Raw genomic sequence first — 230,686 nt, 5'->3', positions numbered from 1 at the left:
GCGGCTTAGACCCTGCCACGATCCCCGCTGGCAAGATGTCATTCACAATTATTCAGGCTGCGGTGGCCAGTATGGCTTTGCTTCGAGCCATGCATCCAACACCTTTGCATTGGCGACGTACTTTTGGTTGGTGTTTCGATCCAATCCCGCCAAATGGATGTTCATTTGGGCGGGAGTCATCTCCTACACCCGTATTTACCTAGGTGTTCATTATCCTGGCGATGTCCTAGTGGGTGCTATTGTGGGGTTGTTTTCCGGCTTTCTGCTTTACTATCTGGTGGGATTTGTCCGCAATCTCAGACGAGACGAAGCGGCTAGTCCCAACTGATACACCAGTTATGCCTGGTATCCCTTTAAGATGCGCTGAATGTATTTTCCCACCACGTCAAATTCCAGATTTACCCTGTCTCCCAGGGCAAGTCGATGAAAAACGGTATGTTCGTACGTGTATGGGATAATCGCGACCGAAAATCCTCCCGCTTTGGTATTAAAACAGGTAAGACTGGTTCCGTTGACGCAAATGGAGCCTTTTTCTACCGTTATATTGCCCATGGAAGGATCGTAGACAAAATCAAATTCCCAGCTGCCGCCCTTATCCACCATTTGGGTTACGGTGCCTACCTGATCCACATGCCCTTGAACAATGTGTCCATCAAACCTGCCATCTGCTGGCATACATCGCTCAATATTTACCTGATCTCCAACGCGCCAGTCTCCCAAATTCGTCTTTTGCAGCGTTTCCTGCACTGCCGTAACCCGATAGGACTTGGGGGATACCGCTACCACAGTCAAACACACGCCATTATGGCTGACTGACTGGTCTACAGTCAGTTCCGACTGAATCGGACAAGTGAGATCAAAATGAACATTGGTGCCATCCTGGCTGATTTGGCTGATTTGAGCCATCGTTTCTATAATTCCTGTAAACATGTTTGAATAAGCGAATTGCGCACAACTTGGTTTAGATTTGTAAATTTAATTCCCCTGAAACCTAAAATTAGCCTTAACTTAGTAAAATATAAAGGTTATTTGATCAGATATTCCTGGACATATGCTGAAACTGGAAGACTCATACATACACAAGGGAAAACGTAGAGTCCTCATAGAAACACTAAGGAAAAAAGGCATTGCCGATGAGCGGGTGTTAACCGCTATGGATGCCCTTCCCAGGCACTTTTTCTTTGACAGCGCACTGGTAAACCATGCCTACGAAGACAAGGCGTTCCCCATTGGGGAAGGGCAGACGATTTCCCAACCCTACACGGTAGCCTTTCAGACTTCTCTACTGAATATAAACATAGGTGACAAAGTGCTGGAAATAGGCACCGGATCTGGGTACCAGGCAGGAATATTGCACCTCATGGGTGCTCGGGTATATTCGATTGAATACAACGCCAAACTCTACGAGCACACCAAAAAGTTTTTGCCAAAACTGGGCATTCGGATCAAACACTTTCATGGCGACGGCAGCCTGGGACTGGGGGTTCACGCTCCATTTGACAAGATTCTCGTAACAGCAGGTGCCCCCGTGGTACCGAGCTCCCTACTCCATCAACTGAATATAGACGGCATATTGGTGATTCCGGTAGGTGACCGAGAAAATCAGCAAATGCTCCGATTAACGAAAAAAACTGAAAAAAACATCCTCCAGGAATCTTTTGACAGCTTTTCCTTTGTTCCCTTATTGGGAGACAAAGGATGGAAAGTTCCCTAATATCCGTTAACAAATGACCGAACGTAAGTACGTGCAAGACTCCCGGGCCACCATGACAGAAATGGTCCTCCCGAATGACACCAATACCCTAAGCAATCTCATGGGGGGAAAACTGATGCATTGGATGGATATTGTGGCTGCCATCTGTGCACAGCGCCATTGTAACAACATTGTGGTGACCGCTTCCGTGGATAACATCTCGTTCAAAAACCCCATTGCACTAGGAAATGTAGTCACGCTGAACGCCCAAGTGACACGGGCCTTTAACACATCCATGGAGATTTTTTTGGAGGTGTATGCGGAAGACATTCCAGCCAACAGTAAATTGCTGACGCACCGGGCATTTTTTACTTTTGTGGCGGTAGATAAATCTGGACGACCTGTAAGGGTTCCGGAACTGATCCCTCAGGGTAAAGTAGAAAATGAACTGTACGAAGGAGCCCTTCGAAGAAGGCAGCTGCGTTTGGTACTGGCTAAGCGGATGGATCCGCAGGATGCCACGGAACTGAAGTCCCTTTTTGACCTTGAAAAAACAGATAATGAGTAGCCAAATGACCAAACCAACGAACCAAGGAGCCATGACACTACAGGAACGGGCACTCTTTTTGCCCGAGGGTCTGTTTGTCATCGCTGGAGAGCAGGAAAAACTGCTATTTGCGGAACGCGTGAAAAGAAGCCTACCCCTATCCACCAGCGAACAACCCCAAGTAAATGAACCGGTGGAAGAATACGAGGAGGAGGCGTATCATTTAAGTTATGAAGGGGGCTTTAAAAAGAAAATACTTGTGTTGTTTATGGGGGCCGAACTAGAGGCACCGCTAAAAGTTTTCCTGTTGAAAATCCTTGGAGCCGTAGAATGCACTGCCCAAGATATTGCGCTCACCTCAGAAATTGCCCTCAAGGAAGCCGGTAGCGCCGGAATTCAATCCTTGGATCCGGAAAAGATCATCGCTTTTGGAAAGATTGACCTGCCCATTCCTCTGTCCAAAAAAAATCTCTACGAAATCATCAGTGAGGACGATAAGGAACTGCTGTTTGCAGATTCGTTGGAAGAATTAATTCAAGATACAGACCTAAAAAGAAAGCTTTGGAACAGTCTGCAAAGCCTATTTAACATCAAGCAGAAAAAATGAAAAAGGAAGAAAAATTAAAAGTGCTGTCTCAATTTAGGATGGTAAGCATCACCGAAGGCATCTCGATGGTCGTACTGGTCTTTTTGGCGATGCCTTTGAAATACATCTTTGAATTGCCCTTGATGGTAACGTATGTAGGTTGGATTCACGGAGTCTTGTTTGTTGTATATATGTTGGTGCTATTTCCCACCAGCCGCAAACTACGCTGGCCCTTCCGCACCGCCTTGATGGGGCTCATAGCCGCCATTTTACCATTTGGCCCATTTCTGTTTGATAGAAAGCTGAAAAAGCAAGAACACCTAATTGCTTCAGCCCCCTAACCGAATACGGCAATGGCAGTCATCAGCAAAAAAAAGATTGTATATCCCATCAGTGAGGGACTGCGGAGTTACCTTATCAGATACGGCAGGGAGGTAGATATACCCATTCATTACAAGGAACTATTGCGGTATAGCGGATCTATCGCTCTATATGATTCCAAGGGAAATGACACCTTGTGGGAGACTGTTTTTTATGACGAGGCAGACCGGAGTGAGATACACTATAAGGTAAAGCAAATCTATGCATTGCTAAAGGCAGATGGAGACATATCTGTGATGCAGCACCTCTATGTCGATCGCATTGATCTGTGCATCTACGGAAACACCCAGCCGTTCCGAGTGAGGATCGTCAACCGTATAAATGACAACTTTGATTATTTTTACATCAAAAATGCCGACGCTTCCCGGGTTTACGGTTTGGAATTGGAACACCTGCTATCTCCCAACCGGATCAGCTACTTGGTGTACCGCGATTCGCTGATCGAAGAACACATCGCGGGTATTCCCGGTGAGCAGTTTATGAAGCATTTTATGCCGGATGACCTCTTGAATCCAATCAGACTGTCAAAGGAATTTGTAAAGTTTAACGAACGCTGTTTCGTCCGGCTACTGGGCGATATGCATTCCTCCAACTTTGTCATTGATGTCACACCGGACTTTGAGGAAATCCACTACCGGATTCGGGCCATCGACTTTGACCAGCAATCCTATGAGGGCAAAAAATCCATTTACCTTCCCCAATATTTTAAGCAGAATAATAAGTTGATCCAGTTGGGTATTGAACACATCACGCCCGAATCCATGGTGCAATACCAGCGGGAAGAAAGGGCACTAATTGCCACCAGATTAAAATCCTCTCCCAAGGAGATAGAAGGCATTCTTAGCAGTATGGAATCCGACACGATCTCCACCGAAGAAAATACCGAATCCCTGAAAAACGAACTTGCCAAACACTATAAGAACATGAAATTCTACCGGTGTCGCAACATGGGACAGATCCTGCGTACCAGCCTAAACCTCGTCTTACAGCGTTAAAATACCCGTGCCATTTTGGCACCATTTGTGATGCAAATATGTTATACCATTAATTCGGGCAGGAATCCGATAGGAACTGATATCTTGGTTATATAGGATAGACTGTTTCCTTTTTTAGTAAACAAAAAACATTTTAATCGATCAACATTATGGGTGTTTCAGAAAAAAGAGTGTTTAAAAAACTAGGTTATAACAAAGACGAATCGGAGAAAATTGTTTCTTCCCTAAATAAGTTGCTGGCCAATTACCATGTTCATTATCAAAAGCTACGCAACTTTCACTGGAACGTAACGGGTGGTGATTTCTTCGAACTGCACAACCAATTTGAAGAGTTGTATAACGAGGCTTTTGCCAACATTGACTTGATTGCAGAGCGTATTCGGGTGTTCGGCATGAAGCCTTACAGCCTGATGAAGGACTACCTAACCCATGCCGATATCAAAGAGGTGAGTACCGATCTGAAATCGAGGGAGATGGTAGAAGAGGTATTGAGGGACTTCCAAGTGCTGGTAGACAATATGAACGAATGTGCCGAAAAAGTAAGCGACTTGGGTGACACCGCCACCGAGGATATGCTTATTTCCTTTATCAAGAGCTTGGAAATGCACCATTGGATGCTCACCTCCTTTCTCAAATAAAGATGTTGCCTAGATTTGAAAAAAACCCGGTCCGTAAAAAAAGATCGGGTTTTTTATGCTGCTTACATTAAGATAATCAATCCCGTTGCTTTGTCCATCTTGCCAATCAGCATGACTTAATTTACAATACCAACCGATATATAATCCTATCAATAGTGCTCAATCCGGAAAACGAATATGCGTACTTCCTATATTCTTTACTCCGACGATTGGGACATCAAGCGGACAACGACACGGCTTCTGAGGGAATGATATATGAAAAGGTGGCCATCCGAAGCCTGTGGCACAATTTTTCAACACCTATGCCCGAATATGCGAGTAGACGAGTCCATTTACAAAAGTGCCAGTATGACAGTATTGTTTGCGCGGGAAGGAAATATAGAACAGCCCAATGAGCAATTGCGTATTTTTTTGCGCTTTTCTTTTCCATAGCTTGATGCCCCAGCCTTTGCCAAAAGGTGAAACAATCCTCGAACTCCTCAAAGGACTCCGCCGCTCTTCCGGTTGGTTATTACGATCCAAATTGCTTCAGGTGGTGGTCCAGGTGCTTGTAAAACATATTGTTCCACTCTTCTTTCGATAACTTCCCGAAAGACAAAGATTCCCTTCCATCGAAATGAGCTGCACCCAACTCCACCGTTTTTTGCAAGTACCGAACCAAGCGTTTTTTTTCCGCCTCAAAATCGCGCTCATCCGCGATGATAAAAGCCGGCGCCGTTTGAAGATTTCTTTTGTAGGGCGTTTCGCTGACCACCATTTTCTTTACAAAGGCTTTAAGGATCCACCTCGTCAAGAAATTGGGTTTGGGATGCTTGTTTTCAAAAGCCATTTCGTAAGTAACGTTGCAATGTGCCAACATCTGCGACACATTCATTTTTCCCCATTGAGGTTGCGTGTAGGGGGATAAGGAGTTTATTCGAGCGATCAATTCGTCTGCCACCGCTTTTTCGAAAATAACAGGTAAAGCCATATCAATTATCGTTTGTGTTTCAGGTGTTTCCGCTTTCAGCCCAGCCAAAAGCAAGCATGGGTTCTTTCCCATTTAAATTCTAAGCGAGCAGACCGCAAAAAGGCCGGGAGAAGCCGCTTGCCATTCAGGTCAAATAGGCTGCCTACCCGCCTTCCCCCCCTTCTTCTATACTCACCCTCAGAGCATCACAAATGATACCGGCTCAGCTGCGTTTGGGTAGACATTTGGAAATACCGTATAGCCCAGGACTGGATCAAGGTACGCATTGCTCCAGAACGAATCGCCAAAGGCCCTGACAAATACGGTTTGTCCGGAGGTAAATCCGGCATTCTGTAGGTCTGTTTGAGACAAGGTAAGCTCAAACGGGTTGATCTGGGCAACAAATAACGGAGAAAAGGCGCGGTAATTTTCCAGATCCAGGCTGGACTCAGTACCGAGCAAATACCGGACATACCGGCGGTTTGCCGAATTACCCGCCGGTTCAGTGGTGATACGTAGTATCAGCTCTCCAGCCAACCGTTCAATCCCCAAACCGGTAATCTCGGTGGAGGAACGCTGCCCAAGAGAGGGCGTCTCGGTAATGGGTGTGGCCATGCCGGTGTTCTCGTGTAACACCTCGTGCTTTTTGTAGGTACCGAAGCCTTCTTTTTCATACACAAGGGTGTACGTACCAAACGGTACATCAGATAATACGAAGCGTCCATTGGCATCGGTTGTAGCTGCGATTAGCGGAGAAGATCCTTCCACACTGACCTGCATGCCGGAATTATCCAGAGAGTTGGTGCCCTCGTCGTATAGATTGACGGAACCTACGATATCTGCAGCTGTTGCCGGCCCCTCCTCGGGGTCAGTATCGTTGTCACAGGACACCGCCAGGAACCCAATCAGGGCTCCGAAAAGAATTTTTAATTGCCTCATTTTCTCGTTAACTATTTACGCCAAGTTTTTGGCTGGCATGGAGCCCTGCAGGTCCCTATTTCCAATAAATGCTGTTTTCATCAAACAGCGGAGCTTCCTGCCCAATTTCCACAAACAAGGCTTTGTCCGGATTCGTTCGGTGTATCTCAAAATAGCGAATGCCACTGTTACCCATTCCCCAGCCGGCACAAGTATGGGTAATGGGCTCCACAGCGGCCCGTTCTTCGTACTCCCGCCTGGCCTTTCCTGTGGGGCGCAGCTCGTATCGACCCACCCCCTCCCTGTTGGAATCAATCGCCTCAAAGGAACAACCCGCTGATTTTGACCACCCCTCATACTCTGCCAAAATATCCAGCAGGTCCTCTATTTTTTTGTTTGGAAGATAAAACACCTGAAGGACGCGCTGTAAGGCAACCGGCTTCCCGTATTCCATGCGCTCCACAAATGCGCCGGGCAAGGTTTCGCTGATTCCGACCCGTAGATCAGGACTTTGTTGTGCCCAAAACTCCATGCCTGCCCCGGAAATTTTCTCCCAGTTCATACCTGCGTACGGCTCCCTTAATGGCTTTTCTTGTTGCGTTTGTGCACCGTCATCTTCGCTTTCTTCACCTTCCTCCTCATTACGACAAGTCCCAAACAGGAGGAAAACTAGCAAATAAAACAGTACCGGATAGTTCATTGATGATAATGTGGGTAGACCAGCGAAATTAAAACGCATAAATCTACGCGCTTTTTCTTCTTTTTGAAAGTGGGAACGGGTCATTTTCAACGGATTGCATGAACTATTGGTAGAGGACATTTCAGAAAAAACAAAGTCCGATTAATCGGGGGCTAGACCAACGCCTTTAGCGTGTCTAAATACACGTTCGAAAATTTACCGAAGAAAACAGGAGAGAACTGGATTCTTTGACCACAGATAACACAGATTTACACAGATCTTTTCAATGAATGAATCGATTACCGCCTACTTTTTCCTGCTTTTCTCGTTGGGACAACCAATTCAATTTCGATTATTAAAATTGACCTGATACCTTTTTTCATCAAGGCGCTTGATAGTTTTCGATGGTTTGATGTGACCCGTTAAAATGTAAATTGGAGAAAAACAACATGCTCACGTTATCTTTCGCCTTGCAGGTTTTAGCGTGAAGAAATCCGGGCAGTGCGGTGGCAAAGAGAGGCATGTCTGACGAGATTTTGGGCTGTAAATTCCTTTTTAGTACGTGTACTTTCCAAAAACCGAGGAAAACAGGAGCAAGTGGGCCAAAACCTGAAGAGGAATGCCGGCTTGTACTGTAATATTAGCTTCCAACACCTACTTGGTAGGCTGAATTTCGGCGGTGATCCAATGCTGAATAAAAAGCAAAAAAAGGTGCCGTTTTTAAGAGCACCTTTTCCCAACAGGTTTAAAACGGTTTGTTAATATCCAGGATTCTGGTCCCCATCAGAAATACCCGCATTCACATCTATTTCTGCCAACGGAATAGGAAGGTATCGATGTGTGCTATAGGTAAATGCAGGGATTCCCGCCAGTTGGAATTCCGCTTCCGCCACAGCTTGTCCCCATCTTAAAACATCTTTTTTTCTGATCTGCTCTAAGCTGAGTTCCCACAACCTTTCGTCCATTATTGCCTTTCTGGTTTCTTCCTGAGACAGATTCAGCTCCAAAGGAGGTAAATTCACGGAAGGTCGTTGCCTTACCTGATTTATGTACGGGATCGCGAGATTAGTTGGCTTGTTCTGCTCATTTATCGCTTCTGCATACATTAACAGGACATCAGCATATCTCAAAACTCTAAAATTAATAGGAGAGTCACCATTCTCTTGATTAGCAGGAATATAGTCATATCTCCCATACTTTCGTGAAACCCAATCCTCCCTATTATAGGGTACATCGTTAAAAATACGCATGGGTTCTGGATGTGCTGGCGTTGGAGGGCCATAAGCTGTATACCTTAAGCGAGGGTCTTCGTCATTATACCTATTGATAAAGGTTGGATTCATCACTGCATTGAACCAAGTCAGGTATCCAAAAGTCCTGGCTCTGTTGGTTCCCTCTGCAACACTGGCAAAATCATGATCATTCCAAGCCCCTGTGTTTCCACCGATATTGGTATATTGCACTTCAAACAAGGATTCTGAGTTATTTTCATTGAACCATGTATGATTGTCCTTGTAATCCGAAACCAAGCTATAAGAAAACTCAGAACCATCAACCAATCGAGCGAAGTACGCTTCGGCTTTTTCATACCCTTGTGGATCAAGATTTACGCCCGGAGACGCCATGTACAAATGGATTTTTCCCAGATACCCTACAGCTGCTCCTTTCGTAACCCTACCTATGTCCGGACCACTATAGCTAAGGGGTAAATTCTCCTCAGCAACTTTGAAATCATCTATCGCCAATTGGTAGACTTCCAATTCTGTTTCAGACCTTGGGTTATTTGCCTGCTCTGAATTTTCTGGCAAACTCAGCACAATCGGCACTCTTCCATAATTAAACACAAGCTCAAAAAAGGCCCATCCTCTCAAAAAATGGGCTTCACCTAGCAATCTGCCCTTTAAAGTAGGATCAAGATTATTCATCCCATTGATTCCAGCAATGGCAAAATTCGCCCTTCCTACCATCTCATAAAGTGCTGTCCATACGTTTCTAACCGTTTCATGATTAGAATCAAATGAATAAGTGGCTATGTGCCAGCTACCTGGCATATTGGAGTTCGGAGACATCTCAATACCCACATCCATCATATTAAAGTAGGAATTATGGTACATTCGACCACTTTGCAGCGGGGTGTAGGCTGCATTTACGGCTGCGATTGCATCATCTGGTGTCTGGAAGAAATTGGCATTCGTTATCTCATTGGGATTGTCGAGGGTAAGAAAATCAGATTCTAGCTCGCAACCAAAACTGAACAGCACTGTTATCAGAAAATATATATTTGCGTATTTCATTTTTTTCAACGTTTAGATTTGAATTAGAAACCAACTTGAAGTCCAATTAAATAAGATCTTGCTTGGGGATAAATGGACTCCGCTACCCCTCTATACATGTTATTAAAGGTGCCCTGCCGGCTGGTAAACTCTGGATCCCATGCGCTAAACTTTGTAAACGTCAGGAGATTTTGACCTGTCACATACACTCTTACGGAGGAAATAGAGTTTTTCAAAAAATTCGTCAACGCGGCTGAGGGAATGGTATACCCGATCGTAGCATTTTTCAACCTCATAAAAGAGCCGTCCTCCATCCAACGATCGGAAAACCTAGCATTGTTGTTAGGATCTCCTGCCACCGCCCTCGGCATGGTAGTTGATGGATTTTCCGCAGTCCATCTTTCCAATACAGCCGTGGTGGTATTGAAAGCTCTCGTCATGCTTTCCAAAACCCTCGCCCGATCCTTATTGTACAACTCGAAGCCGGTCATTCCCTGAAACATCATTGAAAAGTCAAGATTCTTAAATCCGGCATTCAAAGTGGATCCAAAGTTAAACCGGGGAATGGAGTTGCCGATGATTTCCCTATCCTCCGCGTTAACAATTCCATCACCATTTAAATCTTTAAACCGGATATCTCCTGGAGAGGTATTCGCGGTTTGATAGACATTAAAACCATTAGCGCGAGCTGCTTCATTGTCACTAATAATTTCTGCTTCTGTTTGAAAAATCCTATCAACCCGAAACCCATAAAAATGCCCTATTGGTTCTCCAACGATACTCCTATTCAAGCTCTCAGCACCAAATAGAGGTTGGGTTCTCGCACCTAAAGAGGTGACAACATTTTCCAGGAGGAGCCCAAAATTACCATTCAATCCAAAATAAAAATCACCATTATTGATTTGGTATCCAAGGCTTAAATCTATTCCTCTGTTTCTTACAGAGCCTGCATTCACCGTTGGCGACAGACTTATACCAGATGACAATGCTACCGGTACCTGCAAAAGCATGTCATCTGTATCTCTTACCCAATAGTCAAAGCTCAGATTCAATGTGTTTCCAAACATTACCGCATCTATTCCGAAATTAGATTGCGTAGTCGTTTCCCAAGAGATATCCCTGTTTGCCAATGCTCGTTGGGTTATCGCGGGTACGGGCTGTTGGGTATCTCCCAATACGTACCTGATAGTTCCTGTGAGGGTAGCTTGATAGGGGTACAAGCCAATTTCCTGCATACCCAATTTACCCCAACCGTATTTGAGTTTCAAATCATCAATAAACCCCAAGGACTCCATAAAAGATTCATCTGAAACCCTCCAGCCTAGTGAAAATGAAGGAAACACTCCCTTCTGATTACCTGGCGCAAACCGTGAGCTACCATCTTGTCTTACCACACCGGTGAAGAGGTACTTACCTTTATAATCATAGTTCACCCTACTTAATAGTGATGCCAAAGCCCATGTTTGTTCTTGGCCAGTTGCCGCAGTTATTTCGTTGGCAGCTGACAAAACCCGAATCGTCGTGTTGGGGAAATTTCTGGTGTTAATTCCCATCCCTCTTGAGTAGAAGCTTTGCCTTGTATAGCCGGCTAGGATGGAGAAGTTATGGTCACCGACAGACCTCCGATAGTTTATCGTATTCTCTAGCAAAGCCGAATTTCGTCGAGATGATCCTTCTGATAAGGTAGTGAAGTTATTAATATCCCTTTCACCTGCATTGTACACAGGTGTATAGTTGTACATTGAATTCATCCCATAATCAATCGAGGCGGAAAACTTGTAGTTCAGCCCCGGAATTACCTCATAGTTGAGGTAGGCATTTCCAATTAAGCTGATTTCATTTCTTTCGACATCGGTCAACTCAAGAATTCTCACTGGATTTTTGGCATCCATGCCATCTGCTACATTCGGACCATCAAATCCACCCAAATTATTGGGATTGTAAACAGGGATATATGTGGGCATAAACAATGAATTCATCATCGCGAAATTTTCATCGTTTAATGTACCGGTGTGCGCCACCTGTAATGATTCCCCAATCGTTACCTTTCCCAATGTAAAATCCGTATTCGCCCTGAATGAGTACCTTTCAAATCCGGTTGATCTCAGAATACCCTGTTGATTCATATACCCTCCAGAAATCATATATTTTGAATTCTCTGTACCCCCTGAGACCGATAGATTATGTTCTTGCAACGGAGCTGATCTGAAAATCGCATCCTGCCAATCGGTTACATCCTGCAAATTACCGGGATTTTGGAGATTTGGGATCGGAGCCTGCCCTCCGTTACGCTGTATTTCGTTGGCATATTCCGCGTACTGCCTTGCATTGAGTACGTCCATTTTTTTCCATACTTCCTGCAACCCTACGTAAGAATTAAAACTAACTTTTGGCTTTCCTGTGCCTCCCCTTTTGGTCGTAATTAATACTACACCATTGGCCGCCCTAGATCCGTAAATTGCGGCCGAGGAAGCATCCTTCAAAATTTCGATTGATTCAATATCATTGGGATTGATATTATTTGCGCCACCGGCGCCTATCACTCCGTCGATCACAAACAGGGGCTCTGTATTTCCTAAAGACCCCACACCCCGAACCTGAATTACAAAGGGAGCACCTGGAGCACCTGTCGCCTGAGTAACCGAAACACCGGCTGCACGGCCTTGAAGTGCTTGCGCCGCATTCAACAGAGGAATACTATTAATTTCTTTCATGTTAATTGAAGAAACTGAGCCGGTGAGATTCTTAACTTCCTGAGTTCCATAACCCACTACCACCACTTCATCCAAAGACGCTTGGTCTAACAATAGGGTGATATCAATATTGCTTTGACCCCCTACTTCTCTGGTCTGGGTGGCATACCCAATGTAGGAAAATACCAATATAGCCCCGTCTGGTGCATTGATGGTATACTTCCCATCCAAGTCAGTAACAGTACCTATACTAGTTCCCCTTACAGATATCGTCGCTCCAGGCAATGGGGATCCGTTTTCATCGGTCACCGTTCCTGAAATACTGATATCAGCCAACGCTTCCCGCTCAAAAAAAGCATCAGACTCATCGGGCTGCTGCATGGACTTCCTTACGTGAATGCTCTGGTTAACCTGCTTGAAATGAAGTCCGGTTTGTCGACCTATTTGCGTAAGCACCTCATAGACGCTCTTTGTTCCGCTGCTTATTTGAACCCTTTGAACTCCCTTTAACTCCTTATCGGTATACACAAATACATAATCAGTACTCCTTTCTATGGCCGAAAATACCCGCTCGATCTGGGCATCTTCCATGCTGAAGGAGACCATCACCTCTTCAATATCTTTGATTTGGGCTTTCCCGCTCCACGCAAACAGGAAACTCATAGAGAGCGTCTGAATCAAAAATGCGTACGTAACTAGTTTGGTCATACGTATGACATGGTATAGTACAAGATTTTTCATACCTTTACTTGGTTTGTTTTTAAAACTATGCTGAATGGTTTTGGACGAACATTTACCGGACACTTCAGGTCTATGAATTCCGGTGTTGCAATAAGCTGGGGATGTTGGCGCATCCTCAGCTTTTTTTTTTAATTTGGGTTTATCTCATAAGCTTTGGGGTTAAAATACAATGGTTACATTTTCCTCGTTTATAGCATATTCAAATCTGACGGAGAATTTCAGACCCTCCAGCACATTTTCCAGGGTTTCATCTTGAAATCTTCCCGAGAGCAAGACTTGCTGCTTAGGTTTATTTTTGATCAATACTTTGACACCATACCAATTTTCCAAAACCCTAATTGCTTCCATGAGTGGCGTTTTCTTAAAAATGATCCATTTCTTTGTCCAGCCAATTACCTGGTCTGAATCAAAACCCCTCCTAAACAGCTCCTTGTTTTCCGAGTCAATTTCTACTGCCTCTCCCGGAAGTAAAATCAACGTTTCTTCACGCTCACCTTCCCGCTTCACAGCTATTTTTCCAGTCAGCAACGAAATGTCCACCGATTCTCCTTCATAAGCCTTGACGTTGAAACTGGTTCCGAGGGCAGTCGTTTTCGTTTCACGCGAATGCACGGTGAATGGTCTTAGAGAATCTTCCGCTACCATGAAATAACCCTCTCCGGTTAAATAGACCTCCCTTTTGTCCTGCTCAAAACTTTTTACATAAGTCAACGTGCTTCCTGAATTTAAAATAACCTGGGAACCGTCACTCAGGGTCAGCTGGGATTTTACACCAGGATTTGTCCGGTGTTCAACATATTCTAATATGGCGGTCCTGGTCTCCGGAATAGAGGTGTTCTCAAAAACCCAACTAAAAAAATAACCCAACCCAAATGCAATCGCCAATATACAGGCTACACGAGAACCGTATGAACTCAATAGATGTCCCTTTGAAGGTTCTTTCGGTAATCCCCTTTCCAGAGTGCTTAACGAGTTCAGTGGAATCACCTTGGGTTCTCCGGAGGGCGTGGCGCCATTTTCACCCTCGTCGAGTCTACGATCAATGGTCTTCCACAAATCCTGTATTTCTACCTGTGAGAGGCTCCAATGTTTAGCCTCATTGAGGCGTAAAATGAGGGCACGGGCCTGTTTGGCTTCCTCATATTTTGATGGATTCTTACGCAACAAATCTTCCCATAAAATATTGGATGCGGTATTTGGTTGTAATACCCACTTTCTGAAAGAAGGATCTAATATGAAATCTTCTGCGGTATAGTTGGCAATCTCCATGTGATGCTAAATTCGACCACATAAGTCCCAGGCTATTAAAATCTATCCTTCGTTTGCAGAAAAAAATTCACTTTTACATAAAAAATAATATCATGACCAATTGGTTAAAAAAACAATAAAAAAAACCATAATATGTTGATATTTTAACAACTACCCTCATTATGTTGTCAGCAAGGATAGCAGTATGAATAAAATCTGCCTTTTTAAATTGGTCAATGCTTTCCATGCAAGGGTATAGACCGATTGGACGTTGATGCCCATAATAGCTGAAATGTCTTCGTAGGAATGATTTTCAAAATAAAGCAGCTGAATAACCTCGTGCTGCCTGGATGGAAGGGCATTCAGCGCTTTCATTAGATCCCTCCCCTTTTCCTTCCGTATTGAAGCATTTTCTGAATCAACGTCTTGACCACAAATCAGACTTTCTTCTAAATCAGAACTTAATGAGCCATAACGGCGCTTTTCCCTTCCTACTTCTTTATGGATTCTATTGCTCAAGCACTTAAACAAATAAAGCTTTACATTGTCCGTGGGCTTTACCGTATCCCTGTACTGCCAAATTTTTAAAAAGACATCCTGAATACAATCCTTAACCAAACTTCGATCTGCCTTAATCGACATACCTAAACGGAACAGTTCTTGGACATAGTTCACATACAAAGCCTGCAAAGCAGTTCGATCTCCCACCTTAACCCGCTGCCACAGCACCGAATCCTCAAAAGACGAATCTGAATTGGCATAACTTTTTGGGCTGGGCATAATTTGGAAAATTGGACTTATTGGTCCGAAAAATAGGTAAAAATCCATGAATTGAAAACTAATCACAGCGTTTTTGACGATGAAACCAAAAATCCATAGCCACTGCTACGCGAAGCAGCTTATTTGTGCGCTTAAAAACAAAAATTGTGACCTATATATGGTCTTTCGCCTTTTTTAAAATTACCTCAGAAACAGAAACTTCGTACGGTTATAATCCCATTGCGTAAGCGTTTCTATCCCATCAATTTGAATATCTGTAAGCTCCGCAACTGTATGTCATTTTTTTTGAATATTGCTCCTTTCTGACTGCTATTTTTTTTATTTTCAAACTTGATTCAAATGCCGATAAAGATAACACCTTAAGAATGAATTACTCGACAAGGTTTTACGCCACTGTTTTCCCCCGAAGGCGGCTCACAACATGGGTTGGTAGGCGACTAGAGACACTGCATAAAGATAAGCTGCGCCTACTCCGGTCGGCAATACCTTTCGTATTGGTTCTTTGCTTCCCTCTTCTTTTGAACGCCCAGAGTGCCGTGAGCCCCGGGAAATTCATCGTCGAGCCGCCAACTTTGCTCAATCTTGGATTTGAGTGGTATATCCACGGCGACGATAACCGGAATGCAACGGTAAAGGTAGCCTATCGAATCGCCGGATCGGACGGTGAATGGAAAAACGGCATGCCCCTCCTTCGCATCGGGGGAGAACACATCGAAAGAGCAGGTATTGATTACACCACACCCGCCATGTTTGCCGGAAGCATTTTGGATCTTACCGAAAACACAGCCTACGAAGCCCGTTTCATTTTGGAAGATCCTGACGGGGTTGAAGGGGAAGCTGTAAAAGTAGTGACGGTTTCCACGCACGCCGAACCAAAGGCTGCCGAGGGGGGCAGAGTACGACATGTCTATCCCCAGTATTATACCGGCGAAAAAGAAGAACCACATTACCCAGGCCTGGTATCCGCTTACGGCGGTTCTACCAACACCAAGGGAGATTGGAACGTAGTGGCCGAAGATAAGGTGCAGCCCGGGGATATCATTAAAATACATGGGGGGCTTTATCAGGGGAATCTACTGAACTATCCCGATTGGCATAACATCCCCTTTGATGGAACCTATTTCTTCACGGCAAAAGGCACCGCGGAGCGTCCCATCGTCATCGAGGCAGCAGGGGATGGCGAAGTGATCTTTGACGGAGCCGGGGCAGCCATATTATTTAATGTCATGGCTACCGATCATCATATCTTCCAGGGACTTACCTTTCGAAATGTGGGGAGAGTGTTTGAAGCCGGCAGAAAACATCTGGCAGGAGCGAGTAACCTGACCATACGCAATTGCCGCTTTGAAAATGTGGGTGAGGGTATTGTGACGGAATACGCCGGCTCAAAAAACTTCCTTATCCAAGATAACGTCCTCATCGGGCGCGACGATCGCTACCGATTATACGGGTGGCAGGCCCACCGGGAAGGGCTGATTCCCTATGGGACGCACCTGCTCGATTCCTACTACGGCATCAAGGTTTACGGATCCGGGCACGTAATTGCCTACAATTCGATCGCTTTCTTCCACGATGCCATTGGCATATCCACCTACGGTACCCCGGAAAAGGAACAGGAGCTAAAGGCTGTGTCGATTGATATTTACAACAATGATCTACACCTCCTGGTCGACGACTTTATCGAGGCAGATGGAGGCGTGCACAATATCCGGGTGATGCGAAACCGCGGTGTGAACTCCGCCGGAAGCGGGATAAGCGCGCAACCCGTCTTTGGGGGGCCTGCTTACTACATCAGAAATGTGCTCTATCATATCGTGCGGGGAGCGCTCAAGATTCATGGGGGAGTGCCTGGCCTGATTGCCTACCATAATACCTTCATTGCCGAAAACAACGCCGGTGGCGGTCACCCAAATTCAAACTACCGAAATAATCTGTTTCTCGGGGCAGATGGTCCGACGGTCATAGCGGCTTTCCCTTATACCACTGCCTATTCGGTAGCGGATTACAACGGTTATAGGACCAATCGGGGTGCCCGAAGTCCAGCAAATCAGTACCGTTGGCTAACACCCGGGGGAGAATGGCAGGAATTTGCTACGTTGACTGACCTGCGAAAAGCGAGTGGTCTTGAAGCCCACGGCATTCTGGTCGACTACGACATCTTTGAAAATCTAAACATGCCGATCAAAGCGCCCGGAGAGGACGTACCCGGTCCGGTGTATCATTCGGTAGACCTTAATTTCAAACTTAATCCTAAAGGAAAGGCAGTGGATGCAGGTGTTCTTATCCCAAACGTAAATGACGATTTCAATGGAAACGCACCGGATTTGGGAGCGCTGGAAGTAGGATTACCGGAACCCATTTACGGGGCCCGTAGTCAAATCCACAATCAGCCCTTCTACAGGTAAGCCATTTGAGAAGGAGAAAGCCCTTTATGTTTTAGGAGCGTAAAGGCCATGCTTGTTTAGTCTAGCTTACATCCGACCGTTAAAGAAAAACTCACCTCAAGGGCATTAAAAACCGAGGAAGATATCAGGGAAGGCCGGGTTTACGCAAGGAAAGAGTTCGTGAAGAGGCTGGATTAGAAGGTTTGATAGCCATAGATTATTGGTAATTCCGTTCCTTTCCAATTGCAAATTGGAAAATTTTAGAAGGGTTGGACAAGCCATTAATAATCAGCGCTTTGGGCTGATTTGGACTTGGAACGGGAAGAAGAGAGGGCAAACTACACCTAGTTTGGGAAAAACAGGAATAGATGGATAGGCATCTTTTCTATTTGGCGAGAACTTCTTCTATCCGATTACGGTGAAATTCATCGTCGTAAAGCGGATTAGGCTGGCCTGGAACCGGGGCGTTGACTTCCTTTCTCCAGGCGTTAAGGAGGGATATGAGTTGGTCCCGCATTTCGGGTTGGATAGCAACCAAGTTATGGGCCTCTCCGGGATCCTGCTCCAAGTCATAGAGTTCATAATCATTGTTTTCAAAATAGTGGTGCAGCTTCCATTTGCCCATTCTAACCACCGAACCGGGGCGGGTCCGGAAGAGTGGATCCCTTCCCCCATCCTCCTTGGGATTATAGGCCTCGAGGTAAATGGGGAAATGCCAAAAAAGTGCTCTTTCCGCTAGCTCCTGTTGGTCAAAAAGAGGTGTCAAGTCCAGCCCATCCAACGCATCACTGCTTAGGCTAGCCCCCCCTTTGATGATACTTCCGATCGTGGGAAAAAAATCCAACTGGGTGACCGGAACATCGGATGTGCTACCGGCCTGAATCCTCCCTGGCCATCGGATAACCAACGGAACCCGGATACCTCCTTCATAGTAAGAGCCCTTTCCTGCCCTAAGGGGGTTTTGATAAGAGATGTCCCGGATACCCCCATTGTCCGAAGTGAAGATTAGGAGGGTGTTTTTCGTGAGTTTCAATTCATCCAATACGACCAGTAATCTCCCTACATTTTCATCAACGGAAGCTACCATTGCTGCATAATCTGCTCGATCCTGTCCGTCTGATCCGGGCTTACTTTCAAATTTTTTAATCCATTCCGCCTTCCCCATAATAGGGGTATGCACGGAATAAAAAGGAAGATACAGGAAAAAGCGTCTTTTTCTGTTTCCCATTATAAAGGCAATTGCTTCATCAGTCAGACGGTCGGTCAGATACTCTCCCTCGGGACCATCCTCTATAAAATCAATCTTATACGGACTAACATATCCTCCACTCCCCGGATTGCCCCTTTGGCTTCCCCCCACGTTTACATCAAAACCATGTTGCCGTGGATCTTCATTCACATGCCATTTGCCAAAGGTACCGGTAATATACCCGTTATCCTGTAGCATTTCGGCCAAGGTGTAGATAGAATGCGGCAAAAAATCGTTGTTGGCCGTGGGGATGATCCTTCGGGTTTTCGCGTCTCCCCTCTCCGAGCTACCCACGGTATAAATCTGATGTTTAGGGGTATTCATCCCACTCATCATAGCGGCCCTACTCGGGGCACAGTTGGCCGCCGCAGCGTAGGCATGGTAAAACACCATACCTTGCGCGGCCAATTTATCCAGGTTTGGGGTTTCATAGTAATCACTGCCCATAAACCCTAAATCCTTCCAGCCTAGGTCATCCACATTGATCAGGATGATGTTAGGTTTACTCTTGGCTTCGCTACAAATAATCGGCAAGATCAGTAGAAAAACGACGTAGAACCCCCTGTTATAGCTATTCATTTTGCTCTTACTTTTGCATCCGAAAATAGTCATTGTTGTCATACCGTGATTCCTTAGCCCATTTGACATTGATCTTTGGCAAATACTTCCCCAGTTCCGATTTGACCTCAACGTAGGCTTGTTGGTCGGCCAAATTTTACCACTCATCGGGATCTCGACTCAGGTCGTACAATTCCTCTGAGCCATCCTCGTAACGAATGTAGCGATAATCTTTGGTTAAAATGGCGTGGTTGTTTCGGCCCCAGGTGGTTATTGCAGTGTTTTTTCCCGCAGTTACCGGGATTTTGGCGGGAATAAATATGTCTGGAAATTTAAAAAACCCCTCCAGATCCATCCCTAAAGGCACCTTCGCTGCGGTGGGCACTGGGCCTTATCCTTGCTCGGTTCTGTTGGGTGCATTGCGGTTATGTTTTTGATCATCGCAGTGGCCACCGGCATGGCATTCCTTTTTATTTCACTGATTTTTGTTTGGTTACAAAGCCGCGAGTTAAAGACAGCATGGGGAGATGTGTGCCGAAAAATCTACATGGCCATGATTGGCACCAGCCTATTAAACCTGAGTCAAAAAAAGGCTACAAAGGCATGGAGGCCAAGCCCATTGGTACTTTCCGGAGCACCTACCAGCCGTTGGCACCTTATTGACTTTGCCATTTCAATTATCCACAACCGGGGAATTCTAACGGTAGCAACGGTTCTTACCAGCGATCATCTCGCTAGTGACCGGTTGCGAGCGCTCGAACTAAATATTGAGGAATTTTTACTGAAGCGGCAAACGCAGGGTTTTGCACGGGTAGTTACGGCACCGGATCCTTTTACCGGATCGGTTGATTTTGTCAAAGCGTACGGCATTGGTTCATTGATTCCCAATACCGTTATTCTAGGTGATACCGAAAACCCGGCGCACATGGCGGACTATGGCGAAATGATTTCCCAATTTCACCTGCTGAACAGAAATGTCGTCATTATCAAGGACGATAAGGTCAAAGGGTTTGGAAACCGGAAAAAAATGATCTTTGGCGGGGCGGCCGGAAGACCAATAGTGGCCTGCTGCTCATCTTATCCTATCTCTTATCTACCAGTCGTGCCTGGTACGGGGCTGAGGTTACGGTGAAGATGATGGTAAAAACGGAAAAGGTTGCGCAGGATGCACAAAAAAACCTATCGGTATTGCTACAAAAACTGCAATCCTGGATTCATCGACTCCCTACCACCATTCTTGTCCTTGCCGCAAAAGATATCTCCTTTGGTGAAGTTCTCCTGCAACAGGATATCTTTCGGAATGATTAAGCCCCCCTCTCAATTACCCTAGTGATCCGGCAGGTTCTATCTACCCTGGATGGGAGGTGCATTGCTAAGGATGGAAGAAACTTCTAATTCACTAAACACCCCTCGCTCTCAACCTAGGTGGGGCGGCCAAAAAAACAAGGGCCAAACCGGATTAGGAATGGCCCTTGGAAACCAAATCGTCATTAGACAAGCGTTGGCGTTTGGCGCAAATTTAACGTATTCCCTTTTTTATCACAATTACTATCGGTTGAACACCAGTAAATTAGAACTTCTTGGCACCGATATACCAACTCCTTGCAGGTTGGGATCGTCATCCTATAGCTGTCACTTTGGTGTTCTCAAGGGAAGAACTGAACCTCTTGTTTTTTAATAATTTAGATCAATAACCGGGATTTTGAGGGTATCCAGGAGAAGAGTCTATAATACGTTGCGGCACAGGCAAATAGTGGTACTGCTCCGAAATCAGTGAAGATACTGTCGGATTAAATGCCCTTACCCGCTCAACGTACTTGTTATGACGAACCAAAACATATTTGCGATGTTCTTCGAACAAAAGCTCACGGGCGCGCTCATCCAACAGAAAATCTACAGAAACATCCGATGAAGTGATTTCAGGAGCATTTGCCCTCCGTCGAAGCACATTGATGGTTTCAGCAGCTTCGGTATTTTTGCCCTGCATAATTTGCGCCTCAGCGAGTAGTAAATAAGTCTCTCCTAACCTTAAGTAAATTTCATCTTTAAAACTTTGTGCCGCTCTAACGTTCTGTTCGAGTGCCCAATCGTACTTGGTGATAGAAGGCCAACCAGAATTGTTGTAAACCATTCTTTCTTCACTCCAATCAAGCCATAGCGTATCTCCCAAAGCATATCCTGCGCCTGCATCTATTCTATCTCCAGGTTGGATGATATAATATTTCCGAAGAGCGTACGGGCCACCACGGTCGTCGTTATCTCCAAAATTTTCAATAGCCCATTTTGTCAAAGAAACAGCAGATAGTCCCCTACCTCCTCTTTCAACCGTAACCTGTAGAGAAACACCCTTGAATTTGATATCGTAGGGAGAATTGAACAGGCGTCGCATATTTGACCGATTCTCTCCTCCGATAACTTGAAATTCCCTTTGGAATGACCACAATACTTCCGTGTTACCCTGATTCCTGCTGACATTCCCATCTATAAACATATCGGTGAATGGCGTGCCTGGTTGATTTCGTTGAATTCCATACCGTTCAGTAACTAATGAAAAGTTACCATTATTGATCAAATTCAGCGCCATGGACTCTGCCTCACTGTACTGTCCCCAAATAAGGTATAACTCTGCCAAATAATGCATTGGTACGGCCTGCGATATTCTACCGGGGATTTCCTGTACTTCTGGGAGATGTTCCATTGCAAACAACCAATCAGCTTCCATCTGCTCTTCTACTTGGATTCTTGGCGTAGGTCTCCATTCTATACCAAGATCTGCACCCGTTGACTCTTTTGTTGTCAGTGGCACGTCGTTCCAGAGGTTGGTCAAATGACGGTAGGACCAAGCCCTGATCGTTCTTGCTTCGGCCAATACACGGTTTTTTCTTGCTTCATCTTCTGCGGTATTCGTGCCTTGCCAGTCAACGTCTGCATTCTCTGCACGTTCTATAATCGTATTCGCAGCGTTTACCACTTGGTACAGCCATTCAAACAGGGCTCCAAACTCCCCAACCTCCGAATTCAATAAGTGCAAATCGATAAATCCGAGGAATGCACCCCCTCCCCATCTCGTTCCATAGGAAATATCAAGCCCTTGCATAGTGGGAATATTGAAAGCGTAATTTCCGGTATTTCCGGGACCATTCCTTTCCTTTATAACATAAGCGTAAAGACCATTAATCCCTGCTTGAAACCCATCGTAATTCCTATACAGGTTATTTGCAGAGATGATATCTCTTGGGTTTTCTTCCAAGAAGTCCTCATGTAAACAAGAACTAAACAGAATAAAATTGAATAATAACAGCGTATTTATAAATCTTTTCATTGCCTGTATTTTTTAGAATCCAATATTGACACGCATAACATATATTCTTTGCAGAGGAATCGACTCCTGATCTGAAAGTTCTGGATCAACTCCCGTCCAGTTGGTTAGCGTAAATACGTTATTGACGTTAAAACTAATATTGAAACTGCTCACATTAAGCAGCCTTTTTGCGACCTGACTTAGATCATAAGCTACTCTTAAATCTCTTAACCTTACGAAACTGGCATCTTCGAATAGTGGAGCACCCGGGTTGGCGTTTACATTGATCTTATTGGCAGGATACCTATTGGTAGGATTTTCCGGTGTCCAGTAATCCCATGTATTAATGTTGTTTCTTCTATACTCCCAGGTCAGCCCAGGATTACCGAGTTCGTTAGGCCTTTCGATACCTATAACCCCTGAAAAAAACAGATTCAGTGATAGATTTTTATACTTAAAATTAGAATTTAGACCACCTACAAAATCAGGGAAAGTTTGTCCTCGAATGACACGGTCTTCCGGTGTGATTTCTCCATCTCCATTTGTATCAACAACCTTGACCCATCCTGGCTTGGCATTTGGCTGTGCACTTTCTCCGATATTATCGTCCAACTGCCAGATACCTCCAAAATCATAGGTATAATACACATTGATTGGCTCTCCGATAAACCACCTGTTCAACAAATCATTCTGACCGTCTCCGTATAACGCAACTATCTTATTTCGCGCAGCACTGTAATTAAGCGCTAGGTTCCATTCAAAATTCTGAGTCTGAATTGCCTTACCGTTTATGCCAAATTCCAAGCCTTTATTTTCAGTCCGACCTAAATTTTCAGTTATCTCTGAGCCAGGTATCCCAAAGATGGAGGAAATTCGCCTGTCTAAGAGCAAGTCACTTACATTTGACTTAAATACATCAAAAGACCCACCAAGTCGTCCGTTGAGCAACATAAAATCTATACCTGCATTCCAGGTACTGGTGGTTTCCCATCCCAATCTAGGATTTGCCAATCTATTAGGCACGTATCCGGTAGCCGTAGTGGTACCTGTGCTTCCACCTAAGTAATGGTTTTCAGATAGCCTGGAAAGTGTTCTGTAAGCTCCAATAGCTTGGTTACCATTCTTACCCCAGGATGCCCTTAATTTTAGCAGTTGAATCCAGTTGAAATTGTTCGCAATAAAATTCTCTTCTGATATGTTCCAGCCCAGTGCAACGGAGGGAAACGCTCCAAATTTAGTGTCATCCCCAAAACCAGAAAATCCATCTCTCCTCATTGTCGATGTCACCAAATATTTGCCTTTAAGGGAATAATTGAGCCTCACCATTTGAGAAACCAATCCAGTTTGAGTCAAACTCGATGATGGGTTGATCAGCGTTCCCGCGTTTTCCTGATAGGTGGTTAAAACATGGCCTGGAAACCCTTCTGCTCTAACTCGCCGCATTTTATTCTCGTCGCTTTGAAAACTATATAAACCAGTCAGTCTAATGGTATGGTCTCCAATTATTTTTTCATAATTAAGAATATTTTCAACCAGTGTACGTATGGTGTTTCTATTTGACACATCGGAAACCCCACGATTTGCTAGACCTTGGGGCGTTTGGTCGTCCCAATAGGTTTCCTGAGTCAGCTGTCCATATGTGATCCCTGTATTAATCCGATAATTTAATCCCTTGATAAATGGAATATCTATATCAAAGTAATTATTGGAAAATAAATTATGGTCACGGTCATAATTTTGCGCATTTAAGCCCCCCAGCGGACTATTGAAAAACACATCCTCAGGCCATGGGAAAATTTTGATTGTTCCATCTTCATTAAACGGTGTAGTCAATGGATTCATTCTGAAAGCAGCACCAAAATCAGCAGGAACACCATCACGATCGAGGTATACCAGGGATGTATTCGTGCCGAATCTAAGCCAGTCTGTCAGGTCCTTTTCAAAATTCAATCTAAGAGAATACCTGGAGAAATTATCATTCTTTGCGATACCTTGGGTTTTCAAAAAATTTCCAGAAATGTAAAACAAATGACTATCCCCGCCACCCGATAAGGACAAGGTGTGTTCTTGTTGTTGCCCCATTCTGGTGATAATATCAATCCAGTCTGTGGAATTACCCGCTGCATAGTTTTCCAATTCTGTTTGGGTAAAAGCTACATCAGGGTCCGTCTCAAGGTATTCCAATTTGCGGTTATAAAACTGTTCGGCATTCATTAAATCTGGCTTCTTTGCCAGTTGGACTATGCCATTGGAAGATCGGATAGAAACTCTTGCTTGTCCCCTATTTCCTTTGTTTGTAGTAATTAGAATTACGCCATTGGCTCCCCTTGCTCCATAAATCGCTGTTGATGATGCATCTTTCAGCACATCGATAGATTTGACATCCGCAGAGGGAATCTCCGATAAATTACCCGCCCACGGGATTCCATCCAAGACTATTAATGGATTGTTACTTGCGGTGATAGATTGTTCTCCCCTAATGGTGATGTTTGCGGTTTGCTCGGCATTCGATGAATTGATGGAAACGGATAGGCCGGGCATAACACCCTGTAAAGCCTGAACAATATTTGGTGAAGCCGCATTTTCCAGTGCTTCTGATCCCACTGATGCCACCGAACCGGTGATATCTGCTTTTCGTTGGGTACCATATCCCACCACGACCACTTCTTGCATCAGTGATTGATCCTCCTTAAGGTAAATAGTAAGCTGCGTTTGGTTGCCCACCTTAATGCTCTGCGTCTCGTATCCAATAAACGAAACCCTAATTTCATCTCCTACCTCAACGTTGATGTTAAACTTGCCATCTATATCGGTAACGGTACCTAAGTTGGTTCCTGCCACAAAAACTGTAGCGCCAGGTATGGGCTCTCCTTTTTCATCTGTGACTGTTCCAGTAATCGTGATATCCGCTTCTATTTTTTCTATGGGTAGCGCGCTGTTTTTCTCCGATTTCTTTACGTGTATATTGTAATCCACCTGTTTGAAGTTGAGGTTGGTTTGCGTTGCCAAGCTCTGAAGAACGCTGTACAGGGAATTCTCGTCCGACCTCACCTCCACATTTGGGATTTCCCTAAGCTCTTTGTTGGTAAACACAAAATTATAACCCGTGCTTTTTTCCAGTTCACGGAACACACGTTCGATTTTCACATCCTCAAGGAATAACGATACCTTGACTTCCTCAATGTTCTTGACTTGGGCATTCCCATTCCATGCCAGCAAGAGGCTCATGGTAAGGCATTGGAAAAGGAACGCAATAGAGAATAACTTGGTCATGTGCAATACATGCTTAAGTATGTTTTTTTTCATATCTTTGATTGGTTTGTTTGGGCTATGCCAATTGTTTAAGCAAACATTTACGGATACAGGGATTGCCGTCTCTGCGTCCGGAGTTCAAGGGCCATGAATGCACCATCATTCATGGCCATTTTCGTATATTAACGGGTTTTACATAGGCACGCTGGGGTTATAATGATGATTCAAATTTTATAATGACCCGGTCTTTATTTACCTGAAAATCAAACCGGGCTGAATAACTCAATCCTTCTAGGACACCTTCTAGCGTCTGATCTACAAATCTTCCAGAAAGGAGTACTCCTCTTTCAGGGCGATTTTGTATTTCAACCTTGACTCCATACCAATTTTCCAGCACCCGAATTGCCTCTTCCATGGGGGTTTGCTCAAATAGGATGGTCTTTCTTGTCCATGCCAGCACCTTTTCCTCCTGAATCTGGTGTTTCATTTGTACACCCGTTTCCATTTTTATGAACAACCCCTCACCTGGGTACAAGTTAACCTGATCCGGTTCGTCAAAATCCAACGCCACACTGACCCTTCCAGTAATCAAGGCCACACTGAGAGGTTCATTATCGTATGAACTGATATTGAACGAGGTTCCTAAAGCGGTGGTGGAAACCGGACCCGTTATGACGGTAAATGGTCTTAAACTATCTTTTGCTACTTCGAAATAAGCTTCTCCGATCAAAAACAATTCCCGCTTGTCCGCTTCAAAATTCTTGACATAACGTAGGGTACTGCCAGCGTTCAATATCACCTTAGAACCGTCCTGAAGTGTCAGATTGGACTTCACACCTGGCGGAACCATATGTTCTTCATACACTACCGGAACTTCTACAATTTTATCCTCCGGAGGCTGATACGTTAGGTTAAACAAGACACCCATCGCAAATACCAAAACCAAAATACTGGCCACCCTGTAAAATTGACGGTTGGGCTGATACCGATGCATTGGTCTATCGGTTGTAAAATGCTTGAGAGTACTTTCCGGGCTGATAGGGACTACTCGTCTGTTTGCTCTCCCCTCCTTGGGGTCATCGATTACCCTACGAATGGAGGACCAAGTATCCTCGATGCGCTTGTCGCTCACATCGTAGGAATTTCTCGACAAATGGAGCAATGTCTTCCGCGCGATCTCCATTTCAACACGCTTTTCCGGATGCTTTCGCAAAAAGGCTTCCCAATAGGCCTTTACCACTCCATCCGGAACAAGAACCCAGGCCCGGAATTCCGGGTCTAGGACAAAATCTTCGACAGTATATTCGGACTTGCTCATAAAAGAAGGCTTTCAAGTATAATAAGACCGCTAACACAAAAAGTTATCCTCGAAAAAAAATAAATTTTTAAAATTTCTTTAACCCAAAAAACGGCACCATCCGAATATCATGGAATTTTCGACAAAAAAAACCAAATCCTATACCCCTTATTTAACTGTCAATAAACTAGTTAGATAGGTTATGATCCAAAAAACAACGATTACCCAATAACCAGCGGAATGGACAACCAACATAGGGCTTTACGCAGGGTAGCAAGTGCCTTCCAGGCTAAGGTATAAACCGAACGAAGGTTTATACCCATCACTTTAGCTACTTCTTCGTAACTCAGACTTTCAAAATACAAATATTGAATCACTTCATTTTGCCTGACCGGCAGCTTCTGAAGACCATCTGCCAACTTCCGTTGTAGCATTTCGTTCCGTTGGGTGTTGATCAAGGTTGTCTCCACACTTTCTATCTTGTTGGAAGCCTCCTCATAGGCTTGGCGCAATTTCTCACTCGATTGAGCGGCCCTTCTATTTTCCTTGTGGATACGGTTAGATAGTGACCGGAAAAGGTAAAGTCTTACATTGTCAGTAGCCTTTATATTCTCCCGGTATTTCCAGAGATCGATAAAGAGCTCCTGAATGCAATCCTGTGTAAAATCCGCATCCCCAGAAATGGAGATGCCCAATTGGAACAACCCCTTGGCAAATTGCCTGTAAAGGCATTCAAAGGCATATTGATCACCGCATTTGAGTGCCCTCCAAAGCTCTTCCGGATTCGATTCTGATGATAAAGAGGTTGATTTTCTCACACTTTCCATGCGGGCATTTTGGCTTCATTGTCATAATAGTCACTAATAATAATGAAATCTACCTAAAACTCCATAGATCTTTTTAAAATAAAATTACCCGCTATGGGCCTTCACCACTTCAGTGAAAAGCATCCAAACCCAATCAGATCAAAAGTCACCTCAATCTTCCCATTACTAGCTCCTTATTTACTTAACAGCAAGTTGCCACTTTTTGTTGGTTCTCTGTAATGCTGGGCAGGTAGTTTGTCAAAATAGACCTTTAAGATCCCTATTACGCTATTTCACAAAATCTATGGAGCTTTTACAGCCAAGTAGGCCAAAAAAAGCGGCTCCTTTTGATTAGGGTCAACCCACTGTGTAATTTTAGGCACATTTTAAAACTAATAAAAAAACATTTTTTAATTTATATATTTATAAATTAACCATTGATTTACAAAATAAAAATTTATTTTAATCATTAATAGACTATATAGATATTATTTCACATCAATTAGATTTGTTTAGTAAAATATTTTATAAAATTACTTATATAAAATTCATCCAAAAGACTAGGAAATGAGTAGCGAAGTGTGAAGAAAAAACCTTGGAAGACCGCTGATAAAGCGCTTAAAGCTAACCACCGTACATGATGCAGAAGCAAAATAATAAAATTTTAAAAATAAGCCATTCGTAAAATAAAAATTTATCTATACAAGGAAAAATATTTATTTTATAAATTATTTAATGTCTTTTTCAAATTTTTGATTCGTTTAAAAATTATTTAGACCGAAGAGGCAAATTGATCCCTATTTGAAAAAGAAGGCACTATGCTTCTCTTTTGCCAATGCTTTCCTTTGGGTATCATTTTGATTGTAACGTATTTTGGTCTAAATTTCACCCCAAAAAGTAATCTTAAGAGTGAAATTTTAGTAATGTTTATTCATATTTATTATCACTTTAATTGCAAACTATGTTCAAAATCCTACTAAACCGATCGGGAGTGATCACTCCCTTACGCCGATTGATCGGGGGTCTGTTTTTGATGACCTTCCTTATCACTCAGTATGCATTCGCTCAAAACCGCTCAGTAAGTGGTAAAGTCACCTCCGACAGTGGAGAACCGCTACCGGGGGTAAGCGTTTTGTTGGAGGGCACAAACACGGGTACCATCACCAACATCGATGGAGAGTATCGGATCAATGTGCCATCTGCTGATGCTCTCCTGATTTTCTCCTTTATAGGATACCAATCAAAGCGACTCCCTGCTGGTAGTCAATCTGTCCTAAATGTTACGCTAGAAGAAGACCTAGCTCAGCTAGGTGAAGTGGTCGTCACAGCCTTCGGTGTGCAGCAGGAGAAAAAATCCCTAGGCTATGCCGTGCAAGAAATCAAGGCTGAGGCTATCGTAGAAGCCCAGCAGCCTAACTTGGTCAATGCGTTACAGGGAAAAATCGCAGGAGTTCAGATCAACAACTCAGGAGGAGCTCCCGGAGCCTCTTCTGTAATATTGATTCGTGGCGGCACATCGCTAAGCGGTAACAATCAGCCACTATTCGTCGTGGATGGTATTCCGATAGACAACAGTGCCCCCACTGGAAGAGGTGTTGGACTTGGTGCTCAAAACACCGTAAACGCTAACCGGGGTATTGACATTAATCCCGAAGACATTGAGTCAATCACTGTTTTGAAAGGACCGGCTGCCGCTGTTTTGTATGGCCTTCGTGCTTCGGAAGGCGCCGTCATTATCACCACCAAAAAAGGGACTGCTGGTCAGGCACGTATCACCTACAGCAATGCCTTTTCATTTGATGAAGTCAACCGTCTGCCCGAACTACAGACCCGATTTAAGCAAGGAGTCAATGGCGTTTTCAATCCGGATGCCCGTATTTCTTGGGGTCCTGAGTTCGGTTCCAATGAAACCGTTTATGACAACCTAGGTGATTTCTTCCGGACCGCTACCACGCAACGGCACGACATTTCGGCCTCAGGGGGCAACGATCGCTCCACTTTTTACCTCTCCGCTAGCCGTTTTGACCAAAATGGCGTGATTGAAAATACGGATTTCAATCGTACCTCTTTCCGGATGACCGCGGAAACCAAACTTTCGGAAAAGCTCAAAGTCGGTGGTTCTGCCAACTTTACCAACACCCAAAATTCCTTTGCCCTACAAGGCTCCGGCGTTGCAGAAACGAACATAATAGGCGCTACCGGAGGTGGCGGGGGTGGTACCATGCGTGGCATTTATAACTGGCCGCTGAACGACGACATGCGCAATTACCTGAATCCAGATGGTACGCAGCGTACTATCTTGGGCGTGGCGCAGGATGCCTCTTTTGTAGACAATCCATACTGGAGTATCTACAATAATCCCAACACCAGCAATGTGAATCGAATGATTGCAGTCGCAAACCTCTCTTACGATCCGGTAGATTTCCTAAATATTACCTACCGGGCCGGAACCGACTTCTTCAATGAGGAATTTCGCAGTGTAAGAGGCACCGGTACTGTGATCGGAGGAGAAGAAAGAGGCGCCATCACCGAAAACGACCGGTTCAACCAAATCACCACGTCCACCCTACTGGCCACACTTAAGCACACCTTTCCCGGACAGTTCAACGCCAACTTAACGCTAGGCCACAATGTGGAGGTTGCCCGAAGCGTCACAACCGACTGGTATGGGCGTAATTTCATTGCCCCAAATTTCCCCAGCATCAACAACGTGGAGCAAAGTGACCGAACAGTATCTCAGGGAGGGTCCCGTCGCCGTATCATTGGCGCATTTGGTGACCTGAACCTAGATTGGAAGTCGATCGTTTTCCTCAACGTGCGGGGACGTAATGATTGGTCTTCCACCCTACCTCCAAATGCCCGTTCGTTTTTCTACCCCTCCTTGAGTACTTCCATCGTCGTTTCTGACCTCCTAGACGAGATAGGAGTCACCAACGAGGGCCCAAAAAAGATTCTTTCCTTTGCCAAAGTCAGGGCCTCATGGACTAGGGTGGGTAAAGATGCCCCGCCACACGTGTTGGGGAATCGCTTCTTCAATACCACAAATTCGTTTACCGCTGCTCCACGTGGCTTCATCGTGGATACCTACGCGTTCGGAAGCCCGGATTTACGGCCAGAGTTCACCAATGCCTTTGAAACCGGGCTGGATCTTCGTTTCTTTAGTGGGCGGCTGGGCTTAGACTTCACGTACTACAAAATGAGCTCTGACGATCAGATCCTCTTCACCCGTGTTCCCCCTTCGGCAAGTTCATTTATTGCCTATCTTAATGGAGGACGTATTGATAACGAAGGTGTAGAACTGATGGTCAACGCAGTTCCTGTTGTCCGCAATAAATTTCGATGGGAAACGGACATCAACTTTTCCCGAAACACCTCTACTGTGGTGGATCTTCCAGGAACCCTTGATCGGGTGGAGCAATCTGACGCATCGGTAGACGGATTCGTGGCACAGGGTGCCGGATTTTTGGGTGCTTCCCTTTTTGGAATCAATGGGGATGTGTGGAAAACCAATGAGAACGGCGTGTTATTGCTAAACAACGACGGATATCCTCAAATAGACCCCATCAAGCAAATCATCGGCGACCGAAATCCGGATGCACTTATTGGTATCACCAATACCTTACGATACAATAATCTCGCCCTGTCGTTTCTGTGGGACATTCGGATAGGTGGGGATATCTACAATGCCACTGAAAATGCGCTGGTACGTAGCGGGCTCAGCACGCAGACACTGAATAGGGGAACTACGACGGTCTTTGACGGCATCATCGAATCCACAGGCGAGCCAAACACCCAGCAAGTGGTATTGGATCAGAACTTCTACCAACTGGTTTACCGTGGAAACGGCCCTGCCTTTGTAGAGGATGGAAGCTGGTATAGACTACGCTACGTGACCCTTTCTTACCGCTTACCCAAAACCCTACTGGAGCGGGTAAACATCAAAGGACTCGAATTCTATGCTACCGGGCGAAACCTAATCCTGATAACTAACTACTCGGGTGTGGATCCCGAAGTAAGCTCTGGCGGTGCCGGTGTAGCCGGAACCGGCTCGATGGGCATGGACAATCTGGGGGTACCTGCCACAAGAGGTTTCGACTTGGGACTTAGATTGAGTTTTTAAATGATTAACCGATGAAGACGATGAAATCGAGCATGACGCAAGCGACACACACTGAGATGCCCCGATAGCTATCGGGGAATTCGTGCGACCTGCCTGCCGCAGGCAGGGATTCCATCTGACCGCTAAAGAACAAATTATAAACACATGAAAATCAAAACTATAAACAAATTATTTCTGGGCCTCGCCCTGACCTTTACAGCTAGCTCCTGCGAGGATTTTCTGGATGTAAATGCCGATCCAAACAATCCCTCTTACATTCCGGTAGAAAACCGCATTGTGGGTGCGATCACCATGTCCAATGGGGCATCCCAGTGGCGGGGAGCCCGCGAAATAGCCGCGGTAGTACAGTATGCAGCTTCCGGTCTTCAGGCATCCGGTGCCGAAACCTGGAACTTTAATGCCAGCAACTTCTTCTGGCAGAATGCCTATACTTGGGCAATTCCCAACTGCGTTGACTTGGTTGTACAGGGTCAGGAGGAAGGCTCTCCCCACTTTGCCGGTGTAGGTCGTACCTTGGAAGCACTCAACTTTGGTATGCTCACGGACCAATACGGACGCATTCCGGTGTCATCTGCATACGATGGCGTAAGCCAGGTGAACTTGACTCCCACCTTTGATGATCAGGAGCTGGTGTATCAGCTGATCATTGAAAAACTGGATGAAGCGATTGCTTTTTTTAATGAAAGCGAAAATGCCATTGGGCTAAATCAGGCGGGAGGAGATATCATGTACCAAGGAGATGTGGATAAATGGCGTAGATTTGCCTATTCACTCAAGGCACGCTACCTGAACCACTTGAGTAAGAAAAGCAACTACGATGCCCAGGCGATTTTGGCCGCTGTCCAAAATGGCTTCAACGCCGATAATATGGATGCCGAATTCCCCTACCTTGAGGGAGGACAAGCGACTGAAGCCAATCCTTGGAGCGATGTGGGCTTTGGCGGCTTTACCAGCGCCACCAATCCCCGCTTCTTTTCTTACACACAGTTCTTCGTAGACCTACTCAAAACGCTTCCTGTAACGAATTCGGCATACGTAGACCCACGAATCGGTATCATCATGAACCCTGCTCCTGCTGATGGCGAATTCCGTGGACTGATTCCCGGAGAGGGAGTACCGGGAGGACGCGTAGGTAGCGGCCCGTTTATAAATGGAGACAACTACGGACGGGTGACCGGAGGCTTCTATGCACGACCTGATTCTCCCTTTCCTTTTATGACATACTCGGAGCTGAAGTTTATTGAAGCAGAGGCCCGCTTAAGATCAGGGGACAACAGCGGGGCATTGGACGCCTATGAAGAAGGCGTACGCGCCAACATGCGAAAATTGGGCGTGCCCGCTGACGAAATGGAGGCTTTCTGGCAGGCTGTAGTCAACGATGGGGTAACTAACCATTTTAATGACCTGACATCCGGTCTTAGCCATATCATGCGGCAAAAGTACATTACGCAGGTCTTTAATCCGGAAACCTGGGTAGATATGCGCCGAATGGACTACCGACAGGAAATTTACGGGCCTTCTCTACAACAGCCCTCCAATATAAACCCCCTCTTTGGACCGGGAGAATGGATTCGGGGAATGATCTATGAAGGGAATGAGGTGGTAAGAAATGGTGACAATGTGGGCGATAACAGCCCCGAAATAAGACTAAAAACACCACTTTGGTGGGATACCGCCAACTAACGTAGACAGACTTACATTGAAAGCTGCCCCAAAAATTTTGGGGCAGCTTTTTTTAGAACCTATCCCCCCAGCAAAATTCGCTGCAAAAGAAGTAAATCATGCTAGATCCGTTCGATACCGGATACTCATCGCCATTCATTAATACTAAGATGTTACAGGCCCAAACAAAGCCGTAGACCAATTCGGCGAAAAGGAGCTAAATCTACTCCTGCGCTCCGGCTGCCCACCGGATCATCCGCATCAGATGCTCTTCCCCAAATGGGGTCACCAGTGGCCGCAAATCATGCCCGATCATGGTGTAGGCAAAGCGACCGCCTTCAAACTCCCGAATCCACGCCATCGGATGGTCCTCACCCATCGGTTTTCCCCCACTTTTTTTGAACTGAGGCCGGACAGGATCGTAGGTGGTTTCATCTAGGGTCAACAAGATCGTCACTCCGGGAAGGTCGCGCACACTGCGCTTGAAGTTCAGCCAATCTCCATCAAAGGTGAAAGTTTCAGGTAGTCCTTGATTCAGCCAATGGTTTTTGGCACCCGGATCTACCGCCACGCGGGCGGGAACATACTCCGAATCGCTGTCAAAATCGGTTCCGAAAAGCTCGCTATACCAATCCCAGGTGTCGTGATGGACACCGGCTGCATGCATGGCAACGAAACCCTTGCCCGACCTATACCACTGGATAAATGCCTCCTGCTGCGCAGCACTCAGGGACTTGCCAATATCGGTTGTGCTAATAAACAGTACCACATCGTACGCTGCGAGCTTTGCATCGGTGAAGTCCTCTGCATCTTCGGTGACGTCCACCTCAAAGCCATACACACCACCTAAGTGTACCAGGTGATCGTTGGTCATGGGAATGGCCGGGTGCCGGTACCAAGACGTTTTGGAGAACACCAGCATTTTTTTAGGAAGGCCTTGAATGGTCTTGATCTCAGCCTCAGCCTGTATTTGACCGCCCAGGTAGAGGCTGGCGTTTTCCAGGATCTTTAGCGGCTCGGGTTCGGTAAATATGCGGTACGTTTCGTGGCCGGGGCGGAAATAAAAAACCTGCCCACGACCCAGCCTCCAGGTCATGCCACTTCGGAAGTGCTCCCCGCCAGCCCAAGTTTCGCGCAAAATCACCTCGTCGGGCTCCGGAACGTGGAAGGGTTCATCGTACATCTCTGTTTCAGGAATGGTAAACCTGGACGGCAGGCCCTGCGCGATGGGATGTTCGGGGAGCAGCACATTCACTGTGCTCGGCTGCATTGGGGTGCAGCAGGCCGGAAAAACGCTGGTAGGCCGTTCCAGCAATACATGCCAATGGCCGTTTGGCAACTTTTCAATGCGGGTATCAAATCGGGGACTTTCTCGGCGGCTTGGCATCACATTGCTGCGCCATTGGATAAATTCCGGAACTACCAGATCCCGTTCCCGGATAGGCAGCATGTTGACCACATCCTGAATCGCGCGCTCCTCCATGGCCATATGGAACGGTAGAGACCAATGCGCCGAGTGCAATGCGATCAGCGAAAGCCTGCCCTCTTTTACCCGGTCCACGATCGCTTTGGCCGTTTCTACGGGTATCTCCTGGTGCCGCACATGACCCCACCAGATTAGGACATCTGTCTCGTCGAGCACTTCCTTGGACAGGCCCTGTTCCGGCTGATTGATTTTGGCTGAGCTTACTCGAAGGGCAGGGTTTTTTTGCAGGTGTTGGACCAGATGGTTGCCGAGGAAGTCCGGATACACCATTTTCTGCTCAGGCTGCTGCTCATCCCAAACCAGCACCCGGATGGGCTTTTGCTGGGTGGAAACAACCTTTCCGTTGGATGCAGGTTGATTTTTTTGAGCCAACACACTGGCCGGAAAGCTGAAAAAAATAAACGCGCCTAATAGATAGGTTAGGCGCAAAAAACGATCTGATAAAGATTTGCGTATTGTGCGCATACAGGCTATTGGAAACACGGCTAATCTGGGCATATATTTTTTCGGTCGTTTGGGTAAATTTCGAGGTTGTGGTGCCACGCCTTTTTGGAGAATGGCTACCGAGGAGCGAATGGCGCTGCTATTATTTAGCTTACTTCGATTCCGGTATATCGCTGCGGTCCATTTACTACCAATATAAAGACATCCTGCGCACGGAGGGCACCTATTTTATTATGTTGATTTCCCGTACGCTGCCTGTTAAGGTAATCAATTTACCTAATAATTGAATGGTCATACCTGCTTTCGTATCCCATTTACCCACGCTAATACTGGATTTTTACAAATTCGGAAAATTCCCTGTACTTACGGTATCATTACTTCCCAATACCGGGTTCGTTTGGAACTGCCCTGCTTGCCTTCGACTTCCATGGTGATGACCTTTCTGACTCCCTTTTTTTCAAACTTATGTATCGGGTTTTGTTCGTTGGAGCTTTCTCCATCCCCAAAATCCCAGGTCCATTTCTCGATTAATCCAACCGATTGGTCCTTAAACGCCACTATTCCCCTATCCTTGTCTATCACTTCAAAAGTCCAATCCGCTTTAATTGGTGGCAGAAACTGCTCCTCCAAGGGCATCAACTTAAAGGCACACAGATAAGAGGCATTGCTGACCATCCGGACATCATGAGAGAGATTAACATGGCCTTCCCTTTTCCCCCCATCAAAGTCCAAGATCGACCAGGAAAGGCCGATCACCTTGTTTTCCCATAACTTGGATTCGATCGCACCTTCAGGTCCGTCGTGAGGTGCATAATCATAGGGAGTGATCCACCCTTCCAGTCGCAGCGTGCCACTTTCGCCGTGTTTAAAATCAAAGTCGTAGGCGTAGTTTGCCTTAGGGAACTCGGAAATCCAGGGTTGGCTGCCCCACACCAGCACCCACGCATTGTTTACGGGTGGGGTGAAAATATGGTAGTTTTGGGCGTGAACGCCGCTGAAATTTAGATGATTTTCGATGTAGGCGTCGGATTGGGGCTCCCATTTCAGGTCGTTTCGATCATACAGGGGATTGTAGATAAATGGCCCACCCGAAAGGTCCCCATCGACCACGATCTCAAATATATCGTTTAAATAACCCTCCGGATTGAACCGCTCAAAATCCCAAAAATCATCATAGGCCTCATACTTAAAGTAAAGACGATTCATCTCCTTTACCCAACCGATGGTCACTTTTACGTCAAGATCTTCGGGAGAAATGTCGGTTCCCATGCCATCTTCAGTATCATTCAATTCATCGGTACCATAGGTATAATCCTTCGGAACGATCTCCCAGTCACTGAAATCCCCATCGATTCTTGGTATTTGATCGGTTGGGAATTGAAAAATCTTGAATAGCTTTCCATCCCTTGCGGTTTGATAGGTCGGGTAGCTTTGACCCATCGATTCCGAGAGGGTTGCTAATAAACAGAAAACCATAAAGATCCAACTGGAATAGTAACTGCTTGATTCTAAACTTTTATGTACTTTCATAAGGTGTATGATGATCTGCCTTTAAAGGTAACTTTTACCTTATGGGTTTCTTTCAGGCCTCTACTGTATTGCCATAAATCTAAAAATAAATCTTGAATACGATTTTATAAAATTCAATTTCACCCTATTCCTTGATTATAAACCAAGCCTTTACGAATCGGAAAGAATATACCTTAAAAAGGTTATCTCCCTATCTACTCAGGGTTTAATTTACTGGTTTTCTAAGCGTTGAAAAAACATCACCAAAGGGCCCGTCTGGTAGCGTAGCTTTCCAGGCTTTCAACATGGCAAGAAGATCAGTCACTGTTTCTGGCTTCTCAGCATGCAGGTCCTTAGACTCACCAACGTCTTTGGATATATTAAATAGCGCGACTCGGGAATGGTCACTATTCGTGACGAGTTTCCATTGATCATGTACAACGGCAAAGGCAGCCCAGTGATCAGAACCATGACGAGATCCGGGATGGATCTTCCAGAAAAGAGGCTTTTTTCGTTGCGGCATAGGTTCGCCCTTCAACACGCTGGTAAAGCTTATTCCGTCAGACACATAATCATCAGGCAACTTAGCCGCAGCCAGTTCACAAAAGGTAGGTAAAAGGTCCACCGCCGAGATAAGAGATTCGTCATCAATCATGCCCGCCTTGATCTGCCCTGGCCAACGGGCGATAAAAGGCACACCTATACCTCCTTCGAAAACTGCCGCTTTAAAACCTCGTCGACCACCGGTAGTACCCTTGGACGCGGCTGTGTTCCACCCAGATCCCGTGGCGTGATCATCCATCAATAAAAGTTCCGTGCCGGGTCTGGCACGCTCCGGACCGTTATCGGAGCTAAAAATAACCAGGGTTTGGTCTGTAATTCCCAAACGGTCTAAGGTAGCGAGCAGTTGACCGATTCGCTCGTCCGCATGGGCTAGCACTGCTGCGTATATTTGATCCTCCCGATGTTCCAGGTGGTCAAACATTCGTTCGTATTTTGGCAGTGAATGATGGGGAGTGTGGGGCTCGTGTATCCAAAGGTTGATGAAGAAGGGCTGATCACGATGAACGCTTTCTTCTATAAATGCGCTTGCCAAATTCGTATCTTCGAACCAGGGCATCTCTTCTCCGGAGCAGTTAAATGCGGCATAATCGTCGTAACCATAAGCATCGGGTCTTGGTGAATCCGTAACGGGGCTATTGGACAAATGCCACTTCCCAAAGAGGGCGGTGCGGTAACCAGCTTCCTGTAAAAAACGGGGTAGCGATGGTGCTTCGGGTGAAAGCCAATCTGGCATTCCGCGACGGACATTGTTGGGAACTACATCAAAGTGCTGAATAATGCTTTGTCGGGCCGGAAACTGGCCAGTCACAACCGCAGCCCGACTGGGTGAACAGACACCGGATGCTACGGTGAAGCGGGTAAAATCGGTTCCTTCAACCGCAAGTCGGTCAATGTTTGGGGTCTTAATATAGGGATGTCCATGACATGAAAGATCGCCCCAACCCCAGTCGTCAGCAAATATAAATACAATATTAGGCCGATCGTCCTCCGAACAAAATGCACCATATTCGACAAGGAATAGTATAAAAAACAAAGTCGTTAGCTTTTTCATTAGATCTTTAATTTACACACTAGGTTCTAATTCATGTAAGCCGAATAGGCGGTTATTGGATAAAGAGCCAAGGCCTCATCCCCCAGCACGCTCGACCAGTGATCCCTCCTCATACTTTGTGCCGCAAGGCTTCCAGGTAGTATCAGACTCACTTTTAGCCATCGGGGGGAAGGGATCGGCCCTTCTTTTAATCCGCTGCCTGCATGAAGCCGGCCAAGCGGATACCTTCCTGGGAAATTCTTCATGGGCTCAAAATCATCGTATCTCATCTATTTAACGTAATCATGACCGCTATTGCTTTCCTGGCAGGAAAGCAACCATGCTTTTAACTGAGCAGAAAGATTACTGACCTTATCCGGATATGAGGTTGAAACATCCTCCCTTTCTCCGGGATCCTTGATCAAGTCATAGAGTTCATAGGTATTGCCTTCATCGGAAGAATACAACTTGAACTGATTGTCCATGATGGCTTCCTGTTTTTGAAACTTAAAAAAAATCGGATTGGGTCTTTTCTCTACCTGATCCGCTAGGTAGGGAAAGACATTCACTCCGTCCAGTGGATGGGCTTGGTCTTCATTCTCAAAGCCCAAAATCCCCAAAATGGTAGGAAAGTAATCGTTCGTTGACACGGGCAGGTTGGTTTTCCTTCCTTTTGAGATTTTTGCCGGCCATTCCAATACGGCGGGAACCCGTACACCACCTTCATAAAGACTGCGCTTCCGCCCTCTAAACGGCCCAGCGGAACCCTGGGTCCGATTGACCTGTTCCTTCCCTTCCGGACCATTGTCACTGCAAAACCAGATCATCGTATCGTCCGCCACACCCAATTCCCGGAGGGTTTCCCTCAATCTTCCTATCTGTTCGTCCATAGCGGTGATACTCCCAAAATAATGTTGCTTATCTTCGGACAGTTCCGGATAAAGTGCTCGGTACTCCGGTCCAGCCAGCACGGGGAGATGGGGAGTATGAAACCAGACCACCGTGAAAAAGGGAGTTTTCTCTTCTGCCGCGTCTTTGATAAAGGGTATAACCCTGTCCATAATCACCCGGGAATCGTCTCCTTCCAGGTTATCGGAGACCTTTTGGTCTTCACCGACCCAGTAGTAGGTACCGAAATGTTCTCCCGGTGTCCGCTTACCGATATCTCCAGCACTTGCATCCGGGGTTACCATAGGATCCCAGGTGGGCACTTTGGACTCCGTGGAAAAGCAGACATCAAATCCGTTTTCCCATGGTGGGGAATAATCCTTTGCCCCTGCGGGTCCACCTCTGTTGGCATCTTGTTCTTTTACGGTCAGGGTTCCTAAATGCCACTTGCCAAAATGCCCGGTACGATAGCCTTGGCCCTTCAATACTTCGGCGAGCGTAATCTCTTGCCTTTTCAAGTGGCCCACATTGGCATGGGTGATTCCATACCGTTCCGGATGTCTTCCTGTCAGTGCACTTCCCCGCGTGGGCGAACAAACTGCAGAAGCCGAATAGAATCGGTTCATCTGTATGCCCTGCTTAGCCATTTCATCCAATGCAGGAGTCTTGATGTACAGATTCCCGTTAAACCCCACATCCCCCCAGCCCAGGTCGTCGGCCATAATTAAAATGATGTTGGGTCTGTCAGGGGTATTATGCGCGTAAACCGGTACCAAGAGTAAGGAATACAAAAAGGAGCTGATTTGGATAACGCACCAAATAGGCCTGCTCTTGGATTCTAGTTCGATCATATTCCTAGTGTATATTTTGGGTGGGAACTTCAAGTTAACGCATAATTACCGTTAAAAAAAATCTAAAAAAATTCGGAAACAATACACAGGAGACCCTAAGATCTAATAACCTATCTTCCAGCGGATTGGGTATTCCTGAAAACAACTAGGCGGTTCACTACCAATCACCTCCAAAGGAGGATGCATTTATTCACTGCAATGGTATACCATCCCAGATGCATGCTGTCCGTCAAAGCTATTTAGTGCTGACCAATGCGCGGCAGGTTCTTGATACATCCTTGACTCAATGGTTGATTTGGAAATACCGTCAGAAATCACCCTTTCGGACGTATCGCCTTGGCCGGTACTTACATCAGAAGAAGCAAATCAAAAAAACTCCCGTATAAACTGTCGACTGTCCATTACGGGAATCTCAGCGTAGAAAAAATCCGATACGTTCTCTGTTATAATCAGTTGACAACCTTCCTTAATCGCTGAATAATACTCCAGGCCATCCTCAAAATCAATTACGCGCTTGTTATTGATTGCTTTTGTGACCACTTCATGATCCACACAGGTGCTTCCTATTTTTGAAGTCAAAACTTGGATTTTACTTTTCGCCACCTTTGATCCACTTTTCTTTTCAGAGAAATAAAAAGAGATCGCCAAACATATAGGGGACGTAAACAACTGATAGGGAGTTCGATCAGCCAGACTCAAGATCCTAGAAGTATAGTTGAAAACTGGATATTCCTGATTGAGCACGGAAATCAAGATATTTGCATCCAGAAACAGCTTCATTTCTTGGATTCAAAATAGTCATCTTTCAATGACTTTCGGGAAGATGGCTTTTTATATTCGGCAGGGCCCTCCGCCACCATATGCACCCAATCAGAAATTGGCAACTCGTCCAAGGACTTATAGTCCCCAGACGTGATCTGAGCATACAAAAATTCTGTAAGTCTGGATAAACTTATCTGCTGGGAAGCCGCGAACGCTTTGGCCTTTTCAATAACCTGCCTATCGAAGGAAAGTGTGATTTTGGCGTCCATAGTAGTTCTATTTTTAGTTATACGACAAAGATAAATTTTACTTACGTACAAAAAAACTAATTTGCCAAAATTTTTTGTCTTTCAGGTCTTTGTAGTCGCTTCTTCCTAATCGAATTAAGCCTCTATGACCTCTACCTCTAGCAATTCATGCTCATTCATATACACACCATTTCTACTTTATCCGCTAGCCTTACCTCAATCAAAATCCAATCTAGCATAAATCAATTCCACACTATCTTTAAAGCCCTTGTCCTCGAAATCCGAAATATAGGTTTTGGGTAATTGGCTATCCCCTTTTGCCTCGATCATCAACGCGTTGCATCTACTTCTAAGCATTGCCAATACCTCTTGCTTATCTTTTTCATCCGCCAGATTATGCCTTTCATGGGGATCATCTTTTAAATTAAACAGCTCTTCATAAATCGGCTCCTCGCCCATAAAAGGTGCAATTAAGGATAGAACATGCCGCTGATCCTTTTCCTTGCTATAATACCGAATATACTTCCAATCCTTGGAGCGAACGGCCTCCATTCTTGGGTAGTTTTGTTCCATAAACAGGTTCTCGCTGAAAAAATCCGCTCTCCAATCTTTCTGGGAATTCTCAAGGATAGGTTTTAGACTTTTTCCTTGCATGGCAGCAGGTATTCCTATGCCGGCAAAATCAAGAAGTGTAGGGGCTATATCGATGTTGAGCGCTATTTCGTCCGCAACTCTACCATTAGACAACCCAGGAGCATATATAATCATGGGAATTATCAAATCTATGTCGTAGAGGAAGGTCTTGCCGGCTAGCCCAAATTCCCCATGAAAGAGACCATGATCCGACGTAAAAACGATGATGGTATTGTCAAGGATTCCCTGTCTTGAAAGTTCCTCCACGATTTTCCCCACGACCTGATCTATGCCTGTCACGGTTTGGATCGTTCTAATCTGATTCTCCTTGAGTGATTTTGCCGTTTTCGTCCAGTTATAACTTGGCAGGTATTGCCCGTTATACACATCCACCGGCAGCTTGGGCGTTTGGATGGAATCATAGGCAATGTAATCAGCAGGCAAGGGAATCTGATCGATCTGATCCCGGTAGGCTGATCGATACAGCTCAGGGTCATCCGGCAACTGTTTCATCGAGTTAGTCCCGTTGCTATGGGGAACGTTAAAGTTGATCATCAGGCAAAATGGCTGGTCTGTGGGACGGGTACGTAGGAAGCTTTGGGAGGTCACCAACGCCTCATCAATACTTAAAAATTCATCTACCGCCTCTTGAATGATATCTATCTGATTGTCTGCATTGGCATCTTGGAAAATCTCATGCACATTCTTGGGGTAAAAGGAAAGATGCCCGTGACCCGCCCTCCAGTAGTCAAACGATTCCTCCATCACGCCACTTTTATACCCGAGTCCCTTTTCGCTTTTCCCGACAGGCGTGTGATTCTTGCCCACCCAACCCGTGTAGTAACCATTTTCACGAAGGAGCATGGGGTAGGTTTGGGCAAAAGCTTCTTCCGTCATGACGGAATTGGAGCCAAAGGTGACGCCATGCTTTCGTTCGTACATCCCTGTTAAAATGGACGTTCTGCTTGGGGTACAAATGGCGGACGTGACAAATGCATTACTGAAAAGGGTTCCCTCAGCGGCGAGCTTATCCAGATTAGGAGTTTGAACAACAGCGTTGGCTCCTATCGCCCCTAAGTAGTCCCATCTCATATCGTCTGCTAAGACAAAAACGATATTTGGTTTCTTGACCTCCTGATCGTATTCTTTACAATTTGTCAAAAAACCCATCGCTCCTAGGAGCAATAGCAGGATCAAATGGTGCTTTATCTTCCTATTTTTCATAAAAGACCCCTGGATTAAAATTATCGAGGCAATTTCTCGATATACACATAGTACGCAGGGTAAACTCTTTTTGCAGCGTCAATGAGTTGTGCTTCGATATCGTACTTGCCTGCGGAAACATGCCCCGTAAAAGTGACTTCTTCCTGATCCGCTTCAATATTTTTGGTTCCTTCCAAATTAGCTACATAAATATATGCTTGTTCAAAATCTGCTTTATCACTGCCTATCTTTGCCCTTTCAAGTTCCACCGGCTTGTCCTGTGTGGGAAAGGTCGCGTTGATTGCCAAGCCACTCTCCCTGGGAAATCTGCGTATCGAAATCGCATACTCGCCATCTTCCACAAATTCGATCTTCCATCGCCCGGTAGCCTGTGCCGCCGAAGTCGCTCCATTCTGATGCCATGATGAACCATGCTTTCCCGTCAACATATCGTGGGCGTTGATACGGCTGGGACTCTCTTTTCCAGCACCTACTTTTATATAAGCATAGCGTTCATTCGGCCCCTCATCCATGATAGACTGCCACCATTTTTCGTACCCTAACAATAGTTTTTCCACCACCAACGGATGCTGGTCAATAACATTGTTGGACTGGATTTTATCATTCGTCATGTCATAGAGTTCTTTGCCATTTACCAATCTCCAGCGATCATCCATCACGGAGTAATCTTTGTACTTGACTAGATTTTGCAGCCGCTGGGTATCCACGTACATGACCCTGTTGGGCCAAGACTTGGCGGTTTCCGTCAGTAAAGGTTTAAGGCTGATGCCATCAAGCGGCTTCACCGGATTGAAATCCAGCCCAAGAAGATCCACAAAGGTGGGAAGCAAATCGTAGTGTGCCACCAAGTTGTCAATGTCTTTACCGCCTGTCAGCTGTCCGTCTGGCCAACGGATAAACAGGGGTACCCGGTGGCCACCTTCGTATACCGATGCCTTGGCACCCCTCATACCAGCATCGAATATTCTGTTTCCACCCGCAGTACCATTGTCCGTAGTAAAAATCAGGATGGTATTGTCTGTCAGCTCCAACTCCTGCAGCTTTTGCTCCAGCCGCTTAAAGTTGTCATCAATGTTGGTAATCATCCCATAGAATCTTTTGAATCGCTCAGGAAGCTCTTCTTCGCAGTAATCTTTGTATAGATCAATATATTCCTTAGGTACGTTTAGCGGTCCATGGGGTGCATTGGTGGAAATGTAGGCGAAAAACGGTGTATCCTTATTTTCTTCTATAAACGCCATCGCTTCCGAAAAGAACACATCCGTACAATAGCCTTCGTACTTTTCAAGCTCGCCATTGTGCCAGTAGGTATCATCGAAGTAGTCATTGTCCCAATAGTCCGGACCTTGGCCAATACCTCCTCCCCCATGCCGAACGACTTCGTGAAATCCCCTGTCTTCCGGGCGAAGCGGTAAGTTGTCTCCCAAATGCCATTTGCCAAACATCCCGTTGGTGTAGCCATTTTGGCCAAAAATCTGCGGCAATATAACTTCATCTTCGAAAAGCAGCGATCGCCCGGTAATGGTATGGAACACATTCAGCCGATTGGTATGCCTGCCAGTCATCAGTGCGCCCCTTGTCGGGGCACAGGTCGTAGAAACATGATAGTTAGTGAACCTTACCGCATCACCATAAAATGCATCCAGATTTGGCGTTTTTATGATGGGATTTCCCATCGCGCCTAAGTCTCCCATGCCTTGGTCGTCTGTGATTATCAGGATGACGTTTGGTTTTTTGATAGGCTTTTGCTGGGCAAAAAGATGGATTGACATCAAAAGCATTCCGCTCAACAGAGCTATCAATGGATAAAGTTTCATAAGTTGTTTTTGAATTAGGTAAGTTATAAAAAACGCTTTGTAGGAATATGGGGCAGCGCCAGCCTGCTGACGATTACATGTTCAACATGGATTCTCTGTTCGCTGGAAATTTTCGGTTTAGTGCTACTTTGAACACGCTTTTATGCTTTTTTTTGAGAAATAGATGTGCCTAAAAGCAATATAGAGATATTTTGACCAACTACAAACTGCCCAATAGATCCCTAAAATTAGCAGGTTCTGTCGCCTGCTGTACTGCATGCAGAATAATAGAACCGCAAGAATGGTATTATCTTTGAAAATTAAGGAGTTACCCATATTCATTAATCAATGTAATTGGCTTTCTGTAGTCCAGACAAAGCAGGTGTGTATTGATCATTGCCCCGAAAAGCACACTCAGATTCAGTGTCGGTCTGCCGGTCTGCCGATCGCTTTGGGGGATTGTGTCTGTAGAAGAGCCCCACCAGATCGCCCCAGGGAATCTGGGAGCTCAGCACAACCCAGCGGTTGGAAGGGTCAAGCTGGTGGTTGTAAAACGGAGTCTCAAAACCTGTAAAGGAAAGCTGGCTGGGACTGGTGTATTCGCTCCCCGGTGCACGCCTTTTGGTGTTCCTTCTCATAATACTGCACTTACTGGCCTTCAAAATGAAAAAAAATCCGATCATTTCTGACTTTTGAGGTGATTTATTGCTTTCTAAGCAGGCCCTATGTAGCAGTATGTAACACGTTAAAAAAAATGAACTTAAGCCTTGGACAGTAAAAGGTTGGGGGATACCTCTCGGTCAGAGTAGCTTATTTTTTTCAAGCATAGAGGAAGTGCCTGACGTGTACAAAAGGCCATGTGACGAAAAAAGGCCCGTGGTATGCATGAATGAATCCCTGAAGCAGCTCATTTCTGATCCCACGGGTCTTCTCGAACACCGATAATTATTTGCTAGGATATCGAATCACCTCGACATCATTTTCCTGAATAGTCCCGGGAGTACTTCTACCGTCCACTATAAGATTTTCCAACAGCATCACCATCTTTTCTACCCGATCGGGTTCTTGGCTAGCCAGATTCTGCGTTTCACCAGGGTCCATGCCTAAGTTATAGAGTTGTACTGGAAAGTCGCCTTCCCCGGGTGTCCAACCTCCTGACCCAGGACCAGCTATGTATTTCCAATCTCCATTGCGCAAGCTGGGTAGACCATTTATAGAAGTGCTAACCGCTGTTTCACGTACCGGCTGATCTCCTCCCATGAGCAACGGAAGTAGACTGAAACTATCTTCACCCGCATTGTTAGGAATCTCAACTCCTATGATCTCAGCTATGGTTGCCATAAGATCGGCCTGATGAGCTAATTGGGAGGTGGTACTTCCAGGTTTCACTTTTCCAGGCCATTTGACTATAAACGGTATTCTGTGGCCACCTTCCCAAACGTCAGATTTGTATCCCCGAAAAGGCCCACTTGGGTAATGGCCTTTCTCTTCCATGGACGCAACAGGAGGGGCATTTCTATCCCAGTCCCAAACTCTCATATTCAGGTCATAAGCTTCTTCGGCAGTAGTTTTACCCACATAGGGTGCACACCCATTATCACTAGTAAAGATTACCAACGTGTTCTCCATTACCCCGCTTCTTTCTATTGCCTCGAGCACCCTTCCGACGACCGCATCAGTCTCCATGACCAAATCTGCGTAGAGTGATAATTTGCTTTCACCAAACCACTCGTCATTTACGGAAAGAGGTGTATGTGGCGAGGTCAGGGATAGGTAGAGAAAAAAAGGCCGAGAAGCCGCCGCCTCCCGTTCAATATATGCAGTCGAACGGACAGCTAAGGTAGGTAAAATATCTTCCAATGCCCAAAGCTCCCTCGCCGGACCTTGGAGGCTAGCCTGATTCCGCCCAAATAAACGGGGTGCTCCGAATTCCGTAGGAATGCCCACCGTCCTGTCGTTTTCTATAAAACAAAAAGGGGGATGGTTAGGCACATCGGTACCAAAGTATTCATCAAAACCAACGGATGTCGGACCGCCCGGAATCGGGAGAGAAAATACCTCTCTCCATACTTTTTTGTGTTTTGGAGAGGCGACAACATCTTTTCTTTCTGATCGGAATAAATTCATTTGACCGTCAGCAATAGGCCAATCCCACCCCAAATGCCATTTACCAATGCAACTGGTCTGGTACCCCTGCTGTTTTACCAGTCCGGCTATGGTTAGCCTTTCTTGGGTGATTAGCGGTTTTCCATATAATCCAACAATTCCCTTTTGGAGCCTACTGCGCCAGTGATAACGACCGGTTAACAGGGTATACCGCGAAGGAGAACAAACTCCCGATGAGGAATGCGCATCAGTAAACGACATTCCTTCTGCTGCCAGCCGATCAATATGAGGGGTTAAAATTTTACCTCTCTCCGGATTATAGGATTGAACGTCGCCATATCCCAGGTCATCGGCATAAATAATCACAATATTTGGACGTTCCACTTTCTTACTTTCCTGTGTACAGGAGAGTAAAATCGATGAAAATAAAATAACTATCACATTCACATGCATTTTAGCATTTTTAACCACTACCACCATCCTACTGATTTTTTTCATCCTATTTTTCAACATACTAGCTGATCACTCGTACATCCAGTAAAGTTGTTTCCAAGTTTCCGGTCCATCATTTTTCTGCGGTATTCCAGGCGTACTTCGTCCATTTTTTATGTATTCTGTCAAGAGCGATTTCAATTCATGAACTTTGTCAGGATGGCTTTCTATTATATTTTGCGTTTCTGCCGGATCCTTATCAAGATTGAAAAGCTGCATTGGAGGTAATCCCTTTAACTCTTCCGGGGTCCTGGGAAAACTCCATCCTCCAGAACCAGGGCACAAAATAAGTTTCCATTCCTCTTTCCGGATGGCAAAACTTCCGTCTATGGAATGATGAACTGTTGCCTCCCTCAAAAATGTGGTTTCATTTCCGTTCAACAACAGAGGTAAGAAGCTAAAACTATCTTCCCCCGCCTGTGCTGGCAATTCAAAACTTACCAAATCTGCCAGGGTGGCCATTAAGTCTGTGGTGCATATTGTTGAAGAGACAGTTCTGGCTTGCTGTATTTTTTCCGGCCAATGAACGATAAAAGGCACCCTATGCCCACCTTCATAAATATCAGCCTTATGGCCTCTATAAATAAAACTGGGATTATGATTTACTTTTTCAAGTTCCGGAAAACTTGCCTTTGGAGAGCAGCCATTGTCACTGACAAAAATTAGAATCGTATTTTCAAGTTGACCCTTGTCTTCCAATGCTTGGATGATTTGCCCAACCACATCATCTACCTGTAGCATAAAATCCCCATACATATTGGTATTGCTTTTTCCCATAAACTCAGTAGTTGGCAAAATCGGGGTATGGGGTGCTGGCAAGGCAAAATACATAAAAAACGGTTTCCCGGTATCGGATTGCCGATGGATGTATTCCACCGCTTTATCGGTAAGGTGTGGCAATACCTGAACATGGTCAAAATCACTTCCGGTGGGACCCTGCCTCCAAAATCCTTTATCGTCAACATTAACAGTAACCCGGTCCGGTGAAGCCGTGACCTTATTATCTTCCACATATACATATGGGGGCATATCCAATGAACCGCTGAATCCATAGGAATAAGAAAACCCGAGATCTTTGGGGCCATTTGTAATGGGCTTGGAATAATCAATATCGAAATTATTGCCGAGGTTATCGATATCCGAGGTATTTTCCTTAAACGCCCAATCCCAGCCTAGATGCCATTTTCCAACAAAAGCAGTATGATACCCTTTTTCCTGGAGAAGGTCACCTACAGTCAACCTACCACTGCCTATCAACGGTTTGGAATAACCTCCCAATACACCGCTTTTTAAGGTAGACCGCCAATTATACCTCCCGGTGATGATGCCGTATCGGGTTGGGGTACAAACCGCCGAACTGGTATGCGCATCGGTAAATTTCAACCCATGATTAATCAATCGATCTAAATTTTTGGTATTGATTTTGGAATCGGGATTATACCCGGTTATGTCTCCAATCCCCAAATCATCCGCCAAGATGTATACAATATTCGGATTATTTGGTAAATTGGACGACTGCCCCGTTAAATGTAAAGGGATGCCAACGAGGACAATTAAAAATAATGCTCGCATTGTAATTACTTTAAGCATAGTTAATTTCTATTTTCTAATAATTGAATTTTTCTTCTTGACGGTATAGAAGGAAGAAGAAATAATGGGTGAATTGGAATTTTGTGACTTTAAGCGTTTTTAAAATTTCCCTCAGAATAAATTTAGATCAGGAGGAGATTATTTCCTCGGTCAAACCAGACTCCCAATCTTCATAGGCTCTTTTTAATTCTTGGAAAATATCTGGATATGCGCCCTTAATGTCAGTGGATTCTTGAATATCAGTGGAAAGATCATATAAATTGGATGTATCACCGATTTTCAACAATTTCCAATCGCCTTTCCGGACAGCAATTTGATTTCCAAATCTCCAGAATACGATTCTTTCCTCTTCCAAATTTGAAGGACCATTCCCATCAACTATTCCTGCCAGGTTCTTTCCCGACAAACCCGCAGGAATCTCTAAACCCAACAAGCCGGCAATGGTGGGGAACAAATCCATGGATAATACCAATTCCTCAGAAACCTTTTGAGGAATTTTGTCCTTCCTGTAGAAAATTGCCGGTACCCTATGTCCTCCCTCGTAAAGTTGTCCTTTGAATCCACTGAACGGTGTATTTGATCCAACGTTTTTGGCACCTCCATTGTCTGAACAGAAAATAACAAGAGTGTTTTCTGAAAGCTGGTTTTTTTCTAGGTAGTCCATTACCCTACCAACATTACCATCCAGAGATTCTATCATCTCCTTGTAGGCAGCTTCCTTATCTTCACGACTTCCCTGTATCGGAAAATCACCGCCGACTGTTCTATCCGCATTATCATTGGGTCCCTGATAAGGGGAATGGGGGGCGCCATGGGCCAAATACAGAAAAAATGGTTTGTCGATATTTCTTTCTTCCAAGTACTCAAGTGCCTTATCCGTGATCAAATCAGTCAAATAGCCGGCTTCTTTTTCAAGATATTGATTATTCCACCAGTCCTCATATCCTTCCTGATCGATATGGCTGAAATAATCGACATTTCCGCTTACAAATCCCACAAAATGGTCAAATCCTTGGACATTAGGGCCAAATTCCGGTTTATACCCCAAATGCCATTTCCCAAATATGGCGGTAGCATAACCTGACTCCTTTAAAAATTCCGCAAGTGTGAATTTATCTAAGGACATCCCCTTTTCTCTATGGCTTTTTGCAGTAATCACGCCTTCCACTCCTGCTTCCTGAGGATAAAGCCCTGTTAGCAGAGAGGCACGGGTTGGACTACAAACCGCACCGTTGGAATGGTAATCGGTAAACCTGAAACCTGAAGCTGCAAGCCGATCAATCGTTGGCGTTTTTATCGAAATATTACCATAACAGCCCAAGTCATTGAATCCCAGATCATCGGCCATTATAAGTACCACATTGGGTGCTGTGCGTTTCGAATTTGATTTTCCCTCTTCGTTGGGTTGGGAATTACATCCCCAACCCATCAAAATAAATAACCCTATCGCATAAAGGAATTCTTTCATACAACAGCTTCTCAATATCCCGGGTTTTGCTCACCTAACTGCACATTATTTACAAATTCAATAGCCGGTAGTGGATACAAATGATAATCTTTTCCTGTAATCGGATGAGAAATTAGCCTTTGCCTTGGGAAATTCAAATTAGTATAATCCATTTGAACTTGAATAACATCGGCTAATACCCCCCATCTGTTCAAATCAAAATACCGCTTCGCTTCGAAGGCAAGCTCAATCCTCCTTTCCCTCCTCACCGCTTCCCTGAACTCATCTTGATTAGAAAGCTCTCCAGAAGTCAAAGGCATCAAACCAGCATTTTCCCTTACTTCATTTAACATGTCGAATGCTTCTCCATCTGCCTGAAATCCAAGTTCATTTAATGCTTCGGCAAAACTCAATAGTATCTCTGCATACCTAATTAATGGGAAGTTCCATGTGCTCAATCCTCTCGGGTCACTGGTATTGAAATATTTATTGACATAATAAAGGCTCCCATCAGGTTTGGAAGGATCAATAAAATTTGAAAGTCCATAAGTATCCACTATGATATTCTTTCGGAGATCCCCATCCTCAAAAGCCTGAATCAAACCATTTCCAGAGGACAACCCTCCACCTTCACCTTCCAGTCCATCATCGGTAGGTAAAATGAAGGCGGACCCGTTTTCAAAATCAGCAGGAGCAAAGGCAATACTTTTATTAGTTGTAGTTTCGCCTATTACACCACCATATTGTACCTCAAAAAAGGATGCAGAACTATTTTCCTGTGAGCCATTAAAATTATTACTGTAATTGGACAACAATGATCCTACTCCATATATTCCCTGGGAAAGATTGACAACTTCCGACCATTCTTCCAATTCCAGATGTACTAATGACAACAAGGCCCTAGCAGAATTAGAAGTAGGCCTACCCACCTCTTTTCCCACCCCTCCATCATAGGACATAGGTAACAGTTGTATAGCATCATTTATATCCGCTTTAATTTGAGCGTACACCTCAATTATGCCGCTTCTCGGCTTTTCAGCATCGTTTCTTTCCACAATTTCCTCAACAATTAATGGTAAAGATCCGAAAAACCGCACTAGGTTAAAATAATAAAAGGCACGCATAAATTTTGCCTGGCCTTCAATGGATCTTCTCATTTCTTCACTTGAAAAATCCTGTACTTGGGATAGATTGTGCAACACCCCATTGGCTCTGGTAATCCCAAAGTAATGGGAGGTCCAAACTTGCTGAACAGGCCCAGAAGTCGGATCCACCTCAAATAGGTCAGGTTGGGTTTCAAATCGCCAGGTCCATCCATCATCCCCTGCAAGTTCTGTCAACCTTAACATGTTTTGTTGGTACAGCCCAAGTAACGGATTATATATCCCATTTACAGCCGTAATAATATTACTTTCACTTGTGTACAATTCTGCCATTGGTACAATCCCTTCTGGAATAGGCTCCAAAATCGAGGTGCAATTCGAATTAAGAAATACACTTATTGCGAGGGCAAACTTTGTTATATATTTATAAGATTTCATGATCAAAGGGATTTATCTATCAGAAAATAATTTGGGCTGAAAGTGAAACTAGTCTAGTTTGTGGGTATGGGGTATAATCTATGCCCGCAGATAATAGGCTTGCCCTACTTGAAGCTTCAGGATCAAGTCCTGTATAATTGGTAAACATGATCAAATTGGTCCCGGTAAGGGACAATTTTAAGGCTTCAACAGATTTATCATTAAAAAGGTAGGAAGGAAAGTTATAGCTTAAGCTTAAATTTTTTAGTCTTATGAAATCTCCATTTTCCAAAAACCTATCAGAAACCATAGTCACCAAAGTCGTGGTGTTTCCTCCCTGTGAAGGTCTGGGAACAGCATTACTGGGGTTTTCAGGAGTCCAGAAATCATTAACCTCCGCAAGGTTTTGGACAAATGGAACTCCTCTCGCAAATAAGTTTCTTGCGGTATTATATACCTGAAAACCTCCGGAAAAGTCAAAAAACACAGACAAACTGAAGTTTTTGTAATCAAATGAATTGTCAATTCCTCCAAAAAACCTAGGGTGGGGATTGCCTACTATGGTTTTATCACCAGCGTCAAATACCCCATTGCCATTCAAGTCCTTATATTTTGGATCACCTGGTACAGCACCTGCCCAAGCTCTAGCAGCATCCTCTTCACCAAGTTGCCAAACACCATCAAATTGCCACATATAGAAAGAACCAACTGGATGGCCCGCCCGAGATAGATTAGCAGGTTGATTTGAAAGAGGGATTAACTGCCCGGGAATTTCTAATGATTCACCTATTGAGTTGCTTCCAATATCCAAAATCTCATTTCTATTAAAGGAAATATTGAAGTTAGTACTCCAACCTAACTTCCCCACGGTGTTCCGTGAGTTTATAGTAAATTCAAAGCCCTTATTTAATACGGACCCCAAATTTACCGTAGGATCCTCAGTTACACCAGCCGTCAATGCCACTGGGGTTTGAATAAGCAAGTCTTGAGAGGTCCTATTGTAATAATCTGCAGTTAAATAAATCCTTCCCTCAAATAAAGAAATATCTGTTCCGATGTCAAATTGCCTGGTGGATTCCCATTGGAGATTTGGGTCACCTATATTTTGGGGTGAATTACCCACCACTAAATTATTCCCGAAAACGTAAGGAGTCCCGGTAGCTCTGGTTAAGAACGCAAAGTTGCCAATCTCTTGGTTGCCGGTAAGGCCATAACTGGTACGTATTTTAAAATCATCAATGACTTTCGAGTTTTTAATGAATTCTTCGTCTGAAATTCTCCAAGCAATCGAACCAGAAGGGAACACACCGTACCTGCTTTCCGGCCCAAACTTAGAGGATCCATCTCTCCTAACTGTTGCCGTAAATAAATATTTATCGCTATAGGAATAATTCCCCCTTAAAAAAGTGGAAACCAGTCCGGAGCTAACGCTAGTACCACTCGCATTGAAATTGATTTGATTAGCTAATTGGTTCAAAGAGTTATTAATAGTTCCTGCACCTGTCACTGAACTGTTTTCGAAAATAAATTGCTGAGCCGAAAATCCTCCCAGCAATTTTATGTCATGTTGGTTAAATTTTTTCTCATAATTTGCCGTTAAATCAGTAACCCAATTAAGCTCTTGTCTATTTTGAACGGTAACCTGTCCCTCGGGCCTCACAAAACGTCCTATCTGATAAACTGGCAAAAAAGTGTAACCAGCTCCATTTACAATATCGCCACCTAAATTTGCAGAAACTGTCAAATCTTCAGTAGGCTTGAAGTCAAATTTCACATTACCCAATAACCTAGTAACATCCCGCTCCCTAGTAGGGAGCATTATGTCGATTAACGGATTTGCATTCGCTCCAAAATAAGGTGCTGCTACAGTATTTATGGCAGTTAAATTACCGGCCGCATCAAACGGCTCTGTGTACGAGTGCTCAAAAATAAAACTTCTATATCCGGCTGAATTCCAGTCGTCGGCAGGTACAGTGTTTTGCATCTGATAACTGCCCGTCAAGTTACTGGAAACAGAAAACTTCTCGTTGATCTTGGTGTTGAGATTCAATCTCAAAAACCAATTTTTAAGATCACTATTTACAATTGTTCCCTGCCTATCTAGATAAGATATAGAACCAGAAAACTGCGTTTTATCAGTACCTCCGCTAAATCCCAAATTGTAGTTTTGTCTTAATGCAGTTCTTGTACCAAGATCTTGCCAGTCTGTATCGACTTGCCATGCAGGATGAGATGGGTCATCGTAGGTAGCGATACTTCTATTCGAGTTCCGGAATGCCTCTATAAATAATAACCTTTGTTCCTCAGTACTCATAACATCGAACCGATTAAAAATTTCCTCAAACCCTATATCGGTACTAAACGTAAATTGGGTTTTTCCTGCTTTTCCCTTTTTGGTGGTAATTATTACAACGCCATTTGCTGCCCTAGCACCATATATAGCCGTAGCAGAAGCATCCTTCAAGATATCCATTGAAACAATATCTTTCGGATTAATAGTCGAAAAATCAGAACTGAAAAGAGGAACACCATCAACCACTATCAATGGATCATTACTACCCGTAACTGAACCAACTCCTCTTATGTTTATCGAAAACCTTCCTTCCAAATCGCCGCCTGTTTGCCTTACTTGTACACCACTTGCTCTCCCTTGGAGAGCATCTTCAAAATTGGCAACGGGTCTTGATTGAATCAAATCCTCAGATAATGAGGATACTGATCCAGTAATATCAGCCTTTCTTTGGGTTCCATAACCTACTACAACCACTTCTTCTAGCGAAGATTGATCCTCCTCCAATATTATATTAATATTGGATTGATTTCCAACGGTTATTCTCTGCGATCTATAACCAATAAACGAAACGACTAAAACCGATCCCTCGGATGCTTCAAGATTAAACACCCCATCAATATTTGTTACGGTCCCTGTATTAGTTCCTTCTACTACAATCGTAGCCCCAGGAATAGGCTCGCCTCGTTCATCCGTTACCTTCCCTGTTATGACAGCATATTCCTGCTCAACAACCTCAATTCTACGATTCTTATCACCCCCAGCCCTTACGTGGATGTTCTCATTTACCTGCACAAAATTCAGATCTGTCTGTTGAGAGACAACGGCCAGAATGTCGTATAGAGAACCTTCATTTGATTCTATCGACACTGGCTTTTTCAGATCTATCAGACCATTGGAATACGTAAACCTAAAATCCGTCTTCGCCTCAACCAGCCTGAAAAACTGACCAAGTGACTTTTCATTTAATTTTACGGAGATAGTGACTTCTTCTAGGGTCTTTCGTTGGGCATTGCCCGTATTGGCCAAAAGTACCGTGCAAAAGAACAGCTGAATAAGAAAGCCATACATCAATCGTTTAGACAGCATAAGCAATTGCCTAAGTATATTTTTTTTCATAATATTGAAATGTTTAAGGATTTGTACTTGAACCATGCCTTGTCTTCTTTCCACGGACACAAGGCGGTAGGAGGCAGTATCTTGTTCCCCCCAGAACAGATACTGCCTTTGAGTTTTAACTACTGTCTTCCCTTTTCATGACTGGTCAATTTGGGTTATATATGGTTACTTGCTTTCCGTCAATCTTATAACTAATCCCCGAGGTGTGGAAAATACCCCTTAGCACATTCTCCAAAAGCTCATCCTGGTACACACCGGTGTAGGCCCACCCCCGGGGTATCGCCCCCTTTACCTGCACCTCCACGCCATACCAATTTTCGATCTTTCGCTTAGCGGATTCCATATTATCCATCTTGAAAACCAGCTGCTTATCCTTCCAGCCAAGCACCTCCAGGGGATCAAATGCGGTTTTGTAAAAGGCACCTCCTTCTTCCATTACCAACATCTCGCTAGGCTCTAAATGAACTTGACTCCCCTGTTCGTCTTTGACTCGCACCTTACCGGTCACCAAGGCAATCGCTAGCTTGCCCCCCTCCTGCTGATTCACATTAAAACTGGTCCCCAAGACCTCCACCCGGACATTCCCACTTCGCACCACAAAGGGCCTATCGGATTCCGGATGTACATCGAAGAAGGCTTCCCCCGTCAGGGTAACCTCCCGCTTATCGGATCCAAACTCCTTTGGATACCAAATTGCGCTACCGGCATTCAAGTACACTTTGCTTCCATCTGTCAGGGTGACGATCGATTTCTTACCGGCTGGGTTTTCCTTGGTTACTATTGGAATTTCAACCAGGGGTTCAGCAGTCTCTCTCCGGGGCTGAAACATAATGTCTAAACTCAGCCATCCAAAGAATCCCAGCACCAAAACAGCCACTAGCTTTCGCAGCGTCAAAAGCCCCAATATGTGCGAAACGGCTCCCCCGCCGGATTTGACGGCTTCCAAGGAGCCCGCAGCACGCACGATATTCTCAAAGGTCTCGACATAGACCGTGTCAGTCACCGGAATAGTTTTACCGTACCGAACCGCGCGTATCAGCCGGGCAGCCTCCTGCACGATAATCCGCTTCTCCGGATGTTCTCGCAGCCATTTCTCCCAAAAATGTCGGTTGTTCTCATCGGGACATTTGACCCACTGAATGAAAAATTCATCCACCAGGAAATGTTCCAGTTCATAATCTTTGTACCGCATAGGGGTCGGAAATTCCATTGGATTGTTGCTATGATTCACGCTTCTTAATTAATAGTGCCTTGAGACTTTCCATGGCCCTGTAGATGATCTTCCGGGCTGACTTTACCTCGCTTAACTCCATCACTTCCGCTATTTCTCTGTAGCTCATGCCCTCTTCGTAGAGCAATAAAATGGCCTGTCTTTGCCTACTCGTCAGCTGACCCAATGCCTGCTTGATCTTTACCTGTTGCTCACTTTCCCGCTCTTGCTGTATAAGCTTCGTCTCGAAGGAAACTTCAATCTCAAAAAAAACCTCTCCCAGTGTATCTGAACCAACCTTGGTATCCTTTCGCTTACCGATTTCCCGTATCAGATCACGCTGTAAACATTTGTATAGGTAGGATTTGATGCTTTTTACTTCGCTCAGACTTCCACGCTTTTTTCGCAATCCGATAAAGATATTTTGAATGCAGTCCTGAACGAGGCCTTGATCCTGTGTAAATTGACCGCCAAACCGAAACAAGTTTGTTGCATGCACTCGGTAGATGTAATTGAACGCCATTTCATCGCCTTCGTCAAATGCCTTCCAAATTTCCAGATCAGGCTTCTCTTTGAAAATCTCCATGGTCACGGCATGCCGGTACGGCAGAGGGATTACCGGTAAGGTGGTTTTAATTTTTGGGTTTGTACTCATGAGCGCGGGTTATTTCGCCTTTACAATATTAAGAGGAAGTGAAGCCTTAAAATGACCCCATTATTATTTTAAAAAAAATATCACTGACAAAATTTTACAGCGAGTATAGTTTACAAAAACAAAATATAAAATAGAAACAAAGGCATTTTACTCACTTCAAAAAAACGAAAAGGAACCAAAAACCTCAATAGCAGCCAACATATTCCGCTAAATCAACATGAACTCACACCCCAAAAAAAACAAATTTATGACCGGGATGTCGTGAATTTCGGCTAAAAATAAATTCTTTGCCAGTTAATACCGGTAAGTCTGAGCTTTTGAAATTCGTTAGGTTTCGTGTGACACTAAGATCCCGGCCTACTTCAATTTTATAACCTGACCCTTTGGCCATAAAGGCAAGTTGAACTCCAAGGTATTTTCAGTACACGACGTGCAACCACAACAATTTTACAGGTCATTTGCAACGACATACCACAGAAACGCAAATCACCAACCTGGCCAATCATCTCCTTTTTACCGACCAAATCAACCCGTTCACCTGCTTGGCACCCGTGTTAGTCGATTAATTTTCAAATTCCAATCATCTAGTGGTAATTTTATTTCCGTAATCAGCAAGGTATCCTAGCGATGCCCATACCTGATGGAAGTTGGTTTGTGTGGTTGATTTGTGAGGTGGATGTGCGGTTGGCTAGTGAAGTGGGTTGTGTAGAAAGTGAAGTTGGTTAGTTGGGTTATTTTTTTAACTGGCAATTTTTTAGGAAAAGTCGCAGCTAAAGGCTTAATTCCCCCGGAAGCATATTCCGGGGGATTTTTTGTTTGTACCTAATCCACAAAATGCTGGGGATATTTGGGATGTTAGAAATCGCTCGTTAAATTTGTCGGTAAGTTATGAAGCCAATGCGCAACCATATTGCCTTTCATTCGATTTTTTCCCATCCTAACTTGCATGGGCACCACCGGCTTTGCCACCATGGCAAGTAAGCGGCCGTCCCATATCCCCATGCACTCATTTTGGATCATACGTTGAATCCACTAACCCAAACACCCTGATCATTTAATCCCTAAATACTTTCATGGAAAACATCATACGAATTGCCGTACAGAAAAGTGGTAGACTGAGCGATGATTCACTGAGCCTGATTAAGGAATGTGGCATCAAGTTCTACAACGGTACCGGCAAGCTCAAATCCACCTCCACCAATTTTCCCATCGAATTTTTGTTTCTGCGGGATGACGACATTCCGGGTTACGTCTCAGATGGCGTAGCGGACCTAGGCATAGTAGGCGAAAACGAGTTGGTGGAAAAAAACAAAGAGGTCACCGTCGTCAAGAAATTGGGCTTTTCCAAGTGCCGCCTTTCCTTGGCCATTCCAAAAGGCGAAGAATATGCGGGTATCAGCCACTTTGAAGGAAAAAGCATCGCAACCTCCTATCCCAAAATTTTGGGTGACTATTTGGAAACACACGGCATACAGGCGGAAATCCATGAAATCAGCGGTTCTGTAGAGATTGCCCCCAGCATTGGCCTGGCGGAAGGGATCTGTGACATCGTCAGTTCCGGATCTACCCTGATGATGAACGGACTGAAGGAAGTAGAAGAGATATTCCGATCGGAGGCGGTGCTTATAGCGGATCCAAAAATAACTCCAGCCAAACAAGACATCGTAGATAAGCTGCTATTCCGCATGAACGCGGTTCAAAAAGGCAAGAGCAACAAATACGTATTGCTAAATGCCCCGAATGCTTCCTTGGAACGGATCATCTCCCTGATTCCGGGCATGCGAAGCCCAACGATCCTGCCTTTGGCCCAAGAAGGATGGTCCTCGGTACATTCGGTCATAGCCGAAGACCAATTTTGGGAAAACATCGAAGAGCTGCGGGCCGCAGGTGCAGAAGGCATCCTGGTGGTTCCCATAGAAAAGATGGTCCTCTAGCAAACCGGAAATGACAGAAACCACTCGCTTATTCGAGGATTCGTCTTCCTCCCGACGTTTTGCCAATGACCTGGCCGGTATCAACGCTGAAAAGACACTACTATCCCTATGAAAGTCCTTGTAAATCCCCCCAAAAATAGCTGGAAAAAAGAACTGGCGAGGCCAGCCATCAAGCTAAAGGATATCGAAAAAATCGTGAAGCCTATCATGCAAAAGGTGAAACGACAGGGAGATAAAGCCCTGCGTAAATTTGCTCTGGAATACGATCATGTGGAAATTGACCGGCTTTTGGTCACGAAAGAAGAAATCGAAGAAGCGAAAGAGCTGGTGCCCATGGATTTGAAAAAATCCATCCAACAGGCCTTGGAAAACATCACCAAATTTCACGAGGCTCAAAAAACGCCCGATTTGGAAATGGAAGTCATGGAAGGGGTTACCTGCATGCGACGGAGTGTAGCTGTGCAAAAAGTAGGGCTATATATTCCTGGTGGTACCGCACCGCTTTTTTCCACGGTATTGATGTTGGGTGTACCGGCTAAGCTGGCCGGCTGCGAAGAAGTGGTGCTTTGCTCCCCCCCCAACGCCGAAGGTAAAATTCACCCCGCTATCCTGTACACAGCAGACTTGGTAGGCATACCGACCGTCGTAAAAGCAGGCGGCGCGCAAGCCATAGCCGCATTCACCTACGGTACCCAATCGGTACCCAAGGTAGACAAGATCTTTGGTCCCGGAAACCAATACGTCACTGCTGCCAAACAACTGGCCATCAAAAAAGGAGTTGCCATAGACATGCCTGCCGGTCCTTCAGAGGTGCTTGTTTATGCCGATGAAACCGCCATTCCAGCCTTTGTTGCCGCAGATTTACTGTCCCAAGCGGAACACGGGATCGACAGCCAAGTCGTGCTGGTCTGCTCATCGGAAAAAATCGCCAAAAAAACCCTTAAAGAGGTGGACGCCCAGCTAACCAAACTGCCCCGTCAAAAAATCGCCCAAAAGGCCCTGGACAATAGCGTGGCCTTCGTGATGTCAAACCAGGACAAAGCCATCGCGCTGATCAACGAATACGCCCCCGAACACCTCATTCTATCGGTCGCCGACGAAGACGAGGTTGCCGCTCGAATTGTCAATGCCGGATCGGTGTTTTTGGGGAATTATACCCCGGAATCAGCGGGAGACTATGCCTCAGGTACCAATCATACCCTGCCCACCAATGGCTACGCGAGAAACCACAGCGGCGTATCCCTGGACAGTTTTGTGAAGAAAATCACCTACCAGAAGATTACGGAAAAAGGACTGCTTAACCTCGGGCCTACCGTAGAGGTAATGGCTGGAAGCGAATCGCTGGAGGCACACAAAAACGCAGTCACCATTCGCATCAACCACATCAACGGCAAGGATTAACATGGAATTTGACCTGAACCGCCTACTTAGGCCCCATATAGCCACCCTTAAGCCCTACTCTTCGGCCAGAGACGAGTATAGTGGCAAGGAAGGCATCTTTCTGGACGCAAACGAAAACCCCTTCGGTTCCATCACCGAAGATACCTTCAACCGCTACCCGGACCCCTATCAGAAAGACCTCAAAGCCCGTATCGGAGAGATCAAAGGCGTTGATTCAAGCCGCATTTTTCTGGGAAATGGCAGTGACGAGGCCATTGACCTGTTGTTTCGGGCATTTTGCAGGCCGGGCGTGGATAATGTTATCCTGCTCCCGCCCACTTATGGAATGTATGAGGTAAGTGCCGGCATCAACGATGTCGCTACCATCAAGGTCCCACTGACTGCCAATTTCCAGTTGGATATCCCGGCCATTCAGGCTGCCTTCACTCCACATTCCAAAATACTGTTTATCTGCTCGCCAAACAACCCATCAGGAAACAAGCTAAACCGCGAAGATATCCGGACCCTGATCAGCAGCTTTGAAGGTTTGGTAGTAGTGGACGAGGCTTATATCGACTTTAGCGACGAACCGAGTTTTATCAGTGAACTGGATCGATATCCCAACCTCCTGGTTATGCAGACCTTCTCCAAAGCTTGGGGGTTGGCCTCCTTACGGTTGGGAATGGCTTACGCATCGGTAGAGATTGTCGCCATTCTGAACAAAATCAAGCCACCCTACAATGTCAGCGGACTCACGCAGTCAAAAGTCTTGGAAGCATTGCAGGACCTTAGCAGCATGCACCAAATGACTGCCAATATACTGAGTGCCAGGGAACACCTGCGGGAAGGTCTTCTCAAACTGCCGTCAGTTCATAAAATCCACCCTTCCCATGCCAACTTTCTGTTAGTAAATATCGATAGGCCCAAAGAGACCTACGACGAATTGGTACGGCATAAGATCATCGTGCGTGATCGCTCTAAGGTCACCCTCTGCGAAGGATGCTTGCGTATCACGGTGGGTACTCCTGCCGAAAATCACCAACTGCTGGAAGTCTTATCTCAGATTACTCCCTAAACCTACCTCCGAATGCAAAAAAGAATATTGTTTATAGACCGGGACGGAACCATCATAAAGGAACCACCCACCGACTTTCAGGTGGATAGCTTGGAGAAACTGGAGTTTATACCCAAAGCGATTTCCAACCTGCGAAAAATTGCAGAGGATACCGACTTTGAGTTGGTCATGGTGACCAACCAAGACGGACTAGGTACCGATTCCTTTCCGGAATCGGATTTTTGGCCCGCACAGTTCAAGATGCTCAAAACCTTGGAGCAGGAAAACGTGTTCTTTCGAGCCATCCACATAGACAAAAGCTTCGAGCACGAAAACGCCCCTACCCGAAAGCCAAGGACAGGCATGCTTACGCAATACCTCAATGGAGATTACAACCTCGCCGAGTCCTTTGTGATTGGAGACCGGGAGACCGATGTGCAACTTGCCAAAAATCTGGGAACCAAGGCGATTTTCATTGGAAAAGATCCTATGGAGGGAGCCGCGCTATCCACTACTGATTGGGATGAAATCTACCGGTTCCTGCGCATGCCCCCCCGGGTGGCTACCGTGACGCGAAATACGTCCGAAACCCAAATCCACATCGAACTCAACCTCGATGGAACCGGAAGAAGTGAAATAAACACGGGCTTGGCATTCTTTGACCATATGTTGGACCAATTAGCCAGACACGGCTCTTCCGATCTGAAAATCAAGGTAAATGGAGACCTCCATATCGATGAACACCATACAATAGAGGATACCGCATTGGCTTTGGGAGAAGCCTACCTAAAAGCATTGGGGGATAAAAAGGGCATCACACGCTATGGGTTTTTACTGCCCATGGATGACAGCCTTGCCCAAGTGGCCATTGACTTTGGAGGACGTCCCTGGATTGTTTGGGATGCGGAGTTTAAAAGAGAAAAAATCGGAGATCTGCCTACTGAGATGTTTTTCCACTTCTTCAAGTCCTTCAGCGACACAGCAAAATGCAACCTGAATATCAAGGTTGAAGGCGACAATGAACACCACAAAATCGAGGCAATCTTCAAGGGATTGGCAAAATCCATTCAAATGGCGGTGGCCAGGGATATCCGTAGACTCAACCAACTACCCAGTACCAAAGGAGTGCTTTAGGCATACCGGCTCCAAATCGTCACCGACTTGGAGCCGATCGTTTCTTTCCTCCATCAGCCGGCACGCATGATTTTGTCCAATTTTCTGCCTTTGGCCAGTTCGTCCACAACCTTATCCAAATACCGCACCTTTCTAGTGATCGGATTTTCGATCTCCTCAACTCGGTACCCACAGATCACACCCGTGATCAAGTTGGCTTGTGGGTTAAGCGTAGCTTGGGCAAAAAAGGCTTCAAAGGTGGCCTTTTCGTCGATAAGCCGTTGCAAATCCTGTTCGCTAAAACCAGTCAGCCAAGCTATCACCTGATGTAATTCCTCCTTGCTACGGCCTTTGCGCTCCACTTTCGCAATATAATGGGGATACACCGTGGCAAACGTCATCTCCGCCATGCGTCGATTGTGGTCTGCGGTTGTTTTCATGGGCTTTGCATTTGCTTGATTTGTAAAGATACTACCAAAATACATCTTTTTTTGCAAAAAGCCCATGCGCCACTTTTTGTGCTTTGCCAGCAACCCGCTACCACTCAGTGCCCCTTACGTCCTATTTCAGCCGCTAAATCTCTTTTGGAAACGGATCCTTAAATCTGGTCTTCTTGTCAAAAAGCACTTGCTCCTCATCCCGCAGCAGACACGCCTGCAGTCCCAGTAATAACTTTTCTTTATCAATATCCTGACCAATAAATACCAGTTCGTTCATTCGATCTCCCCATTGCCTGCTCCAACGGCCCTCAATCGCCTGTTGATTTTCTAGAAAAGAAGCATATTTCATTCGTTGGGAAAAAGGCATACTGCACCACCAAACTCCTGCCCGCTCCATACGGGAGGAGCCTCCTGCCTGGGAAAAACTAAGCGCATCGTTGGGTCTAGAGGCCAGCCAAAAAAGGCCCTTTGCCCGGATGATGCCGCTTGGATAACTCTCGTTTAGATACCGCCAAAACCTTTCTGGGTGAAACGGCCGTGGATCCCGAAAAACCATTGATCCAATACCGTATTCCTCCGTCTCAGGGGTATGAACGCCTGACTGAAGCTCCCGTTGCCAGCCAGCCGAAGATTGTGCCTCCTCAAAGTCAAATAGGCGAGTATGCAAGATCTCTGAAATGTCAATTCTTCCAAACTGAGATCTAAGAATCCTAGCTCCGGGGTTCAGCTTTTTTATCGCTGCCTCCAATAATCCGACGGTTTTTTCGTCCACCAAATCCGTCTTATTGAGAATAATTACGTTAGCAAACTCAATCTGATCTGTTAATAGATTGACGATCGTCCGATAATCCCCTTCCATATCGGTGAGATAGCGGTCCCTCAACCGTTCGTTGGTGCCAAAGTCCTGTAAAAAATTAAAGCAGTCCACTATAGTCACCATGGTATCAATGTAACTAAAACGAGAGAGGTCAATTCCATTTTCCTCATCGACAAAGGAAAAGGTCTGTGCAACAGGAACCGGCTCGCTGATACCTGTACTTTCTATCAACAGGTAATCAAAGCGGTTTTCCTTTGCCAGCTTCTCCACTTCTACCATCAGGTCTTCCCTTAGGGTGCAACAAATACACCCATTGCTCATCTCTACCAAACGTTCCTCCGTCCGGGAAAGCGTATTTTCACGGATGCCACCAGAAAGATCGCTATCGACCAAACGGACATCCACGTTTACTTCGCTCATGTCGTTGACAATCACGGCAACCTTTAGGCCTTTCTTATTATGTAACACATGGTTCAGAAGGCTAGTCTTACCTGCCCCCAGAAAACCACTCAAGACGGTGACAGGTAGTTTATCAGTGAGGTTCATGAAATTTGTCGAATGGAAAATCAGTGCTTACGTAAGCACCCTTCGAAAGACAAATATAGCATTAATTATTTACTTGCAACATAGTTGCATTAAAATATTAACTACAGTTATCCCCCCATGCTTTCAATTTTTCGGTTCAAAAGCAGAAAAGGCCTACGCACTTCGGTGACTTCCAATATCAGGCTTCGTTGTAAAGGTCGTTAAACGGCTAGAAGAAGTCATTACCTACAGAGTCTTCCAATTGGGCTTCTCAAAATAGTTAGCCCGTTTTAAAAATTAATTGGCATAAAAAAAGCTATGAAACAATGTCTCATAGCTTTAGTCAATTAACAATAAACCCAAAATAACCTGCTGTAGGAGAAGGAGTCGAACCTCCACGGGGCAGTTAGGCAAAACACGAGCTCCATGTTTGCTTTGTCCTTAGCTCCCCACCCCCGAGACCGGAGGGCATGTCTGCCAGTTTCATCATCCTACATTGTCAACAAACTTTTCGACACGTTTTGTCTTTGTTTGATATCTCAAAGGTAGCACATGAATCGATTTTTTACAAATTCGATAAGATTTAAATTATTTTTTTACAGTATTTTTAATATTTTGACTATACAAGTATCATATCAATAAATACACGTCAATAATGGGCGGCACTTTTTGCCAATTTCACAACGGTTTTCAGGAGGCTTTCCACCCAAAATAACGGGGTTTTAACGGGATCATACCCCTCAAAGACCATCGCTCCTTTCCAAACAGGAAAAACTGCCGTTAATTTTGTATATTTAATCAACCAATTATAAACAGATGAAATCGAGCATGACGCAAGCGACACACACTGGGATGACTATCCGCCATGCGAGATTCCATGTGACCACTGAAAAACAATTATAGACACATGAAATCCCTAACACTACTGATCGGAAATTCACTTTCCTTTTTGGCGGTCCTGTATTCCAACTACCTCTTTGGCAGTGGCGCAGCGGGGGAAAGATCTGTGGGGGAAGTAAGCGAACGGTATACCACACTGATCACGCCCGCCGGATATGCCTTTTCGATCTGGGGACTGATCTACTTGCTTCTTTTGGGGTTCCTATCCTTTCAATGGATCGCTTACCTTCGAGGAGATGCCAATAACTCCCTACAGCCTGGCGGCATCTGGTTTTTGCTTTCAAACGTCTTCAACTGTACTTGGATATTCCTCTGGGTCAACTTGGCTTTGGGTTGGTCGGTATTGGTGATTTTCGGCCTATTGATTTCGCTGGTCGCCTTGTTGATTCAGTTGGAATCGTATAACTTCAGTACCGCTCGGCGTAACCGGATTTTCATTCACCTTCCAATAGGCATTTACCTGGGATGGATTATCCTAGCCACCACGCTGAATATGGCTGTTTGGTTACAATCCACCGGAACAATAGGCATTTCCATACCTGAAAATTGGGTACTGCCCGTGGTGATTACTGCTGTGGCCGTATACCTTTTCCTATTGTACCAACACAATCGCAAAGAACCTGCGTTGGTTGGGGTTTGGGGATTTGTGGCTATCGCCGTCAGCCAATGGAACAAGGAGAATTCCGTGGTTTGGATCAGTCTGACCGCTGCCGTTGTACTCCTTGTACTAGCGGTCACCAAACAGATCAATGGAATCCGGAAAGCGGCATAGATAAGCCGTTAAACAAGGAGTATTTTCCCACTTCGCCCAGGCTTTTCAAATGCCGCTATCGCATCGATGACTCGCTCTATGGGGTACCTTTCTGCGACATCCACCCGCACTTCAGCCTTACCCAAGGACGTCAGTACTTCACGGAAAGCCTTCATTCTGGCAGCTGCGTCCAGCTCGGCCAAATAGGATGTTAGCCAGAAACCCTCCACTTTTAGGTCTTTAAAAATAAGTAGGCCACTGTTCAAGGGAATGCTTTTCAAACTAAGTAAACCATACACGATCATTCTTCCCTTTGCACGAAGACAGGTCAAGGCTTCGGCACCCAAGGTGCCCCCCACAGCATCAAATACCACTGCCACTCCGGCCTTGTCGGTTACCTCGCTAACGCGTGCAGCCAATTTCTCTCTTTCCGTATTTACCACCACTTCAGCACCCAAGGCTACCAAAGATTGTATCTGCTCGTCGCGACGCACCGTGCAAAGGACACGAATTCCCCTTTTTTTGGCCATCTGAATTACCAACTTGGAAAAAGCCGAGGCCCCCGCCGTCAACAACAGCCAATCTCCCTCGCCTAGCTGCGCCCGATCCAGCATCCCATAGGCTGTCATGGGGTTTATAAAAGCCTGACAGGCTACATCGTCGGACATACCCTGCGGCGCAGGTATCAATTGATCTGCTGGAAGGCAAATATACTCTGCCCAAGTGCCTATCCCGCTGAATATTACACGGTCACCCTTCATGAAGCCCGAGTTGCCATTCGAGTCTTCGATGACCCCCACAGCCTCAAACCCCGCCGGGGATGGAAAACGGGGCTGCAGGCCATACATGCCCCTGATAAACATAATATCCGCTGGGTTGATGTTACGTGCGGTGACACGAATCAGTACTTCTCCTTCTCTAGGGGATGGAATGTCCACTTCCTCCACCCGGAGCACTTCAGCTGGCATCCCCGCCTCGTGAAAAATGACTTTCTTCATATCGTTACTATTTTTTCCACATGATTAACTACCTTTCGCGACCCAAAGACCGAGAAAAGTTTACGCTGATAGTATACTATCCTTCTCCTATTCCAAGGATTTGCTGACCCTCCTTACCCGAATCACCCGTTTTTCAACACCCGTTCAATTTCTCCAAGCTCTTCATCCGAAAAAGCCAAATTTTGTATGGTGGCTACGTTATCCTCCAGTTGCTCTACCCGACTGGCACCTACCAGTACGGTAGTAATACGGGGATCTTTCAACAGCCAGGCGATCGCCATTTGGGCAAGCGTCTGCCCACGACGGCCCGCAATATCATTTAATGCGCGAACCCGCTGCAACAGCTCCGGTGTGATGGCATCGGCCTGTAAATACCGGCCGTCACGTACCGCCCTGGAATCCTCTGGTAGGCCTTTGAGGTATTTGCTGGTCAAAACTCCCTGCTCCAACGGCGAGAATGGGATGGCTCCGATGCCTTCCTCCTCAAGTACATCCAACAAACCATCCTCTACCCAGCGATCCAGCATGCTATACCTTGGCTGATGAATGAAACAGGGTGTGCCTAATGCCTTAAGGATCTGTGACGCCTGCTTGGTCTCCTCGGCAGAATACTGCGAAACCCCCACATACAGCGCCTTACCCTGCCGCACGATGTGATCCAATGCACCCATCGTTTCCTCCATGGGCGTCTTCGGATCCGGCCGGTGATGGTAAAAAACATCCACATAATCCAAACCCATGCGCTTTAGACTTTGGTCCAAACTGGCAATGAGGTACTTGCGCGACCCAAAATTCCCATAGGGCCCGGGCCACATGTCCCAGCCAGCCTTGGAGGAGATGATCAACTCATCCCTGAGTGGCAAAAAATCCTTTTGTAGTATCCTGCCGAAATTCTCCTCCGCGGCGCCAAATGGCGGACCATAATTGTTGGCCAAATCAAAATGGGTGATCCCCAAGTCAAAAGCCTTCCTCAAGAGCTTGCGTTGATTCTTGAAGTCATCGGGATGTCCAAAGTTGTGCCACAGGCCCAGGGAAATTAGCGGGAGATCAATGCCGCTTTTTCCGCAGCGCCGATACTGCATCGTGTTGTATCGGTCGGCCAAAGGCTGATAGGGCAATAACGCATTGTGGTCATTGATATGCATAGGTACTGATTGTTTTAAGTTCGGTAAATCTAAAAAAAGCGGTTGACGGTGATCAATCAACTACTAAGGTAATAAATATTTTTGTTTTGGCCCCGTTCGAGGTAGGCCCGCAGATAGTAAGCGGTCTCCGGTACGGGCTTCACAGGCTTAAGGAGCTCCAGTAGCTGTTCGGGCTGGGAAGGAGCAAAACGCTTATCGATATAACCAAATGCAGACAGAAGCCCTCTTTCAAACAATAGAGCGGCTTCCTCCTCGTCGCCTCGGCCTTTTTCCTTGATCAAAATCACCTTTTCATCGAGCCGAATGGCCTCCAGCATCGCATTGACCCGCTCGTTATAGAGTTCGGGACTCTCTGCACCCTCACAGGCGCCCATGCAGCTTCCCTCTAGACGGTCGTAGCAGGCGCCAACGACCTTTTGAATACCGCAGAGCTTGGGGCAGAGCGCGTGATATTTTACTTGGGCGAGCAGAAAATGCCAAGCCTCTGCATGGGTATTGAAACTGCAAATGGATTCCTGCATGCCGCCGGCCTTCCCAACTCCGAGCCGAATAAACCCTCCCTGATCAAGATAGGTAAACAGTCCCCAACGAGTGGATTTGACCTTCATGGCCCGGTTGTATTTCGGCCAATGCTTTTTTATCTCCAACGTCTCAACCAGCAGCGCCAAGAACTCGCTACCTGTGAGCTCGTAACTGACGTCGTGGACCTCTGTTTTCAAATCAATCTTTGCTTTTCCGGAAAAGTGTCCTTTGAACCGACTCTTGATATTCAGTGCCTTGCCCACGTAGATGATCCGCCCTTGCTGATCGTGAAAGTAATATACCCCAGTTTCTTCCGGCAGCTGCGCATATTTCTCCTGACTGATGTGGGGAGGTAGCGACGTTTCCTTTCGCTTCCCCTTCAACGAAGCTGCGATTACCCCGTTAGCATCCGCCTCCAACAACTGACCAAAAAGCAAGGCTGTGGCATAAGCATCGCCCATGGCGCGGTGCCTACCTCGGATCTGTATTCCCCGCTGATCACATAGAGTACCAAGCGAGTAAGAGCGGTGCCCGGGAAATATTTTCCTACTTAACCGAACCGTGCACAGCATCGCCGGGCTATAGGCAATACCTTCTGACGCGAAGGCCGTCTTCACAAAGTTGAGATCAAAATTCACGTTATGGGCAACAAACACCTTACCCTCCAAAAGTGCGGACAGCTCCCCGGCAATTTCGGAGAATGTCGGAGCCTGCTCCAACATCTCACTGGTAATCCCTGTTAGGCCAGTGATAAAACCCGGCAACATCCGATTGGGATTTATAAGTGTCTGATATTCTTTTACAATACGCACGCCATCGTGAATCACTACGGCGATCTCGATGATCCGATTCCCTGCCGAAAATCCTCCCGTAGTCTCTATATCTACAATGGCATACATGTTGAATCTATCAGTTTTCGATTAGGATAGTATGGATCATTATTTGTAAATTCCCACAGCCTAAAAGTAACACCTTACTCGGAGTTGGCAAATGATACGGGGTAAAAAAGAAAACCGAGATAATACCAATTGAGCATGTTGACGGGTGTAGCCATCGTAAGACTTTTGGGAATGACACGGCAAATGGAAAAAACACCCCGAAATAATGACTGACGAGGAACTTTGACAAATTGGGAGGGGGAGGACGGTTTGAAGATATCCACATAAATTCCTACCATAAAATCGAAATTGACTTTTATTGGTGGAAAGAAAAGTCTTATCTGAACCCTGCAGATGAACAAATCAAAGAGTATTTGGAAGGTATTCATCCTATTGAAGATTATACCTTATTAGACGAAAATACTACTTGATTTTTGAAAGAGGCGAGGAAGAGGCATTACCCCTCTTCTATTAAAAGGGGTATGCCATTTCGTTCCTTAATCAACCCAGCGATTTCTTCTCGTGGTTTTCCTTGATGATCCGACGTAGGATCTTACCTACATTGGATTTGGGAAGCTCGTCCACAAAGTAGACTTCCTTGGGCACCTTATAACTTGTCAGGTTTTCCCGGGCAAAGGAAATCACTTCATCGCTGCTAAGCGCAGCATCATTGGCCACCACATAAGCCACCACCTTCTCGGTGGATTTGTCATCGGGCACACCTATCACACCCACTTCATTTACCTTATCGTGAGCGGCTATGGCATCTTCCACCTCGTTGGGATACACGTTGAAGCCGGATACCAAGATCATTTCCTTTTTGCGGTCCACAATGCGCAGGAAGCCATCCGTATCTATGGTGGCGATGTCACCGGTTTTAAGCCATTCGCCCAAAAAGACTTTTTCACTCTCCTCCGGCCGCTGCCAGTAGCCCCGCATCACCTGCGGCCCCTTGATGCACAGCTCTCCTTTTTCGCCCACCGCAACTTCATTTCCATCGTCATCCACCACTTTCACCTCGGTATTGGGCAGCGGCATGCCGATGGTTCCGATGCGCTCAGTACCGTCTATGGGATTACAGGTTGCCACCGGCGAAGTTTCGGTAAGTCCATATCCCTCTGCCAATGCCGTTCCGGTAACTTTCTGCCACCTCTCGGCCACTGCCCGCTGTACGGCCATTCCACCTCCTACGGCCACTTTCAGAGAACTGAAATCCAGACTTCGGAAGGCCTCTTGATTCAACAGCCCGTTGAAGAGTGTGTTTACGCCCGTGAAAACACTAAACTTGTGCTTGGCGAGCTCCTTGCAAAATGCGGGCATATCCCTTGGATTGGTAATAAGTACATTGTGGGCACCAATTTTCAGCATGGCAAGGCAATTCACTGTCAACGCAAAAATATGGTACAATGGCAGTGCTGTGATAACCGTTTCTTCCTTTTCCTTCAACTTTGGCTTCATCCAAGCAGAAATCTGCTGCATGTTGGCTACGATATTGCCGTGGGTCAATTCTGCACCTTTGGATACACCCGTGGTGCCACCCGTATACTGCAGATAGGCGAGATCGTCTTGGGTGAGTTCCTCCCTGCGGTAGGTCTGCGAGGCTCCGAAAGCAAGTGCCTTTTTGATGGAAATGGCTCCCGGCAGGGAGTAAGAAGGAACCATTTTTTTCACGTGTTTTACCACCAGATTCACGATGGTGCCCTTGAGACCACCGAGTAAATCTCCAATTTCGGTTACAATGATGTGTTTAGCGGGGATCTCGGATCGGATCTTCTGCAGATTGGCGGCAAAGTTCGCCAGAATGACCACCGCAGAAACTCCGGCATCTGTAAACTGGTGCCTCATCTCCGTGGGGGTATAGAGTGGGTTGGTGTTGACGATCACCAATCCGGCCCTCAGTGCGCCAAACATTACCACCGGGTATTGTAACAGGTTGGGCATCTGTATGGCAATCCGATCCCCCTTTTTCAATTTCAGATCATGTTGCAAAAACGCCGCAAAATTTTTGGACAACGTATCCAGCTCGTCAAAGGACAGTGTCTTGCCCATGCATTCATAGGCAATCGCCCCGCCATAGGACTTGATACTCTCTTCAAAAAGATCCACAACGCTGCTGTAAGCGGCCACGTCAACCTGGTGGGGAACCTCCTTGGGGTAAAATTTAAACCATGGAAAATCTTGCATATTGTCTTATTATTTTGAGTTTATCAAACAGGTGATCCGTACAAACTTTGCGTACTAAGATATCAAACTATACAGCGAAACAAAACCGAAGGAAATGTTTTTTTATAAACGCATTTTAGCTGGCTACCGTTTAAGAAACTTAGGCTTTGTTCTGTGCACCAAAATGGCATAACTTTGGCTAATAATTCCTGAAAAATTCCAAACCCATGCATGTAATCCGAATCACACCCATTTTACTGGTATTGAGTGCCTTTGCCTTCGGTGCACGGGCACAACAGGTCGACTCTTTGGCTGTTTCACTCGAAAACTCGCTCAAACAAAGTCTGCTCAAAAGCATTGAATTGAAAACCGACTCACTTAACAGCGATCTGGGAACGAAGCTATCCGATCTCGACCGTCGCATTCAAATGCTGGACGAATCCCTGGAAATCACCACCAACGAACGGCAACTGGTGGACAAATTGGTAGAAAGGGTTAAGCTAATAGAGGATTTTCAGCAGGCTGAGCGGGAGTCTGAGCTCAATATCTATAAAGGCAACTATCAGTCTGCCATCATCAACTTGGTCTCGATGGAAAGGGAACTGAAGCCATTGCTTCTATTCAATTCCACCCGGGAGTTTTTTAACACCTTGAACAACATCGGCAACCCCACCCAATACCCCGGGTTCAACGATTGGTACAAGGGCTTCCAGTCCTTTGTAAAGGAAAACAAAGAAACCAATGCCACCTTGGGCGTGGTATCCAATTTGATGAACCTCACCGGAAACCTTTCCGCTGGAACACCCATTTTCGGCACCTTCAGTCAAACCCTGTTTATGGGCATGTCCAACTACGTAGACCAATTGGGATCCAACAAAAAAACGGCGGATTTGCGTGACCGAAGCCAGAAAATGTTCGAACTGGTAACCGAAATTGGTCAATTCACCAGCGACAAAGATCTGGTAGAGACAGAATGGGAAGCCATTAATGTGGAATTGGAAGAGCTCAAAGAGCTATATGAATCCAACTTGGAGAAAAACCTGGAAATTCTCGGCATCAAACGGAACGAATTTGACCGTCGATTTACCAACGAAAACGACGCAAACAAACGGTATCAGTACCTCAATGAACTGACGGACATTATCTCGCAAAAAGTAAGCGAGGAGCGAAACCAAAATCCCAAGAATTGGAAAAACACCTTCTTCTACGAGATGAGTGAAATACAATCCTTGAAAATCCGCTTTGGGACCATCACCTTCCGAATCAGCGAAAACATCGGCAAGTATAATGACCTGATCACCAAATACAAGAAAAGCCAGAACTTGGGCACTAAAATAGTCGATCTGGAAGCCAAGCTGTTGAATATGAAAAATTCATTTGACTCCGCCTTCAGTCCATTGGACTATATCAATTCCGCAAATAAAATGTATAAAGTTTACTAATCTTTCCCTCCGGCAGGTAGCCGGAGGGATGCCTTTCAATTGCCTATGGTTCGTTTTCTAGCCGGGGTCATCGTCACGCTGATGCTCGTTTTGACCACTTGGTTTTTTGTTTCCAAAAAGGAAGAGAAACAAGAATTACAGTACCACTCCGCTCTCATCCAACAGCAAATCAGCCAAGTCGGCAAGCTGATTGTTACGGAGGGGCAGTTTTCCCAAGTGATGAGCTATCGGAATACCAGAAAAAACTATTTCGATATTTTTTCAGCCAACAAAAAGGCGCTCGTGATCGTCAATGCCAAAGTGACGATAGGGTACGATCTACGTAAGATCCAAACAGATATAGACGAGGCCAACAAAACCGTGCGCATTACGAATATCCCCGCTCCCGAAATCAACATTTACCCTGACCTGTCGTATTACGACGTTACTCAGGATTATTTTAATAAATTTGGGGCGGAGGATTATAACAAAATAAAAAACACCGTCCATAAAATGATGGAGGACAAAGTCTCGCAATCCAATCTGAAGGCAGACGCCAGAGCTCGGCTGCTTAGTGAGCTTTCAAAAATCTACATCCTAACGAACTCCATGGGCTGGACATTGGCCTATGAAGAAACTGAGATTACCAACATGGAAACGTTGCAACAACTGGAATTGAAATAAACAAAAACAAATTACATACAGATGAACAAATCCCTACTTGCAGGGGTGATACTCTTCTTGGCCATAGCGGCAGGCCCACTTGCACGTGCACAAGAAACCCTGAGCATCATACCCTATCCAAAAGAAGTAACTATCCAAAACGGCTATTTTCAACTGACTCCCGGCACGCCCATTTTGGCTACTACGGCCGATTCTCGCAAATCCGCCGAACTTTTTAATCAATTGCTATTGGCCAGACAGGGGTTTAGCCTACCCATCACGCAGGTAAAACCTTCAGGCAAAGCAATCATCCTCGGCGAAACGGAGGGGGCTGACGGAAATGAACGCTACGAGCTGGAGATTTCACCTGAACAGATCCTCTTAACCGGACGAAAGGCGGGAATTTTTTACGGCCTTCAAACTGTGTTACAGCTGATTGAATCCCGAGACGGAAAAGTGACCGTTCCGGCCGCCCAAATCAAAGACGAACCCGCCTTCGCATACAGAGGGCTTATGTTGGACGTTTCTAGGCACTTTTTCAGTACCGATCAGATTAAGAAAATGCTGGATCTCATGGGGTATTTTAAATTCAACCGCATGCATTGGCACCTAACCGAGGATCAGGGCTGGCGATTAGAGATCAAGAAGTACCCCAAACTCACCCAGGTCAGCGCTTGGAGGGATTCCACCATTATAGGCCAGTATTACGACTTCAAGCCGTTCATTTATGACGGCAAGCCACATGGTGGATATTATACACAAGAAGAAGCCAGAGATATCGTTCGATACGCCGCAGAACGGCACATCACGGTCATTCCCGAAATCGAATTGCCCGGACACAGCTCTGCCGTGTTGGCCGCATACCCGGAGCTCGGGAGCTTTGAGGTGAAAGATGGCAAAGCACTGCCTGGTACCATACCTGCCAAGAATGACAAAGGGGAGCCTTACAATAACGAGCTGAATACCTATGTCCCCGGCTACTGGGGCGTACACTACAACATCTACGGACCAACGGAAAAGGCTTTTGGATTTTTAGAGGATGTACTCACGGAGGTAATGGAGATTTTTCCCAGCGAATACATACACATAGGTGGGGATGAGGTACCAAAAGACCAATGGATAACCTCTGAAATCGCCCAAAAGGTTATCAAAAAAGAAAAGTTGGCCGACGAACACGAGTTGCAAAGCTTTTTCATCCGCCGCATCGAAAAGTTCCTGAATAAAAATGGACGTAAGCTTATCGGCTGGGATGAAATCTTGGAAGGAGGGCTGGCCCCTAATGCCACCGTGATGAGTTGGAGAGGAGAAAAGGGCGGCATCGAAGCAGCTAAAATGGGACATGACGTCATCATGACCCCCAATAGCCACCTGTACTTTGACCATTACCAAGCGGCCGACAAAACCACCGAACCCTTGGCCATCGGCGGTTTTTTGCCCCTAAAAAAGGTTTACAGCTACTCCCCCATCCCTGAATCACTTACAACCGAGGAACAAAAACACGTCTTGGGTGTGCAGGCAAACCTGTGGACCGAATACATCCCGACAAACAACAAAATGGAATATTTTCTGTTTCCTAGGGCATTGGCACTGGCAGAAGTGGCTTGGAAAAGCAAGGAAGAAAAGAACTTCAAATCCTTTACGCACCATCGCTTGCCCAAGCGGCTCGCTGAACTGGAGGAAAGAAACGTTTTCTTCCGGATTCCCGAAGCAGAAATTTCGATTTCCAGGGACGAATCTACCAAACGGCACTTAATTGCCATTACGCCTTTAGTAGCCAATGCAGAAGTATTCTACACAGTAGACGGGCATAAAGCCGATCAAACGGCAAACCGCTATACGGGAGCTTTCCTAGCGCCCATTCCGGGAGAAGGGCAGGGACCGCTGACATTAAGATACATCCTGGTAACGCCCGGAGGCAGAAGCAGCAACGAGTTTCAGGTTGAGATCAAACTTCCTTAACCGAGGAATCGACAGATTTTAGGAAAACCCGGAAAGTAGACCCCTTTCCGGGTTTACTTTCTACTCCAAGGCTACCTCCCATCATCTCCGCCTGTACCTTGGTGATAAATAGCCCAAATCCCCGTGAATCCGCTGTTCGGTGAAACGTTTCATACAACTTAAAAAGCCGGTCTTTAAATTTTTCCAGGTCGATACCCAGACCGTTGTCCGTTACTTCCATAACCACGAAATCACCGTCTACCCGCGCAACAATCGCTATCTCTAATGGCCGGGCCGGTGACTTAAATTTGAGGGCATTGGAAAATAAATTCAGCAGTATGTGGTTCAAATAAGAGGGAACGACATCTACCCACAAATTCTTATCAACCTGTACATCAATACGGGCATCCGCTGCCTCTACCTCTCCCTCCATAAGCAACAGCGTCCTAGCCACCGCCTTATTGAGATTTCTGGCTGACCTCGGCTTTGACAAAGCGTCTTGAATATCGATCACCTGATTGAGATTTCGAATGGTCTGATCCAATTGATCCGCCGTCAACCTAATAAGATCGGTATATTTTCTCCTTTCCTCTACGGGCTCATCCGGATCGTCGAGCAAATCCACCAACCCCATGATATTTCCCGCATGAGACCGAATATGATGAGAAACAATATGAGTGAAACTTTTGAGTTTGTGATTTTGATCCGCCGCCAAATCCAACAAGGCCTGCATGCGTTCCCGTTCCTCTATCCTGTCGGTGATCTCACAGCCCCAAGCCAAGAAAATGGCTTCGTTGCCTAGAAACCTCAAAACCTGAACCCTCCATTCGACCACTCTACCTTTGCGGGATTTATCGGATACCCAACTCTTCGATGCTACACTGCCTTCAGTCAACTCTTTAAATAACGGACGGATCATTTCCAGCTCCTTGCTGGAAAATTGGTCAAAAAAAGTGAATCCTGGCTTATGGAAATCTCGCCATGAATAGTTCACAAAGGCGCTATTTGCGAAGCACACGGCTCCCCTACGATCAAAACACACCACAAAACCCGGCGCATTATCCAAAACTTCAGTAAAAAAATCCTCCATCTTTGTCTGATGCACCATTTGCGCCCCAGAGGACGCAAAAAAAGCGCTAGGGGTGCTTAGTTTAACAGGAGTAAGTTGCTCCCTACTATCGTTATTCTTCCGAGTCATGTGTCAAACATTGATTTTTCAGTGTAGCATCAATGCGAATCCTATCTGTTTACGTCCTTTTGCTACACCAATCAAAAAGCTTCGATCAATAGTATAAACGCAAAATTAAAATAATTATAGATAAAAATTAAATATAAATTTAAAATTTTTCTTACTTTATTATAATTACTATTAATTCGCTTTTCAAATAAGCTAAAATGTCTTTTGGTCTCGATGACCCACATTACATCTGTTTATAATTTGTTCTTTAATGTTCAGATGGAGTCCCTTCCTACCGGCCAGGCAGGTCCGAAGTATTATCATTCATCCCTTCGTGGGGCGCTTGCATCATGCCTGCCTGTCCGGTAGACAGGCTCGATTTCAGGGTTTCTTTCTCCGGAAGTTCCAGTAGTCAGCTTATAAATTAACACCCAATCAAAAACCGCATGGGCCAATGCGACTGCGCAAAAGCCCATTTCCTCAAACAAGAAACCAAACCCTGCAATAACCCCTACCATCAGCGCCCCATACACCGAAATCCGCCAATTGCCTGGATTCAGGTAGCCATGAAGCGCCACAAAAATCAGAGATGTCCACCAAATGCCCAATAAGGGCTGTAAACCCGCCCGAAAAAACAACTCCTCCCCCACGCCCGCACAAGCAGAAACCAGCAAAATGGCAAAGGGTGTCCACCGAAATGAACCAATCAGTCTGCGATAGTAATGTCGCTCTTTAGCAAAAAATGGCGCATTTATTACAAGCAAAGCGAGTGCAGAAGACGCAAGACCTGCCAGTATACCCCAAAGCAGCTGCTCCCTGAGCGGCCGTCCACCCACAATCACCAACCATGGATCTGCATCTTGAAAAAAGTAGATAACCAATATCCCTAAAAGTCCAAATACCAGCAGGGTTAACAATCCCAGCCAAAACAAGCTGATCCGCATCTACGATTTCCTTTCCAGCCAATATTGTTCGATCTCTTCGAGGGATTTGCCGGCAGTCTCCGGGATCATCTTCCAGATGATGTACATATAAGGCAAACACATTAGCGCAAACAAAAAGAATGTTCCCGAGGGGCCTAGATTTTCCAAAAACCAGGGAGTCAGCTGCCCGACCAGGTAGGTCCCAACCCAAAGGGAGAGGCCGGCAATCGACATCGCGATCCCTCTGACCCGGTTTGGGTACATTTCAGAAAGCAGGACAAAAATCACCGCCGAGATAGAAATTGCCGTAAAGAAAATGTATGCAATAAATAACACAAGCAGCCAGATGACGCCTATTCCCAGTGCCTCGCCTTGCCAAAAGTAAACACCGATCGCTAGCAGGGTTACGATCATACCGGTCACACCAAAATACACCAAGCTTTTACGCCCGACACGATCGATGATGAAAAGTGCCAAAACAGTGGTCAGCACATTCACGAGACCGACCCAAACCTGATAAAACAAAGCGTCGCCTGAGGAAAGCCCGCTTTGCTCGAAGATAGTAGGACCGTAATACAGTACTGCGTTGACCCCCATAAACTGACCCAAAATGGCAATGGCTACACCGATAAGCACCGGACGACGTAGCTGCGGCTGCCACAGTGAACTCCAACCGGAATCAGAAGCACGGGCTATATTTGTGTACACCTCCTCTATTCTCCATTGAATCTGCTGGGCATCCTGATAGATCCGGGCAAAAATGACCCTTGCAGCCCCTTCCTGCTTCTGAACAAGCAGCCACCTGGGACTTTCAGGAATGAAGAATATCAGGACAAAAAAGGCCATGGCAGGAATAAACTCCATACCCAACATGCCCCGCCAAACCTCATCACGAAAAATCCATATGACCCAACTGGACGATTGATCACTTATTTGGTCAGAAAATGCCTGTAACTGAAAATTCACCAGATAGGCCCCCAAAAATCCAACCGTAATGGCTAGTTGATACAAGGATACCAAGCTGCCGCGGTATGCGGAAATGGCCATTTCGGAAATATACATGGGTGAGATAATGGAAACCATGCCTATGCCCGCACCTCCAACAATGCGAAAAAACACCAGTTGACCAAACCCAGCAGCAACCGCACAACCGAATGCCGACGCAGTAAAAAGCAGCGCCGCCAGAAACATAACCTTCTTTCGGCCAAAACGGTCACTCAGCCATCCTGCCACGGAAACGCCCGCGATCGATCCTACCAAGGCACATCCCACGTACCAACCTTGCTGCAGCACGTCCAATTCAAACTGACGGGAAACCTGCGTGATGGTCCCCGAAATAACAGCAGTGTCATACCCGAACAAAAAGCCGCCCAATGCAGCCACAGTGGATAAAAAAACCAGGTAGAGGAATGAAGGATGGAGGGTTTTCAACGGCTAGAGGAGTTTAATTAGGGAGCAAAATAGGCAAAAGTCACGGGGATACCGTGTACCTACACGCTAAACGTGCCCATTTATCACAAAATTTAGACATTGCTGTTAGGATAAGCAAATTTTGGCTTAAATTTAAACCACTTGGCAGATGTCAAACAGCTAACAAATCCAATGAGAGGTAGGACGCTTCACCTATTACCAGTATGTTTTCTATGGATGCTCATTATGGTCATCCCAGAGATTGTCCATGGCCAAGAGGGTGAGCTCCAAAAAAGGAACGCCTATCTGCGGGAGCTTATAGGACAAAACCGACCCCACCCCACTCCCAAGCAACGACCGAGGGATGTCTTTGCTTCGTTCGTTCGTTTAAGTGCACAGGACAGCACTTGGGACGCTTGGCAATCTCGAACGGGCGAGCTGCCTCCAAACTTCGACCGAATGCCTTCCATTCCGATGTTGCCAGACCCCTTGGTTTGGAACGAAGGTGAACAGTCCCTGCCCATCACCAACAGGTCCCAATGGCACACGCAGCGGGACTGGATCAAAGAAAAAGTGAAGGAACTCTTTGCCGGCACCTTCCCGGATCCCCCAACCAACCTAACCAGCCAACTTTTGGAGGAGCGTCTGGAAAACGACGTGCGGGTACAACGGATTGAGCTGCGGTTTGGAGCACATCCGGAAGCCAAACTAAACCTGGAAGTATTTACGCTTCCCGGCGAAGGGCCCTTTCCGGTTTTCCTCACGCAATGGAACCACCGTGGCTGGGCACAGATCGCTGTCAGAAGGGGGTATATGGGTGTGATCTATGCCGGCGCGGATGAATTTGACGATACCATTCTTTATCAGGAAGTTTATCCGGGGTACGATTGGACCGCGCTGATGACCAGGGCATGGGGCGCATCCCGGGCAGTGGATTACCTCTACACGCTGCCCGAGGTAGATAAATCGAAAATAGCCCTCACGGGGCACTCTAGAAACGGAAAGCTCTCCCTCCTTGCCGGAGCCTTTGATCCCCGCTTCACGGCCGTCATAAGCAGCAGCGGCGGCACAGGTGGGGAGATTCCATATAGATACACCGACGAACGGCATGAAAACGAATCACTGGACTACTTAAATTCCATCCGTCCGCAATGGTTCCACCCAAGGTTACGTTTCTACAATGGACGGGAACACAAACTCCCGATCGATCAAAACTCCCTGATGGCCCTGATCGCTCCCAACGCGCTTTTGCTGAGTTCCTCCATCCGGGAAGAAGGTGGCGGAGATCCCTGGGCCATCGAGCAAAATTTTCACTCCGTAAAACGGGTTTATGAATTTTTGGGAGCGCCTGACCGAATCGGTCTACGGTTCCGGGACGGAGGCCATGGGGTTGCCGCACGGGATTTAGAATCTTACGTAGATTGGTTGGATATCCAATTTGGGCGTTCTGACAAAACCTGGTACAATCGGCTGTACTATCCTTACAGCTTTTATAGTTGGTCAGCTAAGCAATCGGCGCCGATCAATCCCATGGACTTCCGGGAGGTTGACCCTGCCAACCCACCGTTGCTTTCAGGTGTGGCATCCCGTTCGGATTGGGCCGGCCGAAAAGCACAAGTCCGTGAAGGGTTGGAGCTATTACTGGGAAAAACGCCTCCTGGAATAGGACCAGCAGCGATTACCGAGTTAAGTGAACGAGAAGATTATATGGATCAGTTGATCCAACGCCCCAACCCAAAAAACAGCGTAAGAAGGAATATCGCTCCGTATCGTGCCATGGGTGACTACCAATACGCAGCCCTCTACTTTCCCGCCGATCAAGATGGAAAAATACATCAGCCGAAAGGCGGAAAATTCCCCGTAATCATCTGGTCCCATAAATTCATCAATACCGGTTTTGACCGCTTACTCAATCCCTTGATATCAGATTTTCTGGACAAAGGCATCGCGGTGATGGTCTTTGATCAGCTAGGTTACGGTAGCCGTATCGAAGAGGGAACGGACTTCTACGAACGCTACCCCGGTTGGTCCAAGATGGGGAAAATGGTAACCGATGTACAGGCCGCCATGGATGCCCTGCAGGAGATCGAGCTCATTGACACAAACAGCATTTTCTTGGGAGGATATAGTCTGGGCGGTACCATCAGTCTGCTTACCGCCGCCATGGACGACCGGGTTGCCGGCGTAGCTGCCGCCTCGGCTTTCACTCCATGGAGAGAATATACTTCATCCCAAGAGTACGAGGGTATTCGGGCCTATTCACACCTGTATGGGTTAATTCCGAGATTGGGCTACTTCCTGGGCAGTGAAAAACGTATACCTGTTGACTTTCCGGAAATTCTGGCGGCAATCGCCCCGAAACCGTTACTGCTTTTCACACCAGAAATGGACCGCCACGCAGATCTTCGTGCCGTCACCCACAGTATTTCCCTTGCGAACCGTGTGTACGGACTACATGGCAACGTACGTATCAACCAGAAAACCCCTCGGACTTTTAGCCAATTTACTCCTGCCCACCAAAAGGAACTGGTAGACTGGGTTCAACAGCAACTGACTCCCTAATCATGAAAACACAAAAGCGTCTTTTCGTTCTGTTTACTTTCTTGCTTTGCTTGGCCTTTTTTGGCACGGCAAGCGCCCAACTAGCCCCGCTTAGATTGGCTACCTTTGACATGGATGCAACTCCTCCGGTCGGTTCCTATTTGGCCTATGATCAGATGGAAAAGGCAGGCGAACTTGGACTGCGTGCCCGGGGTATTGTCCTGTCAGGCTCGGGGCTTCCCATCGTACTTTGCGCCATCGATTGGATCGGCATTGCCAATGAAAGCCAGGACTTCTTCAAGTCCGTTATTGCCGAAGCAGCGGGTACGATACCGTCACGTGTATCGGTGCATACCGTGCACCAACACGACGCACCGATCAGTGATTTTTCAGCAGAGCGGATACTTAAAGCCGCGGGCATAGACCCGCTTTCCTATGAGGGTACCTTCCAACGGGCATTTGGACACCATTTGGCCCAAACCATTCGAAAATCCCTGGTTTATGCCGTTCCCGTCACCCATATCGGACATGGGGAAGCGAAGGTGGAAAAGGTCGCCTCTAACCGCCGGATCATCGGCTCCGATGGAAAGGCAATACACTCCCGTACATCGGCTACCAAGGACGCTGCGATCCGGGCCTTTCCGGAGGGAGTCATAGATCCAACCGTCAGCCTACTCAGCTTTTGGAGAGACGATACACCTGTAGCCGTACTAAGTTTCTATGCCGTACATCCTCAAAGCTACTACTTAACAAAAATCGCCAATCCGGATTTCCCAGGTTTGGCGAGGTACCTTCGGGAACTGGAAGTACCGGAAGCCCTTCACGTGCATTTCAATGGCGCAGGTGCCAACGTGACCGCAGGCAAATACAACGATGGCTCCAAAGAAAACCGACTGATCCTCGCCCAACGGTTGGCCGCAGGTATGAAAGCCGCCTGGGAAAATACCCAAAAAACCCCCATTTCGGGCAACGAGATAGACTGGAAAGTCGTAAATGTGGACCTGCCCATAGCAGCCAACGTAGCCCAGATACGTCAGGAGATGCTTGAAAAAGACATGCGCTGGCGGACAAATTACCTGCAAAAGCTAGCCTGGAAGGAACGGATGGAATCCGGCTATTCCAACCCCATTTCCTGCCTGTATTTGGGTGATACGCGGGTACTCCTTCTGCCGGGGGAATTATTTGTAGAGTATCAATTGGCTGCTAAACGCTATAAACCCGGCCTACAGGTGCATATGGCGGCCTATGCCGACTATGGCCCCTTCTACATAGGTACCGCAGCAGCCTACGAGCAGGGAGGCTATGAAATATCGACCAGCCCCACCACCGCAGCAGCTGAACCCATTGTGAGCAAAGCAATCAACCAATTGCTCGATTATAAACCGATTAAGAGCGACCTGATTCCCGCAATTACACAGAAAAAACCGGAAAAAGGAGGCATTTCCAATCTGGGAGAATGGCAGCAAAACCGGCAAGAGGTGCTGCGAAACATGGAAAAAGTGATGGGAGCACTTCCTTCCAGAGAACAGGTACAAACTCCCCGGGTTGACTATCTGGATACGCTTACCAACGAGTATTTCACCCGGTACACCATCTCCTACGAAGCTCATAGCGGATTCTGGGTGCCGGCATTTTTGTACCTTCCAAGGGAAACCAGGTCGCTCGGCACACCGGCAATACTGGCCCTGCATAGTACCGGAGATCCGGGCAAAAAAATCGTGGATGGACAAACCACCCTGGAAAACCGTGCGGTGGCGAGGGAACTGGCCGCCCGTGGCTATGTGGTTTTGGCCCCGGATTACCCAAGTTTTGGAGATCTGAAAGACCATGATTTCGAAACAGATGGCTTTGAGTCGGCTACTATGCTGGCGATCTGGAATCACATGCGCGGAATTGATCTCCTGCAGGCGCTACCGGAAGTAGACGGCAGCCGCATCGGAGTCATCGGGCATTCACTGGGCGGGCACAATGCGCTGTTTGTAAGTGCCTTTGATGAGCGGATCCAGGTGATTGTCAGCAGTTGTGGCTGGACCCCCTTTGATTACTATGATATTGGAGAAGAAGCTTCCAAACGGTACGGGGGCCGTCTGGGACCTTGGGCCCAGGATCGGTACATGCCCAAAATACGGGAATATATGCCCGATAAACGGCTTCCCTTTGATTTCACGGATATCATCTCCATATTAGCTCCCCGGGCCTTCTTTTCCAATTCTCCTACCGGCGACGGAAATTTCGATGTAAAAGGCGTGAAACACGCGCTCGGCGAGATCGAACCTGTATTTAAGTACCTGGGGGTTTCTGAAAATCTGGAAGTACATTTTCCGGACGCCGGCCATGATTTTCCACTGGAAGTACGACAGGCCGCTTACCGATTTATGGACCGCCAATTGAGTTTTAAACCCATAAACGCCTCCATTCCTTAATACGATTTAGAACAAACAACCATGCAATCCAACGATAAAATGAACATTAGAAACCTCCTCCTTATCCTGCCAGTCATCCTAACACTCTCCTGTCAGGAACAGAAATACGCTGATGCACTGAGTCCAGAGGCATCTATGGCAACGTTTGACTTACACGAGGATTTTGTGATCGAACTATTTGCTGCTGAACCCCATGTGTGGGATCCTGTGGAGATGGTCTTTGACGAAAAAGGTGGCGCCTACGTAGTAGAAATGCCTGATTATCCCTACAAGCCGGAAGAAGGCAAAGGCCGGGGACGGATACGTTTATTGAAAGACACCAACGGAGATGGTATGGTGGATGAATCGGTGATATTTGCCGAGGGATTGCCCGACGCCACCTCCATGCTACCTTGGAAAGGGGGACTGATCGTCACCTCCGCACCCCACATCTATTACCTCAAAGATACTGATAGGGATGAAAAAGCAGATGTAAAAGAAGTCCTCTTTGAAGGATTCTTTGAAAACAACTCGGAAGCACAAATCACCAACCTACGTTTCGGTTTGGATAATTGGATTTATGCCGCCAATAACGGACAGCCCGGAGATGTGAGCTACCTGCGCAAACCGGAGGCCGGAAAAATAAGCATGCGGGGTGCCGATTTTCGGTTTCGCTTGGACACCGATGAATTTGAACTGGAAAGCGGTACAGCGCAGTTTGGCCACACATTGGATGACTGGAACAACAAGTTTTTCACCCAAAACACCCTTCACCTGCAACAGGCGGTGATCCCAAGAAGGTATTTGGAGCGCCATGGACATCTTTCCTCCCTGAATGTCAACCTCAATATTTCCGATCATGATTTTGAGATGTTCCAGCAAACTCCTCCGCCCTATTGGCGTGCCGAAAGAACCAGAAGGCGCAACATCCAATATCAAGAGCAAAAACTGGATCGCGTGGAGCATGCGGAAAAGTATTTTACAGGCGCTTCGGGAGGGACCGTTTACAACGGAGATGCCTTTCCGGAAGCGTTCCGAGGGAATATTTTTACGGGTGAAGTTGCCGGAAACCTCATTCACAGGGATGTATTGGTGAAAAACCCGAACGATCCAGTATTTACGGCCCAACGTGCAGCCGAAGAAAAAACCCGGGAATTTTTAGCCTCTACCGACCCTTGGTTCAGACCAACGAGCTTTGCCATCGGACCGGACGGCTACCTGTATGTGTTGGATTTTTACCGTCAGCACATAGAAACTCCCGTGTCCATTCCCGATGATCTAAAAGCCGAAATGGACTTTATGTATGGAGAGAATCACGGTAGAATATATAGGATTAGACCCAAAAATGAATCGGAACGTCGTCCTGCCACCGTGGATCTAAGCAAAGCAAGTACCAGCCAACTCATTGAGCTACTGGCCCATCCAAACGGCTGGTACCGATCCAATGCGCAGCGGCTGCTTTTGGAAAAAGGAGCACCGGAAAACCAAACCAGTTTAGATGACATCATTCAGAACCACGAAACACCCCAGACCCGTCTGCACGCAGCCTATGTTTTGGAAGCCTGGGGTCTTTTGACAGCAGGACACGTGGATACATTACTAACCCATACGCACCCGGAAGTGCTACGCCATGGACTGCAACTGGCTGAGCGTTTCCCTCCGTTAAAACCTACCATACAGAAACTAAGTGCCCATGAGAATGCCACGGTGGCGCTTCAGGCGCTGTTGAGTTTGGGAAACCACACGGACAAAGAAAGTTTGGAAACCTTAGCGCTGCATTTGGCAAAACGGGGCGAAAACCGTTGGTATAGAACGGCTATCTTAAGCGCCAAAGGAGTAACGGAGCCTATTTTCCTGACAGCTCTTTTTGAAAAGGCAGGTTTTGGAAGCACAGAAGACACGTGGAAAGAGGAGGTGATCCGGGAAACGGCTTATATTCTGGGTTCAAACGGGGAAAAGAAATCGTTGGAAACGTATACGCAATATGTAACCAAAGCTGGTGAGGCCTGGCAAAAAGCAGGTCTGGACGGCCTTTCAAAAGGGCTGAAAAAGCACGAAGAAACTAAGCCCGAACTGAAAGTATTTCTGGATGCGCTGGCTGAAAACACCGAAAACCCAGCCGAATTATTGAAACTGATTACCAGCAATTTGTAAAGTCCTTCAAATCATGCATAGAAGAAAAGTCTTGAAAAACCTGATCCAGCACGGTAGTGCGTGGGTTGTACTTCCGTTGATAGCGGCCTGTTCGGGAGGGTCTTCCGGGTCTTCCAAAGAATACGACCTCGCTGCCATTACCGACTGCGCAGATCTGAGCGGATTGCCCGAGGCGGAGATCAGCAAACGAAATCAGCTTGCGTATGTGGAAAAAACGCCCATCGCCGACAATAGTTGCGACAACTGTCAGCTCTACCTGCCCCCAACCGAGACCCGAAAATGCGGGGGCTGTCAGCTCTTTAAGGGCCCCGTAAAGCCCGAAGCCTACTGCACCTATTGGGCTCCCCGGGTGGATCAAGGTTAATCAATCGTTAGATTCTGCCAAAAGAAACCAATAGGCCTACGGCGGGATCCCGGTAATCGGGATCCCGCATTGGTTATCTGCGTAGCATTCACAAATTAAATAAAAAGACTGTAATTTGTTGACAGATGTTTGGTTAGCCTGCCTTTTCATTACTTATGCAGACCGACCTCGAAATTGCTGTTCTTTGTTTACTAAGACGTTCTTTAATAAGCCATTGCAAATGGCATAAATGGGATTGCAAAAGCAAAGGAGGTTCGGAATAGGAGAGTGTAGCCGATTCTACACGCAGTCGAGGTGCAAACATAGCTATTCCTCTCCGGATAGGGGGTGCTTTTTGAACTTCAATAAAAAGGCCCTCAGGAAATGAATTCAGGGGCCTTTATATCAATTTTCGTGATTTAGCCGGACAACATAATTCTTTCATGTATCTTTTTATCGTATTTTTGAGTTAATAATGCATAATCATCGGTTTAAAGGTGTAATCATGACTAAAGTAGGTAACATGATTGCGCAGCTACGCAAGCAAAACGGCTGGTCGCAAACAGAACTGGCCAAAAAAATCGGGGCTTCAAGAGAGGCTATTGGCAGGTACGAACGCAACGAAGCCTTACCATCGTTAGAGACAGCAAAGAAAATCGCCGTTGCATTCAGCGTAACGGTGGATTACCTTGTAAACGAGACTGCCGGCCTACTTTTGATAAACTCACCGTGAGAAGACTTCAGGATATTGACGCACTTGCACCGGAAGACGGAAGCCACTTGACGGCCTTGATGGATGCATTGCTAAGGGATGCCAAAACGAATAAAACTTACGCTTAGTATTGACCACATGAACAGCACTATAATTATCCACACCGAAACAAAAGAACAGGAAAATGCACTGAAAGCTTTTGCCAAGGCTCTCAAAATCAAGTTTGAAGTGGCAAAAGGAAGCCCGTACAACCCTGATTTCGTGGCCAAGATTGAACAGAGCGAGCAGGATTTTGAAGACGGCAACTTTACCAGGATTGAAAAGAAAGACCTGAAAAGTTTCCTTGGCACTGAATGACCTACCAACTCGAATTCTCCGGACAGGCCATCAAAGACATTGAATTCCACAAAAATTCCGGCAACAAGGCACTGCTCAAAAAACTCTTCCAACTCCTGGAAGAACTGACCGAGCACCCCACTTCAGGAATTGGAAAACCGGAACAGCTAAAACACAACCTTGCAGGCTACTGGTCAAGAAGGATCAACCAGAAGCACAGACTTGTTTACAAAATCCTGGAAAATGAAACCGTACGTATTTATGCTGCCAAGGGCCACTATTGATGAAGAATGTCGTGCAATTACAGGGTATACGCATGCCACTCCCTTAACCCACATTGCATCTTTGCCAGTTTAAAAGAGATATTTTCACTGAATTTCCTGTTTTTTTTTATGCGGCCCAATAGTTATCCGTATCGGCCTACTTAAAAATCGGTTTACACCCACCATTTTGGCGAAAAACGGATTCAAGTGGCGTCCCACCGCTGGCTAAAGTCACAGAGAATGAACCCAAAGCCCCACCGATAAAGTTGGATGCCTGAACTCCCACTCCCATCGCATAAATACCCGCTGAAAAACCCAGTCCAGCACCTGCCGTAAGCCCGCCAATTGTAGCACCTTTGCCTTGACGGGCATGAAAGTCATACCATCCCGTCAGCTTCGTCGTACCTGCCCTGCAACCCGGCTCATGCCTAAATTAGTCCACAAGACTGATTATTAACGTCTTGTCCTACCCTTCTATCGTTTCCAATCTGCAATTGGAAAGGAGCGGAATATACCAATAATTCACCTGTATCAAACGACCTGTTCCAGCATAGATTATCCGCGTAGCATTCACAAATTAAATAAAAAGACTGTAATTTGTTGACGGATGTTTGGTTAGCCTTCCGTTTCATTACTCATCCAGACCGATCTCGAAATTGCTGGTCTTTGTCTACTAAGACGTGCGTTAATAAGCCATTGCAAATGGCCTAAAAGGGATTGCAAAAGCAAAGGAGGCTGGGAATAGGAGGCTGTAGCCGATTCTACACGCAGTCGGGGGATCCCGCTTTTTTTGACATACCTACCTAGAAAAAGAGCGCATATGGACTATACCTGATCTCGTTTCTTAAATTGTTAAAATCTTATCAAAAAAAAGCCATACAATAAAATCCTTTTGGCTATGTTTGTGTCAATCAAACCAACTATTATCTCAGATGAAGCCCTACCTCATTTTCTGTTTTTTATTTTTTGGTGTATTGTTATCGTCTAAAGCTCAAGTCAGTGTAGGCGTGTACAAAAGCAGTGTGTTCACCCACTTGGGAGTGGGTACCGATCCCGAAAAAAAGTATTTCGGAGAAGTCCGGCTTTTTGCAGGTGATTGGTTGAATAATTATTTTGGTGCCGAGCTTATTGGCCAACGGAATTTTACGCAGACGGCATGGTACAACTTTTCCGCAGGACTATTGCTCGGCTACCATGAATTTAGCGATGCAAGCATCGGGGTACCAACTTTCTTTTCGGTCAAACCCATCCAAGCCAATACCAATCTGTCCCTGATCTTGGAAGCCACGCCCTTCGTAGCTTTTGGCAATATTGGCGGATCCTTCAATTTACGGGGAAGCATCGGGGTAAGGTACTTTCTGCGGAAACAGGAATAAGCAGGCTAACGGGCAAATTTGAGCCTGCATGTTTTTATTAATCGGTTTCTCCGTAAACGGGATTAAGCAGCTACCCCAAAGGGGCAGTTAATATCCGACGAGCACCCCACATTCCATAAGGCAATGGCCCGATTGAATGGGCTTCACGTACTATTGAAAAGCCTATTTGTATAAATGAGAATTTATCGTTTAGCGGTCTTAGCTTGCCTTGCGCTTATCGTTCTGCACGTACAGGCGCAGGACCGTAATTTACAGCCTACGAGACCCAATATAATTGTCCTATTGGCCGATGACCTGGGTTACGGCGATTTGGGTGGATTTTTTGGAGGAAACGCCCATACACCGCACATCAACGCGTTGGCGGCTGAAGGGATGCTTTTTACAGACTTTCACAGTAACGGCGCGATGTGTTCCCCAACGCGGGCAGCCCTGCTAACCGGAAGGTATCAGCAACGCGTCGGGATAGAAGATCCGCTAGCCGGAGACTGGCAACAAAAAGGGGTGGGTGCTATCAAAGGCATTGCCTGTGAAAATGTATACTCAGCACCAACTATGGCCGACTACTTAAAACGAGCCGGATATGCAACCGCATTTTTTGGCAAATGGCACTTGGGAAACCACCCCAGCGCTAACCCCCTGCATTTTGGCTTTGATGAATTCAGAGGGCTGACCTCTGGGGATGGCGACTACTTCACCAAGCTGGATCGTCACGGGTACCCGGATTGGTGGCACAACAAGCAGTTGCATTTTCAAAAAGGGTATACCACAGATGTCATCACCGACAACGCTATTCTATTCATCGAAAAACACAAAAACCAACCATTCTTTGTCTACTTGGCACACTTGGGGGTTCATTTCCCCTGGCAATCTCCTGCGGATGCTGTCTTGGAAACACGTGTAGAAGGAAACGATTATACCTCCAGTCTACCCGGGCCATCGAGCAAATTAGGACCCCATTCCCCCGCTGAAGTCCCGAATGCATTGATAGCGATGATCGAAGCACTGGACCACAATGTGGGCAAACTGATGAATTACCTCAAGGCAGCAGGACTGGATCAAAACACCCTACTCTTCTTCACCGCCGACAACGGTCAGTACCTGAGGTACCAAGGTAATACCTGGCCTGAGGTAGGGTCCAACGGGCTACTTCGTGGAGAAAAAGCTGATTTGTACGAAGGAGGACACCGAGTACCCAGCATTGCCTGGTGGCCGGGAAATATTGCGGCTGGTAGTCGCTCGGAAGCGACCCTGGCCTCCTTTGACCTTTTGCCTACTTTTCTGGAATTGACCGGTCAGCCCCTCCCGGATCCGGAGGGAGCAGACCAATTGGATGGCCAAAGCTTTGTTCCGGTCCTGCTTTCCAGAGATACAATGCCCGAACGGATACTATTTTGGCGGACGCCGGAGGCCATTGCCGTGAGGCAAGGCCCATGGAAACTCCTGGAAGACCGAAACAAAGGCAAGTTGAGCTTGTATAACCTACAAAATGACCTGGGCGAAACCCGGGACCTCAAGGCAGCCTATCCGCAGCTCGTCACTGAGCTTATCCACGTTCGTAACACCTGGGAACTGGAAATGGACGGAACAAAGTAACAGTAATTTCCAAGGGGGAATTCAGAATTTTTCATCTGTTTATAATTTGTTCTTTAGCGGTCATATGGAATCTCGCACGAATTACAATTGTCCCTCCGTGTGTCGCTTGCGTCGTGCTCGATTTCAGGTGTTTATAATTTTTAAGCGGTGACAACTTGTCTGAGTTTATCAGGATGGAATCTCGTACGTAGTATAATAGTAATCTTAGTTTGTGCCGGCGACATTAAGCCTACCTGTCCGGTTGCAAGGCTCGATTTCATCTTCGTTTTCGTTTACTCGCTCGTCCCTACAGGTTTGACTATCAATTTTTGTACGTCCATCACTTGGGTTCCCGGAATGCGAAGGGCTTTCAGGCTGAACGTTTGCACACCTTGGTTCAGCGCGATGCTTCCCAGCATCATGGGTTGGAAGTCTTTAACATAGGACTCCATCCGTTCGATGCGGTCGTTTTCCATTCCCTTCAGGGGAGGATCGTGTGCTTCCGCTACCCGTCTGTCCAAGTGGCTTTCCCCCGCGCGAAACCGAAATTCGGACCCCACATCCTGAGGTGGGCAGGTATAGTAAACCTCCACTTGGTAGTTTCCAGCATTTAATACGTCTACCTCCCAAGTCATGCTGTCTTCCACGCTTACCCAGTGGGTGAAAAAGGAGTCGTTGGGAAAACGGTTGGACCGTTGTATCGAACCATGGGCCATACCGTCCCTTGCGGGTAGTTGGGTCAGGGGTGCGTCCGCTGCGCCCAAGGTAAAGGGTCGGGCTTCCGGATCTTTCGCCAGTTCCGCCGCCATCACCGCTTCCCAATCTTCCTTGGCTTCCCGAAGATTCTCCGCTACCTCTGGAAACAAATCCTGAACCGGTCGCCGCTGACCTGGATCCGACTCCATATCGTACAAGTTTCCGTCCCTATCCAGCCGGTACCGTTGCGTACGTAAACTGCTGTTCCCATTCCAGTGGCTGAAAATTACCCGGTCGGGCCACAAGGGGTTTTCCTCCATGATCAAGGGCCTCAGGCTTTTGCCGTCCAATGGTTTTCCTGCCGAATGGGTTAGGCCGGCTAAGTCCACCAATGTGGGAAACAAATCAATGGCGCCAGCTATCTGGGGAATTACTTTTCCCTCCGGAACGCGGCCTTTCCATCTCATGAAAAACGGGCTGCGCACCCCTCCCTCGTCCGTAGAGCCCTTTCTTCCTTTCATGCCTCCATTCCATCGGACACTATTCGGGCCATTGTCGGTAAAATACACCACCAGTGTATTTTCCGTAAGGCCCAGGCCTTCCAGCTTATCCAATAGGCGACCCACGTTCCAATCGATGTTTTCACACATGGCGAGGGCGGCCCGGGTAAAGTCGGGATCTTCTCCCACCACCAGGCTATCAAGCGGTTTGTTTTCGAATTTTTCCCACCAAGGGTCCGGAACCTGCATGGGAGAGTGAGGTGTGTTCAGCGACAGATAAACCAAAAATGGCTCGTCCCGGTGCGCATCGATAAAGTCCATCGCCCGATTGGTCAGGTCATCTGGCAAGTAGCCTTCTCCCTTTACGGGAATGCCATCTTCCTCCAATGGCGGACTGAAGTAATCCCCCCAATGTCCGGAACAAAACCCGTAAAAGGTATCAAAGCCCCGGGAATTCGGATGGTAGGGATGCTGCATGCCATTATGCCATTTGCCAAATGCACCCGTCGCATATCCTCCCTGCTGAAAAAGGGTCACGAAGGTGGTTTCGTCCAGGTCCAACCGCTCCTCCCCGGAGGAGGTACCCCGTATACCGCCCCGCAGGTGGTACCGCCCCGTCAACATTTCCCCACGGGTAGGCGAACACACCGGCTGCACGAAAAACCTATCAAAACTGACGCCCTCACCTGCCAGCCGATCAATATGAGGGGTTGATAGATTACTGTTTCCACTGTGGCTTAGATCACCCCAACCTTGATCATCGGCCAGAATGATTACCACATTTGGCGGGCCTTCATCCATGAAGCTCTTCTTTGGCGACTCGGTACATCCCGCTACCCAAAGCAGGAAAATCACCGATGTGGCGGCAGCTACCCTCTCCACTTACTTGGCCACAATCTGATCGTCCATGGTCAACACCTGCCCATCTGCGCGTAAACGTTCCTTTAATGAATCGTAAGATAAATCCTGCACAGCAATGCCCTGGTCCAAAGCCATCATGGCGGCGGTGGTCGCTGACTGCCCCAAAATCATAAACACCGGTTCCATGCGGATAGAACCGAAGGCAATGTGGCTGGCAGAAACGGCTACCGGAACCACCAGATTGGTGCATTCCTCCTTCTTGGGGATCAGCGAACCATACGCGATCTCATAGGGTCCCGGTAATGGCACGCCTATATCTCCTTCGTTTTGTACGTGGCCATTTTCATCCACGTAGCGTTGAATATTGTGCGAATCAATCGTGTAGGAGCCCATGCCCACAGATTCGGGTGTAGGTTTTTTTTGCAGGAGCTCATTTTCGGTCATCACATACTTGCCTATCATGCGCCTTGCCTCGCGAACATAGATTTGATGAGGCCAGTTACCGTTGTCGGTGAATTCATCTTTTGCAAGTCCCCATTCCTTGAATGCTTTCTGGGTTTTCTCGGGTATCCGGGGATCATTCTGTACAAAATACAAAAGCCCACTCTGATAATCCCGATGTTCTTGGATGATCTCTTTGCGCCGCTCATAACTTGCCTCCGGATAGTCGTAGTTCATACCGATGTTATCTGAACTAAATGGACCATGGTTATTGGTGTCCGTTTTGCGGTTGGGAATCAGGTCAAACTTGTCAAACCACTCGTCCCATCCTGCATCAAAGATTCGAACCAACAGCTCATATTGAGTGGAGTCGTAATTAGCAGGTCTAGGAAAGGGAATTCTATTATCCGGATGGTTGGACATACACATTCGGAAGCAGTAGGCCTGTACCTTATGGTCGCCTTCTCCCTTTACTCCCGGATGCTCGGCACTGATTCGGGGCAACAGGCCCGAAGAAGGATCCCCGGGTATCCAATAGGGATCTATCTGCCTATCCAACACCTGAAAGTGGTGCCTGTGATGGTACACACCAGTCTGAATGCCGTTCCACTCTTCGTTATATACGCTGTTTGCTTCCCTTCCTACGTGGTAGCTGATACCTGCAGCGGCCATCAGGTCACCCTCATAGGTGGCATCCATAAACATTTTGCCTTTAAATTCCTTCCCACTTAGGGTTCGTATAGCTGTGATCTTCCCATTCTCTACTGTCACACCGGTTTCTCTGTCCAACCACTCGTCACGCAGCACCTCAATTCCTAACTCAGCAATCCACTCATCGTACACCTCCTCGGCCACATGCGGTTCAAAAATCCACATGGTCTTAAATTCCCCATCCAAGGCGGGCGTACCTTGGCCTTTATTGCCAAAGTCGGACTTGGCCTCCCATTTCCATGCATCTTCCTCCTGATATTTGTCGTATACCCGTTGGTAGAACTCTCGGGAAAGCCCCCCGATTACTTCCTTTTTGCCCGTATCAGACCATCCCAATCCACCGGAGGTAAGCCCCCCTAAGTGTAAATCGGGCGAAACAACGATGACTGACTTACCCATTTTCTTCGCCTGAACCGCTGCTGTTATTGCCGCAGAAGTGCCTCCGTAAATCACCAGATCGGTTGCTTCTTCCCTTTCCTGTTTCGCGCAGGACTGTAACAGCACGAGTGAGAACAGACCCAAGCAAACTGCTTTGATTTTATTGTTTATCATAACTTGGTTAATGGTTGTTGTTCTTTAGTTTTATTAAAAATCGATTAGCCTCTTTACTTCTGATGGCTTAGCACCTGCTTGTCCGCCAGTAATTTAGAACGAAGGGCCGCATAGTCCACTTCCTGAACCGACTGATTATTGTCAATGGCCAAAGCGGCGGCCGTAGCTGCGGACTGTCCCAAAACCATGAACACGGGTTCCATTCGAATGGATCCAAATGCGACATGCGTAGAACTCACACACACGGGAACCAACAGGTTTTCGGTTTCTCCCTTTTTGGGGACAATGGATCGATAGGGAATGGGGTAGGGGGCTCTCACATGCGCTTCGAAGTTGCCTTCGTTTTGCACATAGCCATTGTGATCCACATATCGATTAACCATGTGAGAATCCATCTGATAGGCAGCAAGTCCTACGGCGTCTTCTACTTCAGGTACCAGGCTCTCACAATCCTTTTGGGTAACTACATAATCACTGATCATTCGCCTCGCTTCCCGCACGTAGAGTTGGGGGGTCCACCCGTTGCCTTCGATAAACTCATCCTTGGCCATACCCCATTTCGAAACCACATCCCTTACTTGTTTTGGGATCCGGGGATGATAGGCCAAGGTCCACATTAACCCCTGCTGATATTCCAAATGACGCTTCGCAATTGCCTCGCGTTCTTCGTAACTCGCCTCTGGATAATCATGATTTTGCCCGATAAAGTCGGTGGAAAACCCTTTCTGATTGTTGGTGTCCGTTTTTCGGTTCGGCATGGGCGTGTTGATCCAAGGCACCAATGGGTCTCCGTAATGATACATCTTCTCGATAGGTCCCGTTGCTGCTTCGTAATTGCGAAATAACAATTCATAATCAAGCTCCCGGTAATTGGCCGGCTTGGCGAAAGGAATCCGGTTATCCGGATGGTCGGTAAGCGTCATGCGAAAGCAGTACGCCTGTATTCCCTTATCGGCCGTTCCATCGACTCCGGGTCCGCCTTGGATAATAAAAGGCAACAACCCGCGGGATGGATCTCCCTTTACCACATAGGGATCCACACGCGGGATGAAATTGTGGTGAACGGCGTTTCGGGATATTCCCCCATTCAAGGTGATTGTATAATAGTTTGCTTGGACGCCGTTTAGGGTTTCTCCGTATTCACTGTTGGCTTCTCTGCCATACGTGTATGACACGCCTGCAGCGGCCATCAGATCGCCCTCATAAGTGGCATCCATAAACATCTTGCCCGTGTACCTTTCGCCGCTCTCCATAGTGATAGCGTGAATACGGTTTTGCCTGACCTGAACGCCACTTTGTCTGTTCAATCGCTGCCGGGTGATTACTTCAACACCCGCTTCAGCCAGCATTTGATCGTACACTGCTTTTGCCGCAGAGGGTTCGAAGGTCCACATCGCATCTTCTCCTTCCCGGGACCGTCCTTCGTTGGGCCGGTTAAAATAATCGCTGCGATTTTGCCAAATCCAATTTTCTGGCTTGTCGTAGTATGCTTTGATGTTTTGGTAGAACTCTCTGGATATCCCACCGATGGCTTGCTTGTTTCCGATGTCGGTGGCTCCCAGGCCACCGGTCGTCAAGCCCCCCACGTGACTAGAAGGCTCTATCAAAATAACTGACTTGCCCATTCGCTTTGCCTGAATAGCGGCAGCGACGCCGGCAGAGGTCCCTCCGTAAATGACGAGGTCGTATTGGGACTTAGCCACCAAAAAATTTGGCTTGAGAGAAAGCAGAAGAAAAAAAACAGAAACGAATGCAAAACGCATCCTTATGATAAAGCATTTTTTTGAGGTCATGGTAGATTATTTGTAAATAAATCGTTTAATTAAAATTTTCATCTGTTTATATTTCGTATTCAGTTAACTTTTTGTTTTAATGGAATGGGCATAAGATACGCTAAGAGGTTTAAATTTTCATCTTCATGCTCACGGCAATACTCCTGTGTGCTTAGCGTTTGATGTCAATTTCATGTACGGGGTTTCACTGCCGGGGCAATGATGTTTCAACCTCCAGTAAAAATCGACCTTTGTTGTGTTATGCTGCCATTTCAGTGCTTATTTCTACCCCGAGCTCCCTGAGTTTGTCCATATACCGTTGGATCTGCCTGTCTTTTTTTCTGCTGTCAAGGTACTCTCCCCCGAGTTCTCTGTATGCTGTTTTGTCCTTTAGGATGAAGTAGGCCGCTATCAGGATCTTGTGTCCTATGGCTACCAGCGCTCGTTTTTTGCCTCTTCTTCCTACCAGACTATCGTACTTGCTCCTCAGATAGGTGTTTTTCGTCCTTGTCGCAGCCCAGGCAAGCTGGGTGACTATTGATTTCAGGTACTTGTTGCCGTGGGTCGTCCTGCTGCTTTTTTTTTTGCCTCCCGATTCGTTGCAGCCGGGGCTTACCCCTGCCCAGGAGGCCAGGTGCTGTTGGCTGGGAAAACGGCCCATGTCGTCGCCTATTTCGGCCAGGATATAGGCTGCCCCGTCCCTGCCCACGCCGGGGATCGTCTCCAGCAGCTTTGCGTCCAGTTCCAGTTAATTCTCCCTTAGCAGCGTTTCGATCTGCGCGTCCAGCTTGGCGACCAGCCGTTCCTTGTCGGCCATCGATTCCTTGATGGCCCCGAGCATGAACCGGTGGTGGGCCGTCAGCCCGCCCCTCAGGGAAGCAGCCAGTTCCGCTTTGCTGCATCGCATTTTTCCGTGGTGGAACTTCACCAGCTCCTCGACATCGTCTTCCCCGCCGATAAGCGCGTTGACGATCCTGGTGGCCACCGCCCCGCTCATGTCGCTGACCACGCTGGAAAGCTTGATGTTGGCATCTTCCAGGATCTTCTGGATACGGTTCTTCTCCGAAGCAGCCTGCTCTATGACCTTGCGCCTGTAACGCGTCAGGTCCCGCAGCTCACGGATATGCCTTGGGGGGATGAAACTCCCTTTCAGCAGCCCGCAGAGAAGCAGCTTGGAAATCCAGCTGCTGTCCTTCTTGTCCGTCTTGTGGCCCGGTACGTTCTTTATATGCCGGGCATTGACCAGGATGATCTCAAAATCCTCTTCCAATATGTTGTAGACAGGCTTCCAGTATACCCCGGTGCTCTCCATGGCAACATGGGTAATGCCGTTCTCCTTCAACCAATCCCGGAGCTGTTCAAGCGATCCGGTGAAACCATCGTAGGAACGGGTCTCTTCGCGTATGCCTTCCCCCCTGATGGAGGCTACTATCAGGTTCTTGTGGACATCTATGCCGCAGCCCCTCTTGATGAGCTGATCAAAGTTTACTGTTTGAGCTTTCATGACCGTACGGTTTATCCCATTAGATTATACGAAAACGGTGCATTCCGGGATATAATCATGCCCCTGTGTGTCGCCACGGCCGTCATGGATATTTCATGTGTTTATAATTTGTCTTTAAGCGGTCAGATAGAATCCCTGCCTGCGGCAGGCAGGTCGCACGAATTCCCCGATAGCCATCGGGGCAGCCCTCCGTGTGTCGCTTGCGTCGTGCTCGATTTCATGAGTAAAAACAAGTTAAGCGGTCTCCCACGAAAATACATAAATTTACTTAGTCCACAAGCACCGAAACATGCTATCCCGCTTTTCTAAATAGGTTTGCCATTTCCATTTTCCAAAGAAAAGCGTACTCGAATCCTCCAATAGTATCCTAGGAATTTGGAAATGGATTGCAACACTTAACACCGATGCTTACAGTTCTAAAGAAAGAGCGATGTAGACTCGCAAAAATCAAAATGGGTAACCAATGGCAAAATTGAATACGAGGTTTTCCCTCCTCCACTTGGAGTCATCCAGCCTAAATTCCCTGCTCCATCGCTCCCCTTCCCGCAAATAGGGCGTACGGAGAGGTGTCGCAAAGTCAAACCGAAGCACAAAGAAATCTACATCTACCCGCAAGCCGACTCCGGCACCAACTCCCAATTCACGAAACCAATTCGAGGAAATCTTTCCCCCAGGAAGCGCCTCATTCTCGTTCATCAGCCACACGTTGCCAGCATCTGCAAATACCGCTCCCTTAAAAAATGAAACAATGGGAAAACGATACTCCAAATTTGCCTCCAACCGGACATCTCCCGCTTGGTCAAAAAAGCTCCCGATACCCACATCCTGTGGTCGATAGGAACCAGGTCCGAGCGATCGGATTCGAAATGCCCGCACGCTATTGGGACCGCCAGAAAAAAACTGCTTCACAAATGGTAATGAAAGCGAATTTCCGTAGGGAATCCCAACCCCTCCAAACATCCTCAAGGCCAGCTTGCTCTCCTCTGAGAACCTCCAGTAGTATCTAAAGTCCACTTCCCCTTTGTTGTATTGGGCATAATCCAACCCCAAAAACTGGTTTGGTGTGGATGAGCCTAGCAATCGGTTGAGGCCATCCAGCCCAAATCCGGCTAAGTCCAAATTGGCCCCAAAATAGATACTGTGGGTACGATACGCATCCATTAATTTGCTATATGAAAACCCGTAACTGATCCCAGCAATAAACTGCTGCTGAAAGCTAAACTTTAAAAATGGATTGCTCTCCAAAATTTCCTCAAACTCAGGAGTCGTGTTGGAAAGGCCCACAAAGTTGATGCTAATTGGGTTTATTTCGTGGTAAACAAACCGGTTGGCATTCCAAAAATACCCGTATGCGGCAGATACCGAATTGAGCCGGTACAGTCCACGACGATCCTGAAATTCCGTTCCCAGACTAATCCGGGTCTTTGGTACCGAGTAGGCAAAACGCTCCTTGATGTCTATCGGAAACACAACCCGCGGAAAAATCAGTTCACTGCTAAGACCAAACTCAAAGGAACTCAGTCCTTCGCGCTCACCACTGGCAATCTGCGTCTCGTAGGCCACCTTACCGGTCACATTCAGAATCTCTCCTCCCTGAAAAATATTCCTATTTCGATAGCTAAGCAAAAATGCCGGCCCGGCAAAGTTGTTAGACTTGGAGACGCCCTGAAATTCTGCACGAAGTGATCGCTTATTTTGTGGAGACAATGAAATCGTTGCGTCCAAAAATCCGGTTCCATCAGAGGATGCGCTGTCTCTTTCTGTATACCGGATGTTGACATATCGGTAATTGCCGATCCCGGAGATCCGGTTGCTTGTGAGTCGGGATTTCGTGGCATTGTACTTTTCTCCCTGATTCAGTAGAATGTACCGCTCCAGCAAATGGGGGTTGAAGGATATGGGATTATCTTGGATAAACGATATTCCTCTTATGACCGTGGTGTCGCCGGGACTGGCAGACTGGTCTAGGGTAAGATTCGGAAATACGGTGATTTCTCCGATTTCATAAGGAATCAAGCTCTCGTTAGGGGCAAGCTGCTTGGTACGCAAATACAGATCAAATCCCTTATCTTCGTACTGGTTCGTATCTGTTTCAAATAACAAAAAATCGGCGTTAAAATTATAATACCCCTGTTCCTTCAATGCCTGATCCAGCCTCGTTCTTTCTGACTTCAATTTGGACAATTCAAAACGGTCTCCCTCTTCTATTTCTGTATCCTCCAACAGCTCTCGGATAGCTCGATCTAACTGGGTAGAATCCTGGTCGTACACAAAATTCCTAAGCGTGTAGGGCGTACTAACTGAAATTTGGTAGGAAACTAAAGCACTTTTCTCCCTAGTAATCACCTCAGAAGCCACCTGATTATTAAAAAACCCATTATTCTCCAGACGGTTGTTCAGCAATAACTCGGTCTGCGGGATATTGACGCTGCTAAGATAAACCGGACTTTCTCCCAGCTTATCTTTTAAAAACCGATTGATAAACCCAGGCCTTTCTTTGTTACCCTTGTAATACGCCCAAAGGCCAATGTACATCCCTAAAAATTTACTGTTCGGTTTTGGCCTCAAAAGCCCTTCAAGTTCTTCCTTCACGCGCTTCCAGTCGCGTACTGAGGTCTCCAATTCTTCGGAAATTTTAGCTCCCTTATACAATTGCTCTTCTTGTGGAATAAATTTCTTCACGCTGCATGCCGAGGTAGCGAAAACCGCAATGAGCACCCCATGTAAAACAATTTGGCAACCTATGGATTTGATCACATTCATGGCACTTGCGTTGATTTCCCCATAGATTCCCCCTTTCTGATCGCATCAGACTGTGAGCGTCGCTTGTTCTCGATGCCTCTCCACAACTCCTCAAAATGATTGAATTCCCGGTTAAAAATCAACGAAATACCGGTTACAATCAGCTGCCCGTCAATAAAGCTCTCAAATTGATTTCTCCTAAACCCGCGAAGTCTATACCTACCGCTTTCTGTTAGCAAGTATTCAATACTGACATTACCCAACAGCGCATTTCCCCGATCCAGTGCTTGGGAACTTCCTTCGATATCAATTTGGCTGCCCACTTGTACGACAAGGCGATCGTTCATAAAACGAGATCGGGCACTTACATTCAATTGCGTTCTATCCCTTGCGGCACCGCTCTGATAGTCGGTAAAACTATCCAAATCAAAATCCAACTCCAATCCGGTGTCGCCCAGCACATTTTCGGAAAGCGTGTTCAACTGTCCTGACAAAAGCTGACTTACGCTGGATCGGGCCAATGCAAAGGTGCTTCCAATAGTACCGTCTCCTCCCCTGTCCGGAAAAAATCGGTTCAAGACCAATAGTGAAAAAACCTGCCTATTCAATTCTCCTTCTTGGGTGTTTAAAAGCTGCAATTGCCCATACACATTACCTCCCGCCGCTCCACGCTGATCCTCCGGCATATCCAGTCGGAAGGAGGGTTCCAGTTGCGTCAGGTCTCCATCGATGTTCAGATAAACCAAAAAAGGCAGTTCCTGCTTATACTGAGATTGGGCCTCTGCACCAAGTCCAGCCGTCTGTGCTGCCATCAACTCCGCTGCCGATGCTCTCACGCGATATATGGCCACCATGTTTAACTTGGCATCCAAAGGGTCTCCCGACCAAGAAATGGAACTCCCCTCCTCGATCACAAACCGCCTGCTTACCAGGTTATATAAACTCATTTCGTAGTGCCCAGTGCTCAACTGATAGATTCCTGAGAGGCTAATTCTACCATTGGGATCCACATTTAGGTTCAGGTTAGCTTCGCCCGCAACCAGAAGGTTATCTCCGGATCGCTCGTCCACAATGATCCTAAACGACGCATCTGAATCTGCTTCCAATAGAGCGGTAACCTGAAACCCCGTAATCCCGGTACTTGGGACTTCTTGCTGCCGACGGGTCAACAGGTCCTCCGGATCCTGCCGATTGACAAACAACACTACTCCGTCCCGCTCGATTACGTCCAACTGGGACTCAGGGATAATGAAAGTAACATCGGTACCACTTCGCACTTTTAGCCTTGCGGCTATTTTCGGAAGCGATAAATCGCCGTTAATATCCGCATTGACATCAATAATTGCTTTGCCGAAAAAGAGATCGTTATCCTGCCTTGATGAATTTAAAACCTGAAAATTCTCGGCTGTAAGATGCAGGTCAAATTCGGGATTGGATAAAGATTCTGTACCAATGGATCCTGCTAATGCAAACCTGTTTTCATTCGCATCCCGGATGGTAAACCGATCGAGGTACAGACCACTATTGTCAATTTTCATCGATTGGTCATGAATACGGTATGCAGCATTCAACGAAGTGACCGTAACGGCTGCGTCCAGAAACCCAAACTCCCCTTCGTAAATCGGATCAACCGTCGTGCCGGAGACACTTGCGCTGCCTACTATCACGCCGGAAGAACCGCTGATCTGATCAGGAAACAGGGACTCCAAGACACCTAGACGTAGCTCCTTTAGGTTAAGTGCGAGATTCAGTTGCGCACCCTGCTCTGCCGCTTGGTAATCTCCTACGAGATCGACATCTACGCCACGGTCTTTCAAGGACATTTCAAAGTCGTATGCACCCACATCAATGGATTCGGCCCCTAGCTCAAGGTTCCCCAAAGGGGTATTAAAAACATGAAGCTCGTCAATTCGAAGCGCCGCAAGAATCCCTGCAGCTTTAAAGGGATTTTCCAGCACAAAACTGCCATTTACAAATCCGGCAGCGATCAAATTATCCGGATTTAAAAACCTGGAAAAGGTGGCTAAACGAAAGTTGTTAAACCGAACACCTACATGATCCGAAGATATATCTGTCGAATCACTGAATAACTCCAAATACTGATTATCCCTACTTAGTTCAAACTGATGAAAATCAACCTTTCCACCACCATATTTAAGGACATTATCTGGATGAATCTCCCAAGGTTGCTTGTTCAATATCAAGTCGCTCGGGCGAATATGCAATTGGATAGAATCGTCTTTGACCCGCATATTCCAACCAACATGAACCAGCCTGTCTTCCCCATCGTAGGCCAAAAAGTCCAAATTCAACTGATCTCTCCCCCATTTTCCGTCAAAGAAAGTCTTCCCTATTTCCACAGTGCCAGACTTCAAGGACACTAACCCTGCCTGAAAAAGAAACGAATCTTCGGTACCCTCAGCATAAACCCCCAAACTATCCATAGAAATCCCCGAATAGGTAAACCCTGGCAGAAATACATAGCCCCGAAAATCGCCCGATTGCTGATCAAAGTTCACCTTGGTATTCAAAGACTCCCAATTTTCCAAACCCGGAAAAACCACCTCCTGTAAAATCCTCGACCTGCCCACATCCGCCGAAAACGTAAAGTTAATCATTGAATCCGGTGAACTATCATCGGCCGTATCGGCAAATAGCTGCTCGAAATAGTTATTGAATGCCTCTATGGTCCGGTCAGGTGACGCATTGGAAGCGAAGGCTACCCCTAAAAGGGAACTCTCAATCTGTAAAAATGTAGAGTCCGGCTCCACGAAGGCGGATACGTCAAAGGCCTCCACGGGATAACTTTGACCTTCAAAAACCAACACACCATCGTTCAGTTCAGAGTCCAGTGAAAACCCGTCCGCATTACCCTCCATATGCAGTGAATAGCTTATCCGAGCACGCAAATCATTTTTAGCCAGCTGCAAGGCACGGAAGTCCGCACCCTTTAAGTCCAGCACCAAGTCCAACATTGTATTCTCGCTATCCAAAACAACTTCTCCATCCAAAGCCAAATCGAGATTCTTATCCGCAAAAACCAAGGAAAAATCACCCTGCTTATCTGCTAATTCCGCATCCAATTTCAGCCCTTTATAATCGTAGCCATTCACTTCCAACCTTTCAAATTCAGAATGCAGCGAAAGCTCCAATTCATCTAAGTCCAAACCACTACCCTGCAGTCGCAGGCGATACCCTAAATACCCATATTGTGGACTTTCGAGAAGGGATCCCAACGCTATTCCGTCCAAAAACAGCTCTCCCTCGTAGTGCGGTTCGGTACCGTCCTCAAAACGTGCGGTCAATTGCACATCGCCATCTGACGTCTGCAAAAGGCATTCAACCGATAGATCAGCGAGCGAGCCACTCAGACTGGACTCAATATTTATCTGCTCCGGGGGCTTTACCCCCAGTTGTTCCTCACTGACAAATTGCCGCACATCTGTACCAGTAGTGGAAAAGGAAACGGAAGAAAGTTGAAAGCTTATATCATCCGAACCTAGTAAATTACCCAGGTTTCCCTGAAGGCGGAAATGGGTATCCTCGCCCCATGCAGCCCTGCCATCTGAGATTCTAAGCCTATCTGGGGTTCCGGATAGGTTTAACGACCCCGAAAGTTCCCTTTCGGATGCCTGCCTAAAGAGTTCATTGGCGCGCAACTCCGGTAAAAAAAAGAACGCATCTGATAGCCCAATGCGAAGTTTCGGTACTGCCAAGGTCAAACGTTCCCAAACCAGCTCATCTACGATGCCGCTTATCCGGTATTGAAGTCCAAAATCCCCCGCCAGTTGGCTATTTCCGGTCTGCAGTTGAACGGACGTAATATTTGTCGCTTGGTCATCAATTTCTGCCCGTAGGGCTAATTTTTGAAGTACCAGTCCAGACCGTTCTTCAAATGACGCTTCGCTTACAGTCGCTTCAAAATGTTGATCTGCGATCGAAATGCCATCAGCTTTGAAATTGAGATTATCCACTACCACGTAACCAGGATCAAAATATCCCGCTTGGGGAGTAACCTCTTTGGTTCTGTAGGCGATTCGATTATCCTCTAGGTCTATCGTGCCGACGGCTACTTGCCAAGAAGGCCATTGAAATGAGCCACCGTGATCCGATTCCTCATCGACTAGCTGTTCAGCAGACTCCGAAAAGAGGCCAACATCTAAGTGGCTATTGTGAAGCAAAAATTGCGAAAGCTCGAATCGACCGGATCCCAAGTCCGCTTCCGGAATAGCTAAATTCATCTTTCCCAATACAATTTCTGCCTCGATATCGTCAGGCAAGGAAACGTACGAAAGCGCGATGTTTTCGAGAGCCAGCTTGTCCAAAATAAAAGCAGGCTCAAGGGATACATCAGAAGAATCCGATGATGAAGGAAAAGGTGAGCGCTGCAGATACCGAATATCAGAATCGGACCAGACCAGCTCCTCCACATCAAAGTCCATACGGTTTAGGTCTAGCGAGTTTGCCGCTAATCGGAAAGCCCCCAGCCTCAGATCCAACTCTGCACCGAGAATTGCATCCATATACCGAACGGAAAAATCCTCCAAACGAACAGGACCGAGGGCAACATCGGGTAAAGGTACTGTATCCTCACCAGATATCTCCGCTGAATCAGGCGGTGTCACCAAACTATCGGGAGGCGACGAAAATGACTCAACCAGAAAATCGAAATTAAATACCCCTTGTTCGTTCCTTTTGATTTGTGCACGAAGTCCTCTCCAGTTGACCCTCGAAAGGTGAACAGCTCCGGATGTCAAAAAAGGCAGGATCTTTAGCCCGGTTTCCAATGAATTGGAATACAACAACGTGTCTCCTTGCTGATCTTCAATGTAAAGCCCTTCCAAATATAGATCACCGCGAAAGGTGAGGAAGAGCTTATCAATCGACACCCTCGTTTTCGCTTTCACTGACACATAAGAAACCACCTTCTGAACAATCATATTCTGACCCCAAGGACTGCGCAAAACCAGCAAAAGGACAATAACCAGTATCAGCAAAGCCCCGACGAGCCAGCCCAAAATTCGAAATAGCTTGAAAAAAAAACGATTCCTTCCGTTCAAAATACTGCGTTGATTATATGACTATCCTACACGGATTTTCTCTAAAGCAATTTACCTCTGGAACAATTCCGAATTGCGCTTTATCCGACACACTAGCTCATAGTCAGCCGGGATCAAAATAACCTATTCAAAAACAATACCACGATCAAATCCCATACACTTACTTTTTAAACCAACAACGCCCCTGAACGTTCAGTGAATTTGGCAGATAAAACCACCCATTCCCACTTACTGAACTCCATTCCAATTGAATACCAACAACCAATTGTCCGCTGCCATTCACCTTTACTATCAAAGTCCTGCGGCGAGAAAGCAATCTAGCCGAGGTCAGAATCCCTTTCAAGGTTGATCGACAGCCGCTTGGACATCGGATCCAACCGTATGTGAAACGAGGTCAGCAGGGTATTCAACTATACACTGTAAGATACGCCTAAAAACCGGGATTCTAAGACTTCTTTCTTGCAAGCATCCGAATCACCAAACCCTTTCCTTGATGAAATAGCCCTTCGTGAAGAAAAACTTCGTCTTCAGAAAGCAATTCGAATTCATAGTCAGGGAAATAATGCTGCAGCTCCTCCTTTGAAAATAACATAGCGGCATCTCTTGGGCCTCCGATGGCCGGATTTTCTCGAAGGTATTCCAGATTACCCTTACTAAAAGCCTCAAATACAATGTATCCTCCCGGCTTTAGTAAGCTATTGAACGCCCGATGATACGCTTCTTTCACTTCAGCGGGAAAATGTGCGTAAATTAAGCCGATGACATCAAAGTATCCCGACTCGAAAGGCATATCTTCCAAGATCCCTACTTTATAATCAAATCGAACACCGCGATTTTCAGCCAGCATATCCGCTTTACGCTTGCCCTCTTCACTTTGATCAAATGCGCTCACCTCCCAGCCATGCATGGCTGCGTAGACCCCATTGCGTCCCTCCCCTTCGGCAGGTAGCAAGAGTTTGCCAGGCGATAACTTTCCTAGCGTATTCTTAAAAAATGCGTTCGGCTCCGTGCCGTACGCATAGGCCTCTTGGGCATAGCGTTCATTCCAAAACTGCTTCATTTCTTCCCTTTTTTTTTCAAAGTTGATATTACCCAAAAAACACCGATTTGCCTAAAAAAGTCCACCGATAGACCATTTGAGGAGATTATCTTCCGTAAAGAGTGCTTTATATGCGATTGGATACAAGGACTCCAGTCACTTTTCTGAGATATGAAGAAAAGGAACCTCATACCTGATCCGGTTGATTACCAATGGATTTGAATTCAGGATTCCCCTGTTTGGCATAAAACTACGGAATTTGGAAAATTGACTAGCTGAATTTAGTTAAATTAGCCCGCCAAACGGTGTAACTGTATGAAAAAAGAGGTGCGAGCAGAGATCATTGCCATCGGAGACGAACTCCTCTATGGTCAAATTCAAGATACAAACAGTCATTGGATCAGCCAAGAACTCACCCAAATAGGTGTGCGGGTGGTCAGGCGTACCACGGTGGGTGACAGCCGAGAAGCAATCCTGAATGCGTTTGCTTCGGCAGAAAAAAATGCGGATGTTATCCTGATGACCGGCGGATTGGGGCCGACACAGGACGACCTCACCAAGCCGTTGCTTGCTTCCTATTTTGGTTGTGACATTGAGCTTGTTCCCGAAGCGCTGGAAGCGGTAAGAGGCTTCTTTGAACGACGTGGTCGTGAACTGACTGAAACAAACAAACTACAAGCACACCTGCCCACCAAATGTACCTATGTACCAAACGAAGTGGGTACAGCCCCCGGCATGTGGTTTCAAGAAAGGGGCTGTGTTTGGATGTCTATGCCTGGCGTGCCACACGAAATGAAAAAACTGATGACCGATTTCGTCTTGCCAAAACTTCGGGAGATATACGATCTTCCGGTGATTTACCACCAGTTGATCCGTACAGTGGGTATTGGCGAAAGTTGGCTGTCTGATCTCATCAGGAACTGGGAAAACGCCCTTCCTGAAAACGTCAGACTTGCCTACCTGCCTTCCTTGGGAGAAGTCAAATTGCGGCTTACGGCCTTTGCCGATGACCTGAAAACAGCATCGGATGCCGTAGAGAAGGAACTGCGTGTCCTCCTACCCAGGATCGAAAAATACATTTATGCTTATGGAAACACCCCCTTGCACGAAGCGGTAGGTTTACTTCTAAAAGAAAGAAACCAACAAGTTGCATTTGCTGAAAGTTGCACTGGAGGCTATATTGCCCACTTGATCACCTCCATTGCAGGGTCAAGCGACTATTTTAACGGCGGCATAATTCCCTATCACAACACATTTAAGCACGTGCTCCTTGGGGTGTCTGAGCAAACACTCTCCGAGCATGGTGCCGTAAGTGAAGAGACTGTCATTGAAATGGCTAAGGGCGTACGGGAAAAATTTGATGCAGATTATGGCGTGGCAAGTAGTGGCATTGCAGGGCCATCGGGAGGCACAGCCAATAAACCTGTCGGAACGGTTTGGATAGCTTGCAGCCACTCGGAAGGCGTTGAAACCAAGCTATTGCAGCTTACACAGGACCGGACAGTGAATATCCACCTCACCGCAATTTCAGCATTGAACCTTCTTCGGACGACGATATTGAGAGAAACATCCTGAAAATTTTGATTTTAAAAATAAATTAGGAGAAATTTAAAATTTAATTTTAAAAGCTATCCAAATACCCAAAAACAATTTATCATGGCACTAATTGAAATGATAATGCCCAAAATGGGTGAGAGCATCTTTGAAGGCACTATCCTTACTTGGCTAAAAAAGGAAGGGGAAAGTATTGAAGAAGATGAATCTATATTAGAGGTAGCCACGGATAAGGTAGATACTGAAGTGCCGACAACGACGTCGGGCATCTTAAAGAAAATCCTGATTTCAGAGGGGCAAGTAGCCAAAGTTGGGCAGGCTATTGCCTTGATAGAGGTCGATGACAATCTACAAACAGCGACACTTTCGGACTCAGAGGAAGAAAGTGATTTGGCCAATGACCTTCTTAACCTTGCTCCTGAGCACACAAACACGCTGGTTGGCGGAATTTTAAGTACGAATTATGCTGGAGAATCCATTCAGGAAGGGACACGGTTTTATTCGCCGTTAGTGCGGTCTATCGCTAAGGCGGAGCAAATCAGTCCCGAACAATTGGCTATGATCGAAGGAACGGGTAAGGATGGAAGGGTAACCAAATCCGATATGTTTGCTTTCCTTAAAAAACGCGAACTTCATACGGGCCATTCCATCGAAGGTACCGGATTTAAAACTCCGGGAGCCATCGTATCCGGGAGCGACGAGATCATCGAGATGGACCGAATGAGAAAGATGATATCCGAGCGCATGTTGGAATCACAGCGCATTTCCGCTACCGTGACTTCCTTTGTAGAAGCTGACCTTACCAATCTGGTAATATGGCGAAACCGGATCAAAGACGAGTACCAAGAGCGGGAGGGAGAAAAAATCACGTTTACCCCGGTTTTTGTGCAAGCGATCGCACAGGCGTTGAAAGACTTCCCCATGATCAATATTTCGGTAGACCGAGACCGGATCATTAAGAAAAAGGATATCAATATAGGTGTAGCGGTAGCGCTCCCAAATGGCAACCTCATCGTACCCGTAATCAAAAATGCAGACACTTACAACCTGATCGGGCTTTCGAAAAAAGTCAATGAGCTGGCCCTCCGAGGACGCAAAAACCAACTGAATCCGGAAGACTTGACCGGGGGGACCTACACGTTATCAAATATCGGCCCTTTTGGCAATATCATGGGGACCCCCATAATCATGCAGCCACAAGTAGCTATTTTGGCCGTTGGAACCATCGTGAAAAAACCTGCTGTTGTTGAAACACCTACGGGTGACGTCATCGCCATCAGGCATAAAATGTATATGTCGCATTCATATGACCATCGAGTGGTGGACGGTGCCCTAGGAGGCATGTTTGTGAAGCGAGTGGCCGATTACCTGGAGGCTTTTGATTTGGACACGAAGCTATGGTAACCTTGGGTAATCGGTGCGATACCGGGTTGCCTTTATCGGTTACCCGTGTTACTTCTTTACGTTGACTTTCGCTGAACAGGTGCGCACCTCCTTCAAAATATCCGATATCTTAACAGGCTTTGTAAGGTAGCTACTCATTCCCGCTCCTAGCGCTTGGTCGATATCGCTTTGAAAAACGTTTGCAGATAATCCTACGATATGTGGATGTGATCCATATACTTGACCTCGTATTACTTTGGTAGCCTCCAGCCCATTCATACCAGGCATCTGAATATCCATAAATATCAAATCGAAGCGCTCTTCTTCAAATTGCTGTACCGCATTTAATCCATTGGGAGCTGACCGGATGCTGTATCCCATCTGATTCATTAGCATCTTCATAAATTGGAGATTTATTTCATTGTCCTCCACAATCATGATTTTCAACGGGTACTCTTCGGCGATCATGGTCAAATTGGGGATTTCCTGATCAGCAAGCTCAAGATCCACCGTAATGGAAGCACGCTCTTCAATCTTCGCCATCACATTAAACGTAAAAACTGATCCTACGCCAATTTCACTCTCAACCTGCAGTCCCCCTCCCATCAACTCGATCAATCTATTGGCTATTGCCAAGCCCAATCCGGTACCTTTAAACTCATTCGACTGATATTCCTCCACTTGGGTAAATGGCAAGGTTAAAAAAGGAATTTTATCCTTCGGAATACCCACCCCACTATCCTTGATGCGTACGTTGATAATCAATGTTTCGGAAAAAAGCTGCTCTCCCCACAGGTAAATACCGATATCGCCACCCTTAAAGGAGTATTTGACAGCATTTCCAATGATATTCAGCAAGACTTGATTAAGCTTCTCCCGGTCCAGCTCGATTATCTCGGGAATAGAGTCTGCAACCTCTAGATTAATATGAATCCCCTTTGTAGTCGCTAGGCCTGTAAACATATTTACCACTTTGGCTAGCTCCTTTCTGATGTCAAAACTCACCTGATTCAACTCCAACTTCCCCGCTTCAATTTTAGAATAATCCAGAATGTCATTGACAATTGCAAGCAACGCCTCTCCCGAGTCTGAGATGATTGAAACCAGCTTTTCCTGATCCTTGGACATTTCCGTCTGCTTTAAAAGTGTAATAATACCCAGCAAACCATTCATGGGAGTACGAATTTCATGACTCATGTTTGCCAAAAACCTAGATTTCTCTTGATTTGCCCGCTCAGCCGCTTCCTTAGCTTCCTGAAGCCCCCTTTCCCATAACTTCTGACCGGTAATGTCTCTAGCTACCGACATGACCCTATTCTCATCTAACTTGAAAAATCTAACCTCAAAGTATACCTTTCCGTTATTCAGGAGTAAATCCATTTCACGGGTTTGAATCTTTCCCGTCCGAACAGCCTTATCAAACGCTGCCATTAGCATCTCACCCGTCTCACCCTTGATCACATCGCTTATCTTGAGCCCCATTGACTCAGCCGGGGGCATGAGCAAATTGCTTTCATCCTGCACGTAATAATCTAAAAAGACGCCTTGGTTATTGTATATAAATATGATGTCAGGGAGACTTTTCAATACAGACCGAAGCCTGTTTTCACTCCTTACCAATTCTTGATCTGCCCGGTACTTCTCGTTGATGTCTGTACAGATTCCCACTCCACCATTGAACTGTCCTGACTCATCGTAAAAGAGTCGCTCAAAAATCCGTACCCTGATGGTTGCTCCATCCTTCTTTCGAATATCTGTTTCATAGACAAAATACTCATTGCCTAGCGCGATATCTTTCTGAACTGTATCCAAAAATGGCTGAAAGCCATGCTCAAAGATCTCGTTGTACCGGCCTACACTCAAATCACTTGCCGTATAGCCGGTTACATTTTCTACGTTTTCGCTTAACTTATAAAACTTCCAATCTTTGTCATGATAGTAGACAAAGCCCTTTGTCTGCTGCAAAAGCATGGTCTGCTGCCTAAAGAGTTGTTCCAGATCATCGGTTTTCCTTTTCAGCAGTGCACTATTTCTGACATTCAGGTCAAAATACTTGTACGTAAATAGGAGCACAACCAGAAGCAAACCAAAGAGTAAGGCAAAAATCACGAAATAGCTTCCGTATATGTTTGCTGTTATGAACCGCTTCTCCTGGGCAAACACGAATGCGACACTTTCGCCAATTTCATGTAACGTGAATGGATACTGAACGATTAAGGAAGGCTCTGGTCTTTCTTGATTGATCAATAGGTTCCCCTCGTACTTTCCCCGCAAGCCCCCTAGAAATTCCCTATTTAGCATTTCAAACGAGCTGCTATCCAGTATCCGCAGGTCATCATTTTTCGCCTCATCAAGCCCTAGAAGCGTTCCATGCATTAAGACCAACTTATGCGTACCCGGACCCAAGTAATAATTCATGACTGACTCGGTAAAAAAGTTGTTCAAATTCAGCTTTAACAAAAACTTCACGTCCCCCCGTGGGGACTCGACAGCTAGACACTCCTTGCATTGACCATCCTCAGGCAAGGTATTTACGCTTCCCTTTTCAAAATAATTATTGGAATTTAGTTTGTAAAACAACACCTTATTTCCATGCTGTACATAGATGGTATCTATCAGGCTGAAGTAATTATTGAGTAGCCTTCTTGCCTTTGCATCGTCAAGGATCTCCAATAAATCCACATCAAGGCGGATCAAATTTTCCGGAGAGTTGGCAAATGAAACCAGTTCCTCGTATAGATTGCCGAATTTTCGTTGAGATTCGTTTGCCGCCAACTCTACTTGCTTGCCTAGAAACTGATGACGGGTTTCCAGAAGGTTTTCTGAAAGTGCGCTATAAAAGGTAAAGGCCAATACAATAATCAGTAAAACAGCTGTAATCCCAAAGCCAAAAAGCCACAGAAACAACCCTGACTTCGTATTATCCCCCTTTTCACCCATCATCTTGTCCCTTTTACACTCAATATATACCAACGCAGCAGGTTCATTGGGATACAATAAGCCTCCAATTGATCACCATCAAAGTCAAACCTATAAACCGTTTCTTTCTCAAGTAGAAACTTGGATGCCATTTGGCGTACTTCCTTACGCTTACTTTTAAAAAGGTTAAAATCTTCCTTTCTAAAATTATCCGCCTGTATGGTTTGAATGTAGGTATGGTTTCTTAAGGGTGGCATGCTAAGGGATTCGATGGCTTCTCTACCGCCTGCGACTATCGTGCCCTGACTGTCTATTACAAGCAAGTTTCCATGGCTGTTTTCTGAAAAATACGGCATTAAATCTACCAATGTGATGTCAACGCCCAACACCCCTTTTAACTCATCCTGATAATACACCGGATGGATTAGCGAAAGAATCCAACCTCTACCAGCTGGATCAATGTAGATTTCATCTATCCAAACGTGTCCCCTACCTGGATTTCTAACCTCATTACCCAAATAAAAAAAATTAAAGGCCATCACATCTATTTCAGGTTCAATCGTATTCATTAGGTCATAAGCGGGATATACCCGGGAGGTCTGACTTTTGGTATTGTAGTAAACCTGGGTCACCATTGGATATTTCTTCTTCAAAACCGAAAATTCCAAATCCAACGGTTCTGTCACATACACCTCTTCCACGGAGCTGCTGAGATCATCACTTAGATACGACACAAACACGGTGCTTTCAGACGTTTCCCAATTTTGATTTCGAAACCAGTTGTTCCGATCGATGAAATACTTTGATTTGTTCGCTACCCGAATCAAGCTGTCACGCGAAAAATACAAGCGACTGGTAAATGACGCCAAATCCGCAATTTCACTCTCCAGCGGCAGTAGATCCGTTTCGATTGCACGAACCACCGACTCCAAAAAATCAAAATGAGCATGAGTTACCATTCTTTCCTCGGAGTTACATGAAGAAGAAATGAGTAAACCACAAAATAAAATAAAATAAAAATATTTCATCTACAAATAATTAAATCAAAGTGAATTTAACTAATTTCTAGTTGATTTCGAAGTGATAGATGCATTTCCTCAAACCTTTTTTTCACCCCCTCCCAAAACACACCTTCCAAAAACCCCTCCAAGCTATTTTCGTCCACAAGATCCGTCTCGGGCACTTTAAACGTTTGCTCTACCATGCCCAACTCGAACTTCAGTAGGTACTTGTTATTCCAAGAAAAAACACTGATGCGTATTTCTTCCTTGGTAAATTCCTTCACCACTCTCATCAGACCCGGATTAATTCACACGAATGGGAAATCTCCGACTTGAGCGAAGAGGCTACCGAGCAGTATTTCTCTACCGCTAACTTGACCACCTTTTCAAACTCCTCCAAAGTAGCATCGGGTGAAGTGAGGATAAATTTAAGATGAATGGCTTTGTAGTAGGCTGGAATCCCTTCATCGCGATCACCTTCCGCTTCGATTTTCAGGTCAGTTACTTCTTTGCGGCGCTTTTTGAGCATCAGCACCGCATCGATAGCTGAGCATCCCGCTAACGCTGACAGCAATAGCTCCATTGGGGCCTGATACTGCTTTTCTGCAGGGTCACGCATATCGATTTTCACCTTGTTGCCGGTGACATTTACCGACTCGTATTCGTAGTCGGAAAGCATCCTTAAAGTAATATTCCTTTTAGACATAGTAAATTTATTAACGCATTTACATTAGATGTACAACGAGACTTTAAGCCCGTCGATTAAATTCCCTTATAACCGAAAATCAACCGAATTCGTTTGTGTCGCTTCCATACCAGACAGAAAACCAACGATTTACTACGGCGAGACTCAAGTGAAAACCTACGACTGGCATAAACCTGCTCAACATCATCGTTGCAGGGTTGCTACCACGCTAGGCTTTTGAATAACAAACATTCGGGATTCCACTATTCGCGAGCTTTAGTAGGTGAACCTAAACCTAGCGAAATATCAGAAAACAGACTTTAGATCGGAAATTGGCCCTCAATAGCCAAGCAAAAGCGGATGAAACCGCAACTTCGTGACTAGTTCGTTGCACCAAACTCAAAGATAATGCTTTCAGCTCCAAAATGGATGATAATTTACAGACTTTCCCGCCAAATGCTTAAAATTATGGCGAAAATCACTCAAAATAGGCTATCTTAACCGAACGAAGTCATAAGCCATTTATCCAATGAAGTTTTCACTCTACCTAGGAAAATACAAAGGAATCAAAGTTTTCATTCACTGGACATTCTCCATTCTCCTCCTTTGGATCATTATCGCAAATGCCCGGTCTGGTATGGCAATTGATGACATCATATGGTCAGTCGTTTTTATACTTGCTATCTTCTTTTGTGTTTTATTGCACGAATTTGGCCATGCACTCACGGCCCAAAAATACAATATTCAAACAAAAGACATTATTCTTTTGCCTATCGGCGGGCTAGCCAGACTGGAAAAAATCCCAGAAGCCCCCCGGCAAGAACTGTATGTGGCACTTGCCGGCCCGCTCGTCAATTTTTTGATTTTCTTCGTCCTCTCGATAGCAGTGTATATAAACGGTACTGAAATCATTCGCTTAGAAGACGTCCACCTGAATGGAAGCACCATTTTGCTCTATTTAGCATCCGCAAATCTACTTTTGGCTGTCTTTAATATGCTTCCTGCATTCCCTATGGATGGGGGCAGAGTATTAAGGGCTTTGCTTTCAATCCGGATGGACCGTGTACGTGCCACCCAGATCGCCGGCAGTATCGGTCAAATGCTTGCGATCGGCTTGGTGTTCTTTGGACTGTTTTACAATCCGGTGATGGTGTTTATTGGGATATTCATATTTCTGGGTGCCCAGGCGGAGGTTACTCACACTACCCAAAGCTCGTTTCTGAAAGGATTTCATGTCTCGGATGTGGTAATGGGGAATTTTCCGATTGTGGCATTTGACGCTCCACTTAAAAAAGCAATCGAAAAACTGCTGGATGGGCAATCTACTGACTTTGTCGTGGTAAAGGATGACATGGCCATAGGCACATTGAGCCGGGAAGACATTATCAAAGGGTTACAAGGCCATGGTGATGAAACCCCCATTGCCAACGTGGCGAATGCGTCTCCATTGAAATTGGACTTGCACCTTCCCCTTGAGGATGCCCTCAAAAGAATGGCTGCTGAAAACACCAAAGTGGCCCTTGTCTTTGAGCAAAATCATTTTATGGGAATTCTGGATCAGGAGAATATCTCGGAATTTATCATGGTAAAAAATGCGTCGCTTCGATGATCAATTTACCCAAATCCCCCCATCATACTGAAATTCAGGAAATAAGAAAACAACTCGAGACCTCGGAATCTGGACTGGCCCAACAAGAAGTAGCGAGAAGACTGGAAGTATTTGGCCTAAACGAGATCCCAGATACCGGAAAACGTTCTCTTTGGGTCATTTTGCTGAAGCAGTTTAACAACCTCATGGTGTATATCCTGCTGGCAGCAGCGTTGATCTCTTACTTGACCGACCATCTCATCGATGTATACGTGATTTTTGGAATCGTTATTATCAACGCTGCGATTGGATTCATCCAAGAATACAAAGCAGAGAGCGCCGTTGCCTCGCTAAAAAGTTTGTTGGTCCCAAAATGCAAAGTGATACGAGAGGGAAAGCTAAAAACCATCGACTCCAAGAACCTCGTACCAGGTGACGTAATCGCTTTAGAGGAAGGAGACTTGGTTCCCGCTGATGCCAGAATATTTAACCAAAAGAATGCGAGAGCTACCGAGGCTTCACTCACAGGAGAAGCGGTGCCTGTAGAAAAAACATCGGAATTGCTTCCCTTGGAATCCGTATTGGCGGATAGATCCAACATGCTTTGGAAAAGTACCTACCTCGCAAGTGGATCAGCAAAGGCCTGGGTAGTTGGAACAGGCATACACACCCAAATTGGCGAAATTGCGTCCACCCTTGCTGCTATTAAGCCGCAGAAAACGAATTTCCAACGAAAGACCGACAAACTTGCCCGGCAAATGGCGCTTATCGCCACCGTAAGCGCTACGCTACTATTTACGGTTGCTTTTTTCGGGCGCGGTGGAGAATTATCGGAAGTGCTTCTTATCTCGATCGCAGCATTGGTATCTGCAATTCCTGAGGGACTTCCAGCTGTATTGTCTATCGTCTTGGCAATCGGATCTCACCGTATGTCCAAGAAAAACGCCATAATCCGGGAATTTACCGCTACCGAGGCCCTTGGATCTGTGTCAACGATTGTGACAGACAAAACCGGGACGCTCACCCAAAATACTATGACCATCAAAAAAGTATGGGTCGTTGGTCACGAGGATGTAGCAGTAAGTGGCGAGGGATGGGAATCAAAGGGCAGACTCGATTATGGCCCGAATTCCGAAAAGGCATTTGACTCATTTTTGGAGATTGCCGCCCATTGCCACCAATCGTCTGTTCACCGAAAAAAGAACGGGGCTTACCAAGTGACCGGTGATCCCACAGAAGCGGCATTTCTCGTGTTAGCAAATAAAGCCGGAAAGGCCCGAAAACTTGCTATCAAAGAAGATGTGGCATTCAGTTCGGCGCTAAAGTATCGGTCTACCACCGTGGAGAAATCAGGCGAATGGATCAAGTTTTTCATCGGTGCGCCCGAAGCCCTTTTGGAGCGGAGCACCTATTACCTAGATAAAGAAGGCAAATCACAGGAGTTAGACGCGGCCACACTGGCGGAGGTGATCAAAACAAAACTCACCTCTTGGTCAAAAGAAAGCTATCGGGTACTCGCTTTGGCATACAAAAAGACAGGTCTGGATCCGGAAAATGATCGGGGATTGGTCTTTGTGGGGTTTGCCGGAATGATCGATCCTCCCCGGCCTGGAGTAAAAGAGGCGGTAGAATCGTGCCGACAAGCAGGAATTCGGGTCATCATGGCCACCGGAGACCACCAAGATACGGCACTGGCTATTGCAAAAAAGGTAGGCATCGTCACCGCAGGTCGGGAAAAAGTGTATACAGATACCGAACTAGAGCAGATGGATAGGGCAACATTTGCAAAGGCGGTTTTGGAGGCCGATGTTTTTTCGAGGTTAACGCCGTTGACGAAACTGAAAATTGCAGAAACCCTGCAAGAACAGGGGGAATTGGTGGCGATGACCGGGGATGGTGTCAACGACGCTCCTGCGTTAAAACAGGCGAATATCGGAGTAGCTATGGGCATTATGGGAACCGACGTAGCACGGGACGCATCCACGATGGTACTGGCAGACGATAATTTTGCTACAATCGTTCAAGCGATAGAACAGGGACGTATTGTATTTAATAATGCGAGGCGATCCAGTTTCTTTTTGGTAACCACAAATTTTGCCGAAATATTTACGTTGATCGTCACGGTATCGATGGGATACCCCATACCCCTTACTGCTACACAGATCTTATGGATCAACCTGGTAACGGACGGGTTTTGTGACAAAGCCTTGGCAGCAGAAAAAGGACAGGGAAACGAGCTGCGGGCAAAACCAATTCATCCTACTGAAAACATCCTAACTAGGCAGTTGCTTCCCTTCCTCATTATGAACGCCACCTACATGACCCTGCTGTCAGTATTCGCTTTCCATTACTACCTCCCTGAGGGCCTTGACAAAGCCCGTACAGTGACTTTTATTGTGTTGGCTTTTTGCCAGCTTTTTAACGTGTTCAATATGAGAAACCTGAAAGGTTCCAGTTTCCAAGTTGGACTGTTCAGCAATAAATGGGTAAACTATGCACTGATTATTTCGGTGATCATCCAACTTTTAATCATCGAAATCCCCCCCTTGGCCCAACTGTTTTCCTTCCAGCCCATATCGGCAGGTGAGTTCTTGTTTTGGGTGGGCATGTCATCATTCGTGTTGTGGATATCAGAAATCTACAAACGTTTCGGGATGCGACATTTAGGCATCAGCTACTAACTACGCGCTACCTGCTCGTTCAGGCATCACGCTCCACCTTTAAAAATGTGATCACGAACTCAGCCCCCGATCCAGAATCCCTTAGAAGTTGAATAGCGCCCTGATTATTTACCACAAACTGCTTTACGAGCATCAAACCCAGTCCGGAACCCGTTTCATTGGCAGTCCCAATATTTGAGGTGATCCTCGCATTTTCGGAGGCGTTAAAAATTGACAGCTTAGCATCATCCATTCCATTTCCGCTGTCTCGCAGGTGAATCTGTACATTGGTGCCGTCCTGCGTGTAAAAGATGTCGATCTGTCCCCCAAATGGTGTAAACTTGATGGCATTATGCAGTAGATTTTGAATGATCACCTGAAAATGTCCTTTGTCTACCCAAATCGGCGGTGGGACGGGCTGTTTATGTCGAACGTCTATACATTTTGATTTTGCCTGAAACTCATACGTGCTTATCAACGCTTCAATTTCCTGACCCGGGTAAACTACTTGAAATTTCGGATGAATATTGTCAATCTGTTCATTTACCCATTTTAGGATGTTATCCAGCATAGTACCCGTCTTCACCACTTGGGAATAAAGTAGGTCCAATGCTTCGTCCTTTTGGTTATCCTCAAAGTACCCCTCGCGGTACATTTCCAATATTTGCAGGATGGAGTGCAGTGGAGACCGAAGATCGTGGGCCACAATGGAGAGTAACTTATCCTTCGTCTGATTAATTTCCTTGAGGGATTGGTTTTGATGCTGAATCTCCTGCTTTTGAAACTCGATCGATCGGCTCTTTTCTTCCAGGTCGCGGCTATACTTTTTCGTGAGGCGCAGATTTCTACGGAGAGAGAATAACAACCCTATCAATAGCATTAACCCCGCAGTCGAAAAAAGCAATCCATAATTCCTGCGGCTAGCCGTTTGTTTGGCCAACTCATTTTCCACCTGCAGGTTTTGATTGTCAGCCTTTGTCAGCTTTAGATGCAGCTGGGCCAGCTGCCGATCTTTTGTCTCATTATACAGACTGTCGCTATACATCTTATTTAATCGAACAAACTTCACAGCCTTCTCATACTTTCCCGACTGCTCAAAAACACGAGACAAAATTTCGGTTACCCGTGCCAAGTCCCAATAAGCACCTACCTGATCTGCAAATTCAAACCCTTTTAAGCCGGCCTCTTCCGCCGCTGCCGAATGTCCCAAGTGATAATAAACCTCTGCTAGGCCGGTATAGGCATAGGCTTTTTCCCATTTATTCACCGTATCTAGTTGTCCCAATACCTCCAAGTAATAGGATTTGGCCATTGCATGATCTTCCATGAGGTAGGATATTCTACCCAACCGGTTTTTGGTCATAACGGTGTATACCTGTTCTCCTCTATTTGCCAGCAAGGCCATGCTTTGAAGCAGATATGCCTTGCCTTCCTCATATCGTTCTAATTCTTCCAACACAATGCTCAGGTTGATGAGGTTTTTCGAAATCGAAATAGTGTCATTTAGCTTCCTGTTCTCCTGCAAACAGTGCTCCCAAATAGCTAAAGCCTGCCCGTACGATTTCTCGGAAAGATAAATTAAGCCTACGCCATTCAACGAAAACGCCAACCCCCTACTATCGTCATGCCGTTCAAAAATTTCCTTTGCAAAAAGAAAGTGCGCGAATGATTTATCGTAGTCACCGGATATGTAATAAACAACGGCAAGTCTATTTAGCGTAGTGGCATACAAAACCGAATCTCCGGCATTGGCCGCAAGTTGATTTGCGGCTTTGGCAAAAAACAAAGCGGAATCCACGTTATCGTATTGGATCGCCTCTGCCTTGGCCAAATAATCATTTACAGGTATGTCTTTCTGAGCAAAGACACTTGGCCCTACCAATAGGTAGGCAACCAAAAAATATTGGATTCTCACTTGACTTCTCCCCCTCTCCTATTTTACAGGGATTCTACCCCTTAAAATAATACTATACAGGCATCAAATTTATTTCATTTTTTTGATTTTATTAACTTTCCTCGAAAAATAAATTTCCGCGTTGGCCATTACTCCCAAACAACTCATTTTGTTGGGTTTGCATCCAACCCTACAAGGTGAGCTAATCGCTTCAAACCGGTGCTTTCAGGAAAGTGCAGCCCCATGCCGTCCGTTCCAAAATGGAAAGATTTAAACCTACTCTCTGACGTCATTTTGCTTTTTCACATTCGTTGTTGTTGCTTGAAAAGCGCTCGAATCTACTGATTGAAACTAGAAACTGCCGGAGTGGACGCGGAGTTTTCCGGGAAGTATACCTCCTTCACCTCCCCGCACACCAACATCTTGTCCCCATAGTACGGGTTTCGGACGTCCATTTCAGCGCTTAACCAATAAGCGCCCTGATCCCTGAAGGCCATGGGGCAGTATTGCAGGTACAAACTATTATCCACTAACCCGAAGTATTCCACTGCTTCAATCAACTTATTGGATAATACCTCAAAATGCTTCCTTTGATCCTCCACATCCACAACACGCCTAATTTGTTCCAAGCTGTGCTGCATGGGCTTCCATAATGCCACCCATTTATCTTGAGATTTAATTTCAAGTAGCTCCTTATCCATTTTGTCCAAGCTGGACATTGCTGGAACGACAGCGGCTTGGGTTGACTGCGGATCAGTTTCCACCAAGGCTTCCTTTATAAGTAAATACGCTTCTACAAAAGCTGACAGCTGCCTTCTGAAAGCATCCGGCGTATCAGTCTTGGCTTCCGGTCGTGTCATCATACTGTAATTGCCCCTTAGCTGCGCCGCTGCATCGATGGCAAACAACCCATGGCTGACTACCCGTTCTCCTTCTTCAAGGCCAGATAAAATCAAGTAAGCATCCCCTTGCCTAGCCCCTAACACTACCTCTCGCATTTCAAATGCAGGTGCATCCTTACTCCCGACTTGGACATACAACACGGATCTTGGACCTGTCCAAAGGATGGCAGTCTTAGGAACCATTAATTCAGAACTGCCTTTCTGGGAGGTTTCAATATTGGCAGAAACAAACATTCCCGGCTTGAGATCAAAGTTTCGATTTACCGCCTCCGCTCTAATCCCGACCGTACGGGTATCTGGGTTCAACACCGGGTCTATATAGGTGACCTTGGCCTTATAATTCCTTCCCGGATACGCTGACACCGTAAAGCTTAATTCATCCCCCTTCCTAATCGCTCCTAAGTCGGATTCATAGGCATCTAGCACGATCCAAACAACGCTCAAATCCACAATCTCCACTAATGTGGTACCCCTAGTTACAAAATCACCCACCGCGATATTTTTAGCGATCACTACCCCCGCTACATCGGCCAAGACATCAAACTGGGTTTGAACCTGCGATGAGTTTTCCAATGCCACAATCTGCTCTTCAGAGATTTTCCATAACCTTAATTTTTCCTTCGCCGCCTGATACAGCATCGGCTGACTATCCCTTCTCTTGGCAGTTTCCAATAGCTCCTTCTGGGCGTTGACCAAATCAGGAGAATATAAGGTGGCCAATTTTTGCCCGGCCGAGATCTCTTGCCCGGTAAAATTGACAAAGAGCTGATCAACCCGACCGGAATAATTGGCTGCAAGCGTTTTAATCCGTTGTTCGTTGAATTGGATCTTTCCGGTCAAGCTGAGCTTTCCTGGCCCTGATCCGTACCTAACCTCTGTTGTCTGTACGTTGGAAAGCGCCACCGCCTCTGGCGTCATCTCCACCACAAAGGGGCTAGAAACCCCTGTCCGTTCATCTCCGACCGGAGTGAGAGCCATGCCACAAAGCGGACACTTGCCCGGTTCGCCTTGACGTATTTGGGGATGCATGGAACAGGTGTATGTCACATTGCTTTCTCCAATGGGTAAATGTTCGTGTTCATGGGAAGCTCCCCCTCCCCCACGAATCAAATACCCTGCTACAGCACCCAAAAGCAGGGTGCCGAATAAGATAATCAGCATAGATTTCTTGTCGTTCATTTTTTTAATTGAAAGTTTGGTTCATTTCACGTTATGTAGAAATCCTGTTGGATAATAGGCGCTAATGGCTAGTAAATGACAAATAGGGAATCGTCGAATAAACACGATTACCATTCAGGTGAACTGCCCAAACCACCTATACGCCAATTAGGGTCTCAATTTTAGCTAGTTGCATTGCTCTCTCGATTCTTGCATTTAACAAGTTTAGCCTAAAACCCAATAGCTCCTGATGGATGTTCAAAATTTCTTCGAACGAGCTACCATCAGTGGCATAAGAGGTCACAGAGAGGTCTAGGGTCTGCGATGTCAATTCGGTTTGGGCTTCCAACAATCGAATTTTACGGTCTATACTTTTAATTGAAGCTAGGATTGTCTCAAACTCCACTTCTAAACTCCTCCGCATATCTTCCTTTTGCAGTTCGTTGGCTTGCCAATAGCCTTTGGCTTCCGCTTCCATTGACTTGTATTTTCTTCGGTAAATGGGCAAAGTCACTGTAGCCATAGGCATGAGCATATTATCGCCCATCCCTGCGGGCATATAGTCCATCCCATTCATCCCTCCTATCATTCCGGACTCCAACCTAGGCGAAAGCATCATGTAATTCAATCCCAATCCCACCATTGGCTTTCCTTCCAACCTGGCCATTTCACGTTCCTTTTGAAAGGCCAAACCCTCCTTTTCCAGCATCGACAGCATGGGATTTGTTTCCAAAATCTGTTCCAGCACTTCCATTTCCCTGTCCAATGCTATTTGCACTTCCCTCCGGCTTTTTACAGCTATTTCTTCGTTTATTGGTCTTCCAAGTAGCTGATTAAAGCGAACAGTCAGCGGACGCTTATCAATCTCCAGTTGCTCCAATTCACTTTCCAATGCTGTGATTTGAACCTGCAAACGAAGTACATCGGTCAATTTACCAGCACCGGTTCCAGGATTCATTTCGGACATCGAAGCCCCCGGCACAGGGGATTTGCCCATTGAAGGAGCGTTCATGCCCATTCCATCCTCTTGGCCTCTACTTGGTACCTGGCTGATCTTGGTAGTTACAGAGGAAACCGCCTGCGAAATATCCCCTCCCTGATAACGGATGATGGCCAACTGCTCCAAAGACTTCAAAATTTCAAGGTTAGCAGCCGTAATGTCGAGGGTGTGCTGGAGTAGTTGCAATTTGTAGTAGGTCTCCTTTACCTGATACAAAAGCATATTACGCTCCTGCCTAAATTCCTCGTATCTGGCTTCCGCCATGAGTGCCGCTCGATCCTTCTGAGTCCTCAGCATACCAAACCAAGGAAACATCTGCATTACCGAGGCCTCCGCTCGCTGATCCCCCATCAACAGCCCCATGGGTCTGGTGAAGACACCAATATTCAATTGGGGACTTTCCAAACTTACTTGATTTACTTTTTCAAGACTGGCTTGATATTGTTTAAACCTTGCTTGTAAGGCCAGGTTATTCTCTGCGGCTATTTCCAAGTAATCTTCCAACGCTTGGGAATTGACTTGAACTATGGTGGAAACACATAGAAATATTATTAGAAATAGATATTTTTGGATAAAAAATCTAACCCTATCCAAATAGTGGTAACGGCCATAAGACTCTGCTATATTTGCCCCAATAGAATCAGTAGCTTCTATCAATTGGTCACCAGTTATCTTTCGGGTCTGCCAATCCATTTTCTTATAAATAGCCCACCCCATCCTTGAGAGGTCTTTTGATAATTTATAAATCTCCAAATCCTCCAATTTTACATATCCCTTTTTCCATTCCATAATATCATAAAATTTAATAAAATACTATTAATCAATTCGATAACTATAAACATTCAACACCGATCAATATCCAATCGATGTCTCGCATTTCCAAAATCAAATAATCGATCGACCTCCAACATAATATCCTGTATCAATTAATACCCCTAATCTTAAACTCCTGATACTTCCCATAAAGCACCGGCAGAATAAACAGGGAGATAAGTGCCACTGTCATCCCTCCAAAAGCAGGAATGGCCATCGGTATCATGATATCAGAACCACGCCCTGAACTGGTCAGTACAGGCAGCAATGCAAGTAGCGTTGTCGCTGTAGTCATTAGACACGGCCTCACCCTCTTCATACCAGCAATCAGGACCGCCTCATGTACCTCCTTTACACTCATAGGCTGATTTTTTTCAAAACTTTGTTTGAGGTAGGTCCCCATCACGACGCCATCGTCCGTGGCAATTCCAAAAAGCGCTATAAACCCTACCCAAACGGCCACGGAAAGATTAAAAGTCCGCATTTGAAAGAGCTGCCGTAAATTGGTATCCAGGAAGTTGAAATCAAAAAACCAATCCTGCCCATATAACCATAGCATCATAAAACCCCCTGAAAACGCCATCACAACGGCAGTGAAGATCATCAAAACCAACGCAGTAGATCTAAACTGAAAATACAGAATCAAAAATATCGCAGCTAGGCAAAGAGGAATTACGATGATAAGCCGTTTTTCCGCACGGACTTGATTTTCATAACTGCCCGAGAAAGTGTAAGACACGCCCGCAGGCACGCTCAATTCTCCTTCGTCGATTTTCTTTTGGATAAACTTCCTCGCATCCTCTACTACAGAACCCTCCGCAAAACCTGCCTTTTTATCGAATAGCACATATCCTACCAAAAAGGTGTTTTCCCCTTTGATCATCATGGGGCCTGGGCGGTACCCTATATCCGCCAACTGGCCCAAGGGAATTTGTACTCCTGTAGGTGTACTGACCAATATATGTTTTAAAGCTTCTGGATCATCCCTATACTCTCGGGCATACCTTGCGCGAATCGCATACCGCTCCCGGCCTTCTACTGTGGTGCTGAGCGTCATCCCACCGACGGCGACCTCGATCACCTCTTGCACATCTGCAATATTTAACCCATACCTGCCCAATTGCCCCCTATCCAACGCAATTTCCAAATAGGGCTTCCCCAGAGTGCGCTCTGCAAAAACCGCCTCCGCTTTGATTGTGGGCACTTCTTTGAGATACGATTCGAGCCGCAGACAAAAGGTTTCGATCGTCTCCAGATCGGGTCCAAACACCTTTATACCCATCGGGGCACGCATCCCCGTTTGCAGCATCACCAATCGCGTTTCAATAGGCTGTAGTTTCGGTGCGGAAGTCACTCCCGGTAGCGACGAAGTTCTCGTTTGAATCTCATTCCATATATCATCCGGCGTGCGAATTTCATCGCGCCACTGCCGAAAATACAGACCTCTCCTTTCATCCGGAACCAAGTGGCTGGAAATACTTCGGATTACAATTCTTTGTTGTGCTTCATCCATGGACTCGCCCGCATCATCGGTAATGGTTCCTTCCTTTCGGTTATACCACCACTTCTTTCCACTTACCATAACTTGATAATTCCCCTCGCTATCTGCCTTAAAACGAAGCTTTCGGGCATCCTCATCCTGAAGGTATTCGGTCTTATAGTTGATGATATTTTCATACATAGACATTGGGGCCGGATCAAGAGGACTCTCTGCACGTCCTGCTTTACCGACTACCCCCTCCACCTCCGGAATGGCCTGAACCAACATATCCAGTTGCTTCACAATCTGCCTATTCGCCTCCACGCCCGAATGGGGCATGCTGGTGGGCATTAAAAGAAAGGAACCCTCGTTCAACGCCGGCATAAACTCCTTTCCCATTCCCGGAAAAGCGTGGGAAAAGCCTGACCAAGCGGGATTGGCACGAATATTCCACCCTATCCGATCAAACCCCTTGACCACAAAGCCAAACACATTGTCAAAACCCAGCCAAATGTTGATCCCAAAAAAGATGATCGCAGTAGGAAGAAGGAGAAAGGTAGTCGTATGCTCCAAACACCACCTCAACATACGGGAATAGCCTCGAATGAAGAGTGAAAAAAGTCCCAAGACCAACCCAATTATCAAGCTTATGAATAAAAAATTTACCCCCACCGATTGGGTCAAACCTAATGGCCTCCATGCTTCGGCCAGTAAAATGGAGACAGCTACTACCGCGATAAGCATGGTTACTTGACCTTTATACCTACCCCCTAACGTCCATTTGGGAAAAAAATGATGAACTAGGTAGCTTGTAGAAAAGGCCAACAATACGCCCCCGGCCCAAGGAAAATAAAACAGCAACCCCAACCCCAGTAACGCCATAACCGCATTTAGAATCACCGGGTGAGTTTTCGACTTGATGTTAGCCCCAAAAAGCCAATGGGCAAAGGCCGGCATAAATACCAACGTGAAAATCAGCGCTGCGATCAGGGCAAATGTTTTGGTATAGGCCAATGGCCCAAAAAGTTTACCCTCTGCTGCCTGAAGCGTAAATACCGGCAAGAAACTTACCATGGTGGTCATTACGGCCGTCAGAATGGCGGAACTCACCTCAGCTGTTGCCTCGTAGATTACCTGACGTTTTGGCTTATCCTTTCCGGCCTCTTCGAAATGCCGGAGTATGTTCTCATTTAAGATTATCCCCAAATCAACCATCGTCCCTATCGCAATCGCAATTCCTGACAAGGCAACAATATTGGCATCCACTCCCACATACTTCATCATTACAAAACACATCAACACCGCCATCGGCAAAAGTGCAGAAATCAACACGGAAGCCCGCAAATTGTAAACCATCACCATGATCACGACGATGGTGATTAGGATCTGAAGGCTAATCGCTTCATAGAGGGTGTTCAGCGTTTCCTTGATTAAACCAGAACGGTCATAAAAGGGAACGATAGTCACTTTGGAAACAGTCCCATCTGCTAGGGTTTTGGTTGGAAGACCGGGAGAGATCTCGGCGATTTTAGCCTTTATTGCTTCGATGACTTGCAGTGGATTATCCCCATAGCGGGCTACGACGACGCCCCCTACGGCTTCAGCACCTGCTTTGTCCAGAATCGCTCTTTCTGCTCGATTAGCCGGCCCTATGTTGACCATAGCGATATCCCTTATTCGTAAAGGCACATTATTATTTACCGTTACTACAGCCATTTCGATGTCCTCTATGGACTTGACATATCCCAAACCACGCACTATGTATTCTACCTGATTGATTTCAAGTGTATTGGCACCGATATCCAAGTTGGATTGTTTAATCGCAGTCATGACCTGCATCATGGATACATTGTGCGCTTTCATGGCTACCGGATCCAAATCTACCTGATACTCCTTTATATGCCCGCCAATACTGGCTACCTCTGACACCCCTTCTGTTCCAGCCAATCCATAGCGTACATAATAATCCTGTATACTTCGAAGTTCGTGTAGGTCCCAGCCTCCTGCAGGCCGTCCCTTCTCATCCCTTCCTTCAAGCGTATAAAAATAGACCTGCCCCAGCCCCGTAGCGTCGGGGCCAAGCTTCGGCTGAACACCATCGGGAAGTAAATCTGATGGAAGGGAATTAAGCTTCTCCAATATTCTGGACCGGCCCCAATAAAACTCCACGTCCTCCTCAAAGATGATGTATAGGGAAGAAAACCCAAACATCGACGTGCTTCGGATAGATTTTACACCGGGTAGCCCCAGCAAAGAGGCGGTTAATGGATAAGTAATCTGATCCTCCACATCCTGAGGCGAACGCCCCATCCAGTCCGTAAAAACAATTTGTTGGTTTTCGCCGATATCCGGGATGGCATCCACCGGAACCGGATCATTGGGCAGGAATCCAACGTTCCAATTAAATGGCGCCGTAACGATTCCCCAAGTTACCACGAAGACAAACAAAATTACGGTCACCAGTTTATTCTCCAGAAAGAATTTAATAAATCTATTGAGCATAGTATTTCAGACAAACCATCTCGGGATGGCGTAGCTTCTTAATACGAAAGAGTATGGTATGAATTACGGGTGGCATTAATCGGCAGCAAGACTACCCCGATTAAATGGGAACATGAAAGGCGGTGTGTGATTTGAGAAATTGGCTTCAACTAATCCTTCACCCGCAAAAGATTCTACCTAAGATCCTTTATCAATACAGGATTCTTTGTGCCCTCTGCCTTGCTTTTCCCTTACTGAGAAGGAATCAAATCCGGAATACCTGGCAAAAAATTATTATGGGAATGTTATGAAACTTCGGGGGAGAAGAATCGGTAAATCCAAGCTTCCCGTCGGCTTGGAAAATGATATCGGAGTAATTGAAATTGACAGGATAGTGCGGAAAACCCGCAGACGTGGAGTGAAAATCCAGAAAGTCAGCAATCTGTTGGTCGGTATTGGGAAGCTCTAGGTCAGAAACATCGTCGCAACAGCCTGGCATAGGATCTGCTGTTTCACAGCAGGTTTCAGCTTGCGCATAGAGATTGATCCGTTCAAATTTATCTTCGCAAAAATGCAGGGAATAACTCATCCCTGCGTTGAAAAACACATAGCAAAAAAGGAGCCCTATTTTTATACCCGACTTCAACGTTTTTTTTTACGAAATAAAACTACAAAGGTTCTAATGGTTAAAAGTACAGAATTTTTGATTTAATTCATAAACCGCTTGTCCTATGCTTGATCCCAGATTATCGAAAATGTTGATCGATGATCAGTTTCTTTTCCCTTTCCACATAGGCCAAAAAGGCCTCGGCAGCAGGAGAGAGGCGTTTGCTTTTCAAGTAAATGAGGTTCCAATAAGTTTGGATTGGCAGGCCCTCGACCTGAATAATCCGAAGCTCACCCAGTTTGAGCTCATTTTTGATCCCGATAATAGGCATTATGGAACATCCAAGTCCTGCGATGACAGCCTGCTTAACGGCCTCATTGGAAGTCAGCACGAGTGTTTTCCGAACGGGTATTTTCATTCTATTTAAAAAATCCTCCATGGTAATGCGTGTACCGGAACCCTGTTCGCGATAGATAAGCGTCAACTGTTGAAAGAGCTCTATTCCCAAACCGTCGGCCTCCGAGGCGAACTCCTTACCCGATACCAGATACAGTTTATTTTCCATGAGCGGAACCGCCTGAACAGGAAGCTTATCGGGCAAAATAGACACCAAGGCGAAGTCTATTTCATTTTCCGCCAAGCTGTTTAGAACCTGTGCCTTGTTGGTAACATCGAGTTTAAGTTCGACTTGAGGATTTTGCTGAAGAAACCCCGATAGAAAATAAGGGATCACATACTTTCCGGTGGAAACAGATGCTATCTTTAATCTTCCAGAAAGCTGCCCTTTGTAGGCTGCCAATTTATAGTTTATCGCATTGACTTGATCGATGATCGCTTGGGCGGCAACCGCAATCTCTTGACCGAAATCAGTGACATATAATTGGCGTCCAACCACCTCGGTGAGTGGAATATCGAACTGATCCTGAAAGTTTTTTAGCTGAATGGACACTGCCGGTTGCGTCAAGTAGAGCTCCTCCGCTGCCTTGGTAATACTCTTGGTTTCAGACACTTTCAAAAAAACTTGAAGCTGATGCAGGGTGAAGTTCATATTTTTTTATACTTATTATTAAAAACATAAATAAAAATAAATGAAATCAATTTTCAAAATTTGTAAAAAATAAAACTCGAAAATGAACAGGATACTAAATCTCATCTGCCCGACTAGTCATCTGGAACATTTTATCACCAAAAAGACCTACCATGAAAATGTAGTCAACTACTACGTAACTTCTCTGGGTCTAGGCCTCCACCTTCACAAACAGGATCAGGCTGAACAACTTAGGACAACGCTGGAGCGGTTGAATATAGAAGAAATCCGGTTGTTTCAGGATGTCAATTGTCCTTTCATCCAAAATGTAATTGATCGCTCGAGGCCTTGCGAATTTTTCATCGATCAGGTACTAGAGGAAATTTATTCCCAAGAGGTTTCGTATACCGATTTTGAAAAGGCGGACTATCAAAACAAGGCCAAAAAAATTGCTGAACGAAATCTAATTAGACAAATGGAAACCTTGCAGCAGCATACGACATTGTCCTCCTATATTGAACAGCGTAATATGGCATTAAAAGGACTTATCGTAAACAAAGCTGAAAACGCCGTGGTGAAGGAAATTGAGTATTCCCCAAGGTATTTAGCATGAACCTAGACCTTTTAGCAGATAATTTAACGAACCCAGCCTTTCTATTTTTTGCGCTGGGTTTGTTGTCTGTTCAGTTAAAGAGTGATCTAACTATCCCCCAAAATTCCAGCAAATTCATCTCCCTCTACCTCCTATTTTCGATTGGTTTTAAAGGGGGGCAAGAACTTGCGCACAGTGAATTTAGTATGGAGATTGTATGGGGAATACTTTTCGGTTTGTTCATTGCGGGCGTCATACCCATTTTTGCATTTTACATGCTGCGTCGAAAGCTCGGTGTCGAAAACTCCGGTGCGATAGCGGCAGCCTACGGGTCAGTCAGTGCAGTTACCTTCGTGACAGCGGTAAGTTACCTGGAGATCTTGGAGGTACACTTTAGCGGATACATGGTGGCGGTAATGGCCTTTATGGAGGCCCCTGCGATCATCGTGGGGGTTTTATTGGTGCGACTATTTTCCCCATTGCCCTCGCAGAGTGTTGGAATGAAAGACACTATAAAACATGCACTGACAAACGGCAGCGTGATTTTGATATTGGGTAGCCTGGTGATAGGCAGTTTGGCAAGTGATGCGCAGGCGGAAGGGATCAAACCGTTTACGACCGATATTTTCAAGGGATTCCTAGCCATATTCTTATTGGACATGGGAATCAGCAGTGGTAAAAAAATAAAGGACTTCTTGACCACCGGATGGACCACCACATCTTTTGCTATTCTAATGCCGCTCTTCAACGGATTATGGGTTTCGTGGTTAAGTCAATATATCTCCACAGAACCCGGTGACAGGTTCATGTTTGCCATCTTGGCTGCGAGTGCTTCTTACATTGCTGTCCCGGCAGCGATGAAGATTGCTGTCCCAAAGGCAAATCCAGGTATCTTCCTACCGATGGCCTTGGCGATCACCTTTCCGCTAAACATCACCATCGGGCTTCCATTGTACTACTGGGCGGTAACAACGTTTTGAAAAAGCAGCAAAACCCGCTATTTTTGTCCAAAACACCACGTATGCGTAGTCTACTTTTTTCATTATTATTGCCTGTATGCATGGTCTGCGGTCCCTCAGTTTACAGTCAGACGGCAGAAGAGATACGAACAGCAGCCCAAATTTATGCGTATGCGCAGGTAAATTCCGATTTGGATATGCTACTGGATATGACCTATCCTGAACTAGTGCAAAAGGCCGGCGGCCCTCTAAAAATGAAAAATATGCTCGCCGCTTTGCGGGAATCCGAAACTGAAAAAGGTCATTACCTGCAGGATATCACCATTAAGGGCCCGATAGAAGCCGTAGAGGTGGGCAATGAAACCCATGCAATAGTCCCCATTATCTCGACAGTAAGCGTACCGGAGGGACTTATTACGATCGAATCATCGCTGATTGCAGTGGGAACGGAAAATCGCGACAACTGGTATTTCATTGAAACAACTGCATTGGATCAAAGGAACATTCAAAAAGTACTCCGCAATTGGGACAATTCGCTGATACTGCCCCCCAAGCGGCCAGCGGTATTCAAGGATACGAATAAACTATTGGAATAAAGGCCCCTTACTTTTTCCTTTTTGGGTTCAGCTGATCCCATGTTTCTTGGGGCACCGCATCAAAACCATTGAATTCCCCCGCTCCCTTAATCCATTCCCCTCCATCGATGGTGATAACTTCACCGTTAATGAATGCCGAAAAATCAGAAACCAAATAAGCCGCCAGATTTGCCAATTCCTGATGTTCACCGACACGCCCTAGAGGAACCTTCTTTGCAGGATCAAATTCCTCGACCAATTTTCCCGGCAGTAACCTCGACCAAGCACCCTCGGTCGGAAAAGGACCAGGAGCAATCGCATTGGATCGAATGTTGTACTTAGCCCACTCTACTGCGAGAGATCGAGTAATCGCCAGGACACCTGCCTTAGCCGCAGCACTCGGAACCACATAACCGGAACCCGTGAATGCGTATGTGGTCACCATATTCAAAAAGCTTCCGGGCAACCTATTTGCAATCCAATATTTCCCGGCGGTAAGGGTCATATTTACCGTACCCATCAGCACAATATCCACGATTACACGAAAAGCTCTCGAAGACAATCGCTCTGTAGGACTGATGAAATTGGCAGCTGCATTATTCAGTACGGCATCGACCTTTCCCATCCTATCAATGGCTGTTTGAAACATTTGATCCACCTCGGCAGCGTTACTGATGTCGCAGGCCAAGGGAATAACCTCCCCTCCATGCTGTTCCATCAGGTCAACTGCCGATGCTTCCAACACCTCCAGTTTTCTACTGGCAATTATCACCTTAGCGCCCAAATCCAAAAAATAACCCGCCATCGATTTACCTAACCCGGTGCCTCCTCCGGTAACCAAAATTACCTTGCCGCTCAAGGCATCGGCACGTAGCATTCCATTCATATCGTTAGTCCTCATTTTCAGGGCTTCGCAAAAGCAAAAACACCTTTATCCCTATTTCAATAATTTTTTATCCTCAAGATACGTTAATTTTGTGAATAAGCGTAAACCATGCGGGATTCTTTCTTGGAGGCGAATGGAGTAACGGGAAGGGACACACGTGATACACCGCTATTAGTTTGAAATAGGAGCGAGGATTTCGCCTATTTCGTAAGATCTCCCCTATTTATTAGAATCCTTTGAGACCGCTTAATACCAATCATAATCATATGACTAAAAAGATCGAAAGGCACCTAATTATTCTATTGGCTGCTTTGGGAGTGGGTTGCAACAGCGACGAAGGGATCAGGCTACAAACCGACCAATCGTTTGAGGGAGAGGAAATGTACATGGTTTCCAAAATCTTGGACGAGCACCTCCCCTTCATAATTCAGCGCCCAACCTTTTTCCTCCAGCAAGATCCCGACCTACACCTGCCAGATTGTCCGACTATTTCTGTAGATGAACAAACCGGGGATATAGCGTTAATATTTGAAGAAAATGCCTGCGAAACCACCTCCAACAACCGCATAGGCAACGTTTTAATTCGTTATTCAAACGTCCCGCTGACCACGGGAGACTCTGTCATTGTTTCGTTTGAAAATTACCGATTTGAAAATCATCAAGTGCTTGGAACTAGAATATTGCGGCTGGTGGGACTGAACCGTGAAAGACGTGTCTTCGAGGAGTCAAGCGAGGACCTGTTAATCGTGACCCCAAAAAACCACAGCACAAGAGTGGCGGCAAATTTCACCTTTGAAATCATTGAATCCGAAGGGACTATAGCGCGAGTGAGAAGCCATGGCACTGCAAGTGGTCGAAATAGGGGCGGAATGCCATTTGAGGCTGAAGTTTTGGAAACAAAGGTTTTTGAAAACCCATGTATCAACCGGCCACTTTTAAGGCCCGTATCCGGCGTGGAGGTTTGGGAAATTGAACGGAATCCTGCGTCAAAAATCGTCCACCGGCAGACTTTTCACCATGAAGGTGATTGCGTCACCCACACCTTAATCCGGTTGGACGAAGGTGTGGAAATGAAAAAGACGCCGTGATGATGTCACAGCGTCTCTAAACAGCACTTTTCATGCCTGATATATTCGGTTTTCTGGAAACCTAGTCCGTCAAGAATTGCTCTTTTTTAATACCTGTAATATTCAGGTTTGAAAGGCCCGTTAACAGGTACCCCTATGTACTTAGCCTGATCGGGGGTCAGTTGCTCCAAATCCACTCCCAGCTTGGCAAGATGCAATGCCGCTACCTTCTCATCCAAATGCTTTGGAAGCACATACACGCCGGGTGCATATTGGTCGGAGTTTGCCCACAGCTCTATCTGTGCCAAGGTCTGATTGGTGAAAGAGTTTGACATTACAAATGACGGATGGCCTGTAGCACATCCAAGATTTACCAATCGCCCTTCTGCCAATACGATGATATCCTTTCCATCCAAGTGATAAAGGTCCACTTGCGGCTTGATTACATCCTTGGTATGTCCATAGTTTTTGTTGAGCCAAGCCATATCGATTTCATTGTCAAAATGTCCAATGTTACACACGATGGCCTTGTCCTTCATGGTTCTAAAATGAGACTCCCGAATGATATCTTTGTTCCCTGTGGCAGTCACGATAATATCCGCCTCTTTGACCGCATCAGCCATCTTCTTCACCGCATATCCATCCATAGCTGCCTGTAGGGCACATATGGGATCTATTTCGGTGACGATCACTCTTGCTCCGGCTCCCCGTAGAGAAGCAGCAGACCCTTTACCCACATCACCATAACCAGCTACGACAGCCACTTTTCCGGCCATCATCACGTCTGTTGCCCGACGGATTGCATCTACCAGAGACTCCTTACATCCATATTTATTGTCAAACTTGGATTTAGTGACTGAATCGTTGACATTTATGGCGGGCAATCCTAAAGAACCATTCTTCATCCGCTCATATAAACGAAGCACCCCAGTGGTCGTCTCCTCTGACAGTCCTCGTATTCCATCTACCAATTCCGGGTATTGATCAAACACCATATTGGTAAGGTCCCCTCCATCGTCCAATATCATGTTGAGAGGCTTTCGATCCGCTCCAAAGAAAAGCGTTTGTTCGATGCACCAGTTAAACTCCTCTTCGGTCATTCCTTTCCACGCATATACACTTACCCCCGCAGCAGCAATAGCTGCGGCAGCATGATCCTGTGTAGAGAATATATTACAAGAAGACCAAGTTACTTCCGCTCCCAGCGCAATCAGCGTCTCTATTAATACCGCAGTCTGTATTGTCATGTGCAAACAACCGGCAATCCGAGCGCCTTTGAGCGGCTGCGAGGGACCAAACTCCTCTCTCAGGGCCATCAATCCGGGCATTTCGCTTTCCGCAAGTCGAATTTCTTTTCGGCCATACTCGGCTAGCGAAATGTCCTTTACTTTATAAGGGGTAAATTTTTCTACTTTAATATCTGCCATTTGACTACTTATTGATTTTTCCATTATTGTGCCCACAAAATTAACCATTTGACTGGCAAAAGAAAATATTGTGATCAAACGAATCTGATTGATTTGAAAGAATAACGATGGGTTTCTCCGTTTTGTTTTTGCAAAATCAGCTTCCCATCCGCTTCTACACCCACTATTTTCCCTTCAAACTGATCTCCATCATCATACATGGCCCACTGCTGAAATCGATATAGGTGGGCCAAATAGTCCTGAATCAACCCCCTTGCCCCCTTGTACTTCAATGCCATATAGGACCTTTCGATCGATTCCAGCAGTTGTTCAAGCAAGGGTTTCAAATCGATATCCCGTGCTGCGAGCAGACTGAGAGAAGTGGCCCCCGGAAATGGAAACTGTAGCTGATTCACATTAATCCCAAGACCGACCACACTGTAAAGGACTTGCTGACCGCTTATTGAATTTTCTATCAGCATGCCGCCTATTTTGCCTTCCTTAGGGTCTAGAAAATCGTTAGGCCATTTGATCGAAATCGAATGGACAAACCGCTTCAAAACCTGATGTACCGCAAGCGAAACAGCGATGTTGAGCCGGAAGATGTCGGAAACATCGAAGGACTCGTGCTTCAAAATAACGGAAAATGTTAGGTTTTTATTGGGTTCAGTAAACCACCTGTTGCCTCTCTGACCCTTTCCTTTAAGCTGATTTGGTGTCCAAATGAGCATTCCATGGGTGGCCCTCTCGCAGCGCACTAAATCCATCGCAAAATCATTGGTAGAGTGACACTCTGTCAGGTATACGACATCTTTACCTAAAAATTGGGTATTGGCAAGGATTTTATACATCATTAATTAGTAATTTAACGCCGTTATCAAGATATTTAAAAGTGGAATACACATAGCGCAAGATCGGCAGAATGGAAAACAAATCTAAGCATAAAATATGACGGCAGAGGAGCTGAGTAGAGTGATAATTAAAGGGATGGAGGAAAAAAAGGCCTCCAAAATCGTTTTGATGGATTTACGTAACATTAACCAGTCAATGACAGATTTTTTTGTAATCTGCTCAGGAAGCTCAAACACCCAAGTAGATGCCATTTCCCAGTCAATAGAAGAAGAAGTGATCAAAGTCCACAAAGAACGACCTTGGCGCAGCGAAGGCAAATCCAACGGACAGTGGGTTTTAATGGATTATGTAAATGTAGTGGTCCATATTTTCTTGGAGGACGTCAGAAGTTTTTATCGATTGGAGGACTTGTGGGGAGATGCAAAAGTTACGGCAATAAACTAGCGGAATTGAACTTTCGGTTTTTAATTTCGTTTTAGAAAAAAATTAGGCTATTAATATAAGGAAAATGAGCGATAGTAATAAAACAAAAAAATTTATTCCAAAACCTCCGCAAAAGCCCAATTTTCAGCTTTGGCTGATCATTACGGCAGTCATCGTGCTGATCGGGGTAACTTGGTTTAACCAGAACACTGCCGTGATCGAAATCACCATGAAACGATTTGAAGACATGGTGCTGGCAAACGATGTAAAGAAGGTAGTGGTGGTATACAACCAAAATTATGTAGAGGTAACCCTCAAAGAAGATGCCCTTACAAATCAACGGTACCGCGACGAACTGGAGGCGCAGAACCGTTTCTACAATGCTACAGGACCCCACTATAAAATTAATATTGCCGATGTAGCCAACTTCATAGACACCTATACGGATTTGGAAAGCAAGCTTCCCGAGGATCAACGTGTAGGATACACTGCAAAAAAGGAGGAAAGCTGGGGGAATTGGATATCTTCGTTTGGATTCCTTATCCTTATTTTCTTTTTGTTTTGGATGATGATGCGGAGAATGTCCGGCCCAAGCGGGCCCGGGGGTCAGATCTTCAATGTGGGCAAATCCAAGGCGCAGTTGTTTGACGCCGAAAACAAAGTAAAGATTACCTTTGACAATGTGGCAGGTCTTGACGAGGCCAAAGAGGAAGTAGAGGAAATAGTAGAATTCTTAAAAAATCCGTCAAAGTTCACCAAACTTGGTGGAAAAATTCCGAAAGGAGCACTCTTGATTGGCCCTCCAGGCACGGGAAAGACGCTTCTTGCCAAAGCGGTGGCGGGAGAAGCGGGAGTCCCATTCTTTACGCTTTCTGGATCTGATTTCGTGGAAATGTTTGTTGGGGTTGGTGCTGCGAGGGTACGGGATCTTTTCAAACAAGCCAAGGAGAAAGCCCCTTGTATCATATTTATAGACGAGATCGATGCCATCGGACGTTCAAGAGGCAAAGGCCAAATGCCCGGATCAAACGACGAACGGGAAAACACGTTAAACTCCTTGTTGGTGGAAATGGATGGCTTTGGTACGGATTCGGGCGTGATCGTGCTAGCTGCTACCAACCGACCGGATGTGTTGGATTCCGCCCTGCTTAGAGCGGGCAGATTTGACCGGCAGATCAGCATAGACAAGCCGGACATCGTGGGTAGGGAGGCCATTTTCAAGGTTCACCTAGGCCCTATCAAAACAGCGGATGACGTAGAGCCGAAGAAATTGGCCGCGCAAACCCCTGGCTTTGCAGGTGCTGAAATCGCCAATGTCTGCAATGAAGCAGCGCTGATTGCGGCTAGAAGAAACAAATCTGCTGTAGACATGCAGGATTTTCAGGATGCAGTGGACCGGGTGATTGGTGGGCTTGAGAAAAAGAACAAAATCATCTCTCCGGAAGAAAAAATGATCGTTGCCTACCACGAAGCTGGCCACGCGGTAGCAGGCTGGTTCCTAGAGCATGCCGACCCCTTGGTTAAGGTTAGCATCGTGCCACGGGGTATTGCTGCCTTGGGATATGCACAGTACCTACCCAAAGAGCAGTTCCTTTACCAAACAGAGCAACTCATTGACGAAATGTGTATGGCTCTCGGTGGTAGGGCCGCGGAAGAAATCGTATTTGGAAAAATTTCGACCGGTGCCCTAAGTGACCTAGAGCGGATCACCAAAATGGCCTATTCCATCGTATCCATTTATGGGATGAACGAGAAAATAGGGAATGTTTCATTCTATGACAGCAAAGGGAGCGAATACAAATTTGACAAACCGTATTCAGAAGCAACCGCCCAAACCATCGATGAAGAGGTAAGAAAACTAATCAATTTCGCATACGACCGCACCAAAACGCTACTCTCCGAAAGAAAGGTTGAATTGGAGAAACTAGCCAAAAAGCTGTTGGAGAAGGAGATTTTATTTCAATCCGACTTAGAGGCAATTATTGGAAAAAGGCCGTTTGATAAAGAAACCACGTACGAAAAATTTACCAAATCGGTGGTTGAAACGCAATCTACTGATCCTGCATCTGCTGCTAATCCTGCGTCAGATAATGTCGAGGCATCCGTGGAGACCAATAGTTCCGGAGAGGACATCAAGGCGGATGCCGTTGAAAACAAGGAGAACTAATCAAATAACAAGGGAAGCAAAAGCTTCCCTTGTTTCATTTTGGGCGAAAACTTCGGATTCCAAACTGAAAAATTTTTAATTTTGAGCGGTTCGTTTCCCTATTTTATGAAAATAACGCTTAAGGACAATCAAAGAATATTTTTCGCTTCGGATTTTCACCTTGGCACCCCCGACGCTTCTAGCTCTTTGGAAAGGGAAAAAAAAATCATACAATGGCTTGGCGCTATTCAAGACGAGGCAGCAGCTGTCTTCTTGGTGGGAGATTTATTCGACTTTTGGTTCGAATACAAAACAGTTATTCCCAAAGGGCATATGCGCTTTCTCGCTAAAATCACGCAGATGAGAGAGCAAGGAATCCCGATATTTTTCTTCACTGGGAATCACGACCTTTGGATGAAAGATTATTTCACCGATGAACTGGACATCCCCGTATTTCACAATCCCATATCGATTGAGGTTAATCAAAAGAAGTTGCTGATTGGCCATGGGGATGGTCTTGGCCCCGGAGATTACAAGTATAAGGTATTGAAAAAGCTCTTTACCAACACGGCATGTCAATGGCTTTTCAGGTGGTTGCATCCGGACATTGGCATCAAAATAGCACTCCTTTGGTCAAAAAACAGTCGGCTAAGCAACATGCAAAAAGGAGAGGATGACTTCAAAGGTAAAGAGAAAGAATGGCTTTACCTCTACTGCGAAGAAATGGAAAAGAAGATGCACTTCGACTATTACATATTCGGACACAGGCATCTGCCACTAAGGATCCCTGTGGGAAGTTCCTCCATGTACTACAACTTGGGTGAATGGGTGAGTCAATGCCACTACGGTATATTCAATGGTCAGAATTTCGAATTAAAGCAATTCAAACCCGTCTAGGTCTCACGGGAATCAATCCCCATGCAAGCCAATAATTTTGCTTTTTTCCCATCAATTTCTCCCCTATCACTAAATCGCACCAATCCATGAAAATGCAAGTCATAGTTTTATTATGCTACTTAGCCTTCGGAAAGGTTTCGGCACAGTCGACCGACTGGGAACTGATGGCCACGATTTATCCGGGAGTGATTGACCACCTTTCCACCGATCGAAGCAACCACCTCTTCGTCACCGATCGGGAAGGGAACGTCCGACAGTATAACGCAGCTGGAGACTCCCTTAACCTTTACTCTCCGGCAATTCGCTCCAAACTAACCAATCTTGAAACAAACTGGACAGTAAACCTTCTTCTCTTCTCGGCAGACTTACAACAAATAGCGCTTTTGGATCGCTTTCTACGACCTATTACTACGGTGTCCATCCAAGACCATGACCTTGGGGTGGTGAGGCAGGCGACGCTTGGCAATTCGAACACCATTTGGATGGTGGATGAAACCCGACTAAGGTTGATAAAATGGGATTATCGGCGGCAGGAAATCCTACAAGAACAACCATTTTCACTTATCCTAGAAAACGAAAATCACCGCATTGTAAACATTGCAGAACGAAAAAATCTACTATTAATGCATTCTCAAGGCAAGGGGATCCTCCTATTTGACAATCAAGGAAACCTGATTACCCGATTACCGGATATTCCGGACTCTGACCTACATTTTACAGAGGAGTTCGTCTACTACGTGGATGGATCTACCGCCTATCGCCGGTCTTACACCCGCAAAGAAGCCGATGCCCTTGAACTCCCAACAACCACTTATCAAAAAATTGCCGTTTCATCTTCCCGGGTTTTTCTCGCCACGGAATCCAGCGTGGACATCTTTAAAAAGCCACCCAGCTGGTAATAGACTGCCTATCAAGTGATAACTCGATATCAAAATTAAATCTCTGTATTTAGAAGTCCATCTCAAAAAAGGAACAACCCGTAGATGTGGTTAAAAAATGTTATTTTATAACTAATTGATCATACAATACGACTAAATTTTTGCAACTTGCGCCGAAATGGCAAAAGCACTCCTGAGATCAGCTTACATATTCGTATTTTTCCTACTAGGGGTGGGTTTACAACCTTTTTCTCTTTCCGAGGTGCTTTCGCAGAGTATCGGAAGAAGATTTGAGACTGAGATATCCTTCCCGAAAGACCTGAGTACTCCCGAAGTAAAGTTCAATTTACAGCTGACCGGAAGCCGGAAATTTAAGATTGTGCTGGACGAAGTCTCAAATGAACTAACCAACGTAAGAGTTTTTGACATACTTGGCAACCTTATTTTGGAAGATAAGATAATGCCCAAAGACGGCCTGCAAAAAAATTACGACTTTTCGGGAACAAACAGTCAACTCTTTGTAGTGGAAGTCGGAAATGCGAAATACAATAAGACCAAAAGCATTTACGCCCATCCTCAAGGGACGAGACTAGAAAAAGTAGGAAACTAAAAAAAAGCCGCAGCATCTGCAACGGCTTTTTCTATTTGTCCCCGAAAAGGCTTAGCATTAGACGATTTCTACCAATTTAATATCAAAAATTAAATCCTCACCGGCCAAGGGGTGGTTAGCGTCCAAGGTTATTTTTTGTTCATCCACATGTACTACTTTTACCGGAGTTGGTTGACCCATTTGATTTTGGATGGACAAATCCATTCCCACTTCGGGTTTGATTTCAGGCGGAACCTGATCCAAAGGCACGTCAAGCATCATGTCTTCACGCTTTTCACCATAGGCTTCTACAGAAGGAATGGTGACCGTTTTATCTTCTCCTAAGGACATGCCATTTACGGCAGCGTCAAAGCCTTTGATCATCCTTCCGTCACCCACTACAAATTCCAGAGGCTCTCTATTTTCCGACGAATCGAATACAGTCCCATCTTTTAATGTTCCCTTATAATGTACTTTAACGGTGTTTCCTTTACTAGCTACTGACATGGAATAATTGTTTGATTAAAGGTTAAAGGTACGCCTTTTTTAAAACGATCAAAAGCCAAGGGCTCCAATATCCGAAAAGTGTTCGCATTCGCTCCAAATTCGTCCGTTTATGAACACATCAACTAGGTAAAACGGCGTAAATTCCTTATTTTGACGGTGTTTTAACAATGGCATCATTTGGGTATGCATACAATCAAAAAAAGATCATGGAAGAAAATAACATCGGTAGCATTTTAATTGTGGATGATAACGAGGATCTGCTTTTTGCGGCAAAGATGCTCATGAAGAAACATGCCAAAGAAGTAACCATCGAAAAGGATCCCCGAAGAATCCCCTTTTTAGTGACTAACTACAGCTACGACGTCATATTATTGGACATGAATTTTACCGAAGACACAACCTCGGGTAAGGAGGGGTTCTTTTGGCTAAAAAAAATCAAAGAAATTGACCCACAGGCGGTGGTGGTATTGATTACTGCATTTGGTGATGTAGAAATGGCCGTTCAGGCATTGAAAGAGGGGGCTACGGATTTTATCCTAAAACCCTGGCAAAATGAAAAACTCATTGCCACGCTGTCAGCCGCGATTAAGCTCAAGGAAAGCTACAAACAGGTGGAAATACTGTCGACTAAGCAAAAGCAACTACAGGCTGATCTTAAGAAGCCTTTTTCTGAGATCATAGGCCATTGCGCTTCGATGAAGAACGTTTTTTCCATCATTGAAAAAGTAGCCAAAACAGATGCCAATGTGCTGATTTTGGGGGAGAATGGCACAGGAAAAGAGTTGATAGCCCGCGCGATACACGATCGCTCCCACCGTGCCAACGAAATATTCGTAACAGTGGACATGGGTGCTATCACCGAAAGTCTGTTTGAAAGTGAGTTATTTGGGCATAAAAAGGGTGCATTTACAGACGCAAAAGAAGACCGTGCGGGCAGATTTGAGATAGCAGACAAAGGAACCCTCTTCTTGGACGAAATCGGCAACCTAGGTCTACCCCTACAATCTAAACTACTTACGGTACTGCAGAGAAGAGAGGTCACCCGTATTGGCACTAACAAACCCATTCCCGTAGATATCCGATTAATATGCGCAACAAACATGCCGCTGCACGACATGATTCTTGAAAACGATTTCCGTCAGGACCTATTATACCGTATCAATACGGTTGAGATATTCTTGCCCCCTTTGCGGGATAGGAAAGACGACATACCTCTGCTCGCTGAGCACTTTCTAAAAGTGTATACCAACAAATACCGAAAGTCATTTAAAGGGTTTAAGGGAAATGCCCTCCAACTTTTGCAGGGTTATCCTTGGCCGGGTAACATCCGGGAATTACAGCACGCCATCGAACGGGCCATTATCATGGCGGAGGGTGACGAATTGGATGGAAGGGATTTCTTCTTCTTGTCTGCCAAGCCTACATCAGACAAAATCGTTCAAAACAACAGCTTAAACCTTGATGAAGTTGAGAAAAACATGATCCAGAAAGCCATCGACAAAAATGGGGGCAATATATCAAAAGCCGCTAAAGACTTGGGATTGACCAGGGCTTCACTCTATCGAAGACTGGAGAAATATGGACTATAAAATAGGCTTACTTGGGCGCATTGGGGGACTAGCGGCCACCATCTTTGTGCTTTCCTACTTTATCCATAACGATTCCGGTGTCTTTTTGATTTCGTTGGTAATTATTTTGGGCGTTGCCCAAACCATGTATCTGGTTAGATACGGGGAAAGCAGTTTCAAAAAAGTCAGGCTTTTCCTGAACAATATCAAGCAAAGCAACTATGCCACCGTGTACCCCGTAAAATTTGACGGTACGGAAATCGATGACCTCCATATAGAATTTAATGCGATACTAGCAAAATTGAAGGAGGATCAACTGGAAAAAGAGGCCAATTACCATTACTTCCGAACGGTATTTCAGCACCTAAGTATCGGACTGATTACCTTCGAAGAAGACGGCAGCATTCAGATAATGAACACTGCGGCCAAACGCATGCTGAACATACAGCACCTTCACCATATCGAAGAGGTATCGCAGGTAAACAAAGACCTTCACCACGCCATCCATCACCTGAGGACGGGTGGCAGCGAGTTGATAAAGATCGTTCACCCGGATGGCATCATGCAGCTTTCCGTCTATGTGATCGAACTAGTCCTTAGAGACGTAAAATTCAAACTGGTTTCACTCCAAAACATACAGAGCGAACTCGAAGAAAAAGAAATGGAGGCATGGCAAAACCTCGTTCGCGTATTGACTCACGAAATCATGAATTCCATCGCACCAATCTCCTCGCTTGCCGCCACACTGCGCGGGGACTTGGAAAGTAAAACCGGCAAGAATGCCAGCTTATCTGCCGAGGAGTTAGAAGACTGTAGGATGGGCATTGCTACCATAGAGAAACGAAGCGAGGGTTTAATTAACTTCGTGAGCGATTTCCGCAGTCTTGCCCATATACCTACCCCAAAATTTACAGCGATACGGATCGCTGAGTTGTTTGATCGCGTACAATTATTGCTAAAACCCCAATTGGATGCTTGCGGCGTAACCTTGAAAACATCCATCTCTCCAACTGACCTGTTGCTTTTTGCAGATTGCTCGTTGATAGAACAAGTTCTGATCAATCTTACTCAAAATGCCATTCATGCCTTGGAAGAAAGTACTGAAAAAATGATCAAATTGGAGTCATTTCTGGATGAAAACGGAAAAATCATTATAGAGATCACAGATACCGGAAAGGGGATTGAAGAAGATGCGCTAGCCAAAATATTCATTCCGTTCTTCACTACGAAAAAGAAAGGATCCGGTATCGGTTTAAGCCTCTCTAAGCAGATTATGCGGAGGCATAAAGGCAATTTACAGGTACGCTCCACACTGGGAATCGGAACCACCTTTAAGCTGATTTTCAATGCGTAACTACATCTTCATTCTAACTTAACAGAACTGGCAAACTTCTTAAAAGTGCGATATATTATTTGACCTTAATTTAATAATCCCCTCATTTTCATTTGACCTGCCTATGCTACCTTGCTGGCGTAAATTCAGCAAGGATGGAATCATATTACAAAACCATCGTCATTTCAGACGTGCATCTGGGTACAAAAGGATCCAAGGCGAAGGAGGTTGTTCGATTTTTAAAGCAATTCCGATGCGATAACCTGATTTTAAATGGTGACATCATCGATGGATGGCAACTCAAAAAATCTGGGTCTTGGAAACGAAAACATACCCGCGTATTTAATCGGATGCTGCGGATGATGGATAATGACCGAACCAAGATTTTTTACCTAAGAGGCAACCATGACGACTTTCTGGATCAAATTCTCCCGCTACAAATCGGCAATCTTTCCATCCGTAAAGAAATGGTATATGAGAGCCATGGAAAACGCTATTTTGTAGCACATGGAGACATCTTTGACAGCGTTACCACAAATTTCCGCTGGATCGCTTACCTCGGAGATATTGGATACACCTTTCTGCTTTGGCTCAACCGACAGGTAAATCATCAGCGCAGAAAAAGGGGACTTCCCTATTACTCCTTATCCCAATACATCAAATCCAAAGTAAAATCGGCAGTTGCCTATGTGGATGGATACGAGCGGGAGCTTACAAAAATGGCTAAATCCAAAGGCTGCGACGGCATCATCTGTGGTCATATCCACCAGGCCGAGATCAAGATGATAGACGGAATTGCCTACTACAACTCAGGTGATTGGGTAGAATCGTTAAGTGCACTGGCAGAGGATTTTTCGGGAAAATGGCAACTAATCCACTACAACGAAATAGACTTCTCTTCCCGTGACCATGCCATAATTCCGATCAACCGGGCAAATACAGAAGCCCTAACCGCCAACCCCACGGCAATCTAAATGCGTTTTCTGTTCATCATTCAAGGAGAGGGACGTGGTCATATGACCCAGGCCATCGCTCTCTACGACATGCTTCGTCATTCAGAACAAGAAGTGTGTCAGGTAATCATCGGAACTAGCAGGAGACGCGAAGTACCCTGCTATGTAGTAGAAAAGTTCAAGTGTTCGGTAAAGCTAATTGAAAGCCCTAACTTTGTGACCGACCACGCGAAAAAATCGATCAGACTGGGGCAGACCATCTGGAAGAATACGCTCAAATTACCTGTATTTCTGAATAGTTTACAGACATTGGATAGGATAGTCTGCGATTCTCAACCTGATGTGATCATTAACTTTTATGATTTTTTGGCTGGAATATATAACGGCCTTTATAATCCCCGCATGAGATTTGTAAGCATAGGCCACCAGTATCTGGCTGCACACCCTTCCTTCCCATGGGCAAGTGGGAGTCGGTTAAAAAGACTGCTTTTTCAAGCTGCAAACCGAATCACCTCATGGGGTGCCGATCAGCGGATCGCACTTTCCTTTCGTGAATTGCCTTCCATCCACGTGCCTATCGATTTGAAGATATGGCCTCCACTACTTAGGAAACAGGTTTTGGAGGCGTGTCCCTTACCGGGGGATTACTTGCTGGTATACATTGTAAACCCGGGTTACCTGACGGATATTTACCACATGGCAAAGCAGTTCCCAGAACTAAGCATTGAGGTATTTCTGGATCTTTCCGAAACAGCAACTCACAAGGTGCCTTCGTCGAACATCCGGCTTCATGCGTTGGATGACCAAAAATTTATTACCTATATGTCGGGTTGCAGGGGTCTGGTATGTACTGCCGGCTTCGAATCCATCTCAGAAGCCTTGTTTCTGGGCAAACCGGTGATGGTCGTTCCTGTATCCGGACAATACGAACAAGCCTGTAACGCGTTGGATACCAAATTATCAGGCGCAGGTACCTACGCAAATACCTTTGACATTATCCCCTTCATTGAATACCTCGCCTGCAATCAACAAACATCCTCCGAAGAGTTTAAGGATTGGTATGCCAAACAACCTTCCTTATTCCACCATTGGCTTTCGACATTGAGTTTAAAAAAACCAAATCGAAAAAAGGGAGCATAATACGCATGCTATACCAACAGATTGAATATTAAGAGATTAGTAGGTGGTCATTTGATAGATTTATCTTTTTCATTGTTCCTCCCATCATTGCAACAATACGTAATTCCTCCAGAAATAAATAAATCTTAGTTGCCCTGCAATCGGGTAAAGAGTCGCCATTTGTTGGATTTTTTTCATAAGGTGCGTTTATTTTATACCGTAAACTTGGATAAATACCTTAAATTCGCTGATTACAAATGTGCCAATCAACCAAATGATTATAGAAAAAAAACGTTTACTAGAGGATAAAAACCGGGAGAAGCATTGGAAAAAATGGGGCCCTTATCTCGCAGATAGGCAATGGGGAACCGTGCGGGAAGATTACAGTCCGGATGGAGCGGCTTGGGAAAACGTAACGCATGAAGATGCCCGAAGCAAGGCTTACCGCTGGGGAGAAGAAGGAATTGGAGGCATTTCGGACCACAAGCAGAAACTTTGCATCGCCTGGGCATTTTGGAACGGCAAGGATCCCATTATCAAAGAGCGCCTATACGGTCTCACCGGTAATCAAGGCAATCATGGAGAAGACGTGAAGGAACTGTATTATTACTTGGACTCTACGCCCACTCACAGCTACATGAAGATGCTGTATAAATATCCTCAGCAAGCTTTTCCTTACCAAAAACTTTTGGATGAAAACCACCGAAGAGGCAAAAAAGACCTCGAATATGAGCTCATCGATACCGGAGTCTTTGACAACGACGAGTACTTTGACATATTCATCGAATATGGAAAAGAAAGCGAAGATGATATCATAGGAAAGGCAACGGTTTATAACCGGGGTACGGAAGAGGCTGAGATAACGGTGATGCCTACGGTGTGGTTTCGTAAAACTTGGTTCACGGGAGATGAACCTTTTATGCCAAAACTTTCCTTAACACCCAAAAACCGGTTAAAAGCCTTCTCACCTAAAAGCGGAAATTACGTATTTTCCTTCTGCGATAACCCTACCCTACTTTTTTGTGACAACGAAACCAACCGAGAAAAACTATACCACATTGGTAATCAAAAAAAATTCCTGAAAGACGCTATCAACGACTACATTGTCGCGGGTGAAAAGAAGCACATTAACCCCAAAAATACGGGAACCAAGGCAGCAGCCATTTATAAGCTGAAAATCCCAGGAGGAGAAAAAGTGGAAGTGACGTTCCGAATGCAGCGGTCTGAGGAAGAAAACCCGCTGGAGGATGTAGACCAAATACTTCAGGACCGTCAGCGTGATGCAGACGAATTCTATGCAGAACTTCAATCCCGAGTGAAGGATGAGGAGCTTAAAATGATACAGCGACAGGCCTATGCAGGGATGATGTGGACCAAACAGTTCTACTACTACAACGTGGAGCGTTGGCTGGAAGGTGACCCCGGTCGGTACCAGCCTCCGCAAGCGCGGAAAAATGGTAGAAACAGCAACTGGCGCCACCTTCAAAACTACGATATCATCTCCATGCCGGATAAGTGGGAATACCCTTGGTATGCCGCATGGGACTTGGCTTTCCACTGTATCCCCCTCGCAAGATTAGACACGGAATTTGCCAAAGACCAACTTTTGCTGCTGCTAAATGATTGGTATATGCATCCAAATGGCCAAATACCTGCCTATGAATGGAATTTTAACGATGTTAACCCTCCTGTCCATGCCTATGCAGTCCAACGGGTATTTCAAATAGACAAAAAATCCAATAGTGGACAGGGAGATCAAGAATTCCTGGAGAGGGCTTTCCATAAGCTGATGCTTAATTTCACTTGGTGGGTAAACCAAAAAGATGAAAAAGGCAACAATATTTTCGAAGGGGGATTTCTTGGACTGGATAACATCAGCGTATTCGACCGAAGCCACGCGGATAAGTTATTCGCTAAGCTAGAACAAGCGGATGCCACCTCCTGGATGGCCATGTTCTGCCTAAACATGCTGCGTATATCCCTAGATCTCTGTGAATTCAATAGGGTGTATCAATATACTGCAACCAAGTTTTTGGAACACTTTCTCTACATCGCCGGGGCCATGAACAATATCTCGGGTGAAAACATCAGTTTATGGAACGAGGAGGATCAGTTTTTCTACGACGTACTCCATCCCTCGGGGCAGCAAGCTATGGTGATGAAGGTAAAATCCATCGTGGGCATTATACCCCTCTTTGCAGTAGAACCTATTCGCGAAGAGTTATTTGAGAACCTGCCAGAATTTAAAAAAAGACTCGATTTTTTCTTTAAAGAAAAACCCAAGCTGGCTACCCTTGTCTCCAACTGGATACACCCTGGTCACGATCGGCGTCGTCTGTTCTCCCTATTACGCGGTCACCGGATGAAAAGTGTGCTGAAAAAAATGTTGGATGAAAATGAGTTTCTTTCTCCGCATGGCATACGTTCACTTTCGAAATTCCACGAAAAAAACCCGTACTACCTTCAGCTAAATGGCAGTCAGTTCTCGGTAAAATATGCCCCAGGAGAATCCGAAACGACGATGTTTGGCGGCAACTCAAATTGGCGCGGTCCCATTTGGTTTCCAATCAACTACCTTATAATTGAATCGCTGAAGAAATTCGATTTCTATTATGGCGGCAATTTCTCCATCGAGTACCCAACTGGATCGGGAAAATACTTAACCCTCGACTTGATCGCCAAGGAACTGTCCAAACGCAATATTAGTCTGTTTACCAGAGATAAAGATGGTAGGCGCCCCATTTATGGAGACAACGAGAAGATGCAGACCGATCCACATTTTAAGGATCTCATTTTGTTCTACGAATATTTCCATGGCGACAATGGACGCGGATTGGGCGCTTCGCATCAAACGGGCTGGACGGGCTTGGTTGCGGAAATGATTCACAAGACCACCAAAGAAACGCACCTAAACGAGAATGTTACTACCCTATTTAGAAGCTAACCGATCCGAAGCCGGCTGTGATGAAGTGGGCCGGGGATGCCTCTGCGGGCCCGTCGTGGCCGCTGCGGTGATATTTCCGCCCGGATATGCCAACAAGTGGATAAACGACTCCAAAAAAATCAAACGAGCCGATAGGGAGGATTTAGTAGAAGAAATAAAGGAGATGGCCCTAGCTTGGGCAGTAGCAGAGGCAAGCGTAGCAGAAATCGACCAATTTAATATCCTTAATGCCTCCTTTCTGGCCATGGAACGGGCGATCTGTAAACTTTCAATGGTTCCTGATCACCTGTTGATAGACGGGAATCGGTTCAAATCTAGCTTAAGCATACCCTTTGATTGCATCGTAAAAGGAGATGGGAAATTTGTCAGTATCGCTGCGGCCTCCATTTTGGCCAAAGTACACAGAGACCGGTACATGGAACGCTTAGCTGTGGATTTTCCCGCTTATGGCTGGGAAAAAAATGCCGGCTATCCTACTAAAGCCCATCGGGAAGCGATCCGCAAAAATGGCCCCACCCCTTGGCACAGAAAAACTTTCCGATTGCTACCTGAACAACTCACCTTGGAATTAGAAACCACCGGGGGGCGCTGATTTCGGATTCTAGAACAATCCCTCCAATAGGCTGGTTTATTTGAAAAAATCCTAAAGCTTTCACCCCAAAATAATTTTAACCATGTACCCCATGAGACACCTTGCTTTGCTTTTCTTACTGTTTGCTGTGTTACCAAATGCGATTTCCCAACAGGATATACGTAAAGCACAGCCGATCATCGGAGAGGTCCCTCAAAAAGTATCGGACACTTTCATGCCGGTAATCGAGGGCGTGAAGACATCCGTTTGGGTAGAAAACTTGACCATTCCCTGGTCGCTACGCTTTCTCCCGAATGGCGATGCCCTGGTAGCCCAGCGTCCCGGAACCATTGTACGAATACCAGCGGGTACAAATAGCCAGCAAACCTATTTGGAAATAACAGAAGTAACCCACGAAGTGGACGCAGGACTGATGGGGATGGATTTACATCCTGATTTTGAAAAAAATGGATGGATCTATGTGATGTATGCGTACAGAAATGAGCAAAACGAGCTAACCAGTAAAATCGTACGGCTCATACATCGAGGAGATTCGGCGGAAGTGGACCAAATAATCTTTGATAATATCCCGGCATATGCCATTCATCTGGGAGGCAGAATCGCCTTTGGACCAGATGGCATGCTCTATATCGGTACAGGTGACTTGGCTAACCCATATCTAGCGCAGGATTTGACAAGCCTGGCTTCAAAAATCCTTCGAATTACGTCGGAAGGGCGCATACCGTCTGATAACCCATTTCCGAATTCACCGGTATATTCCTATGGACACCGCGTGGTCCAGGGTTTCGCTTGGGATCCACAAACAGGCACGTTTTTCAGTTCAGAACACGGACCATCCGGCGCAGAAGTTGAAGGCGATGTCAGATACCGCGACGAGATCAATTTGGTTCATAAAGGTGGAAATTACGGATGGCCTTTGGTGGTTGGAGCGCCCCAAATAGCCGATTACATAGACCCCATTGCTTCTTGGAATTTGGCAGCTGTGCCACCTGCAGGAATGGTTTTTCATGGCGGAAATCTCTATGTTGCCTCCTTGGGCGGACAAGCGATACTACGACTTGTGCTAGACAGGGAAAATAACTTCCAAGTAAAGAAAATAGAGCGGTGGTATTCCTATGCACCTTCAAGAGGCATCTATGGCCGATTTAGAGACATCACGCTAGGCCCAGATGGGCACTTGTATGCCGTTACTAGTAACACAGACGGCCGCGCACCAGTGCAGTTAAATGACGATAAAATCATTAAAATCGAACTACCCCAGTAATTTAGTACGGAAATCCACTACTTGGTATGCCTACTCTCGATAATCCTGAAAAACAGGATGTGTGCCATCTTTCGGGCGTGCTCTTTGGCGTATATAGCGGTTTCGCCCTCAAAATTTTCATCGATCGTACTGAACCAAAGCTCCAGCCAGTTCCCGAAATGTGCTTGTTCCAATGTGTGATTCACAGCCCGGTCTACCTCTTTATGTACAGGTACTGGATTAAATTTACCAGCACCTGGCCCCGAATTCAGCAGGACCATTTCCCAGAAATCGGTCAGGCGCTCCAAGTGAACTTCCCAATCATCGATGATGGCATTAAAAACAGGTCCTAATCGCTCGTGGTTTCTCACTTTATCATAAAAAGTCCGAACCAGCCTAGACACCTCCGACCTACCTACTATTTGTGTTTTAATTTCCATCTTCATCGCGTAAAATTCCTTGCAATACCTGAAACTCACCTTGGATCCCTCTGGGCGGATCCAAACCCAACAATCGGCAAATTAGTGGATATACATGGATATTTTGAAAAGCGGGGATTTGAAGTCCCGATTTGAATTTGGATCCCCAAGCGTAAAAAACACCATGCATTTCACGAAAATCTGGTAAAAAGCCGTGCTCGCCGAAGCTTTCGGTCGAAAACATCGCTGCCCTGTTCTGGTACCGAACCATATCTGCACCCGTAGCAAGGTAATACCCCAAGTCAGGAATTACCAATAAATCGCCCAACCTTTCCGAATAAGGTGCATTGGAAGCATAAAAACCAGGGTCATCGGGCCTGACCACACGGTAATGAGACCCTCTGGAACGAATCAATTGGGCTGTCGCCTTGGGGTCTGCACCTTCATTGAGGTACACATGGGCCAAAGCCCCATTGTTGGCTACCGTTGCGTCTATCCCCTGCACCAATTCATCCAGAGAAAGAAGATGCTGCTTTGGCACCTCGGCCATTCCGTGATCCGAGACCAACAGTACCTGAATATCCAGCTCCAAGCTTTTCAAGCCCTCCATTAGCGCCCCCAGTTCCCGGTCCAGCTTTTCCAACTTTGGTTTTAACTGGGAATCATTGTGGGGTCCGTATCGGTGGCCTACATCATCCATGTCCGAAAAATACATCGTAATCAGCCTAGGCCTTTCTGGTTCCGGCAACTCCAACCATTCAAAAACCTTTGATATCCTGGAAAGATTGGAAACCTGCGCATCGTAGTTATAAAAGTAGCTGGGCTGTATATCCTGCACCGGTGCTTCTGTGCCAACAAAAAAATAACTGGCGGTCTTCAATCCATGTTGCTCAGCCAGTACCCATAATGGCGTCCCGCCATACCAAAACGAATCCCGCACTGCCTCCCGCTTACTGATGGTGTATGGATAGTCTATTTTTGGGTCAAAGAAAGTATTGTCCACCAGGCCGTGATAGGCTGGCAACATCCCGGTAGCTATGCTGTAATGATTCGGGAATGTTTTGCTGGGAAATACCGGAATTAGCCCATCGGCTGTTACCCCTTCCTCACCAAGACGCACAATGTGTTCCGGTTGGAATCGCTGCGTATAATCATAGCGATATCCGTCCAAGGATATCAATAACACATAGGTGTCCTGACTTTGTGCGGAAACACTTTGTAACACAAGAGCCAAAAACCATACCCAGGAAATAAATCGAACAAGCATAAACAGAAACTAAAAACGATAGACGCTTTTCCCTTCGAAACCAACAACGAAAGAAGTGCCTATGGTTCGGTCTACCAGAAGAACATCCGATACCGGATCAGATGGCTGGTCTTGGGACCCAAAACCTCGATGCCCAATTTTTGAGTAAAATCCCCTTCGTGATCAACGGTATCCGCAATGCCATTCCAAGGTTCCAGGCAAACAAATCCGGCATCGGGTGCTTTGGACCAAATACCAAGCCAACGAAAATCCGCAAACTCCATTCCAAATCCCCTACCGGTCTCTCTATGGCGGATGGACACCTTTGCTGGAGGAAGCACATCCAAAATCAATGCATCATTCAAAAACAGCTCATTCGCTAGCGTAACCCTACCCCCAGACAAAGGCATCCTTCGCTTATTCAGCGATATATATCCGTCTTCCAACGGGTAAAGATGCAATTCGGACAGATTATCGTCATGAAAATCCAGCAGGTAATCCGAAAGCTTTTCTTCATCTACTTGCAGCGGACATTGGAACCCCGGATGGGCGCCGATGGAAAAATACATCTCACTATCCGAAAGATTCCTCACTTTGTAGCTTACTTCAAGTCCCTCTGCCAAGAGCAAATAACTGACCTGAAGTTCAAACAAAAAAGGGTATTTTGAAAAGGATTCCGCATCCGATTGTAGGGAAAAAACAGCGGTGGTCTCCGAGAATGAAACCAGTTCAAACATACGATCTCGGGCAAACCCATGCTGTCCCAACGAATAGCTTTGGCCCTTATAGGTATATTGATTGCCCTTTAGCTTACCCACTATGGGAAACAAAATCGGGGCATGCCTGGCCCAAATCGCCGGGTCAGCCTGCCACACATACTCCTGATTGCCTATTTTATAACTAATCAACTCCGCTCCCTTCAACTGAATGCAAGCGGAACGATCTCCTAAACTCAGCTTAATTTTTTCCACCACTGCCTTTAATTAATATAGGGCAAAAGTACCTATTAATCGGCACTTTTGCCCCATAGTTAGGTCAGTTGGATTGCGTTGCGTAGGGCTGGAAACGCTCCATGATATCCGGAGCAAGGCTCTTTTCTACATATTCCAAAGCGGTCTGATCATCGACAAACATGTGATCCGCTCCAACACATTCTATTAGATTCCAACGATGCAGAACGTCCCTAACCGGACCTTTGGTAGCGGTAATACAAACATCTATGCCCAAAGCCCGCCAACTCAGGATCCATTCCTGTAGTTCATGTGCCCCGGTACTGTCCAAACTAGGAACCGATTCCATGTTTAGAATAACCGTCTTTAAGGTGCGTCGCTTCTTGTCCACCCAACGATCCATCTTATCTTTGATGAATTTTACATTGGCAAAATAAATCGGACCATCCACGCGGACCATGAGTACATCTTCATTGAGCTCCAGATTATCAAAACGCTTGATATTTCTAAATACATTTGTTCCGGGCACCCTGCCCAACTGGGCCATATGGGGCCTCGAAGCCCTATAGACGACCATTACAAGAGAAAGCAACATTCCAGTAATGATTCCGGTTTCTATACCCAACGTCAGCGTCACCAAAAAAGTGGTAATCAACATCGCAAAGTCAGACTTGTCCTTTTTCCAAAGATTGAGAGGCTCCTTGATGTCTATTAGTCCGGAAACTGCCACTAACACGACAGCGGCAAGAATGGCACTGGGAAGGTTATAAAACAGGCCGGTAAAAAACAGTAGAGTAAGTACAATCAAAACTGCGGATATAACCGAAGACATGGTCGTTTTTGCGCCGGACTGATTGTTAACTGCCGTTCGGGAAAAACCTCCAGTAACCGGAAACCCTTTAAAAAAGGACGCCCCGAAATTTGCAATCCCCAAAGCGATCAATTCTTGGTTCGAATCCAGCTGGTAATTTTTATGCTTGGACTGTATGGTCTTGGCGACTGCGAAGCTTTCCGCAAAACCGACCAATGAGATGGTCAGCGCAATCGGCAGTAACGTTCCCCAAACACCAAAATCAAAAGAGGGAAAACTTAAGGTAGGCAGTCCACTTGGCACGTCCCCTACAATCTTAACACCCTGTGTGGAAAGATCAAACCCCCAAACCATCAAAATACCAAAAACAACAGCAATGAGTGGTGTGGGCAACGATGGGTGAATTTTCTTTCCATATTTGATGATCAAAATCCCCGCCACACCAATGGCAAACGTTAGCCAGTGAATATCTTGGATGTTTTGAAAAATAGCGACCAACATCTCCTGTGCATGTTCACTGTTTGGGAGATTGATTCGAAAGAGGTGCTTGATTTGGCTTAGACCAATGATAATGGCCGCTGCGGAAGTGAACCCATTAATCACGGGATGAGAAAGAAAATTCACCACAAAACCGAGCTTTAGAGCCCCCATACCAAATTGGATGAGTCCCACCAGAAAAGCAAGGGTAAGCGCATAAAGGAGGTACTGCTCCGTGGATTCAGGATTAAGGGAGCCGATACCAGCAGCCGTCAATAAAGAAACCATGGCTACAGGACCCACTGCAAGCTGCCGCGAAGTCCCAAAAAGCGCATACAAAAGGAGTGGAATGGTCACTGCATACAACCCGTGTATGGGTTCCAACCCTGCGAGCATCGCATAGGCCATCCCTTGTGGGATCAACATGATCCCAACAGTGATTCCAGCGGACAAATCTCCTTTAAACTGTGTCTTCCTATAATTGGGAAGCCACTCCAGTATTGGCAAGTAATTTTTTATATTCATCGTTTGATTCCGTTAAACCTTAAGCCACCTCTAGCCGGAAGCTAAATTCACTTACAAAAGTCACAAGATGTCACCTTGAAAAAAGTGATAATAGTCACAGGTACCCTTATTATGCGCAAAACATCACCTTTCTCCCAACAGAGCTGACACCTAGGTAACGTATCAAAGGAAGGAGGCTCTTTAAATACTTAAATAACAAGCCTTTCCTCCGGCACAATGGCCTCGTCCTGGTAGCATCATTAACGAAAAATTAAGTAACTTATCAATAATCCTCAGAGCGATAAGGAGAGTGCTGATCCGGTGCTGAGATTTGGAATGAAAAACCCATAAAGGAAAAGGAAACACTGGAACTGCAGCAAAAATCGGACAGTCGCGGTAAAGGCAAAATACGCTTTACAGCCGAAAACGTTAATTTCGCTTACGGGACGCAACCCCTTTGGAAACAGAAGCTCACCATTCAAATCAAAAACGGCGAACGCATTGCCCTAAAGGGCAAAAACGGCGCTGGTAACACAACCCTTTTGAAGTTGATTCTAGGCAAGGTAGAACTACAAGCAAGAACCGTTTTCCGAGGAGACAACAAATCGGTTTATATTGACCAGGATTATGCACCGATTGACAACAAATTGAGTGTATACGAACAGGCAAACATAGAATGCTCGATTCAACTCTGAGAAGAGGACCTTGCCGAAACAGGGCTAGCGGGTATACTAGACTGACACCTCTGATAGCCGGCATCTCCAATTCACAAAAATACCACTGCAGTATTGTACAAGTTTTATCTTTTTGCCATGGAAATTACCATAAAAAACCTTATATTAACAATCGAGTTTTCTTTCAGATACAGGCTGTTGGTCAAATGGTAAGTGAATGGGGGGTACACCCTAACTTGTTTAGGGTGGGATGAAGCGTTATTGAATCCGCTTCTATGGTGTCTTGATCCGAAGGTTTCTGAACGACAAGATTCTCCAAACGGAGGAATCCAACGCAAGGCAACCCAAAAGGTAATCGGGCATTTATGTACATTTTAACCTAACCAAACCGTATGAGATCAGAAAAAAGCAGGAGCCGAAGGAACTTTTTAAAATTGGGCGGCTCGACGGCCTTGGGCTTAGCGGCAGTCTCTTCACTTAGCTGTCAACCTGAAAAATCGCAAACTGAAAACGGCCAAAGTTTACAGCAGCTTAATCCAATCAGGAAATTTCCAGACAATTTTATATGGGGCACCGCAACAGCTGCCTATCAGGTGGAAGGTGCGGTGAATGAAGACGGAAGAGGCGTATCCATCTGGGATACCTACTCCAAAATTCCGGGGAAAATCCTAAATAACGACAATGGCGATATTGCCTGTGACATGTACCATCGGTACAAGGAAGATGTGCTGTTGATGAAATCTATCCATGCTGGTGCCTACCGTTTTTCCATCTCATGGCCACGGGTTTTTCCTAACGGCACCGGAACGGCCAACCCCAAAGGACTTGACTTTTACAACAACTTGATAGACGAATTATTAGCCAATGGCATTACGACCTATGCCACGCTTTATCATTGGGATCTACCACAGGTACTTCAGGATAAATATGGGGGCTGGCAATCCAAAGAAACCTCGAAGGCCTTTGCCGACTATGCAGCGTATATCACGGAGAAAATCAGTGACCGGGTAAAGCACTATTTTACACTCAATGAATTTTATTCCTTTACAGATCTCAGTTATGAAAGAGGTGAATTGGCTCCGGGATTAAAACTGGATCAAAAAAGCGTTGCCCAGGTCAGACATAATGCGGTGTTAGCCCACGGAATGGCCGTACAAGCTATGCGGCAGACAACCCAGTCGCCCATTGAAATCGGAGTCGCCGAAAACATTGTCACCGCAGTGCCAGTCATCGAAACACCGGAAAATATTGAGGCAGCAAAAAAGGCTACCCGTGAACTAAATGCGGGACTTCTGACCGTCATGATGGAAGGAAAGTATACCGAACACTACCTTAAAGGTCTAGGTGTAAATGCACCCGATTTTACAGATGCTGAACTAAAACTTATTGGGAGTCCATTGGACTTCGTGGGCATCAATGTTTACCTAGCAAATAAATACGTGCTTGCGGCAACCAATGCAGACGGTTATGAACTGCTATCTCATGCTAAAAACCATCCTACCATGGCTTCTCCTTGGCATATGGTGAGTCCTGAGAGCATGTACTGGGCGCCTAGGTTCGTCAAGGATTTGTGGGGCACCAATAAAATCTACATTACCGAAAACGGTTGTGGAGCAACCGACACGCTGAGCGATGACGGAAAAATCCTGGACACCGACCGGGTGATGTTCCTGAAAAACTATTTGGCGCAGCTTCACCGAGCCACAAGCGAGGGAATTCCGGTGAAGGGTTATTTTCACTGGAGTTTGATGGACAATTTCGAATGGATATTTGGCTATGGAATCCGCTTTGGACTATTCTATACGGACTATAAAACGCTGGCCCGAACACCCAAACTGAGCGCTGAATACTTCAAGACAATAGCCAAGAACAATATCCTCGTTTGAGGATATGAAACTATTTCAATACACGAACAAACTCACCCTATACGAAATGAAAAAGATTGTAAAGGCTGTATTCCTCTCCCTCCTCGCATTAGGGGCGATCGCTTTTCTTTCATTCAATCTATCCCCCTACCCCTCTGTCTGGATCATTCGGTATGCCTTTAACAAAGAAGCAGTGCGGGTCAATAAGGAATTGGAAAAGCATGTACCAGGTAATATAGAAACCATCAGTAATATCCACTACGATCACAAGGATCCGGTTGCCTTTATGGATGCCTACTTTCATCCGGATTCTGTCAAAGCAAAAGGCAAGCTCCCTGTCATTATATGGACACACGGTGGCGGATTGATTTCAGGTGATAAAAGTCAGGTGAGCAATTATTGCAAACTGCTAGCGGCAGCAGGTTATTTGGTAATCGCCATTGATTACACCATTGCGCCTGAAGCAAAATACCCAACCCCCATACAGCAGTTGAATACAGCATTGGCGTACATTTCATCCAATCCGGATGCACTGCATGCCGACAGCACCTTTTTTGTCCTTGCAGGAGACTCGGGAGGGTCGATGATCTCGGCCGCTGCAGCAAATGTGATCACAAGTCCTTCCTATGCGGAAATGACGAAAATAAAGGCTGGACTCAATCCCCAACAGCTAAAAGGCCTGCTTTTATATTGTGGAATTTATGAAATAGACAACTTAAGGACGGAAGGTGCTTTTGGTTCCTTCCTGAAATCGGTTATGTGGGCCTATTTTGATTCAAAGGATATTTCCAACAATGCCTATGCGAAGACCGCTTCGGTTACAAACTTTCTGACGTCCGCCTTTCCGCCCACGTTTATTTCAGCAGGAAATAATGATCCCTTATTACCACAATCGAAAATACTGGCAGAAAAACTTTCGGCGGTCGACGTGACCACTGAAACCTTGTTTTTTCCCGAAAATCACGAACCGCCCTTGGCTCACGAATATCAGTTTAAACTAGATGATTCCGGTAAACTTGCATTAAGCCGATCAATAAATTTTTTAAACCAACTTGCTCCATAAAAGGCCTGACTAACCCTGTATAATCTAAACAGAAGTGAAATGCGCCGGTAGGTCGGTTTGCGCTGTGATGATCCTCCGTTATCTTTGCGGAATCAGAAAGGAAAAAGATATGGAGACGAATGTTTTTGGAGAACCCCTTATTCCCTGCAGTTTCGACCCACTGACCGGTTATTACAGGAATGGATGCTGCGAAACGGGAGACGACGACCAAGGTACCCATACAATATGTGCGATCGTAACCATGGAATTCTTGCAGTTTAGCCTTGACAGGGGCAACGACCTGATCACCCCACGCCCGGAATACCGATTTCCGGGACTGAAACCGGGAGACAAGTGGTGTTTATGTACAAGCCGTTGGGTTGAAGCCTATCATGCCGGCGTTGCTCCTAAAATCGTGCTGGAGTCCACCCATGAGAAAACTTTGCAGTATGTTTCTTTGGACGAACTCCTACCCTTTGCAGTCAGGACTTCCGGCTAGTTTTTACCATATAAACAGACGAAGTCTCCGCAGGTTGAACCAAGGCTTTCTTTTTCGGGAGTAACCTGAAAGTTAGATACTTGGCTGGCAGAGGAATCGTAGCCGGGAGTTAACCCAAATTAGCGAGCTCCCCGGCTAACGGAAACATTTTGATATACATTCTTCCTCTTTTTGAAAACGAGATGAATTTTTACCGGCACCCCTTTGAGTGAAAATCGGTCATGTAAGCCTATTTGGTTTCAAAGAACCGACCAAACTGGCATGCAGGGCCATTTCGGGTTTAGTCAGTTTTGGATCCCAGTATTTAACGGAACACTAGCTCGTCCATTCTCCTTACCCAGCTACCTTACTGGAGACAAAGCTCGTTTTCACCCATTTCACCCTTGAAATGACGGCTATTTTGAATTCTCGCGTTATCAATGACGACAAGAGGCGGTACTTCCACTTGCTATTTTATACCAACCCCTTTAACACGGTTTCGTTTGCAGTCAAGATTTGATCTACGTGCTCCGACGTTAAAGCCGTCGACAAAAACAAGCTTTCAAACTGGGAAGGGGCGAGGTAAACCCCCTTTTGAAGCATTCCTTGAAAGTACCTACCAAACAAGGTGGTATCACATGTTTTGGCAGACTCAAAATCGACCACGTTTTGCTTCGTAAAAAACAGGGTGTACATACTACCTACGTGGTTAGTCGTATAAGGCAATCCAAGCGATCTTAACGTAGCTTGAATACCAGTAACCAACGTGGTACCAATTGTATCCAATTCCGTATAAACTTCCGGATGACTGTTAAGATGCTCCAACATCGTCAATCCGGCGGCCATGGCTATTGGGTTTCCAGAAAGGGTTCCTGCCTGATAGACGGGACCTTCCGGAGAAACAAATTCCATGATTTCCCTTTTTCCACCGTAGGCACCCACGGGCATTCCACCTCCAATGATCTTTCCTAGAGTACACATATCAGGCTTGACGCCAAATCGCTCCTGTGCCCCTCCTTTGGAAAGTCTAAATCCGGTCATTACTTCGTCAAAAATCAAAACGATACCCTCCTCATCACAAATCTTTCTCAACCCTTCCAGAAATCCGGTATCGGGCAGCACACAGCCCATATTACCTGCTACAGGCTCTAAAATTATCGCTGCCACCTGATCTCTATTTGCTTCGACCAGGCGATAGACGGCTTCCAGGTCATTGTAAGGCGCCAACAGTGTGTCTTTTGCCGTACCTTTTGTCACCCCTGGGGAATCGGGATTGCCCATGGTCATGGCGCCTGATCCTGCAGCTATTAGAAAGGAATCTCCATGTCCGTGGTAATTCCCTTCAAATTTGATAAACTTATCCCTACCCGTGTACCCTCGGGCTACTCGTATGGCAGACATGGTAGCTTCGGTGCCACTATTAACCATTCTAATCTTATCCACACAAGGAACCATTTGGGTGATCAGCTCCGCTATTTGCACTTCCCTTTCTGTAGGCGCTCCAAAGGAAGTTCCATTCTCCATCGCCTTGATGACTGCCTCTCGGATCTTCGGGTGGTTGTGCCCCAAAATCATTGGGCCCCAACTGTTGATCAGCTCAATATAGGAGTTACCATCCTCATCAATGAGATAGGGGCCATCGGCCCTTCTGATAAACAGGGGATTTCCACCTACTGCCTTAAATGCCCTTACGGGTGAATTTACCCCGCCAGGAATAAACTTCTTTGCCTCGTTAAATAGCGCTGTGCTCTTCTTACTTTCCATCCTACATTTATTCAATTACGATCTCACCACCCTCCAACCTCAACATGGGCACGTACGCGTTGTGGGAAGTGCGGGAAAAATCAAAACCAAAGGTGACTTTCCCCGGAATAAATCCACTGGACACAAGGTTCGACTTGAAGTCAAACCCTCGCTGCACATTTAAAATTGAGGTCAGCCAACTCACCATTTCATACCCCAAATAAGCATTCAAGCCTGGATAGGCCTTAAAACTTTCAAAAAAACGGCTTCTAAACTCCTCTGTTTCCGGGGAACTTAAATTAACGGTATTATTTCCAATAAAATGGAAATCCTGTGACTCCATCATTTCATAACTGGCAAAATTAAAATATAGCCAGCTATCCATGACAATGACCGGGATACTTGCACTTTGCGACTCCACCAAGGAAAAGGTAGGCGCTGCAATATTGGGATCATCCGAGAATATCAGCAGCACATCGGCTCCCCCTTGGAATACCCTATCCAAATAATCCCGCATATCCCGACCAGTGACCCGTTGACTATAAACTACCTGAACACCCGAAGAACGGGCAGCCTCTGTAAACCGCCTCTCCAAAAGTTCGTCTCGGTTGGTACCGGCATAGGCCACCGCAACTTTTTTACCCTGAAACCTGGATAGGTATCCGATCAAATTCTTAGCGATAGACTCCGCAGAAGGCCTAAAAAGAAACGCTTCTTCTACTGATTTCAATGATTCTTCTATATTCGAAAGGGGATTGATGAAAGGAATTCCCCACTCAGCGGCTACTTCTCCCATCAACCGTACTTCTTCCGGGTAGATGGGCCCGATAATCACATCGGCTTGCTCAAAGAAAGGATCTTCCAATATCCCTAACAATCTATCTGCATTTCTTTCTGTATCAAAGGTCCTTACCGCTATGGAATGTCCGGCCTGCTTTGCCTCATCTACAGCAAATAGAATCCCGCGATATAGCTCAAATACAAAGTTATTTCCCGGTAGGCTACGTACGCCCGAGCCACCGCTATAATTAAAGGGCAAAACAATCGCTATATCCAGTACCTTATTTTCCTTCCGGCTTCTCGATGCCTCACTATCCTCTTCTTGGTCAGGATGCTTCACTGTACGAAGACGCTGCAAGACTTCATTTTCCTGACTAGAAAGCGATGTCTGTGCCGATAGTTTTTCCCGAAGGGCATATACCAAGCCCAAATTTTCCTCATAAGCGGGAACCTGAAGCATCAATACGCTAGTTGGCACCTCCTTTAGATAAGCGTAAGAGGCACGAAAGGCTTCGCCCTTTATTTGGTTATCAGAAATCTCCGACACTGCGGCTAGTGCATCTGAAAACTTATTCTGGCGAAAATGGCAAAGTGCCATAAGGTACCGGACATTATCGACATCGGAAAACGACCCCAACTCAACCAGGGGAGCCAAGGTAGACTTTGTCAGCTCGTACTGGCCATTTTCAAATGCAGCCCTCGCAAAATGATACCGCGCATAATATGCCAAGCTGCCATAGTCCTCCACGTCCATCACCAGGCGTAATTTCTCCATCGCAGCTTGGTAATCTCCGGACTGAATAAGCAGTCTCCCCTCTTGATACTCATCTGGGAGCTGTTGAGAAAACAACGAAAAGGAAAGGGAAAGCGCTAAGAAAGGACTAATTAAAAAGATCTTCATCGATGACATGGTAATGATTCGTAAGATGATTTAATGTAGTGAACGTCGTGTTGGGTGCTGCGAATTTACGTGATTTTGAAGCAAGAATATAAAAAAAAGCCTGATATCTTCATCAGGCTCTTGGTAATTATTCCCACTCTATGGTCGCCGGTGGCTTGGAACTGATGTCGTATACCACGCGATTGACTCCTTTGACTTTATTGATGATGTCGTTGGAAACTTTCCCTAAGAAATCGTAAGGCAAGTGTACCCAATCAGCGGTCATTCCATCTACAGAAGAGACCGCCCGCAGCGCCACCACCTTTTCATAGGTACGTTCATCGCCCATTACCCCAACAGATTGAATGGGCAGTAAAATAGCTCCTGCCTGCCAAACCTCATCATATAAGCCATGGTCTCGCAGGCCTTGAATAAAAATTGCGTCTACTTCCTGCAGCGTTTGCACTTTATCGGGCGTAATATCTCCTAGGATTCGAATGGCCAATCCTGGCCCTGGGAAAGGATGTCTTCCGATGATGTTTTCCGGAATTTCCAGCGCTCTGCCCACTTCCCGTACCCCATCTTTAAAAAGAGTCTTGAGCGGCTCTACTACCTTCAACTTCATAAAATCCGGAAGACCACCTACATTATGATGACTCTTGATCGTAGCGGAGGGGCCATTTACCGAAACAGACTCGATTACATCCGGGTAAATGGTACCCTGACCCAGCCACTTTACTCCCGCAATCTTCGAAGCCTCCTCATCAAACACCTCTATAAACGTTTTACCAATAGCTTTACGCTTACCTTCAGGGTCAGAAATACCGGCCAGTGCATCGTAAAATTTCTGCTTGGCATCAACCCCGATCACGTTAAGTCCCAGACCGTGGTAGGATTCCAACACCTCCTCAAATTCATCCTTACGGAGCAATCCATTGTCCACAAAAACACAGGTGAGATTCTCTCCGATAGCCCGGTGTATGAGCGTGGCCGCTACGGAAGAATCCACACCGCCCGAAAGCCCCATCACTACCTTGTCTGAACCAATGGTTTCCTTTAACTCGGCGATGGTGATATCGATAAATACATCGGAGGTCCAGTCCTGACTACAGTCACAAATCTGAACCACGAAATTTCTAAGAAGGTTTTTCCCCTCCAAGGAATGGGTTACTTCCGGGTGAAACTGTATTCCATAAGTTTCCTCTCCTTCCACTTTGTATGCAGCAATCCGAACAGAAGGGGTACTGGCGATGATGTCAAAACCTGCGGGCAGCTCCTTGATAGTATCCCCATGGGACATCCATACTTGCGACCCGTGTGTCATCTCCTTAAACAAGGTAGAGTGCATATCTAAGTGACTGAGGTTTGCACGTCCGTATTCTCTGATTTCAGAAGGAGCCACGTTGCCTCCATATTTCTGTGCCATTAGCTGGGCCCCGTAGCAAACGCCGAGTAAGGGCAACTTTCCCCTAAAAATTTCCAAATCCAGATCCGGAGCACCTTCATCCCTAACCGAACACGGACTTCCGGACAGAATGACGCCCTTGATTTCATCGGTAATGGCGGGTATCTTATTGTATGGGTGGATTTCGCAATAAACGTTCAGCTCCCGGACCCTTCTAGCTATTAATTGGGTATACTGAGAGCCGAAATCAAGAATGAGTATCTGTTCTGCCATGCGCAAAGGTAATCAGCCCTTGCCAATTACTAAAAAAAAACGCCAACTTTCCGTTTTGACGTGAATCAACCTTAACCAACGATGGAGGCTAGTCGCCTGATTGGCTATAGATCCAGCGCATCAGTAGCCTCTCCCACAAAATGTGTATTTAATACCGACGCATTTATGCCCCGTTCTCGCAAATACCTGGTGTAGGAATCCGTAAAGCCGTGGGTAAGAAGCACCTCTTCTGCACCGGTCGCAGCAATCGCTTCGTTTAGCTCCGACCAATCGGCGTGATCCGAAAGAACAAATCCCACATCCGCCGCCCTCCTCCTTCTGGCTCCGCGAATATTCATCCATCCAGACCCAATTCCTGTGCGATAAGGCGAAAATTTCTTTAACCAGACGGACCCCATGGCGGAAGGTGGCGCAATTATCATCGCCTTACGGTATTCACTCTTCGGAATGGATTCGGAAACTTTCTCCAATAAAGGAAGATCCAACCCATCGCCATAGAGCGCCTCGTTCGTATTCCAGATGGCGCCGTGTACCCAGGCCGGCCCTATGGAATAATCCAGGTTCCGCATGATCCGCTGTGCCTTGCCCAAAGCATATGCAAATAATACCGAGCAGCGGTCGTTAGCCGCATTCTCTGCCCACCAAGCATTGATTTTGTCAAATACCACGCGCTGATCCTCCCATTGATATATAGGCAACCCGAAAGTGCATTCTGAAACGAAACTATGACAACTTATGGGCTCAAATCCCTCAGACAACCCATCTGCGGCCAACTTATAGTCTCCACTTACCACTTCTACCCTCCCCTTGTATTCCACTCGAATCTGAGAAGACCCTGGGATATGTCCTGCCGGATGGAAGGAAACGTGCACTCCCTGCACCGTGATTCTTTCCCCGTAGCGAACAGTGTCCAAGGAAATATCCTTCCCAAGGCGAAGCTTCATCACTGACTTTGACTGCTCATGAGCAAGGTAATGGGCCATTCCCCAACGAGAATGATCTGCGTGTGCATGTGTGATGACGGCCCGCTTTACTGGCTTCCAAGGGTCTATGTAAAAACCCCCTTGTTCACAAAACAATCCGCTATCCGTACTTTTCAATAATTTCACCCTGTATAATCGGTAACGGCGATACCCGGTTTGGCGTAGTTTAAACGTGCTAAGCGACTTCCGACGTGGTACTCGTCCAAGCCGGATACAGCTACGGATCCCAATTCCGATACGCTAATCAACCCGTCTGACCCAACTGCGTCATCCTTCACAAATACATGCTCCACAGACCCGACTACCAGCTCTGTTCCATTACACTTCAGGGTTTGAACCTCCTCCAATTTACAGGCAATTTTAAGAGGGCTGCGCTTTACAAACGGCGCTGAAAAACCTTCCAAATACTCCTCTTCCAGACCGACTGCCTGAAACTCAGATCCCTCCCAACGCGCACTACTATGGTGAGCTTCACGGTAAAAGGACTCCGTAACGTGATTAAGCGTGAAGTAAGAGGTCCTGAGGATGTTTTCTAACGTATGTCGCACGACAGTATGGGGACGAAATAAGACCCCAATCAACGGAGGACTTGCACCAACGTGTATTATTTGGGAAAATGGCGCCAAGTTGGTAATCCCTGAATTGCTGATTGTACCAATAAGGTGAAGGCATTTATAACCCGTCAAGGTGTTTACAAAATCCCTTCGGAATGATTTTTCCGCTGCTAGAAGGTCTGATTTACTGAAATGTTTCATTAAGATAAAATTGCTTCTTCCACCGAGTCACAATATTTAATATCCAACTTGTCAATGATATTATCGGAGTTATTTTCTATAATCTGCAATTTGGCAATCATAACCATCTTTTCGAACCATTTTTCCGAGGGAAGAATTTTACGGTGTACCTTTAAACCATAGCTATACATCTCCTTCTTCCAGACGAGAAAATACCACTCCATGCTCGGTTGATGAAACGCACGTAGCGCTCTTTTGTCAAAAATAAACTTGCTAAACCTCCCATTCTTGACAAGGCTAGAAATCTTTTCAAAGGTATGCTTAAAGTCTTCGATCGGAACATAGTCCGTCAACAACTCACAAATGATTATTCCGTCATCGTCATTGGTCAACACCTTGGCGTATCTTTCTTCAAACGCCAGGTCGAAGTTTTCCACTACTGACTTATTTAACGTTCCTTTCATGTGTCTATAATTGTTTTTCAGCGGTCACAACTTGTCCCGGTTTATCGGGATGGAATCCCAGTCTGCCGGCAGGCAGGTCGTACGTAGCATCGTATTGCCAGAGTGTGTAGGCTACGTCATGCCTGCCTGTCTGGTAGGCAGGCTCTATTTTATCAGGATTATACGGTTTTGGACTCGGTAAAGATACAGGCAAACTCAAATAATGACTTGGATGATCCATCAGTGAAAAGTGCTTTTTGGGTTCTTACGATGCTTTTCTACTTCTTCTCGCAACTTATCTAGATCTACCTCCAACCGGGTAGCATAGTCGATAGTCGTCTTCATAAGCTCCTGCTGGGCAAAAATCTGCTCTTTAAGTCTACACAACTCGCGGTTCATTTCCACAAGCTTTTCCTCGTACGCTTTACGTAATTTCTCCTTTTCCAACTGAGCCTTTTTAAGCTCAGCCCTGAATATCAAATATGCTTCTGGGGGAGTTCTCATACTCTAAATTTCATTAAATGAACCACGATTGCTGAGGTTCATCTCCATAATTCCAAACGAATAAGTGGGGAGGCCGTGCACACCCTATCGAATAGCTGACATACCACCATCTACTTTCAATACTTGCCCTGTGACCCAACCTGCCTGTTCAGAAAGAAGGTAAAATGCCGCATTTGCAGAATCAGAAGCCTTTCCATATCTTCCCAATGGATGACGCTTAGCCGCTGCTTCCTGCTTCTCGGGAGTGCCAAGCAATTGTCCCGCAAGAGGTGTATCGGTCAGTGAGGGGGCGACAGCATTTACCCGAATACCGCTCGAAGCCCACTCCGCCGCCAAGGAACGTACCAATCCCTCCACCGCCCCTTTCGCACTGGCGATAGATGCGTGAAACCCCAAACCTGTTTGTACGGCAACTGTGCTGAATAGTACTACAGAGGCACCCTTTGCCTGCTTTAAATTTCTAAGACAGGCATGCAGTACCTTCACAGCACCTAGGAAGTTGATTTCGTAATCCTTTAAAAAATCTTCTGTTCCAAGTCGATGGAATGGCTTTAACGTAATGCTCCCGGGACAATAGACAAGACCATGTATCAAGTCGGGCAAATTTTTTAATTCCAATTCAGCAGCTGTCACATCCAGTTTACTGGATCCTGGTTCATTTCTGGAATAAACGAATACGTTTGCCTCCGCTTCCCTCAACAAAGCAGCCAAACTTCCACCGATACCACTATTTCCTCCAATTATTATAAAGTTTTTACCTTTCATCGTAGATCTTAGCTGTCTTAATTATTAATAATTCTAGCACCAAATTGTTTAAAAATCAAACATAAAAAAACCGAAGATGTACTTCGGTTTTTAGATCAAATTTACCGTCACACGCATTTATTAACGGATGGTCTACAGCCACTTGAATGAAATTATTTCTCCAGTGAAAGGTATTTGAGAAATTCTTCCCGGCGCTTTTCTTCCTGTTTAAAAACTCCACTATAAAAGGAAGTAATTGTAGAGCTATTTACGTCTTTCACTCCTCTGGAGGAAACACACATGTGATAGGCATCCAAAACCACAGCAACATCCTCTGTACCCAAGGCTTCCCTGAGCTCGTTTCCAATCTGTACCGTTAAGCGCTCTTGAACCTGAGGCCGTTTGGCAAAGTATTGAACGATTCGGTTTATCTTGGAAAGACCAATAACCTTACCATTTGAAACATACGCAACGTGCGCCTTTCCATAAATTGGAACAAAATGATGCTCGCAATGGGAGTAGAAGGTGATATCCTTTTCCACCAACATTTCACTGTAATTATACTTATTCTCGAACAGCTTGGCAACCGGCTTATTTTTGGGATTAAGCCCACTGAAAACCTCCTGAACAAACATCTTTGCTACCCGTTTAGGGGTTCCTTTCAGACTATCATCTGTCAGATCCAAGCCAAGTATATGCATAATTTCTTTGAAATGCTTTTCTATGAGCTCCATCTTCAGTTCATCATCCATTTCGAAGGCGTCTTCCCGAAGCGGCGTCTCGTGCGACGTAGCAGCATGGGATTCCCCCAACTCCTCGATAGCATTCACCAGATCAATTTCCTTTGTATTCAACAAAATTTCTTTCTGTCTCATATAGTCGAATCGTTAACTCAAATTTTGTGTCAATTTTTTCCCTTAAAATATTCCAAATAACCACAGCAATGTTTTCCGCAGTCGGGTTAAGTTGTTTGAATTCATCGGTGTCTAAATTTAAATTTTTATGATCAAACCTTTCCATAACGTTTGTCTTTATCAGGTCCTTTAGTAATTTCATATCATATACATACCCGGTTCCCGGATCAATAGGTCCGGTCAACTGAACTATGAGGTCATAATTGTGACCATGGTAGTTAGGTAAATTGCATTTACCAAAAACCTCTTTATTCACAGAGTCAGGCCAGGACGGGTTATGAAGTCTATGGGCTGCGTTAAAATGTTCTTTTCTAAATATGGAAGCTGTCATGCGTCTATGGAACAGTATTTGTGATTTTTTTGTTTTAAAAACTATTAACTATCGTTTAACAGAAATAATCAATGAGTTGTAGTTCAATAGATTAGAACTTGGTTGAAATTGTGAGCCACTGCCCGCTTTAAACTAACTGCAAAATAGTACACATAACCATGATCGAAGTACAACTAGTTCCCTATTATTATATTTCTGAAATGAGAATACCATTACTACAAAACTGCCAAATTGTTTTACAATTAGAAAACAAAACCAGTAACACATGATCTTAGTAAATTCCTACATCTGGCCGGTATTTTGGCTTCTTAATTTTGGCTCTTTATCTAATCATGCAAAAACCCCTATCAAAGTAACTGACCCTGCGCCTACCTCATACGAACTGCTCATGGCTAATGCGGGTACCAATATGCCATCGGAAGAGGTTTTTGAGCTGGCCATGCGGGGTTGGCGTAAACTTAAAGACACCCTATCCGCCGACCTGCTAACCATTATTGATTTTTCGCTTCCCTCTACCGAAAAGCGCCTATGGATTATCGACCCGGTACAGGGAAAGCTATTGCTTCATAGTGTGGTGGCACATGGCAGAAATTCGGGAGATTTACTGGCAGAGCGCTTTTCCAACCGACCAGAATCCTACCAAAGCAGCCTGGGATTTTACCGAACGGCCGAAACCTATCAGGGAAAACACGGCTATTCGCTTCGCTTAGATGGTCTCGAAGTAGGGTTTAACGATCAAGCCAGGAATAGAGCCATCGTAATCCACGGCGCAGGCTATGCCGACGAAGCCTTTTCCCAATCTGTTGGTAGACTAGGCAGGAGTCTGGGATGCCCTGCACTGCCCACCGATATAACGGATAAAGCCATAGATCTTATCAAGGGCGGATCCCTCCTTTTCATCTATGGGAACGATGCTGATTACCTGAGTACTTCTGCGTTGGTGGGGCAATCTCTGTTGTCAGCCGGAACCTAAGCCGTACGTAAGGGTCCTATTCAGTAGGTGTAGTACAATCTGTAACAGTTAAAGACTAAACTAGGATGCCTTTCGGGTAATCGGTGTTCGGTATTCTTGGTCTGCCATGCTATTTACCCGTCTTAAATGCAAGGGACGGATTAAGCGCCTTGTACAGGGCTTCATCCCGATCATATAAATCATGCCTGATCTTTGCATTTCCAAGGCTATCAGTCCAGAAAGTCAAATAAAGAATAACAACAGGAATTTGGCGTCTGAGCATCACGGTTTGCTCCTTTCCGCCAAACATGCTGGAGCGAATTCTGTCATCTGACCAAAAGGGCTGGTCGGATAATAGAAGTCGGGCCAGCTCAAAGGGCTTTTCAATTCGGATACATCCTGAGCTGAGCGCTCGATCATCCCGTCCAAACAAATCCCTCGACGGTGTATCATGGATATAGACATTATGGGTATTCGGAAACATGAATTTCACCCATCCCAGTGAATTAGTCGGTCCGGGATCCTGCCTTATGAGATAGGGAAAACTATTGGAAGTCACCTTACGCCAATCTATAGAATACGGATCTACTTCTTTGCCACCGTAGGTAAGTATACGCATCTTTTTGCTTTTCAAATAGCCAACGTTCTTTTTTACCGCCGGCAACACGTCATTTCGGAGAATCGTGGGAGGAACGGTCCAGGTAGGGCTGAATACCAGGTAGGTCATCGGTGCATTGAAAACCGGGGTTTTCCGATACGCTTTGCCCACGATCGCCTTGCTATGGAGCAACGTGTCTTTTTCCTTTATGTAGTCCATGGAAAAATTGGCGATATTTACCAATATCACTTCGCTCACCACGGTGTCCGGAAGCCACCGCAATCGCTCCATATTCACAGAGGCTTGCTTTATCAGATCCTCCGGACGCTTATTCAACGCACGCAACGTAGCATTGCCGAGAACTCCATCCGGGTTTAATCCCAGTTGCCGCTGGTATTTCTCTACGCGCTTTACTAGTAACGAATCATACCGGTGCGGATCATTCGTTGGTTCCGAACTGATCCCTTCCCAGAAATCCAATCGTTCCCGAACTTGGGCAATAATGCGGTGTTCTTCATAAGGTTTTATGGATTTGACCACCGTTAGTTGGTCCCACGAATTGGGTGTGTATTTGGCCTTCTCATAAAACTCCATCATACTGATGCGCATGCGCTTGTACATCGGAAATCCTGGATAAAGTGCCTCGATACTTTTTCTCACGTCACACCCCTCTAACGCTCGCTTTAGCATCGCCAACACTTCCTTTTTAGGCTCTTTCCTTTTCAACTCCCAACCATAGTCACCGTGATCCGGATCAACTTTGCCTAGGTATAGGTGCGAACCAAGTTCCAAGAAAGCATCCGACAGGGTTACATCCAACTGGGCCAGTTCCATGTCAGAGACCGAAAAATTTTCTTTCGCTGCGAGCTCTATCAATTCAAATAACCTGTTAATGGAAGCCAAATGGTATTCCTCCGGAATAAGCCCGTCAAACCGGCTTTGCTGAATAAGATACCTTATTTCATAGGCATTGCAGGTCAATCGTCCTTCGGAAACCCACGCTTCTCGGAAATCCCGTCCAGAATAAAATTCAAGTGCTTGGCTTGGATTGAGCAACTGCACATTACCGGAAAGGACTTCTTGGCTTCCTTCAAACAAATGCCTTATTTCAAAAGAAACACCCGAATCAATACCGGAAGTCTGTGCGTTTACAAAAGAAAATAAAACAAACATTGTCACGATAGTCTGTCCAAAAAAAAACCTACGCAAACTGCTCAATCTGGCCATTTTACACTATGTTCTTATAACTGAAAATCTTCAAAATCTCTTCCAAGCTCCCAAGCGCGCTTTAACATACCGAGAAAAGCCTCCATCCGATGTAATGGGATAAGATTGGGTCCGTCACTTAGTGCCTTTTTAGGATCTGGGTGAGTTTCGATGAAAAACCCGTCCACTCCGGCCGCAGCCGCAGCCCTGGCTAAGTAAGGCGCAAACTGCCTTTCACCGCCACTACTCCCACGCTGTCCCCCGGGCTGTTGCACGCTGTGAGTCACATCAAATACGACGGGGGCAAATTGCCGCATAACCGGCAGAGCCCGCATATCCACCACCAGGTTATGATACCCAAGCGTAAACCCCCGCTCAGTCAAACAAACCTGGTCATTTCCGGCAGCTCTTACTTTGTTTACAGCATATTGCATGTCTTCTGGAGCCATAAACTGTCCCCTTTTTATCTTTACCGCCTTCCCGGTACTAGCGGCAGCGAGAAGCAGGTCTGTCTGTCGGCAAAGGTAGGCCGGTATCTGAAGTACATCCACGACCGAAGCCACGGGAGCCGCCTGATAGCTTTCGTGAATATCCGTCACCAGTGGAATATCGAGCTTCCCTCCTACATCCGACAATATCGCTAATGCCCTTTCCATCCCGATACTCCGAAAAGAAGTCGCTGAGGTTCTATTGGCCTTATCAAAGGAAGCCTTAAAAACGTACAGAAATCCATGACGATCGGCCAGCTCCTTCACCGTTTGGGCGATTTCCATGCATATTTCCAGGCTTTCAATTGCACAGGGACCAGCAAACAATACCGGCTTGTCTGCCCCCAACACAATCCCCTCCCGAATTGTCATGGTAAAGCCACTTTTATTCATTTTCCCATCGTTTTTCATATGATCTTTCTGTTGTCCCTTTCAAAATTAGGTCTTTATACGCGACTGTTACCGCCTTCCTGATCTGGCCCATAGGTGCCTAAACATTAAATAGCCACCCACCTGTTATTTTTTGGGGGGATTGATTGCCTACCTGGTACAAGTAGGCTTACCAAAAACTGACCACCAAAACCCTGACTTCTGACGCAATCAAGCGATATCAAGGGAATGAAGTGCAGCAGATAACTTGCCCTGTACCTCTAAAAGCGTGTCAGCGACCTCTCTGAAAGCTCCCTTGCCTCCTTCCAACGTACATACAAAATCCACCCGGCTGCACACGTAAGGAAGGGCGTCCTTAGGTGCGGCAGAAAAGCCGACTTTGCTCAGCACATCCAAGTCGATGATATCATCTCCAATATAGGCACATTGGTCTAAGCTCAGATTGAAATCCTTGATAACCTGAACGATAAGGTCGAGCTTATTCCTAACTCCGTGGTAATGAAAATCTAAGTTCATCTGTTCGCAGCGCTGCCTAACTACTGCTACGTCCCTTCCTGTGACCGCACCTACCGTGAAGCCATATTTCTTGAGAAACGGAATAATCTGTCCGTCTTTTACCTGAAAACGCTTGTACTCCATCCCCACATCATCAAGAATGATGCCTCCATCCGTCAGCACCCCATCCACATCTGTGATGAGGAGCTTGACCTTTTTAATTTTGGCACATAAAACTTCGGAGAGGACTTGGCGTTTATACATACCCTTAGCGCTTTCTTTTCCATTGAATAGAATACAGGTCGAGCCGCCGCTGCTCGAGATTCCTCACACTACCAGCCTTTCGCAATTTGGTAAGCAGATCCAAGTCGACGTCCGCCACGATTGTAGTTTCCGTATTCAGTGACGCTTCCGCAATAGTGGCATCGTGGGGAAAGGAAAAGTCCGAGGGAGAATAGATCGCAGCCTGCGAATGCTGTATATCCATGTTTTCCACCTTTGGAAGATTGCCAACGGACCCTGTAATGGCCACATAGCATTCATTCTCAATGGCCCGGGCCTTGGCACAGGTACTTACGCGAAGAAAAGCGTTTTTGGTATCCGTCCAAAATGGAACGAACAGAATATCCATTTCCTTTTCCGCCAAAATCCTGCCAAGCTCTGGAAACTCTACATCGTAGCATATCAAAATCCCAATACGGCCGGCATCCGTATCAAAAACCCGAATACCATTCCCTCCTTGAAGCCCCCAGTAGGCTTGTTCGTCCGGTGTAATGTGCAGCTTATACTGCTTTTCCATGGTCCCGTCCCTTCGGCAGAGGTAACTGACATTTCGCAATTTCTTGCCGTCATACTCCGGCATGCTGCCGGCGATGATATTCACATTGTATGAAAGAGCTAGGTCCCGCATTCTGTCGAGAATTTCAGCGGTATATTCCGCCAAATTCCGTATCGCCTCGGAAGCCTCCATATTATTGAATCCTGCCAGCAAGGGAGCATTGAAAAACTCCGGGAAAAGGCAAAAATCGGACTTATAATTGGAAATGGTGTCGACAAAAAACTCCACCTGCTGCATCAAGTCGTCCACGTTGGCAAACCTTCGCATCTTCCATTGTACCAAACCCAGCCGCACGATGGTCTTCTTATTACCGATTAGCTTTTCTTCCTTTTCATAGTAGATGTTGATCCACTCGAGTAGGGTGGCGTAGGCACGGGAATCTGTATCTTCCGGCAGGTACTTGGTAATCACCTTTCGCACGTGGAATTCATTGGCAAGCTGAAAGGATAATACCGGGTCAAATATCTCCTTGTTCTTTACCAACTCGATGTATTTTCGGGGAGTCATTTGATCTGCATACTTGCTAAACCCAGGTATGCGTCCTCCCGCAATGATTGAGCGTAAATTCAGGTTTTCGCAAAGTTCCTTTCGGGCATCGTAAAGCCTCCTGCCTAACCTCAGTCCGCGATATTCCTTGTCCACAAATACATCGGTACCATAAAGCGTATCCCCATTTTCGTCGTGGGTATCGAATTTGCCATAACCCGTAATCTGATCATAGGTGTGGTTATCGCCATACTTAGCGTAATCTACAATCAGGCTCATAGCTACAGCTACCACCGTTCCATTATCCTCCAAACATATTTGACCCTCCGGAAAGGCTTTTACCTGGTTTTGAAACTCCTCTTTGGTCCAGGCCATCGCTTGGTTTTTGTATATACTGACCATGATCTTTCGTATATCTTCGTAGTCAGATAGCCGCACATTTCGTAGCTTTAATCGATGCTCTAATTCCTCTTTTTGCTTGCTCATGATCCAAAATTACTCAATTTTTAACGCTAATACAGAGGGTCCGAATGGCCTGGAATGATTACCCCATCGAATCTCTGAGCCCAAACTTGCGGTACACGTCATTGATTCCACTTTCACTATCTGAAAGGACGACCAGTGTATCTCCCGATTCTATCACTGTAGAACCACTCGGTGTGATGTATTTATCGCCCCGTTGTATCATGGCAATGATCGCCGATTTAGGGAACTCCAGATCCACTATTCGCTGCCCGACCTTTTCCGTACCCTCTTCTATTTTGATCTCTTTCATAATGGCTCTGGGATATTCCTGCATAAAGACATCCGTGGGATTTTTCGGCTTGGCCTTTTCCGGCAACGCCACATGCAGCCATCCCGCCACCGTAGACAAGGTAGTGCCCTGAAGCAAGATGGAAGTAAGTGAAATAAAAAAAACAATATTAAAGATGACATCTGCCTTATCGATCCCTGCAAGTAGTGGATAGGTGGCAAACACAATGGGAACCGCTCCACGGAGGCCAACCCAAGATATGTACAGCCTCCGCCTCATCTTCATCTTAAAAAACACCAAACTGATTAAAACCCCAATGGGCCGAGCGACAAAAATCAGGAACCCTGAGATCAACAATCCAATCCCAATATACGGAACCACTTCGGAGGGATAGACCAATAACCCCAGTGTAAGGAATAATACGATTTGCATCAGCCAGGCCAACCCATCGAACATTTTCATGATTGCCTTTTTATGGATCAGCTCCTGATTGCCCAAGTAAACCGCACAGATGTAAATAGCCAGGAAGCCGTTTCCGCCAAAAAAATCGGTAGCAGAAAACGTGGCAAACATCAACCCGATAACCAACACCGGGTACAAACCCTCAAAATCCAACTGAATTCGATTGATAGCTAAGCGGCTGAGTACGCCAAATAAGTATCCCAATAGCCCTCCTAGAACCATCTGTTTGAAAAACAACGGGATAACTGTCCATAACCCTTTATCCTGATCGACTACCAAACCCAAAAAAGCGATGGTTAACACATAGGCCATCGGATCGTTACTACCACTTTCCAGCTCCAGTGTAGGTCGTAAATTGGTCTTTAACGCCAGATTTTTAGCCCTTAGGATGGAAAACACCGCCGCTGCGTCGGTAGACGAGACAATGGCACCCAAAAGCAACCCTTCGTAAATGGTAAAATCTGTAATCAGCCATATAAATACACCTAGTAGGATCGCGGTAAGAAAGACACCCAGTGTGGAAAGCGAAAAACCCTGCCAAAACACCGGTTTAACGGTTTGCCAGTTGGTGTCGAGCCCCCCTGAAAAAAGGATAAAATTAAGGGATACGATACCTATAAATTGTGCAATCTTGGGATCATCAAAATGGATACCACCAAAACCGTCAGAGCCCGCCAACATCCCGATGGTCAAAAACAATACCAAAGTTGGCACGCCAAATTTGTAGGATGTTTTACCCGCTACTATACTCAGAATTAGCAAGGCAGACCCTATCAATAAAATATTCTCTATAGTTAAATTCATCCAGGGTTTTTAAAATGGGTAGACTCAATTGCCAAATATACGAAACCTTCCCTATCAAATAGGAATCAAACGCCGATTCCAACGATTCTTCTTCCCTAATCAGAAACTAAGAGGTCGATTTTGATTTACTGCTTTGGATTGTCTCAGATCCTGATTACTTTACTCGGAATTTCGTAGCAAAACCTACACCACGATGAATGAACTATACCAAGATATAACAGATGGAAACCTAGGGAATTTTTTAGAACATCTGGAGCAGTTTCTTCAAATCAGCCTCATTGGACTGGGCGAATCCAAACTAACCATTGGGCTTTTGATTTGGCTGATCGTTTCTATTACGGCAATTTTAATCTTGTCGGAACTTGTGAGAAAGTTTACAGTAAACAAGGTACTGGCACGCTACCCACTAGACCTTGGAACCAGAAAAGCCATCGGCACGATCATCAAATACATTCTGATCAGTATTGGCTTTTTCACCATTCTTCAAAATTCCAATGTGGATCTCAGCGCATTGGGGATTTTGGCAGGTGCCATTGGTGTCGGTATCGGTTTTGGTCTCCAAAATATCACCAATAATTTCATCAGTGGTCTAATCATTCTTTTTGAAAGACCGATTAAAGAAGGAGATCGTATAGAAGTAAATGGGATAAACGGGGATGTCGTAAAAATATCTGCTCGATCCACCACGGTTGTTACCAACGACAACATTACGATCATCGTGCCCAACAGTCAGTTTATTGACAATCCCGTAATAAACTGGTCACATAATGACCGGAATATTCGCTTTCACATCCCTGTAGGTGTAGCCTATAAGGAAGATCCTGAAAAAGTCCGTAAAATTTTACTGGAGGCTGCCGCCGAAAACGCGGGAGTTCTCAGTAACCCGCCTTGTGATGTTCTTTTTCAAGGATATGGAGAAAGCAGTATTGACTTCGATCTCAGGGTCTGGACTTCTGATTTTATTAATAAACCACTCGTATTAAAGAGTCAACTTTATTACGATATCTTCAGGCGGTTTCGGGACGCAGGCATCGAAATACCCTTTCCACAGCAAGACGTCCATATTCGATCTGGGGCAAAAAATATGACTGAAACAGGCCATTAAATCAACCCCTTACGTTATATTTATCCGAAAATTGGAGAATAATGAAGCGGAGGATGCTACGGAGCTTTTTTTTAGGTATACTTTTCACAATTGGGATTCACGATGTGAATGGACAAGCTATCTACCGGTTCCGCTTTGAAGAACCTTGGTCCGTGGCGGCACATGGAGGCCCTACGCAATATTTTGGTGATTTGTACTCACTTTGGAAGTACTACGAGGGGGTACAACCGGATTACAACGCAGCCCTTACAGGAAGATATACCTTCGGCACCAACTTAAAGGCGCGGATGGATCTTACCTATTACCAGATTTCAGGACAGGACACCAAGGCAGACCCCCGAAGCGGACGCATACCCCGAGATCTGAACTTTCGGGCCAGAAATTACGAAGCCGCCTTGCTTGTTGAGTATTATTACAAGCCCGTCAAAGTATACAACATTACACGGGAATTTCTCAACCCCTATATTTTTGCTGGAGTAGGCGTATCAACCAACGAACCGTACGCAAATTACCGGGGAGAATGGGTACCATTAAAGCCTTTGCTTACCGAAAATGAAGCTTACCCGGGAGTCGTCATGGTTTTTCCGATGGGTCTAGGCCTAAAGTATAAAGTAAACGTATACATGGATTTTTTCATCGAAGGTAACTACCGCTTTACCGTCACTGACTACTTGGATGACATCAGCTCGTTCAACATGTCCGGATTTTACGAAGATTTGGTAGCCGACTATATATCTGGCGAAAACCCCGATCGTCTTCGTCTATCGGTAAGGCAGGCCCGCTATTTGCTAGAAAATGGTGAGCCTAATGTTAACCTGATCCAATCCAGCCGCGGAGCCCCGCGTCGAGGAAGTGGAGATCCAAGATTGGATGAACCAAATGCCCGGTACGATGGCTATTTTTCGCTAAATTTTGGTGTAGAAATCTACTTTGCCCAAGACATCTGGGAAAATTGGATTTTTCGAAATCGCGGAAAAGGATGGCGATTCTGGTAGTTTCCAATTTGATCATTCCTTCCACCTATCGTCGATGACATACATTGTCATTTTAGAAATGAATGCCGATTATTTTTTTTAATTTTGAAACCATTTTCCAATTACACTTACCAAAATCAAAAATGGCAGATTACAATTTTCGAGAAGTAGAACAAAAATGGCAATCCTACTGGGAATCATCCAAACAGTTTGAAGCAAAGGTAGATGCTACTAAACCTAAGTTCTATTCCTTGGACATGTTCCCGTATCCCTCCGGGGCTGGGTTACATGTCGGCCACCCATTGGGATATATCGCTTCGGATATCGTTACGCGATTCAAGAGACTAAAGGGGTTCAATGTACTCCATCCTATGGGATATGATTCGTTTGGACTTCCAGCAGAGCAATATGCGATACAAACCGGTCAGCACCCGGCCATAACCACGGAGGAAAATATCCGAAGGTATACCGCACAGTTGAAACGCATTGGCTTTGCCTTTGATTGGAGTAAAGAAGTCCGCACTTCCGCCCCGAATTACTATCGATGGACACAGTGGATCTTTATGCAGCTATTCGATAGCTATTATGATTTGCAGGCCGATAAAGCGTTGCCCATCAAATCTTTGACGGAGACTTTTGAGCAAGCCGGAAACACCACCGTTCAAGCGGTATGCGATGATGATACGGAGACTTTTTCAGCGGCAGAATGGGCTGCTTACAGCGAACGAAGAAAACAGGAAATCCTACTAAAATACCGACTCACATTTTTGGCCGAAACGACCGTAAACTGGTGTCCGGCACTCGGGACAGTACTATCAAACGATGAGGTAAAAGACGGTTTTTCCGAGCGCGGAGGACACCCGGTAGAGCGTAAAAAAATGATGCAGTGGAGTATGAGGATCACTTCGTACGCCGACCGCCTACTACGCGACTTAGAAACGGTAGATTGGCCTGAACCGGTAAAAGAAATGCAGCGAAACTGGATAGGTAAATCCACGGGAGCAGAAATGGTGTTTCAGGTGGAAGGTCATCCCTTACAGATAAAGGTATTTACTACCCGTATTGATACCATCTATGGGGTAACCTATCTCGCGTTGGCACCCGAACATGAGTATGTGGAACTACTGACCACAGATACGGAGCGGGAAACAGTGGAAGCCTACGTAGAGACTGCCAAAAACCGGTCTGAGAGAGACCGTATGAGTGATGTAAAAACCATTTCGGGTGCATTTACTGGCAGTTATGCCATCAATCCGTTTAACGGGGAGCGTATACAGATCTGGATTGCGGACTATGTATTGGCAGGATATGGCACTGGAGCGGTCATGGCAGTACCTGCACATGACGAACGTGATTATAACTTTGCCCGTCATTTTAACCTAGAGATTCGGCAGGTCATCGAAGGAAGTATGGAAGAGGGAAGCTTTCCAGGTAAGGGAGGCACGATCATGAACTCCGATTTCCTCAATGGACTGGAGATGCAGGCTGCGATGAACAAAGCCATTGCCTTTTTGGAAGAAAAAAAAATAGGCAAAGGAAAGATACAATATCGCATGCGGGATGCCATATTCACCCGGCAACGGTATTGGGGCGAACCACTTCCTGTCTATTTCAAGGATGGTTTACCTTATTTGATAGACGAAAAGGATCTTCCCCTTGTACTACCGGAAGTGGATAAGTTTTTACCAACAGAAGACGGTGCCCCACCGTTGGGCAGGGCTAAGAATTGGACTTACCAAGTGCAAGGACAGGAATATCCGTTGGAGTTGAGCACCATGCCTGGCTGGGCGGGTTCCAGTTGGTACTTCTTCCGATACATGGATCCTGCTAATGAGCGGGAATTCGTAGGTAGACAAGCCGAGAAATATTGGGGGTCGGTGGATCTGTACATCGGCGGAGCGGAGCACGCAACCGGCCATTTATTGTACTCCAGGTTTTGGACGAAGTTTTTATACGATCTGGGTTATGTCAGTATCGAGGAGCCTTTTCGCAAAATGATTAACCAAGGTATGATTCAGGGAAGATCAAATTTTGTTTTCAGAAAGAAAGGAACCAATACCTTCGTAAGCGCTGGATTGCGGCACGAGTACGATACCGTCCCCATGCACGTGGATGTCAATATAGTCTACAACGATCAGTTAGATCTGGAAGCCTTTAAACAATGGAGACCAGACCTGGCAGATGCCTCCTTTATCTTGGAGGATGGGAAGTATCTCTGCACAGCCGAGGTGGAAAAAATGTCAAAATCAAAATACAATGTGGTGAATCCCGACGATGTAATCGAGCGCTATGGTGCAGACACGCTACGCCTCTATGAAATGTTTTTGGGTCCCTTGGAGCAGTTCAAGCCCTGGAACACAAATGGTATCGATGGCGTGTACAAGTTCCTTCGTAAGCTCTGGAAATTGTATTTTGATACTAACGGACAACTGGCCGTCACCGAAGAATCGCCAAGCAAGGAAGAATCCAAAGCACTTCACAAAGCCATCAAAAAAGTAGAAGAAGATATAGACCGATACTCCTTTAATACTTCGGTATCTACATTTATGATCTGCGTAAACGAGCTTTCCGCATTAAAGTGCAACAAGCGTGCGATCTTGGAACCACTACTGGTAATACTTTCGCCTTATGCGCCGCATATTGCCGAGGAATTATGGCAGCAATTGGGTCATGAAACTTCCATTATCCACGCGACTTATCCAGAGGCCAAGGAGGAGTTTCTCACTGAAGACACGCACGAATACCCGGTATCCATAAATGGTAAAATGAGGGCTAAAATCACCCTTCCACTAGACCTTTCTAAAGAAGAAATTGAAAAGCAGGCTCTTGCCAACGATGCACTTCAAAAGTGGCTCGATGGAAAGTCTCCGAAAAAAATTATCGTTGTGCCTGGTAAAATCGTCAATATAGTGGTTTAAATCCAAAAGGCTTGGGGACATACTCCAAGCCTTTTCTCTAACAAACTTTGCCATGATTAACCGCTGGTTCATTGCATTTGCAGCACTCCTCACCAGTCTGGTGTTGGCATATGCCCACCTGAAAGTTTACTTGGGTTTCCTTCAGGGCAAGCAGCCTTACATCCCCACAGGCATACGTCAATTTCATGGAACAGAACAAGTCATTTCTCCTGTGGGCACACTTATTTTTGGGTTGATTTTTTTGTCACTTGCCATCGCCGCAATGTACTTCAGCGTCAAGTCCAAGCACAGAAAAGTCTTCTTTGTACTGGTTTGTAGCCTACTGGTGATCTGGTTCCGCTTGTTGGCAGGTGCTACCTGAAATCAACGAATCACCTTGAAAACTTTGGTATAGTCCGCATACCTTATCTCAACAAAGAAAAGACCCCCAGGCATGTTATCGAGTACCTCACTGAGGTCTACCTGAAGCATTTCACTATGCAGTACCCAATGTGCACCCAAATGAGGGGAATAGACCCTGATCTGTGCGCGATGCTCGTAGTCATTCCTGCTTCCTACGTACTGAAGGTGCAGAGTCGAACCATTCACCGGATTAGGATACAATCGCCAGCTATCCGACGCGTCTGGCACAGACACATTTACCATTCGAACCTCACTGCAATAGATCTCTTCTTCGTCCGACAAGGCCTTAATACGGTAATAATACCTACCTTTCCGAGGCGCTTTCAGACTGTCCACGAACGCATATGTCCCACTAGTCCCTTCCCCGCTTTTGCCCGGCGCTAGGTAACCGACTACAAGGAAATCATCGATCCCACCATAGGAACGCTCGATCTGAAAACCATATGCACGGTTTCCTTTAGGCACTTTCCATCGAATCGAAACTCCTTTGGTAGGCTTACTATACGTCAACTCCAAAAGTTCAACAGGAAGGGGAAGAGACACAAAGGCCGGCAATTGAAACTCATAGACAAACACGCATCCATATTCATCGGTGATCGCCACTGTATAGACACCATCCTTTAACCCATAGATAGCCGCTTCATCGGCATAAAAGCCATCCGGTCCCGACCATAAATAGGTATATTCACCCGGCCTCACCACGTCCAAAATAATCGCTCCATTGGGATTGATAGTGTCTGTTTGATTGATGGTCACCGTGGTAAAAGGATCTACCACGTCCGTTTCCCGCAAGGTAACAGGCTGGCTGTATGTCGACAAAATCACCCCATTTTCGTCGGTCACCGTCAAGGTCGCCGTCCCGTTTCCATAATAAGTCACTAGCGTATCATAATCGGTAGACGAAATAGCATCCACGCCCGTCATAAAATCCCATCTATAGTAGTAAGATTCTAGCCCCCCTCTAGAAATATTCTCAAAAGATACGGGCGTTTCATCTCCTACCGTGCACTCTTGCTGAAAAACGAAATCCAGTATATGAGGGGTAGTTACACTGATGGACGTGGTATTTCCACATTGTGATTTGCCGTAGCTATTGTTTTCGCAGGTATAACTTATCGAATGGTCCACTTGTGCGGTGGTCGTGTAGATCGTATGCGGATTAAGCAAATTAACGGTCTCTCCACAGGACCAGGCAAATTTGAGATCTTCATCAATTAACGTGATAGTCATTCCGGAACTCGGGCTGATTTCTCCGAGGAAATAGTTGATAAAAATCAGCTGACTCCCTATCTCCAAATCAGCGAGGAGTCTTCCATTGCTTACGTTTGAACCAGAATTGGAGGAGTAGCGTAGGGAAATGTAAACGTCGATAATTTGACCCTGCGAACAAGACCTCACCGTATTGCTTATGGGATTTCCGTTTATATCACTTAGGTAAACGCTTTGTATTGTGAAGTTATTGGCGGGACAATTAAAGTCCTGACATTCCCGCAAATCGGGAAGGTGTGGTTGAAATTGTGCGTGCAATGGGGTAGCAACTGAAATCAGCCAAAATGCGAACAACAATATTTTGACTTCACGATGCATTTTTATCGGAATAAAATTTTATTATGAGTGATATATAATTTTATTTCTCGATTACTGTTACAATAATACAAATTTTATTTTGAATACTCAATACCACTGGCAAGAATCATCCATGCATTTGTCCAGCTGCTTCTGTCAAAAAGAATATGTTCCTATTAGTAAGATCTCTCTTCAAAGACCCATTTTTATTCTCTCCTAAATAGCCTTACCTTTATCCCCGTAAAAACAGGTAAAATGAAAATCACTGAAAATACCGTGGTCGGTCTGACCTACGAACTAAAAGTCACCAATGATGCAGCGCACTCCCTGCCTTTCTCTGTAGAGGTGAGGGATGAAGAGGATCCGTTTTATTTTGTCTTTGGCAATAGCGGTTTACCCGAAAAATTCGAACGTTTACTTGAAAACAAGACAGAAGGCAATACCTTTAATTTTACGCTTTCGGTGGAAGAAGCCTACGGGTACTCCGATGAGGAGTTAGTCCTCACGGTGCCAAAAGCCCAGTTTACAAACGAAAAAGGATTTCAACCGGAAATGCTAGAAGAGGGCAGCTTTTTACCGTTGATAGATGAAGATGGCTATCCGATGCAGGCCAAAGTCATCAAAGACATGGGGGAAGAACTGTTGCTGGATTTCAACCATCCTTTAGTGGGAATGAACCTTCATTTTGATGGAGAAATCTACCGTGTACGAAAAGCCACCAAAGAAGAGGCTGCTCAAGGTTTTGTCGAATGAACAATCCCTATTCCGATAGGGTCATAATCTCGCCTCTAGGAAACACCAATGATACCAAGTCACCTTGGCGGAAAATCCTACGCTCGTCTAATATTATCCACTCCAATCCGGTACCCGTCAAACAGACGGTCAACTGATTATGATAAGGCAGAAAGCAACAGCTCGTTATCCTGCCCGCTAGACCTTCACCGTCAGTAGAAACACGTATGGCGGTGGGCCGCAAAAAACGTCCCCTACCTTCTGGTAGGGGATTTATTGGCGTAAAAAGCGACGCCACGTACCGGTTTTTTGGATGATTGAACAGTTCTTCTACATTTCCCTGCTGTATTAAAGTTCCCTTGCGCAATACCGCAATATAAGGTGTCAGCATCAAGGCATCGCTAATATCATGGGTAACCCATATTCCGGTCACGTGCAACTTCCGAAACACTGCCTGAATTTCAAGCAGTAGCTGCCGCTTTTGGAGGGAATCCAAGTGACTAAATGGCTCGTCAAACAGGAGTACTTCAGGCTCTGAACTCAGTGCCTTGGCAATCGCCACCTTTTGTTGTTGTCCCCCTGATAGCTCCCTAGGCAGTCTCCGGCGCATACTTTCGAGATTAAAGGCATCCAAAAGGTATTCCGTACGCTCCTGCGCATAGGATTTATCATACAGTAGCAACGGTCTCCGGATGTTTTCCTCCACGGTGGAGTTTGGGTAAAGTTTAAACTGCTGATGGACAAGCTGTATTTGATCGTACCCAGCCACAAGCTTTTGGGAGGGATTAAGAATGGGTTCACCGTCGAGCAGCACCTCGCCCCTATCTTGGGTTTCCAGTCCGGCAGCGATTCGCAAAAAAGTACTCTTTCCGGAACCGCTCTCTCCGATCAATCCCAGCAACTGCCCCTTGGCCAACTCCAATGTGATCCCGCTCAACGCCTGTGTATCTTTATCAAAGCGCTTGCTAATACCTCGTAAACAAAAAAAACTCATTTCGCCAGCGAAACTTGTATGCTCTTGGGCAAACTATTGAAAACCAGTTGATAGGAATGATCTACCCAACTTAAAATATCGCTGTCTTTCACGGAACCATCAAAGGGAACTGTATTCCAATGCCTCTTATTCATGTGGTATCCTGGAGATACCGTTGGGTATGCCACTCGGATCTCCTCAGCCCTCTCGGGCAGGCATTTAAGATTAACACTTTGAAACAACTCTATGTCTATTATCGCAAATATCTTTCCTCCTACCCGGAAGCAAAGGGTATCTGCATCAAACGGCGTATCTTCTGTGGTTCCCCGCTTTGCCAAGCAATAATCTCGAAATCGGTGAATATCCATTTTCAGTTAGCTTAGGCCAGCCGCTTAACAATCCAAACAATGAGTGCGGCCAAAAACATCAGGATAGATATTTTATTAATGCCGTGCATCATCCGCAAATTGAAATTTGGCTTGCTTTCCGGGTCGGATTTCCGAAAGACGCGGAAGAAATAATTTCCCACATCTCCTAACTGGAAAAATTCTTTTACACGCTTATTTGCCATATCGCCTTTTTTTCTAGGTTAAATTAGGAATCTACGGACTCAGGTTCTATCCATTGGCCATCCTTCCGAATAATTTCAATCAACTCGTCTACTGCTTTTTTCGAGGGAACGGAACGCTTCACGACCTCTTTCCCCTTATATAGGGTAATTTTACCCTTGCCTGAGCCTACATAGCCATAGTCTGCGTCGGCCATTTCTCCAGGGCCGTTTACAATGCATCCCATTATGCCGATTTTCACCCCTTTTAGGTGGTCTGTGCGCTTCCGAATCATCGCAGTAGTCTCCTGCAAATCAAACAGCGTACGCCCACAGGAGGGACAGCTGATGTATTCCGTTTTGGACATACGGGTTCTTGCGGCTTGAAGTACGCCAAAGCTGATGGTATTATGAAGCTTCACCTGCCGTAATGTCGCCTCCCTGTCCGGTAAAACTATACGATCCAAGCCCATTAAAATCCCATCTCCAAGCCCATCAATGAGCAACCCTCCCACATCGGTAGCAGGAAAAAGCATTTGCTGATCTTCGCCAATTTGCCCATAAGCTACCTTGACTACTACCGGCACACGCACACCAGACTGTATCAGCGAAACAAATGCCCTCCGCAAAGCGGCCATATGATGCTGATTGGAAGTACTCAATATTATGACCAGGTCTTTGCGGTCTCTTAGATAAGGAATGGCTTCCTCCACTTCGCTGTCTTCCAACAAAAGGAAATTTAGGGAACTGTGCCATTGGACCGCGTTGGCGAAATCACCCCACGTATATGCGGGATACTTGTTTACCTTATCGGTTTGACCCGCCCACACGTCTACGTGCTGTATTTCCTTAAGACCATTGGGAAGCATGAAAGAAATTGGGTTCCTGCCGGTAAACACATAATCTGCTCCTTGGTCGTTCATTTTCCATTTATCCAATTCCGGTAGGTAAAAATGCCCAACATGTTTTAGCTCCTTTTCGGTAATCGATGGGATTTTAGACAAATCGGTCACCACTCGCGGCACATTACCGCCACCAAAATTGGCCACCTCTAGGGTGTCTCTCCTATTATAAGAAAAAGGATCAATAGGGTAGGTTGTAATTGGGACAATCGGCTTATGGGGTAGCCTTGCATCGTAGCGGGCAATCAATGCCTTCACCACAGGTGCTTCAAACTCTGGATCCTCCGTTAAGGAAACCCTAACAGTGTCTCCCAGACCATCCTCCAGTAAAGTCCCAATTCCCACGGCAGATTTGATACGTCCGTCCTCCGCCTCCCCGGCTTCCGTAACTCCCAAGTGAAGCGGATAGGGCTTAAACCCACCCTCATCCAGCTTCTGCACCAACAGTCGGTAAGCCTGTACCATGACCTGGGTATTGGAAGACTTCATGGAAATCACGATGTCGTGGTAGTTTTCGTCTTCACATATTCGCAAAAACTCTAGGGCAGACTCGACCATCCCCAGGGGAGTATCTCCGTAACGACTCATAATACGGTCAGAGAGTGAACCGTGATTGGTGCCAATCCTCATAGCCGTTCCGTGTTCCTTACAAATCCTGACTAAGGGGAGGAAGCGCTCGCGTATACGTTCCAACTCTGCTTGATAGGACTCATCCGTGTAAGAGATCACCTCAAATTTCTTTTTGTCCGCATAATTACCCGGATTGATGCGCACTTTTTCAACAATCCCCGCCGCGACCTCGGCCGCATTTGGGGTGAAGTGTATATCTGCTACAAGCGGTGTGTTATATCCCCTAGCCCTGAGTTCGCTTTTTATGGCCCTGAGATTTTCTGCCTCTTTGATGCTTGGAGCGGTAATCCTCACCAGTTGACAGCCACTCTCAATCATTCGAATCGCCTGCTGAACGGAACCTTCCGTATCCATGGTATCAACCGTAGTCATGGACTGCACGACAATGGGATTGTCTCCTCCCACCCAAACATCCCCAATTCGTACCGGAATGGTCTTGCGCCGGGAGTACCCGGTGAGGCTGTTGCAATAATTGATTTTCTCTGTTAGCGTCTTGATTTCCATATTCAAATATCTCCCAACTGGGGACGGATTACAATTTCTTCAACAACAGACTGAGGCGAAAGGTTATAGGCGGACCAAACGGATTCTGCAACATCCTCCGGTTTCATAAAGCGCTCTGCCGGAAGATCCACCCCCTCCCAACTCGCAGTAAGTGTTGCTCCTGGCAATACCGAAGTTACCCGAATACCATGGGGAAGAAGCTCCTGCCGAAGGCACTTGGTAAATCCCAACATGGCCCACTTCGAAACGGCGTAGCTCCCCCCATTTGGATAGGCTGTCAATCCTGCGATGGAACCAATCGAAAAAATATGCCCTGATTTCCGGCGGATAAATCCGTCAACAAATGCCCTTGTTATATAATATGCCGAGAAAAGGTTTGTCTGAAGCGTTGTTTCAAAGTGTCCTTCTGGCTCATTGTGCAGTGCACCGGGCAAAAATACCCCCGTGTTGTTCACCAATACATCGGGAACCACTTGGGCGCTAACCGCATCGGAAAAACGTTTCACCTCTTCCTTCCGCGACAAATCAGCCACACCGGTGAACACCTTGACACCTGGGAACCGGAATCGGAGACTAGCGGACAACGCTTCAAGGTTTTCTTCACTCCGGGAGCAGGTATATAAATCAAAGCCTTCTCGGGCAAACCGAAAGAGGATCGCCCTACCGATTCCTTTGGTTCCACCGGTTACCAATATACTTTTCGACATTTGTTTGCAATTCAATTATTAGTATGACAACTAATTATAAAAAACAAAGTTACAGGATTTATTGGTTTATTTCGCATCAAAACAGGGCAGTAACCTGCATTCTACCGGTATGAACTACCCGGTTAAGTCCTTGTGAATTTCTTCCTTCATACACCATGGTAAGCTGTAGTCCTTCCCCGATTTTCTGTAGCCAATTGATATTCCACACATAATTGCTGCCAACAGTGAGCGCCTGTAACATCTCGTAGCCCGTAGGGGAGTTCGGAACACCGTTATAGGCTATATGGGTGTAGCTAACTTCAGCGTTAAGCGTGGTTTTTATAGCTTTTGCATAACGCACGTTCAAGCCTACCTGATGCAGCGATGCCTCCTCATCAATCTCCGTGTTTGCTACGTTTACCTTTTTGGTAAGGCTGTATTTTAGCGATGATCTGAAAAACGAAGATGGCTGAATGGCCAACTCCGGACCGATAGAACGTTGATAAATACGGTAATTTCGATTGGCCAAAAAATTCGAGGTTGCTTGCCTTAGACCATTGGCGGCCAAAAATTGAAGGTTGATTTGCTTGTTAATATTGTACCTGGAAGTTAACCTGCCATCCTGCTGCTGTAGTTCCTCGAAGCCCCCGGAAAGCAACTGTTTGTGTTGACTGCTGAAGATCGAATAGTCCGCTCCAAACTTAGCGGAGGAGCGGTTAAAAAAGAAAGTAGACCTAAAATTCCCCCTTGCAGACACCAACTCTTCCGGGGCTATATTCCCCAAAAAAGGCGTGATCCTGCTACCTATAGCCGAGGCGGTTATTTTCTTCTCGACCGTCCAGTTAGTAGTGTTTGAAAACTTATGGAGGAAGGACTTCCATCCTTTTTCCGTCCGCCAATTGTCCGGAAATTTGGCATTGAGTCTGTAGTTAAACAAGGTGGTATAGGCTTGGATGTAGTCATCGGTGGGCACAAATACCTTGATGAAGTTCTTTTCCTCCGGATTAATAGCAAGGTAAAACTCATTCAACTGCTGAACGCCATCCCCATTGTCATCCCGCCAGGTATGTGTTCCGTCTCCAGTAGGCACCGGCAAAAAAACGAACTCCCGACGGAGCTCCCGCCCATTGCCCAACGCATAACTGATTTCATTGCGAAGATTGTTATCAAAAAGACTTCCCAAGTAATCCAGCTTACCCATCACGGTAGATTCATCCTGAAGCATCCGCATAAGATGCTCCAACCTGCGATAGGTGAACGTGGACTTGAGATCGTGGTTTCCCATGCGGCGCTGAAACCCGTACTGATTGGTAAACGCACGGGTTTCCGGCGCCATCTCGCCACCTACCGGAAACCGATCCTCCCTCCAAGAGGCCTGCGCAAAGAACGCATAATCCAAGGTGTCGTTGGAACGTACAAAAACCTGATGCTCCAGAAAATTCATGGCAGTGCTTACCAAAGAATCGCGCTCCGTATTCATCACCTGATTCCGATCTACATGTAGTTTGTATCCTGGCACCAGTATAGCTGAACGGTAGCTTAGCTCTCCCTCATACCTGTACCATTCATTTTGAAGAAACCCCACCTTGCTATCCAGCACAAACCCGTCAGTCTTTAGAAATATCCGAGACCCCAAACGTTGATTCAGACGCGCCGCCTGCTGAATTCCCGAAAGAATATCTCCCCGCTGACGAACAGAAAGAGAGTAGGATAGCAACTCGTCCCGGCTCTTCTCCAGCTTTGCCTCCAGCAGCCCGATGCGTTCCTGTTGGGCTTCCTCCAAGCTTTCCGCGCTTAGGCCCCAATCCCGGTCAAACTCTATGTACCTTAACCGGTCTATAAAGGAAAAATCCCTGCTATTGAACTCCAGATCTAATTTAGAATCCAGGCGATAGCCTTTCAGCCAGCTGACAGGACGGTTTTCAGTGAGCAGGCCAGACTTCACTCCGAAGCCCCGGTTGTCGGAATTGTCAAGCTCAGAAAATAAATTTTCATCCCTATCAGACAATGCCACTTCTGCGTAGAAGCGGTCATATTTACCCAATTTGACCTCTGCTCCAGCGGTGATCATTTGGCGTTTGTTCGGTACCGGAAGGGGAGACAAGATGGTAAAATTACCTTGGGAAATCCCATTTTGACGCGGTATATATTCGTAAACCACCCCATTAGCCAGTTGTTCCCGCCTCCGATAGTCTCCTTGACCAGGGATTGTCTCCAGAAAGCTGACGGCAAAAAATGCCTGTTCAGGATCTGTGGAATACTCGTAGTACTCGATCGGTACTCCCTCCTCACGGTACGCGGCTACTTTCCGGTACAAAATCCGGTTAGGGTCAAACGGAATGCTGTCAATTCGGGGAACAGCCGCCAATTCCAACTCATCACCCACTGCATTCAATAACCGCTTATCGGACTCTGAAAGCTCAAAGAAGAGCGGGCGGTTCCGGTCATCCTTTTCCCGATAATAGTTAAGGTAAAAAGTGGCCTTTTCCGACTGTTGAATGTGGTTGGCAGTGAGTATGGACCTGGAGAAGTTCCGTTCCGCATACTCGAAATCAACCCTAACTCGGCTATACTGGGTTATGACCACACTGGGGGTAAAGGTGATCTCTCCTTGATTGTAGTCAATGATATAATCTTGATTAAACCCTCGCCGAAGCTGCCTGCCATCCAAAAATACCTTTTCAGAATTAGCCATCACGATGACAAATCGCTCACTTCCCGGTCCTCGGATTCGGTAAGGCCCCATGACTCCTTCTCGGATCTCCAGCTGTACGGAAGCAAACTTACCTTTGGCAATGGCCAGTGTTGCTTGGGAAGAAGCCTTCCATTGATCATTTACCTGATAGTCTGTAGTAAACTGCAATCCCTGCACGTTTTTATAATACCTCAAAAATTCAGATCGCCGTTGCTGCAACACCACATCTCCTCCAGATAAGTTGAAGTTATCATTATAAAGCTCAATGAGCACATTGTCAAAGTCCTGTATCTGCTGCGTATTCCCTTCCGGCTGAAAAGGGACATTTTGATCATTGATTGAGGCCCTAATCTGCAAATTTTCGGTCAGCTCCCCATCCATCTGAAGGTTTAACGAACTGTTAACGAACACATTTTGTGCGTTGCCAAATGATATTCCCCGGGTAAGGCTTCCTGACTGATTTAGTTTGTCCGAGGAAAACACCTCTTCCCTGAAGTCGAATTCGGGCGATATACTGGCCCGGTTATCCCTAAAATAGGCCATGGAATCATAATCCACTGCCAGGCTCCTGTTTCGAAAGGTTTGATTTAACGCAAAAGGAAACGTTCGATAACAAATATGCAATGAGTCCAGCACGATTCCTTCCATTACTGATATGGTTAACAAGCCCGTGTTCAAATCATAGTAAAATTCATAGTTATTTCCATCGGCATCATTGATGGCTATAGATTTATCATACACCGAAAGGGAATCCAAGGAGATAGGTTGGGAGGATTTTACGGAATACACCCACTCACACGTGGTTTCTTGGGCAAAAGCGCCCATAATCATCGCCCTAAGCAGCATATAAAGAAAAAAAATGTATCTAACCCACCTCATGCGTGACTGAATAACCTCAGGCTAAAGTAATAAAATAAGACGGATTATCCTGATATTAAGTCAGAAGCGGAAATGCCAAGAAAAAAGAGGTACCTTCTCCGGCCTTGGTCTTGAACCATACGCGCCCCCCGGCTGTCTCTACTCCTCGCTTCGCAATGGCAAGACCCAATCCGGAGCCTTCGGACTTAGTACTGAAATTTGGTAAAAAGATTTTATTTTTCAGCTCCTCCGGAACACCTTTTCCATTATCCTTTACTTCAACTATTACCTCTTGGTCATATTGATCTAGCTCAACGCATATTTCGGGGATCCGGGATTTCTCTACTGCCTGAATTCCATTTATGATGAGGTTGGAAATTACCCTTCCAAACAATTTGGAATCTCCCATAATTGTAACCGGAATCTCCTTAGGCACCCGATCCACAAAGCTAAACCTTATATCTTCCCTATTGGCATACAACTCGACTACTTCATGGACCACCTTTCTAATATCCATCCTTTCGGTCTCCGGAAGGGGCATTTTAGCAAATGTGGAAAAAGAGGTGGCAATATCACTCAACACATCTACTTGGTGAATAAGTGTCTTTATCGGCTTCTCCAGTTTATCCGGGTCGTCCAGACGTCCTTCAGCTTGTAGCCGGAGCAAGTGCTGAAGGGTGAGTTTCATGGGAGTAAGTGGATTTTTAATTTCATGGGCTACCTGTTTGGCCATTTCCCTCCAGGCTGATTCCTTTTCATTGGAGGCCAACACTTTTTTACTGGCCTCTAACTTAGACAGCATATTGTTGTACTCACTCACCAAGAGCCCAATTTCATCCTTTGCAGGCCAATGCATGTATTCATTACTTTCCAGATTGGTAACCTTCAGCTTTTGGGTAAGCAGTTTAAAAGGAAGGGTCAGGTGTTTGGATATGATATAGGATATGGTCAAAAAGACGATAAACATTACCATAAAAATGATCAATATATTGCTAATCACGTCTGCTATAAGCTCATTGAGTTCTTCCTCCGACTCAAAGAAAGGTATGGCAATCACACGCTGTATCTGTTGACCTTCGGTGTCCCTAATCCCCAGATAAACCGTCTTATAACTCAGATTACCTACCTTTTCCTGAAGCAGAATTTGGCTATTTTGCGATTCAATAATCGCCTGATAGGCGTGTGGATTGATGTAATCAGAGAGGATCATTTTTTCAAAAATCCTCGGCTGATTACTGGCCAATAATCTCCCGGTTGGCATGTAGATATTTGCATCGGTATTAGTCGCCGATGCCAATGCATAGATCGCATCGATCAATTCATCCCGATCCAGCGGATCTGAAGCCGGAACTTCTAAAATTTTAGCCAAATTATCTCGAATAACCAATGCTTTATCAAAATATTGACGATGGAGGTCTTCGATATAAGATCTACTAAGAAAGCCAACCGCAACCACACTGATTACGATCATGGGGAAAAAGAAAGCGAAATTCAGGTAGAATTGTAGTTTGGTTGCATAGTTAAATTTGAAACGGTCTAAACTAAAAAAAACAGTGTACACAAGTACTGACAACAGGGTGAGCAACAAAAAGACTACAAAAAACATGGCTACGTCTGCATAGGCATAATGTGGTGAATATACAGGAGAGGAAACGACCACTACCTTACCTTCTCCCTGTATAGCTAGGTGGTGATACCCCTGTAAAACAATTCCAGAAGTATATAATTTCGGGTTTGTGAGCATACCTTCTAACTCCTCCAGCCGGTAATTGAATACCCCCGAACTAAACTGTAAAACCTCACCGTCAAAAACCGCATAATCCAACCACCGATCATTTGAATTAGAAGCGTACTTTTTGTCTACCAGTAGCTTTGGGAACACGCTATTGTCCATGATCCGCTGCTGCGTGAGTTCCAACATGATCGTACCAAGAAAATTCGCCTCCCGGTACATACTGATAAATGCGACAAACTTATTCGGACTTCCTGACTGCGTCCCTTTTACATAATACAGGTTCCTTACCGGTGTAGAAAAGTCACTATTCATATACTGGCTTCGGTATTCATCTAACGACAGACTTGATTCCCTATGGGTCAGACTCTCACCCGATCGGTTAAATACCCGCACCACAGACACGAAATTATCTAGGTAATTTGTAAGGTATATTTTCTTGATCTTTTGTTCTACTGGGTCTTTGGAAAGCGAGGGATCTGCCATCCTGCTTTTGATAAAAAGATCACTTCCAATGTTTTCAATGACTTCTCCTAACAGGTAATTACCCATTATGTCATCCTCCAGCATCACATAATCGGCAAAACTCCGCTTAGTTTGTACCGATTGCATGCGGGTATGGTGATATGATGCCGCGCCAATAATCACCGCGCCGATCAAGCATCCAAAGAAAAAGGTCAGAAACGCCTCCAGTCCGATGTGAAACACCTTCTTGTATAATTGCAGGCCTATAATAGTCGCTACTAATATAAAATGGCCCAAAAAAGCAATCAAAAATTCCCTGTCCATAAAAAAAAGGTAAGCGGAAATCGGAATAGAGAGATAAAGAAGCGTATTCAATGCGGCCTTTTTCCCTACCATCCCTTTGTACAATACCATATTGAGGGAAATGATCGTAAACAAAAAATAAATCATCCCACCAATAAATATAATTACCAAACTAATGCCAGTTAGCATGTTAAAGTTTGGCAGCGAATGAATATTGATATTCCACTGAGAGTTTTGAACAATATCCAAATAGAGCGCAAAAAAAAGCCCCAAGCACAGCATACTCAAAAGCAGGGCGAGGACAAAAACCCAAAACTCGGATAACTGCTGACGAAACATCCGAAAAGAGACCAACACTCTTTTGGTCCCCCAATGGATGAAGAGCATCATCAATACCGTAGCGACACAAACCACGTTTAGGAAAAGGTCTCCAAGGCTAGGGTTAAGGGCAGAAGAGGCATACTGACTTGGACTGAATAACTCGGTTTCAAAAAAACCTTGCGGAAAACTGAAAAAGAGCATTAATAAACGGATCGTTGCGAAGATCAGCGCTGTGTAGAAAGTGGCTGTCAGTCGGTGCCCTCTCACCCAGAGTGTCCTAAGGAAACTGCCACCCAATAAAGCCACCAAGCCCAAAAGAGAAAAGAAAAAGATCAGTAGCGTTGAATTGCCTGAATGACCGGCCGATTCATACCCAACACGAAAAAAAACAGAATATAAGTACTCACTGCCATAGGTTATTTTGGTGTATCCCTCTAAAATATCCTCAGATAAAATAAACCGATCATTTCCAAAAACGTCCTGATTGATACCTGCCTGAAGGTATTCATTTTCAATCTCAACGTGGTCTATAAGCGGATACACCTGAAGTACCCAATATTCAACCGAATTCCTGTTTAATTTGCGGAGCTTGGAAAAATAAACACCCTTTTTATTTTCAACAAGCTGATATTTCCGGTTGGTCAAAAAATCTTGAAAAGAAGGTATCATGGTAATATCTGACCAGTAAACCAGCTCTCCATCTAAGGAAAAAAGATAAAATGCATGCTTGGTTTCCGAATTTAGCGTCAGAAAACTCACCTGCTTATCCGGCCGATTGTTCATGAGTAGCTGTATGTAATCCTCGTCAAAATCCCGAATTACCTCGCCCATCTTATCTTCCAGCGCCTTCGAGTATTCGGCTTCTCCACCATCACCGCTCAATACAAAATTTATCGCCAGCACTACCCCTAAAAGTAGAATTGAGACAATGATGACAATCCTTAATCGCTTCAGCATAACCCTTAAACCAAAAAGCAAAGCGCTAGGTAGGCTTTGCTTTTCATTTTATCTTTTTATCACTCACTCAATACGCAGCTCGCTTCTTCATTTTGGCATTTCTATACCAAAAGTATCCGATTATCATCGCTAAGAGATAGGGAGCTGCAAAAAGGTACAGAATACCCATATTAAGACCGGCCCCAACGGTCGTGTCTCCACTGCTTACATTGTTCTCGATGGTGGCCCTGCACATCGCACATTGTGCACTAACATTAGGCAAATATGCTGCCATAAGAAACAACAACAAAGAAATAGATCGAATTAAAAGCTTCATGTATACTTCAACGAGTTAATTAGGCAATAGGTTTAATGGACATAATAAGGGCTGATCATCAAATACACGACCACACCGGTCACTGTCACATAGAGCCAGATCGGAAATGCAAATTTGACGATTTTGCGGTGTTTTTCCAACTTGTCAGCATATCCATAATAGTACGCCAATAAAATGGGAAACAAAGCTACCGCAGCCAACACAATATGGGTAATCAACAAAAAGTAATATACAGGCCTAATCCAACCCTCTCCACCAAAGGAAGTGCTCTCCGCAGCCGCATGATACACCACATAGGATACTAAAAAGATAGCTCCTAAGACAAAAGCCACCGTCATTGCCGCCTTATGCAGACCGATATTCCCACGCTTAATGAAGACAACCCCTGAAAGTAATGCAAAAGTTGCAGCCGTATTAATCACCGCGTTTAGGTGAGGTAAAAAATATACCCAATCAGCACCTACATCCACCTTTGAAGGCATAAATAGCAACAATGCTACCACAACCGGTACAGCCACTGAAATGGCAGTGATCCAACGGAGAATTACCGATTCACTACCTGACGTATAAGTTATTTTACTACTTCCCATATAATAAGACTTTTGTTTCCAATATTAGTTCGTCCACTCCCTCTCTATTCGTTCCACTATAGTATCCCCTTATTCGTCCTAATTCATCTACAAGAACAAACTTATCGGAATGAACAAAATCATCTGGACTCGTGCCACCATCAACTGTTGGCAAAACAAATCCACAACGAGCCAATTCATAGGTTTGTTCACGGGGACCTGTCAAGAAAAACCACCTTCCTTCCTTTGCACCGTGCTGTGCAGCATACCGTGACAACACTTCCGGTGAATCATGGTCCGGATCTATGGAAATCGAATAAATCTGAAACAACGGCTCATCTCGAAAGGCATCCTGCACCCGCTCCATTTCCTTAGACATCACGGGACAGATACTTGGACAACTGGTAAAAAAGAAATCCACAATGGTAATCTTTCCTTCCATTTCCTTCCTACCCTTAGCTAGGGAATCTTGATCCACAAACGTAAAATCCGGAATCACATGCTGCCCTGTCGAAGTGTAGTTACAATCATCGTATGGATCCTCCACTCCATTCTCATAAAATATCGGGATAGAATAGGTATTCGTGGAAAACCCCTTCAAAAACAAGATAATCAATATAGGTATCATCAATATACACAACAATACCAAAATCTGTAAAAACCTCAATCCTTTCATTTATTCCAAGTTAACATCATTAGGTGCTCCGGTCAGAGGGGAAAGCCGCGTAATAGGAAATCCATTCTCCCATTTCTTGCGGCTTTCGCTTGCTTATTCCCTTTCTAAACCTGTACACACGTCAATTGGCAACAAGCTGTGCCTTCATACACCATATAAACAAAAAACAGGTTGAAGAGTCACCCCAACCTGCTAAATTATTTTAGAAAATCCTAAATCGGCCTACCAACGCATGTCCAGGATATCGGCTCCTTCTCTCATCAATGCGATTACCAACCAAACCAAGAAAATCAAGGGTACGATGATTGAATAAAACAAGGGCTTCGCTTCCTCACCCAAGTGCATAAATTCCATCATAATGTAATAGGCCTTTACGATCGTTAGTACAATAAATATCACGTAAAGCAGGATGCCCCGAGGCATGGTAAATGCAAACAAGAATTCTACTGCTGTAATAATGAACAACAAGAGCGCTGTCATCCAGATCTTTTTGATCTTGGCGTTGTCTCTCGGGATTACCTCAAGGGTTCTTTTATTCTCTTGTGAAGCCATAGTATAAATTCGTTAATCGTTAAATCAAATAGAAAAAGGTAAACACAAATACCCAAACAAGGTCTACAAAATGCCAATACAAACCGATCTTCTCTACCATCTCATAGTGCCCTCTCTGCTCGTAAATGCCTACTGCGGACTGATAGAAAGCAAGAAAAAGCAAAAATACACCAACTGTTACGTGAAAGCCATGGAATCCAGTGATAAAAAAGAACAATTGGGCAAAAGGCGCTGGACCATACTCATTTACCACCAAATTTGCCCCATGCACCGTCTCGGAGACAACATTGCTCAGTGAATTAACGTAAGTAAGCAAACTCCCTTCATCTGTTCCATGTATAAAGTGCGTCCACTCCCAAGCCTGACAGCTAAGAAACGTCGCCCCACCCAACAACGTCCACAATAGCCACTTTGTAACATCATTCCGATCATTTCTGTGCCCTGCTTCTACCGCCAATACCATCGTCACGGAGCTGAGAATCAAAATAAACGTCATTAAACCAACAAACACCAACGGAAAATGCCCCCCGTGTACAAACGGAATCGCATCAAAGATCATCTCGGGAATGGGCCAATATTCATTGGAACTAACGAAGTCCGCTGATGCTCCCTCATAAGCCGGATAACTCATTCGGATAGCACCATACGTAATCAAAAAAGCACCAAAAGTGAATATATCAGAAAGCAGGAAAAACCACATCATGAGTTTCCCATAACTAGCTTTCAATGGTTCATTCCCACCTCCCCATACACCTCGTTTTGAGTTGATTTCTATAGCAGTCGAAGACATAATGTAACGTTTATTAAATAATTAATGATTCAGAAGAAGAAACATAAACAAATACAACCAAAGCCCACCCAGAAAATGCCAATAAGTGACGCACATTTCCATCTGCGGCAGATTCCTGGAGTGCACCTGATATCTAAAGGACGAAATTAATACAATAATTAGAAATATCACACCACTGATCAAATGTAATGCATGCAAGCCAGTGAAAATATACAGGAACGAGCCGGAGGGATTGCCCACGAAATAAACGTCCCTGTCTACCAACGCTACCCAGCTGTACCATTGTCCTACCAGAAAAATAAGCCCCAAAACCGATGTAATAACCAACGCCGCCTTTAGCTGATCAAAAGAGTCCTTCTTGGCAGCTATATAAGCCCAATGAAGGCTAATACTACTAAGCACGATAACACCCGAGGTATACCACAAAATATCCGGTAGATCAAACTCCAGCCAATTGCCTTCTGCCTGTCTGACAATATAGGCTGAAGTCATCGACGCAAAAATCATCACTACGGTAACGATAAAAAGCCACAAGGCAAATTTCTTGGGATGCATCGAAAGCGGTTGCTCCGCCTCTTCTATAAATGCTAGTTTCTCTTCCATTACCCTACCTTATCTAGTAAATAGGCTATTTGAACAATCGGCAAATACAGGAATGATCCGAACATAATCTTGAGTGCAGATTTCCTGGAGCAATCACGCATCAGCGAGAAGGTTTGAGCCAAAAACAATACCCCACATATAGTAGCTACAATCCCTGAATTTAGCCCGGTCAATCCAAAGTAGGTTGGCAATAGACCTAAAGGCAAGAGAAACAGCGTGTACACCATTATTTGTATAGCCGTATTTAAATCTTTACCTCCGCCGGAGGGTAACAATTTAAACCCCGCGCGTTTATAATCTTCATCGCTGACCCAAGCGATCGCCCAGAAATGTGGAAATTGCCAGATAAACTGAATGCCAAAGATAATCAATGCTTCGTAGGTTACCGCCCCTGTAGCCGCAGTCCAACCCAATAGCGGAGGCATCGCACCGGGGATAGCCCCAACCAAAACCGCAATAGGGCCTACACGCTTAAGAGGTGTGTAAACGAAAATATACAATACCATACTGAGTATACCCAAATAGGTAGTAAGGGGATTGGTAAATGCCCACAATGTGAGAACCCCAACCACAGCCGTAATAATCGTAAACCACTGGGCTTCCTGCAAGGAAATCAAATTCATGGGCAGTGGCCTTGATTGGGTTCGTTTCATAAGGCGGTCCAAGTCCCTCTCTAAAATTTCATTCGCCGAACCGGACGCCCCACTGATCAAAAATCCGCCTACGATCAACCCTATCAAACCAGCCCAAGAAAAACCAGGAGCCGAATGGCCAAGTACAAACCCGAAAACAGCAGAAAAGGTGACCAAGGCTGAGAGCCTGAATTTTAAAAGATCCGAATAAGCCCTAAGCCTGACGGACAGTAAACTCCAGAATGTACTATCAGATATATTTACACTGTTCATTTTTATCGAGGCAATTAAATCACACGAAACCTTGCGAAATGAATGTGACATGCGAACAGACCATTGATGAAGAACGGAACAAGACCACTTCATCAGGAACCTGCCTTAACTCAGGAAAGGATATATGACCCAAATTCGACCGGGAAATAGCCTATTCATTGTTACAACTACGGGAGCTGGGAAAAACATAAAGAATCACCCAGCTCCCAAATAAATCACTTCTACTGATGTGCTGTTTTGGCTTAGAATTAATACCCAAAGCCAAAAAGATCAACATTTGAAGTTAATGGCTGCCTTTACTTTCATGTGCTACCAACACATTCTCCTCCTCCGCTATGATTTCCCTCTCCAACTTCACCAAACGCTCTTCATGGGGTAGATTGGACTCAGGTGTAGCCGATAGTGGCACAGTTTGAGGAATAAAATCCTCCTTTGCACCTGGCTTAGAGTAATCATAAGGCCACCGATAAACCGCAGGAATCTCTCCGGGCCAGTTTCCGTGTCCTGGATGCAAAGGTGTGGTCCATTCCAAGGTATTTGATTGCCAAGGATTAAGTGACGCCTTTCTTCCTCTATACATGCTATAGAAGAAATTAAACAAGAAAATGAACTGCGCCGCAAAGGTGATTATAGCCGCCGCCGAAACGAACATGTTCAAATCGGTGTACATGTCGGAGAAGGAAAAGGTAGACCAACTGTAATATCTTCTAGGGAACCCGGCTATTCCAATGTAATGCATTGGAAAGAAAACCATGTACACACCTACGAAGGTTAACCAGAAATGTACTGAACCCAATTTCTCGTCCATCATTCTACCAAACATCTTAGGGAACCAATGATATACCCCTGCCATCAAACCAAAGAAAGAGGCTGAACCCATCACCAAGTGAAAGTGTGCTACCACAAAGTAGGTATCGTGTAACTGGATATCAATCGCTGAATTGCCCAAGAAAATACCGGTAAGTCCGCCTGATATGAAAAATGAAACCAATCCTATTGAGAACATCATCCCCGTAGTAAATCGAAGATTGCCCTTCCAGAGCGTAGTAAGGTAATTAAATACCTTAACCGCTGAAGGAACCGCAATAATCAGCGTCAGGAACATGAAGATAGACCCTAGGAAAGGGTTCATCCCAGAGACAAACATGTGATGAGCCCAAACGACAAAAGATAAAATCGTGATGCCTAACATGGAAATGATCATTGCCTTATATCCAAAGATCGGCTTCCTCGCATTGGTAGCAATCACCTCGGAGGTTATGCCCAATGCAGGCAAAAGAACGATATACACCTCAGGGTGACCCAAAAACCAGAATAAATGCTGGTATAATACAGCACTTCCACCCGTATTGGGCAACGCCTCACCACCGATATAAATGTCTGAGAGATAGAAACTGGTTCCGAAACTTCTGTCAAAGACCAATAACAAAGCAGCAGAAAACAACACAGGGAAGGAAAGTAATCCAATTACCGCTGTGAGGAAAAACGCCCACACGGTCAATGGAAGCCTGGAAAAGGACATTCCTTTCGTCCGCAAATTAATGACCGTCGTAATGTAATTAATACCGCCCAAAAGCTGAGAAGCAATGAAGAACACCATCGCTACCAACCAAAGTGTCATCCCAAGACCTGAACCGGGCATGGCTTGTTCGAGTGCTGAAAGAGGCGGATAAACCACCCATCCACCCGAGGCCGGGCCGGTCTCTATGAACAAGGATATAAACATCAATACACCGGAGAGAAAAAAGAACCAATAGGACAACATGTTCATAAAGCCGGAAGCCATATCCCGTGCACCTATTTGGAGGGGTATCAGGAAATTAGAAAAAGTACCACTCAGTCCGGCAGTCAATACAAAAAACACCATGATGGTTCCATGCATCGTCACCAGTGCCAAGTAGAAATTTGGGTCTAACTGACCTGTCTCCGTAATCCATCCTCCTAAAAGCGGACGCAGAAATTCCAAGTTTAAATCCGGAAAGCCTAGCTGAAGCCTAAAGAGAATAGAAAGAAATCCACCTATCAAAGCCCAAAATATCCCGGTAATCAAGAACTGTTTACCGATCATCTTATGGTCAGTCGTAAAGATGTATTTCGTTATGAAGCTGTCTGAGTGCTCATGGTCATGATGATCGTCATGTGTAGAAACACTATGCGCTGATACGTTAGCTACCGCCATATTCTTGTTATTTAATATTACTTACTTTCAACTGATGAAGTTTCCACCGCTAACTGATCTGGGGCAGAAGTTTCTACCACCAAACTGGGATTAGCGTCTACAAAGGTTCGTTGCTCATTGAACCACTGTCTATATTCGTCCGGCTCAACCACGGTGATTATCCGTTTCATTGAAAAATGGCCGCTGCCACATACCTCCGTACAGGCTATTTCATATTCAAATTCTTCATCTCCGAGTTCCGCTCGCATTTCTGCTGTTGTCTTGGTAGGTACAAACCAAAATCGGGTGGGCATTCCCGGAACTGCATCCATTTTCAATCTCATGTGGGGAGCAAAAACTGAATGCAATACGTCCCTCGCACGAATCTTAAATAAAACCGGTTCACCTTTAGGAATCACTACAGACTGAGATGGAAAATCATCTCGGGAGTTTTGATCAGTGAAATCTATTCCTCTAGAATTCGTTGCGTTGATCAACCGATAATCGTAATCGCCTAAAATACCATCCTTTCCAGGATACCTCACCTCCCAAGCAAACTGGTAACCCATCAGTTCTACTTCATGGGCTCCCTCTGGCGCCGGAGAAGTAATGTCAGTCCAAGCCTTCCAGCCAGAGATAACCAAAACGGTCAAAACGACCGCTGGAACAAGTGTCCAAATAATTTCCAGTTTGTTATTATCTGGGTAATAGGTAGCCCGCTTCTTCTCATTGTATTGATACTTGTAACTAAACCAAAACAAAAGGATATGAGTAAGAATAAAAATGAAACCAGTCACTGCCATGGTGATCCAGAAAAGCTGATCCGTTACCACGCCATGCTCAGAGGCTACAGGCAATTGATAATTATCGAACTCTTTTATAGAATACCAAAACATTAAGATACCTGTACCAATTAAAAAGACCATCATCAAGAAGGCATTCACCTTATTGGTATTCCCTGTAAATTTACCTTCTGTTCCCTTTGCGACAGAAATGAGCGTCTGCACCCTAAATACCATCCAAATAACAGACAGCAGAAGAACAACACCTATAGTAATAAGAAATCCGTACATAATAATCGTTTTTTCGGAGAAGATTTAAATGTGATGATGGAGACTTTCCTCCAACATAGGGTGGTTTTTGGCGACAAGCCTTGTTTTGGCTAGATTAGTGAGAACGACCAGCGTAAACCCAGCAGCATAAACCAAAAGCATTCCTATTTCCATAAACCCTAATCCGCCATTGTGTCCCAAAGTTCCAGGCTGAACCATCAAGAAGAAATCCAACCAATGTCCAAATAAGATCAGTGTACACACCAGCTTTAGAAATACACCATGCCTCTTGGAATCTCTTGTCATTAAAACCAAGAACGGAAGAACAAAGTTTAGAATGATATTTACAAAAATAAACCCACCATACACATCACTTGACAATCTTTCAAGAAAGTAAACCGACTCTTCAGGAATGTTTGCATAGTAGATTAACAAAAACTGAGAAAACCAGATGTAAGTCCAAAAAATAGAAAATGCAAATACAAATTTTCCGAGGTCATGAATATGGTTTTGATTTACCATAGGTAAGTATCCTAGATCCTTCAAAAAGAGCGTCACAAGGGTGATCGCAGAAAGCCCGGCTACAAACCAAGAAGCAAAAACATACCATCCGAACAAGGTAGAAAACCAGTGGGTGTCGATTGACATAACCCAATCCCAAGCACTTATAGAAGAGGAAACTGCAAAGAACACTAAAAATATGGCCGCCCATTTTCGGATTTGAAACCAATATTTATCTCCCCCGTTGATATCCTCTTGATTTGATAGCGATTTCAACTTGTTAAAGAAGAAAACCCAAAAACCGAAGAAAACAACCATTCTCACAATATAAAATATCGGAAAAGAGCCTTTTTCCATGGGCCAATAGAAGAAACTTCCCTTACCATCAATTATTCGGTCGTAATTGGCCGCATCGGCTTTATCATACACGTAGCTGTGGGTCCAGTGGAACAGGTCATGGCTAGCGACGAAAAAGGTAACGATCATCAATATAGCGGCTATCGGAAGCCAATGACCGAAAGAGATCATAATCCGTACCAATGGAGCAGACCAACCCGCCTGTGCAGCGTACTGAATGGCAAAGAAAAATACGCCAATGATGGCAATACCTGTGAAATACACATTGTTGATCCACAAATTAGCCCACAACCGTTGTGACCAGTGAAACGCATGCCCTGAAGCTTCGTCACCATGTCCGTGGCCTCCAAAGATACCTGCCAAAATGCCGATCACAAGCAAAACAGCTCCTGCCAAACCGACCATAATGACGGTTTTCCTGATCGCATCGCTAAAATCAAATTTTTGATCAAGATTATAGTTTGTAACTTGTGCCATTATTATTTCTGAATTTCTTGTTTAACATAGTGCACGATTTTCCATCTGCGTTCGATGGACATCTGAGAACCATGGGCTCCCATCCTACCTTTTCCGTGAGTGATCACATGGAAAATATGCCCCTCGGGCAATACCTTATAAGCGCCTCCCTTTAAGTTAGCTACACCACCGATAACCTCACCTACCTTACCATCACCCTCTCCTTGAGCACCATGGCAGGCTGAACAATACTGCAGGTACAATTGGCCTCCTTCTGCCAGCACCTCGTCCGTTAACTCTACAGGGTTCTCAACCAACGCGGCTCCTTCAAGATCAGCTACTCTGAGCCGGTAAGGCAGAATACCGTTTTTATTCCTTGGAACGGTATTGGCTACAGGCTCCCGCATATTCATTCCGTGTGGATTATGAGGGTTGCTATTAAAAAACTCTCCCTTGCCATCCTCCCGATTTGACAGCCATTGGCCTGCGTCCTCGCTTTTGATTTGGGTTAAGGGCTCATATGCAACAGAATGATACATCTGAGACGCATACTCAGTACCAGGATAGTCACCGGATGCACTGCATGAAGCCAAGGCAAGCGAAGCTCCTGCTACGGATAATACATAAATGGACGTTATGAATTTCATGTGCTTATATTTTCTTTTCACCGAACAAATGAAATCTCGCATGATTGATGGTAACCCAGAGTTAGGTGATTATCGTATGCTCAATTCCATCTTTCATAAATTACCTATTCAAAACTTTTATTATTAACCTCGGTAGCACCGGCAGTTTTAAGCACCTCTACGATGGCTTCCTGCTGAAGACTTCCATTCATTGCCAAATCAATCGCCATGACGTGCTTATCATCGGTACTCCTCAAATCAAAAATCCGTGGCTTGCCCCAAGGTTTTAAATTACTCGTAACCATGAAAACGCCCACCATACCAAAGGCCGCTAACAACACCGTCATCTCAAAGGTAACAGGGATAAAGGTAGGAAGAGATGCGAAATTTTTACCTCCAATAATCATGGGCCAATCAAATTTCATCATATAAAACTGCATGGTAAGTGCCAGCGTCGTTCCAAGCATTCCAAACAAAAACGCCGCAATCGGCAGACGACTTCTTCGATAGCCTAGTTCCTCATCCAATCCGTGAACCGGATAAGGGGAGTATACTTCATGAATCCTCACGCCACTACCTCTAACTTGCTTTACAGCATGAAGAAGAACGTCCTCATCATCAAATATTCCAAGTACAAAGTTTTTATCTCGTTCCATGATTATTTAGTTACTTTTTCTGATGAAGACTTCAATACCGATTTAACTTCTGCCATGTTAATAACAGGGAAGAACTTCGCAAACAACAAGAAACACGTGAAGAACAACCCAAAAGTGAACATGTAAACCCCTACATCGGTGATCGTCGGATAAAACATCACCCAAGAAGACGGAAGAAAGTCTCTGTGCAGGGAGGTAACGATAATCACAAAGCGTTCAAACCACATCCCAATATTCACCACAATAGAAAGGATGAATGTGGCAGCAATGGAGGTTCTAATTTTTTTGAACCAAAAAAGCTGAGGGGAAATCACATTACAGGTCATCATGGACCAGTACGCCCACCAATAAGGGCCAAACATCCGATTGACGAATGCATATTGCTCCGCCGCTACGCCGGAATACCATGCGATGAAAAACTCCGTGATATAGGCGATACCTACAATGGAACCAGTGATGATGATTACAATATTCATCAGTTCAATGTGGGTAATCGTAATGTAGTCCTCCAACTTGAATACCTTTCTAGTAACGAGCATAAGCGTCAACACCATCGCAAATCCGGAAAAAATCGCACCAGCAACGAAGTAAGGCGGGAAAATTGTCGTGTGCCATCCAGGGATTACCGATGTGGCAAAGTCAAAGGATACAATGGTGTGTACCGAAAGCACGAGTGGAGTAGCCAAACCAGCAAGGATCAACGAAACAGATTCATACCGCATCCAAGTTTTCGCGGCACCATCCCAGCCAAAGCTCAGGGCGCCGTAAATCGCTTTTCGGATTCCCGTGGCACGATCTCGGATAGTAGCAAAATCAGGGATTAGACCGATGTACCAGAAAACAAGGGAGACTGAAAAATAAGTTGAAATTGCAAACACGTCCCAAAGCAACGGAGAGTTGAAGTTTACCCAAAGTGACCCATAGGTGTTCGGCAATGGCAATGCCCAGATAGCCCCAATCCAAGGCCTACCCATGTGAATCAACGGGAAAAGCGCGGCACATATTACGGCGAAAATCGTCATAGCTTCCGCGGCTCGATTGATGGATGTTCTCCACTTTTGGCGGAACAACAGCAGCACCGCCGAAATAAGGGTTCCCGCGTGACCAATACCTACCCACCACACAAAGTTGGTGATGTCCCACGCCCAACCTACTGTCTTGTTTAAACCCCACATACCAATCCCTTCCCAAAGGGTGGCGACAAGTGCCAAGGAACCAAGCAAAAGCGTACCAACTGCAACAGCCAAGCCTAGGAGCCAACCAACCGTGGGCTTTCCCTCCACTTGCCGGGCAACGTCATTGGTAACGTCCTTGTAAGTCTTACCACCGGTAACCAGCGGCTCTCGTACGGATGAAGTAACCTGCATATCTAAGTTATTAATGATTTAAGCTTCGTTTTTGTCCTTGTTTCTAATTTTGGTGAAGTACCAAACGTTAGGGCTAACGTTAATCTCCTCCAACACGTGATAAGCGCGCTCCTCATTGACCTCTTTGATCGCTGAATCTGTATTCTCTTGAATCTTGAGCAATTTGGAAACCCTTGATTGCGGGTCATTCATATCACCAAACACCAAGGCCTCCGATGGACAGGCAACGGCACAGGCAACATTGATCTCTCCATCCTGTATCTTACGACGCTCCTTCTTAGCTGCTAGCTTGCCTGCTTGTATTCGCTGTACGCACATGGAACATTTCTCCATCACGCCTCGAGCTCTAACAGTCACGTCAGGGTTAAGGACCATTTTGCCCAAATCATCGTTCTGAGCGGTGTTCACACCCGCAAAGTCTTTATTGTCATGGTATTTGAACCAATTGAACCGACGTACTTTGTATGGACAGTTATTGGCGCAATAACGGGTACCAATACACCGGTTATAGGTCATTTGGTTGAGACCCTCTGAACTGTGGGTTGTAGCCACTACCGGGCAAACAGTCTCACAAGGAGCATTATTACAGTGCTGACACATCATCGGCTGGAAAGTCACTTCCGGATTATCCGCCGCCTGTTCCAATTCCTTATTCTCTGTAGCCCCTTGTGGAGAGCTGTAATATCGATCAATTCGAATCCAAGCCATCTCACGGCGGTTAAGCACTTCCTGCTTACCTACAACGGCTACGTTATTTTCCACCTGACAGGCAACCGTGCACGCGCCACAACCTGTACAAGAGTTCATGTCAATGGCTAAACCCCAGTGATGTTGGCTGTACTTGTGTCCAGACCAAAGGGAAATCTTAGAAGGTTTTACAAACTCTCCCTCTTTGTAGATTTCAGGCTTATATCGGCCTGCACTGGGATCCTGCTGATATTCCCCAAGGGTAGCTTCCTGAATTACAAACTCCCTTCCCATATAAGTTTGATGGGTTTGGGTTTGGGCAATCCGATAGCTTTCCGAGGTAAGTTCTATGCTCACGCCTTCTGTAATGTCATAATTGACGAAGCCTTGCGCTGTTTGAAGAAATGGGTAAGCGTTGACTCCCACACCTTCGGCAACCCTACCAGCTATTGTGCGGCCATATCCAAGCGCCAAACCAACAGTTCCATCAGCCTGACCAGGTTGCACCAACACGGGAACGGTGACTGTGATACCGTTCACGGTAAGATTGGCAGTCTTAGTCCCCCCCTCAAACATCTTGAGTCCATTCTCATTTGCCCAACGTTGGGAAACCGTCAAATAGTTGTCCCAAGTCGCTTTGGAGATTGGATCGGGCATCTCCTGTAGCCAAGGGTTATTTGCAAACACCCCTGAACCGATACCCACTTTTGAATAAATCGCTAGTTCTACACCGGCATTATCCGCCTTGTAGGTTCTTCCTATCGCAGCAACTGCACTTTCTATACCTCCTACGGGAGCTACGGCTTCTGAAGCCTCTATGGGTACTACAAAAACGCCATTGTGTAGGCAGGTATCCCAGAACTGCTGGAAATCAGCTGATTCCTCTTGATTTGCGAAAAACTGCTCGTTCCAGTTTGACCGGATAAAGTCATAGTAGCTGCTGCTACTTCCGGACCATTTTAGAAAACTCTCCTGCGCCTGCCGGGTATTAAAAAGTGGCGAGATAGTTGGCTGTGCCAAGCTATATTCCCCTACCTTCGGATTGTAATCATTCCAGCTTTCCAAGTAATGATGATCCGGCGCCACATACTGCACCAACGTAGACGTTTCATTTTTAGCTTCACTCGTAGCCACTGATACCTTTGCTTTACCGATGGCGTCTGCCAAGGCAGCACCTTGCGCCGCATCGTATACCGGGTTACAATTGTAGAATATGACCCCTCCAACTTTGCCTCCAGCGAGGTCTGCTACAAACTTGCTCATTTGTGCATCATCCCCTTTTCTAAAATGGGCCGCCTTCGCAAAGTTCACTGTACTTCCGTTATTACCAAGCAGCTCATTGATCGCATGGATAATGACTTGTACGTTCGGATCGTTTGACCCTGATACGACTATTGAGCTTCCTCTGTTAGCCCAAAGCTCCTCGGCCGCCTTTGCCAAATGGGCTATATCAACTGCTGTACCAGCTACGGAAGCAGCACCTGCTTTTTTCGCAATCAAATTATAAAGCGCCAAAACGGCTAAACCACTCTGAGAAGGCCTGATAGGTGTACGATAATCCGCATTGGCCCCGGTAAGTGAAAGATTAGACTCAAATTGGAAATGACGGGACATCGTCGCATTACCCTTGGAGATTTTTCTCCCTTTGCTATACTGCTTTGTAAACTCAATGGGCGAAATCCATGTACCCAAAAAATCAGCCCCAAAACTGACGATAACCTTGGCGTTGTCGAAATGGTAGGAAGGCAAAGCTTTTACACCATAATACGCCTCACTGGCTTTGGTAATCCCGTAGTTGGAAATTGGGTCGTAGGTTATCACTTCTACGTCACCCATGGCTTCGGAAAATGCAGCGATTGCTCTTTCGGTGGAAGGAGAAAGGATGGTATTGGTTACTATCTTTATAGAGCCCGCACTTCTAAACTTACTTCCTAGCTCAGAATCTAATGTTGCCCAATCGGATGGCTGTCCACCGATCATAGGCGCCGTATAGCGTTGCTTATCATACAAGGAAAGAACAGATGCCTCCACGATGGCATTCGTACCGCCTTGCGTAATAGAGGAGAGTTCGTTTCCATCCACTTTGATCGGACGTCCTTCTCTGGTTTTCACGACCACCGACGCATAATCTCCACCCGAAGCGAAACTGGTGGCATAAAAGTTTGGAACCGAAGGATCTAGATCAACAGGCTTGTTCACATAAGGAATGGCTTTTCTTACAGGTGCCTCGCAAGCAGCCAAAGATGCCGCTGCAACACTAAAACCCATGAGTTTCAAAAAGTCTCTACGGGATGGCGTGCCGTCTTCATTGGATTTGTGCAAAGGAAGGTTTTCGGGAAACTCCCTATCTGCATTTTTCACAAACTCGGGATCATTGGTTAGTTGCTCCAACCCTTTCCAGTATGTCTTTTTAGTATCTTTCATTTCTTTTAGAAAAGATTTTCGTAAAGATTCATTTTAATAGTGACACTTAGCACATTCCAACCCTCCAATATCCTTTACCTTTAAGGCATCTTTGGACTCGGAATGCAGCTGAACTAGCTTGTCGTAATATTCATTACCCTGGGCATTGATTTCGGTATTGCGATGGCAATCGATACACCATCCCATGGTTAACGCACTGTGCTGATACACTACCTCCATCTCCTCTATGGGGCCGTGGCAGGTTTGACATTCAATGCCGCCTACTTTCACGTGCTGGGAGTGGTTAAAATACGCCAAATCGGGCAAATTGTGAATTCTGACCCATTCGATGGGCTTATTATTGTCGTAGGCATCATACAGCTTGGCAATCTCTGGAGAAACCCCTTCCTTTCCACCTACATTCTGAATATGCATATGGCAATTCATACAAATGTTGGCAGAAGGGATGTTGGCAGACTTGCCTATTTCAACACCGGTATGACAGTACTGACAAGGTATTTCATACTGGCCTGCGTGCAGTTCATGGGAATAAGCTATAGGCTGTGCAGGCGCATATCCCTGTTGTATGCCAATCCCGTATAGCCCGTCTATTGCTGTTTTCACTACCAATGCCATCACAATGGTAGTAACAATGACTATCAGCATGTCACTGGTCAGCACTTTTTTGATGCTGCCTTTTTGGTTTATAAATTCTTTGTCCTCAACAGATACCTTATCACTGGTATTCAAGTACTTGGTCAATACGGAGACGATCAAGGCGAGAACCACCAAGATAAGGAGCAAAACCACTATTAAAACACCTAGAATGATGCCCAAGTACTCACTTGGAATCCCTCCCGCTGCACCTGCTGCACCTTCGGCGCCTGCCACGGCATCAACAGCGGCTTCCTCCTTCCCGCCATATTCGATGTAGGAAAGCAAATTGGTCAGGTCTCCATCGCTTAAAAAGTCGTGTGCCGGCATCACAATATTATTATACTCTTTAAAAAGTGCTACCGCCTGCGCATCACCGCTCTGAATCAAAGCCTGTGAGTTTAGAATAAAATTCTTAGCCCAATCTATTGTCCTGCGATCAGTCACCCCCCTTAAGGCAGGACCTGTGTAGCGTTGATCAAGCTTGTGACAGGTTTTACAGTTGGCATTGAAAATGGCCTCACCCGCCTTGATGGCATCTTCACTGTCCGGTACGTCGGGGTGAGCGGCGTGGCTTTCCATTCCGGAAAACAAGAACAGCGCCAACAATAAAGCACCTAGATGAATAGGAACCCCTAAGAATGAGCGTTTGATAGACATAATTTTATTTAGTTTTTCCAATTTTTTTCAAGCACTTCAAAATTCCCCACAAATGTACTACCCAACTTCTATTTTTCAAACTCAACAATTTGAACTACCGAATTTTGGACATTCTCTAAAATTTTCCGTTAAGGTATTGTTTTTCAATTTATTAAACACAGCTTAAGAAATACTTTTATTATTTAGAATAAATATAAATAAACACAATTCGTTAATTAGATGATCCGATTCTTACGAATTCACATTATGAGGTGGATTTCGGTGATATAAGCAGGTGGGCGGGAGGCGTTGATTTTTAATTTCCTAAAAAATCGAGTACCTTAGTTGACATCCAAGTTCTTTCTCGCTACATTTGCATTCCCGTTTCACAGGGTCGAGTGGCCGAGTGGCTAGGCAGAGGTCTGCAAAACCTTGTACAGCGGTTCGAATCCGCTCTCGACCTCTAAAGAAAGCATCCCTAAATGGATGCTTTTTTTTATGTGGTTCTAATTGATAGTCGATTTCTTAGGGGTATTTTTAACCCTTCGATCGGGTTAGTCTTTGGCCGTAGCATTGGATTCCTTTGCAATAAATTGCTCCAATCGCTTCTGGTAATGCTCTCTGCCGTCTTCGTAGATCGGATTAAGCCCTCGTTTCTCGGGAAAGGTCTCCATGTGAAGTGTTTGCGTAGGAAAGGCAAACCTCACCCCCAGGTCATTGGCTAGTTTGATTGCTCCTAGCAATAAATCTTCCCTCGCCTTTAGCTCTTCCGGCCAGGAGGGTACTTCGAAAAATACATAAAACATGATGTCCAAGCTGTAAGCCGAAAGGTTATTGAGATAAATGTTGTAGTAATCCTTTCGGGTACTAGGATGGCGTCTTACCAGCTCCTTTAGACCTTCTACGAACACTTCTATCAGTTCAGGCGGTGTGTCATAGGTGATGGTTATTTGGGTGTAAAATCTTCGGTATTTCCTAAGCCCATGGTTATCGATAGTGGCATCAGCGATCTTTCCATTAGGTATATAGACCAAAGAATTCCGGAAGGTTCTCACACGGGTGGATCGGAAACCCACTTCCTCCACCGTCCCATCGACATCCCCGCTCGTAATCCAGTCTCCTACCTGAAACGGCTTATCTATAAAAATCATCACCGACCCGAAAAAATTCTTAATGGTGTCCTGAGCGGCCAGAGCAAATGCAAGGCCTCCAATGGAAAGACCGGTTAAAAACGGCACAATATCCAACTGTAGCCCATCCTTGAGGATAAACAGCGTACCAATAACGATGATAAATGTCTTCAACGTCTTCCTAACCAAAGGCACCAATTGATCATCCAAGGTTGATGCTGTCTTGGATGCCATACTTTCCAAATAGGAAGACAGCAGATTGGCCAGTTTGTAGAAAATAATGGTGATGAGCAGCGGCTTTAGGGCATTTAGCAACACGACGACCCACGAAACCACTCCAATCGGCAACTGCAGCACACGGATAAAAATAGCTAGAAGCAATACAATCAAGTAGATACTAACTACCCGTGCCACCGGAAGAAGGTACTTCTGGGCGATTTTCCCATAACCCGCACGGATCAGGATGTAGTAAAATCCACGATCTACCACCACGGTAAACACTTTGTGGCTTACCACGATCATGAGGATCAATACAAATAAGCCAACCAATTGCCATAGATGCAATCCAAAATAAAAATCGTTTCCTATTTTAGGCAGTAAGTTTAACAACCTTGCGGTACCAAAGGGATAGGTCTGGGTATGAAGTTCTTTGATTTGGCTGACAGTAAAACTTGAAAAAAGCCATTGGTTTCCGATTTTTTCCAAAAAAACACCGGGTAAACGTTGTTCATCAAAAAAGTACCGCTGCTGATTATTCCTCAGGGAATCGGTGTAGTTTCGGTCTATTGGCACCTCACCAATTTTCACAAAAATGCCTTTTCCATCAAATACCTGCTTCAGCTTTATCGCCAAGTCAGAAACGTTGGCCTTGGGGTTTTCGGATAGATTTAGTGCCTTTCCCGCCAAAACGGGATCAAAAGAATCTTCCTGCAAATTATAGAAAAATGTCAACGTCGTGTGGTAGGGGCTGCTCAGGTTATTATAATCCGTTGAGTCGATGACCAAGGGTATTTGGGCATCAAATACCTGCGCATATACTTGGGCAGGAAAAACCTGTGCTCCCCAAATCAACCCTAAAAAAAACGCTACCGTCTTACGCATAACTTCCTATTTTGTTTGGGACCGTCTCCATCGAGACGCTCCTTTGAAAACTCAATGAATTGCAATAAACCCACAAATATAGCCAAAATAAAAAAGGAAGCCCAACGACTTGCGCTATAAGGGAAGCCTGTACTCTCTTAGTTGGTTTTGATATGCAGTGGCAATGAGGTATTCATTTCTAGCAGCCGCATAGGTGATGGAAATCAGCCCTCCCCCTTCCATAGGCTTCTTGCTCAGCAATTTGCCATTTAGATCTAGTAAATAAACAAATTCCTGTATACGATCTACTATTACGAATACTTCCTTCTCATAACCGAAGGAGAACCATTGAAATAAAAGGTCATCTGACAGGATGGCGTGTTCGAATAAGGGAGACTCTTTCGCATTCAGCACAGATACCTTGTTGAACTCATGTAGTACAATCAAAAAGTCGTCCCTTTCTTGATTGTTGACAATGTGGAAGCGGGTTTCCCGATCCGGCCTAAATAGTTGGCTTCGGTAGGTGAGCTCCCCCTTGAAATTTACGCCTACCACCTCCCCAGCATCGTTTACCGTAACAAGCTGAGAAGCCGATCCGCCCAGGTCGGTAACACCAATCGAAGTAGTAACCCCATTCCCTAATCTGATCGACTGCCCTAATCGGGATTCTCCCCGCCGGTTGAAAATTTCCAGATTGCCATTATTGTGTAAAGAGACCATGAGGTCACCTAAGCCGGGCACCCGGTAATGAGCGGGTTTATCAGCGAGGGGTCCCGTAGTACGTTTGGGATTCCATCCCTCAAGCACCTTGCCCTCTTTGTCCAAAAGGTACAAATCACCCATCTCATTCGCCACAAAATACCGATACTCCTTATTCCCATCATAGTCCACTAGATTGAAGTGGGCTATCTTAGTATTTTCGGGAAGTCTTAGTGGGTATTTGGGAAGGAGGTTTCCAAGCCGGTCAAACCCATAAATACCTTCTGAACAGGCAAATACAAACTGAAGCTTTTCATTTTTAAAGTAATCAATCTGAAAAACCTCTCCCCTTATCGGATTTGCCAATTGACGGGAGAAAACCAAGTTACCGTCGGGACCGATTAGGTAGATGGTGTGACGCTCATCTTGCACCAGATGTTCCAAACTACGGTCAGTGAAGTTACGGAGCGGCTTGGGACCATATACTAAGGGAAAGTTAAAATTAACCGACCCGGATTGCGCCAACAGGGGTTGCGAAGGAGAGGGCGCTACCTTATTTCCATAATCTATATCTACCTGGATACCACTCTCGGTAGAAGCACTCTTTAGCGATACGGTCAGCATAGAAAGCGTACCAAAATTAGGCGCATATTTTTGGAAAAGGGAACTCCAACCGGGACTGGTGCCCCCGATCAACTGCCGGTAAAACTTTGGCATATCCACCCACTGTATAAACGGTACGTCCCCCTTGAACCGTTCGATTGCGGACCGCTTGGATAGGGACTTGCCCCAAGTGTTGTCGTTGTACAAATCATCCAAATAATCTTTCATGCCTCGGAGCGTACTTGCCATTACCATGAACCCGTCCACTTGAGAGACATAGGTCCGCGAAAATCCATCGAAAATTCCGCTGTAATAGTGTAAAGGAAATTGCTCGGTATGGATGGTGTAAATCTCTCTTCCCAGATGGGCATCCCGTTCCATCGGCACAGCCTCATCCTGATTTGCCCGCTGAACAAAGTCAGTAAGGCCGCTCCACGCTTGGTCAGTTTCCAGCAAGGGCACCAACAAAACCCTGTCTGCATTGGCTGCCCCATCCTGTTCCATGATCATATAGATCAACCAGGGAGCTGTATCGTTTAAAAAACTACCTTCTGAAAACGCCCGCTGCAGATCGGAATACACGGTACTTTTAACTTCCCCTAGGCGGGTAGCGGGTAGCGAACCCAAGCGAACATTTTCACGGTCCATCACCCTTAATATAGCGGACCTATTAGTCACAAAATGGAAAAAATCCGGATCCAACGGTCGGGATACCGGTTTCATGGGCGGCCCTCCGGTCCTTAAATCAAATAGCCTTCCGCTAAAGGAAACCGTCCCATCCTGGAAAGCCGGTTCCAGTACTGCGCCATATGGCAGATTGGCCAGATCGTCTACCACTGAATTGCCTGACCTGGAGGAAAAGCCAAGCAGTAATTCACCCCATCCCTCCGAGCCTGTCTTCAAAAGATTCCTTCCATTCGGCTGCTCCATCTCCCCAAACATTCCTGGATATGCCGCTACAAAATCAGCCATGTCGTCCGACTTGGCACTACGTATCGCATCTTCTACCAAAAAGGACGTAAAGCTAGCGACCAATACCTTGCCATAAAACCCATAGGTGATCGGGCGGGTGGCCAACTCGGGCTTATGCTCCTTCAGTATCACTCCGCTGTAACTGCGGGTCTTAGCCCCATTGCCTTCACCAATGTGACGCTCGAGGGAGGAGATTAGCTCCGGCACCCGCTCATCCTCGTAGGCGATGGCAAACAAAAAATCAAACTCTTCTTTTCCTATGGGATGAAGAGATACCAAAAACCGCTGTCCCCTCCAAGTCCTTTCCAAGACCCCACTCTTTCCTGCTAGGCTATCTAGCCGTACCAGTTGGGTTTCCAAACGCTTGAGCGCTGGAATCTCCGCCAAATCCTTCCATATAGGTTGGGACACCAATTCATTCCAAGCCTTCACCGGCTCGTTTGTTTCATACACCCAAATGCTATTCGACGGAATCAACCGATATGGGTCTAACTTAGTCGAAAAAACATCCGTCCGAACTAGGAGGTAGCCCACTATACTGAACAGCAGGATCAATAACAAAACAAGGAAAGTCTTTAGGGTAGTCAAGGAATTGGGGTCAATGATTATTGCTAGTTCCAATAACGAAAAAAATCCCAATAGTTAATTGGGATTTTTTATTAATGGGCACACATTTAAAGGGGATTAGTGAGATCCTATTTTATCGAGTACATCCATCACCTCTTTTACATGCGAGCGGGAAACTTCCAGCAATTGCCTTTCCTCCGCATTCAAATCCAGTTCAATGACTTTCTCCACCCCGTTTTTACCAAGGATCACCGGTACCCCCAAGTAGCAGTCATCAATACCGTACTCGCCATCCAATTTGATACACACCGGGAACACCCTCCGCTGATTCTTAATGATAGACTCTACCATTTGCGCTGCGGCAGAGCCTGGGGCATACCAAGCGGATGTACCCATCAGCTTCACCAATTCTCCGCCTCCAAACTTGGTACGTTCGATGATCGCATTGAGCGTTTCACTATCGATAAGTTCGGTAACCGGAATCCCGGCCACGGTGGTATATCTCGGTAGCGGTACCATGGTATCTCCATGCCCTCCCATCAGGATTGCCTGAATTTCCTTTGGAGACACGTTCAGCGCCTCTGCCAAAAATGCACGGTATCTGGCAGTATCCAAGATCCCCGCCATACCTATTACTTTGGTTCGAGGAAGCTTGGAGGTGATGTGGGCCTGATAGGTCATCACATCCAACGGATTAGAAACTACAATAATGATGGCATCCGGGGAGTGCTTTACGACATTTTCAGTCACCGACTTCACAATGCCGGCATTGGTTTCGATCAGGTCATCGCGTGTCATACCCGGTTTCCTAGGTAAACCTGAAGTAATGACCACCACGTCTGACCCCGCAGTCTTCGCATAATCATTGGTACTTCCTACTGTACGGCTGTCGTATACGTTGATGGGGGCTTTTTGCCAGATATCCAGCGCCTTACCTTCTGCCACTCCCTCTTTAATATCGATCAGAACGATCTTTTCGGCGATTTCCCTGTAAGCCAACACGTCGGCACACGTAGCACCCACGTTCCCTGCTCCAACTACGGTTACTTTAGTCATGATATATCGGTTTAGTTTATGTTTTTTAGGTTTTTAAAAATTTCCGCTAAGATATCAAAGAAAAGCCTTTTTAGGAAGCAATGGTTTGAATTATTCAAACATCTGACCCAGGTTAAAGAAGCCGTAGGAATTTTGGTAGGAATTGAACAAGCGGATGTTATTGCGATTGTAAAACTCCGCAAGGGAAGTAATCATCTTTGCCTGTATTTTGGGGTCGCTTTCGAATACCTCCAAGATGGCATAATTGGGAATCACCCACAGGGACGCTTCCTCCGAATCCACAATGGCGGTATAAATCCGCTTCGATCCTTCCAATAGCGCGTTTTCTCCAAATGCCTCCCCGGAATTGACCCGTAGTATGGTTTCAAAGGAATCTTTGATATCTATGCTGAGGTGGACACGTCCCTTTTCCAGAATATACAGGGCCTGACTGGGGTCGTTTCTAAAAAATACCACTTCGCCTTTCAAGTACTTCCGCTTGTGAATAGCGGGCAGCAACCGAACCAACTCCGAAAAACGAAGCCGCTCAAAAAACTTTACCTTAGCCAGAAATTCAAATTGCCGACGCTCGGACTCTGAATAACTTTTCTTAAATGGATTATACATGCTTGCCCTTCGCTTTTAAATACAATACCTTGCGGGTATAGGAACCCACTTTAAACCTGTCATCCACTCGGTAACCAATGATCCAAGCGATTTCCCCATCGGAACACAATACCCTGACCTGCTGCTTACGGATCAATGGCACCTTCAAATCTATCAAAAAATCGCTTACCTTCTTAAATTGTTTCATTCCCAAAGGTCTAAATCGGTCCCCTTCTTGCCAGGATCGGATAGTGAGCGGAAAACTTAGCGAGTCCTTGTCCAGCATGGCATGCCCAGCCGACCTATCCAGCACCAACCCCTCCGCCGAAACCGTCAGCACATCATAACCCCGTCCGTCCAGCTCAAAGTAAACCTCATGCCTATCCAGCGAAATAGGCTCTAGCTCTTTTGGAATAGACCCCAGCAACAAATGGCTCCGATCCAAATTCAAAAGGTAGTCACCGGATACAAAGTGAACCCCTACGCTCCCCCTATCCATGGCATCCAGAACTTCCCCGACCTGCGCAAAATGAAAGCCATAGCTTCGAAGCCAATAGTAAAGCATCGAGCTTCGGCCCGGCAAATTAATTATTTGGGAGATCTCCAACATTTCCAGGCCCTCTTCCTGCCGAATATGCGTTGTTTTCCACGCCTCCCAAAGGTGAAAAAAGGCCTGCCCGGTATCTTTTATCCGTGCAAAACTTCCCATCAGGGCCTCCGAGGCCCCAAAGAAATGACGACCTATCAGGGGAAGCACCTCATTTCGCAGATAATTTCGTTTATAATCGCTTTGCTCGTTGGTGCAATCCTCCCGCCATTCGATTCCCTCCGCTCTGACAAAATCCGCAATTTCTTCTCGGGAAAAAGGCAATAAGGGTCTTATAAATCCCCCTCGCCTGTCGGCCATACCATAAGCTCCCTCAATACCCGTGCCCCGCAGCAGGTTCAAAAGCACGGTTTCTACCTGATCCCCTGCATGGTGAGCGAGCAGGATCGCATCGGCCCGGCCCTCCCCAAGCAACTTTTCAAACCAATTGTACCGCAAGTCTCTAGCCGCCATCTGCGTGGACACACCATGGGATTCCTTATAGGCCAAGGCATCAAAATGCTTTACCTCAACGGAAATCCCAAACTCGCCCGCTAATTTGCGAACAAAGGATTCGTCCCCGTCACTATCGGCACCACGTAACCTGAAATTACAATGGATAAGACCAAAGGAAGCATTGCACTGTCTTAGCAGATGGGCCAAGGCGACACTATCGATTCCTGCACTGATAGCTAACAGGTAGTTTTTATTAAAATCCAGCAGACCAGATTCCAATACGTGGCGTTTAAATCGCTCCAACATAAACCAAAAATACCATTTTCTGCTAATTTTGCAGCAACATTGAAAATTTTAGCATGAACAAACCGCTCGTAATGCCACTGTTCTTCTGCCTACTCCTTGGAGTAGGGATGGGCATTACCCATGCCCAGTCGGGGTCTTCGGGCGATAATAGGCTGGAAATCCGGCAGGCTTCCCGCCTATTGGGTGGCAGGGGTTTTGAAAGGCTACTTGAAAATGTCATTCTAAAACATCAAAACTCCCTTATTTACTGCGATTCGGCCCATTTTTACAGCCAAGAAAACGTCGCCAAACTTTTTGGAAGGGTCAAAATAGAAGACCAGGAGGATCCGATAGTCGTCACCAGCTTGTATGCCGAGTACGATGGCAATACCCAACTGGCCAAGTTACGAAATACGGTCGTCTTCAAAAACGAAGGCACCACGCTATACACCGATTTTCTAGATTACGACCGAACCTCCGGGGAAGCCAACTACTTCAACAAGGGAAAAGTAGTGGACAGTACCAATGTACTTACCAGCGAAAAAGGACTCTACCAAACCCAATTGGCCAAAATTACCTTTACCGATAATGTGGTTTTGGACAATCCGGACTATGATCTGCGCTCCAATATTTTGTATTACTACACCGAAACCAAAATTGCAGAAACCGAAGGGATCACCAATGTGGAATCCACCGAAGGGAATAAATTAAACGCCAAACGTGGAAGCTTCTATGATACTGAAAACAAACTATTTAAGTTCTACGACGGCGATGTAGAAACCGAAACCAGCAAGGTCTATGGGGAAATATTGCTGTACGATGAACTAAATCAGTACTACGAGGCCATCGAAAACGTCAGCATCTACAATAAGGAACGTGAAATTGAAGTCTTTGGCCAAGAGGGCAAATATTGGGAAGAAAGCCAATACTCAAAGGTCTACGGCAATGCATTGGTGCGCAAATACTTTGAGCAAGACACCCTCTACATGATCGCCGACACCCTTATCTCGCAGGACAGCGAGGATCCTGACCAACGGTTTTTGCTTGCCTTCCCCAACATGCGCATGATCAAATCAGAATTGGCGGGACGTTCAGATTCCATGTCCTACCGGTATGCCGACTCCACTATATACCTCTTCGGGGATCCTGTAATGTGGAATAACAAGAGTCAAATCACCGCAGATAGTATACGGATCCTAATTGCCAATCAAGACATTGATCGGGCCTTGCTAAGGGGAAATGCCTTTGCGATTACAAGAGACACCGTGACCAACTACAATCAGATAAAAGGACGAAAAATGACGGGTTTTTTTATAGACGGTAACATGAGTAAACTCGACGTGGAAGGGAATGGAGAATCACTCTACTTTGCGCTTGAGAACGACACCACGCTGCGAGGAATCAACAAGCTGCTTTGCGGCAGAATCATCATGCATTTTGCCAACAACCAAGTGTCCAAAATTTCACACACCTTAAAACCCGAAGCCTCATTTACGCCCCCTCATATGATCAAAGACGACCAAAAAGCGCTCAAGGGGTTTTTATGGCGCGAGGAAGAACGCCCATCCATGGCCATTATAAACGACTGGCGAACACCAAAAATCCGGGAAGAAAACACCTTCAATTTCTTTGATCGCCCCGATATTCAGTTGAGCTACCCTGATAATGATGAAATACAAAAATCACTGGATGACCCTACGTAGAGATTACATGATCGGCAAAATTTTACCTTTTTCCGTAATTTTTAGGATGTTCAAACGAAGATGATCCTAAAAAATTTTAATAAAGTTAACAATTTTTAACCCAAAGGTATTCCATTATTGGAACCTATTCGGTATTTTTATACGTATATATGGTTGCCATTAAATAACTAAAAATCCGAGGGCCTATAACTAAACTTTACATGAAACCCTTTTTGCCGTTTTTGATCACACTGTTACTGTTTTGTCAGTCTTGGGCTGCGGCGAGACAGGTACGTGTGTTAAGCGAAAAGGTAGAGTTTATTGGCAAAGTAAACACCAAACAACGCAAATCGCTTATCCTCCAAAACGATTCCGATCAGGTAAAAGAATACTTCCTCAAATTCACTCAAGGGAACATCGGGTCTTCTCAGTCCATGAAAGTTTGTTTGGATAATAACTGTTACAATCCCATCAAAGAACCCCACCGCATTAAAATAAAACTGAATCCCGGGGAGATCTTCACAGACCTGTATATTGAGTTTGATTTGGGAATTATTGCTACAAGGGGAACCTTTGACCTGCATTTCTTCAATACGGAAAATTCACGGGATTCCTTCATTATCGAAGGAGTGTATAACGTAGAGGCAAGCAACGAGGATTCCTTTGTACACAAGGATTTTGAATTGGGCGGCGTATACCCCAACCCTACAAACCGGGTGGCCCAATTGGATTACAAGATCAAAAACCCTTCGGTAAGTGCGCGCGTGGTGGTGACCAGCTTCATTGGTAATCCCATCTACGACTTCCGACTGGACCCCGTGCAGTATTCTTTGGAAATCAACGTGACCGACCTAAATCCCGGCGTTTATTTTTACACCATCATCGTGGACAACAAAAACCTTGTCACCAAGAAACTCTTTGTCAATAAATAACCTACCGTGAAAATGGGATAATCCTTCGCCCATTTGATAACGAGTAAATAAACGCTTATATTTGCCGATTCATTATGAAAAACCAATTAAACATCCTCCTAAGTGTCTTTACTGTAGTCGTGTTGATGAGCTCCTGCGGAGAATTCTACAAACTCGAAAAAAGCACCAACTGGGATGAACTTTACGATGCCGCCAATCGATATTACGATAAAAAGGAATACAACAAGGCCATTATACTGTACGACCGGGTACTGCCGGTAATACGTGGCAGTGGCAAGGCAGAGATGGCGGAATTTAACTACGCCTACTCCCACTTTCGGACTAAGAGATACATTGAGGCGGCAGGGTATTTCAAAACATTCTTTGACACCTACAATAGAAGCCCGCTGGCCGAAGAAGCCCTGTTCATGAACGCTTACTCCCTGTACCTGGATTCACCGGACTATAACCTGGACCAACGAAGCAGCAGGGATGCGGTAAACGCCATACAGTTGTTTATGAACCGATTTCCGGAATCCGACTCGTACGAGCGCGCGATGGGCATGATTGATGACCTGCAAAAACGGTTCGAAGAAAAAGCCTTTCAGGAGTCTAGGATGTATTACCGGCTCACCGATGGTCTTTTCCCGGGAGAATTCTATCGGGCATGTATCATCAATTTCCAGAATTTTGCCAAATCCTATCCGGACAGCAAGTACAACGAGGAACTGGGGTTCAAATTGGTGGAAGTTTCCCTCGCCTATGCGGAACGCAGTGTTTTTGGTAAAAAAGAAGAGCGCTTAAAAGATACGATGACCTTTGGGGAAAATTTCCTCAAAAAATACCCCGAAAGCTCCTATGGCAAGCAGGTAACCAACCTGATGAGTAAGACACAAACTGAACTGGAGTCCTACTACAAACTGAAGGAAGATTACGAGCAGCGTACCGCTGAAGCACGTAGGCTGATCGAAGAGGAGGAGGCCCGAAACCGGGAGGCTGCGGGATCACTCAAAAATGCTGAAAATTAAACATTGACTTAATCTATAAAAATGGCTGCTAATCAATCCATTATTACCAGAGACTTGGACAAGATCGCCGAAAAATCCGGCAACCTGTACAAGTCCATACACATCATTTCGCAACGTGCGAAACAAATCTCTTCCAACATGAAGGAAGAGCTGAATAATAAACTCTCTGAGTTTGCCTCCACGGTAGACAATTTGGAAGAAGTGTTTGAAAACAAAGAGCAAATCGAGATCTCCAAATTCTACGAGCGTATGCCCAAGCCAACCTCGCTGGCCATGGAAGAGTTTATGGAAGACAAAGTATTTTTCCGCGACCCCGAAAAAGATCCCGAATCGGAGGAATAGGGATGTCAGTCCAACATAAAAAAATCCTGATCGGAATTACGGGAGGAATCGCCGCCTACAAGGTTGCCACACTTATCCGTTTGCTGATCAAACATGGAGCAGAAGTAAAAGTCGTCATGACCGCTTCTGCTCTTGACTTTATTACCCCCCTCACACTGGCAACGTTGGCAAAAGGCCCGGTTTACAGTGATTTTTACGACAAAAAAACGGGCGTGTGGCATAACCACGTGGAGCTTGGATTGTGGGCTGACCTGATGCTTGTTGCCCCCCTTACGGCCAATACCCTCGCCAAAATGGCTCATGGGCAAAGCGACAACCTCCTAACGGCCACCTACCTCTCTGCCAGATGCCCCATCGTGGTGTCACCCGCCATGGACCTGGACATGTACCGCCACCCCTCCGTCACACAGAACCTCGACACGCTCAGGAGCCACGGTGTCACCGTATTGGATGCGGGCACGGGAGAGCTGGCAAGTGGTCTGTCCGGACAAGGAAGGATGCGGGAACCCGAGGAGTTATTCGAAATACTGTCAGATCTCCTGTCTAACCGCGAACCCCTAGCTGGAAAGCGCGTACTTATCACCGCCGGTCCCACGCAAGAGGCTATAGACCCTGTGCGGTATATCAGCAACCACTCCAGTGGAAAAATGGGCATCGCCATTGCGCTGCAAGCGGCCATGCAGGGGGCGGAGGTTGATCTTGTACTGGGCCCTACTTCGTACACCCCCTCGCATCCCCGAATTCATGTTACCCATGTGAGATCCGCGGAGGAAATGTTTCAGGCTGCAGCCGCAATTCACGAAGCATGCGATATCGCCGTATTCAGTGCCGCGGTGGCCGACTACAGCCCGGTAAAAACGGCGGATCAAAAACTGAAAAAAGACGGGGACTCGTTACGGATAGAACTGAAGAAAAACACCGACATTGCCCAAACCCTAGGGATGCGAAAGCGCCCCGGCCAACTGCATATCGGCTTTGCCTTGGAAACGGAAAACGAAACCACCTATGCACTAGAAAAGCTTGAGCGTAAGAGATTTGACATGGTAGTACTAAATTCCCTCCGCGACGAAGGTGCCGGTTTCCAAAAAGACACCAATAAGGTCACATACCTCGTGGCAGGGCAAGTCCCACAAGTGTCCGATGTGTTGCCAAAGACGGAAATCGCCAAGCAGATACTGGAAATAGCGCAAAAACTGAGGCCTCAATCAAACTAGCATTAAAAACGTATTATCGTTATCTTTACCTTTGCAATTTACATATGCTACACGCCTCTCCGCGGCAGCTTACAAAAGGGATGGGTTCCACCTGACCCTGTAAATGGTAGAACCATCTTATCTAGGTAGGTTAATTATCAAGGATATGAAAAAACGTGCGGTTACATGCTTTTTAGTCACTTTGGCGATTCTTGCCCCACTGGGGCAGCTCACTGCGCAGCAATTGAATTTCACGGTAACCATCAATAGTGAACGGGCTAGGACACAGGACACCGATATCTTTGACAATATGAAGACCGCCTTTGAGCAATTTCTGAACGGGCGGAGTTGGACCGACGATGAATTCAGGCCGGAGGAGCGCATTAAAGGAAACCTGCTTATCACCATCAACGACATGCCACAGGTAGGCGTCTTTGTCGCCACCGTTCAGATTCAAACCGTGCGGCCTGTATATGGATCCAACTACGAAAGCCTGATGTTCAACTTTGCAGACCGAAACTGGACCTTCGAATACCAGGAATCCCAGCCCATGGAATTCAACCGCTATTCCTATTTGAACAACGTCACCTCGCTGCTGGCATTTTATGCGTACGTGGCACTGGGTTTGGATTACGATTCCTTCGCTCCGCGAGGAGGAAATCCCTACTTTGAAATCGCCAGTAACATTGTAGCCAATGCCCAGCAATCCCCACGGCCGGGGTGGAACCAAAGCCAATCGGATAGAAGAAACCGCTATTGGCTTTCCAATGACCTATTTACCTCCCAAGTGATGGTTTCGATACGGGACGCCTATTACCTATATCATCGAAAAGGAATGGATATGCTTATATCCAACCCCGATGAAGCCTTTAAAAACATCCTGGAAGCCATCAAGAAAGTGGGAGAAGCCAACCAAGTGCAGCCAAACAGTATCCTTACGATCAGTTTTATGGATGCCAAATCCGACGAAATAAGCAAGGTCCTGAAAAATGCACCATTGGAAATCAGGCAGCAGGCCGTGGAAGTCCTTTTAAGAGTAGACCCCAACAATGCCCGAAGGTATAACGACATCCTGAAAGGCTGACGTCCAGCCCCCAACCTAACCCAGACGCGATACATGCTGACGCATTTAACCATATCCAATTACGCACTCATCCGCCAACTGGAAATGATGCCCTCCAAAGGACTAAACATGATCACTGGTGAAACCGGTGCGGGAAAGTCCATTATGCTAGGAGCCATAGGGCTGCTGATGGGAAACCGCGCAGATACCAAGGTCCTGTATGACGAGGAGGCCAAATGCGTGATCGAGGGAACTTTCTTTGTGGCACCTTACGGGCTCAAGTGGTTCTTTGAAGAAGAAGAACTCGATTATGATGAAACCTGTATCATCAGACGGGAAATTTCCCCTTCCGGAAAAAGCAGGGCTTTTGTCAACGATACACCCGTTCGCCTGGAGACTCTCAAACAACTGGGCAAAACGCTGATGGACATCCACTCCCAACACGAAACCCTGCTGCTCGGCGCCGCAAGCTACCAGCTATCGCTGATCGACAACTACGCACAGACGAGCAAAGAGCAACTCCAGTATACACAAGCCTACAAGACATTTCTATCTGCAAAAAAAGCTTACGAAAGGCGCTCCAAAGAAGGGCTGGAAATGCGGAAGGAGGCAGATTACAACAAATTCCAATTGGAGGAATTGGACGCCCTCAATCTCGTGGCAGGCGAAATCGCCGAACTCGAAGAACAACAGTCCCTGCTGGAACATGCCGAAGAGATCAAAGCCAAGATTCATGAGGCCATCCAATTCCTGGACCACGAGGAATTCGGCGCCCTGAAGAGCTTGGCAACGGTAGCCCACGCCTTGCAGGATTTGGGGACATTCGGCAAGCATTTTTCGGAATTGCAGGAGCGGTTCCATTCTGCGCTGGTCGAAATCCAGGATATACAAGATAGCTTGGCCAAGGAAGACGACACCCTAGAGGTAGACTTTGAGAAGCTCGACCAAACACGCGAACGGCTCACCGCTATCTACCAGTTACAGAAGAAACACGGATTGGACACCGAGGAAGGGCTTATCCAACTGGCCCATGAGCTCGCCGAAAAGGTATTTCAACTGGATAACCTAGAGGAGGAGTTGGCCCAACTAAATCAGGAGCTGGAGTTGGCCAGGGAAGCGATGATGCAACAAGCCATTCTACTCTCAGAAAAGCGAAAAGCCAGCTTGGCTCCCTTTGCAGAGGACCTGCGGCTATTGCTCCAGCAATTAGGTATGGAGAATGCACAGGTGTCAATAGAACGTAGAGAGACCGACCCTGATACCAACGGGATCGATGCCGTGGAAATCTACTTTTCTGCCAACAAAGGTGTAAAGACCCAACCCCTGGGGCAGGTAGCATCCGGTGGCGAATTTGCCCGCTTCATGTTTGCCGTCAAGTACATCATGGCCGACAAGGTGGCTCTTCCCACACTAATCTTTGACGAGATTGACACTGGTATTTCAGGTGAAATCGCCCTGCAACTCGTTAAGATGATGCAGCAGATAGCCACAAAGCACCAGGTCATCTGCATCAGCCATCTCCCCCAAGTCGCCGCAAAAGGAGAAAACCATTATTTTGTATACAAAGACAATAGTCAGGAGAAGACCTTTTCCAAAATCAAACTGCTCAGCCCGGAGGAACGCCTCACCGAAATCGCCCAAATGATCGCCGGTGCCAATCCCTCTGCCAGTGCGCTGGAAAGCGCTAAGGAATTGCTGGCGGGCTAATCTTTTTCCTAATTTCAGCTACTGCGCAGGAGAATAAGCGGAAATTGATGAAAATTCCTTAGTTTTGTGGCTCCTACTACCAACGCTCATCCAAACTGTAACAAGACATTATGCCTGAAAATTTATTATTGGGAAAAAAAGGCATCATCACCGGTGCACTGGACGAAAACTCCATTGCCTGGCAGACCGCCCTAAAAGCCAAGGAACAAGGAGCCACCTTTGTGCTGACCAATGCGCCTATCGCCATGAGAATGGGAGCCATCAACGAGTTGGCAGCCGCATGTGACACCATCGTAGTACCAGCCGACGCCACCTCGGTAGAAGATATTGAAAAACTATACGACGAATCCAAAGAGTTTTTGGGCGGCAACGTGGATTTCATCCTTCACTCAATCGGGATGTCCCCCAATGTCAGAAAGGGAAGGGCCTACGGAGATTTGAATTATGAATGGGCCCAAAAGTCCTATGACGTGTCGGCACTTTCATTTCACAAGATGCTTCAAGTAGCCGAAAAAAAGGACTTCATCAATGAGTGGGGCTCCGTGGTGGCACTTAGCTACATCGCTGCACAGCGGGCCTTCCCGTTTTACAGCGACATGTCGGAGGCCAAAGCCATCTTGGAAAGCATAGCGCGTAATTACGGACAGCGGTATGGACAATTGAAAAAGGTAAGGGTGAATACTATCTCCCAGTCTCCTACCAAAACCACCGCCGGATCCGGTATCAATGGGTTTGACGACTTCTTTGACTTTGCGGACATGATGTCGCCACTTGGCAATGCTTCGGCTGAGGCATGCGCTGAGTACATCATCACCTTGTTTTCGGATTATACCCGTATGGTGACCATGCAGAACTTATTCCACGACGGGGGATATTCCTTCTCTGGAATTACCCCTATGATAGTAGATAAGTTTCTGTCAAAATAAAATAAGAGCCGGACATCTAACTTGTCCGGCTTTTTTTCCTCTTTTGCACGTAACCTTCCTGAGTATTTTCTCACCCTTCTTTTGAATAAACCATTTTTTCTAGAATTGATTATGTAATGCGCTTTTTGTCAAATTTTGATACCCCAAAGGCAAAAATACGTTTGTCAAATAATTTTGCGTATCTTTACTTTAAGCGTGTAAAATCAGCTCGTTTTGGAATAATGATTAAAACGATAACAATAGACATTATTAACGACAAGGCTTTGAAGCTTATCAAAGACTTGGAACTTCTACAACTTATTCGAGTCCGTAGTGAAGATACCCAGTATGGCCCACACCAAATTCAGCGCTACAAAGGAGCCATGTCAAAACAACCAGTCGATGACATTGATCAGCAGCTAAATGATCTTAGAAACGGATGGGAATAAAGTATATCTGGGAGACAAATACAGCTATTTATTTTTTGCAACGACAGTTTCCCCCTGCCGCTGAGAAAAAATATTGACAACTCCATCAGAGAATAGCCACCTTGTTTCTCTGCCATCACAGAGATTGAATTACTATGTTGGAAAACTTCGAATTGGCAGGACCGAGAAGTTCTCTTTAATTTTATCTCTGATGTTTTGGTGATTGAGCTTGACCAGTCTATCGAACTACAAACTGCCGAAATTCGCAAAGCTAATAAGGTCAAGCTACCTGATGCAATTATTGCTGCTACGGCAATCGTGAATGGACTTACTCTGGTAACTAGGAATATTTCAGACTTTAAAAAATTCCCTAACTACTGTTATCCGACAAAAACACTGCGTGTTTTTGGTCATCTTGAAAAAAATACAATAGCGAGGTTTTGACACCTCGCTAAAATTTATGATGTTTGAAGT

Annotated in this window: 179 protein-coding genes and 1 tRNA gene (1 of these 180 cut by a window edge); 70 read left to right on the top strand and 110 right to left on the bottom strand. The window is 45.7% G+C overall.

Annotated elements, in window-relative coordinates:
- A protein-coding gene (locus IAQ59_RS10715; protein WP_209330798.1) for a phosphatase PAP2 family protein crosses the window boundary here: on the top strand, positions 1 to 328 show its 3' portion. 248 nt of this gene lie to the left of the window's left edge; the window shows 328 of its 576 coding nt (coding positions 249–576); the start codon falls outside the window, past its left edge; it ends in the stop codon at positions 326 to 328.
- Between the two features lie 8 nt (positions 329 to 336).
- On the opposite strand, the gene IAQ59_RS10710 is transcribed toward IAQ59_RS10715, so the two are convergent.
- Positions 337 to 930, bottom strand: coding sequence for a riboflavin synthase (locus IAQ59_RS10710; protein WP_209330797.1), 594 nt, complete (start codon positions 928 to 930; stop codon positions 337 to 339).
- Between the two features lie 121 nt (positions 931 to 1,051).
- On the opposite strand from IAQ59_RS10710, the gene IAQ59_RS10705 reads away from it, so the two are divergent.
- The 6 genes from IAQ59_RS10705 to IAQ59_RS10680 all read left to right on the top strand — a co-directional run bounded on the left by IAQ59_RS10705 (position 1,052) and on the right by IAQ59_RS10680 (position 4,840).
- A complete protein-coding gene (locus IAQ59_RS10705) occupies positions 1,052 to 1,714 on the top strand; it encodes a protein-L-isoaspartate(D-aspartate) O-methyltransferase (RefSeq protein ID WP_209330796.1) in 663 nt (220 codons plus the stop codon).
- Between the two features lie 13 nt (positions 1,715 to 1,727).
- The gene (locus IAQ59_RS10700; protein ID WP_209330795.1) at positions 1,728 to 2,261 is read left to right on the top strand and encodes an acyl-CoA thioesterase; all 534 of its coding nucleotides are present in this window, start codon (positions 1,728 to 1,730) and stop codon (positions 2,259 to 2,261) included.
- 4 nt (positions 2,262 to 2,265) lie between these two features.
- The gene (locus IAQ59_RS10695) at positions 2,266 to 2,847 is read left to right on the top strand and encodes a hypothetical protein (protein WP_209330794.1); all 582 of its coding nucleotides are present in this window, start codon (positions 2,266 to 2,268) and stop codon (positions 2,845 to 2,847) included.
- Positions 2,844 to 3,167 (top strand): DUF3817 domain-containing protein, encoded by a 324-nt coding sequence (locus tag IAQ59_RS10690; protein WP_209330793.1) that lies wholly within the window; start codon positions 2,844 to 2,846, stop codon positions 3,165 to 3,167. Before IAQ59_RS10695 ends, IAQ59_RS10690 begins: the two co-directional genes overlap by 4 nt.
- 12 nt (positions 3,168 to 3,179) lie before the next feature.
- Complete coding sequence (locus IAQ59_RS10685) at positions 3,180 to 4,202, top strand: hypothetical protein (RefSeq protein ID WP_209330792.1); 1,023 nt, start codon at positions 3,180 to 3,182, stop codon at positions 4,200 to 4,202.
- Between the two features lie 149 nt (positions 4,203 to 4,351).
- The gene (locus tag IAQ59_RS10680) at positions 4,352 to 4,840 is read left to right on the top strand and encodes a Dps family protein (protein ID WP_209330791.1); all 489 of its coding nucleotides are present in this window, start codon (positions 4,352 to 4,354) and stop codon (positions 4,838 to 4,840) included.
- 511 nt (positions 4,841 to 5,351) lie between these two features.
- Here the strand turns inward: IAQ59_RS10680 and IAQ59_RS10675 are convergent.
- The 7 genes from IAQ59_RS10675 to IAQ59_RS10645 form a co-directional block, all read right to left on the bottom strand.
- Positions 5,352 to 5,810 (bottom strand): DUF1569 domain-containing protein, encoded by a 459-nt coding sequence (locus IAQ59_RS10675; RefSeq protein ID WP_209330790.1) that lies wholly within the window; start codon positions 5,808 to 5,810, stop codon positions 5,352 to 5,354.
- 177 nt (positions 5,811 to 5,987) lie between these two features.
- Positions 5,988 to 6,728 (bottom strand): carboxypeptidase-like regulatory domain-containing protein, encoded by a 741-nt coding sequence (locus IAQ59_RS10670; protein ID WP_209330789.1) that lies wholly within the window; start codon positions 6,726 to 6,728, stop codon positions 5,988 to 5,990.
- A gap of 55 nt (positions 6,729 to 6,783) precedes the next feature.
- Positions 6,784 to 7,407 (bottom strand): hypothetical protein, encoded by a 624-nt coding sequence (locus tag IAQ59_RS10665; protein ID WP_209330788.1) that lies wholly within the window; start codon positions 7,405 to 7,407, stop codon positions 6,784 to 6,786.
- Positions 7,408 to 8,144: 737 nt separating this feature from the next.
- The gene (locus IAQ59_RS10660; RefSeq protein WP_209330787.1) at positions 8,145 to 9,680 is read right to left on the bottom strand and encodes a RagB/SusD family nutrient uptake outer membrane protein; all 1,536 of its coding nucleotides are present in this window, start codon (positions 9,678 to 9,680) and stop codon (positions 8,145 to 8,147) included.
- A gap of 23 nt (positions 9,681 to 9,703) precedes the next feature.
- The gene (locus tag IAQ59_RS10655) at positions 9,704 to 13,093 is read right to left on the bottom strand and encodes a TonB-dependent receptor (protein WP_209330786.1); all 3,390 of its coding nucleotides are present in this window, start codon (positions 13,091 to 13,093) and stop codon (positions 9,704 to 9,706) included.
- A 159-nt stretch (positions 13,094 to 13,252) separates the two neighbouring features.
- Positions 13,253 to 14,362 (bottom strand): FecR family protein, encoded by a 1,110-nt coding sequence (locus IAQ59_RS10650; RefSeq protein WP_209330785.1) that lies wholly within the window; start codon positions 14,360 to 14,362, stop codon positions 13,253 to 13,255.
- A 159-nt stretch (positions 14,363 to 14,521) separates the two neighbouring features.
- Positions 14,522 to 15,121, bottom strand: coding sequence for an RNA polymerase sigma factor (locus IAQ59_RS10645; RefSeq protein ID WP_209330784.1), 600 nt, complete (start codon positions 15,119 to 15,121; stop codon positions 14,522 to 14,524).
- 365 nt (positions 15,122 to 15,486) lie between these two features.
- On the opposite strand from IAQ59_RS10645, the gene IAQ59_RS10640 reads away from it, so the two are divergent.
- The gene (locus IAQ59_RS10640; RefSeq protein WP_209330783.1) at positions 15,487 to 17,526 is read left to right on the top strand and encodes a right-handed parallel beta-helix repeat-containing protein; all 2,040 of its coding nucleotides are present in this window, start codon (positions 15,487 to 15,489) and stop codon (positions 17,524 to 17,526) included.
- Positions 17,527 to 17,890: 364 nt separating this feature from the next.
- On the opposite strand, the gene IAQ59_RS10635 is transcribed toward IAQ59_RS10640, so the two are convergent.
- On the bottom strand, positions 17,891 to 19,333 hold the full coding sequence (locus IAQ59_RS10635) for a sulfatase (protein WP_209330782.1): 1,443 nt from the start codon (positions 19,331 to 19,333) through the stop codon (positions 17,891 to 17,893).
- 221 nt (positions 19,334 to 19,554) lie between these two features.
- On the opposite strand from IAQ59_RS10635, the gene IAQ59_RS22620 reads away from it, so the two are divergent.
- Positions 19,555 to 19,749, top strand: a complete 195-nt coding sequence (locus IAQ59_RS22620) for a hypothetical protein (RefSeq protein WP_209330781.1) — start codon at positions 19,555 to 19,557, stop codon at positions 19,747 to 19,749.
- Positions 19,740 to 20,444 (top strand): hypothetical protein, encoded by a 705-nt coding sequence (locus IAQ59_RS10625; RefSeq protein WP_209330780.1) that lies wholly within the window; start codon positions 19,740 to 19,742, stop codon positions 20,442 to 20,444. Before IAQ59_RS22620 ends, IAQ59_RS10625 begins: the two co-directional genes overlap by 10 nt.
- A 555-nt stretch (positions 20,445 to 20,999) precedes the next feature.
- Here the strand turns inward: IAQ59_RS10625 and IAQ59_RS10620 are convergent.
- From IAQ59_RS10620 to IAQ59_RS10605, 4 genes are all read right to left on the bottom strand, one after another.
- Positions 21,000 to 22,634 (bottom strand): RagB/SusD family nutrient uptake outer membrane protein, encoded by a 1,635-nt coding sequence (locus IAQ59_RS10620; RefSeq protein ID WP_209330779.1) that lies wholly within the window; start codon positions 22,632 to 22,634, stop codon positions 21,000 to 21,002.
- 12 nt (positions 22,635 to 22,646) lie between these two features.
- The gene (locus IAQ59_RS10615; protein ID WP_209330778.1) at positions 22,647 to 25,919 is read right to left on the bottom strand and encodes a SusC/RagA family TonB-linked outer membrane protein; all 3,273 of its coding nucleotides are present in this window, start codon (positions 25,917 to 25,919) and stop codon (positions 22,647 to 22,649) included.
- 157 nt (positions 25,920 to 26,076) lie between these two features.
- Positions 26,077 to 27,183 (bottom strand): FecR family protein, encoded by a 1,107-nt coding sequence (locus IAQ59_RS10610; protein WP_209330777.1) that lies wholly within the window; start codon positions 27,181 to 27,183, stop codon positions 26,077 to 26,079.
- A 200-nt stretch (positions 27,184 to 27,383) separates the two neighbouring features.
- A complete protein-coding gene (locus tag IAQ59_RS10605) occupies positions 27,384 to 27,989 on the bottom strand; it encodes an RNA polymerase sigma factor (RefSeq protein WP_209330776.1) in 606 nt (201 codons plus the stop codon).
- A gap of 940 nt (positions 27,990 to 28,929) precedes the next feature.
- On the opposite strand from IAQ59_RS10605, the gene IAQ59_RS10600 reads away from it, so the two are divergent.
- Together IAQ59_RS10600 and IAQ59_RS10595 are read left to right on the top strand one after the other, a co-directional pair.
- Positions 28,930 to 32,088: a SusC/RagA family TonB-linked outer membrane protein gene (locus IAQ59_RS10600; RefSeq protein ID WP_209330775.1), complete on the top strand. Its 3,159-nt coding sequence runs from the start codon at positions 28,930 to 28,932 to the stop codon at positions 32,086 to 32,088.
- Between the two features lie 144 nt (positions 32,089 to 32,232).
- Entirely contained in the window at positions 32,233 to 33,771 is a 1,539-nt protein-coding gene (locus IAQ59_RS10595; RefSeq protein ID WP_209330774.1) for a SusD/RagB family nutrient-binding outer membrane lipoprotein, read from the top strand.
- A gap of 202 nt (positions 33,772 to 33,973) precedes the next feature.
- Here the strand turns inward: IAQ59_RS10595 and IAQ59_RS10590 are convergent, their stop codons facing one another.
- From IAQ59_RS10590 to IAQ59_RS10510, 17 genes are all read right to left on the bottom strand, one after another.
- Positions 33,974 to 35,734: a ThuA domain-containing protein gene (locus IAQ59_RS10590; RefSeq protein ID WP_209330773.1), complete on the bottom strand. Its 1,761-nt coding sequence runs from the start codon at positions 35,732 to 35,734 to the stop codon at positions 33,974 to 33,976.
- 309 nt (positions 35,735 to 36,043) lie between these two features.
- A complete protein-coding gene (locus IAQ59_RS10585) occupies positions 36,044 to 37,120 on the bottom strand; it encodes a PKD domain-containing protein (protein WP_245189542.1) in 1,077 nt (358 codons plus the stop codon).
- 295 nt (positions 37,121 to 37,415) lie between these two features.
- Complete coding sequence (locus IAQ59_RS10580) at positions 37,416 to 38,804, bottom strand: sulfatase family protein (protein WP_209330772.1); 1,389 nt, start codon at positions 38,802 to 38,804, stop codon at positions 37,416 to 37,418.
- 26 nt (positions 38,805 to 38,830) lie between these two features.
- A complete protein-coding gene (locus IAQ59_RS10575) occupies positions 38,831 to 39,073 on the bottom strand; it encodes a hypothetical protein (RefSeq protein WP_209330771.1) in 243 nt (80 codons plus the stop codon).
- Positions 39,074 to 40,522 (bottom strand): sulfatase family protein, encoded by a 1,449-nt coding sequence (locus tag IAQ59_RS10570; RefSeq protein ID WP_245189541.1) that lies wholly within the window; start codon positions 40,520 to 40,522, stop codon positions 39,074 to 39,076.
- A gap of 366 nt (positions 40,523 to 40,888) precedes the next feature.
- Complete coding sequence (locus IAQ59_RS10565; protein WP_209330770.1) at positions 40,889 to 41,302, bottom strand: type II toxin-antitoxin system VapC family toxin; 414 nt, start codon at positions 41,300 to 41,302, stop codon at positions 40,889 to 40,891.
- Positions 41,299 to 41,553 carry a DUF6364 family protein gene (locus IAQ59_RS10560; RefSeq protein WP_209330769.1) on the bottom strand — a complete coding sequence of 85 codons (255 nt, stop codon included), beginning with the start codon at positions 41,551 to 41,553 and terminating at the stop codon, positions 41,299 to 41,301. Before IAQ59_RS10560 ends, IAQ59_RS10565 begins: the two co-directional genes overlap by 4 nt.
- A gap of 195 nt (positions 41,554 to 41,748) precedes the next feature.
- Positions 41,749 to 43,389 carry a sulfatase-like hydrolase/transferase gene (locus tag IAQ59_RS10555; protein ID WP_209330768.1) on the bottom strand — a complete coding sequence of 547 codons (1,641 nt, stop codon included), beginning with the start codon at positions 43,387 to 43,389 and terminating at the stop codon, positions 41,749 to 41,751.
- A 20-nt stretch (positions 43,390 to 43,409) separates the two neighbouring features.
- Positions 43,410 to 45,206 carry an arylsulfatase gene (locus IAQ59_RS10550; RefSeq protein WP_209330767.1) on the bottom strand — a complete coding sequence of 599 codons (1,797 nt, stop codon included), beginning with the start codon at positions 45,204 to 45,206 and terminating at the stop codon, positions 43,410 to 43,412.
- A 320-nt stretch (positions 45,207 to 45,526) separates the two neighbouring features.
- Entirely contained in the window at positions 45,527 to 45,823 is a 297-nt protein-coding gene (locus IAQ59_RS10545) for a hypothetical protein (protein WP_209330766.1), read from the bottom strand.
- A 307-nt stretch (positions 45,824 to 46,130) separates the two neighbouring features.
- Entirely contained in the window at positions 46,131 to 47,789 is a 1,659-nt protein-coding gene (locus tag IAQ59_RS10540; RefSeq protein WP_209330765.1) for a sulfatase family protein, read from the bottom strand.
- A gap of 24 nt (positions 47,790 to 47,813) precedes the next feature.
- On the bottom strand, positions 47,814 to 49,355 hold the full coding sequence (locus IAQ59_RS10535; protein ID WP_209330764.1) for a sulfatase family protein: 1,542 nt from the start codon (positions 49,353 to 49,355) through the stop codon (positions 47,814 to 47,816).
- A 145-nt stretch (positions 49,356 to 49,500) separates the two neighbouring features.
- Positions 49,501 to 50,841: a sulfatase family protein gene (locus tag IAQ59_RS10530; protein ID WP_209330763.1), complete on the bottom strand. Its 1,341-nt coding sequence runs from the start codon at positions 50,839 to 50,841 to the stop codon at positions 49,501 to 49,503.
- 11 nt (positions 50,842 to 50,852) lie between these two features.
- Positions 50,853 to 52,361 (bottom strand): RagB/SusD family nutrient uptake outer membrane protein, encoded by a 1,509-nt coding sequence (locus tag IAQ59_RS10525; RefSeq protein ID WP_209330762.1) that lies wholly within the window; start codon positions 52,359 to 52,361, stop codon positions 50,853 to 50,855.
- 19 nt (positions 52,362 to 52,380) lie between these two features.
- Positions 52,381 to 55,749 carry a SusC/RagA family TonB-linked outer membrane protein gene (locus tag IAQ59_RS10520; RefSeq protein WP_209330761.1) on the bottom strand — a complete coding sequence of 1,123 codons (3,369 nt, stop codon included), beginning with the start codon at positions 55,747 to 55,749 and terminating at the stop codon, positions 52,381 to 52,383.
- A 145-nt stretch (positions 55,750 to 55,894) separates the two neighbouring features.
- Positions 55,895 to 56,959 (bottom strand): FecR family protein, encoded by a 1,065-nt coding sequence (locus IAQ59_RS10515; RefSeq protein WP_245189540.1) that lies wholly within the window; start codon positions 56,957 to 56,959, stop codon positions 55,895 to 55,897.
- A 10-nt stretch (positions 56,960 to 56,969) separates the two neighbouring features.
- Positions 56,970 to 57,614, bottom strand: coding sequence for an RNA polymerase sigma factor (locus tag IAQ59_RS10510; RefSeq protein ID WP_209330760.1), 645 nt, complete (start codon positions 57,612 to 57,614; stop codon positions 56,970 to 56,972).
- Positions 57,615 to 58,687: 1,073 nt separating this feature from the next.
- Here IAQ59_RS10510 and hisG point away from each other — a divergent pair.
- The 4 genes from hisG to hisB all read left to right on the top strand — a co-directional run bounded on the left by hisG (position 58,688) and on the right by hisB (position 63,116).
- Positions 58,688 to 59,548: an ATP phosphoribosyltransferase gene (gene hisG / locus IAQ59_RS10505; RefSeq protein ID WP_209330759.1), complete on the top strand. Its 861-nt coding sequence runs from the start codon at positions 58,688 to 58,690 to the stop codon at positions 59,546 to 59,548.
- Between the two features lie 108 nt (positions 59,549 to 59,656).
- Positions 59,657 to 60,949 (top strand): histidinol dehydrogenase, encoded by a 1,293-nt coding sequence (gene hisD / locus IAQ59_RS10500; RefSeq protein ID WP_209330758.1) that lies wholly within the window; start codon positions 59,657 to 59,659, stop codon positions 60,947 to 60,949.
- A gap of 1 nt (position 60,950) precedes the next feature.
- Positions 60,951 to 62,003 carry a histidinol-phosphate transaminase gene (gene hisC / locus IAQ59_RS10495; protein WP_209330757.1) on the top strand — a complete coding sequence of 351 codons (1,053 nt, stop codon included), beginning with the start codon at positions 60,951 to 60,953 and terminating at the stop codon, positions 62,001 to 62,003.
- Between the two features lie 12 nt (positions 62,004 to 62,015).
- Complete coding sequence (hisB, locus tag IAQ59_RS10490) at positions 62,016 to 63,116, top strand: bifunctional histidinol-phosphatase/imidazoleglycerol-phosphate dehydratase HisB (protein WP_209330756.1); 1,101 nt, start codon at positions 62,016 to 62,018, stop codon at positions 63,114 to 63,116.
- Positions 63,117 to 63,169: 53 nt separating this feature from the next.
- Here hisB and IAQ59_RS10485 read toward each other — a convergent pair whose 3' ends face one another.
- Positions 63,170 to 63,535 (bottom strand): DUF2200 domain-containing protein, encoded by a 366-nt coding sequence (locus tag IAQ59_RS10485; RefSeq protein WP_209330755.1) that lies wholly within the window; start codon positions 63,533 to 63,535, stop codon positions 63,170 to 63,172.
- Positions 63,536 to 63,668: 133 nt separating this feature from the next.
- On the bottom strand, positions 63,669 to 64,898 hold the full coding sequence (locus IAQ59_RS10480; RefSeq protein ID WP_209330754.1) for a GTP-binding protein: 1,230 nt from the start codon (positions 64,896 to 64,898) through the stop codon (positions 63,669 to 63,671).
- An 886-nt stretch (positions 64,899 to 65,784) separates the two neighbouring features.
- Between IAQ59_RS10480 and IAQ59_RS22875 the strand changes: the two genes are divergently transcribed.
- Positions 65,785 to 66,549, top strand: a complete 765-nt coding sequence (locus IAQ59_RS22875; RefSeq protein WP_209330753.1) for a tryptophan-rich sensory protein — start codon at positions 65,785 to 65,787, stop codon at positions 66,547 to 66,549.
- Between the two features lie 8 nt (positions 66,550 to 66,557).
- On the opposite strand, the gene IAQ59_RS10470 is transcribed toward IAQ59_RS22875, so the two are convergent.
- From IAQ59_RS10470 to IAQ59_RS10455, 4 genes are all read right to left on the bottom strand, one after another.
- A complete protein-coding gene (locus IAQ59_RS10470; RefSeq protein WP_209330752.1) occupies positions 66,558 to 67,526 on the bottom strand; it encodes a zinc-dependent alcohol dehydrogenase family protein in 969 nt (322 codons plus the stop codon).
- A 122-nt stretch (positions 67,527 to 67,648) separates the two neighbouring features.
- The gene (gene mgrA / locus IAQ59_RS10465) at positions 67,649 to 68,671 is read right to left on the bottom strand and encodes an L-glyceraldehyde 3-phosphate reductase (RefSeq protein ID WP_209330751.1); all 1,023 of its coding nucleotides are present in this window, start codon (positions 68,669 to 68,671) and stop codon (positions 67,649 to 67,651) included.
- 56 nt (positions 68,672 to 68,727) lie between these two features.
- A complete protein-coding gene (locus IAQ59_RS10460; protein ID WP_209330750.1) occupies positions 68,728 to 70,092 on the bottom strand; it encodes an exonuclease domain-containing protein in 1,365 nt (454 codons plus the stop codon).
- Positions 70,093 to 70,572: 480 nt separating this feature from the next.
- Positions 70,573 to 72,255, bottom strand: a complete 1,683-nt coding sequence (locus IAQ59_RS10455; protein ID WP_209330749.1) for an AMP-binding protein — start codon at positions 72,253 to 72,255, stop codon at positions 70,573 to 70,575.
- A gap of 206 nt (positions 72,256 to 72,461) precedes the next feature.
- Between IAQ59_RS10455 and IAQ59_RS10450 the strand changes: the two genes are divergently transcribed.
- The 3 genes from IAQ59_RS10450 to IAQ59_RS10440 are packed head-to-tail and all read left to right on the top strand — an operon-like array spanning position 72,462 to position 76,277.
- The gene (locus IAQ59_RS10450) at positions 72,462 to 73,676 is read left to right on the top strand and encodes a hypothetical protein (protein WP_209330748.1); all 1,215 of its coding nucleotides are present in this window, start codon (positions 72,462 to 72,464) and stop codon (positions 73,674 to 73,676) included.
- A gap of 45 nt (positions 73,677 to 73,721) precedes the next feature.
- Positions 73,722 to 74,339, top strand: a complete 618-nt coding sequence (locus tag IAQ59_RS10445) for a DUF4230 domain-containing protein (RefSeq protein WP_209330747.1) — start codon at positions 73,722 to 73,724, stop codon at positions 74,337 to 74,339.
- Positions 74,340 to 74,360: 21 nt separating this feature from the next.
- The gene (locus IAQ59_RS10440) at positions 74,361 to 76,277 is read left to right on the top strand and encodes a beta-N-acetylhexosaminidase (RefSeq protein ID WP_209330746.1); all 1,917 of its coding nucleotides are present in this window, start codon (positions 74,361 to 74,363) and stop codon (positions 76,275 to 76,277) included.
- Here the strand turns inward: IAQ59_RS10440 and IAQ59_RS10435 are convergent.
- The 3 genes from IAQ59_RS10435 to IAQ59_RS10425 all read right to left on the bottom strand — a co-directional run bounded on the left by IAQ59_RS10435 (position 76,264) and on the right by IAQ59_RS10425 (position 79,787).
- Complete coding sequence (locus tag IAQ59_RS10435; RefSeq protein WP_209330745.1) at positions 76,264 to 77,454, bottom strand: sensor histidine kinase; 1,191 nt, start codon at positions 77,452 to 77,454, stop codon at positions 76,264 to 76,266. The two genes, IAQ59_RS10440 and IAQ59_RS10435, sit on opposite strands and share 14 nt — an antisense overlap.
- Positions 77,455 to 77,753: 299 nt before the next feature.
- Positions 77,754 to 78,377, bottom strand: a complete 624-nt coding sequence (locus tag IAQ59_RS10430; protein WP_209330744.1) for a CPBP family intramembrane glutamic endopeptidase — start codon at positions 78,375 to 78,377, stop codon at positions 77,754 to 77,756.
- Positions 78,378 to 79,787: a sugar porter family MFS transporter gene (locus IAQ59_RS10425; RefSeq protein WP_209330743.1), complete on the bottom strand. Its 1,410-nt coding sequence runs from the start codon at positions 79,785 to 79,787 to the stop codon at positions 78,378 to 78,380.
- 171 nt (positions 79,788 to 79,958) lie between these two features.
- Between IAQ59_RS10425 and IAQ59_RS10420 the strand changes: the two genes are divergently transcribed.
- The 7 genes from IAQ59_RS10420 (at position 79,959) to IAQ59_RS10390 (ending at position 88,538) form a co-directional block, all read left to right on the top strand.
- A complete protein-coding gene (locus IAQ59_RS10420) occupies positions 79,959 to 82,328 on the top strand; it encodes an alpha/beta fold hydrolase (RefSeq protein WP_209330742.1) in 2,370 nt (789 codons plus the stop codon).
- 2 nt (positions 82,329 to 82,330) lie between these two features.
- Positions 82,331 to 84,730: an alpha/beta fold hydrolase gene (locus IAQ59_RS10415; protein ID WP_245189539.1), complete on the top strand. Its 2,400-nt coding sequence runs from the start codon at positions 82,331 to 82,333 to the stop codon at positions 84,728 to 84,730.
- 39 nt (positions 84,731 to 84,769) lie between these two features.
- Positions 84,770 to 86,863 carry a PVC-type heme-binding CxxCH protein gene (locus IAQ59_RS10410; RefSeq protein ID WP_209330741.1) on the top strand — a complete coding sequence of 698 codons (2,094 nt, stop codon included), beginning with the start codon at positions 84,770 to 84,772 and terminating at the stop codon, positions 86,861 to 86,863.
- Positions 86,864 to 86,876: 13 nt separating this feature from the next.
- On the top strand, positions 86,877 to 87,227 hold the full coding sequence (locus IAQ59_RS10405) for a high-potential iron-sulfur protein (RefSeq protein ID WP_209330740.1): 351 nt from the start codon (positions 86,877 to 86,879) through the stop codon (positions 87,225 to 87,227).
- A 484-nt stretch (positions 87,228 to 87,711) separates the two neighbouring features.
- Positions 87,712 to 87,939: a helix-turn-helix transcriptional regulator gene (locus tag IAQ59_RS10400; RefSeq protein ID WP_245189538.1), complete on the top strand. Its 228-nt coding sequence runs from the start codon at positions 87,712 to 87,714 to the stop codon at positions 87,937 to 87,939.
- A gap of 117 nt (positions 87,940 to 88,056) precedes the next feature.
- Positions 88,057 to 88,275, top strand: a complete 219-nt coding sequence (locus tag IAQ59_RS10395; protein ID WP_209330739.1) for a DUF2683 family protein — start codon at positions 88,057 to 88,059, stop codon at positions 88,273 to 88,275.
- Positions 88,272 to 88,538: a Txe/YoeB family addiction module toxin gene (locus tag IAQ59_RS10390; RefSeq protein ID WP_209330738.1), complete on the top strand. Its 267-nt coding sequence runs from the start codon at positions 88,272 to 88,274 to the stop codon at positions 88,536 to 88,538. Before IAQ59_RS10395 ends, IAQ59_RS10390 begins: the two co-directional genes overlap by 4 nt.
- Positions 88,539 to 88,748: 210 nt before the next feature.
- Here IAQ59_RS10390 and IAQ59_RS10385 read toward each other — a convergent pair whose 3' ends face one another.
- A complete protein-coding gene (locus IAQ59_RS10385; RefSeq protein WP_209330737.1) occupies positions 88,749 to 88,898 on the bottom strand; it encodes a hypothetical protein in 150 nt (49 codons plus the stop codon).
- Positions 88,899 to 89,449: 551 nt separating this feature from the next.
- On the opposite strand from IAQ59_RS10385, the gene IAQ59_RS10380 reads away from it, so the two are divergent.
- Together IAQ59_RS10380 and IAQ59_RS10375 are read left to right on the top strand one after the other, a co-directional pair.
- Complete coding sequence (locus tag IAQ59_RS10380) at positions 89,450 to 89,893, top strand: hypothetical protein (RefSeq protein ID WP_209330736.1); 444 nt, start codon at positions 89,450 to 89,452, stop codon at positions 89,891 to 89,893.
- Between the two features lie 174 nt (positions 89,894 to 90,067).
- Complete coding sequence (locus IAQ59_RS10375; RefSeq protein ID WP_209330735.1) at positions 90,068 to 91,486, top strand: sulfatase-like hydrolase/transferase; 1,419 nt, start codon at positions 90,068 to 90,070, stop codon at positions 91,484 to 91,486.
- Positions 91,487 to 91,758: 272 nt separating this feature from the next.
- Here the strand turns inward: IAQ59_RS10375 and IAQ59_RS10370 are convergent, their stop codons facing one another.
- The 8 genes from IAQ59_RS10370 to IAQ59_RS10340 all read right to left on the bottom strand — a co-directional run bounded on the left by IAQ59_RS10370 (position 91,759) and on the right by IAQ59_RS10340 (position 107,364).
- Positions 91,759 to 93,543 (bottom strand): arylsulfatase, encoded by a 1,785-nt coding sequence (locus tag IAQ59_RS10370; protein WP_342450695.1) that lies wholly within the window; start codon positions 93,541 to 93,543, stop codon positions 91,759 to 91,761.
- The gene (locus tag IAQ59_RS10365; RefSeq protein WP_209330734.1) at positions 93,544 to 95,226 is read right to left on the bottom strand and encodes an FAD-dependent oxidoreductase; all 1,683 of its coding nucleotides are present in this window, start codon (positions 95,224 to 95,226) and stop codon (positions 93,544 to 93,546) included. It lies immediately after the preceding gene.
- Positions 95,227 to 95,279: 53 nt separating this feature from the next.
- Positions 95,280 to 96,989: an FAD-dependent oxidoreductase gene (locus IAQ59_RS10360; RefSeq protein ID WP_209330733.1), complete on the bottom strand. Its 1,710-nt coding sequence runs from the start codon at positions 96,987 to 96,989 to the stop codon at positions 95,280 to 95,282.
- A gap of 268 nt (positions 96,990 to 97,257) precedes the next feature.
- Positions 97,258 to 97,725, bottom strand: a complete 468-nt coding sequence (locus tag IAQ59_RS22340) for a transposase (protein ID WP_280867408.1) — start codon at positions 97,723 to 97,725, stop codon at positions 97,258 to 97,260.
- A gap of 21 nt (positions 97,726 to 97,746) precedes the next feature.
- Entirely contained in the window at positions 97,747 to 98,502 is a 756-nt protein-coding gene (locus tag IAQ59_RS22335) for an IS110 family RNA-guided transposase (protein WP_245189537.1), read from the bottom strand.
- Between the two features lie 447 nt (positions 98,503 to 98,949).
- Complete coding sequence (gene tamL, locus IAQ59_RS10350; RefSeq protein WP_209330732.1) at positions 98,950 to 101,265, bottom strand: translocation and assembly module lipoprotein TamL; 2,316 nt, start codon at positions 101,263 to 101,265, stop codon at positions 98,950 to 98,952.
- Positions 101,262 to 106,184 (bottom strand): translocation/assembly module TamB domain-containing protein, encoded by a 4,923-nt coding sequence (locus tag IAQ59_RS10345; RefSeq protein WP_209330731.1) that lies wholly within the window; start codon positions 106,182 to 106,184, stop codon positions 101,262 to 101,264. Before IAQ59_RS10345 ends, tamL begins: the two co-directional genes overlap by 4 nt.
- Before the next feature lie 565 nt (positions 106,185 to 106,749).
- Positions 106,750 to 107,364 carry a class I SAM-dependent methyltransferase gene (locus tag IAQ59_RS10340; RefSeq protein ID WP_209330730.1) on the bottom strand — a complete coding sequence of 205 codons (615 nt, stop codon included), beginning with the start codon at positions 107,362 to 107,364 and terminating at the stop codon, positions 106,750 to 106,752.
- A gap of 294 nt (positions 107,365 to 107,658) precedes the next feature.
- Between IAQ59_RS10340 and IAQ59_RS10335 the strand changes: the two genes are divergently transcribed.
- Positions 107,659 to 108,918: a competence/damage-inducible protein A gene (locus tag IAQ59_RS10335; protein ID WP_209330729.1), complete on the top strand. Its 1,260-nt coding sequence runs from the start codon at positions 107,659 to 107,661 to the stop codon at positions 108,916 to 108,918.
- 81 nt (positions 108,919 to 108,999) lie between these two features.
- A complete protein-coding gene (locus IAQ59_RS10330; RefSeq protein WP_209330728.1) occupies positions 109,000 to 110,301 on the top strand; it encodes a dihydrolipoamide acetyltransferase family protein in 1,302 nt (433 codons plus the stop codon).
- 48 nt (positions 110,302 to 110,349) lie between these two features.
- Here the strand turns inward: IAQ59_RS10330 and IAQ59_RS10325 are convergent, their stop codons facing one another.
- The 4 genes from IAQ59_RS10325 to IAQ59_RS10310 all read right to left on the bottom strand — a co-directional run bounded on the left by IAQ59_RS10325 (position 110,350) and on the right by IAQ59_RS10310 (position 114,906).
- Positions 110,350 to 113,223, bottom strand: a complete 2,874-nt coding sequence (locus tag IAQ59_RS10325) for a PAS domain-containing hybrid sensor histidine kinase/response regulator (RefSeq protein ID WP_209330727.1) — start codon at positions 113,221 to 113,223, stop codon at positions 110,350 to 110,352.
- Positions 113,220 to 114,158, bottom strand: a complete 939-nt coding sequence (locus IAQ59_RS10320) for a cache domain-containing protein (RefSeq protein ID WP_209330726.1) — start codon at positions 114,156 to 114,158, stop codon at positions 113,220 to 113,222. Before IAQ59_RS10320 ends, IAQ59_RS10325 begins: the two co-directional genes overlap by 4 nt.
- Positions 114,159 to 114,253: 95 nt before the next feature.
- Positions 114,254 to 114,493, bottom strand: a complete 240-nt coding sequence (locus tag IAQ59_RS10315; protein WP_209330725.1) for a hypothetical protein — start codon at positions 114,491 to 114,493, stop codon at positions 114,254 to 114,256.
- A complete protein-coding gene (locus IAQ59_RS10310) occupies positions 114,493 to 114,906 on the bottom strand; it encodes an OsmC family protein (protein WP_209330724.1) in 414 nt (137 codons plus the stop codon). The genes IAQ59_RS10315 and IAQ59_RS10310 overlap by 1 nt, the downstream gene beginning before the upstream one ends.
- Before the next feature lie 508 nt (positions 114,907 to 115,414).
- Between IAQ59_RS10310 and IAQ59_RS10305 the strand changes: the two genes are divergently transcribed.
- Both IAQ59_RS10305 and IAQ59_RS10300 read left to right on the top strand, forming a co-directional pair.
- Positions 115,415 to 116,494, top strand: a complete 1,080-nt coding sequence (locus IAQ59_RS10305) for a site-2 protease family protein (protein WP_209330723.1) — start codon at positions 115,415 to 115,417, stop codon at positions 116,492 to 116,494.
- Positions 116,491 to 119,154, top strand: a complete 2,664-nt coding sequence (locus IAQ59_RS10300) for a cation-translocating P-type ATPase (protein ID WP_209330722.1) — start codon at positions 116,491 to 116,493, stop codon at positions 119,152 to 119,154. Before IAQ59_RS10305 ends, IAQ59_RS10300 begins: the two co-directional genes overlap by 4 nt.
- 19 nt (positions 119,155 to 119,173) lie before the next feature.
- Here IAQ59_RS10300 and IAQ59_RS10295 read toward each other — a convergent pair whose 3' ends face one another.
- The 6 genes from IAQ59_RS10295 to IAQ59_RS10270 form a co-directional block, all read right to left on the bottom strand.
- Positions 119,174 to 121,030 (bottom strand): ATP-binding protein, encoded by a 1,857-nt coding sequence (locus IAQ59_RS10295; protein WP_209330721.1) that lies wholly within the window; start codon positions 121,028 to 121,030, stop codon positions 119,174 to 119,176.
- A gap of 335 nt (positions 121,031 to 121,365) precedes the next feature.
- Positions 121,366 to 123,108: an efflux RND transporter periplasmic adaptor subunit gene (locus tag IAQ59_RS10290; protein WP_209330720.1), complete on the bottom strand. Its 1,743-nt coding sequence runs from the start codon at positions 123,106 to 123,108 to the stop codon at positions 121,366 to 121,368.
- A 136-nt stretch (positions 123,109 to 123,244) separates the two neighbouring features.
- Positions 123,245 to 124,876 carry a four helix bundle protein gene (locus IAQ59_RS10285; RefSeq protein WP_209330719.1) on the bottom strand — a complete coding sequence of 544 codons (1,632 nt, stop codon included), beginning with the start codon at positions 124,874 to 124,876 and terminating at the stop codon, positions 123,245 to 123,247.
- A gap of 133 nt (positions 124,877 to 125,009) precedes the next feature.
- Complete coding sequence (locus tag IAQ59_RS10280; protein ID WP_209330718.1) at positions 125,010 to 128,882, bottom strand: efflux RND transporter permease subunit; 3,873 nt, start codon at positions 128,880 to 128,882, stop codon at positions 125,010 to 125,012.
- A 244-nt stretch (positions 128,883 to 129,126) separates the two neighbouring features.
- Positions 129,127 to 129,507, bottom strand: coding sequence for an HYC_CC_PP family protein (locus tag IAQ59_RS10275; RefSeq protein WP_209330717.1), 381 nt, complete (start codon positions 129,505 to 129,507; stop codon positions 129,127 to 129,129).
- A gap of 100 nt (positions 129,508 to 129,607) precedes the next feature.
- Positions 129,608 to 130,516 (bottom strand): LysR family transcriptional regulator, encoded by a 909-nt coding sequence (locus IAQ59_RS10270; protein WP_209330716.1) that lies wholly within the window; start codon positions 130,514 to 130,516, stop codon positions 129,608 to 129,610.
- A gap of 82 nt (positions 130,517 to 130,598) precedes the next feature.
- On the opposite strand from IAQ59_RS10270, the gene IAQ59_RS10265 reads away from it, so the two are divergent.
- From IAQ59_RS10265 to IAQ59_RS10255, 3 genes are read left to right on the top strand one after another with little or no spacing between them, the layout of a single operon-like run.
- The gene (locus tag IAQ59_RS10265; RefSeq protein ID WP_209330715.1) at positions 130,599 to 131,108 is read left to right on the top strand and encodes a hypothetical protein; all 510 of its coding nucleotides are present in this window, start codon (positions 130,599 to 130,601) and stop codon (positions 131,106 to 131,108) included.
- Complete coding sequence (locus IAQ59_RS10260; protein ID WP_209330714.1) at positions 131,105 to 132,067, top strand: sodium-dependent bicarbonate transport family permease; 963 nt, start codon at positions 131,105 to 131,107, stop codon at positions 132,065 to 132,067. Before IAQ59_RS10265 ends, IAQ59_RS10260 begins: the two co-directional genes overlap by 4 nt.
- Before the next feature lie 41 nt (positions 132,068 to 132,108).
- Positions 132,109 to 132,642, top strand: coding sequence for a hypothetical protein (locus IAQ59_RS10255; protein WP_209330713.1), 534 nt, complete (start codon positions 132,109 to 132,111; stop codon positions 132,640 to 132,642).
- Positions 132,643 to 132,649: 7 nt separating this feature from the next.
- On the opposite strand, the gene IAQ59_RS10250 is transcribed toward IAQ59_RS10255, so the two are convergent.
- Positions 132,650 to 133,507, bottom strand: a complete 858-nt coding sequence (locus tag IAQ59_RS10250; protein WP_209330712.1) for an SDR family oxidoreductase — start codon at positions 133,505 to 133,507, stop codon at positions 132,650 to 132,652.
- A 266-nt stretch (positions 133,508 to 133,773) separates the two neighbouring features.
- Between IAQ59_RS10250 and IAQ59_RS10245 the strand changes: the two genes are divergently transcribed.
- Entirely contained in the window at positions 133,774 to 134,595 is an 822-nt protein-coding gene (locus tag IAQ59_RS10245) for a hypothetical protein (protein WP_209330711.1), read from the top strand.
- A gap of 86 nt (positions 134,596 to 134,681) precedes the next feature.
- Here IAQ59_RS10245 and ahcY read toward each other — a convergent pair whose 3' ends face one another.
- Together ahcY and IAQ59_RS10235 are read right to left on the bottom strand one after the other, a co-directional pair.
- The gene (gene ahcY / locus IAQ59_RS10240) at positions 134,682 to 136,001 is read right to left on the bottom strand and encodes an adenosylhomocysteinase (protein WP_209330710.1); all 1,320 of its coding nucleotides are present in this window, start codon (positions 135,999 to 136,001) and stop codon (positions 134,682 to 134,684) included.
- Positions 136,002 to 136,075: 74 nt separating this feature from the next.
- Complete coding sequence (locus IAQ59_RS10235; RefSeq protein WP_209330709.1) at positions 136,076 to 136,834, bottom strand: biotin--[acetyl-CoA-carboxylase] ligase; 759 nt, start codon at positions 136,832 to 136,834, stop codon at positions 136,076 to 136,078.
- 94 nt (positions 136,835 to 136,928) lie between these two features.
- Here IAQ59_RS10235 and rsfS point away from each other — a divergent pair, with 94 nt between their 5' ends.
- The 5 genes from rsfS to IAQ59_RS10210 all read left to right on the top strand — a co-directional run bounded on the left by rsfS (position 136,929) and on the right by IAQ59_RS10210 (position 141,786).
- Positions 136,929 to 137,276 (top strand): ribosome silencing factor, encoded by a 348-nt coding sequence (gene rsfS, locus IAQ59_RS10230; RefSeq protein ID WP_209330708.1) that lies wholly within the window; start codon positions 136,929 to 136,931, stop codon positions 137,274 to 137,276.
- 64 nt (positions 137,277 to 137,340) lie between these two features.
- Complete coding sequence (gene ftsH, locus IAQ59_RS10225; RefSeq protein ID WP_209330707.1) at positions 137,341 to 139,422, top strand: ATP-dependent zinc metalloprotease FtsH; 2,082 nt, start codon at positions 137,341 to 137,343, stop codon at positions 139,420 to 139,422.
- A 105-nt stretch (positions 139,423 to 139,527) separates the two neighbouring features.
- Entirely contained in the window at positions 139,528 to 140,298 is a 771-nt protein-coding gene (locus IAQ59_RS10220; RefSeq protein WP_209330706.1) for a UDP-2,3-diacylglucosamine diphosphatase, read from the top strand.
- Between the two features lie 92 nt (positions 140,299 to 140,390).
- On the top strand, positions 140,391 to 141,197 hold the full coding sequence (locus tag IAQ59_RS10215) for a hypothetical protein (protein ID WP_209330705.1): 807 nt from the start codon (positions 140,391 to 140,393) through the stop codon (positions 141,195 to 141,197).
- A gap of 157 nt (positions 141,198 to 141,354) precedes the next feature.
- Positions 141,355 to 141,786, top strand: a complete 432-nt coding sequence (locus IAQ59_RS10210) for a hypothetical protein (protein WP_245189535.1) — start codon at positions 141,355 to 141,357, stop codon at positions 141,784 to 141,786.
- A 57-nt stretch (positions 141,787 to 141,843) separates the two neighbouring features.
- Here IAQ59_RS10210 and IAQ59_RS10205 read toward each other — a convergent pair whose 3' ends face one another.
- Positions 141,844 to 142,272, bottom strand: coding sequence for an FKBP-type peptidyl-prolyl cis-trans isomerase (locus IAQ59_RS10205; RefSeq protein WP_209330704.1), 429 nt, complete (start codon positions 142,270 to 142,272; stop codon positions 141,844 to 141,846).
- Between the two features lie 206 nt (positions 142,273 to 142,478).
- On the opposite strand from IAQ59_RS10205, the gene IAQ59_RS10200 reads away from it, so the two are divergent.
- From IAQ59_RS10200 to IAQ59_RS10170, 7 genes are all read left to right on the top strand, one after another.
- A complete protein-coding gene (locus tag IAQ59_RS10200; RefSeq protein WP_209330703.1) occupies positions 142,479 to 143,861 on the top strand; it encodes a sigma-54-dependent transcriptional regulator in 1,383 nt (460 codons plus the stop codon).
- Positions 143,851 to 145,194 carry a sensor histidine kinase gene (locus tag IAQ59_RS10195; protein ID WP_209330702.1) on the top strand — a complete coding sequence of 448 codons (1,344 nt, stop codon included), beginning with the start codon at positions 143,851 to 143,853 and terminating at the stop codon, positions 145,192 to 145,194. The genes IAQ59_RS10200 and IAQ59_RS10195 overlap by 11 nt, the downstream gene beginning before the upstream one ends.
- Before the next feature lie 134 nt (positions 145,195 to 145,328).
- Positions 145,329 to 146,147: a UDP-2,3-diacylglucosamine diphosphatase gene (locus IAQ59_RS10190; RefSeq protein WP_209330701.1), complete on the top strand. Its 819-nt coding sequence runs from the start codon at positions 145,329 to 145,331 to the stop codon at positions 146,145 to 146,147.
- Positions 146,148 to 147,266, top strand: coding sequence for a glycosyltransferase family protein (locus IAQ59_RS10185; protein WP_209330700.1), 1,119 nt, complete (start codon positions 146,148 to 146,150; stop codon positions 147,264 to 147,266).
- Between the two features lie 253 nt (positions 147,267 to 147,519).
- Positions 147,520 to 150,189 (top strand): MGH1-like glycoside hydrolase domain-containing protein, encoded by a 2,670-nt coding sequence (locus IAQ59_RS10180; protein ID WP_209330699.1) that lies wholly within the window; start codon positions 147,520 to 147,522, stop codon positions 150,187 to 150,189.
- Complete coding sequence (locus tag IAQ59_RS10175) at positions 150,164 to 150,781, top strand: ribonuclease HII (RefSeq protein WP_209330698.1); 618 nt, start codon at positions 150,164 to 150,166, stop codon at positions 150,779 to 150,781. Before IAQ59_RS10180 ends, IAQ59_RS10175 begins: the two co-directional genes overlap by 26 nt.
- Positions 150,782 to 150,872: 91 nt before the next feature.
- The gene (locus tag IAQ59_RS10170; protein ID WP_245189534.1) at positions 150,873 to 152,045 is read left to right on the top strand and encodes a PQQ-dependent sugar dehydrogenase; all 1,173 of its coding nucleotides are present in this window, start codon (positions 150,873 to 150,875) and stop codon (positions 152,043 to 152,045) included.
- A 17-nt stretch (positions 152,046 to 152,062) separates the two neighbouring features.
- Here IAQ59_RS10170 and IAQ59_RS10165 read toward each other — a convergent pair whose 3' ends face one another.
- From IAQ59_RS10165 to IAQ59_RS10150, 4 genes are all read right to left on the bottom strand, one after another.
- Positions 152,063 to 152,464: a group III truncated hemoglobin gene (locus tag IAQ59_RS10165; protein WP_209330697.1), complete on the bottom strand. Its 402-nt coding sequence runs from the start codon at positions 152,462 to 152,464 to the stop codon at positions 152,063 to 152,065.
- Entirely contained in the window at positions 152,454 to 153,710 is a 1,257-nt protein-coding gene (locus tag IAQ59_RS10160; protein ID WP_209330696.1) for an alkaline phosphatase family protein, read from the bottom strand. Before IAQ59_RS10160 ends, IAQ59_RS10165 begins: the two co-directional genes overlap by 11 nt.
- Positions 153,711 to 153,781: 71 nt before the next feature.
- Positions 153,782 to 154,660 carry an aldose 1-epimerase family protein gene (locus tag IAQ59_RS10155; RefSeq protein ID WP_342450694.1) on the bottom strand — a complete coding sequence of 293 codons (879 nt, stop codon included), beginning with the start codon at positions 154,658 to 154,660 and terminating at the stop codon, positions 153,782 to 153,784.
- A gap of 64 nt (positions 154,661 to 154,724) precedes the next feature.
- Positions 154,725 to 156,452: a SulP family inorganic anion transporter gene (locus IAQ59_RS10150; RefSeq protein WP_209330694.1), complete on the bottom strand. Its 1,728-nt coding sequence runs from the start codon at positions 156,450 to 156,452 to the stop codon at positions 154,725 to 154,727.
- A gap of 308 nt (positions 156,453 to 156,760) precedes the next feature.
- Between IAQ59_RS10150 and IAQ59_RS10145 the strand changes: the two genes are divergently transcribed.
- From IAQ59_RS10145 to IAQ59_RS10130, 4 genes are all read left to right on the top strand, one after another.
- The gene (locus IAQ59_RS10145; protein WP_209330855.1) at positions 156,761 to 157,126 is read left to right on the top strand and encodes an ATP-binding cassette domain-containing protein; all 366 of its coding nucleotides are present in this window, start codon (positions 156,761 to 156,763) and stop codon (positions 157,124 to 157,126) included.
- A gap of 371 nt (positions 157,127 to 157,497) precedes the next feature.
- Positions 157,498 to 158,991: a GH1 family beta-glucosidase gene (locus tag IAQ59_RS10140; protein ID WP_209330693.1), complete on the top strand. Its 1,494-nt coding sequence runs from the start codon at positions 157,498 to 157,500 to the stop codon at positions 158,989 to 158,991.
- A 46-nt stretch (positions 158,992 to 159,037) separates the two neighbouring features.
- Positions 159,038 to 160,033, top strand: coding sequence for an alpha/beta hydrolase (locus tag IAQ59_RS10135; protein WP_209330692.1), 996 nt, complete (start codon positions 159,038 to 159,040; stop codon positions 160,031 to 160,033).
- A gap of 109 nt (positions 160,034 to 160,142) precedes the next feature.
- Complete coding sequence (locus IAQ59_RS10130) at positions 160,143 to 160,511, top strand: DUF2237 family protein (protein ID WP_209330691.1); 369 nt, start codon at positions 160,143 to 160,145, stop codon at positions 160,509 to 160,511.
- A gap of 453 nt (positions 160,512 to 160,964) precedes the next feature.
- Here IAQ59_RS10130 and hemL read toward each other — a convergent pair whose 3' ends face one another.
- The 11 genes from hemL to IAQ59_RS10075 form a co-directional block, all read right to left on the bottom strand.
- Positions 160,965 to 162,254: a glutamate-1-semialdehyde 2,1-aminomutase gene (hemL, locus tag IAQ59_RS10125; protein ID WP_209330690.1), complete on the bottom strand. Its 1,290-nt coding sequence runs from the start codon at positions 162,252 to 162,254 to the stop codon at positions 160,965 to 160,967.
- 7 nt (positions 162,255 to 162,261) lie between these two features.
- Positions 162,262 to 163,914: an ABC transporter substrate-binding protein gene (locus IAQ59_RS10120; RefSeq protein ID WP_209330689.1), complete on the bottom strand. Its 1,653-nt coding sequence runs from the start codon at positions 163,912 to 163,914 to the stop codon at positions 162,262 to 162,264.
- A gap of 127 nt (positions 163,915 to 164,041) precedes the next feature.
- On the bottom strand, positions 164,042 to 165,571 hold the full coding sequence (guaA, locus tag IAQ59_RS10115; protein WP_209330688.1) for a glutamine-hydrolyzing GMP synthase: 1,530 nt from the start codon (positions 165,569 to 165,571) through the stop codon (positions 164,042 to 164,044).
- A gap of 104 nt (positions 165,572 to 165,675) precedes the next feature.
- Positions 165,676 to 166,680: a ligase-associated DNA damage response exonuclease gene (locus tag IAQ59_RS10110; protein ID WP_209330687.1), complete on the bottom strand. Its 1,005-nt coding sequence runs from the start codon at positions 166,678 to 166,680 to the stop codon at positions 165,676 to 165,678.
- The gene (locus IAQ59_RS10105; RefSeq protein WP_209330686.1) at positions 166,677 to 167,309 is read right to left on the bottom strand and encodes a flavin reductase family protein; all 633 of its coding nucleotides are present in this window, start codon (positions 167,307 to 167,309) and stop codon (positions 166,677 to 166,679) included. The genes IAQ59_RS10110 and IAQ59_RS10105 overlap by 4 nt, the downstream gene beginning before the upstream one ends.
- Positions 167,309 to 167,752: a hypothetical protein gene (locus IAQ59_RS10100; RefSeq protein ID WP_209330685.1), complete on the bottom strand. Its 444-nt coding sequence runs from the start codon at positions 167,750 to 167,752 to the stop codon at positions 167,309 to 167,311. The genes IAQ59_RS10105 and IAQ59_RS10100 overlap by 1 nt, the downstream gene beginning before the upstream one ends.
- 4 nt (positions 167,753 to 167,756) lie before the next feature.
- On the bottom strand, positions 167,757 to 167,972 hold the full coding sequence (locus tag IAQ59_RS10095) for a hypothetical protein (protein WP_209330684.1): 216 nt from the start codon (positions 167,970 to 167,972) through the stop codon (positions 167,757 to 167,759).
- The gene (locus IAQ59_RS10090) at positions 167,972 to 168,235 is read right to left on the bottom strand and encodes a hypothetical protein (protein WP_209330683.1); all 264 of its coding nucleotides are present in this window, start codon (positions 168,233 to 168,235) and stop codon (positions 167,972 to 167,974) included. The genes IAQ59_RS10095 and IAQ59_RS10090 overlap by 1 nt, the downstream gene beginning before the upstream one ends.
- A gap of 84 nt (positions 168,236 to 168,319) precedes the next feature.
- Positions 168,320 to 169,000 carry an SDR family NAD(P)-dependent oxidoreductase gene (locus IAQ59_RS10085; protein WP_209330682.1) on the bottom strand — a complete coding sequence of 227 codons (681 nt, stop codon included), beginning with the start codon at positions 168,998 to 169,000 and terminating at the stop codon, positions 168,320 to 168,322.
- Positions 169,001 to 169,152: 152 nt separating this feature from the next.
- Positions 169,153 to 169,854, bottom strand: a complete 702-nt coding sequence (gene folE / locus IAQ59_RS10080) for a GTP cyclohydrolase I FolE (RefSeq protein ID WP_209330681.1) — start codon at positions 169,852 to 169,854, stop codon at positions 169,153 to 169,155.
- Positions 169,814 to 170,224, bottom strand: a complete 411-nt coding sequence (locus IAQ59_RS10075) for a 6-pyruvoyl trahydropterin synthase family protein (RefSeq protein WP_209330680.1) — start codon at positions 170,222 to 170,224, stop codon at positions 169,814 to 169,816. Before IAQ59_RS10075 ends, folE begins: the two co-directional genes overlap by 41 nt.
- A 265-nt stretch (positions 170,225 to 170,489) precedes the next feature.
- Between IAQ59_RS10075 and IAQ59_RS10070 the strand changes: the two genes are divergently transcribed.
- The gene (locus tag IAQ59_RS10070) at positions 170,490 to 171,197 is read left to right on the top strand and encodes a murein L,D-transpeptidase catalytic domain family protein (protein WP_209330679.1); all 708 of its coding nucleotides are present in this window, start codon (positions 170,490 to 170,492) and stop codon (positions 171,195 to 171,197) included.
- A 109-nt stretch (positions 171,198 to 171,306) separates the two neighbouring features.
- On the opposite strand, the gene IAQ59_RS10065 is transcribed toward IAQ59_RS10070, so the two are convergent.
- The 5 genes from IAQ59_RS10065 to IAQ59_RS10045 form a co-directional block, all read right to left on the bottom strand.
- Entirely contained in the window at positions 171,307 to 172,947 is a 1,641-nt protein-coding gene (locus IAQ59_RS10065; protein WP_209330678.1) for a L,D-transpeptidase family protein, read from the bottom strand.
- A 68-nt stretch (positions 172,948 to 173,015) separates the two neighbouring features.
- Complete coding sequence (gene kdsA / locus IAQ59_RS10060) at positions 173,016 to 173,861, bottom strand: 3-deoxy-8-phosphooctulonate synthase (protein WP_209330677.1); 846 nt, start codon at positions 173,859 to 173,861, stop codon at positions 173,016 to 173,018.
- Positions 173,862 to 174,068: 207 nt separating this feature from the next.
- Positions 174,069 to 174,617, bottom strand: coding sequence for a KdsC family phosphatase (locus IAQ59_RS10055; RefSeq protein WP_209330676.1), 549 nt, complete (start codon positions 174,615 to 174,617; stop codon positions 174,069 to 174,071).
- A gap of 4 nt (positions 174,618 to 174,621) precedes the next feature.
- The gene (locus IAQ59_RS10050; protein WP_209330675.1) at positions 174,622 to 176,163 is read right to left on the bottom strand and encodes a carbon-nitrogen hydrolase family protein; all 1,542 of its coding nucleotides are present in this window, start codon (positions 176,161 to 176,163) and stop codon (positions 174,622 to 174,624) included.
- Positions 176,164 to 176,221: 58 nt separating this feature from the next.
- Complete coding sequence (locus tag IAQ59_RS10045) at positions 176,222 to 177,697, bottom strand: potassium/proton antiporter (RefSeq protein ID WP_209330674.1); 1,476 nt, start codon at positions 177,695 to 177,697, stop codon at positions 176,222 to 176,224.
- 193 nt (positions 177,698 to 177,890) lie between these two features.
- Here IAQ59_RS10045 and IAQ59_RS10040 point away from each other — a divergent pair, with 193 nt between their 5' ends.
- From IAQ59_RS10040 to IAQ59_RS10025, 4 genes are all read left to right on the top strand, one after another.
- Positions 177,891 to 178,802: a mechanosensitive ion channel family protein gene (locus IAQ59_RS10040; RefSeq protein WP_209330673.1), complete on the top strand. Its 912-nt coding sequence runs from the start codon at positions 177,891 to 177,893 to the stop codon at positions 178,800 to 178,802.
- A 41-nt stretch (positions 178,803 to 178,843) separates the two neighbouring features.
- Positions 178,844 to 179,797 carry a hypothetical protein gene (locus tag IAQ59_RS10035; RefSeq protein WP_425342605.1) on the top strand — a complete coding sequence of 318 codons (954 nt, stop codon included), beginning with the start codon at positions 178,844 to 178,846 and terminating at the stop codon, positions 179,795 to 179,797.
- A 122-nt stretch (positions 179,798 to 179,919) separates the two neighbouring features.
- Positions 179,920 to 182,694, top strand: a complete 2,775-nt coding sequence (gene leuS, locus IAQ59_RS10030; RefSeq protein ID WP_209330672.1) for a leucine--tRNA ligase — start codon at positions 179,920 to 179,922, stop codon at positions 182,692 to 182,694.
- 52 nt (positions 182,695 to 182,746) lie between these two features.
- Positions 182,747 to 183,055, top strand: coding sequence for a hypothetical protein (locus IAQ59_RS10025; RefSeq protein ID WP_209330671.1), 309 nt, complete (start codon positions 182,747 to 182,749; stop codon positions 183,053 to 183,055).
- 2 nt (positions 183,056 to 183,057) lie between these two features.
- Here the strand turns inward: IAQ59_RS10025 and IAQ59_RS10020 are convergent, their stop codons facing one another.
- Positions 183,058 to 184,683: a T9SS type A sorting domain-containing protein gene (locus tag IAQ59_RS10020; protein ID WP_209330670.1), complete on the bottom strand. Its 1,626-nt coding sequence runs from the start codon at positions 184,681 to 184,683 to the stop codon at positions 183,058 to 183,060.
- Positions 184,684 to 184,917: 234 nt separating this feature from the next.
- On the opposite strand from IAQ59_RS10020, the gene IAQ59_RS10015 reads away from it, so the two are divergent.
- Complete coding sequence (locus IAQ59_RS10015) at positions 184,918 to 185,415, top strand: FKBP-type peptidyl-prolyl cis-trans isomerase (RefSeq protein WP_209330669.1); 498 nt, start codon at positions 184,918 to 184,920, stop codon at positions 185,413 to 185,415.
- Between the two features lie 7 nt (positions 185,416 to 185,422).
- On the opposite strand, the gene IAQ59_RS10010 is transcribed toward IAQ59_RS10015, so the two are convergent.
- From IAQ59_RS10010 to IAQ59_RS09905, 22 genes are all read right to left on the bottom strand, one after another.
- The gene (locus IAQ59_RS10010; protein WP_209330668.1) at positions 185,423 to 186,388 is read right to left on the bottom strand and encodes an ABC transporter ATP-binding protein; all 966 of its coding nucleotides are present in this window, start codon (positions 186,386 to 186,388) and stop codon (positions 185,423 to 185,425) included.
- A complete protein-coding gene (locus IAQ59_RS10005; protein WP_209330667.1) occupies positions 186,385 to 186,735 on the bottom strand; it encodes an MmcQ/YjbR family DNA-binding protein in 351 nt (116 codons plus the stop codon). Before IAQ59_RS10005 ends, IAQ59_RS10010 begins: the two co-directional genes overlap by 4 nt.
- 11 nt (positions 186,736 to 186,746) lie before the next feature.
- Positions 186,747 to 186,938 carry a DUF6728 family protein gene (locus tag IAQ59_RS10000; RefSeq protein WP_209330666.1) on the bottom strand — a complete coding sequence of 64 codons (192 nt, stop codon included), beginning with the start codon at positions 186,936 to 186,938 and terminating at the stop codon, positions 186,747 to 186,749.
- 23 nt (positions 186,939 to 186,961) lie between these two features.
- Complete coding sequence (gene ispG, locus IAQ59_RS09995) at positions 186,962 to 188,950, bottom strand: (E)-4-hydroxy-3-methylbut-2-enyl-diphosphate synthase (RefSeq protein ID WP_209330665.1); 1,989 nt, start codon at positions 188,948 to 188,950, stop codon at positions 186,962 to 186,964.
- 2 nt (positions 188,951 to 188,952) lie between these two features.
- Positions 188,953 to 189,657: an SDR family oxidoreductase gene (locus tag IAQ59_RS09990; RefSeq protein WP_209330664.1), complete on the bottom strand. Its 705-nt coding sequence runs from the start codon at positions 189,655 to 189,657 to the stop codon at positions 188,953 to 188,955.
- Between the two features lie 76 nt (positions 189,658 to 189,733).
- Positions 189,734 to 193,210: a hypothetical protein gene (locus tag IAQ59_RS09985; protein ID WP_245189533.1), complete on the bottom strand. Its 3,477-nt coding sequence runs from the start codon at positions 193,208 to 193,210 to the stop codon at positions 189,734 to 189,736.
- A 55-nt stretch (positions 193,211 to 193,265) separates the two neighbouring features.
- Positions 193,266 to 196,967: a sensor histidine kinase gene (locus IAQ59_RS09980; protein ID WP_209330663.1), complete on the bottom strand. Its 3,702-nt coding sequence runs from the start codon at positions 196,965 to 196,967 to the stop codon at positions 193,266 to 193,268.
- A 67-nt stretch (positions 196,968 to 197,034) separates the two neighbouring features.
- Entirely contained in the window at positions 197,035 to 197,241 is a 207-nt protein-coding gene (locus tag IAQ59_RS09975) for a hypothetical protein (protein WP_209330852.1), read from the bottom strand.
- Between the two features lie 74 nt (positions 197,242 to 197,315).
- Complete coding sequence (locus IAQ59_RS09970) at positions 197,316 to 197,873, bottom strand: DUF420 domain-containing protein (protein ID WP_209330662.1); 558 nt, start codon at positions 197,871 to 197,873, stop codon at positions 197,316 to 197,318.
- Positions 197,863 to 198,528, bottom strand: a complete 666-nt coding sequence (locus IAQ59_RS09965; RefSeq protein ID WP_209330661.1) for an SCO family protein — start codon at positions 198,526 to 198,528, stop codon at positions 197,863 to 197,865. The genes IAQ59_RS09970 and IAQ59_RS09965 overlap by 11 nt, the downstream gene beginning before the upstream one ends.
- A gap of 222 nt (positions 198,529 to 198,750) precedes the next feature.
- Positions 198,751 to 199,080, bottom strand: coding sequence for a cytochrome C oxidase subunit IV family protein (locus IAQ59_RS09960; protein WP_209330660.1), 330 nt, complete (start codon positions 199,078 to 199,080; stop codon positions 198,751 to 198,753).
- Positions 199,081 to 199,099: 19 nt separating this feature from the next.
- Positions 199,100 to 199,870 (bottom strand): cytochrome c oxidase subunit 3, encoded by a 771-nt coding sequence (locus tag IAQ59_RS09955; protein WP_209330659.1) that lies wholly within the window; start codon positions 199,868 to 199,870, stop codon positions 199,100 to 199,102.
- Positions 199,871 to 199,891: 21 nt separating this feature from the next.
- Positions 199,892 to 200,473: a cytochrome c oxidase subunit 3 gene (locus tag IAQ59_RS09950; RefSeq protein WP_209330658.1), complete on the bottom strand. Its 582-nt coding sequence runs from the start codon at positions 200,471 to 200,473 to the stop codon at positions 199,892 to 199,894.
- Complete coding sequence (gene cyoE / locus IAQ59_RS09945; protein WP_209330657.1) at positions 200,473 to 201,378, bottom strand: heme o synthase; 906 nt, start codon at positions 201,376 to 201,378, stop codon at positions 200,473 to 200,475. Before cyoE ends, IAQ59_RS09950 begins: the two co-directional genes overlap by 1 nt.
- A 283-nt stretch (positions 201,379 to 201,661) precedes the next feature.
- Positions 201,662 to 203,557: a cytochrome c oxidase subunit I gene (locus IAQ59_RS09940; protein ID WP_209330656.1), complete on the bottom strand. Its 1,896-nt coding sequence runs from the start codon at positions 203,555 to 203,557 to the stop codon at positions 201,662 to 201,664.
- A 17-nt stretch (positions 203,558 to 203,574) separates the two neighbouring features.
- Positions 203,575 to 204,609, bottom strand: a complete 1,035-nt coding sequence (locus IAQ59_RS09935) for a cytochrome c oxidase subunit II (protein WP_209330655.1) — start codon at positions 204,607 to 204,609, stop codon at positions 203,575 to 203,577.
- Positions 204,610 to 204,633: 24 nt separating this feature from the next.
- On the bottom strand, positions 204,634 to 205,923 hold the full coding sequence (locus IAQ59_RS09930) for a quinol:cytochrome C oxidoreductase (protein WP_209330654.1): 1,290 nt from the start codon (positions 205,921 to 205,923) through the stop codon (positions 204,634 to 204,636).
- Between the two features lie 2 nt (positions 205,924 to 205,925).
- Positions 205,926 to 206,549, bottom strand: coding sequence for a c-type cytochrome (locus IAQ59_RS09925; protein ID WP_209330653.1), 624 nt, complete (start codon positions 206,547 to 206,549; stop codon positions 205,926 to 205,928).
- A gap of 104 nt (positions 206,550 to 206,653) precedes the next feature.
- A complete protein-coding gene (locus IAQ59_RS09920) occupies positions 206,654 to 207,184 on the bottom strand; it encodes a DUF3341 domain-containing protein (protein WP_209330652.1) in 531 nt (176 codons plus the stop codon).
- 2 nt (positions 207,185 to 207,186) lie between these two features.
- Positions 207,187 to 208,551, bottom strand: a complete 1,365-nt coding sequence (gene nrfD, locus IAQ59_RS09915) for an NrfD/PsrC family molybdoenzyme membrane anchor subunit (RefSeq protein WP_209330651.1) — start codon at positions 208,549 to 208,551, stop codon at positions 207,187 to 207,189.
- Positions 208,552 to 208,569: 18 nt separating this feature from the next.
- Positions 208,570 to 211,662 (bottom strand): TAT-variant-translocated molybdopterin oxidoreductase, encoded by a 3,093-nt coding sequence (locus IAQ59_RS09910; RefSeq protein WP_209330650.1) that lies wholly within the window; start codon positions 211,660 to 211,662, stop codon positions 208,570 to 208,572.
- A gap of 33 nt (positions 211,663 to 211,695) precedes the next feature.
- Positions 211,696 to 212,955, bottom strand: a complete 1,260-nt coding sequence (locus tag IAQ59_RS09905) for a c-type cytochrome (RefSeq protein ID WP_209330649.1) — start codon at positions 212,953 to 212,955, stop codon at positions 211,696 to 211,698.
- Positions 212,956 to 213,326: 371 nt separating this feature from the next.
- On the opposite strand from IAQ59_RS09905, the gene IAQ59_RS09900 reads away from it, so the two are divergent.
- A tRNA-Cys gene (locus IAQ59_RS09900) sits at positions 213,327 to 213,397 on the top strand.
- A 91-nt stretch (positions 213,398 to 213,488) separates the two neighbouring features.
- Here IAQ59_RS09900 and IAQ59_RS09895 read toward each other — a convergent pair.
- The 5 genes from IAQ59_RS09895 to tilS form a co-directional block, all read right to left on the bottom strand.
- Positions 213,489 to 215,165, bottom strand: coding sequence for a mechanosensitive ion channel family protein (locus IAQ59_RS09895; protein WP_209330648.1), 1,677 nt, complete (start codon positions 215,163 to 215,165; stop codon positions 213,489 to 213,491).
- A 114-nt stretch (positions 215,166 to 215,279) separates the two neighbouring features.
- The gene (locus IAQ59_RS09890) at positions 215,280 to 218,039 is read right to left on the bottom strand and encodes a hypothetical protein (protein ID WP_209330647.1); all 2,760 of its coding nucleotides are present in this window, start codon (positions 218,037 to 218,039) and stop codon (positions 215,280 to 215,282) included.
- 63 nt (positions 218,040 to 218,102) lie between these two features.
- Positions 218,103 to 219,041 (bottom strand): malate dehydrogenase, encoded by a 939-nt coding sequence (gene mdh, locus IAQ59_RS09885; protein WP_209330646.1) that lies wholly within the window; start codon positions 219,039 to 219,041, stop codon positions 218,103 to 218,105.
- Positions 219,042 to 219,131: 90 nt separating this feature from the next.
- On the bottom strand, positions 219,132 to 219,647 hold the full coding sequence (locus IAQ59_RS09880) for a Crp/Fnr family transcriptional regulator (protein ID WP_209330645.1): 516 nt from the start codon (positions 219,645 to 219,647) through the stop codon (positions 219,132 to 219,134).
- The gene (gene tilS, locus IAQ59_RS09875) at positions 219,640 to 220,974 is read right to left on the bottom strand and encodes a tRNA lysidine(34) synthetase TilS (RefSeq protein ID WP_209330644.1); all 1,335 of its coding nucleotides are present in this window, start codon (positions 220,972 to 220,974) and stop codon (positions 219,640 to 219,642) included. Before tilS ends, IAQ59_RS09880 begins: the two co-directional genes overlap by 8 nt.
- A 53-nt stretch (positions 220,975 to 221,027) precedes the next feature.
- Here tilS and IAQ59_RS09870 point away from each other — a divergent pair, with 53 nt between their 5' ends.
- The 10 genes from IAQ59_RS09870 to IAQ59_RS22750 all read left to right on the top strand — a co-directional run bounded on the left by IAQ59_RS09870 (position 221,028) and on the right by IAQ59_RS22750 (position 230,656).
- Positions 221,028 to 222,656: an OstA-like protein gene (locus tag IAQ59_RS09870; protein WP_209330643.1), complete on the top strand. Its 1,629-nt coding sequence runs from the start codon at positions 221,028 to 221,030 to the stop codon at positions 222,654 to 222,656.
- A 200-nt stretch (positions 222,657 to 222,856) separates the two neighbouring features.
- Positions 222,857 to 223,567 (top strand): T9SS type A sorting domain-containing protein, encoded by a 711-nt coding sequence (locus IAQ59_RS09865; RefSeq protein WP_209330642.1) that lies wholly within the window; start codon positions 222,857 to 222,859, stop codon positions 223,565 to 223,567.
- A gap of 74 nt (positions 223,568 to 223,641) precedes the next feature.
- Positions 223,642 to 224,574: an outer membrane protein assembly factor BamD gene (locus IAQ59_RS09860; protein ID WP_209330641.1), complete on the top strand. Its 933-nt coding sequence runs from the start codon at positions 223,642 to 223,644 to the stop codon at positions 224,572 to 224,574.
- 21 nt (positions 224,575 to 224,595) lie between these two features.
- A complete protein-coding gene (locus IAQ59_RS09855; protein WP_209330640.1) occupies positions 224,596 to 224,916 on the top strand; it encodes a DNA-directed RNA polymerase subunit omega in 321 nt (106 codons plus the stop codon).
- A gap of 2 nt (positions 224,917 to 224,918) precedes the next feature.
- The gene (gene coaBC, locus IAQ59_RS09850) at positions 224,919 to 226,130 is read left to right on the top strand and encodes a bifunctional phosphopantothenoylcysteine decarboxylase/phosphopantothenate--cysteine ligase CoaBC (RefSeq protein ID WP_209330639.1); all 1,212 of its coding nucleotides are present in this window, start codon (positions 224,919 to 224,921) and stop codon (positions 226,128 to 226,130) included.
- Between the two features lie 145 nt (positions 226,131 to 226,275).
- Positions 226,276 to 227,193 carry a type IX secretion system protein PorD gene (gene porD, locus IAQ59_RS09845; protein ID WP_245189532.1) on the top strand — a complete coding sequence of 306 codons (918 nt, stop codon included), beginning with the start codon at positions 226,276 to 226,278 and terminating at the stop codon, positions 227,191 to 227,193.
- Positions 227,194 to 227,226: 33 nt separating this feature from the next.
- Positions 227,227 to 228,879 carry a DNA repair protein RecN gene (gene recN / locus IAQ59_RS09840; protein WP_209330638.1) on the top strand — a complete coding sequence of 551 codons (1,653 nt, stop codon included), beginning with the start codon at positions 227,227 to 227,229 and terminating at the stop codon, positions 228,877 to 228,879.
- A 110-nt stretch (positions 228,880 to 228,989) separates the two neighbouring features.
- Positions 228,990 to 229,805: an enoyl-ACP reductase FabI gene (locus IAQ59_RS09835; protein ID WP_209330637.1), complete on the top strand. Its 816-nt coding sequence runs from the start codon at positions 228,990 to 228,992 to the stop codon at positions 229,803 to 229,805.
- A gap of 263 nt (positions 229,806 to 230,068) precedes the next feature.
- Positions 230,069 to 230,233: a hypothetical protein gene (locus IAQ59_RS09830; RefSeq protein ID WP_209330636.1), complete on the top strand. Its 165-nt coding sequence runs from the start codon at positions 230,069 to 230,071 to the stop codon at positions 230,231 to 230,233.
- 114 nt (positions 230,234 to 230,347) lie between these two features.
- Positions 230,348 to 230,656 (top strand): type II toxin-antitoxin system VapC family toxin, encoded by a 309-nt coding sequence (locus tag IAQ59_RS22750; RefSeq protein ID WP_209330850.1) that lies wholly within the window; start codon positions 230,348 to 230,350, stop codon positions 230,654 to 230,656.
- The last annotated feature ends 30 nt before the right edge of the window (positions 230,657 to 230,686 follow it).

Source organism: Lunatimonas salinarum (assembly GCF_017811155.1).
Lineage (GTDB): Bacteria > Bacteroidota > Bacteroidia > Cytophagales > Cyclobacteriaceae > Lunatimonas > Lunatimonas salinarum.
This window is presented reverse-complemented; position numbering and strand designations above follow the sequence as displayed.

Excerpts from the sequence above, each read along its gene's own strand:
- IAQ59_RS10710 (WP_209330797.1), bottom strand. The coding sequence starts at position 930 with ATGTTTACAGGAATTATAGAAACGATGGCTCAAATCAGCCAAATCAGC.
- IAQ59_RS10705 (WP_209330796.1), top strand. The coding sequence starts at position 1,052 with ATGCTGAAACTGGAAGACTCATACATACACAAGGGAAAACGTAGAGTC.
- IAQ59_RS10700 (WP_209330795.1), top strand. The coding sequence starts at position 1,728 with ATGACCGAACGTAAGTACGTGCAAGACTCCCGGGCCACCATGACAGAA.
- IAQ59_RS10695 (WP_209330794.1), top strand. The coding sequence starts at position 2,266 with ATGACCAAACCAACGAACCAAGGAGCCATGACACTACAGGAACGGGCA.
- IAQ59_RS10690 (WP_209330793.1), top strand. The coding sequence starts at position 2,844 with ATGAAAAAGGAAGAAAAATTAAAAGTGCTGTCTCAATTTAGGATGGTA.
- IAQ59_RS10685 (WP_209330792.1), top strand. The coding sequence starts at position 3,180 with ATGGCAGTCATCAGCAAAAAAAAGATTGTATATCCCATCAGTGAGGGA.
- IAQ59_RS10680 (WP_209330791.1), top strand. The coding sequence starts at position 4,352 with ATGGGTGTTTCAGAAAAAAGAGTGTTTAAAAAACTAGGTTATAACAAA.
- IAQ59_RS10675 (WP_209330790.1), bottom strand. The coding sequence starts at position 5,810 with ATGGCTTTACCTGTTATTTTCGAAAAAGCGGTGGCAGACGAATTGATC.
- IAQ59_RS10670 (WP_209330789.1), bottom strand. The coding sequence starts at position 6,728 with ATGAGGCAATTAAAAATTCTTTTCGGAGCCCTGATTGGGTTCCTGGCG.
- IAQ59_RS10665 (WP_209330788.1), bottom strand. The coding sequence starts at position 7,407 with ATGAACTATCCGGTACTGTTTTATTTGCTAGTTTTCCTCCTGTTTGGG.
- IAQ59_RS10660 (WP_209330787.1), bottom strand. The coding sequence starts at position 9,680 with ATGAAATACGCAAATATATATTTTCTGATAACAGTGCTGTTCAGTTTT.
- IAQ59_RS10655 (WP_209330786.1), bottom strand. The coding sequence starts at position 13,093 with ATGAAAAATCTTGTACTATACCATGTCATACGTATGACCAAACTAGTT.
- IAQ59_RS10650 (WP_209330785.1), bottom strand. The coding sequence starts at position 14,362 with ATGGAGATTGCCAACTATACCGCAGAAGATTTCATATTAGATCCTTCT.
- IAQ59_RS10645 (WP_209330784.1), bottom strand. The coding sequence starts at position 15,121 with ATGCCCAGCCCAAAAAGTTATGCCAATTCAGATTCGTCTTTTGAGGAT.
- IAQ59_RS10640 (WP_209330783.1), top strand. The coding sequence starts at position 15,487 with ATGAATTACTCGACAAGGTTTTACGCCACTGTTTTCCCCCGAAGGCGG.
- IAQ59_RS10635 (WP_209330782.1), bottom strand. The coding sequence starts at position 19,333 with ATGAATAGCTATAACAGGGGGTTCTACGTCGTTTTTCTACTGATCTTG.
- IAQ59_RS22620 (WP_209330781.1), top strand. The coding sequence starts at position 19,555 with ATGGCGTGGTTGTTTCGGCCCCAGGTGGTTATTGCAGTGTTTTTTCCC.
- IAQ59_RS10625 (WP_209330780.1), top strand. The coding sequence starts at position 19,740 with ATGTTTTTGATCATCGCAGTGGCCACCGGCATGGCATTCCTTTTTATT.
- IAQ59_RS10620 (WP_209330779.1), bottom strand. The coding sequence starts at position 22,634 with ATGAAAAGATTTATAAATACGCTGTTATTATTCAATTTTATTCTGTTT.
- IAQ59_RS10615 (WP_209330778.1), bottom strand. The coding sequence starts at position 25,919 with ATGAAAAAAAACATACTTAAGCATGTATTGCACATGACCAAGTTATTC.
- IAQ59_RS10610 (WP_209330777.1), bottom strand. The coding sequence starts at position 27,183 with ATGAGCAAGTCCGAATATACTGTCGAAGATTTTGTCCTAGACCCGGAA.
- IAQ59_RS10605 (WP_209330776.1), bottom strand. The coding sequence starts at position 27,989 with ATGGAAAGTGTGAGAAAATCAACCTCTTTATCATCAGAATCGAATCCG.
- IAQ59_RS10600 (WP_209330775.1), top strand. The coding sequence starts at position 28,930 with ATGTTCAAAATCCTACTAAACCGATCGGGAGTGATCACTCCCTTACGC.
- IAQ59_RS10595 (WP_209330774.1), top strand. The coding sequence starts at position 32,233 with ATGAAAATCAAAACTATAAACAAATTATTTCTGGGCCTCGCCCTGACC.
- IAQ59_RS10590 (WP_209330773.1), bottom strand. The coding sequence starts at position 35,734 with ATGCCCAGATTAGCCGTGTTTCCAATAGCCTGTATGCGCACAATACGC.
- IAQ59_RS10585 (WP_245189542.1), bottom strand. The coding sequence starts at position 37,120 with ATGGGTCAAAGCTACCCGACCTATCAAACCGCAAGGGATGGAAAGCTA.
- IAQ59_RS10580 (WP_209330772.1), bottom strand. The coding sequence starts at position 38,804 with ATGAAAAAGCTAACGACTTTGTTTTTTATACTATTCCTTGTCGAATAT.
- IAQ59_RS10575 (WP_209330771.1), bottom strand. The coding sequence starts at position 39,073 with ATGAGATACGATGATTTTGAGCCCATGAAGAATTTCCCAGGAAGGTAT.
- IAQ59_RS10570 (WP_245189541.1), bottom strand. The coding sequence starts at position 40,522 with ATGATCGAACTAGAATCCAAGAGCAGGCCTATTTGGTGCGTTATCCAA.
- IAQ59_RS10565 (WP_209330770.1), bottom strand. The coding sequence starts at position 41,302 with ATGAAGCTGTTTCTGGATGCAAATATCTTGATTTCCGTGCTCAATCAG.
- IAQ59_RS10560 (WP_209330769.1), bottom strand. The coding sequence starts at position 41,553 with ATGGACGCCAAAATCACACTTTCCTTCGATAGGCAGGTTATTGAAAAG.
- IAQ59_RS10555 (WP_209330768.1), bottom strand. The coding sequence starts at position 43,389 with ATGAAAAATAGGAAGATAAAGCACCATTTGATCCTGCTATTGCTCCTA.
- IAQ59_RS10550 (WP_209330767.1), bottom strand. The coding sequence starts at position 45,206 with ATGAAACTTTATCCATTGATAGCTCTGTTGAGCGGAATGCTTTTGATG.
- IAQ59_RS10545 (WP_209330766.1), bottom strand. The coding sequence starts at position 45,823 with ATGAGAAGGAACACCAAAAGGCGTGCACCGGGGAGCGAATACACCAGT.
- IAQ59_RS10540 (WP_209330765.1), bottom strand. The coding sequence starts at position 47,789 with ATGAAAAAAATCAGTAGGATGGTGGTAGTGGTTAAAAATGCTAAAATG.
- IAQ59_RS10535 (WP_209330764.1), bottom strand. The coding sequence starts at position 49,355 with ATGCGAGCATTATTTTTAATTGTCCTCGTTGGCATCCCTTTACATTTA.
- IAQ59_RS10530 (WP_209330763.1), bottom strand. The coding sequence starts at position 50,841 with ATGAAAGAATTCCTTTATGCGATAGGGTTATTTATTTTGATGGGTTGG.
- IAQ59_RS10525 (WP_209330762.1), bottom strand. The coding sequence starts at position 52,361 with ATGAAATCTTATAAATATATAACAAAGTTTGCCCTCGCAATAAGTGTA.
- IAQ59_RS10520 (WP_209330761.1), bottom strand. The coding sequence starts at position 55,749 with ATGAAAAAAAATATACTTAGGCAATTGCTTATGCTGTCTAAACGATTG.
- IAQ59_RS10515 (WP_245189540.1), bottom strand. The coding sequence starts at position 56,959 with ATGGAATTTCCGACCCCTATGCGGTACAAAGATTATGAACTGGAACAT.
- IAQ59_RS10510 (WP_209330760.1), bottom strand. The coding sequence starts at position 57,614 with ATGAGTACAAACCCAAAAATTAAAACCACCTTACCGGTAATCCCTCTG.
- hisG (WP_209330759.1), top strand. The coding sequence starts at position 58,688 with ATGGAAAACATCATACGAATTGCCGTACAGAAAAGTGGTAGACTGAGC.
- hisD (WP_209330758.1), top strand. The coding sequence starts at position 59,657 with ATGAAAGTCCTTGTAAATCCCCCCAAAAATAGCTGGAAAAAAGAACTG.
- hisC (WP_209330757.1), top strand. The coding sequence starts at position 60,951 with ATGGAATTTGACCTGAACCGCCTACTTAGGCCCCATATAGCCACCCTT.
- hisB (WP_209330756.1), top strand. The coding sequence starts at position 62,016 with ATGCAAAAAAGAATATTGTTTATAGACCGGGACGGAACCATCATAAAG.
- IAQ59_RS10485 (WP_209330755.1), bottom strand. The coding sequence starts at position 63,535 with ATGAAAACAACCGCAGACCACAATCGACGCATGGCGGAGATGACGTTT.
- IAQ59_RS10480 (WP_209330754.1), bottom strand. The coding sequence starts at position 64,898 with ATGAACCTCACTGATAAACTACCTGTCACCGTCTTGAGTGGTTTTCTG.
- IAQ59_RS22875 (WP_209330753.1), top strand. The coding sequence starts at position 65,785 with ATGAAATCCCTAACACTACTGATCGGAAATTCACTTTCCTTTTTGGCG.
- IAQ59_RS10470 (WP_209330752.1), bottom strand. The coding sequence starts at position 67,526 with ATGAAGAAAGTCATTTTTCACGAGGCGGGGATGCCAGCTGAAGTGCTC.
- mgrA (WP_209330751.1), bottom strand. The coding sequence starts at position 68,671 with ATGCATATCAATGACCACAATGCGTTATTGCCCTATCAGCCTTTGGCC.
- IAQ59_RS10460 (WP_209330750.1), bottom strand. The coding sequence starts at position 70,092 with ATGTATGCCATTGTAGATATAGAGACTACGGGAGGATTTTCGGCAGGG.
- IAQ59_RS10455 (WP_209330749.1), bottom strand. The coding sequence starts at position 72,255 with ATGCAAGATTTTCCATGGTTTAAATTTTACCCCAAGGAGGTTCCCCAC.
- IAQ59_RS10450 (WP_209330748.1), top strand. The coding sequence starts at position 72,462 with ATGCATGTAATCCGAATCACACCCATTTTACTGGTATTGAGTGCCTTT.
- IAQ59_RS10445 (WP_209330747.1), top strand. The coding sequence starts at position 73,722 with ATGGTTCGTTTTCTAGCCGGGGTCATCGTCACGCTGATGCTCGTTTTG.
- IAQ59_RS10440 (WP_209330746.1), top strand. The coding sequence starts at position 74,361 with ATGAACAAATCCCTACTTGCAGGGGTGATACTCTTCTTGGCCATAGCG.
- IAQ59_RS10435 (WP_209330745.1), bottom strand. The coding sequence starts at position 77,454 with ATGACTCGGAAGAATAACGATAGTAGGGAGCAACTTACTCCTGTTAAA.
- IAQ59_RS10430 (WP_209330744.1), bottom strand. The coding sequence starts at position 78,377 with ATGCGGATCAGCTTGTTTTGGCTGGGATTGTTAACCCTGCTGGTATTT.
- IAQ59_RS10420 (WP_209330742.1), top strand. The coding sequence starts at position 79,959 with ATGAGAGGTAGGACGCTTCACCTATTACCAGTATGTTTTCTATGGATG.
- IAQ59_RS10415 (WP_245189539.1), top strand. The coding sequence starts at position 82,331 with ATGAAAACACAAAAGCGTCTTTTCGTTCTGTTTACTTTCTTGCTTTGC.
- IAQ59_RS10410 (WP_209330741.1), top strand. The coding sequence starts at position 84,770 with ATGAACATTAGAAACCTCCTCCTTATCCTGCCAGTCATCCTAACACTC.
- IAQ59_RS10405 (WP_209330740.1), top strand. The coding sequence starts at position 86,877 with ATGCATAGAAGAAAAGTCTTGAAAAACCTGATCCAGCACGGTAGTGCG.
- IAQ59_RS10400 (WP_245189538.1), top strand. The coding sequence starts at position 87,712 with ATGACTAAAGTAGGTAACATGATTGCGCAGCTACGCAAGCAAAACGGC.
- IAQ59_RS10395 (WP_209330739.1), top strand. The coding sequence starts at position 88,057 with ATGAACAGCACTATAATTATCCACACCGAAACAAAAGAACAGGAAAAT.
- IAQ59_RS10390 (WP_209330738.1), top strand. The coding sequence starts at position 88,272 with ATGACCTACCAACTCGAATTCTCCGGACAGGCCATCAAAGACATTGAA.
- IAQ59_RS10385 (WP_209330737.1), bottom strand. The coding sequence starts at position 88,898 with ATGACTTTCATGCCCGTCAAGGCAAAGGTGCTACAATTGGCGGGCTTA.
- IAQ59_RS10380 (WP_209330736.1), top strand. The coding sequence starts at position 89,450 with ATGAAGCCCTACCTCATTTTCTGTTTTTTATTTTTTGGTGTATTGTTA.
- IAQ59_RS10375 (WP_209330735.1), top strand. The coding sequence starts at position 90,068 with ATGAGAATTTATCGTTTAGCGGTCTTAGCTTGCCTTGCGCTTATCGTT.
- IAQ59_RS10365 (WP_209330734.1), bottom strand. The coding sequence starts at position 95,226 with ATGATAAACAATAAAATCAAAGCAGTTTGCTTGGGTCTGTTCTCACTC.
- IAQ59_RS10360 (WP_209330733.1), bottom strand. The coding sequence starts at position 96,989 with ATGCGTTTTGCATTCGTTTCTGTTTTTTTTCTTCTGCTTTCTCTCAAG.
- IAQ59_RS22335 (WP_245189537.1), bottom strand. The coding sequence starts at position 98,502 with ATGAAAGCTCAAACAGTAAACTTTGATCAGCTCATCAAGAGGGGCTGC.
- tamL (WP_209330732.1), bottom strand. The coding sequence starts at position 101,265 with ATGAATGTGATCAAATCCATAGGTTGCCAAATTGTTTTACATGGGGTG.
- IAQ59_RS10345 (WP_209330731.1), bottom strand. The coding sequence starts at position 106,184 with ATGATTGTTCAGAAGGTGGTTTCTTATGTGTCAGTGAAAGCGAAAACG.
- IAQ59_RS10340 (WP_209330730.1), bottom strand. The coding sequence starts at position 107,364 with ATGAAGCAGTTTTGGAATGAACGCTATGCCCAAGAGGCCTATGCGTAC.
- IAQ59_RS10335 (WP_209330729.1), top strand. The coding sequence starts at position 107,659 with ATGAAAAAAGAGGTGCGAGCAGAGATCATTGCCATCGGAGACGAACTC.
- IAQ59_RS10330 (WP_209330728.1), top strand. The coding sequence starts at position 109,000 with ATGGCACTAATTGAAATGATAATGCCCAAAATGGGTGAGAGCATCTTT.
- IAQ59_RS10325 (WP_209330727.1), bottom strand. The coding sequence starts at position 113,223 with ATGATGGGTGAAAAGGGGGATAATACGAAGTCAGGGTTGTTTCTGTGG.
- IAQ59_RS10320 (WP_209330726.1), bottom strand. The coding sequence starts at position 114,158 with ATGGTAACTCATGCTCATTTTGATTTTTTGGAGTCGGTGGTTCGTGCA.
- IAQ59_RS10315 (WP_209330725.1), bottom strand. The coding sequence starts at position 114,493 with ATGAGAGTGGTGAAGGAATTTACCAAGGAAGAAATACGCATCAGTGTT.
- IAQ59_RS10310 (WP_209330724.1), bottom strand. The coding sequence starts at position 114,906 with ATGTCTAAAAGGAATATTACTTTAAGGATGCTTTCCGACTACGAATAC.
- IAQ59_RS10305 (WP_209330723.1), top strand. The coding sequence starts at position 115,415 with ATGAAGTTTTCACTCTACCTAGGAAAATACAAAGGAATCAAAGTTTTC.
- IAQ59_RS10300 (WP_209330722.1), top strand. The coding sequence starts at position 116,491 with ATGATCAATTTACCCAAATCCCCCCATCATACTGAAATTCAGGAAATA.
- IAQ59_RS10290 (WP_209330720.1), bottom strand. The coding sequence starts at position 123,108 with ATGAACGACAAGAAATCTATGCTGATTATCTTATTCGGCACCCTGCTT.
- IAQ59_RS10285 (WP_209330719.1), bottom strand. The coding sequence starts at position 124,876 with ATGGAATGGAAAAAGGGATATGTAAAATTGGAGGATTTGGAGATTTAT.
- IAQ59_RS10280 (WP_209330718.1), bottom strand. The coding sequence starts at position 128,882 with ATGCTCAATAGATTTATTAAATTCTTTCTGGAGAATAAACTGGTGACC.
- IAQ59_RS10270 (WP_209330716.1), bottom strand. The coding sequence starts at position 130,516 with ATGAACTTCACCCTGCATCAGCTTCAAGTTTTTTTGAAAGTGTCTGAA.
- IAQ59_RS10265 (WP_209330715.1), top strand. The coding sequence starts at position 130,599 with ATGAACAGGATACTAAATCTCATCTGCCCGACTAGTCATCTGGAACAT.
- IAQ59_RS10260 (WP_209330714.1), top strand. The coding sequence starts at position 131,105 with ATGAACCTAGACCTTTTAGCAGATAATTTAACGAACCCAGCCTTTCTA.
- IAQ59_RS10255 (WP_209330713.1), top strand. The coding sequence starts at position 132,109 with ATGCGTAGTCTACTTTTTTCATTATTATTGCCTGTATGCATGGTCTGC.
- IAQ59_RS10250 (WP_209330712.1), bottom strand. The coding sequence starts at position 133,507 with ATGAATGGAATGCTACGTGCCGATGCCTTGAGCGGCAAGGTAATTTTG.
- IAQ59_RS10245 (WP_209330711.1), top strand. The coding sequence starts at position 133,774 with ATGACTAAAAAGATCGAAAGGCACCTAATTATTCTATTGGCTGCTTTG.
- ahcY (WP_209330710.1), bottom strand. The coding sequence starts at position 136,001 with ATGGCAGATATTAAAGTAGAAAAATTTACCCCTTATAAAGTAAAGGAC.
- IAQ59_RS10235 (WP_209330709.1), bottom strand. The coding sequence starts at position 136,834 with ATGATGTATAAAATCCTTGCCAATACCCAATTTTTAGGTAAAGATGTC.
- rsfS (WP_209330708.1), top strand. The coding sequence starts at position 136,929 with ATGACGGCAGAGGAGCTGAGTAGAGTGATAATTAAAGGGATGGAGGAA.
- ftsH (WP_209330707.1), top strand. The coding sequence starts at position 137,341 with ATGAGCGATAGTAATAAAACAAAAAAATTTATTCCAAAACCTCCGCAA.
- IAQ59_RS10220 (WP_209330706.1), top strand. The coding sequence starts at position 139,528 with ATGAAAATAACGCTTAAGGACAATCAAAGAATATTTTTCGCTTCGGAT.
- IAQ59_RS10215 (WP_209330705.1), top strand. The coding sequence starts at position 140,391 with ATGCAAGTCATAGTTTTATTATGCTACTTAGCCTTCGGAAAGGTTTCG.
- IAQ59_RS10210 (WP_245189535.1), top strand. The coding sequence starts at position 141,355 with ATGGCAAAAGCACTCCTGAGATCAGCTTACATATTCGTATTTTTCCTA.
- IAQ59_RS10205 (WP_209330704.1), bottom strand. The coding sequence starts at position 142,272 with ATGTCAGTAGCTAGTAAAGGAAACACCGTTAAAGTACATTATAAGGGA.
- IAQ59_RS10200 (WP_209330703.1), top strand. The coding sequence starts at position 142,479 with ATGGAAGAAAATAACATCGGTAGCATTTTAATTGTGGATGATAACGAG.
- IAQ59_RS10195 (WP_209330702.1), top strand. The coding sequence starts at position 143,851 with ATGGACTATAAAATAGGCTTACTTGGGCGCATTGGGGGACTAGCGGCC.
- IAQ59_RS10190 (WP_209330701.1), top strand. The coding sequence starts at position 145,329 with ATGGAATCATATTACAAAACCATCGTCATTTCAGACGTGCATCTGGGT.
- IAQ59_RS10185 (WP_209330700.1), top strand. The coding sequence starts at position 146,148 with ATGCGTTTTCTGTTCATCATTCAAGGAGAGGGACGTGGTCATATGACC.
- IAQ59_RS10180 (WP_209330699.1), top strand. The coding sequence starts at position 147,520 with ATGATTATAGAAAAAAAACGTTTACTAGAGGATAAAAACCGGGAGAAG.
- IAQ59_RS10175 (WP_209330698.1), top strand. The coding sequence starts at position 150,164 with ATGTTACTACCCTATTTAGAAGCTAACCGATCCGAAGCCGGCTGTGAT.
- IAQ59_RS10170 (WP_245189534.1), top strand. The coding sequence starts at position 150,873 with ATGAGACACCTTGCTTTGCTTTTCTTACTGTTTGCTGTGTTACCAAAT.
- IAQ59_RS10165 (WP_209330697.1), bottom strand. The coding sequence starts at position 152,464 with ATGGAAATTAAAACACAAATAGTAGGTAGGTCGGAGGTGTCTAGGCTG.
- IAQ59_RS10160 (WP_209330696.1), bottom strand. The coding sequence starts at position 153,710 with ATGCTTGTTCGATTTATTTCCTGGGTATGGTTTTTGGCTCTTGTGTTA.
- IAQ59_RS10150 (WP_209330694.1), bottom strand. The coding sequence starts at position 156,452 with ATGAATATAAAAAATTACTTGCCAATACTGGAGTGGCTTCCCAATTAT.
- IAQ59_RS10140 (WP_209330693.1), top strand. The coding sequence starts at position 157,498 with ATGAGATCAGAAAAAAGCAGGAGCCGAAGGAACTTTTTAAAATTGGGC.
- IAQ59_RS10135 (WP_209330692.1), top strand. The coding sequence starts at position 159,038 with ATGAAAAAGATTGTAAAGGCTGTATTCCTCTCCCTCCTCGCATTAGGG.
- IAQ59_RS10130 (WP_209330691.1), top strand. The coding sequence starts at position 160,143 with ATGGAGACGAATGTTTTTGGAGAACCCCTTATTCCCTGCAGTTTCGAC.
- hemL (WP_209330690.1), bottom strand. The coding sequence starts at position 162,254 with ATGGAAAGTAAGAAGAGCACAGCGCTATTTAACGAGGCAAAGAAGTTT.
- IAQ59_RS10120 (WP_209330689.1), bottom strand. The coding sequence starts at position 163,914 with ATGAAGATCTTTTTAATTAGTCCTTTCTTAGCGCTTTCCCTTTCCTTT.
- guaA (WP_209330688.1), bottom strand. The coding sequence starts at position 165,571 with ATGGCAGAACAGATACTCATTCTTGATTTCGGCTCTCAGTATACCCAA.
- IAQ59_RS10105 (WP_209330686.1), bottom strand. The coding sequence starts at position 167,309 with ATGAAACATTTCAGTAAATCAGACCTTCTAGCAGCGGAAAAATCATTC.
- IAQ59_RS10100 (WP_209330685.1), bottom strand. The coding sequence starts at position 167,752 with ATGAAAGGAACGTTAAATAAGTCAGTAGTGGAAAACTTCGACCTGGCG.
- IAQ59_RS10095 (WP_209330684.1), bottom strand. The coding sequence starts at position 167,972 with ATGGATCATCCAAGTCATTATTTGAGTTTGCCTGTATCTTTACCGAGT.
- IAQ59_RS10090 (WP_209330683.1), bottom strand. The coding sequence starts at position 168,235 with ATGAGAACTCCCCCAGAAGCATATTTGATATTCAGGGCTGAGCTTAAA.
- IAQ59_RS10085 (WP_209330682.1), bottom strand. The coding sequence starts at position 169,000 with ATGAAAGGTAAAAACTTTATAATAATTGGAGGAAATAGTGGTATCGGT.
- folE (WP_209330681.1), bottom strand. The coding sequence starts at position 169,854 with ATGAGACAGAAAGAAATTTTGTTGAATACAAAGGAAATTGATCTGGTG.
- IAQ59_RS10075 (WP_209330680.1), bottom strand. The coding sequence starts at position 170,224 with ATGACAGCTTCCATATTTAGAAAAGAACATTTTAACGCAGCCCATAGA.
- IAQ59_RS10070 (WP_209330679.1), top strand. The coding sequence starts at position 170,490 with ATGATCTTAGTAAATTCCTACATCTGGCCGGTATTTTGGCTTCTTAAT.
- IAQ59_RS10065 (WP_209330678.1), bottom strand. The coding sequence starts at position 172,947 with ATGTTTGTTTTATTTTCTTTTGTAAACGCACAGACTTCCGGTATTGAT.
- kdsA (WP_209330677.1), bottom strand. The coding sequence starts at position 173,861 with ATGAATAAAAGTGGCTTTACCATGACAATTCGGGAGGGGATTGTGTTG.
- IAQ59_RS10055 (WP_209330676.1), bottom strand. The coding sequence starts at position 174,617 with ATGTATAAACGCCAAGTCCTCTCCGAAGTTTTATGTGCCAAAATTAAA.
- IAQ59_RS10050 (WP_209330675.1), bottom strand. The coding sequence starts at position 176,163 with ATGAGCAAGCAAAAAGAGGAATTAGAGCATCGATTAAAGCTACGAAAT.
- IAQ59_RS10045 (WP_209330674.1), bottom strand. The coding sequence starts at position 177,697 with ATGAATTTAACTATAGAGAATATTTTATTGATAGGGTCTGCCTTGCTA.
- IAQ59_RS10040 (WP_209330673.1), top strand. The coding sequence starts at position 177,891 with ATGAATGAACTATACCAAGATATAACAGATGGAAACCTAGGGAATTTT.
- IAQ59_RS10035 (WP_425342605.1), top strand. The coding sequence starts at position 178,844 with ATGAAGCGGAGGATGCTACGGAGCTTTTTTTTAGGTATACTTTTCACA.
- leuS (WP_209330672.1), top strand. The coding sequence starts at position 179,920 with ATGGCAGATTACAATTTTCGAGAAGTAGAACAAAAATGGCAATCCTAC.
- IAQ59_RS10025 (WP_209330671.1), top strand. The coding sequence starts at position 182,747 with ATGATTAACCGCTGGTTCATTGCATTTGCAGCACTCCTCACCAGTCTG.
- IAQ59_RS10020 (WP_209330670.1), bottom strand. The coding sequence starts at position 184,683 with ATGCATCGTGAAGTCAAAATATTGTTGTTCGCATTTTGGCTGATTTCA.
- IAQ59_RS10015 (WP_209330669.1), top strand. The coding sequence starts at position 184,918 with ATGAAAATCACTGAAAATACCGTGGTCGGTCTGACCTACGAACTAAAA.
- IAQ59_RS10010 (WP_209330668.1), bottom strand. The coding sequence starts at position 186,388 with ATGAGTTTTTTTTGTTTACGAGGTATTAGCAAGCGCTTTGATAAAGAT.
- IAQ59_RS10005 (WP_209330667.1), bottom strand. The coding sequence starts at position 186,735 with ATGGATATTCACCGATTTCGAGATTATTGCTTGGCAAAGCGGGGAACC.
- IAQ59_RS10000 (WP_209330666.1), bottom strand. The coding sequence starts at position 186,938 with ATGGCAAATAAGCGTGTAAAAGAATTTTTCCAGTTAGGAGATGTGGGA.
- ispG (WP_209330665.1), bottom strand. The coding sequence starts at position 188,950 with ATGGAAATCAAGACGCTAACAGAGAAAATCAATTATTGCAACAGCCTC.
- IAQ59_RS09990 (WP_209330664.1), bottom strand. The coding sequence starts at position 189,657 with ATGTCGAAAAGTATATTGGTAACCGGTGGAACCAAAGGAATCGGTAGG.
- IAQ59_RS09985 (WP_245189533.1), bottom strand. The coding sequence starts at position 193,210 with ATGAGGTGGGTTAGATACATTTTTTTTCTTTATATGCTGCTTAGGGCG.
- IAQ59_RS09980 (WP_209330663.1), bottom strand. The coding sequence starts at position 196,967 with ATGCTGAAGCGATTAAGGATTGTCATCATTGTCTCAATTCTACTTTTA.
- IAQ59_RS09975 (WP_209330852.1), bottom strand. The coding sequence starts at position 197,241 with ATGGCAGCATATTTGCCTAATGTTAGTGCACAATGTGCGATGTGCAGG.
- IAQ59_RS09970 (WP_209330662.1), bottom strand. The coding sequence starts at position 197,873 with ATGGGAAGTAGTAAAATAACTTATACGTCAGGTAGTGAATCGGTAATT.
- IAQ59_RS09965 (WP_209330661.1), bottom strand. The coding sequence starts at position 198,528 with ATGAAAGGATTGAGGTTTTTACAGATTTTGGTATTGTTGTGTATATTG.
- IAQ59_RS09960 (WP_209330660.1), bottom strand. The coding sequence starts at position 199,080 with ATGGCTTCACAAGAGAATAAAAGAACCCTTGAGGTAATCCCGAGAGAC.
- IAQ59_RS09955 (WP_209330659.1), bottom strand. The coding sequence starts at position 199,870 with ATGTCTTCGACTGCTATAGAAATCAACTCAAAACGAGGTGTATGGGGA.
- IAQ59_RS09950 (WP_209330658.1), bottom strand. The coding sequence starts at position 200,473 with ATGGAAGAGAAACTAGCATTTATAGAAGAGGCGGAGCAACCGCTTTCG.
- cyoE (WP_209330657.1), bottom strand. The coding sequence starts at position 201,378 with ATGAACAGTGTAAATATATCTGATAGTACATTCTGGAGTTTACTGTCC.
- IAQ59_RS09940 (WP_209330656.1), bottom strand. The coding sequence starts at position 203,557 with ATGGCGGTAGCTAACGTATCAGCGCATAGTGTTTCTACACATGACGAT.
- IAQ59_RS09935 (WP_209330655.1), bottom strand. The coding sequence starts at position 204,609 with ATGTACGGATTTCTTATTACTATAGGTGTTGTTCTTCTGCTGTCTGTT.
- IAQ59_RS09930 (WP_209330654.1), bottom strand. The coding sequence starts at position 205,923 with ATGGCACAAGTTACAAACTATAATCTTGATCAAAAATTTGATTTTAGC.
- IAQ59_RS09925 (WP_209330653.1), bottom strand. The coding sequence starts at position 206,549 with ATGAAATTCATAACGTCCATTTATGTATTATCCGTAGCAGGAGCTTCG.
- IAQ59_RS09920 (WP_209330652.1), bottom strand. The coding sequence starts at position 207,184 with ATGGAACGAGATAAAAACTTTGTACTTGGAATATTTGATGATGAGGAC.
- nrfD (WP_209330651.1), bottom strand. The coding sequence starts at position 208,551 with ATGCAGGTTACTTCATCCGTACGAGAGCCGCTGGTTACCGGTGGTAAG.
- IAQ59_RS09910 (WP_209330650.1), bottom strand. The coding sequence starts at position 211,662 with ATGAAAGATACTAAAAAGACATACTGGAAAGGGTTGGAGCAACTAACC.
- IAQ59_RS09905 (WP_209330649.1), bottom strand. The coding sequence starts at position 212,955 with ATGTCTATCAAACGCTCATTCTTAGGGGTTCCTATTCATCTAGGTGCT.
- IAQ59_RS09895 (WP_209330648.1), bottom strand. The coding sequence starts at position 215,165 with ATGCGTAAGACGGTAGCGTTTTTTTTAGGGTTGATTTGGGGAGCACAG.
- mdh (WP_209330646.1), bottom strand. The coding sequence starts at position 219,041 with ATGACTAAAGTAACCGTAGTTGGAGCAGGGAACGTGGGTGCTACGTGT.
- IAQ59_RS09880 (WP_209330645.1), bottom strand. The coding sequence starts at position 219,647 with ATGTATAATCCATTTAAGAAAAGTTATTCAGAGTCCGAGCGTCGGCAA.
- tilS (WP_209330644.1), bottom strand. The coding sequence starts at position 220,974 with ATGTTGGAGCGATTTAAACGCCACGTATTGGAATCTGGTCTGCTGGAT.
- IAQ59_RS09870 (WP_209330643.1), top strand. The coding sequence starts at position 221,028 with ATGAACAAACCGCTCGTAATGCCACTGTTCTTCTGCCTACTCCTTGGA.
- IAQ59_RS09865 (WP_209330642.1), top strand. The coding sequence starts at position 222,857 with ATGAAACCCTTTTTGCCGTTTTTGATCACACTGTTACTGTTTTGTCAG.
- IAQ59_RS09860 (WP_209330641.1), top strand. The coding sequence starts at position 223,642 with ATGAAAAACCAATTAAACATCCTCCTAAGTGTCTTTACTGTAGTCGTG.
- IAQ59_RS09855 (WP_209330640.1), top strand. The coding sequence starts at position 224,596 with ATGGCTGCTAATCAATCCATTATTACCAGAGACTTGGACAAGATCGCC.
- coaBC (WP_209330639.1), top strand. The coding sequence starts at position 224,919 with ATGTCAGTCCAACATAAAAAAATCCTGATCGGAATTACGGGAGGAATC.
- porD (WP_245189532.1), top strand. The coding sequence starts at position 226,276 with ATGAAAAAACGTGCGGTTACATGCTTTTTAGTCACTTTGGCGATTCTT.
- recN (WP_209330638.1), top strand. The coding sequence starts at position 227,227 with ATGCTGACGCATTTAACCATATCCAATTACGCACTCATCCGCCAACTG.
- IAQ59_RS09835 (WP_209330637.1), top strand. The coding sequence starts at position 228,990 with ATGCCTGAAAATTTATTATTGGGAAAAAAAGGCATCATCACCGGTGCA.